The 230,686-nt window shown below is 71.0% G+C and carries 188 protein-coding genes, 1 tRNA gene and 6 pseudogenes (2 of these 195 running past the window's edge); 89 read left to right on the top strand and 106 right to left on the bottom strand.

Annotation, left to right across the window (positions count from 1 at the left end):
* On the bottom strand, positions 1–1,438 hold the 5' portion of the coding sequence (gene arc / locus RV986_RS41070; RefSeq protein ID WP_475922255.1) for a proteasome ATPase. It extends 329 nt beyond the left edge of the window; 1,438 of the gene's 1,767 nt are visible here — the first part of the coding sequence; the start codon lies at positions 1,436–1,438; its stop codon lies beyond the left edge, outside the window.
* 253 nt (positions 1,439–1,691) lie between these two features.
* Here arc and RV986_RS41065 point away from each other — a divergent pair, with 253 nt between their 5' ends.
* Complete coding sequence (locus RV986_RS41065) at positions 1,692–1,997, top strand: ferredoxin (RefSeq protein WP_475922254.1); 306 nt, start codon at positions 1,692–1,694, stop codon at positions 1,995–1,997.
* 48 nt (positions 1,998–2,045) lie between these two features.
* On the opposite strand, the gene RV986_RS41060 is transcribed toward RV986_RS41065, so the two are convergent.
* From RV986_RS41060 to RV986_RS41050, 3 genes are all read right to left on the bottom strand, one after another.
* Complete coding sequence (locus RV986_RS41060) at positions 2,046–2,621, bottom strand: hypothetical protein (protein ID WP_475922253.1); 576 nt, start codon at positions 2,619–2,621, stop codon at positions 2,046–2,048.
* 229 nt (positions 2,622–2,850) lie between these two features.
* Positions 2,851–3,753, bottom strand: a complete 903-nt coding sequence (locus tag RV986_RS41055; protein ID WP_475922252.1) for a tRNA (adenine-N1)-methyltransferase — start codon at positions 3,751–3,753, stop codon at positions 2,851–2,853.
* 115 nt (positions 3,754–3,868) lie between these two features.
* Positions 3,869–5,503: a site-2 protease family protein gene (locus RV986_RS41050; protein ID WP_475924616.1), complete on the bottom strand. Its 1,635-nt coding sequence runs from the start codon at positions 5,501–5,503 to the stop codon at positions 3,869–3,871.
* A gap of 187 nt (positions 5,504–5,690) precedes the next feature.
* Here RV986_RS41050 and RV986_RS41045 point away from each other — a divergent pair, with 187 nt between their 5' ends.
* Together RV986_RS41045 and RV986_RS41040 are read left to right on the top strand one after the other, a co-directional pair.
* Positions 5,691–6,605: a RecB family exonuclease gene (locus tag RV986_RS41045; protein ID WP_475922251.1), complete on the top strand. Its 915-nt coding sequence runs from the start codon at positions 5,691–5,693 to the stop codon at positions 6,603–6,605.
* Positions 6,606–6,619: 14 nt separating this feature from the next.
* A complete protein-coding gene (locus tag RV986_RS41040; protein ID WP_016639462.1) occupies positions 6,620–7,291 on the top strand; it encodes a response regulator in 672 nt (223 codons plus the stop codon).
* An 86-nt stretch (positions 7,292–7,377) separates the two neighbouring features.
* Here the strand turns inward: RV986_RS41040 and RV986_RS41035 are convergent, their stop codons facing one another.
* The 4 genes from RV986_RS41035 to metH form a co-directional block, all read right to left on the bottom strand.
* A complete protein-coding gene (locus RV986_RS41035; protein WP_475922250.1) occupies positions 7,378–8,961 on the bottom strand; it encodes an ABC transporter substrate-binding protein in 1,584 nt (527 codons plus the stop codon).
* A 137-nt stretch (positions 8,962–9,098) separates the two neighbouring features.
* A complete protein-coding gene (locus RV986_RS41030) occupies positions 9,099–10,706 on the bottom strand; it encodes an ABC transporter substrate-binding protein (RefSeq protein ID WP_475922249.1) in 1,608 nt (535 codons plus the stop codon).
* 446 nt (positions 10,707–11,152) lie between these two features.
* A complete protein-coding gene (locus tag RV986_RS41025; RefSeq protein WP_475922248.1) occupies positions 11,153–11,854 on the bottom strand; it encodes an HAD family hydrolase in 702 nt (233 codons plus the stop codon).
* 161 nt (positions 11,855–12,015) lie between these two features.
* Positions 12,016–15,543 (bottom strand): methionine synthase, encoded by a 3,528-nt coding sequence (gene metH, locus RV986_RS41020; RefSeq protein WP_475922247.1) that lies wholly within the window; start codon positions 15,541–15,543, stop codon positions 12,016–12,018.
* A 270-nt stretch (positions 15,544–15,813) separates the two neighbouring features.
* Between metH and RV986_RS41015 the strand changes: the two genes are divergently transcribed.
* From RV986_RS41015 to RV986_RS40975, 9 genes are all read left to right on the top strand, one after another.
* Positions 15,814–16,578, top strand: coding sequence for an IclR family transcriptional regulator (locus tag RV986_RS41015; RefSeq protein ID WP_475922246.1), 765 nt, complete (start codon positions 15,814–15,816; stop codon positions 16,576–16,578).
* 361 nt (positions 16,579–16,939) lie between these two features.
* Complete coding sequence (locus RV986_RS41010; RefSeq protein ID WP_475922245.1) at positions 16,940–17,734, top strand: MIP/aquaporin family protein; 795 nt, start codon at positions 16,940–16,942, stop codon at positions 17,732–17,734.
* A gap of 141 nt (positions 17,735–17,875) precedes the next feature.
* Complete coding sequence (glpK, locus tag RV986_RS41005; protein WP_475922244.1) at positions 17,876–19,435, top strand: glycerol kinase GlpK; 1,560 nt, start codon at positions 17,876–17,878, stop codon at positions 19,433–19,435.
* 19 nt (positions 19,436–19,454) lie between these two features.
* Positions 19,455–21,071 carry a glycerol-3-phosphate dehydrogenase/oxidase gene (locus RV986_RS41000; protein WP_475922243.1) on the top strand — a complete coding sequence of 539 codons (1,617 nt, stop codon included), beginning with the start codon at positions 19,455–19,457 and terminating at the stop codon, positions 21,069–21,071.
* A gap of 231 nt (positions 21,072–21,302) precedes the next feature.
* Positions 21,303–21,761, top strand: coding sequence for a hypothetical protein (locus tag RV986_RS40995; RefSeq protein WP_475922242.1), 459 nt, complete (start codon positions 21,303–21,305; stop codon positions 21,759–21,761).
* Between the two features lie 65 nt (positions 21,762–21,826).
* A complete protein-coding gene (locus RV986_RS40990) occupies positions 21,827–22,498 on the top strand; it encodes a FadR/GntR family transcriptional regulator (RefSeq protein WP_475922241.1) in 672 nt (223 codons plus the stop codon).
* Positions 22,499–23,367: 869 nt separating this feature from the next.
* On the top strand, positions 23,368–24,357 hold the full coding sequence (locus tag RV986_RS40985; protein ID WP_475922240.1) for a PAC2 family protein: 990 nt from the start codon (positions 23,368–23,370) through the stop codon (positions 24,355–24,357).
* Between the two features lie 241 nt (positions 24,358–24,598).
* Positions 24,599–26,356 carry a S8 family peptidase gene (locus RV986_RS40980; protein ID WP_475922239.1) on the top strand — a complete coding sequence of 586 codons (1,758 nt, stop codon included), beginning with the start codon at positions 24,599–24,601 and terminating at the stop codon, positions 26,354–26,356.
* A 37-nt stretch (positions 26,357–26,393) separates the two neighbouring features.
* Complete coding sequence (locus tag RV986_RS40975; RefSeq protein WP_475922238.1) at positions 26,394–26,885, top strand: hypothetical protein; 492 nt, start codon at positions 26,394–26,396, stop codon at positions 26,883–26,885.
* Positions 26,886–26,971: 86 nt separating this feature from the next.
* Here the strand turns inward: RV986_RS40975 and mshC are convergent, their stop codons facing one another.
* The 4 genes from mshC to RV986_RS40955 all read right to left on the bottom strand — a co-directional run bounded on the left by mshC (position 26,972) and on the right by RV986_RS40955 (position 30,482).
* Positions 26,972–28,201 (bottom strand): cysteine--1-D-myo-inosityl 2-amino-2-deoxy-alpha-D-glucopyranoside ligase, encoded by a 1,230-nt coding sequence (mshC, locus tag RV986_RS40970; protein WP_475922237.1) that lies wholly within the window; start codon positions 28,199–28,201, stop codon positions 26,972–26,974.
* A gap of 91 nt (positions 28,202–28,292) precedes the next feature.
* A complete protein-coding gene (locus tag RV986_RS40965) occupies positions 28,293–29,120 on the bottom strand; it encodes an SCO1664 family protein (protein WP_475922236.1) in 828 nt (275 codons plus the stop codon).
* Entirely contained in the window at positions 29,084–29,674 is a 591-nt protein-coding gene (locus tag RV986_RS40960; protein ID WP_475922235.1) for a DUF3090 domain-containing protein, read from the bottom strand. The genes RV986_RS40965 and RV986_RS40960 overlap by 37 nt, the downstream gene beginning before the upstream one ends.
* 121 nt (positions 29,675–29,795) lie before the next feature.
* Positions 29,796–30,482 (bottom strand): histidine phosphatase family protein, encoded by a 687-nt coding sequence (locus tag RV986_RS40955; protein ID WP_475922234.1) that lies wholly within the window; start codon positions 30,480–30,482, stop codon positions 29,796–29,798.
* 98 nt (positions 30,483–30,580) lie between these two features.
* Here RV986_RS40955 and corA point away from each other — a divergent pair, with 98 nt between their 5' ends.
* Positions 30,581–31,579 carry a magnesium/cobalt transporter CorA gene (gene corA, locus RV986_RS40950; protein ID WP_475922233.1) on the top strand — a complete coding sequence of 333 codons (999 nt, stop codon included), beginning with the start codon at positions 30,581–30,583 and terminating at the stop codon, positions 31,577–31,579.
* 186 nt (positions 31,580–31,765) lie between these two features.
* Here corA and RV986_RS40945 read toward each other — a convergent pair whose 3' ends face one another.
* Together RV986_RS40945 and RV986_RS40940 are read right to left on the bottom strand one after the other, a co-directional pair.
* Positions 31,766–32,554, bottom strand: a complete 789-nt coding sequence (locus RV986_RS40945; protein WP_475922232.1) for a ferritin-like domain-containing protein — start codon at positions 32,552–32,554, stop codon at positions 31,766–31,768.
* Positions 32,555–32,769: 215 nt separating this feature from the next.
* Positions 32,770–33,825 carry an LLM class F420-dependent oxidoreductase gene (locus RV986_RS40940; RefSeq protein WP_475922231.1) on the bottom strand — a complete coding sequence of 352 codons (1,056 nt, stop codon included), beginning with the start codon at positions 33,823–33,825 and terminating at the stop codon, positions 32,770–32,772.
* A gap of 151 nt (positions 33,826–33,976) precedes the next feature.
* On the opposite strand from RV986_RS40940, the gene RV986_RS40935 reads away from it, so the two are divergent.
* Together RV986_RS40935 and RV986_RS40930 are read left to right on the top strand one after the other, a co-directional pair.
* Positions 33,977–34,963: an aldo/keto reductase gene (locus RV986_RS40935; RefSeq protein WP_475922230.1), complete on the top strand. Its 987-nt coding sequence runs from the start codon at positions 33,977–33,979 to the stop codon at positions 34,961–34,963.
* Positions 34,960–37,236, top strand: a complete 2,277-nt coding sequence (locus RV986_RS40930) for a helix-hairpin-helix domain-containing protein (RefSeq protein ID WP_475922229.1) — start codon at positions 34,960–34,962, stop codon at positions 37,234–37,236. The genes RV986_RS40935 and RV986_RS40930 overlap by 4 nt, the downstream gene beginning before the upstream one ends.
* An 87-nt stretch (positions 37,237–37,323) precedes the next feature.
* On the opposite strand, the gene RV986_RS40925 is transcribed toward RV986_RS40930, so the two are convergent.
* A complete protein-coding gene (locus tag RV986_RS40925) occupies positions 37,324–38,031 on the bottom strand; it encodes a hypothetical protein (RefSeq protein WP_475922228.1) in 708 nt (235 codons plus the stop codon).
* A gap of 47 nt (positions 38,032–38,078) precedes the next feature.
* Between RV986_RS40925 and RV986_RS40920 the strand changes: the two genes are divergently transcribed.
* Positions 38,079–38,267: a DUF5703 family protein gene (locus RV986_RS40920; protein ID WP_054231126.1), complete on the top strand. Its 189-nt coding sequence runs from the start codon at positions 38,079–38,081 to the stop codon at positions 38,265–38,267.
* Positions 38,268–38,395: 128 nt separating this feature from the next.
* Here RV986_RS40920 and RV986_RS40915 read toward each other — a convergent pair whose 3' ends face one another.
* The 3 genes from RV986_RS40915 to RV986_RS40905 all read right to left on the bottom strand — a co-directional run bounded on the left by RV986_RS40915 (position 38,396) and on the right by RV986_RS40905 (position 41,512).
* Positions 38,396–39,625 (bottom strand): chaplin family protein, encoded by a 1,230-nt coding sequence (locus RV986_RS40915; protein ID WP_475922227.1) that lies wholly within the window; start codon positions 39,623–39,625, stop codon positions 38,396–38,398.
* A 151-nt stretch (positions 39,626–39,776) separates the two neighbouring features.
* The gene (chpH, locus tag RV986_RS40910; RefSeq protein ID WP_475922226.1) at positions 39,777–40,010 is read right to left on the bottom strand and encodes a chaplin ChpH; all 234 of its coding nucleotides are present in this window, start codon (positions 40,008–40,010) and stop codon (positions 39,777–39,779) included.
* 176 nt (positions 40,011–40,186) lie between these two features.
* The gene (locus RV986_RS40905; protein WP_475922225.1) at positions 40,187–41,512 is read right to left on the bottom strand and encodes a M20/M25/M40 family metallo-hydrolase; all 1,326 of its coding nucleotides are present in this window, start codon (positions 41,510–41,512) and stop codon (positions 40,187–40,189) included.
* A gap of 189 nt (positions 41,513–41,701) precedes the next feature.
* On the opposite strand from RV986_RS40905, the gene RV986_RS40900 reads away from it, so the two are divergent.
* The 4 genes from RV986_RS40900 (at position 41,702) to RV986_RS40885 (ending at position 48,105) form a co-directional block, all read left to right on the top strand.
* Positions 41,702–41,786 (top strand) — tRNA-Leu (locus tag RV986_RS40900).
* Between the two features lie 352 nt (positions 41,787–42,138).
* A complete protein-coding gene (locus tag RV986_RS40895) occupies positions 42,139–46,014 on the top strand; it encodes a Pls/PosA family non-ribosomal peptide synthetase (protein WP_475922224.1) in 3,876 nt (1,291 codons plus the stop codon).
* 271 nt (positions 46,015–46,285) lie between these two features.
* On the top strand, positions 46,286–47,683 hold the full coding sequence (locus RV986_RS40890; RefSeq protein ID WP_475922223.1) for a M1 family metallopeptidase: 1,398 nt from the start codon (positions 46,286–46,288) through the stop codon (positions 47,681–47,683).
* A 47-nt stretch (positions 47,684–47,730) separates the two neighbouring features.
* Positions 47,731–48,105 (top strand): YchJ family protein, encoded by a 375-nt coding sequence (locus RV986_RS40885; RefSeq protein ID WP_475922222.1) that lies wholly within the window; start codon positions 47,731–47,733, stop codon positions 48,103–48,105.
* A 22-nt stretch (positions 48,106–48,127) separates the two neighbouring features.
* Here the strand turns inward: RV986_RS40885 and RV986_RS40880 are convergent, their stop codons facing one another.
* On the bottom strand, positions 48,128–48,829 hold the full coding sequence (locus RV986_RS40880; protein WP_475922221.1) for a FadR/GntR family transcriptional regulator: 702 nt from the start codon (positions 48,827–48,829) through the stop codon (positions 48,128–48,130).
* A 140-nt stretch (positions 48,830–48,969) separates the two neighbouring features.
* On the opposite strand from RV986_RS40880, the gene RV986_RS40875 reads away from it, so the two are divergent.
* The 4 genes from RV986_RS40875 (at position 48,970) to RV986_RS40860 (ending at position 52,943) form a co-directional block, all read left to right on the top strand.
* Positions 48,970–49,491 (top strand): gluconokinase, encoded by a 522-nt coding sequence (locus tag RV986_RS40875; RefSeq protein WP_475922220.1) that lies wholly within the window; start codon positions 48,970–48,972, stop codon positions 49,489–49,491.
* Between the two features lie 192 nt (positions 49,492–49,683).
* Positions 49,684–51,081, top strand: a complete 1,398-nt coding sequence (locus RV986_RS40870; RefSeq protein ID WP_475922219.1) for a GntT/GntP/DsdX family permease — start codon at positions 49,684–49,686, stop codon at positions 51,079–51,081.
* Between the two features lie 31 nt (positions 51,082–51,112).
* Complete coding sequence (locus RV986_RS40865; protein ID WP_475922218.1) at positions 51,113–51,871, top strand: SDR family oxidoreductase; 759 nt, start codon at positions 51,113–51,115, stop codon at positions 51,869–51,871.
* A gap of 13 nt (positions 51,872–51,884) precedes the next feature.
* Complete coding sequence (locus tag RV986_RS40860) at positions 51,885–52,943, top strand: L-idonate 5-dehydrogenase (protein ID WP_475922217.1); 1,059 nt, start codon at positions 51,885–51,887, stop codon at positions 52,941–52,943.
* A gap of 285 nt (positions 52,944–53,228) precedes the next feature.
* Here RV986_RS40860 and chvE read toward each other — a convergent pair whose 3' ends face one another.
* On the bottom strand, positions 53,229–54,311 hold the full coding sequence (gene chvE / locus RV986_RS40855; protein ID WP_475922216.1) for a multiple monosaccharide ABC transporter substrate-binding protein: 1,083 nt from the start codon (positions 54,309–54,311) through the stop codon (positions 53,229–53,231).
* 1,038 nt (positions 54,312–55,349) lie between these two features.
* Here chvE and RV986_RS40850 point away from each other — a divergent pair.
* Positions 55,350–55,919, top strand: coding sequence for a hypothetical protein (locus tag RV986_RS40850; protein WP_475922215.1), 570 nt, complete (start codon positions 55,350–55,352; stop codon positions 55,917–55,919).
* Between the two features lie 169 nt (positions 55,920–56,088).
* Here the strand turns inward: RV986_RS40850 and RV986_RS40845 are convergent, their stop codons facing one another.
* The 3 genes from RV986_RS40845 to RV986_RS40835 all read right to left on the bottom strand — a co-directional run bounded on the left by RV986_RS40845 (position 56,089) and on the right by RV986_RS40835 (position 59,218).
* Positions 56,089–56,790, bottom strand: coding sequence for a cytochrome b/b6 domain-containing protein (locus RV986_RS40845; protein WP_475922214.1), 702 nt, complete (start codon positions 56,788–56,790; stop codon positions 56,089–56,091).
* Positions 56,774–57,511 (bottom strand): molybdopterin-dependent oxidoreductase, encoded by a 738-nt coding sequence (locus RV986_RS40840; RefSeq protein ID WP_475922213.1) that lies wholly within the window; start codon positions 57,509–57,511, stop codon positions 56,774–56,776. The genes RV986_RS40845 and RV986_RS40840 overlap by 17 nt, the downstream gene beginning before the upstream one ends.
* Positions 57,512–57,625: 114 nt before the next feature.
* Complete coding sequence (locus RV986_RS40835; RefSeq protein ID WP_475922212.1) at positions 57,626–59,218, bottom strand: APC family permease; 1,593 nt, start codon at positions 59,216–59,218, stop codon at positions 57,626–57,628.
* Here RV986_RS40835 and RV986_RS40830 point away from each other — a divergent pair.
* Positions 59,151–59,306, top strand: a complete 156-nt coding sequence (locus tag RV986_RS40830; protein ID WP_475924748.1) for a hypothetical protein — start codon at positions 59,151–59,153, stop codon at positions 59,304–59,306. The genes RV986_RS40835 and RV986_RS40830 overlap by 68 nt on opposite strands.
* A gap of 46 nt (positions 59,307–59,352) precedes the next feature.
* On the opposite strand, the gene RV986_RS40825 is transcribed toward RV986_RS40830, so the two are convergent.
* Both RV986_RS40825 and RV986_RS40820 read right to left on the bottom strand, forming a co-directional pair.
* Positions 59,353–60,318 carry a hypothetical protein gene (locus RV986_RS40825; protein WP_475922211.1) on the bottom strand — a complete coding sequence of 322 codons (966 nt, stop codon included), beginning with the start codon at positions 60,316–60,318 and terminating at the stop codon, positions 59,353–59,355.
* Positions 60,319–60,669: 351 nt separating this feature from the next.
* Positions 60,670–62,325 carry an FAD-binding dehydrogenase gene (locus tag RV986_RS40820; protein ID WP_475922210.1) on the bottom strand — a complete coding sequence of 552 codons (1,656 nt, stop codon included), beginning with the start codon at positions 62,323–62,325 and terminating at the stop codon, positions 60,670–60,672.
* 342 nt (positions 62,326–62,667) lie between these two features.
* Here RV986_RS40820 and RV986_RS40815 point away from each other — a divergent pair, with 342 nt between their 5' ends.
* The 7 genes from RV986_RS40815 (at position 62,668) to RV986_RS40785 (ending at position 67,745) form a co-directional block, all read left to right on the top strand.
* Positions 62,668–63,561 carry a DMT family transporter gene (locus RV986_RS40815; RefSeq protein ID WP_475922209.1) on the top strand — a complete coding sequence of 298 codons (894 nt, stop codon included), beginning with the start codon at positions 62,668–62,670 and terminating at the stop codon, positions 63,559–63,561.
* A gap of 69 nt (positions 63,562–63,630) precedes the next feature.
* The gene (locus RV986_RS40810) at positions 63,631–64,152 is read left to right on the top strand and encodes an NUDIX hydrolase (RefSeq protein ID WP_475922208.1); all 522 of its coding nucleotides are present in this window, start codon (positions 63,631–63,633) and stop codon (positions 64,150–64,152) included.
* A gap of 31 nt (positions 64,153–64,183) precedes the next feature.
* Positions 64,184–64,576 (top strand): YidH family protein, encoded by a 393-nt coding sequence (locus RV986_RS40805; protein ID WP_475922207.1) that lies wholly within the window; start codon positions 64,184–64,186, stop codon positions 64,574–64,576.
* Positions 64,573–64,932: a DUF202 domain-containing protein gene (locus RV986_RS40800; protein ID WP_475922206.1), complete on the top strand. Its 360-nt coding sequence runs from the start codon at positions 64,573–64,575 to the stop codon at positions 64,930–64,932. Before RV986_RS40805 ends, RV986_RS40800 begins: the two co-directional genes overlap by 4 nt.
* An 80-nt stretch (positions 64,933–65,012) precedes the next feature.
* On the top strand, positions 65,013–65,309 hold the full coding sequence (locus tag RV986_RS40795; RefSeq protein ID WP_475922205.1) for a hypothetical protein: 297 nt from the start codon (positions 65,013–65,015) through the stop codon (positions 65,307–65,309).
* A 135-nt stretch (positions 65,310–65,444) separates the two neighbouring features.
* Positions 65,445–66,515 (top strand): phosphotransferase family protein, encoded by a 1,071-nt coding sequence (locus RV986_RS40790; protein WP_475922204.1) that lies wholly within the window; start codon positions 65,445–65,447, stop codon positions 66,513–66,515.
* A gap of 6 nt (positions 66,516–66,521) precedes the next feature.
* Positions 66,522–67,745 (top strand): acyl-CoA dehydrogenase family protein, encoded by a 1,224-nt coding sequence (locus RV986_RS40785; protein WP_475922203.1) that lies wholly within the window; start codon positions 66,522–66,524, stop codon positions 67,743–67,745.
* 84 nt (positions 67,746–67,829) lie between these two features.
* Here the strand turns inward: RV986_RS40785 and RV986_RS40780 are convergent, their stop codons facing one another.
* The 7 genes from RV986_RS40780 to RV986_RS40750 form a co-directional block, all read right to left on the bottom strand.
* Positions 67,830–67,994 (bottom strand): hypothetical protein, encoded by a 165-nt coding sequence (locus tag RV986_RS40780; RefSeq protein ID WP_475922202.1) that lies wholly within the window; start codon positions 67,992–67,994, stop codon positions 67,830–67,832.
* Positions 67,995–68,116: 122 nt separating this feature from the next.
* Entirely contained in the window at positions 68,117–68,452 is a 336-nt protein-coding gene (locus RV986_RS40775; RefSeq protein ID WP_475922201.1) for a hypothetical protein, read from the bottom strand.
* Entirely contained in the window at positions 68,449–75,324 is a 6,876-nt protein-coding gene (locus RV986_RS40770) for a polymorphic toxin-type HINT domain-containing protein (protein WP_475922200.1), read from the bottom strand. Before RV986_RS40770 ends, RV986_RS40775 begins: the two co-directional genes overlap by 4 nt.
* 143 nt (positions 75,325–75,467) lie before the next feature.
* Entirely contained in the window at positions 75,468–79,859 is a 4,392-nt protein-coding gene (locus tag RV986_RS40765; RefSeq protein ID WP_475922199.1) for a LamG domain-containing protein, read from the bottom strand.
* Positions 79,860–80,090: 231 nt separating this feature from the next.
* Positions 80,091–80,684 carry a TetR/AcrR family transcriptional regulator gene (locus tag RV986_RS40760; RefSeq protein WP_475922198.1) on the bottom strand — a complete coding sequence of 198 codons (594 nt, stop codon included), beginning with the start codon at positions 80,682–80,684 and terminating at the stop codon, positions 80,091–80,093.
* Between the two features lie 48 nt (positions 80,685–80,732).
* Complete coding sequence (locus RV986_RS40755; protein WP_475922197.1) at positions 80,733–82,394, bottom strand: class I adenylate-forming enzyme family protein; 1,662 nt, start codon at positions 82,392–82,394, stop codon at positions 80,733–80,735.
* On the bottom strand, positions 82,391–83,152 hold the full coding sequence (locus RV986_RS40750; protein WP_475922196.1) for an SDR family oxidoreductase: 762 nt from the start codon (positions 83,150–83,152) through the stop codon (positions 82,391–82,393). The genes RV986_RS40755 and RV986_RS40750 overlap by 4 nt, the downstream gene beginning before the upstream one ends.
* Before the next feature lie 228 nt (positions 83,153–83,380).
* On the opposite strand from RV986_RS40750, the gene RV986_RS40745 reads away from it, so the two are divergent.
* Both RV986_RS40745 and RV986_RS40740 read left to right on the top strand, forming a co-directional pair.
* Positions 83,381–84,655, top strand: coding sequence for an exo-beta-N-acetylmuramidase NamZ family protein (locus tag RV986_RS40745; protein WP_475922195.1), 1,275 nt, complete (start codon positions 83,381–83,383; stop codon positions 84,653–84,655).
* A gap of 84 nt (positions 84,656–84,739) precedes the next feature.
* Positions 84,740–86,077 (top strand): serine-threonine protein kinase, encoded by a 1,338-nt coding sequence (locus RV986_RS40740; RefSeq protein WP_475922194.1) that lies wholly within the window; start codon positions 84,740–84,742, stop codon positions 86,075–86,077.
* A 37-nt stretch (positions 86,078–86,114) separates the two neighbouring features.
* Here RV986_RS40740 and RV986_RS40735 read toward each other — a convergent pair whose 3' ends face one another.
* A complete protein-coding gene (locus RV986_RS40735) occupies positions 86,115–88,775 on the bottom strand; it encodes a penicillin acylase family protein (protein WP_475924615.1) in 2,661 nt (886 codons plus the stop codon).
* 463 nt (positions 88,776–89,238) lie between these two features.
* Between RV986_RS40735 and RV986_RS40730 the strand changes: the two genes are divergently transcribed.
* The 3 genes from RV986_RS40730 to RV986_RS40720 all read left to right on the top strand — a co-directional run bounded on the left by RV986_RS40730 (position 89,239) and on the right by RV986_RS40720 (position 91,937).
* Positions 89,239–89,841: a hypothetical protein gene (locus tag RV986_RS40730; RefSeq protein ID WP_475922193.1), complete on the top strand. Its 603-nt coding sequence runs from the start codon at positions 89,239–89,241 to the stop codon at positions 89,839–89,841.
* A 159-nt stretch (positions 89,842–90,000) separates the two neighbouring features.
* Positions 90,001–90,729, top strand: a complete 729-nt coding sequence (locus RV986_RS40725) for a 3-keto-5-aminohexanoate cleavage protein (RefSeq protein ID WP_475922192.1) — start codon at positions 90,001–90,003, stop codon at positions 90,727–90,729.
* Positions 90,730–90,869: 140 nt separating this feature from the next.
* Positions 90,870–91,937, top strand: coding sequence for an RNA ligase (ATP) (locus RV986_RS40720; RefSeq protein WP_475922191.1), 1,068 nt, complete (start codon positions 90,870–90,872; stop codon positions 91,935–91,937).
* Between the two features lie 81 nt (positions 91,938–92,018).
* Here RV986_RS40720 and soxR read toward each other — a convergent pair whose 3' ends face one another.
* On the bottom strand, positions 92,019–92,537 hold the full coding sequence (gene soxR / locus RV986_RS40715; RefSeq protein WP_475922190.1) for a redox-sensitive transcriptional activator SoxR: 519 nt from the start codon (positions 92,535–92,537) through the stop codon (positions 92,019–92,021).
* Positions 92,538–92,644: 107 nt separating this feature from the next.
* Between soxR and RV986_RS40710 the strand changes: the two genes are divergently transcribed.
* Positions 92,645–93,106 carry a MaoC family dehydratase gene (locus RV986_RS40710; RefSeq protein ID WP_475922189.1) on the top strand — a complete coding sequence of 154 codons (462 nt, stop codon included), beginning with the start codon at positions 92,645–92,647 and terminating at the stop codon, positions 93,104–93,106.
* A 30-nt stretch (positions 93,107–93,136) separates the two neighbouring features.
* On the opposite strand, the gene RV986_RS40705 is transcribed toward RV986_RS40710, so the two are convergent.
* The 3 genes from RV986_RS40705 to RV986_RS40695 form a co-directional block, all read right to left on the bottom strand.
* Positions 93,137–93,763, bottom strand: a complete 627-nt coding sequence (locus tag RV986_RS40705; protein ID WP_475922188.1) for a TetR/AcrR family transcriptional regulator — start codon at positions 93,761–93,763, stop codon at positions 93,137–93,139.
* A 125-nt stretch (positions 93,764–93,888) separates the two neighbouring features.
* A complete protein-coding gene (locus tag RV986_RS40700; protein ID WP_475922187.1) occupies positions 93,889–94,143 on the bottom strand; it encodes a YiaA/YiaB family inner membrane protein in 255 nt (84 codons plus the stop codon).
* Between the two features lie 110 nt (positions 94,144–94,253).
* Positions 94,254–95,405, bottom strand: a complete 1,152-nt coding sequence (locus tag RV986_RS40695) for an acyl-CoA dehydrogenase family protein (RefSeq protein WP_475922186.1) — start codon at positions 95,403–95,405, stop codon at positions 94,254–94,256.
* A 101-nt stretch (positions 95,406–95,506) separates the two neighbouring features.
* On the opposite strand from RV986_RS40695, the gene RV986_RS40690 reads away from it, so the two are divergent.
* From RV986_RS40690 to RV986_RS40680, 3 genes are all read left to right on the top strand, one after another.
* A complete protein-coding gene (locus RV986_RS40690; RefSeq protein ID WP_475922185.1) occupies positions 95,507–96,151 on the top strand; it encodes a TetR/AcrR family transcriptional regulator in 645 nt (214 codons plus the stop codon).
* A gap of 132 nt (positions 96,152–96,283) precedes the next feature.
* Positions 96,284–97,009 (top strand): metalloregulator ArsR/SmtB family transcription factor, encoded by a 726-nt coding sequence (locus RV986_RS40685; protein WP_475922184.1) that lies wholly within the window; start codon positions 96,284–96,286, stop codon positions 97,007–97,009.
* A gap of 121 nt (positions 97,010–97,130) precedes the next feature.
* Positions 97,131–98,195: a DMT family transporter gene (locus RV986_RS40680; RefSeq protein ID WP_475922183.1), complete on the top strand. Its 1,065-nt coding sequence runs from the start codon at positions 97,131–97,133 to the stop codon at positions 98,193–98,195.
* A 15-nt stretch (positions 98,196–98,210) separates the two neighbouring features.
* Here the strand turns inward: RV986_RS40680 and RV986_RS40675 are convergent, their stop codons facing one another.
* From RV986_RS40675 to RV986_RS40640, 8 genes are all read right to left on the bottom strand, one after another.
* Positions 98,211–99,293 carry a Zn-dependent alcohol dehydrogenase gene (locus RV986_RS40675; protein WP_475922182.1) on the bottom strand — a complete coding sequence of 361 codons (1,083 nt, stop codon included), beginning with the start codon at positions 99,291–99,293 and terminating at the stop codon, positions 98,211–98,213.
* 18 nt (positions 99,294–99,311) lie between these two features.
* Positions 99,312–100,700, bottom strand: coding sequence for an aldehyde dehydrogenase family protein (locus RV986_RS40670; RefSeq protein ID WP_475922181.1), 1,389 nt, complete (start codon positions 100,698–100,700; stop codon positions 99,312–99,314).
* A gap of 114 nt (positions 100,701–100,814) precedes the next feature.
* The gene (locus tag RV986_RS40665) at positions 100,815–102,158 is read right to left on the bottom strand and encodes an ABC transporter ATP-binding protein (RefSeq protein ID WP_475922180.1); all 1,344 of its coding nucleotides are present in this window, start codon (positions 102,156–102,158) and stop codon (positions 100,815–100,817) included.
* A gap of 268 nt (positions 102,159–102,426) precedes the next feature.
* Positions 102,427–103,719, bottom strand: coding sequence for an MFS transporter (locus RV986_RS40660; protein WP_475922179.1), 1,293 nt, complete (start codon positions 103,717–103,719; stop codon positions 102,427–102,429).
* Positions 103,720–103,807: 88 nt separating this feature from the next.
* Positions 103,808–105,268, bottom strand: a complete 1,461-nt coding sequence (locus RV986_RS40655; RefSeq protein WP_475922178.1) for a CitMHS family transporter — start codon at positions 105,266–105,268, stop codon at positions 103,808–103,810.
* A 117-nt stretch (positions 105,269–105,385) separates the two neighbouring features.
* Entirely contained in the window at positions 105,386–107,656 is a 2,271-nt protein-coding gene (locus RV986_RS40650) for a molybdopterin oxidoreductase family protein (protein ID WP_475922177.1), read from the bottom strand.
* A gap of 327 nt (positions 107,657–107,983) precedes the next feature.
* A complete protein-coding gene (locus RV986_RS40645) occupies positions 107,984–108,601 on the bottom strand; it encodes a TetR/AcrR family transcriptional regulator (RefSeq protein ID WP_475922176.1) in 618 nt (205 codons plus the stop codon).
* A complete protein-coding gene (locus tag RV986_RS40640; RefSeq protein WP_475922175.1) occupies positions 108,598–109,281 on the bottom strand; it encodes a nuclear transport factor 2 family protein in 684 nt (227 codons plus the stop codon). Before RV986_RS40640 ends, RV986_RS40645 begins: the two co-directional genes overlap by 4 nt.
* Positions 109,282–109,577: 296 nt before the next feature.
* Here RV986_RS40640 and hmgA point away from each other — a divergent pair, with 296 nt between their 5' ends.
* From hmgA to RV986_RS40620, 4 genes and pseudogenes are all read left to right on the top strand, one after another.
* A complete protein-coding gene (gene hmgA, locus RV986_RS40635; protein WP_475922174.1) occupies positions 109,578–110,936 on the top strand; it encodes a homogentisate 1,2-dioxygenase in 1,359 nt (452 codons plus the stop codon).
* Positions 110,937–110,964: 28 nt separating this feature from the next.
* Positions 110,965–111,714 carry a GntR family transcriptional regulator gene (locus RV986_RS40630; protein ID WP_475922173.1) on the top strand — a complete coding sequence of 250 codons (750 nt, stop codon included), beginning with the start codon at positions 110,965–110,967 and terminating at the stop codon, positions 111,712–111,714.
* Positions 111,715–111,755: 41 nt separating this feature from the next.
* Positions 111,756–112,931: a type ISP restriction/modification enzyme gene (locus RV986_RS40625; protein WP_475924614.1), complete on the top strand. Its 1,176-nt coding sequence runs from the start codon at positions 111,756–111,758 to the stop codon at positions 112,929–112,931.
* 107 nt (positions 112,932–113,038) lie between these two features.
* A pseudogene (locus tag RV986_RS40620) lies at positions 113,039–113,284 on the top strand (ABC transporter permease); the annotation flags it as partial.
* Between the two features lie 229 nt (positions 113,285–113,513).
* Here the strand turns inward: RV986_RS40620 and RV986_RS40615 are convergent.
* The 3 genes from RV986_RS40615 to RV986_RS40605 form a co-directional block, all read right to left on the bottom strand.
* A complete protein-coding gene (locus RV986_RS40615) occupies positions 113,514–113,783 on the bottom strand; it encodes a hypothetical protein (protein WP_475922172.1) in 270 nt (89 codons plus the stop codon).
* 115 nt (positions 113,784–113,898) lie between these two features.
* Complete coding sequence (locus RV986_RS40610) at positions 113,899–114,723, bottom strand: anti-sigma factor (protein WP_475922171.1); 825 nt, start codon at positions 114,721–114,723, stop codon at positions 113,899–113,901.
* 76 nt (positions 114,724–114,799) lie between these two features.
* On the bottom strand, positions 114,800–115,342 hold the full coding sequence (locus tag RV986_RS40605; protein ID WP_475922170.1) for a sigma-70 family RNA polymerase sigma factor: 543 nt from the start codon (positions 115,340–115,342) through the stop codon (positions 114,800–114,802).
* 275 nt (positions 115,343–115,617) lie between these two features.
* Here RV986_RS40605 and RV986_RS40600 point away from each other — a divergent pair, with 275 nt between their 5' ends.
* The 4 genes from RV986_RS40600 (at position 115,618) to RV986_RS40585 (ending at position 122,487) form a co-directional block, all read left to right on the top strand.
* On the top strand, positions 115,618–117,135 hold the full coding sequence (locus tag RV986_RS40600) for a DUF4331 domain-containing protein (protein WP_475922169.1): 1,518 nt from the start codon (positions 115,618–115,620) through the stop codon (positions 117,133–117,135).
* Positions 117,136–117,247: 112 nt separating this feature from the next.
* Positions 117,248–118,927 carry a tetratricopeptide repeat protein gene (locus tag RV986_RS40595; RefSeq protein ID WP_475922168.1) on the top strand — a complete coding sequence of 560 codons (1,680 nt, stop codon included), beginning with the start codon at positions 117,248–117,250 and terminating at the stop codon, positions 118,925–118,927.
* 47 nt (positions 118,928–118,974) lie between these two features.
* A complete protein-coding gene (locus RV986_RS40590) occupies positions 118,975–120,768 on the top strand; it encodes a nickel transporter (RefSeq protein ID WP_475924613.1) in 1,794 nt (597 codons plus the stop codon).
* A 57-nt stretch (positions 120,769–120,825) separates the two neighbouring features.
* The gene (locus RV986_RS40585) at positions 120,826–122,487 is read left to right on the top strand and encodes a serine/threonine-protein kinase (RefSeq protein WP_475922167.1); all 1,662 of its coding nucleotides are present in this window, start codon (positions 120,826–120,828) and stop codon (positions 122,485–122,487) included.
* Between the two features lie 7 nt (positions 122,488–122,494).
* Here RV986_RS40585 and RV986_RS40580 read toward each other — a convergent pair whose 3' ends face one another.
* Positions 122,495–123,301, bottom strand: coding sequence for an SGNH/GDSL hydrolase family protein (locus RV986_RS40580; protein WP_475922166.1), 807 nt, complete (start codon positions 123,299–123,301; stop codon positions 122,495–122,497).
* Positions 123,302–123,624: 323 nt separating this feature from the next.
* Here RV986_RS40580 and RV986_RS40575 point away from each other — a divergent pair, with 323 nt between their 5' ends.
* From RV986_RS40575 to RV986_RS40545, 7 genes are all read left to right on the top strand, one after another.
* Positions 123,625–124,851, top strand: coding sequence for a S8 family peptidase (locus tag RV986_RS40575; protein ID WP_475922165.1), 1,227 nt, complete (start codon positions 123,625–123,627; stop codon positions 124,849–124,851).
* 313 nt (positions 124,852–125,164) lie between these two features.
* Positions 125,165–125,497 carry a hypothetical protein gene (locus RV986_RS40570; protein ID WP_475922164.1) on the top strand — a complete coding sequence of 111 codons (333 nt, stop codon included), beginning with the start codon at positions 125,165–125,167 and terminating at the stop codon, positions 125,495–125,497.
* Position 125,498: 1 nt separating this feature from the next.
* Positions 125,499–126,593: a GNAT family N-acetyltransferase gene (locus RV986_RS40565; protein WP_475922163.1), complete on the top strand. Its 1,095-nt coding sequence runs from the start codon at positions 125,499–125,501 to the stop codon at positions 126,591–126,593.
* Between the two features lie 395 nt (positions 126,594–126,988).
* Complete coding sequence (locus RV986_RS40560; RefSeq protein WP_475922162.1) at positions 126,989–127,807, top strand: glycosyltransferase family 2 protein; 819 nt, start codon at positions 126,989–126,991, stop codon at positions 127,805–127,807.
* Positions 127,804–128,814 carry a glycosyltransferase family 2 protein gene (locus tag RV986_RS40555; protein WP_475922161.1) on the top strand — a complete coding sequence of 337 codons (1,011 nt, stop codon included), beginning with the start codon at positions 127,804–127,806 and terminating at the stop codon, positions 128,812–128,814. The genes RV986_RS40560 and RV986_RS40555 overlap by 4 nt, the downstream gene beginning before the upstream one ends.
* A 43-nt stretch (positions 128,815–128,857) precedes the next feature.
* Positions 128,858–129,658, top strand: coding sequence for a polysaccharide deacetylase family protein (locus RV986_RS40550; RefSeq protein ID WP_475922160.1), 801 nt, complete (start codon positions 128,858–128,860; stop codon positions 129,656–129,658).
* Positions 129,651–133,493, top strand: a complete 3,843-nt coding sequence (locus RV986_RS40545) for a lipopolysaccharide biosynthesis protein (protein ID WP_475922159.1) — start codon at positions 129,651–129,653, stop codon at positions 133,491–133,493. Before RV986_RS40550 ends, RV986_RS40545 begins: the two co-directional genes overlap by 8 nt.
* Before the next feature lie 50 nt (positions 133,494–133,543).
* Here the strand turns inward: RV986_RS40545 and RV986_RS40540 are convergent, their stop codons facing one another.
* Positions 133,544–134,965, bottom strand: a complete 1,422-nt coding sequence (locus RV986_RS40540) for a GH39 family glycosyl hydrolase (protein WP_475924612.1) — start codon at positions 134,963–134,965, stop codon at positions 133,544–133,546.
* A 168-nt stretch (positions 134,966–135,133) separates the two neighbouring features.
* Here RV986_RS40540 and RV986_RS40535 point away from each other — a divergent pair, with 168 nt between their 5' ends.
* Both RV986_RS40535 and RV986_RS40530 read left to right on the top strand, forming a co-directional pair.
* Positions 135,134–136,228, top strand: coding sequence for a DUF5925 domain-containing protein (locus RV986_RS40535; protein WP_475922158.1), 1,095 nt, complete (start codon positions 135,134–135,136; stop codon positions 136,226–136,228).
* Between the two features lie 114 nt (positions 136,229–136,342).
* Positions 136,343–137,119, top strand: coding sequence for a DUF72 domain-containing protein (locus tag RV986_RS40530; RefSeq protein ID WP_475922157.1), 777 nt, complete (start codon positions 136,343–136,345; stop codon positions 137,117–137,119).
* Between the two features lie 7 nt (positions 137,120–137,126).
* Here the strand turns inward: RV986_RS40530 and RV986_RS40525 are convergent, their stop codons facing one another.
* The gene (locus RV986_RS40525; protein WP_475922156.1) at positions 137,127–137,498 is read right to left on the bottom strand and encodes a GntR family transcriptional regulator; all 372 of its coding nucleotides are present in this window, start codon (positions 137,496–137,498) and stop codon (positions 137,127–137,129) included.
* 71 nt (positions 137,499–137,569) lie between these two features.
* Between RV986_RS40525 and RV986_RS40520 the strand changes: the two genes are divergently transcribed.
* Together RV986_RS40520 and RV986_RS40515 are read left to right on the top strand one after the other, a co-directional pair.
* Positions 137,570–138,499 carry a GNAT family N-acetyltransferase gene (locus RV986_RS40520; protein WP_475922155.1) on the top strand — a complete coding sequence of 310 codons (930 nt, stop codon included), beginning with the start codon at positions 137,570–137,572 and terminating at the stop codon, positions 138,497–138,499.
* Entirely contained in the window at positions 138,480–138,980 is a 501-nt protein-coding gene (locus tag RV986_RS40515; protein ID WP_475922154.1) for a ribonuclease FAU-1 family protein, read from the top strand. The genes RV986_RS40520 and RV986_RS40515 overlap by 20 nt, the downstream gene beginning before the upstream one ends.
* A 7-nt stretch (positions 138,981–138,987) precedes the next feature.
* On the opposite strand, the gene RV986_RS40510 is transcribed toward RV986_RS40515, so the two are convergent.
* Positions 138,988–139,626 (bottom strand): class I SAM-dependent methyltransferase, encoded by a 639-nt coding sequence (locus RV986_RS40510; protein WP_475924611.1) that lies wholly within the window; start codon positions 139,624–139,626, stop codon positions 138,988–138,990.
* Between the two features lie 155 nt (positions 139,627–139,781).
* On the opposite strand from RV986_RS40510, the gene RV986_RS40505 reads away from it, so the two are divergent.
* Positions 139,782–139,916, top strand: coding sequence for a hypothetical protein (locus tag RV986_RS40505; RefSeq protein WP_475922153.1), 135 nt, complete (start codon positions 139,782–139,784; stop codon positions 139,914–139,916).
* A 202-nt stretch (positions 139,917–140,118) separates the two neighbouring features.
* On the opposite strand, the pseudogene RV986_RS40500 reads toward RV986_RS40505, so the two are convergent.
* Positions 140,119–140,518: pseudogene (locus tag RV986_RS40500) on the bottom strand (DUF308 domain-containing protein); the annotation flags it as partial.
* Positions 140,508–140,627 (bottom strand): annotated as a pseudogene (locus tag RV986_RS40495) (TetR/AcrR family transcriptional regulator); the annotation flags it as partial. The pseudogenes RV986_RS40495 and RV986_RS40500, both read right to left, overlap by 11 nt.
* A gap of 238 nt (positions 140,628–140,865) precedes the next feature.
* Here RV986_RS40495 and RV986_RS40490 point away from each other — a divergent pair.
* Complete coding sequence (locus tag RV986_RS40490; protein ID WP_475922152.1) at positions 140,866–142,041, top strand: lytic polysaccharide monooxygenase auxiliary activity family 9 protein; 1,176 nt, start codon at positions 140,866–140,868, stop codon at positions 142,039–142,041.
* Positions 142,042–142,148: 107 nt separating this feature from the next.
* Here the strand turns inward: RV986_RS40490 and RV986_RS40485 are convergent, their stop codons facing one another.
* Both RV986_RS40485 and RV986_RS40480 read right to left on the bottom strand, forming a co-directional pair.
* Positions 142,149–143,045: an esterase/lipase family protein gene (locus tag RV986_RS40485; RefSeq protein WP_475922151.1), complete on the bottom strand. Its 897-nt coding sequence runs from the start codon at positions 143,043–143,045 to the stop codon at positions 142,149–142,151.
* 182 nt (positions 143,046–143,227) lie between these two features.
* Positions 143,228–143,671: a MarR family winged helix-turn-helix transcriptional regulator gene (locus RV986_RS40480; RefSeq protein ID WP_475922150.1), complete on the bottom strand. Its 444-nt coding sequence runs from the start codon at positions 143,669–143,671 to the stop codon at positions 143,228–143,230.
* Between the two features lie 104 nt (positions 143,672–143,775).
* On the opposite strand from RV986_RS40480, the gene RV986_RS40475 reads away from it, so the two are divergent.
* Entirely contained in the window at positions 143,776–144,150 is a 375-nt protein-coding gene (locus RV986_RS40475) for a cupin domain-containing protein (protein ID WP_475922149.1), read from the top strand.
* 110 nt (positions 144,151–144,260) lie between these two features.
* Here RV986_RS40475 and RV986_RS40470 read toward each other — a convergent pair whose 3' ends face one another.
* Positions 144,261–144,437 carry a hypothetical protein gene (locus RV986_RS40470; protein WP_475922148.1) on the bottom strand — a complete coding sequence of 59 codons (177 nt, stop codon included), beginning with the start codon at positions 144,435–144,437 and terminating at the stop codon, positions 144,261–144,263.
* Between the two features lie 398 nt (positions 144,438–144,835).
* On the opposite strand from RV986_RS40470, the gene RV986_RS40465 reads away from it, so the two are divergent.
* From RV986_RS40465 to RV986_RS40440, 6 genes and pseudogenes are all read left to right on the top strand, one after another.
* Entirely contained in the window at positions 144,836–146,062 is a 1,227-nt protein-coding gene (locus tag RV986_RS40465; protein WP_475922147.1) for an acyl-CoA dehydrogenase family protein, read from the top strand.
* Positions 146,063–146,067: 5 nt separating this feature from the next.
* Positions 146,068–147,300, top strand: coding sequence for a CaiB/BaiF CoA transferase family protein (locus tag RV986_RS40460; RefSeq protein ID WP_475922146.1), 1,233 nt, complete (start codon positions 146,068–146,070; stop codon positions 147,298–147,300).
* Positions 147,297–148,079, top strand: coding sequence for a crotonase/enoyl-CoA hydratase family protein (locus tag RV986_RS40455; protein WP_475922145.1), 783 nt, complete (start codon positions 147,297–147,299; stop codon positions 148,077–148,079). The genes RV986_RS40460 and RV986_RS40455 overlap by 4 nt, the downstream gene beginning before the upstream one ends.
* Before the next feature lie 92 nt (positions 148,080–148,171).
* A complete protein-coding gene (locus tag RV986_RS40450) occupies positions 148,172–149,161 on the top strand; it encodes a 3-hydroxyacyl-CoA dehydrogenase NAD-binding domain-containing protein (protein ID WP_475922144.1) in 990 nt (329 codons plus the stop codon).
* Positions 149,158–150,051: a 3-hydroxyacyl-CoA dehydrogenase gene (locus RV986_RS40445; protein WP_475922143.1), complete on the top strand. Its 894-nt coding sequence runs from the start codon at positions 149,158–149,160 to the stop codon at positions 150,049–150,051. Before RV986_RS40450 ends, RV986_RS40445 begins: the two co-directional genes overlap by 4 nt.
* Positions 150,052–150,558: 507 nt before the next feature.
* A pseudogene (locus RV986_RS40440) lies at positions 150,559–150,921 on the top strand (VOC family protein); the annotation flags it as partial.
* A gap of 739 nt (positions 150,922–151,660) precedes the next feature.
* Here RV986_RS40440 and RV986_RS40435 read toward each other — a convergent pair.
* Positions 151,661–152,004: pseudogene (locus RV986_RS40435) on the bottom strand (response regulator transcription factor); the annotation flags it as partial.
* Between the two features lies 1 nt (position 152,005).
* Here RV986_RS40435 and RV986_RS40430 point away from each other — a divergent pair.
* Positions 152,006–152,349: pseudogene (locus RV986_RS40430) on the top strand (MMPL family transporter); the annotation flags it as partial.
* 253 nt (positions 152,350–152,602) lie between these two features.
* On the opposite strand, the gene RV986_RS40425 reads toward RV986_RS40430, so the two are convergent.
* The 14 genes from RV986_RS40425 to RV986_RS40360 all read right to left on the bottom strand — a co-directional run bounded on the left by RV986_RS40425 (position 152,603) and on the right by RV986_RS40360 (position 172,451).
* On the bottom strand, positions 152,603–153,592 hold the full coding sequence (locus tag RV986_RS40425) for a DNA polymerase Y family protein (RefSeq protein ID WP_475922142.1): 990 nt from the start codon (positions 153,590–153,592) through the stop codon (positions 152,603–152,605).
* Positions 153,589–157,074: a DNA polymerase III subunit alpha gene (locus RV986_RS40420; protein WP_475922141.1), complete on the bottom strand. Its 3,486-nt coding sequence runs from the start codon at positions 157,072–157,074 to the stop codon at positions 153,589–153,591. Before RV986_RS40420 ends, RV986_RS40425 begins: the two co-directional genes overlap by 4 nt.
* 442 nt (positions 157,075–157,516) lie before the next feature.
* Complete coding sequence (locus tag RV986_RS40415; protein ID WP_475922140.1) at positions 157,517–158,674, bottom strand: S1 family peptidase; 1,158 nt, start codon at positions 158,672–158,674, stop codon at positions 157,517–157,519.
* Positions 158,675–158,955: 281 nt separating this feature from the next.
* Entirely contained in the window at positions 158,956–159,852 is an 897-nt protein-coding gene (locus RV986_RS40410; protein ID WP_475924610.1) for a slipin family protein, read from the bottom strand.
* A gap of 193 nt (positions 159,853–160,045) precedes the next feature.
* Positions 160,046–160,942: a S1 family peptidase gene (locus RV986_RS40405; RefSeq protein WP_475922139.1), complete on the bottom strand. Its 897-nt coding sequence runs from the start codon at positions 160,940–160,942 to the stop codon at positions 160,046–160,048.
* A gap of 230 nt (positions 160,943–161,172) precedes the next feature.
* Entirely contained in the window at positions 161,173–162,003 is an 831-nt protein-coding gene (locus tag RV986_RS40400) for a DUF1684 domain-containing protein (RefSeq protein ID WP_475922138.1), read from the bottom strand.
* A 4-nt stretch (positions 162,004–162,007) separates the two neighbouring features.
* Positions 162,008–163,381, bottom strand: coding sequence for an NtaA/DmoA family FMN-dependent monooxygenase (locus RV986_RS40395; protein WP_475922137.1), 1,374 nt, complete (start codon positions 163,379–163,381; stop codon positions 162,008–162,010).
* Positions 163,378–164,496, bottom strand: a complete 1,119-nt coding sequence (locus RV986_RS40390) for an LLM class flavin-dependent oxidoreductase (protein ID WP_475922136.1) — start codon at positions 164,494–164,496, stop codon at positions 163,378–163,380. Before RV986_RS40390 ends, RV986_RS40395 begins: the two co-directional genes overlap by 4 nt.
* A 197-nt stretch (positions 164,497–164,693) precedes the next feature.
* The gene (locus tag RV986_RS40385; protein ID WP_475922135.1) at positions 164,694–166,493 is read right to left on the bottom strand and encodes an FAD/NAD(P)-binding protein; all 1,800 of its coding nucleotides are present in this window, start codon (positions 166,491–166,493) and stop codon (positions 164,694–164,696) included.
* 620 nt (positions 166,494–167,113) lie between these two features.
* Positions 167,114–167,713 carry a GTP-binding protein gene (locus RV986_RS40380; protein WP_475922134.1) on the bottom strand — a complete coding sequence of 200 codons (600 nt, stop codon included), beginning with the start codon at positions 167,711–167,713 and terminating at the stop codon, positions 167,114–167,116.
* The gene (locus tag RV986_RS40375; protein WP_475922133.1) at positions 167,697–168,059 is read right to left on the bottom strand and encodes a DUF742 domain-containing protein; all 363 of its coding nucleotides are present in this window, start codon (positions 168,057–168,059) and stop codon (positions 167,697–167,699) included. The genes RV986_RS40380 and RV986_RS40375 overlap by 17 nt, the downstream gene beginning before the upstream one ends.
* A complete protein-coding gene (locus tag RV986_RS40370; RefSeq protein WP_475922132.1) occupies positions 168,056–168,484 on the bottom strand; it encodes a roadblock/LC7 domain-containing protein in 429 nt (142 codons plus the stop codon). The genes RV986_RS40375 and RV986_RS40370 overlap by 4 nt, the downstream gene beginning before the upstream one ends.
* On the bottom strand, positions 168,481–170,967 hold the full coding sequence (locus RV986_RS40365; RefSeq protein WP_475922131.1) for a sensor histidine kinase: 2,487 nt from the start codon (positions 170,965–170,967) through the stop codon (positions 168,481–168,483). The genes RV986_RS40370 and RV986_RS40365 overlap by 4 nt, the downstream gene beginning before the upstream one ends.
* 191 nt (positions 170,968–171,158) lie before the next feature.
* Positions 171,159–172,451, bottom strand: coding sequence for a DUF5685 family protein (locus RV986_RS40360; protein ID WP_475922130.1), 1,293 nt, complete (start codon positions 172,449–172,451; stop codon positions 171,159–171,161).
* 290 nt (positions 172,452–172,741) lie between these two features.
* Between RV986_RS40360 and RV986_RS40355 the strand changes: the two genes are divergently transcribed.
* Positions 172,742–173,182, top strand: coding sequence for a cell division protein SepF (locus RV986_RS40355; protein ID WP_475922129.1), 441 nt, complete (start codon positions 172,742–172,744; stop codon positions 173,180–173,182).
* 40 nt (positions 173,183–173,222) lie between these two features.
* Here the strand turns inward: RV986_RS40355 and RV986_RS40350 are convergent, their stop codons facing one another.
* Positions 173,223–174,413 (bottom strand): acyl-CoA dehydrogenase family protein, encoded by a 1,191-nt coding sequence (locus RV986_RS40350; RefSeq protein ID WP_475922128.1) that lies wholly within the window; start codon positions 174,411–174,413, stop codon positions 173,223–173,225.
* Between the two features lie 186 nt (positions 174,414–174,599).
* Positions 174,600–176,207 (bottom strand): MFS transporter, encoded by a 1,608-nt coding sequence (locus RV986_RS40345; protein ID WP_475922127.1) that lies wholly within the window; start codon positions 176,205–176,207, stop codon positions 174,600–174,602.
* A 262-nt stretch (positions 176,208–176,469) separates the two neighbouring features.
* Here RV986_RS40345 and RV986_RS40340 point away from each other — a divergent pair, with 262 nt between their 5' ends.
* Together RV986_RS40340 and RV986_RS40335 are read left to right on the top strand one after the other, a co-directional pair.
* Positions 176,470–177,639 (top strand): glycosyltransferase family 39 protein, encoded by a 1,170-nt coding sequence (locus tag RV986_RS40340; protein WP_475922126.1) that lies wholly within the window; start codon positions 176,470–176,472, stop codon positions 177,637–177,639.
* Positions 177,640–177,890: 251 nt separating this feature from the next.
* Complete coding sequence (locus tag RV986_RS40335; protein WP_475922125.1) at positions 177,891–178,931, top strand: phosphatase PAP2 family protein; 1,041 nt, start codon at positions 177,891–177,893, stop codon at positions 178,929–178,931.
* 142 nt (positions 178,932–179,073) lie between these two features.
* On the opposite strand, the gene RV986_RS40330 is transcribed toward RV986_RS40335, so the two are convergent.
* Positions 179,074–179,289 carry an I78 family peptidase inhibitor gene (locus RV986_RS40330; protein WP_475922124.1) on the bottom strand — a complete coding sequence of 72 codons (216 nt, stop codon included), beginning with the start codon at positions 179,287–179,289 and terminating at the stop codon, positions 179,074–179,076.
* 438 nt (positions 179,290–179,727) lie between these two features.
* Here RV986_RS40330 and ctaD point away from each other — a divergent pair, with 438 nt between their 5' ends.
* The gene (gene ctaD, locus RV986_RS40325; protein WP_475922123.1) at positions 179,728–181,422 is read left to right on the top strand and encodes an aa3-type cytochrome oxidase subunit I; all 1,695 of its coding nucleotides are present in this window, start codon (positions 179,728–179,730) and stop codon (positions 181,420–181,422) included.
* Here ctaD and RV986_RS40320 read toward each other — a convergent pair.
* The 3 genes from RV986_RS40320 to RV986_RS40310 form a co-directional block, all read right to left on the bottom strand.
* On the bottom strand, positions 181,304–182,341 hold the full coding sequence (locus RV986_RS40320) for a helix-turn-helix transcriptional regulator (RefSeq protein WP_475922122.1): 1,038 nt from the start codon (positions 182,339–182,341) through the stop codon (positions 181,304–181,306). The genes ctaD and RV986_RS40320 overlap by 119 nt on opposite strands.
* A gap of 121 nt (positions 182,342–182,462) precedes the next feature.
* A complete protein-coding gene (locus RV986_RS40315; RefSeq protein WP_475922121.1) occupies positions 182,463–183,740 on the bottom strand; it encodes an ABC transporter substrate-binding protein in 1,278 nt (425 codons plus the stop codon).
* 6 nt (positions 183,741–183,746) lie between these two features.
* A complete protein-coding gene (locus RV986_RS40310) occupies positions 183,747–184,289 on the bottom strand; it encodes an MTB12 C-terminal domain-containing protein (protein ID WP_475924609.1) in 543 nt (180 codons plus the stop codon).
* Positions 184,290–184,411: 122 nt separating this feature from the next.
* Between RV986_RS40310 and RV986_RS40305 the strand changes: the two genes are divergently transcribed.
* The 3 genes from RV986_RS40305 to RV986_RS40295 are packed head-to-tail and all read left to right on the top strand — an operon-like array spanning position 184,412 to position 188,654.
* Complete coding sequence (locus RV986_RS40305; RefSeq protein ID WP_475922120.1) at positions 184,412–184,960, top strand: hypothetical protein; 549 nt, start codon at positions 184,412–184,414, stop codon at positions 184,958–184,960.
* Entirely contained in the window at positions 184,960–187,995 is a 3,036-nt protein-coding gene (locus tag RV986_RS40300; protein WP_475922119.1) for an ABC transporter permease subunit, read from the top strand. Before RV986_RS40305 ends, RV986_RS40300 begins: the two co-directional genes overlap by 1 nt.
* Entirely contained in the window at positions 187,992–188,654 is a 663-nt protein-coding gene (locus RV986_RS40295; RefSeq protein ID WP_475922118.1) for an ATP-binding cassette domain-containing protein, read from the top strand. The genes RV986_RS40300 and RV986_RS40295 overlap by 4 nt, the downstream gene beginning before the upstream one ends.
* 113 nt (positions 188,655–188,767) lie before the next feature.
* Here the strand turns inward: RV986_RS40295 and RV986_RS40290 are convergent, their stop codons facing one another.
* On the bottom strand, positions 188,768–189,502 hold the full coding sequence (locus RV986_RS40290) for a transglycosylase family protein (protein WP_475922117.1): 735 nt from the start codon (positions 189,500–189,502) through the stop codon (positions 188,768–188,770).
* A gap of 540 nt (positions 189,503–190,042) precedes the next feature.
* Between RV986_RS40290 and RV986_RS40285 the strand changes: the two genes are divergently transcribed.
* The gene (locus tag RV986_RS40285) at positions 190,043–190,819 is read left to right on the top strand and encodes a hypothetical protein (RefSeq protein WP_475922116.1); all 777 of its coding nucleotides are present in this window, start codon (positions 190,043–190,045) and stop codon (positions 190,817–190,819) included.
* Between the two features lie 175 nt (positions 190,820–190,994).
* The gene (locus RV986_RS40280; RefSeq protein WP_475922115.1) at positions 190,995–191,390 is read left to right on the top strand and encodes a hypothetical protein; all 396 of its coding nucleotides are present in this window, start codon (positions 190,995–190,997) and stop codon (positions 191,388–191,390) included.
* Positions 191,391–191,453: 63 nt separating this feature from the next.
* Here the strand turns inward: RV986_RS40280 and der are convergent, their stop codons facing one another.
* The 6 genes from der to RV986_RS40250 form a co-directional block, all read right to left on the bottom strand.
* Positions 191,454–192,947, bottom strand: a complete 1,494-nt coding sequence (gene der / locus RV986_RS40275; protein WP_475922114.1) for a ribosome biogenesis GTPase Der — start codon at positions 192,945–192,947, stop codon at positions 191,454–191,456.
* Positions 192,948–193,025: 78 nt separating this feature from the next.
* Entirely contained in the window at positions 193,026–193,739 is a 714-nt protein-coding gene (locus tag RV986_RS40270; RefSeq protein WP_475922113.1) for a lysophospholipid acyltransferase family protein, read from the bottom strand.
* Positions 193,697–194,392, bottom strand: coding sequence for a (d)CMP kinase (gene cmk / locus RV986_RS40265; RefSeq protein ID WP_475922112.1), 696 nt, complete (start codon positions 194,390–194,392; stop codon positions 193,697–193,699). Before cmk ends, RV986_RS40270 begins: the two co-directional genes overlap by 43 nt.
* A gap of 351 nt (positions 194,393–194,743) precedes the next feature.
* Positions 194,744–195,829: a prephenate dehydrogenase gene (locus RV986_RS40260; RefSeq protein WP_475922111.1), complete on the bottom strand. Its 1,086-nt coding sequence runs from the start codon at positions 195,827–195,829 to the stop codon at positions 194,744–194,746.
* The gene (gene aroH / locus RV986_RS40255; protein ID WP_475922110.1) at positions 195,826–196,188 is read right to left on the bottom strand and encodes a chorismate mutase; all 363 of its coding nucleotides are present in this window, start codon (positions 196,186–196,188) and stop codon (positions 195,826–195,828) included. The genes RV986_RS40260 and aroH overlap by 4 nt, the downstream gene beginning before the upstream one ends.
* Positions 196,189–196,366: 178 nt before the next feature.
* Complete coding sequence (locus RV986_RS40250; RefSeq protein WP_475924608.1) at positions 196,367–196,822, bottom strand: YidB family protein; 456 nt, start codon at positions 196,820–196,822, stop codon at positions 196,367–196,369.
* A 145-nt stretch (positions 196,823–196,967) separates the two neighbouring features.
* Between RV986_RS40250 and RV986_RS40245 the strand changes: the two genes are divergently transcribed.
* The 4 genes from RV986_RS40245 (at position 196,968) to RV986_RS40230 (ending at position 199,587) form a co-directional block, all read left to right on the top strand.
* Entirely contained in the window at positions 196,968–197,645 is a 678-nt protein-coding gene (locus tag RV986_RS40245; RefSeq protein WP_475922109.1) for a hypothetical protein, read from the top strand.
* Between the two features lie 136 nt (positions 197,646–197,781).
* The gene (locus tag RV986_RS40240) at positions 197,782–198,366 is read left to right on the top strand and encodes a DUF6529 family protein (RefSeq protein ID WP_475922108.1); all 585 of its coding nucleotides are present in this window, start codon (positions 197,782–197,784) and stop codon (positions 198,364–198,366) included.
* Positions 198,363–198,815, top strand: a complete 453-nt coding sequence (locus RV986_RS40235) for a Rieske (2Fe-2S) protein (RefSeq protein ID WP_475922107.1) — start codon at positions 198,363–198,365, stop codon at positions 198,813–198,815. The genes RV986_RS40240 and RV986_RS40235 overlap by 4 nt, the downstream gene beginning before the upstream one ends.
* A 22-nt stretch (positions 198,816–198,837) precedes the next feature.
* Positions 198,838–199,587: a nucleotidyltransferase domain-containing protein gene (locus RV986_RS40230; protein WP_475922106.1), complete on the top strand. Its 750-nt coding sequence runs from the start codon at positions 198,838–198,840 to the stop codon at positions 199,585–199,587.
* Here RV986_RS40230 and RV986_RS40225 read toward each other — a convergent pair.
* From RV986_RS40225 to RV986_RS40170, 12 genes are all read right to left on the bottom strand, one after another.
* Positions 199,513–200,268, bottom strand: coding sequence for a nucleotidyltransferase domain-containing protein (locus tag RV986_RS40225; RefSeq protein ID WP_475922105.1), 756 nt, complete (start codon positions 200,266–200,268; stop codon positions 199,513–199,515). The genes RV986_RS40230 and RV986_RS40225 overlap by 75 nt on opposite strands.
* A 3-nt stretch (positions 200,269–200,271) precedes the next feature.
* Positions 200,272–201,297 (bottom strand): ADP-ribosylglycohydrolase family protein, encoded by a 1,026-nt coding sequence (locus RV986_RS40220; protein WP_475922104.1) that lies wholly within the window; start codon positions 201,295–201,297, stop codon positions 200,272–200,274.
* Positions 201,298–202,038, bottom strand: coding sequence for an NUDIX hydrolase (locus tag RV986_RS40215; RefSeq protein ID WP_475922103.1), 741 nt, complete (start codon positions 202,036–202,038; stop codon positions 201,298–201,300).
* 256 nt (positions 202,039–202,294) lie between these two features.
* Positions 202,295–203,494, bottom strand: coding sequence for a pseudouridine synthase (locus RV986_RS40210; RefSeq protein ID WP_475922102.1), 1,200 nt, complete (start codon positions 203,492–203,494; stop codon positions 202,295–202,297).
* Complete coding sequence (gene scpB, locus RV986_RS40205; protein WP_475922101.1) at positions 203,494–204,150, bottom strand: SMC-Scp complex subunit ScpB; 657 nt, start codon at positions 204,148–204,150, stop codon at positions 203,494–203,496. Before scpB ends, RV986_RS40210 begins: the two co-directional genes overlap by 1 nt.
* Positions 204,147–205,370 carry a segregation and condensation protein A gene (locus RV986_RS40200; RefSeq protein WP_475922100.1) on the bottom strand — a complete coding sequence of 408 codons (1,224 nt, stop codon included), beginning with the start codon at positions 205,368–205,370 and terminating at the stop codon, positions 204,147–204,149. The genes scpB and RV986_RS40200 overlap by 4 nt, the downstream gene beginning before the upstream one ends.
* A gap of 18 nt (positions 205,371–205,388) precedes the next feature.
* Entirely contained in the window at positions 205,389–205,955 is a 567-nt protein-coding gene (locus RV986_RS40195) for a hypothetical protein (protein WP_475922099.1), read from the bottom strand.
* Positions 205,940–207,067: a ParA family protein gene (locus RV986_RS40190; RefSeq protein ID WP_475922098.1), complete on the bottom strand. Its 1,128-nt coding sequence runs from the start codon at positions 207,065–207,067 to the stop codon at positions 205,940–205,942. The genes RV986_RS40195 and RV986_RS40190 overlap by 16 nt, the downstream gene beginning before the upstream one ends.
* 423 nt (positions 207,068–207,490) lie before the next feature.
* Positions 207,491–208,615, bottom strand: coding sequence for an alanine dehydrogenase (gene ald / locus RV986_RS40185; RefSeq protein WP_475922097.1), 1,125 nt, complete (start codon positions 208,613–208,615; stop codon positions 207,491–207,493).
* A gap of 165 nt (positions 208,616–208,780) precedes the next feature.
* Complete coding sequence (locus tag RV986_RS40180) at positions 208,781–210,985, bottom strand: tetratricopeptide repeat protein (RefSeq protein ID WP_475922096.1); 2,205 nt, start codon at positions 210,983–210,985, stop codon at positions 208,781–208,783.
* Between the two features lie 192 nt (positions 210,986–211,177).
* Complete coding sequence (locus RV986_RS40175) at positions 211,178–211,804, bottom strand: NUDIX domain-containing protein (RefSeq protein ID WP_475922095.1); 627 nt, start codon at positions 211,802–211,804, stop codon at positions 211,178–211,180.
* A gap of 86 nt (positions 211,805–211,890) precedes the next feature.
* On the bottom strand, positions 211,891–213,558 hold the full coding sequence (locus RV986_RS40170) for a CTP synthase (RefSeq protein WP_475922094.1): 1,668 nt from the start codon (positions 213,556–213,558) through the stop codon (positions 211,891–211,893).
* 505 nt (positions 213,559–214,063) lie between these two features.
* Between RV986_RS40170 and RV986_RS40165 the strand changes: the two genes are divergently transcribed.
* The 3 genes from RV986_RS40165 (at position 214,064) to RV986_RS40155 (ending at position 219,155) form a co-directional block, all read left to right on the top strand.
* On the top strand, positions 214,064–215,866 hold the full coding sequence (locus RV986_RS40165) for a glycoside hydrolase family 15 protein (RefSeq protein ID WP_475924607.1): 1,803 nt from the start codon (positions 214,064–214,066) through the stop codon (positions 215,864–215,866).
* Positions 215,867–216,118: 252 nt separating this feature from the next.
* Positions 216,119–217,456: an FAD-binding oxidoreductase gene (locus RV986_RS40160; RefSeq protein WP_475922093.1), complete on the top strand. Its 1,338-nt coding sequence runs from the start codon at positions 216,119–216,121 to the stop codon at positions 217,454–217,456.
* Between the two features lie 58 nt (positions 217,457–217,514).
* Positions 217,515–219,155: a PucR family transcriptional regulator gene (locus RV986_RS40155; RefSeq protein WP_475922092.1), complete on the top strand. Its 1,641-nt coding sequence runs from the start codon at positions 217,515–217,517 to the stop codon at positions 219,153–219,155.
* 18 nt (positions 219,156–219,173) lie between these two features.
* On the opposite strand, the gene RV986_RS40150 is transcribed toward RV986_RS40155, so the two are convergent.
* From RV986_RS40150 to RV986_RS40130, 5 genes are all read right to left on the bottom strand, one after another.
* A complete protein-coding gene (locus RV986_RS40150) occupies positions 219,174–220,310 on the bottom strand; it encodes a glycosyltransferase family 4 protein (RefSeq protein WP_475922091.1) in 1,137 nt (378 codons plus the stop codon).
* Positions 220,311–220,757: 447 nt separating this feature from the next.
* Positions 220,758–222,488 carry a DNA repair protein RecN gene (gene recN, locus RV986_RS40145; RefSeq protein WP_475922090.1) on the bottom strand — a complete coding sequence of 577 codons (1,731 nt, stop codon included), beginning with the start codon at positions 222,486–222,488 and terminating at the stop codon, positions 220,758–220,760.
* A 137-nt stretch (positions 222,489–222,625) separates the two neighbouring features.
* Complete coding sequence (locus RV986_RS40140; RefSeq protein ID WP_475922089.1) at positions 222,626–223,531, bottom strand: NAD kinase; 906 nt, start codon at positions 223,529–223,531, stop codon at positions 222,626–222,628.
* Positions 223,528–224,343, bottom strand: a complete 816-nt coding sequence (locus RV986_RS40135) for a TlyA family RNA methyltransferase (protein ID WP_475922088.1) — start codon at positions 224,341–224,343, stop codon at positions 223,528–223,530. Before RV986_RS40135 ends, RV986_RS40140 begins: the two co-directional genes overlap by 4 nt.
* 55 nt (positions 224,344–224,398) lie before the next feature.
* Positions 224,399–224,731, bottom strand: coding sequence for a hypothetical protein (locus tag RV986_RS40130; protein ID WP_475922087.1), 333 nt, complete (start codon positions 224,729–224,731; stop codon positions 224,399–224,401).
* A gap of 42 nt (positions 224,732–224,773) precedes the next feature.
* On the opposite strand from RV986_RS40130, the gene RV986_RS40125 reads away from it, so the two are divergent.
* Positions 224,774–225,121 carry an SCP2 sterol-binding domain-containing protein gene (locus RV986_RS40125; RefSeq protein ID WP_475922086.1) on the top strand — a complete coding sequence of 116 codons (348 nt, stop codon included), beginning with the start codon at positions 224,774–224,776 and terminating at the stop codon, positions 225,119–225,121.
* A gap of 42 nt (positions 225,122–225,163) precedes the next feature.
* Here the strand turns inward: RV986_RS40125 and RV986_RS40120 are convergent, their stop codons facing one another.
* From RV986_RS40120 to RV986_RS40105, 4 genes are all read right to left on the bottom strand, one after another.
* Positions 225,164–226,102 carry an ABC transporter ATP-binding protein gene (locus RV986_RS40120; RefSeq protein ID WP_475922085.1) on the bottom strand — a complete coding sequence of 313 codons (939 nt, stop codon included), beginning with the start codon at positions 226,100–226,102 and terminating at the stop codon, positions 225,164–225,166.
* Positions 226,099–227,175: a FecCD family ABC transporter permease gene (locus RV986_RS40115; RefSeq protein WP_475922084.1), complete on the bottom strand. Its 1,077-nt coding sequence runs from the start codon at positions 227,173–227,175 to the stop codon at positions 226,099–226,101. The genes RV986_RS40120 and RV986_RS40115 overlap by 4 nt, the downstream gene beginning before the upstream one ends.
* Positions 227,172–228,215, bottom strand: a complete 1,044-nt coding sequence (locus RV986_RS40110; protein ID WP_475922083.1) for a FecCD family ABC transporter permease — start codon at positions 228,213–228,215, stop codon at positions 227,172–227,174. Before RV986_RS40110 ends, RV986_RS40115 begins: the two co-directional genes overlap by 4 nt.
* A 161-nt stretch (positions 228,216–228,376) precedes the next feature.
* On the bottom strand, positions 228,377–229,408 hold the full coding sequence (locus RV986_RS40105; protein ID WP_475922082.1) for an HAD hydrolase-like protein: 1,032 nt from the start codon (positions 229,406–229,408) through the stop codon (positions 228,377–228,379).
* Positions 229,409–229,494: 86 nt separating this feature from the next.
* On the opposite strand from RV986_RS40105, the gene RV986_RS40100 reads away from it, so the two are divergent.
* Positions 229,495–230,686, top strand: partial view of a DUF1015 domain-containing protein gene (locus RV986_RS40100; RefSeq protein WP_475922081.1) — the 5' portion only. It continues 101 nt past the right edge of the window; the window shows 1,192 of its 1,293 coding nt (coding positions 1–1,192); its start codon is at positions 229,495–229,497; its stop codon lies beyond the right edge, outside the window.

Genomic DNA, 230,686 nt, shown 5'->3' with positions numbered 1-230,686 from the left:
TGGCGTAGGTGACCTCCAGGAAGCGGTTCTCCTCGGTCTCGGCGTACATCTGTTCCACGGCGGTCTGGATCATGCCGTGGACGGTGGCCGCCCGGTCCCCGCCGTGCTCACCGAGGTCGTCGGAGTGCAGCGGGAGGCGCTGGGTGAGGTACTTCGCGAAGATGTCCTTGGCGGCCTCGGCGTCCGGGCGCTCGATCTTGATCTTCACATCGAGTCGTCCGGGGCGCAGGATCGCGGGGTCGATCATGTCCTCACGGTTCGAGGCACCGATCACGACCACGTTCTCCAGGCCCTCCACGCCGTCGATCTCGGCGAGCAGCTGGGGGACGATGGTGTTCTCCACGTCCGAGCTGACGCCCGATCCACGGGTGCGGAAGAGGGATTCCATCTCGTCGAAGAAGACGATGACGGGGGTGCCCTCGCTGGCCTTCTCACGAGCACGCTGGAAGACGAGGCGGATCTGCCGCTCGGTCTCGCCGACGTACTTGTTCAGGAGCTCGGGGCCCTTGATGTTGAGGAAGAAGCTCTTGCCGGTGGCCTGGCCGGTGACCTCGGCGACCTTCTTGGCCAGCGAGTTGGCGACCGCCTTGGCGATGAGCGTCTTGCCGCATCCGGGGGGCCCGTACAGCAGCACGCCCTTGGGCGGCCGCAGTTCGTGCTCCTTGAAGAGGTCGGGGTAGAGGTAGGGGAGCTCGACCGCGTCGCGGATCAGTTCGATCTGGTTGCCCAGGCCGCCGATCTGCTCGTAGCCGATGTCCGGAACCTCTTCGAGGACGAGCTCCTCGACCTCGCTCTTGGGGACAACTTCGTAGACATAGCCGGAACGGGGTTCGAGAAGCAGGGCGTCGCCGGGGCGGATGACGACGTCCAGGAGCGGCTCGGCGAGCCGTACCACCCGTTCCTCGTCGGTGTGCCCCTGCACCAGGGCGCGCTCGCCGTCCTCAAGGATCTCCTTGAGGGTGACGATGTCGCCGACGCTCTCGTACTCCATGGCCTCGACCACGTTGAGAGCTTCGTTGAGCATCACTTCCTGGCCGCGCCTGAGCTCTTCGAGCTCCACGCTGGGGCTGACGTTCACCCGGAGCTTGCGGCCCCCGGTGAAGATGTCCGCCGTGCCGTCCTCGTTCGCCACGAGGAAGACACCGAAGCCTGCCGGCGGCTGTGCGAGCCGGTCGACCTCTTCCTTGAGGGCCACGATCTGGTCGCGGGCCTCACGGAGCGTGTTGGCGAGCCGCTCGTTCTGTGCGGACACGCCGGCCAGGTTGGTCTGCAGCTCGACGATCCGCTCTTCGAGAATCCTCGTGTGCCGCGGAGAGTCGGCGAGCTTGCGTCGCAGGACGGCGATCTCCTGCTCAAGGTAGGCAACCTGCCCGGCAGGGTCATCGGACCCTCGTCCCGGGCGGATGCCGCGGTTCATGTCGTCGTCGTGGGCTGCCACGGTCCTCACCTCCTCCAAGGGGAGCTGGACGCTTCCAGACCCTACCTGGGTGGGTGTCGATTGAAACCCCTAGATCACAAAGACTGTCGGGGTGTGTCCGATCTTCACCCTTGCGCTCTCCCTCACGCCAGGGGAATACCCACCGAACATGATTGGGAAGCGGACGGAGGTAGGGTCGAACTGTTCAACACCCGTCAGAGCTGGCCCGATTCCCCAGTCCTCGGATCGCTCGACGCAGGAAACGGCAGGAGAAATGATCGTGCAGCAGGAGGCCCAAGCCGACAGCGAGGCGCTCGAGGTCTGGATCGACCAGGATCTCTGTACCGGTGACGGGATCTGCGCCCAGTATGCACCGGAGGTCTTCGAGCTGGACATCGACGGCCTGGCCTATGTGAAGAGCACCGAGGACGAGCTCCTGCAGGTTCCGGGCGCCACAACGCCCGTACCGCTGACGCTTCTGCGCGATGTCGTCGACTCCGCGAAGGAGTGCCCGGGCGACTGCATCCACGTACGTCGGGTTTCGGACAGGGTCGAGGTCTACGGCCCCGACGCGGAGTGACCCGAGGGGCACTCCGCGTCACGACATGTCTCTTTTCTCACATGCTTCTCATACGCTCTGGGCCCCGGAGGGTGTCGAGCGGATGAACGTGCCGTTCTTCCACTGCCACTTGGCCCGGTCCTGCACGTCCGGGCAGCAACTCGGCACGTCGGCCGAGGAGTAGCCGAGCAGGGTCGCGGTGACGGCGCCGTCACGCACCGCGAAGTCCGTGACGCTCAGGCGGTCCTTCGGGTCGACGAGGGTGGCCACGACGCGGGGCTTCTTTGCCCCCGCACCCTGGGTGAGGACGTACACGCCGTTGGGCGGAGTACCGATGCCCGCTTCGCAGCGGACCACGGCCACCGTCTCCGGTCTGCCGTCGCCGTCGAGGTCCCCGGACGCCTGCTTCTGCACGAGAACCTTGGCGGACCCGCACTCGATCGGGAACGTGACATCGGCGGGGTTCGGGGGCGCGGTCGCGGCCGGGGCGGGCTTCGCCTCGGGGCCTGGCTGGGCCGCTGTCGCGGAGCCGGGCTGGACGACCGAGGAGAGGGCGACGACTCCGGCCAGGGCGGTGGCCGTGGCGAGCCAGTGGATGGGGCGGGTGTGCGTGTGTGCCAGTTCCGGGACGACGGGTTGCTGCACTAGGAGCGTCTCCTGGGAGGGCCGTGACGGAGGGGGTGGAGTGGCCAGCATGGTGCCACACGTCACAGTGCCACGGAACGGCGGGGTCCGGATTTCTGGCGGCACGTCAACGAAAAGGGGCCGTGGCCCAGTTGCGGAAGAGCGCTGTGGCCGAGTTCCGGAGTGCTGCCGGGAACTCGGCCACAGGTGCGGTGCGTTGGGTACGTCGACGGCGTGGGCGCCGACCGGGTCAGCGGCCCGAGGCGCCGTCGGCGTTCGGACCGGTGTAGTCCTCGCCGTACGCGCCCTTGGCGGGGCGGCGACGGCGCATGGGCGGCTCGACGCCGTCCGCGAGGCGGCGGGCGGTGAGCAGGAAGCCGGTGTGTCCGATCATCCGGTGGTCCGGGCGGACGGCCAGGCCCTCGACGTGCCAGTTGCGGATCATCGACTCCCAGGCGGTCGGCTCGTTGAACGAACCGATCTCGCGGATGGATTCGACGGTCCGCGCGAGCTGGGTGGTGGTCGCCACGTAGCAGCAGAGGATGCCGCCGGGGACGAGCGCCTTGGAGACCGCCTCCAGGCACTCCCAGGGGGCGAGCATGTCGAGGATGACGCGGTCGACCTCGGTGTCCGACAGATTGTCCTGGAGGTCGCCGACGGTGAGCTGCCAGGCGGGGTGCGGGCCCCCGAAGTAGCGCTCCACGTTCTGCTGGGCGATCTCCGCGAAGTCCTCGCGGCGCTCGTAGGAGTGCAGCATGCCCTGGTCGCCGATGGCGCGCAGCAGGAAGCTGCTGAGCGAGCCGGAGCCCACGCCCGCTTCCACGACGCGCGCGCCGGGGAAGATGTCGGCGAAGGCCAGGATCTGCCCCGCGTCCTTGGGGTAGACCACGGCGGCGCCGCGGGGCATGGACAGGACATAGTCGGGGAGCAGGGGGCGCAGCGCGAGATAGGCGACGTTCCCCGTGGTGCGGACAACGCTGCCCTCGGGAGCACCGATCAGCTCGTCGTGCGGGAAGGAACCCTTGTGGGTGTGAAAGTTCTTCCCCGCTTCGAGCGTGAACGTGTAGTGGCGGCCCTTGGGGTCGGTCAGCTGAACCTGGTCCCCGACCTTGAAGGGCCCGCGCCTGCGGGCGGCACCGGTCGGTTCGGACATGTGACCAGCCTACCGGTCCCCGCACGGGGCGCCGACCACGCGGCGGAGCCGCACGATGTCACCGCCCCGCGCCCCTTTGGGACGCGCCGCAGCACCGGGGGCTCGACGGATTCGCTCAGGAGGGGCGGGCCATGGCCTTCACGAAGGCTCGCTCGACGTCCGCGGCGGACAGGACTCCGTAGATCTCGCCCGAGTCCTCGACCACCAGGTACTCGGTCGCCGGGGTGGCACGCAGGGCGTCCAGGAGGGCCTCGCCGGCGAGTTCGGCGGACACGCGCATACCGTCGGTGAGGTCCTGGGCGAGGCCACTGACGGCGACCCAGGGGCGGCGGTGCTCCGGTACGCCGACGATGGCGGCCTCGCGGACGAGGGAGAGCGGTTCGCCGTGGGCGTCGACCACGACCAGGGCGCGGGCGCCGGCGTCGTTGGCGCGGCGCAGCGCCTCCGAGAGCGGGGTGTTGGTCTCGACCGGGACCGCGCGCCGGGTGAGCGAGCGGGCGCGCAGCTCGGGCAGGTGTTCGCGCAGCCGGGCCATGCGGAGGCTGTTGCCGGCGCCGGTCCAGATGATCGCGGCGAGGATCGCGGCGAGCAGCGCGTCCGTGACCGTGTCCATGCCGCCCATGTTGTCCTGGGTGTCGCCGAGCGCCCCGGACTGGGTGAGCAGGGGCAGTCCGATCAGTACGGAGACGGCCAGGGCGCGGCCGACCCAGGCGGCGGCGATCGTGCCGCTCATGGGCTTGCCGGTGATCTTCCAGACGACGGCGCGGAGCATCCGGCCGCCGTCCAGGGGGAGGCCGGGGAGCAGGTTGAAGGCGGCCACGATCAGGTTGGAGATCATCAGGCCGGCGAGCAGCACGCCGGGGACCGTGCCGGGTTCGACGGCCTGCAGGGCGAGATAGAAGAGGCCCGAGAGGACGAGGGAGAGCAGTGGTCCGACGAAGGACAGCACGAACTCGCGGCCCGGGGTCTCGGCCTCCTTCTCGATCTCCGAGACCCCGCCGAAGAACTGCAGCTGGATCCGGCGTACCGGCAGCTTGAAGCGCAGGGCGGCGACCGTGTGGGCCAGCTCGTGGACGAGGACGGAGGCGTAGAAGGCGACCGCGAAGAAGAGGGAGACGAGATAGCGCAGGGCGCCGAGTTCGGGGAGTACGCGGTCGAGCTGGCCGCCGAACACCCAGGTGATCAGCGCGGCCACGAGGAACCAGCTGGGCGCCACGTACACGGGCACGCCGAACGGCCGCCCCATCAGCAGCCCGCCACCGGGCTCCCGGCCGCGCCGCGGGGGCCGCCCCTTGCCGGTACCGGCACCGGTACCGCTCCCGGAGTGGGCGAGGGCACGGTGATGCGCGGCGGTGTCGCCCTCGGACGCAGACTCGGCTCCAGCACCGGGCTCGGGCTCGGGCTCGGGCTCGGGCTCGGGCTCGGGCTCGGGCTCGGGAGAAGGATGGTGGTGGGCCTGGTCGGGGTTCGAGGGAGCGTCGGGGGTCTCGTCCGAGGGAGCGGCAGCGTTGGCGTGTGTCTCCGCCTCGCTCGAAGGGCTGACGTCCGCCGCGTCGGGAGCGGGGGTGGGGACGGGTCCGGAACCGCCGGGGTGGGTGGGCGGCGTCGGCCCGGAGGGGGGCTCGGGTCGCTCCGGGCCGGGGCGCGTGGCGTCCGCAGCCGGGGCCGAGGGAGCCCGCTGCTCCCCGTGGCGCTCGGTCGCTTCGTCGGTGCCGGACCGCGGCTGCCCGCTCCCGCCGCTCTCGTCCACGATGTCCCCTCGTTCGAAGCGTCTCCCGCTCCCGATCATGCGAAGCAGGAGGGTATGGGTCGATGGTATGCGGCCGTCGCGACGCGTTCCGCCCCGGCACCCCCTCTGTTTTCCACTCCGTCGCACAAGCACGCACCAGCAACGGCCGTGCACTCACTGTCAGTGGCGGGCCGTAAGGTCTGTGGTCATGGAAACCAGCACCGGGGGCGCCGTACCGCCCGAGCCCACCGAAGCCGTCACGGCCCGCACGGCCCTGCCGCCGGCCTCGCTGTCGCCCTCGCGTGCCAGTGACTTCATGCAGTGTCCGTTGCTCTACCGGTTCCGGGTGATCGACAAGCTCCCCGAGAAGCCGAGCGAGGCGGCCACCCGGGGCACGCTGGTGCACGCGGTGCTGGAGCGGCTCTTCGACGCCCCGGCGACGGAGCGGACGGCTCCGCGCGCCAAGTCGCTCATCCCGGGTCAGTGGGACCGACTGCGCGAGACCCGGCCGGAGGTCGTGGAGCTGTTCGCCGACGACCCCGAGGGCGAGCGGCTGACGCGCTGGCTCGGCGAGGCGGAGCGGCTGGTGGAGCGCTGGTTCAGCCTTGAGGACCCGACGCGGCTGGAACCCGCCGAGCGCGAGCTGTTCGTCGAGGCCCAGCTCGACTCCGGGCTGAAGCTGCGCGGCATCATCGACCGCGTCGACGTGGCCCCGACGGGCGAGGTCCGGATCGTCGACTACAAGACGGGCAAGGCGCCGCGGCCCGAGTACGCCGAGGGCGCGCTGTTCCAGATGAAGTTCTACGCCCTGGTGGTGTGGCGGCTGAAGCAGGTGGTTCCGCGCCGGCTCCAGCTCGTCTATCTCGGCAGCGGCGACGTGCTGACGTACGACCCCGTGGTCGCGGACCTGGAGCGGGTCGAGCGCAAGCTGCTCGCCCTGTGGGAGGCGATCCGGCAGGCCACCGAGACGGGCGAGTGGCGACCGCGGCCCACCAAGCTCTGCGGCTGGTGCGACCACCAGGCCGTGTGTCCGGAATTCGGTGGTACTCCCCCGCCGTATCCGCTGCCGGTCGGGGCGCCCGAGTCGAGCCCGACCGAGCAGGGCAGAATGGGGCCGGACTAGCGAAGGAGACTTACGTGGCCATCCGCGTCCTACTGGTCGACGACCAGCCGCTGCTGCGCACCGGCTTCCGGATGATTCTGGAGGCGGAGCAGGACATCGCGGTCGTCGGCGAGGCCGGTGACGGTCTCCAGGCACTCGATCAGGTACGTGCCCTGCAGCCCGATGTGGTTCTGATGGACATCCGTATGCCGAGGATGGACGGGGTGGAGGCGACCCGGCAGATCACCGGGCCCGGGCGGGACGGACCGGCCAAGGTGCTGGTCCTGACGACCTTCGACCTCGACGAGTATGTGGTGGAGGCGCTGCGCGCCGGGGCCAGCGGCTTCCTCCTCAAGGACGCGCCGGCCAATGAGCTGGTGCAGGCGATCCGTGTGGTCGCCGCCGGCGAGGCGATGCTCGCGCCGAGCATCACGCGTCGGCTGCTGGACAAGTACGCGGGCCATCTGCCGTCCGGCGACGAGCCCGTGCCCGACACCCTGCACACCCTGACCGAGCGCGAGGTCGAGGTGCTGAAGCTGGTGGCGCGCGGTCTGTCGAACGCGGAGATCGCGGCCGACCTGTTCGTCAGCGAGACCACCGTGAAGACACATGTGGGCCACGTCCTCACCAAGCTGGGGCTGCGCGACCGGGTCCAGGCCGCGGTGTACGCGTACGAGAGCGGGCTGGTGCGTCCCGGCGCGCAGTAGCTCCGGCGGCGGGCCGACCGCGAGAACACCGAGGGCGCTCCTTCCAGTTCCAGGAAGGAGCGCCCTCGGTGTTGGTACCGCCGGTGTCAGCCCTTGCTGATCTCCCAGAAGCGGAACACGGTCGAGGCGTCGAGGCAGTTCTCGAGGCCGTAGACGTTGTCCCGCACGATCGCGTACTGCTTGGCCTGCCAGATCGGGAGGACCGGAAGGTCCTCGGCCACGATGTCCTGGATCCTGCCGTACTCGGTGTCGGTCGAGGCGCGGTTGCTCTGGGCGGTCGTCCTCGGGATGAGTGAGCCGGTGATCGCGCTGTTCGCGTAGTTGTTGCTCAGCACGTTGCCCTTGCCGAAGAAGGGGGCGGTGAAGTTGTCGGGGTCCGGGTAGTCGGGCACCCAGCCCTTCACGTACACGCCGTACTTGCCCTGGGCGATGCCCTTCTCGTACTGCTCGTACGCGACGGACTTCACCGTCGCGTCGAACAGCCCGCTGGCGTTGAGCTGTCCCGCGATCGCCTTGAACTCCTGGTCGGTGGCGGGTCCGTAGCGCGACGGGGTCGACCAGAGCGTCAGCCTGACCTTGCCGGTGATGCCCGCGTCCCGGAGCGCGGCGGCGGCCTTCGCCTTCGAGGGGCGGGCGCCGTAGGCGTCGAAGAAGGCCGTGTTGTGGCCGGTGATCCCGGCCGGGACGATCGAGTAGAGGGGTGTCGCCGTGTTCTCGTAGACCTTGCTGACCAGGGCCTCCCGGTCGAGCAGGTAGGCGATGGCCTTGCGCACGCCGAGCTTGCCGGTGACCGGGTGGTCCATGTTGAAGACCAGGTGCTGCACTTCGGCGCTGGTGCCCTCGACGACGTTGACGCCCTTGCCGGTGGAGGTGTCGTTGCTGATGTCCGCGATGTCGTCGGCGGCGAGGCCCCGGTAGGCGATGTCGATCTGGTTGCTCAGCAGCGCGTTCTTCAGGGCGGCCTGGTCGCCGTGGAAGAACTTCAGCGTGATGCCGGAGTTCTTCACCTGGCCGGTGCCCCGGTAGCTCCCGTTGACCGAGAAGACGGCCCGGTCGTCGCTGAAGGAGTCGAGCTTGTAGGGGCCGGAGCCGACCGCCTGGTTGTCCGTGCGCAGTCCGTTCGCCGCGTACTGCCGGTGGTCCACGATCGAGCCGGCGCCGGAGGCGATCTTGCTGGGGAAGGTGGCGTCGGCGTGCTTGAGCCGGAAGACGACCGTCTTCGCGTCCGGGGTCCGCACCGTGTCGAGCATGGGGAACATGACGGCCGGACCGGCGGGGTTGTTGATCTTCAGCATACGGTCGAAGGAGAACTTGACGTCCTTCGAGGTGAGCGCGTCACCGTTGCTGAACTTCAGGCCGTCCTTGAGCGTGCACTTGTAGACCCTGGTCGCGGTGTCCGCGAACGCGCACTCCTTGGCGGCTTCGGGCTCCGGCTCCGTGCCGCCGTCGGGGAAGCTCAGCAGCGACTGGAAGACGTTGTTGAAGAGGAGCCAGGATCCTGGGTCGTAGCCGGATGCCGGGTCGGTGGCCAGGACGTCGTCGGACATCCCCATCACCAGGGAGGAGCCGGTGCTGCCGGTGTCGCCCGTTTCCGAGCCGCATCCGGCGAGCAGACCGGCGGCCAGCCCCGTCACGACGGACAGAACTGGCCACTGGTTGCGCATGTTCACGTGCACGTGCCTTGTCATTGTTTCTCAGGAGCGCCGCGTCTCGCGGGCGCCGTACCTCGCGGGCGGCGTCGTGTCTTCTGCCGCCCTGCCTCGCCTCAGGCGCCGGGTCCGCGGACCCGGCGGCCGAGAAGAAGGGGTCAGCCGCTCACGCCGCGGCCGAGCTCCCACAGCTGGAGGGTCGAGGAGGAGTTGAGCGCCCACTCGGAACCCGTGATGTCGTCCCGCGTGGCGATGTACTGCTTGCCCTGCCACAGGGGCAGGAGCGGTACGTCGTCGGCCACCTTGTCCTGGATGTTGGTGAGGCTCTTCGACGCGGTGAGGCGGTCGGCCTCGCGACGGGAGTCCGGGATCAGCTTGGTGCGGATCTCCGTGTTCACGTACGGGGAGCCGAGGGTGTTGTCCTTGTCGAGGAACGGCGCGAGGTAGTTGTCGGCGTCGGGGAAGTCGGGGAACCAACCCATGCCGTAGACCGCGTACGTGCCCTTCTGCTCGGCCGGGCGGAAGGTCGCCCAGGGCGTGCCCTTGATGTCCACCTGGAACAGGCCACTGGCGTTCAGCTGCCTCTTCAGCTCCTCGAACTCCTGCTTGGTGACCGTGCCGTAGTGGTCGGTCGTGTAGTGCAGGGTGAGCTTGATCGGGGTGGTGATGTTGGCCGCGTTCAGCGTCGCCTTGGCCTTGGCGACACTCGGGTCGCCGTACTTGTTGAAGAACGAGTTGGAGTGGCCCGTGATGGTGGCCGGGACCATGGAGTACAGCGGATCGGCCTGGGAGCCGTACACCTTGGAGACGAGGCCGCCGCGGTCGATCACCTCGGCCATGGCCTGGCGGACGGCCTTGTTCTTCACCGTCGGGTCATCGGTGTTGAAGCCGAGGTAGCGGATCTCCAGACCGGGCATCTCGACCAGGTCGATGTCACTGTTCGCACCGGCCGCGCCCAGCTTCGTGATCTGAGTCGGCGTCATCGCGCGGGCCATCAGGTCGATGTCGCCCTTCTGGAGCGCGGTGCCCATGGCGTCGGCGCTCTCGAAGGAGCGCATCGAGACCTTGTTCGCCTTCGGCTTCAGCAGACCCTTGTAGTTCGGGTTCTTGGTGAAGGTGATCTCGACGGCCTCGTCGTTCTTGACGTCGGCCTGGAGGGTGAACGGGCCGGAGCCGTCGACCTCGAACCCGTCGCGCAGCTTGCCCTTCTCGTAGTCCTTGGGGTTCACGATGCCGGCGACCGGGGTCGACAGCTTGAAGGGGAAGGTGGCGTCCGCGCTCTTGAGGTGGAAGATCACCTCGCGGTCGCCCTGCGTCTCGACGGTGTCGATGGTGGACAGCAGCGCGAACACGCCGCTGTCGGCCTTGAGCGCCATCGCACGGTCGATCGAGAACTTCACGTCCTTGGCGGTGATCGGGTCACCGCTCGCGAACTTCAGGCCGTCGCGCAGCTGGCAGACATAACGCTCGTTGCCGGAGTCGGTGAAACGACAGCTCTCGGCGGCCTCGGGCTGGGGATCACCGTCACCGCGGGGCTGGGTCATCAACGTCTGCACGGTCTGGCGCAGAATGTTCCAGGTGCCGACGTCGTACGCGTATGCCGGGTCGAGAGGAGCCGGGGCATCCTTCGATGCGGTGAACCGGTCCGTGGTGCCCACGACGATCGCGTCGCCGCTGCTGCCCCCGCTGTCGGAACCGCCACACGCGGCGAGCACCGGGGCGAGCAAGCCGACAACGGCCGGCAGCACCAAAGTCTTGCGGTTCATGCTCGAGTTTCTCCAGAGCTGTCGTGTCCGTGTACCCGCCAAGCAGGGGTGGTGCCAGCGAGGCACGGGAGTTATGGCGAGGTTCTCGCGACGACATTAGTCCGCACCACCAGGACGGCCCGCAGAGACCGTAGTTGAGTTCCCATCACGCTGCGAAACCGGGCGCGGACGCACCGATAACCCGACAGCGGAAGGATTCGTGCAGCCTTCCACCAATCGGGACACAAGGACACACCGGCCACCCCCGAATGAGGGGCGCAGACACAGGAGCGGCCGAATGTCGACCCCCCTCGAAGTGGCGAAAGTCACACCCTCAATTCGACGGGAGAGTACCGGAATTCGGCCATCCGGCCACGGATTGTGAATAACCCGCTGCAGGTCCGGGGGCTTACCTGCGGATACACCGCGGTTAACCACACATTCGGCGATGCACGCTGGGTCAACGCCTAGCGCATTTCCGTCATCAGGCCACGGAGAAAGGGCAGGTCGACCTCTTCGAGAGAGGTCACGACCGTGCGCCGGGTCGCGGCGGCGATCGGCGCGACCGAGGGTACGGCGACCACCCGGCAGCCCGCGGCCTCGGCCGCCGCGACGCCCGTGGCGGTGTCCTCGATGACGGCGCACCTGTCCGGAACGGCACCGAGCCCCGCCGCCGCGAGCAGATACGGGTCGGGGAACGGCTTCGTCCGCTCCACCTCGTCGCCCGCGACGGTCAGCGCGAAGTACTGGGGGCCCAGAGAGGCCAGGACACGGTCGATGATGCGCCGGTGCGAGGCGGAGACCAGGGCGGTGGGGATCTCGTGCGCGGCGAGCTCCGCGAGGAGCCTGGCCGCACCGGGCATCAGCGGCAGCGCCCGGTCGATCCGGTCCTCGAAACCGTCGTTGAGCAGCACCGTGAGCTCGGCGAGGGTGATGTCGGCCCCGGTGGCCTCGATCAGGAAGCCGGCGCTGCGGGTCATGGGCCCGCCGACGACCACATGGCGCCAGGAGTCGTCGAGGATGTGCCCGAGAGCCTTGAAGACCTCGACCTCGACGTCCCACCAGAAGCCCTCGGTGTCCACCAGAGTGCCGTCCATGTCCAGGAGCACGGCCTGCAGTGCGGAGCCTTCGGCCGTACGGGTACCGAGCGCGGGGACCGTGGTGGTCATCCTGGCGCACCTCCTTGAGGGACGAGCAGGCCGGTTCCCGCTGGGGGAACCGGCCTGCTGTGGACCGTCCAGTGTACGACGGCGTCAGGTGAAGTGCCTGTTGTGCCTGAGGGCAATGTCTCCGAAGGGGAGACCCCGTCACCTCCGGAGGGGAGACCCCGTCACCTCGCGTTGAAATACTTGGCTTCCGGGTGGTGGATCACGATCGCGTCCGTGGACTGCTCGGGGTGCAGCTGGAACTCCTCGGAGAGCTGGACGCCGATGCGCTCGGGCTCCAGCAGCTCGGCGATCTTGGCCCGGTCCTCCAGGTCGGGACAGGCACCGTAGCCGAGCGAGAAGCGTGCGCCGCGGTACTTCAGGTCGAACATGTCCTCGACGACCGCCGGGTCCTCACCGCCGAAGCCGAGTTCCGCACGTACGCGCGCGTGCCAGTACTCGGCCAGCGCCTCGGCCAACTGCACGGACAGGCCGTGCAGTTCGAGGTAGTCGCGGTAGGAGTTCGACTCGAAGAGCTTGGCGGTCTCCTCGCCGATCCGGGAGCCGACGGTGACGACCTGGAGGCCGACGACATCCGTCTCGCCGGATTCCTCGGGCCGGAAGAAGTCGGCCAGACACAGCCTCCGTCCGCGGCGCTGGCGCGGGAAGGTGAAGCGGGTGCGCTCGTTGCCCTCCTCGTCCAGGAGGATCAGGTCGTCGTCCTTGGAGACACAGGGGAAGTAGCCGTAGACGACGGCCGCTTCGAGCAGGTTGTCGGTCTGCAGTCGGTCCAGCAGCCCACGCAGCCGGGGCCGGCCCTCGGTCTCGACGAGTTCCTCGTACGTCGGTCCGTCGCCCGCCCTGGCCTGCTTCAGGCCCCACTGGCCCTTGAACAGCGCGCCTTCGTCGAGCCAGGAGGCGTACTCCTTGAGCTGGATGCCCTTGATGACGCGGGTGCCCCAGAACGGCGGGGTGGGCACGGGGTTGTCGACGGCGACGTCGGAGCGGACGTGGCCCTCCTCCGGGTGCTCCTCCACGACGGTCTGGGCGGCGGCCCGCACCCGGCGCTGCTTCAGCTCCGGCAGCACGGCCCCCGGCACTCCCCGCTTGACCCCGATCAGGGCGTCCATCAGGCGCAGGCCCTCGAACGCGTCGCGGGCGTAGCGCACCTCGCCCTGGTAGATCTCGTACAGGTCCTGCTCGACGTAGGCCCGGGTCAGGGCCGCGCCGCCGAGGATGACCGGGTAGTCGGCGGACAGCCCGCGCTGGTTGAGCTCCTCCAGGTTCTCCTTCATGATCACCGTGGACTTGACCAGCAGGCCCGACATGCCGATGACGTCGGCCCGGTGCTCCTCGGCGGCTTCCAGGATCGCCGAGACGGGCTGCTTGATGCCGAGGTTGACGACGTTGTAGCCGTTGTTGGACAGGATGATGTCGACGAGGTTCTTGCCGATGTCGTGCACGTCGCCGCGCACGGTGGCCAGCACGATGGTGCCCTTGCCCTCGGCGTCCGACTTCTCCATGTGCGGTTCGAGGTGGGCCACCGCGGTCTTCATGACCTCGGCGGACTGGAGCACGAACGGCAGCTGCATCTGGCCGGAGCCGAACAGTTCGCCGACCACCTTCATGCCGTCGAGCAGTGTCTCGTTGACGATGTCGAGGGCGGGACGGGTCTGGAGGGCCTCGGTGAGGTCGGCTTCCAGGCCGTTCTTCTCGCCGTCGATGATGCGCCGCTTGAGACGCTCGTCCAGGGGCAGCGCGGCCAGTTCCTCGGCCTTGCCGGCCCTGAGGGACTTGGTGGTGGCGCCCTCGAACAGCGCCATCAGCTTCTGGAGCGGGTCGTAGCCCTCGGCACGACGGTCGTGGATCAGGTCGAGGGCGGTGCTCACCTCCTCCTCGCTGAAGCGGGCGATGGGAAGGATCTTGCTCGCGTGCACGATCGCCGAGTCCAGGCCCGCCTTGACGCACTCGTCGAGGAAGACCGAGTTGAGCAGGATGCGGGCGGCCGGGTTGAGGCCGAAGGAGATGTTCGACAGGCCCAGCGTGGTCTGCACGTCCGGGCGGCGGCGCTTGAGCTCGCGGATCGCCTCGATGGTGGCGATGCCGTCCTTGCGGGACTCCTCCTGGCCGGTGCAGATGGTGAAGGTCAGGGTGTCGATGAGGATGTCGGACTCGTGGATGCCCCAGTTCGTCGTCAGGTCCTCGATGAGCCGCTCGGCGATGGCGACCTTGGTCTCGACGGTACGGGCCTGGCCCTCCTCGTCGATGGTCAGCGCGATCAGCGCGGCGCCGTGCTCCTGCGCCAGCTTGGTGACCTTCGCGAAGCGCGACTCGGGGCCGTCGCCGTCCTCGTAGTTGACGGAGTTGATGACGGCCCGGCCGCCGAGCTTCTCCAGGCCGGCGCGCAGGACGTCGACCTCGGTGGAGTCCAGGACGATGGGCAGCGTGGAGGCGGTGGCGAAGCGTCCGGCGAGCTCCTCCATGTCCGCGACGCCGTCCCGGCCGACGTAGTCGACGCACAGGTCGAGCATGTGCGCGCCCTCGCGGATCTGGTCGCGGGCCATCTCCACACAGTCGTCCCAGCGGGCCTCCAGCATGGCCTCGCGGAACTTCTTCGAACCGTTGGCGTTGGTGCGCTCACCGATCGCCATGTACGCGGTGTCCTGGCGGAACGGGACGGTCTGGTACAGCGAGGCGGCGCCGGGCTCCGGCTGGGGGCTCCGCCGGGTCGGTGCCATCCCGCGCACCCGCTCGACGGTCTGGCGCAGGTGCTCGGGGGTCGTACCGCAGCAGCCGCCGATCAGGGAGAGGCCGTATTCGCGTACGAAGGTCTCCTGGGCTTCCGCCAGCTCGGGCGCCGTCAGCGGGTAGTGGGCGCCGTCCCTCCCCAGCACCGGCAGACCGGCGTTCGGCATGCAGGACAGCGGGACGCGGGAGTGACGGGCCAGATAGCGCAGGTGCTCGCTCATCTCGGCCGGGCCGGTGGCGCAGTTCAGGCCGATCATGTCGATGCCCAGCGGTTCCAGCGCGGTCAGCGCGGCGCCGATCTCGGAGCCGAGCAGCATGGTGCCGGTGGTCTCCACGGTCACCGAGACGACGAGCGGCAGGACCAGGCCGGTGGCGTCCATCGCGCGGCGGGCGCCGAGGACCGCGGCCTTCGTCTGAAGGAGGTCCTGGGTGGTCTCCACGATCAGCGCGTCGGCACCGCCGGCGATCATGCCCTCGGCGTTCTGCTGGTAGGCGTCGCGGAGGCTGGTGTACGGGGCGTGGCCCAGCGTCGGCAGCTTGGTGCCGGGGCCCATGGAGCCGAGCACCCAGCGCTGCTGTCCGGTGGACGCGGTGAACTCGTCCGCCACCTCGCGGGCGATGCGCGCCCCGGCCTCGGACAGCTCGTACACGCGCTCGGGAATGTCGTACTCGCCGAGCGCCGAGTGGTTGGCGCCGAAGGTGTTCGTCTCCACACAGTCCACGCCCACCGCGAAGTAGGCCTCATGGACGGAGCGGACGATGTCGGGGCGGGTCACGTTGAGGATCTCGTTGCAGCCTTCGAGGTTCTCGAAGTCCTCCAGCGTCGGGTCCTGCGCCTGCAGCATCGTCCCCATCGCGCCGTCGGCGACCACGACACGCTCGGCGAGCGCCTCGCGGAGTGCGGCGATACGGGTCCGGTTCTCGGCGAGCTCGGACGGAAGGGACGGGTTCGGCAACGAAGCCATGAAGGTGCTCCCTGGAGTGCGACGGCTGTCGGCTTTGCGCTTCCCATGGAAGGCGCACGCCGTCAGGGTAGCCCGGAGCAGCGTCACAGGGTCAGTGGCATCCACAGGACGGACTGGCGTGACGCCCGTATCGAGGGTGTTAAGACAGACCGAACATGTTGCGAGCATCCATTAGCGGGAGCTCGGCAACGAACGGTAGTGTTCGACATTGCCGAACGGGACTAGCGGACTCGCGCCCCGGCGGTCGAAGGGGACGGAGGCAGTACGGCGATGGCACGGAACATCCAGTCGCTCGAACGGGCGGCCGCGATGCTGCGGCTGCTCGCGGGCGGCGAGCGGCAGCTCGGCCTGTCCGACATCGCCTCCTCGCTGGGCCTGGCCAAGGGCACGGCCCACGGCATATTGCGCACGCTCCAGCAGGAAGGCTTCGTCGAGCAGGACGCCGTCTCCGGGCGCTACCAGCTGGGCGCCGAACTGCTGCGGCTCGGCACCACCTATCTCGACGTGCACGAGCTGCGCGCACGGGCCCTGGTGTGGACCGACGACCTGGCCCGCTCCAGCGGCGAGAGCGTCTATCTGGGCGTCCTGCACCAGCACGGCGTGCTGATCGTGCACCACGTGTTCCGGCCCGACGACAGCCGTCAGGTGCTGGAGGTGGGGGCCATGCAGCCACTGCACTCCACGGCCCTGGGCAAGGTCCTGTCGTCCTACGACCCGGTGGCGCACAGCGAGGTCCTGGAGGCCGAGCGCAAGACGTTCACCCCCCGTACGACGGTCGAACTGGAGCAGTTCGAGGGGGTGCTCGACCTGACCCGCGCGCGCGGGTACGCGGCCGATGTCGAGGAGACCTGGACGGGCGTCGCCTCGGTCGCCGCACCCATCCACAACCGGCGGCGGATGCCGGTCGGCGCGGTGGGCATCACGGGGGCCGTGGAGCGGGTCTGCACGGACGGGGAGCTGCGCCCCGAACTGATCGCGGCGGTCCGCGACTGCGCCCGCGCGGTGTCGCGGGACCTGGGCGCCGGGCGGTTCTGAGCCCCGCGCGACGCGCTGCACCCCCGTACGACGACAGGCCGGTACGTCACCGACGTGCCGGCCTTTTCGCGCGTGCGCGCGGCACGCCCGTTCACGTGTACGGGCGTCGGGACGCCCACCTCAAGATCGATAGCACACAGCAATCAATAACGATCGAGTTTTCGATAACAGAACCCTTGACGAGCTGGTAACACCAGAGCAAGACTCCCGTCCATCGGTCGGCATTGTCGAACACCTACCGGCAATACGAGTTAGAGTGTGACAACGCCATGGGCCGTCATCGCCCTCACCCCCGAGGGCGCGAACCACCGGAGGGACCCGGGGTTCGGCTTCCCCTGGACGAAGGACAAAGGAGTCGCGGGTGTCCAGCTCCGACATCTTCATCGGCGAGACCATAGGTACCGCCATACTCATCCTGCTCGGCGGCGGCGTCTGCGCCGCCGTCACGCTGAAGGCCTCCAAGGCCAGAAACGCCGGCTGGCTCGCCATCGCCTTCGGGTGGGGTTTCGCGGTCCTCACGGCGGTGTACACCTCCGCGCCGCTGTCCGGCGCCCACCTGAACCCGGCCGTGACGCTGGCGCTGACCATCAAGGACGGCGGCTGGGACAACCTGCCGGTCTACTGGGGCGGCCAGCTGCTGGGCGCCATGATCGGTGCCACGCTGGTGTGGGTCGTGTACTACGGGCAGTTCCACGCGCACCTCACCGACCCCGAGATCATCGGAGCCTGTGACGCGGAGACCGCCGGTGCCAAGTCCGTCGAGGCGGAGGAGAAGGGCGCGGGCCCCGTGCTCGGCATCTTCTCGACCGGTCCCGAGGTCCGTAACGCGGTGCAGAACCTCGCCACGGAGATCATCGCCACCATCGTGCTGGTACTCGCGATCCTCACCCAGGGTCTGAACGACAAGGGCAACGGCCTGGGCCCGCTGGGCGCCCTGATCACGGCCCTCGTGGTCGTCGCCATCGGTCTCTCCCTCGGTGGCCCCACCGGCTACGCGATCAACCCGGCCCGTGACCTCGGTCCGCGTATCGTGCACGCGCTGCTCCCCCTGCCGAACAAGGGCGGCTCCGACTGGAGCTACGCCTGGGTTCCGGTCGTCGGCCCGCTGATCGGCGGCGCGATCGCCGCAGGCCTCTACAACGTCGCTTTTGCTTAGAGCCCCCGGGTCCTCCGAGACCCCCGGGCCTCGGACCTCCTTGCACCGCAAGGTTTTCCGAGCCGTAAGCAATACGCCGTCAGGCCGTGAGCAACACGCCGTGAGCCAGCCTCTTTCATACGGAACCTTCAGGAGCACACCGTGACCGACGCACACACCGCCGGCATCGCTTCCCACGGCCAAGGGCCGTTCATTGCCGCCATCGACCAGGGCACCACGTCCAGCCGCTGCATCGTCTTCGACCGCGACGGACGCATCGTCTCCGTCGACCAGAAGGAGCACGAGCAGATCTTCCCGAAGCCGGGCTGGGTCGAGCACAACGCCACCGAGATCTGGACCAACGTCCAGGAAGTCGTCGCCGGGGCCATCGAGAAGGCCGGCATCACCCGCGACGACATCAAGGCCATCGGCATCACCAACCAGCGCGAGACCACCGTGCTGTGGGACAGGAACACCGGCGAGCCGGTCCACAACGCCATCGTCTGGCAGGACACCCGCACCGACGCGCTCTGCAGGGAGCTCGGCCGCAACGTCGGCCAGGACCGCTTCCGCCGCGAGACCGGCCTGCCGCTCGCGTCGTACTTCGCCGGCCCCAAGGCCCGCTGGCTGCTCGACAACGTCGAGGGCCTGCGCGAGCGCGCCGAGGCCGGCGACATCCTCTTCGGCACCATGGACAGCTGGGTCATCTGGAACCTGACGGGCGGTGTCGACGGCGGTCACCACGTCACCGACGTCACCAACGCCTCCCGCACCATGCTGATGAACCTGCACACCCTGGCGTGGGACGAGAAGATCGCCGAGTCCATCGGCGTCCCGCTGGCGATGCTGCCGGAAATCCGCTCCTCCGCCGAGGTCTACGGCGAGGTCACCGGCGGCCCGCTCGGCGAGCTGCTCGGCGGCATCCCGGTCGCCTCCGCGCTCGGCGACCAGCAGGCGGCCCTGTTCGGCCAGACCTGCTTCTCCGAGGGCGAGGCCAAGTCCACGTACGGCACCGGCACGTTCATGCTGATGAACACCGGCAGCAAGATCATCAACTCGTACTCGGGCCTGCTCACCACGGTCGGCTACCGCATCGGCGACCAGGCTCCGGTCTACGCCCTCGAAGGCTCCATCGCCGTCACCGGTTCGCTGGTGCAGTGGATGCGCGACCAGATGGGCCTGATCAAGTCCGCCGCCGAGATCGAGACCCTCGCGTCCTCCGTCGAGGACAACGGCGGCGCCTACTTCGTGCCGGCCTTCTCCGGTCTGTTCGCCCCGTACTGGCGTCCCGACGCCCGCGGTGTGATCGCCGGTCTCACCCGGTACGTCACCAAGGCGCACATCGCGCGCGCCGTCCTGGAGGCCACCGCCTGGCAGACCCGTGACGTCAGCGACGCCATGACGAAGGACTCCGGCGTCGAGCTGACCGCGCTCAAGGTCGACGGCGGCATGACCTCCAACAACCTGCTGATGCAGACCCTGGCCAACGTCCTGGACGCCCCCGTGGTGCGCCCGATGGTCGCCGAGACCACCTGCCTCGGCGCCGCCTACGCCGCCGGTCTCGCCGTCGGCTTCTGGACCAACACCGAAGACCTGCGCGCCAACTGGCGCCGGGCCGCGGAATGGACCCCCAACATGGACGCGGAGACCCGCGACCGTGAGTACAAGAGCTGGCTCAAGGCCGTGGACCGGACCATGGGCTGGCTCGAAGACGAGAACTGACGAGGAGTAAGAACCCGCAATGACCAGTCAGTCCACCCTGCAGACCGTGCCTGCCCTCGGTACGCACCCGGCCTCCGGCTCCAACCCGAGCCGCGCCGAGACCCGGGAGCAGCTCTCCAAGGCGACGTACGACCTTCTCGTGATCGGCGGCGGCATCCTGGGCATCTCCACCGCCTGGCACGCCGCGCAGTCCGGTCTGCGGGTGGCTCTGGTCGACGCCGGCGACTTCGCCGGCGCCACCTCCTCCGCCTCCTCCAAGCTGCTCCACGGCGGTCTGCGCTATCTGCAGACCGGCGCGGTGAAGCTGGTGGCGGAGAACCACTTCGAGCGCCGTGCGGTCTCCCGCCAGGTGGCCCCCCACCTGGCGAACCCGCTCACGTTCTACCTCCCCGTGTACAAGGGCGGGCCGCACGGCGCGGCGAAGCTCGGGGCGGGCGTCTTCGCCTACTCCGCGCTGTCGGCGTTCGGCGACGGCGTCGGCCACCTGCTGTCGCCGGCCAAGGCACAGCAGGACGTGCCGGAGCTGCGCACCGAGAACCTCAAGGCCGTGGCCGTGTACGGCGACGACCAGATGAACGACGCGCGGATGGCGCTGATGACGGTCCGCGCGGCCGTCGAGTCGGGCGCCGTCGTGCTCAACCACGCCGAGGTGACCGGCCTGCGCTTCACCAGGGGCCGGGTCACCGGCGCGGACCTCAGGGACGCCACGAACGGCGCGGAGTTCGGCGTCAACGCGCATCTCGTCCTCAATGCCACCGGTCCCTGGGTCGACCACCTGCGCAAGATGGAGGACCCGAACGCGGCGCCCTCCATCCGCCTCTCCAAGGGCGCGCACCTGGTCCTCAAGCGCACCTCCCCCTGGAAGGCCGCGCTCGCCACCCCGATCGACAAGTACCGCATCACCTTCGCCCTCCCCTGGGAGGACATGCTGCTGCTCGGCACCACCGACGAGGCGTACGAGGGCGACCCGGCGGACGTCGCGGTCAACGAGAAGGACATAGCCCAGATCCTGGACGAGGCCGCGTTCTCCATCCGCGACCAGCAGCTCTCGCGTGATCTGATCACGTACTCCTTCGCCGGTCTGCGGGTGCTGCCCGGCGGCCCCGGCGACACCTCGAAGGCCAAGCGCGAGACGGTCGTCACGGAGGGCCGCGGCGGGATGCTGTCCGTCGCGGGCGGCAAGTGGACCACCTTCCGGCACATCGGCCGTACGGTCATGAAGAAGCTGGAGTCGCTGCCGGGCCACCCGCTGGGCGAGGACTTCGAGCCGATCTCCGAACTGCCGAAGAAGCTGCCGCTGCCGGGTGTCGCCAACCCGCGCGCGGTCGCCCACCGCCTGCTCGTCGACGGCCCGGCGCCCGGCCCGCGCATGGGCGCCGACACCGCCAAGCACCTGGCGACGCACTACGGTTCGCTGGCCTTCGACATCGCGCGGCTGGCGAACGAGAACCCGGAGCTCGGCAAGCGCGTCCACCCGGACGCCCCGGAGATCTGGGCACAGGTCGTGTGGGCCCGCGACCACGAGTGGGCCGAGACGGTGGACGACGTACTGCGCCGCCGTACGACGCTGACGATCCGCGGCCTGGCCACGGACGAGGTCCGGGGCAAGGTGCAGGACCTGCTCGACAAGAAGTGACCGGACCCCGGAACCGGATTCCGGGCAGATGGTCCGATCGGCTTGAGGGGCGGCTCCCACGGGGGGAGCCGCCCCTCTGCGTGCGCCGCCATGGCAGAGCACCCGTCAGCCCCCCGAATGCCTCGCGCGCCCCCTGCCTCCGTACCGCGTTCGGCCGCTCGCACTACGGATGCCGGATACAACGGCGAACGGCACAAGACAGGACCAATCGGACCTGGGGGATCGGGCACGATGGGCGGCTGGTGGCGGAGTGCGCGCACGCGGCGGCGCGCGGTCTTCGGCGTGTGCGCGGCGGCGCTCGTGGCACTCGTGGCCGTGGTGCACGACGCGCACGACGAGAACACCGCGGGTGTGCTCGTCTCCGTGATCGCCGCCGTGGTGTCGGTGGCCGCGTTCCTCGCGGACGCGCTGCGCGACGGCGCGGACGCGCCACGGCGGTCCGCCGACGTACGCCGACGTACGCCGACGGACCGCCGACGCCCTCGCCGAGGCGGTACGGGAGCAGTGGGCGGCCGAGGCCAGGCTGCGCAGGCTGCAGGACCCCGGGCCGCTGGACGTCCGCTGGGCCCCGGCCGACCGGGGGCTCGCCGACCATCCGGAGAACATCCGCCAAGGGGTACCGGTGTCGAGCGGCCGGTCGACGGCCCGTCGGCGCAGGAGTGCCTCGACATTGCCCGTTCACCCTGGTGACCCCACATAATGGGCTAAGACATCGGATGTCTCATCGGCATCCGGAGTGAACAGGGAGGTCCGCCATGGCAGTCACCGATGAGGCGATCGAGAAGATCAAGGGCATGATCGTCTCCGGCACGCTGCGCCCCGGCGACCGGCTGCCCAAGGAGAGCGAACTCGCCGCCGACCTCGGGCTGTCCCGCAACTCCCTGCGGGAGGCGGTGCGCGCCCTCTCCCTGATCCGGATCCTGGACGTACGGCAGGGCGACGGCACATACGTCACCAGCCTGGATCCCCAGCTCCTGCTGGAGGCGCTGAGTTTCGTCGTCGACTTCCACCGCGACGACACCGTGCTCGAATTCCTGGCGGTACGCCGGATCCTGGAGCCCGCGGCGACGGCGATGGCCGCGTCGAGGATCAGCGAACAACAACTGGACGCGCTGGCCTCCCAGTTGGACGCGCTGGGCGCCGCTCCCTCGGTGGAGGAACTCGTCGCCTGTGACCTGGAGTTCCACCGGGGTATCGTGCAGACCTCCGGGAACTCGGTCCTGTGCTCGCTGCTGGACGGTCTGTCCGGGCCCACCACCAGGGCCCGCATCTGGCGCGGTCTGACCCAGGAGGACGCGGTCAGCCGCACCCTGCACGAGCACCGGGCGATCCTGTCCGCGCTGCGCGACCGCGACGCGGAGGCGGCCCGCTCCTGGGCGACCGTGCACATCGCGAGCGTGGAGCAGTGGCTGCGCTCGACCCTGTGAACCGGCCCCCGTGAACTCGTGAACTGATGTCCGGAGCCGGGCGGCAGGACGAACGGGGTCCGCGGGCACGCCGTCCGTACCCATGGCACTGGCCGACAGCAGCCCGCGGCCGCGATTCCTGTCAGCGATCACTCCGGCCGCCGCCGGTGTTCCGCCGTCGGTGAGCCGACCGAGCACGAGGTCGGCGGAGACCTCGGGAGCGACGGCGGCCGCGGCCGGCGGGGTGATCGCCAGGGCGCACCGCGACCACCGGACTCCAGCGTCGTGCGGCCGGGGTGTCCGCGCCGCCCGGTACTCCGCGGGACGGCTCGACAGCACCTCCGGGTGCGGTGCGACCAGGAGTGCTCCTGCGGTGCCGAGGCCGTACAGAACCAGGAACAGGTACAAGTACAGGAACGGGTACAGGAACAGGTACAGGAACAGGTACAGGAACAGATCGACGATCCCGGTGCGCCGTACGCGGAACCTTGGAGCGACTCCGTTCACCCCAGGAAGGGTTCCGCAGCGGTCCACCGCCCGTCGCCGATTCGCCCTACCGCCACACGAGTGAGTGAAAGGCGCTGGTCAGCCCCGCCGCACCGACCCCTCACCGCTCGCGCGGTGCCCCGGTTCGCTCACGCGTGTGTCCCGTACCGCTCGCTGGACATCGGACCTCTCATGGTCGTCCGATGTATGACACGGTCTCCGGGCATGGTCCGGGGCTCTCGGTGGGGTTGGCGGGGAACAGCTCGGATGACTGCCGGGTGTTTCGAGGTGACGAACGGGGCAGTGATCCGTTCACTCCCCCGTGCAAGGGGGCTGCGGAGGCCCCCTCGGCACGCCGTAAGGTTGGGGCGTACGTAAAGGGGCACGTCGGAAGGAGGCGCTGGGTGATCGAGCTCGAGGGGGTTCCCGAGCTGATCGACCCGGTCATGGTGGCCGCGTTCGAGGGCTGGAACGACGCCGGCGACGCCGCCTCCACCGCGGTCGCGCATCTCGACAGGGAGTGGAAGGGCGAGGTGTTCGCGGCGCTGGACGCCGAGGACTACTACGACTTCCAGGTGAACCGCCCCACGGTGTGGCTGGACGGCGGGGTACGCAAGATCACCTGGCCGACCACGCGCCTGTCGGTGGTCCGGGTCGGCGGCGAGAAGCCGCGTGACCTCGTGCTGGTCCGCGGGATCGAGCCGTCGATGCGGTGGCGCTCGTTCTGCAACGAGCTGCTCGGCTTCGCGCACGAGCTGGGCGTGGAACTGGTGGTGATCCTGGGCGCATTGCTCGGCGACACCCCGCACACGCGTCCGGTGCCGGTCAGCGGGGTCACGTCCGATCCGGACCTGGCCCGCACCATGGATCTGGAAGAGACGAAGTACGAGGGTCCGACGGGCATCGTCGGCATCCTCCAGGAGGCGTGCACGCACGCGGGCGTACCGGCGGTCTCGCTGTGGGCGGCCGTACCGCACTACGTGTCGCAGCCGCCGAACCCGAAGGCGACGCTGGCCCTCCTCAACCGGCTGGAGGACCTGATCGACCTGCGCATTCCGCTGGGCGAGCTGCCCGAGGACGCGCGGGCCTGGCAGCTGGGCGTGGACCAGCTGGCCGCCGAGGACAGTGAGGTCGCCGAGTACGTGCAGACGCTGGAGGAGGCCCGGGACACCGCGGAGCTGCCGGAGGCGTCGGGCGAGGCGATCGCGCGCGAGTTCGAGCGGTATCTACGGCGGCGGGACGGCGGCGGTCCGGCGGGCCCCGCCCCGGGCGGCCACGCGACGGCGGACGGCAGTGACAGCTCCTCGTATCTGCGGGACAACCCCGGCGGTCGTACGAAGCCGCCGAAACCGCCGAAGGCGGAGCCCGAGGAGGACGACTCCTCGGAGGACTGAAAAAGGCACGACTCCAGCGGAAGGGGCGGTGCGCCTGGCGCGCACCGCCCCTTCCCTGTGTCAGGACAGGTCCTTTCAAGCCGAATTGCACAGGTTTCCCCATTCAACTTGTTTTCAAACCGAGTTGACGAAGACGGGGTGGACGAGTCGTCGTGGGCGTGCCAGGTTGTGCCCCGAAGGCGCGGCCCGGGGACGGGAGTTGACGGCCCCACGGCGACCGAACCGAAGGGAGCGGTGTGCGATGAGCGATCAAGTACAGCCGACGCAGGATCCGGGGATGTCCGGGCCGGGGCCCGACGGAGCGGGATTCACCTATCGAGGAGCCGAGCAGCAGCTGATCGTCGTCGCACGCCCCGAGGCCCGGCTGCGCGCCGGGGGCGAGGGTGTCCGTTCGGCGGCGGGTGCCGACGTATCGGCCCTCACCATGTTCCTCGGCGACGAACAGCTCGCCCTGGAGCCGCTGTTCGGCAGCGAGGAACGACTGCGGCAGTCCGCCGCGGCGAGCTCCGGAAGCGGGCCCGACCTCGCGCTCTTCTACCGGGTGCGCGGCGGCGGGAGCCGCCTTCAGGAGCTGCGGTCACGGATCGCCGCGCTGCCGGGGATCGACACGGCGTACGTGAAGCCCGGCGCCCTCCCCGCCTCGGTGGGGCGAGCCACGCAGGGCGCGGCGAGCACGGACGACGACCGGCAGGACGACCGGCAGAAGGAAGGGGCGCCCGTCACCCCGGACTTCACCAGCCGCCAGGGCTATCTGTGTCCGGCGCCGGAGGGCATCGACGCGTACTGGGCCTGGCTGCGGCCGGGCGGTACGGGCCGGGGCGTGACGGTGATCGACGTGGAGGGGGCCTGGCAGCTGGGGCACGAGGACCTGACCGGGAAGCTCGCGGGAGTCGTCGTCGGCACGCCGCTGACCGACCTCGCCTGGCGCAACCACGGCACCGCCGTCATCGGGGTGATCGGCGGCGACCGGGGCGGGTCCGGGATCACCGGCATCGCGCCGGAGGCCGTGACCGCGGCCGCGTCCTTCCAGGGCATCGGCACGGCGGCCGCGATCCACGCGGCGGCCGAGCGGCTGGGCCCCGGTGACATCCTCCTGGTCGAACTGCACGCTCCAGGGCCGCGGTTCGACTTCGAACAGCGCGACGACCAGCGGGGGTACATCGCGGTCGAGTGGTGGCCGGACGACTTCGCGGCCGTCCGGTACGCGACCGCCAGGGGCGTCCTCGTGGTGGCGGCCGCGGGCAACGGCGCCGAGTCGCTCGACGACGCGGTCTACGAGCGCCGCCCCGCCGAGTTCCCCGCGTGGTGGCGCAACCCCTTCAACCCCGCCAACCCGTCCTCGGGCGCGGTCCTGGTCGGTGCTGGCGCACCGCCGCCCGGCACCCACGGCCGCGACCACGGCCCGGACCGCTCGCGGCTCGCGTTCTCCAACTACGGGGCGCGGGTGGACGCACAGGGCTGGGGACGTGAGGTCACGACGACCGGCGGCTTCTGGGACCGGCCCGGCGACCTGCAGGGCGGGGCCGAGGAGATCGGCTGGTACACGGACACGTTCTCCGGGACCTCCGCCGCCTCCCCGGTGGTGGTCGGCGCTCTGGCCGCGCTGCAGGGCATGCTCAAGGCGGCGGCTCAGGAACCGATGTCCCCGGAGCGTGCCCGCGCGGTGCTGCGGGCCACGGGGTCCCCGCAGCAGGACGCGCCGGGCCGGCCCGCCTCCCAGCGGATCGGCAACCGGCCGGACATCAGGGCGGCGGTCACCCGGCTGCTGCCGGAGGCGGTCGGCTCGGGCCAGGCCGAGCGGTACTGGGACGAGCTGCTGCCGTACCCGCGCGAACTCCCGCCCAGGCTCCGGCTGTTCGTGGCCGGTGCCTGGCGCAACCTGAACCACCCGTCCCCCGAGATCCGCCAGGCGGTGCACTCCGCCTTCGCGGGCGGGCGGGCCGACGTACGTGTCTGGTTCTCGGACGACGAGATCGTCGGCCTGGTGGTCACGGGCTGACGTACGCATTCGATGATTCACGGAAGGTGGCACCCGTATGAGCACCACCCCGCAGACGAGTCAGCAGCAAGGGCACCAACAGGGCATCCAGCAGGGGCAGTCGGGGCAGCAGGGACCGAGCACGGCGCCGCCCCAGCAGTTCGGGCAGCAGCAGCACTTCGGGCAGCCGATGCAACAGCCGTTCGGCCCGCAGCAGATTCCGCAGCATCTGCAGCAGCAGCTCCGGCAGATGGGTCAGCAGCAGCCGTTCCAGCAACTGCTCCAGCAGCTCGGCGGGCAGCAGCAACAGCAGGCGCAGACGGTGGCGCTGGTGAGCGGGATCGCCCAGCACTTCTGGGACGTGGTCACCCCGCTCCCGGGCCAGCCGTCGATCCTCTACCTGCTCATCGACAACGCCTGGCGCCCGCTGGTGAACCCCAACCAGGTGACGCACGACGAGGTCCAGCGGGCCTTCGCCCACGGGCAGCAGGTCATCGGCATCTACGACGCCAACAGCGACGCCGTACAGGCCGTCATCGTGACCGCGTGACGGCCCGCACGGTCTGACGTGGGGGCGCCGGACGGTACGACCGCCCGGCACCCCCACACATGGGAGTACTCACACCCACGGAAGTACTACAGGGCAACGCCCAGGAGGGCGTCCACGGCGCGGGAGACGACGCCAGGGGCGCCCTCGTCCGTGCCGCCCGTCCCGTGCTGGAGCGCGGCCCAGCGGTCGACCGCGGCGAGCGCGGCCGGGGCGTCCAGGTCGTTCGTGAGGGCCGCGCGGATCTCCTCGACGAGCGCCTCGGCGGGCGGGCCGTCGGGCCGCGACACCGCCGCCCGCCAGTTCTCCAGGCGCGCGACCGCCTCCGCGAGGACGGTGTCCGTCCACTCCCAGTCGGCGCGGTAGTGGTGCGCGAGGAGCGCGAGCCGGATGGCGGCCGGGTCGACGCCGTCGCGGCGGAGCGCGGAGACGAAGACGAGGTTGCCCTTGGACTTCGACATCTTCTCGCCGTCGAGGGCGACCATGCCGGCGTGGACGTACGCCTTGGCCATCGGGAACTCGCCGGTGAGCACCTGGGCGTGCGAGGCGCCCATCTCGTGGTGCGGGAAGGCGAGGTCGGAGCCGCCGCCCTGGACGTCGAAGCCCATCCCGAGGTGGTCGAGGGCGATGGCGACGCACTCGATGTGCCAGCCGGGCCGCCCGCGCCCGAGCGAGCCCCCGTCCCAGCTGGGCTCACCGTCCCGGGCCGCCAGCCAGAGCATCGGGTCGAGCGGGTTCTTCTTGCCCGGACGGTCCGGGTCACCGCCCCGCTCGGCGGACAGCAGGCGCATCGCGGCGGCGTCCAGGTTGGACACCTTGCCGAAGTTGGGGTCGGACTCGACGGAGAAGTACACATCCCCTTCGAGTTCGTACGCCGCGCCCGCGTCCCGCAGCCGCTCGACGAGCGGCACGATGCCGGGTATCGCCTCGACGGCGCCTATGTAGTGCCGCGGCGGCAGCATCCGCAGGGCGGTCATGTCCTCCCGGAAGAGGGCGGTCTCCTGCTCGGCGAGTCCGACCCAGTCGACGCCGTCGCGCTCCGCCCGCTCCAGGAGCGGGTCGTCGACGTCGGTCACGTTCTGGACGTAGTGAACCTGCCGCTTGGTGTCGAGCCACACGCGCTGAACGAGGTCGAACGCGTTGTAGGTCGCCGCGTGACCCATGTGGGTCGCGTCGTACGGCGTGATGCCGCAGACGTAGATACGGGCGACGGGACCGGGGGCGAGTGTGACGAGACCGCCGGTCGCGGTGTCGTGGATCCGGAGGTCGCGGCCCTCACCAGGCAGGGCGGGGACGTCAGAAGCGGGCCAGGCATGCATGTCATGAGCCTAACCGGACGGAACTTCCGTATACGAACCGGATCAGCCCCGATGACCTGGAACACACCCTTGCACGAGGCCGAGCCATGTGTCACACCGGCGGCCACGGGATCGCCGGCCACTCCCCGCTGGGCTCCGGGTGCTTGCCGGACGTGAGCATCGTCACGACACGCGCGCGCGTGGCATCGACTTCGGCAGGTGTGATGAGTTCGGCCAGCCGGGTGGCGAGCGGGCCGCCCGGTGCCAGGCCGTCCCGCAGGGCGGTGAGGACCCCGACCGCCTCCGGGGTCAGCGACTCCCCCGCCCAGCCCCACAGCAGCGTGCGCAGCTTGTTCTCGGCGTTGAAGGTGACCCCGTGGTCGATGCCGTACAGCCGTCCCTCACCCGCGGGCAGCAGATGCCCGCCCTTGCGGTCGGCGTTGTTGATCACGGCGTCCAGGACGGCGAGGCGTCGCAGCCGCACGTCGTCGGCGTGCACGAGCAGCGCGGTCTCCCCCTCGCCGACCTCCGCGAAGCCGATGGCCTTCCAGCCCTCCGCCGGCTCCTCGTCCTCCACCAGGGCGAGCAGGCCGTCCCCGCCGTCCTCGGGCGTGGCCTCGATCCACAGCTGGCACATGCCCTCGCCGTACGGCCCGTCGCGCAGCACGGTGGTCGGCACGAGCCCCCAGCCGGTCGCCTCGGACACCTCGTACGCGGCGACCTCGCGCTGCGCCAGCGTGCCGTCGGGGAAGTCCCACAGGGGCCGCTCCCCGGCGACCGGTTTGTAGACGCAGTGCGCGTCCCGGCCCTCGTACGACACGGAGCAGTACAGCACCGCGTTCGAGGCCTCACGGATCCGTCCGCGTACCTTCAGCTCGCCCAGGGCGAGCAACTCGGCCGTGGTCACGCTCCGCGGCGGTATCCGTTCTGGCGCGGACATACGTGTCCTTCCGGGTCGAGCGGGAGGCTGCACAGCGGGCAGGGCGGCCGGCCCGCGTTGACGACGTCGAGAGCGCGCTTGGCGAAGGCCCTGGCCTGCGCGCCGGTGAGCCGGACGCGGAGCATCGGCGGACCGTTCTCCTCGTCCTGGAGCAGCCTCTCCTCGGCCTCGGCGAGGTCCTCGTCGGAGTCGGCGTCGAGCTCCACCAGCGCCTGCGCCTCGACGATCATGCGCTGCTCGTCACCGTCCCAGGCCAGCGCCATGGTGCCGACCCGGAACTCCTCCTCCACGGGGGTGTCGAGGGGGGCGGTGTCGGACACCTCGGTGGGGGCCACGGCCGGGACGGGGGCGCTGCCGCCGGTGCGCCGGACGACCTCGTCGAGGAGCTCGTCCATACGCTCGGCCAGCGCGGCGACCTGGGTCTTCTCCAGGGCCACGCTGGTCACCCGGGGGCCCGAGGAGGCCTGCAGGAAGAAGGTACGGCGCCCGGGCAACCCGACCGTACCGGCCACGAAGCGGTCCGGGGGGTCGTAGAGGAACACCTGACGGGACACGTCCTGTCTCCATTGGAATCGGCATGTGGACCGGCTGACTGCGTCGGCCCGCATCGGCTGCTGAGAACTTGCTGACAACTACTGCGCTGCTTCGACCGCCTCACCCTACTGCGGCCGACGATCACGGTGCGCCCGCACCGCCACCGACCGGGGCGTCTCCACTCGGGGCCTCCTCGCGCGGCGCCAGGGAGGTGAGGTCGCCGGTGTCCCCGAGGCGGACGAGGAAGGGACGCAGTCGTGTGTAGCGGATCGCGGTGATGGAACACGGTTCTACAGAGATCCGCTGGAAGAGATCGAGATGAAGTCCGAGTGCGTCCGCGACGAGGGACTTGATGATGTCTCCGTGCGAACACATGACGTACACGGCGTCGCCGCCGTGATCGCGCTCCACGCGCGCGTTCCACTCGCGCACCGCCTCCGCGGCCCGCGTCTGCATGGCCCGCATCGATTCCCCGCCGGGGAACGCGGCCGCTGAAGGATGTGCCTGAACGACCTCCATCAGCGGTTCGCCCGCCAGCTCGGCGAGCTTGCGGCCGGACCAGTCGCCGTAGTGCGCCTCCCCGATCCGCTCGTCGGTGTGCGCGCGCAGTTCGGGGCGTGCGTCGAGCAACGGCTGCACGGTCTCCTGGCAGCGCTGCAGGGGGCTGCTGACGACCTCGGAGATGGGCAGCGCCGCGAGCCGCCCGGGCAGCGCCGCGGCCTGCTGGGCGCCGCGCTCGTCGAGGGCCACGCCGGGCGTCCAGCCGGCGAGCAGCCCAGCGGTGTTGGCGGTCGAACGTCCGTGGCGAACGAGAATCAAGGTGGGCATGCGGCCCAGCGTAAACGGGCGGCTCGGGAACCCGGACGGGCCTGTGGACAACGGTGGCCGGAGTGCGGCACCGGCCGGGTGGCGGAAGAATACGCTCCGTGATCGTCGACTCCGCCGTCTACCGCGACGGGCACCGGGCGGAGGCTCCCGAGGACCTCTCCGACGCCCTGGCCGCGGCGCGCGCCGTGGGCGACGCGTTCCTGTGGATCGGGCTGTACGAGCCGACGGAGTCGGAGTTCGACCTCGTCACCGAGGAGTTCGGGCTGCATCCGCTGGCGGTCGAGGACGCCCTCAAGGCGCATCAGCGGCCCAAGCTGGAGGTGTTCGACGACTCGTTGTTCATGGTCCTCAAGCCGGTCTTCTACGAGCCGGAGAGCGATGCCGTCACCACCGGCGAGGTCATGGTCTTCGTCGGGGACTCCTTCGTGGTGACCGTCCGGCACGGCGAGGCGTCGCCGCTCACAGCCGTACGGCGGCGTCTGGAGGCGGACCCGGAGATGCTCCGGCACGGGCCGACGGGGGTGCTCTACTCGATCGCCGACGCCACGGTCGACCACTACCTGGAGGTGGCGACCGAACTGCAGACGGACCTGGAGGAACTGGAGGCCGAGGTCTTCTCGCCGAGCTTCGGGGGCTCGCGGCACACCGCGTCCAGGATCTACACCTTCAAGCGGCAGATCCTGGAGTTCCGGCGGGCGACGGGCCCGCTGGCCGTTCCCCTGAACCGGCTCTCGGGTTCGGGGACCGCCGGCACGGGGGTGCCGTTCGTGAGCGACAAGGCCCAGCCGTTCTTCCGCGACGTCAACGACCATCTGGCCCGCGTGAACGAGTCGGTGGAGGGCCTGGACCGGCTGGTGTCGGACATCCTCGCGGCGCATCTCGCGCAGATGAGCGTGCGGCAGAACGACGACATGAGGAAGATCTCCGCGTGGGCGGCCATGGCGGCGGTCCCCACCATGATCGCCGGGATCTACGGCATGAACTTCGACCACATGCCCGAGCTGCACTGGTTGTGGTCGTATCCGGCGGTGATCCTGGCGATGGTGGCGCTGGAGATCGCGCTGTACCGCCTCTTCAAGCAGCGCGGCTGGCTGTAGACGGAGCCGGCTGTGGCCGTGCGCGTGCCGACGTACGCGCCGCGCGCGAAGCACCACACACCTTGACGAGGCGGGGAGCGCACTTCCCGTCCAGCGTGCGCGCGGTCCGCGCTCGCGCGTCCGGCACGGGACGGGCGCTCTCGGCGCACAGCGGCGCCACGGCAGTGCTCGTGCCCGGGGTGCGGATCAGGCGAACTCGGGTGCCGTTGTCGCGGGGCCGCCCAGCGCGTCGCGGCGCTCGGGCATCTTCAGCGAGACCATCCGGCGCCAGCCGGCGGCACGCTCGTAGACGTAGACGGCGTGGATACCCGCGGTGAGCATCGCCGTCCTGGTCCTCGGCCAGCCGAGGATGCGCCCCATGTGGGCCATCACCGCGAGGCTGACGTCACGGTAGACGCGGATCTCGGCGAGGGCGCATACGCGCAGCGTCCGCTGGATGGCCCGGCCGTGTCCGGCGGACGCGAGGCGCAGCAGTTCCTCGTGGCAGTAGGCGAGGTGGTTGTCCTCGTCGTTGGAGATCATCCGCACCGCGCGGCCGATGTCGGAATGGTCGGCGAAGTGCTTGCGCAGCAGCTCCATCTGCTCGGAGGCGCGCTGCTCGGTGACCCTGCTGTGGGCGAGATAGGTGACGACGTCCGGCACGGTCAGCGGCTGCTCGCATTTGAGCTTGTCGTGGGCGAGGCCGATGCCGTGCCGTTCCAGGAGCATCGTGTAGTCGGTGTCGGCCGGGACCGCGATCGGTTCGAGACCGCGCTTCTTTATGAGAGCGTTGAAGATCCGCCCGTGTTTGTCCTCGTCGGCGCCGTGCCGGGTGATCTTCGGCGCGAGTTCGCGCGCACTCTCCGGTACGAGCGCGGCGATGCGCCCGTTCTCCCATCCCCCTTGCGACTCCCCGCTGGCGGCGATGGAGCAGAAGAGCCGGAACGACTCGTCGTTGTCGAGGATCTCCTGAAACAGGCTCTTGGCCGAAAGCATCACTCGCACCCTCTCTGCAGGCCTCCGCAGAAAACGAGTCAAATGGGATGCCAGGAGCGCGGCAACCGATGTGTCGGACAAATCCGCCGAACGACGGATGACGGGGGAGGCCCGGGCGCGTAACCGAGCGGGCACCCACGCGTTGTTCCCGGTGACGGCCGTGGCGGGGAAGACCCCCCGAGCCCCCACCACGGCCGCAGAAAATCTCCTGCCCGTTACGCCAGACCGGCCCGCTCCAGCGCGTCCGAACCCGCGCGGAGCGAAGCGATCCGTTCCTCCAGCGTGAAGCCCGCGGGCGACACCGTGAGCGTGGTCACCCCGGCCGACGCGTACGCCTTCATCCGGTCGGCTACGCGCTCCACGGAGCCGAGCAGGGTGGTCTGGTCGATCAGCGCGTGCGGAACGGCGGCGGCCGCGCCCTCCTTGTCGCCGGACAGGTACTTGTCCTGGATCTCGGCGGCCTCCTTCTCGTACCCCATGCGCTGGGCGAGCTGGTTGTAGAAGTTCTGCTTGCGGCTGCCCATGCCGCCGACGTACAGCGCGGTGTAGGGGCGGAACGTGTCGGCGAGCGCCGGCACGTCCTTGTCGGCGCCGACGGCGAGCGGCAGCGTCGGACAGACGTCGAAGCCCTCCATGGTCAGGCCGGCCTTCTCGCGGCCCGCGCGCAGGTACCGGAGCGCGGTGTCCTCGATGTGTTCGGCCGAGGGGAAGATCAGCAGGGCGCCGTCGGCGATCTCACCCGTCTGCTCCAGGTTCTTGGGGCCGATCGCGGCGATGTACAGCGGGATGTGCTCGCGCTGCGGGTGCACGGTCAGCTTGAGCGGCTTGCCCGGACCGCCCGGCAGCGGCAGCGTCCAGTGCTCGCCCTCGTACGACAGACGCTCCCGCGTCATCGCCTTCCGTACGATCTCGACGTACTCGCGGGTGCGGGCGAGCGGCTTGTCGAACTTGACGCCGTACCAGCCCTCGGAGACCTGCGGCCCGGAGACGCCGAGGCCGAGGCGGAAGCGGCCGCCGGAGAGCGAGTCGAGCGTCGCGGCGGTCATCGCGGTCATCGCGGGCTGCCGGGCCGGGATCTGGAAGATCGCCGAGCCGACGTCGATGCGCTCGGTCTTGGCGGCGACCCAGGTGAGCACCGTTGCCGCGTCCGAGCCGTAGGCCTCGGCGGCCCAGCACACCGCGTATCCCAGTCGGTCGGCCTCCTGGGCGACGGCGAGATTGTCCGCGTCCATTCCGCCGCCCCAGTAGCCGAGGTTGATCCCAAGCTGCATGGCCGATCCCCTTACCGATCAGTAACGTCCCTTGTGCCGGAGACCCTAGCGCGCTGGTGGGCGCGGCGGCAGGCACCGGTTCCGGGTCTGATCATCCAGGTTGCCCACAGAGTCCCCACGGCGCGAGTTATGGCCAGTAATCTCGGCGTCCATGGAGCAGAGGCATCTCGGCCGTACCGGCCTGCGTGTGTCCCGGATCGGACTCGGCACCCTCACCTGGGGGCGGGGTACCGACGAACATGATGCCGCGGACCTGTTGAAGGTCTTCTGGGAGGCGGGCGGGAACCTCGTCGACACCGCGGACGTGTACGGGGACGGGGAGTCGGAGTATCTGCTCGGACAGCTCATAGAAGGGCTCGTGCCGCGCCGCGACCTGGTCATCTCCACCAAGGCGGGCAGTGTGCCCGACCCGGACCGACGGTTCGACGGCTCGCGCGGGCACCTCCTGGCGGCGCTCGACGCCTCGCTCCAGCGGCTCGGCACGGACTATGTGGACCTGTGGCACATCCACGCCTTCGATCCGGACACTCCGTTGGACGAGACCCTCCAGGCCCTGGACCTCGCGGTCAGCAGCGGGCGCGCGCGGTACGCGGGGGTGTCCAACTTCTGCGGCTGGCAGCTCGCCAAGGCGGCGACCTGGCAGCTCGCCGCGCCCGGGACACGGACCCGGATCGCCAGTACGCAGATGGAGTACTCGCTGCTCCAGCGCGGCATCGAGCGGGAGGTGCTGCCCGCCGCCCTCGACCTGGGCGTCGGTCTGCTGCCCTCCTCCCCGCTCGGGCGCGGCGTCCTCACCGGGAAGTACCGGGGCGGCAGCACGCCGTCCGACTCCCGGGGCGGCTCGGAGCACCTCGCGCCGTTCGTCGCGCCCTATCTCGACGAGGCGGCGAGCGGCATCGTGGACGCGGTGACGACCGCGGCGGACGGACTCGCGGTGACACCGCTGCAGGTCGCCCTCGCCTGGGTCCGCGACCGGCCCGGCGTCGCCGCCCCGATCGTCGGCGCGCGCAACGCGCAGCAGCTCACGGCCGCGTTGTCAGTGGAGACCCTTAGTCTTCCTGACGAGATCTGCCGGGCGCTCGACGATGTGTCGGCGCCGGTGCACCACTATCCCGATCACGACTGGAGCACGCTGTGAGCACGGAGCCCGAGACCACGGAGGAAGCGGAGCCGGGGACGCCGGTCGCGAGCCCTGCCGACGGCCCGCGGGCCACGGGCACCGCACCCTCCGGGGGCGAGGACCTGGCGGACGACGACTCGGTGGACGAGGGCTCGGCGTCGGACACCGGCACGAACCCCGCCGCGGACGGTGCCGTCGAGGGCGCGGCGGACGCCGCCAAGCTGTCCGAGGCCGAGGCCGAGTTGGCGGCCCAGCGCCTGGAGCGGGAGCGGATCGAGCGGCGGAAGGCGGAGAAGCAGGGGCCGATCACGGCCGGGGCCAAGCTCAGCGGGAAGGCCGCCGATCTGCTCGCCGCGGTGCGGGCGGTGGAGAGCGGCGAGAAGCCCGTGGCCACCGCCTTCCGCGAGCCCGAGCCGGCGCCGCGGCGGGCGGCCGCCCCGGAGCCCGTGCGGCGCCCGCAGACCGTGGCCGCACCGCCGCAGATCGTGACCGCACCGCTGCAGACCTCCGGCGCGGCCGCGCCGGAAGCCGTCGCGGCCGTGCGCGCCGTGCTGACCGGGGGCGGCGCACCCGACGCGCTCGCACCGCAGGTCCTCGCGGCCCTCGGCGAGGGCGCGGGCGAGCAGCTGCGCGAGGACCCCTGGCAGTTGCTGCGGGTCGCCGGGGTGCGGCCGGAGCAGGCCGACGGGTTCGCCCGGGCACTGCTCGGCGCGGAGTGCGGCCCGGACGACGAGCGGCGCGGCCGGGCGGTCACCGTATGGCTCCTCGAACAGGCGGCCCTCGCCGGACACACCGCCCTCGACGCCCCGGCGCTCACCGCCGCACTCGCCCAGCGCGCGGTGCCGGACCCCGACGCGGCCGTGCAGAGCACACTCGCGGAGGGCGACGCGCTGGTCTTCCAGGACGCCCTCGACACCGCGCCCCCGGTGCCGGAGGAGGACACCGAGGAGCCCGCGGAGCGCCCGGTCCGCGTCCTCGTCGGCCTGGAGCGGTATGCGCTGGCCGAGGAGAGCCTCGCCGACGGACTGGCCCGGGTGATGAACTCGGTGCCGAAGGCGGACGGTTCCGCCGACGGGTGGGAGCGGGCCGCCACGTCGGCCACCCGCTCCGCCGCGGAGCTGATCCGCGCGGTCGCCGGCCACGGTCTGGTCCTGCACACCGGCGGGGACGCCTCCCAGGCGGAGGCGGCTGCGCTGCTGGATGCCGCGCGGGGCCTCGGACTGCGCGGCTGGGCCGTCACGCACACCACCAGCGGCCGAGACCGCTGCACGGCCCGGACGGCCCCGCACGACCTGCCGGACGACCCCGCGGGCGACCCCGTGGCCGGGCCGGGCACCGGTGTCGCCACCGTCGCGGGCCTCCTCTCCGGCGCCGAGGGCCCGGGCCGGGACCCGGACGGCGCCTTCGATCTCGACCTCCTCGTCGTCCTGGACGCACCGCAGCTGGACGTCGAGACGGCGGCGATGCTCATCGAGTCGCTGCCGGACGGCGCGCGCCTGGTGCTGAGCGGGGACCCCGGGGTGCTGTGGTCGGCGGGTCCGGGGCGGGTCTTCGCGGACCTGCTCGCCGCCCGGGTGTGCCCGCAGGTGGCCTCGCGGACGCCGGACCCCGGTCCCATCGGCGAACTGGTCTCCGGGGTCGGCATCGGCGAGCTCAACCAGGTCGAGGCGCCCGGCAAGGAGGTCGCGATCGTCCCGGTTCGCGACGCCGGCGAGGCGGTGCACCGCACGGTGCAGCTGGTCGCCGACTCGGTGCCGCGCGCGCTCGGCATCCCGGCCGAGCAGACCCAGGTGATCGTTCCGGGGCACGGCGGCGCGGTCGGCACGCGCGCGCTGAACACCGCGCTCAAGGAGCGGCTGAACCCGGGCCCCGGCCGCTTCGGCGGCTTCGACCCCGGCGACCGTGTCGCGTACTCCCCCGTGCCGGGTCGTACGGTGCCGGGTCACGTGGTGAAGGCCGACGCCGAGGGGCTGCACCTGGAGTGCGCGGGTCTCCCCGTGGTCGTACCGAAGGAGCGGGTGGAGCAGTCCGTACGGCACGGCTGGGCGGTCACGGCGCACCAGGCGGTCGGTCTGCGCTGGCCCGCCGCGGTCGTGGTGCTCCCCGGCGACGCCGCGGCGGCCCTGACCCGCCCCTGGGTCTACACGGCCTTCGGCCGGGCCGAGCGCCACCTCTCCGTGGTGCACGGGGTGGAGCAGGCCCTGCAGCGGGCCGTGGCCGAGGTCCCGCAGAAGCCGCGCACCACCCGTCTTCCGATCCTGCTCAAGCCACAGGTCCCGGCGGCGGGCTGAGCCCCGCACGGAAAGTGGCGGCCACCGGGCTCACGGTGACCGCCACCTTCCTGTGACGGGGTGCTCAGCGATCCTGTGCAGCGGTGCTCAGCGATCGGCGTCCAACGGCTCCAGATCCCCGTCCTCGTCCAGCTCGGAGTCCGGACCGAGGTCGTCCTCCAGCTCGTCCTCGTCCGACTCGTCGTCGAAGACCGCGCTGACGTCGAAGCGGCAGACCACGCGCTGCGGGTCGATCCCTTCGAAGGGGGTCTCCAGCCACTCCCCGGGGTCGGCCGGCTCGTCCGCGGCCGTGACCCAGAGTGTGGAGTCGCCCTCCTCAAGGCCGAACTCCTTGTGCCGGGAGGCGATCTCGTCCGGTTCGAACTCGCCGAACAGGACGCCGAGCGCCCCGTGCACCGTGCCGGCCGCCGCGTCGAAGCCCGCGGCCGCGGTGGCCCCGTCCTCCTCCACGGCCTCCACCCGCTGGGCCTGTGCCAGCAGTCGCTGCGGCTCCACCACCGCGTAGTCCCGGCGGATCAGCACGCTCAGCGCGTTCGGTTCCTCGGGGCCCGTGTAGGGCGGCAGCGTGTCGTCGCTGCCGGGGATTTCGAAGGGCGTGACCTCGTCGTAGCGGTCGTAGAGCAGCTCGTCGTACTCCTCGGCCGCGGCGGCCAGCTCGTTGAACGCCTCGTAGACGGCCGGGTCGTCATCGCCCGACCGGCGCTCGACCGCGGCCAGGTGGCGGTCGAGTGCGGTCTTGACAGCCTCGGCGGCGGCGCGTACCTCGGCAGCGGTGGGCTGCACAGCATCAGACATAGTGCAGACGCTATCCGTACACGGCCTCTGCCCGCACAATAGATGCGATGCCGGAATACGAATTTGTCGACGTGTACGTGCCGCGCGGGGTCTCCCGCAAGGAGACGACACGCCTGCTGACGGACCATGCCGAGTACGGACACTGGGAGTTGGACCGCCTCAGCCTGCACCCCGACGGCAGCCGCAAGGTGCGGTTGCGCCGGCGGATCATCCGCCAGGTGCGCGCCACGTGGTGAGCGAAAGCGGCTGAAACGGAACGGGCCCCGGCAGTGCGGGGCCCGATCCGTTCGCTTCGTCACAGGAGACGTCCGTGGCGAAGCGATGACGCCTGCCCCGGTTCGTCCCTGTCTCTCGCCGTGCCGGTCTACGCTCCCGCGCGGGCCCGGCGGTAGAGCAGGGCACCCGCGAGGAGCGCGCCCGCGCCCGCCGGGATCACCGCACCGAGCGGCAGATCACTGCCGGTGTGCGCGAGCTGCGCGGGGCTGTGCGGCGGGGAGACGTTGTCCGTCCCCGGGTGGTTCGGGTACGAGGCGGGCGGCGTCCCCGGGTGACCGGGGTGCCCCGGCGTACCCGGGTTTCCAGGATTCCCGGGCTGACCCGGGTTCCCCGGCTGACCGGGGTTACCAGGCTGACCCGGATTGCCAGGCTGCCCCGGGTTACCCGGCTGACCGGGGTTACCCGGCTGACCCGGGTTACCCGGCTGACCCGGGTTACCCGGCTGACCCGGGTTACCCGGCTGACCCGGGTGCCCAGGATTGCCCGGCTGTCCCGGATTCCCCGGCTGACCCGGGTTACCAGGCTGACCCGGGTGCCCAGGCTGACCCGGGTGCCCAGGATTGCCCGGCTGTCCCGGATTCCCGGGCTGACCCGGGTGGCCGGGGTGACCAGGCTGACCCGGGTGCCCAGGCTGACCGGGGTGACCCGGCTGACCGGGGTGGCCCGGGTGGCCGCCGACGGGCGGGTTGTTGATGTGTCCGCCGTGCCCGACGCCACCGTTCACGCAGTCGTTGCCCAGCGCGCCGTTGCCGACCCCGACCACGTTCACGCTGTTGCCGCAGACGTTGACCGGGGCGTCGATCGGCGCCTGGATGTGGTTGCCGGAGCCGACGCCCGGCGAGTGACCGGCGTGCCCACCGGCGTGGGAGCCACCCCCGGAATGCATACCACCGCCTCCGTGACCGCCACCACCGTAGCCACCACCGTAGCCACCGCCCTCGTGACCACCGTAGCCACCGCCCCCGTGGCCGCCACCCTCGTGACCGCCGTAGCCGCCACCCTGGTGACCGCCCCCGTAGCCACCGCCTCCGTGACCGCCGTAGCCCCCTCCGTGACCGCCGGAGGGCGCCCCGCCGCCATGGTTGACGCATGTGTTGCCGATCGCCGGGTTGAGCACCCCGACGACGTTCACGGTGTTGCCGCAGACGTTGACCGGCACATGCACCGGCGCCTGCACCGTGTTGCCCGACAGCACGCCGGGTGAGTCCGAACTGGAGCCGCTCGCACCCGAGTCGGCGTGTGCGTAGCCGCCGGTCGCGGCGAGTACGCCGGTCGCGGCCGCCACGGTCATCAGGCCCTTGCGGGTGACCTGTCGCATAGCTGAATTCCCTGCCTTAGCCCTTGGCTTGGACCATCCGGAACGCGCACGCATCCGTCCAGTGCGTGCGCCGAAAGCCGGTCGGCCCCGGAGCGCATGGCGAGCGCTCCGAGGCCGACGGGCTCAGACCCTCATGGGGTGAGGCACAACGTCACTTGTTGATGCAGGTGTTGCCGAAGGCGGGGTTCAGCAGCCCGATCACGGAGACCGTGTTGCCGCAGACGTTCACCGGGATGTGAACGGGCACCTGGATGACGTTGCCGGAGACGACACCCGGGGAGTGCAGAGCGGCACCCTGGGCACCCGAGTCGGCGACGGCCAGGCCCGCACCCGCGAGAACCAGACCACCAGTAGCAGCCGCAGCGGCGACGACCTTCTTGATCATTATTCCTCCTTGTAGGCAAATGCGATCCCAAGCAGCGGATCGCATCACCTGTAACGAGGAGGGAGTACTAGAGCTACGAGCTTATGGTCGCATTCACCCGTCCCGGGTGATCTCCGTACGCACGGGCGAATGCGGGCGTCAACACCTCACGAACTCGGACCTCACGACCTCGAACTTCACGACGCCTCGATGAATCGGTCGAGCACCCGTACGCCGAACTTCAGCGCATCCACCGGCACCCGCTCGTCGACCCCGTGGAACATGCCCGCGAAGTCCAGCTCCGGCGGCAGCTTCAGCGGGGCGAAGCCGAAACAGCGGATGCCGAGGTCGGCGAAGGACTTGGCGTCGGTGCCGGCCGAGAGCATGTAGGGCACGGCGCGCGCGATCGGGTCCTCGGCGGACAGCGCGGTCTGCATGGCGTCGACCAGCGCCCCGTCGAAGGTCGTCTCCAGCGCCTTGTCCGCGTGCACGTCCTCACGCCTGACCTTCGGCCCGAGGACGCGATCGAGATCGGCCAGGAACTCCTCCTCGTACCCCGGCAGATAACGCCCGTCGACGTGCGCGGTCGCCTGCCCCGGAATCACATTGACCTTGTAGCCGGCGCCGAGCTGGGTCGGATTGGCGGTGTTCTGCAGAGAGGCGCCGATGAGCTTGGCGATACCGCCGAGCTTGGCGAGCGTCTCGTCCATGTTCTCCGGGTCGAGCTCGGTGCCGAGCGCGTCACCGAGCTCGTCGAGGAAGTGCCGCAGCGTCTTCGTCACCCGGACCGGGAACCTGTGCCGCCCGAGCCGCCCGACGGCCTCGGACAGCTCGGTGATCGCGTTGTCCCTGTGGATCATCGAACCGTGCCCGGCGGTGCCGTCCACGGTCAGCTTCATCCAGTGCATGCCCTTCTGGGCGGTCTCCACGAGATACAGCCGCAGCTTCTCGTTGACGGTGAAGGAGAACCCGCCGACCTCGCCGATCGCCTCGGTCACGCCCTCGAAGAGGTCGGGGTGCTTGTCGACGAGGTGCCGCGCCCCCCACGTACCACCGGCCTCCTCATCGGCGAGGAACGCGAGGACAATGTCCCGCGGCGGCCTGCGCCCGCTGCGCAGCCGGTCCCGGACGACCGCCAGCGTCATGGCGTCCATGTCCTTCATGTCGACCGCCCCGCGGCCCCACACCATGCCGTCCGCGATCTCGCCGGAGAAGGGGTGGTGGGTCCAGTCCACCGCGTTGGCCGGTACGACGTCGGTGTGGCCGTGGATGAGCAGCGCGGGGCGCGAGCGGTCCTCGCCCTCGATGCGGGCCACCGTGGAGGCACGGCCGCGGTGCGACTCGAAGATCTGCGGTTCGAGTCCGACCTCGGCCAGCTTCTCGGCCACGTACTCCGCGGCCTTGCGCTCACCCGGCCCGGAGTGGTCCCCGTAGTTGCTGGTGTCGATCTGGATCAGCTCGCGACAGAGGTCCACGACCTCGTCCTCGCCAGAGACACTCCTGGCCGTGTTCGACTCGCTCACGCTGTTTCCTCCCACTGTCACTGCTGGTGGTCCCCCCCTCATCCTCTCCCCCACCCCCACCCCGCCCCAAGGCCGGACCCGGCCCGTCACACGCCGTTCACGCGGCGACGGGGCGTGATCGGAGGCCCTCGAAAGCCTGGTAATGTTTTCCCTGTCGCCGCGAGGGGAACCCCGCGCGACAGACACCTTGTCCGGGTGGCGGAATGGCAGACGCGCTAGCTTGAGGTGCTAGTGCCCTTTATCGGGCGTGGGGGTTCAAGTCCCCCCTCGGACACACAGAGAAGTGAGGGCCGCGACCACCAGGTCACGGCCCTCGTTCGTTGTGCCGGTCACGGCTCCCCGGCAGCGCCCAGCACGGCCCTAGCTCGTCGTGTTCGCCGTGTTACGGACAGATGTGGGGCAGATCTCGTCAGGATGACATACCCCCATGTCAGAGCACTGTCACAGCCCCGGAATCAGGGGTTCCGGTGTCCTCGGACGGGCTCCTCGTGTCGCTGGTGACCAGGTACGCGACTAGCGTCGTACTAAAATTCCAGGCTTGTTTGGAGCTGGACCGGAATATCCCCAGGCATACCTGCGGGCCCACCGGCTCCCCGGACGCTCCGGGAACAACACGTGAGGACCCGATGGCAGCCCTCGAGCAAGGCCCTGCACTCGCGCTGTTCGACGAGGAGGTGCACGCGGAGTTCGGCGACCCCGCTCGCTTCTCCGCCTCCGCCGCCGCCTCGCCGCGCACGCTGGTCGACATCCTCGACGCCTCCCTCCGGGCGTACCCGGACGAGCCCGCCCTCGACGACGGCCACCGCCTCCTCACCTACCGTGCCCTCGCCGTCGAGGTCGAAGCCCTGCGGCGGCGGCTGAGCGCCGCCGGGGTGGGCCTCGGCGACCACGTCGGCGTCCGCGTCCCCTCGGGCACCAACGAGCTGTACGTCGCCGTCCTCGCCGTACTGGCGGCCGGCGCGGCCTATGTGCCGGTGGACGCCGAGGACCCGGACGAGCGGGCCGAGCTGGTGTTCGGGGAGGCCGAGGTACGGGCCGTCATCGGCGCCGGGCACGAACTGACCGTCACCGGCCGGGCCGAGGTCCCCGCCGGGCGCCCCGGTGTCGAGCACGACGCGTGGATCATCTTCACCTCCGGGTCCACGGGCAAGCCCAAGGGTGTGGCCGTCAGTCACCGCAGTGCCGCGGCCTTCGTCGACGCCGAGGCGGAGCTGTTCCTCACCGAGGACCCGATCGGACCCGGCGACCGGGTCATGGCGGGCCTGTCCGTCGCCTTCGACGCCTCCTGCGAGGAGATGTGGCTGGCCTGGCGGTACGGCGCCTGTCTGGTGCCCGTGCCGCGCTCCCAGGTGCGCAGTGGCGCCGACCTGGGGCCCTGGCTGGTCGAGCAGGAGATCAGCGTCGTCTCGACCGTGCCGACGCTCGCCGCGCTCTGGGAACCGGAGACCCTCAACGACGTACGGCTGCTGATCTTCGGCGGTGAGGCCTGCCCGCCCGAGCTGGTGCAGCGGCTGGTGACCGAGGGCCGCGAGGTGTGGAACACCTACGGGCCCACCGAGGCGACCGTCGTCGCCTGTGCCTCCCTGATGACCGGCGAGGAGCCGATCCGGATCGGGCTGCCGCTGAACGGCTGGGAACTCGCCGTCGTCGACGACGCCGGGGAGCCCGTGGCGATGGGCGACAGCGGCCAGCTCGTGATCGGCGGGGTCGGGCTCGCCCGCTATCTCGACGCCGAGAAGGACGCGGAGAAGTACGCGCCGTTGAAGTCGCTCGGCTGGGAGCGGGCGTACCGCAGTGGTGACCTGGTCAAGGCCGAGCGGGACGGGCTGATCTTCCTCGGGCGGGCCGACGAGCAGATCAAGCTCGGCGGACGCCGGATCGAGCTCGGCGAGGTCGACGCGGCGCTGCAGGCGCTCCCCGGTGTGGCGGGGGCCGCGGCCGCCGTCCGTACCGCCCGCGGCGGCAACCAGCTGCTCGTCGGTTATGTCGTCACCCAGGAGGGCTGGGACCAGGCCGCCGCCGTCGAGAAGCTGCGCGCCGAGCTGCCCGCCGCCCTCGTCCCCCTGCTCGCCCCGGTCGAGGACCTGCCGACCCGCACCTCCGGCAAGGTCGACCGGGGCGCGCTCCCCTGGCCCCTGGAGGGCCTGGAGACCGGCGGTGCGAAGGAACAGCTCTACGGCACCGAGGCCTGGCTCGCCGAGCAGTGGAGCGAGGTCCTGGGCATCCCGGTGGCCGGCGCCTCCGACGACTTCTTCGCGATCGGCGGCGGCAGCCTCGCCGCCGCCCAGCTCACCACGAAACTGCGCACCCGCTACCCCAGCGCCGCCGTGCTCGACATCTACCAGCAGCCCGTCCTGCGCAAGCTGGCCCGGCACCTGGAGAAGTCCGCGCAGGACGACGGCGCCGAGCGGGTGATCGCGCCGGTGCCGCTGCGGGCCAAGGTGACCCAGCTGCTCCTGCTGATCCCCCTGTTCACGCTGATGGGACTGCGCTGGACGGTGGCCCTGACCGCGCTCGGGAACGTACTGCACCGGTTCGGTCCGTATCCGTGGGCGCCGAGCGCCTCGTGGTGGCTCGTCGCCGCCGGCGCGGCACTGCTCTTCAGCCCACCCGGACGGCTCGCGATCGCGGCGGGCGGGGCGCGGCTGCTGCTGCGCGGCCTGAAGCCCGGGCGCTACCCGCGCGGCGGAAGCGTGCATCTGCGGCTGTGGACCGCGGAGCGGCTCGCCGAGTTCAGTGGCGCGGCCTCGCTGACCGGGTCCTGGCTGGAGCGGTACGCGCGTGCCCTGGGCGCCAAGGTCGGCGCGGACGTGGATCTGCACTCGCTGCCGCCCGTCACCGGCATGCTCAAGCTGGGCCGGGGTGCCGCCGTCGAGTCCGAGGTGGACCTGTCGGGGCACTGGCTGGACGGTGACCGGCTGGAGATCGGCCCGGTCAAGGTCGGCGCCGGTGCGGTGGTCGGGACGCGCAGCATGCTCTTCCCGGGCGCGCGGGTCGGCAAGCGGGCCGAGGTGGCGCCGGGCTCGGCGGTCGCCGGACAGATTCCCACCGGGCAGCGCTGGGCGGGAGCGCCCGCGGGCAAGCTCGGCAAGGCGAAGCACGCCTGGCCCAAGGAGCGTCCGCGCCGGGGCACGTACTGGCGGGCGATGTACGGCGCGACCGGCTTCGCGCTGACCGCGCTGCCCGTGCTCGCGGGCGTCGCCGCCCTTCTGGTGGCCCATGTCTTCGTGAGCGCGGACGCCGGGCTCGGTGCGGCTCTGCGGGGCGCCGCGCTGGCGCTGGTCCCGGCCACGCTCGCCTTCGGGCTCGCGTACGCGCTACTGCTCCTGGTCGGCGTGCGCCTGCTCAGCCTGGGCCTGCGCGAGGGCACGTACCCGACGCACAGCCGGATCGGCTGGCAGGCCTGGACCGTCACCCAGCTGATGGACCGCTCCCGCGAGACGCTGTTCCCGCTGTACGCCGGGCTGATCACGCCGGTGTGGCTGCGGTTGCTCGGTATGAAGATCGGCCGGGGCGCCGAGGTCTCCACGGTCCTCGCCCTGCCCAGCCTGACCACGGTCGGCGAGGGCGCCTTCCTCGCGGACGACACGCTGACCGCGCCGTACGAACTGGGCGGCGGCTGGATGCGGATCGGGCGCGCCGAGATCGGCCGCCGGGCCTTCCTGGGCAACTCCGGGATGACCGCGCCGGGCCGCAGCGTGCCGGACGGCGGACTGGTCGGCGTGCTGTCGGCGACTCCGAAGAAGGCCAAGAAGGGCAGCTCCTACCTGGGACTGCCGCCGATGAAACTGCCGCGTTCGACACAGGACGGCGATCAGAGCCGCACCTACGACCCGCCCGCGCGGCTGCTGTGGGCGCGGGCGCTGGTGGAGCTGTGCAGGATCGTGCCGGTGTTCTGCTCGGCGGCGCTGGCGGTCCTGACGGTCGCCGCGCTCAGCGCGCTGGGCGTCTGGGCGCCGCTGCTGGCCGGAGCCGTGTTCCTGGGCGTCGGCGTGCTCGCCTGTCTGATCTCCATCGTGGCGAAGTGGCTGCTGGTGGGCCGGCACCGGGCGGGCGAGCACCCGCTGTGGAGCGGTTTCGTGTGGCGCAACGAGCTGGCGGACACCTTCGTCGAGGTGGTGGCCGTGCCGTGGCTGGCCGGATCCGTGCCCGGTACGCCGCTGATGACGGCGTGGCTGCGCGGCCTCGGCGCCCGGATCGGCAAGGGCGCGTGGATCGAGAGCTACTGGCTGCCCGAGACGGATCTGGTGACCCTGGAGGACGCGACCACGGTCAACCGGGGCTGTGTCCTGCAGACCCACCTCTTCCACGACCGGATCTTGCGGACGGATACTGTTGTCCTCCGTGAGGGCGCCACCCTGGGCCCGGGCGGAATCGTCCTTCCCGGCAGCACCGTCGGGGCGCGCAGCACGCTGGGACCCGCGTCGCTCGTCATGGCGGCGGAATCCGTCCCCGACGACACCCGCTGGCTGGGCAACCCGATCGAGTCATGGCGTTCCTAGGCCCCGTCGTCAAACTCTCGTCCGCCTGCGACGCCGTGCACGCTCTCTCGCCGCACCGGGCGCAGACCCAAGTACGATCCAGTACGAGGGCCTTCGCCCGGCACGCCGAGAACACGCACCCACGGCAAACACCAGCCGCTCCGCGGCGGGCGCAGGGCCCGCCTCACGGGCGGACGACGGAAAGTTTGACGACAGGACCTGCGCGGCCCGTACGGCGTCCGGGGACGGTGCACCGGCATGTACGAGCACAGCGCAGGGAGCAGACGCAAGCGTGAGCGTTCAGCAGACAGTGGGATCGGACCCGTACTTCCCGGCCAACGGTGATCCCCGCTACCGGGTGCACCGGTACGAGCTCGCGCTGGACTACCGCCCCGGCCCGAACCGGCTGGCCGGTACCGCGCGGCTCAACGCGATAGCGGGCCGGGCCCCGCTCAACGAGTTCCAGCTCAACCTGGCCGACTTCCGGCTCGGCCGGGTCCGCGTCGACGGCAAGGCACCGCACTACACGCACCGGGGCGGCAGGTTGCGCATCCGTCCGCCGAAGCCGATCCGGGCCGGGGCCGCCTTCACCGTGGAGGTGCAGTGGTCGGGCAACCCCAGGCCGGTCGGCAGCCCCTGGGGCGAGATCGGCTGGGAGGAGCTGGAGGACGGGGCGCTGGTGGCCAGCCAGCCGATCGGGGCGCCCTCCTGGTACCCGTGCAACGACCGCCCCGCCGACAAGGCCTCGTACCAGATCTCGATCACGACGCCGTCGGCGTACTCGGTGGTGGCGGGCGGCCGGCTGCTCACCCGTACGACGAAGGCGTCGACCACCACCTGGGTGTACGAGCAGGCGGCGCCGACCTCCAGCTATCTGGTCGGCCTGTCCATCGGGAAGTACCAGACGGTGCTGCTCGGCGACCCGGGGCTCGGCGGCATACCGCAGACCGGGCATCTGCCGGCGCACCTGCTCGCCGAGTTCTCCCGGGACTTCGCGCGCCAGCCCGCGATGATGGAGCTGTTCGAACGGCTCTTCGGGCCGTATCCGTTCGGCGAGTACGCGGTGGTCGTGACGGACGAGGAGCTCGATGTCCCCGTCGAGGCACAGGGCTTGTCGCTGTTCGGCGCCAATCACGTGGACGGGGCGCGCAGGTCGGAGCGGCTGGTCGCGCACGAGCTGGCGCACCAGTGGTTCGGCAACAGCGTGTCCATCGCGGACTGGCGGCACATCTGGCTGAACGAGGGGTTCGCGAAGTACGCCGAGTGGCTGTGGTCGGAGCGGTCGGGCGGACGCCCGGCGCAGCAGCTGGCCGCCCTCGCGCACCGGAAGCTGTCCGGGCTGCCCCGGGATCTGGTGCTGGCCGATCCGGGCCGCAAGCTGATGTTCGACGACCGGCTCTACGAGCGCGGCGGGCTGACCATGCACGCGCTGCGCTGCGCGATGGGTGACGAGGCCTTCTTCCGTATGCTGCGCGGCTGGGCCGGCCTGCACCGGGGTGGCTCCGTCACCACGGCGGCCTTCACCGCGCATGCCGCCCGCTACTCGGCCGAGCCGCTGGACGACCTGTTCGGGGCCTGGCTGTACGCGCCGAAGCTGCCGCCGCTGCCCACCCCGTCCGTGCCTGCCGCACCGACCGCGCCGGTTCCGGCCCGGCCGACGTACCCGCCGACCAACGCCGACTCGGCGTAGGCATAGGCGTAGTAGGTGTAGGCACAGGCATAGGGAGAATGGCGGTCATGACCAGTCGTACCTGCCCGTGCGGGCTGCCCGAGCCGTATGCGAAGTGCTGTGGGCGGTTCCACCGCGGCGAGGCCGTGGCGCCGACCGCCGAACGCCTGATGCGGTCGCGGTACTGCGCCTTCGTACGGGAGGACGAGGGGTATCTGCTGCGGACCTGGCATCCGCGGACACGGCCGGCCCGGGTGGAGTTCGACCCCGGGATGCGGTGGACCGGCCTGGAGATCCTCGACACGGGGCAGGGGTCGGCCTTCCACTCCGTGGGCACCGTGACGTTCCGTGCCTCCTACCGGGGCGGCTCGCTGCACGAGCGGAGCCGGTTCGAGCGGGTCGACGGGGCCTGGGTGTACGTGGACGGCGACTTCCCGGAGTAGGGGCGACTTCCCGGAGTAGGACCTACGGCGCGAGGACGTCCAGCTCCTGGAGCGCGCCGACCGTGATCTCACGGGTGAGTTCCTCGGCGCGGGGCGCGTCTCCCCCGCGGACCGCCTCCGCGACCTGGACATGCAGGGTGACGGCGGCGGGGTCGGGGTCCTCGAACATGACCTCGTGATGGGTGCGGCCCGCCAGGACCTCCGCGACGACATCGCCCAGGCGGGCGAACATCTCGTTGCCCGACGCGTTGAGGATCACCCGATGGAAGTCCACGTCATGGACGAGATACGCCTCCAGCTGATGGCCGCGTGAGGTCGCGACCATGCCGAGGGCGCACTCGGTGAGTTCGGCGCACTGCTGGGCGGTGGCGTGTTTGGCGGCCAGGCCCGCGGCGACCGGTTCGACCGCCGAGCGCAGCACGGTGAGCGAACGCAGCTGGTGGGGGCGGTCGGCGCCGGCCAGCCGCCACCGGATGACCTGAGGGTCGTACACATTCCATTCGGCCTTGGGGCGGACCGTCACCCCCACACGGCGGCGGGACTCGACCAGGTGCATGGACTCCAGCACCCTGACCGCCTCACGCATCACCGAACGGGACACCTCGAAGCGCTGCGCGAGTTCGTCCGTGCGCAGCACGCTCCCCGGCGGGTACTCGCCCGCGGTGATCGCCGGCCCGAGGGCTTCCAGTACATGTCCGTGCAGCCCCCGGCCCCGTGTGGTCATGGGGCCAGCGTACGAGGCGGAGCTCGGGAACAAAAAGTCAGACTTATATGTCACAGACTCTTGAATTCGTCGTACCTAATGAGTTTCAGTGTCGTCGACACCAGATGTCGACGAGAGAGTGACGAGACAGTGAGGCAGCGATGAGTACCCCCCATGTCGTTGTGGTCATGGGCGTCGCGGGCACCGGCAAGACCACCATCGGTCCCCTGCTTGCGGCCCGGCTCGGCGTTCCGTACGCCGAGGGCGACGACTTCCACCCCCCGGCCAACATCGCCAAGATGACGGCCGGGACGCCGCTGACCGACGAGGACCGGTGGCCGTGGCTGGACGCCATCGGCCGCTGGGCGCACGACCGGCACGGGCTCGGCGGAGTGGTCAGCAGCTCGGCGCTCAAGCGCAGTTATCGCGACCGGCTGCGGGCCGAGGCGCCCGGGGTCGTCTTCGTCCATCTGACCGGTGACCGCGCGCTCATCGAGGACCGGATGTCGCACCGTCAGGGGCACTTCATGCCGACGGCGCTCCTGGACTCGCAGTTCGCCACCCTCCAGCCGCTCGAAGCGGACGAGGCGGGTGTCTCCGTGGACGTCTCCGGCGACCCCGGCGAGATCACCGAACGGGCCGTGGCCGCGCTCCGGCGCCTGGCCGCTCAGCCCTCGTCGTAACACCTGGCGCACAAGCACCTTCCGCAGGGGCACCTTCCTGCCCTGCGAGCACTTCCACTTCCGCAGGAGCACCTTCCTGCCCTGCGAGCACTTCCACTTCCGCAGGAGCACCTGCCCCGCAAGCACCTCCCGCAGGAACTCCTCTCCACCGCGCACCTCCCCCGCATACGTTTCTCAAGCAAGGGAATCACCGTGACCAGACTCAGCGTCGAGATGCTGGCAGCGGACGTCGTCGAGCCGATCACCTCGGCGGGCCACGCCCAGCTGGGTATCGCCGTGCTGGCGGGCATCGCCGTCATCGTCCTGCTCATCACCCAGTTCAAACTGCACGCGTTCCTGGCCCTGACCATCGGCTCGCTCGCCCTCGGCGCCTTCGCCGGAGCACCCCTCGACAAGACCATCACCAGCTTCACCACCGGCCTCGGCTCCACCGTCGCCGGCGTCGGCGTCCTCATCGCCCTCGGCGCCATCCTCGGCAGACTCCTCGCCGACTCCGGCGGCGCCGACCAGATCGTCGACACCATCCTCGCCAAGGCCGGCGGCCGCGCCATGCCCTGGGCCATGGTCCTGATCGCCTCCGTCATCGGCCTGCCGCTGTTCTTCGAAGTCGGCATCGTCCTGCTGATCCCGGTCGTCCTCATGGTCGCCAAACGCGGCAACTACTCCCTGATGCGCATCGGCATCCCCGCCCTGGCCGGCCTGTCCGTCATGCACGGCCTGATCCCGCCGCATCCCGGCCCCCTGGTCGCCATCGACGCCGTCAAGGCCAACCTCGGCATCACCCTCGCCCTGGGCGTCCTCGTCGCGATCCCCACCGTGATCATCGCGGGCCCGCTCTTCTCCCGCTACGCCGCCCGCTGGGTCGACGTCCCCGCCCCCGACCGCATGATCCCCACCCGCGCCTCCGAGGACCTCGACCGGCGCCCCGGCTTCGGCGCCACCCTCGCCACCATGCTCCTGCCCGTCGCCCTCATGCTCTCCAAGGCACTGGTCGACATCATCGTCGACGACCCCACCCACATGGTGCAGCGCGTCTTCGACATCATCGGCTCCCCGCTGATCGCCCTGCTCGCAGCCGTCATCGTCGGCATGTTCACCCTGGGCCGCGCCGCCGGTTTCACCAAGGACCGCATCTCCACCACCGTCGAGAAGTCCCTCGCCCCCATCGCGGGCATCCTGCTCATCGTCGGCGCGGGCGGCGGCTTCAAGCAGACCCTCATCGACTCCGGCGTCGGCCAGATGATCCTGGACATCTCCAAGGACTGGTCCATCCCCGCCCTGCTGCTGGCCTGGCTGATCGCCGTGATCATCCGCCTCGCCACCGGCTCCGCGACCGTCGCCACCATTTCGGCGGCCGGCCTCGTCGCCCCCCTCGCGGCCGACATGTCGACCGCCCACACCTCCCTCCTCGTCCTCGCCATCGGCGCCGGCTCACTCTTCTTCAGCCACGTCAACGACGCCGGATTCTGGCTCGTCAAGGAGTACTTCGGCCTCAGCGTCGGCCAGACCCTCAAGACCTGGTCCGTCATGGAGACCATCATCTCCGTGGTCGCCGGCGGGCTCGTCCTGCTGCTGTCGCTGGTCATATAGGGATACGAGGACGAGAGACGGGAGTACGGGGATGAGTCACCCCCTGTTCGACATCGGCGGACGTACGGCCCTGGTCACCGGCTCCAGCCGGGGCATCGGGTTCGCGCTGGCCCGTGGGCTCCTGGAGGCGGGCTGCACGGTCGTCCTCAACGGGCGGGACGCCGACCGGCTCACCAAGGCCGCGGCGGAACTGCCCGGGGACGTCCGCACCGCGGTCTTCGACGTCACCGACGGCCCCTCGGTGGCCGCCGGAGTGGCGGAGGTCGAGGACCGGGTGGGCCCGCTCGACATCCTCGTCAACAACGCGGGCATGCAGCTGCGGGCCCCGCTCCTGGAGTTCACGGACTCGGACTGGCACCGGATCCTGAACACCAACCTGACGAGCGCGTTCCTGGTCGGCCGCGAGGCCGCCCGGCGGATGACGGAACGCGGCCACGGCAAGATCATCAACATCTGTTCCCTGCAGAGCGAGGTCGTACGGCCGGGCATCGCCCCGTACGCGGCCACCAAGGGCGCGCTGAAGATGCTCACCAAGGGCATGTGCGCGGACTGGGGTCCGGCCGGGGTGCAGGTCAACGGGCTCGGCCCGGGCTATATCGAGACCGAGCTGACCCAGCCCCTCGTCGAGGACGAGGAGTTCAGCGCCTGGGTGCGGCGGCGCACCCCGGCCGGGCGGTGGGGCCGTACGGAGGACCTGGTCGGCGGGCTGCTCTTCCTCGCCTCGCCCGCGGCGGACTTCGTGAGCGGGCAGGTGCTGTACGTCGACGGCGGTATGACGAGTGTGCTGTGAAAGGGGCTCGGCGATGCTCGGTTGTGTGATTCACGGGCAGGGCGACCTGCGGGTCGACGAACTGCCGGTCCCGTCCCCCGGCCCCGGCGAGGCGCTCGTCGCCGTCCGGTACGGCGGGGTGTGCGGGTCCGATCTGCACTACTGGCGGCACGGCGGCGTCGGGGACTTCCGGCTGCGGGAGCCGATGGTGCTGGGCCACGAGGTGGTGGGGACGGTCGTGGCGTACGGCGACGGGGGCACCGGTCCCACGCCGGGTACGGCCGTCGCCGTGCACCCGGCGACACCGTGCGGGGTGTGCCCCGAGTGCGTCGACGGGCGGGCGAATGTCTGCCGGGACACCCGGTACCTGGGCAGCGCGGCGCGTACACCGCATGTGCAGGGCGGGTTCGCGTCCCAAGTGGTGGTACCCGCCCGGCAGGTGAGGGAGCTGCCGGTGGGGCTCCCGCTGCGGCGGGCGGCGCTCGCCGAGCCGCTGTCGGTGGCGCTGCACGCGGTCCGGCGGGCCGGTGCGATGAAGGACCGCCATGTCCTGGTGACGGGGGCGGGGCCCATCGGCTGTCTCGTGGTGGCTGCCGCGAAGGCCGCGGGCGCGGCCCGGGTGACCGTGACGGACCTGCTGCCGAAGGCGCTGTCGTACGCCGCCGCCGCGGGCGCGGACACGGTCGTACGGGCCGACGATCCCGCCGATCCCGGGTGGCCCCCGGAGGTCGACGTGGCCGTCGAGGCGTCCGGGGTGGCCGCGGGCCTCGACAGCTGTCTGCGCCTGGTGCGGCGCGGCGGGGTCGTCGTCCAGCTCGGCATGCTGCCGCCGGGGCAGAGCCCGTTCGCGGGGAACCTGGTGGTGAGCCGGGAGATCGAGCTGCGGGGCGCGTTCCGCTTCGACCAGGAGTTCGACGACGCGCTGGTACTGCTCGCAGCCGAGCCCCGCTTCGACTCCCTGGTCAGCGCGGTGGTCCCGCTCGGTGAGGCGGAGTCGGCATTCACACTGGCCGCGGACCGGAGCCGCTCGTGCAAGGTGCTGCTGGACTTCGGGGTCCAGGGGTTCCAGAGGTCCAGGGGCCCGGAGAACTAGAGGACTAGACCTTTAGGAGCTGTCCGGTCGATCGTGTGACCGGGCGGTGGCCGGATCGCCGGTCCGGGCATGGCACGCATCGGGGGCGGGCGCTCGCCGTTGAGCACGCTCGCCCTTGAGCAGCCGCTTCCTCACGACCGGGATCTGTTTCCTGATCGCCAGGACGGTGCCCAGCCGTTGATGAGCACCGTCGCGTACCCACGGGGCCGACGTCCGCAGGTGAGTCGGCAGGATGACCCGCAGGACCGCTCTCGGGGCCTGAGGGGTTCCGCCATGGTCGTGCGGCTACTTCTTGAGCTCGGCGTCGGTGTAGTAGCCGGCCCCGACCAGAACACTGTCGTAGTTGGTCTTGTCGACGCTGACCGGCTGCAGCAGATAGGCGGGCACGACCTTGGTGCCGTTGTTATAGGTCCCGGTGTTGTTGATGTTCGGCTTCCTGCCGTTGAGCACGTCCTGGACCATGCTCGAGGCCACCTCGGCGAGCAGGCGGCTGTCCTTGTAGACGGTCTCCGACTGCTGACCCGCGATGATCGACTTCACCGAGGGCAGTTCGGCGTCCTGACCCGTGATGACCGGGAGGGGCTTGCTGACGGAGCCGTAGTCGTCCGCCTTCAGCGCTGCCAGGACACCGATGGAGATGCCGTCGTACGGCGACAGGATCGCGTCGACGGTCCTGCTCTTGTACGACGTGGCAAGGATGCTGTCCATGCGCTTCTGCGCGGTGGGGCCGTCCCAGCGCAGTGTGGTGACCTTGTTGAGCGCGGTCTGGCCGGACTGGACGACCAGTTGCTTGCTGTCCAGGAACGGCTGCAGGAGGTGTATCGCGCCGTCGAAGAAGTACTTGGTGTTGTTGTCGTCGCTGGAGCCGGCGAACAGCTCGATGTTGTACGGGCCCTTGCCGTCCTCCAGGCCGAGCTTGTCGATGATGTAGCGGGCCTGGAGCCGGCCGACCTGCTCGTTGTCGAAGGAGGCGTAGTAGTCGACGTTCTTGGTGCCGAGGATGAGCCGGTCGTAGGAGATCACCGGGATGTGCGCGTCGGCGGCCTTCTGGAGCACGTTGTTCAGCGACTTGTTGTCGATGGCCGCGATGATCAGCGCACTGACGCCCTGCGTGATCAGGTTGTCGATCTGTGAGACCTGGGCCTTCGGGTCGTTCTGACCGTAGACCAGCTTGGTCTCGTACCCGTTGGTCTGCAGGTCCTTGGCGACGCTCTTGCCGTCCGTGATCCAGCGCGGGGAGTCCTGGGTCGGCATCACGATGCCGATGGTGCCGCCCTTGGAGCCGCCCGAGGTGTTCTGGCTGCCGCAGGCGGACAACGTGAGGGCGACGGAGGCAGCGGCGGCGAGGACGGCTCTGCGGTTGCGCATGATGATCTTTCCTTGATCTTCTCGTCGTCGAGAGAGATAACGGCGTATCTGATGTCTGTGGGGAAGCAGCGGTGGAGCGGACCGGGCAGCCGACGAGCAGGTCGAACGCGAGTCGGCTGTGCGCCGTCCAGGCTCAGGTCCCCACAGATGGATGCCGTACGGGTGGAACCGGGCCCGGACAGCCCTCACTTCGGGTGGAGCGGGGCGCCCGGCGGGTCAGCTCGGCGACCTTGTAGATCCGCACGTAACCGCCGAGGTCGTCGAGGGTCTTGGGTGCACATCTCCATGGGAGTGAACTGCCAGTAGCCCTGAGCGAGCTGGCTGATGCTCAAGTCCCCGCCACATTAGTGCAGTTGGGGCTCAAGAACCTCGGTGTTCGCACAGATCGCCGATCGGTACGTCGGCGTGGCCCCCCACCCTCCTGGGCATCCAGGTCGTGCCGACACTCGCGATCCCGCTGCCGGCGCGCAGTTGAACGCATGCCGAGTCGTACCACGGCGTCACGTTCACGTATGTACTGAATCCGGTGATGCGCAGGGCAGTTACCTCTCGACCGTTCGAAATGCCGCCATGCGTTCAGAACGTTGGCTGACACTAAGAGGGAGGGTGCGGGGTGTCAACGGGTCGAACAGGTAACAGTTCCAGAAAGGTGCCGGAGATCGCTCCGTGAACGCTCGGCCCCTCCGGCCCGTAGGAGTCGGCAAGTGGAACGGAGCCGGCAGGGCCTCCGCCCGGATGCCGGGCCCACACGTTCCCGCTCGTCACTGTCCCCGGAGGTCAAGCCGGGAAGGCCGCGGCGGGGAGGCGACGGACTGCGGCTGCCGCCCTGGGCAACCGACCGGGATCCCCACCGTGCCGGCGGCTTCCCGGACAACCGTGCGAGGGGGCCCTGGTGCCGGAAAGGGCAGACAGTACAGCCCGAAGGGGCAGTGCTGATCACAACGCGACAATGAGGGGAAACGGGTCCATGCAGGGATCGACACAACGCACAACCGGGTGGGCTCGTGACGCCGCAACTGGTCGAAAGGCGGCAAACGGATGACTGGTGAGCTGTACACCGTCGCTGGAAAACAGTTCACAGGGTTTGTCGTGTGCTGGCTGAACGAGCTCGAACAACGGGTGGCCGTATCCGAACCGGCCATGCTCCGCGAGGCGGCTCAGGCCGCGGATCCCGTGGAACGCGCCTATTACGGGGCGGCCTTCCTCATGCAGAACATCGCACCCCAGGTCCTGGGCGACGCGGGGTCCGACGAGGAACTGCTGCTGTTCGCGGTCATCGCGAACTACCACAACGCCCGGCGCGCACAGGACTGGCAAGACTGTTCGGCCTATGTGCGGGACGCGTTCTGCTACCTGCACGAGACCGGAGAGAGGGAGGCTGCCCGCAGACTGCGGCAGCAGGTGTGGGACCGGGCGACCCACGCTACGGACGACCGTGCGCACCGGGTCCTGCGGATCATGCACCGGGCCATGGGGGACGACCCCGCACGCATGGCCGCTCACGATCGCAGCCTGGCACGCTACAGCCACAGGGCGCTGCGCGCCGCGTCCCTGCTCGACCCGGCGGGAGCCGAGGATCCGTGGCGCCTGTTGCCGGCCGTCGGCTAGCACGGACCGGCCGCCCGTCGGCCGGCCCGGACCGGACGCAACCGCTCCCTCCCGCGTCTGTCGGACCACCCCGTGCCGTGCCCGGACCAACGCTCTGGCCACCGCCCGGTCACACCATCGACCGGGCAGCTCCTGAGGGTCCAGGGGTTGGGGGTCCAGGGGCCATGGGTCAGGGGTCCAGTGGGGTGCGGCGGGGTTCGTCGGGCCTGGCCCCGTCGGCCCGGGCCCTGTCGGCCCAGGGCCGCCAGAGCGGATGCTCGCGTTCGGCCCACTCCCTGCTGACCGAGCCCGTGCGCAGTCCGCGTCTGGCCTCCGGGTCGCCGAGGGCCATGCCGATGTGGCCGGCGAGGACGATGCCGATCGTGAGCGCCAGCCAGTCGTGGACGAAGGTCGCCGAGGTGCGCCACATCAAGGGCGTGAGGTGGGTGAACCACATGAGCAGGCCGGTGCCGAGCATGACCAGGGTCGCGCCGGCGATCCAGGCGGCGTAGGTCTTCTGCCCCGCGTTGAACTTGGCCGCGGGGCGGGACGAGGGGTGCCGGTCCCGGCGCAGCGCCGCGCGCAGCCATCTGCGGTCGTGCGGGCCCCAGCGGTTCAGCCGGCCCAGGTCCGCGCGGAAGGCGCGGGAGGCCAGGCCCGCCAGGACGGGGACCGGGAGCAGCAGGCCCGCCCACTCGTGGACCCTGACCACCAGTTCGCGGCGGCCGACGAGCTCCGCGAACGTCGGGAGGTACAGGCAGGCCGCGGTCGCCACGCACACGCCCATCAGCAGGGCTGTCACCCGGTGCACCCAGCGCTCGGCGCGGCTGAAGCGCCGTACGCGCGAGGAGGGCGTGGCGAGGGCCGGGGGGTCGTCAACTCGTGGGTGCATCGTCGCGTCCGTTCGAGCGGCCGACCCATGCGTCCACGTCGTAGCCCCTGTCCTCCCAGTAACCGGGACGGACGTCCTCGGTGACGGTGATGCCGGAGAGCCACTTGGCGGACTTGTAGAAGTACATGGGGGCGACGTAGAGGCGGACCGGGCCGCCGTGGCTGTGGCCGAGGGGCTTGTCCTGCATGCGATGGGCCACCAGGACGTCGGGGCGCCGGGCCTGCGAGAGCGTGAGGCTCTCGGTGTACGCCCCGTCGAAGCAGGTGAAGCGGATCGCCCGGCCGGCGGGGCGCACCCCCGCGGCGTCGAGGAGGTCCGAGAGCCGTACCCCTTCGAAGGGGGTGCCGGGCACCCGCCAGCCCGTGACGCACTGCACGTCGTGCACGAGCCGGGTCTGCGGCAGTGCCTTGAGGTCGGCCAGGGTGTAGGTGCGCGGGTGGTCGACCAGACCGTCGACGGTGAGGCGGTAGTCGGCCGCGCCCTTGTGCGGGACGGACGAGGTCACCGAGTAGTAGCGGAAGCCGCCGCCGTTGGGGAGCAGGCCGGTCAGCCCGGTGGGGTCACCGGCGAAAACGGATTCGAGGCCGCGCTGGAGCGGGGGCGCGACCAGCACACCGAGCGCGCCGAGGCCGAGCGTGCCGAGCAGGACCCGGCGCCCGATGGGCGCCCCGGACTCGTCGGGACGTTCCGGTCCCTGCTCCGCGGACTGTTCAGGGTTCACCCATCCATACGAGCACCCGCGACCCCCTTGACGCCAGCGGCAGCGGGTGCCCGTCAGATTTCCGTAACCAATTCTCAGACAGCACCGGGACATCCCGGACGTCCCGGACATCCGTCAGGGCGTGGACTCCGCCGCCTTGTCCAGCTGGAACGCCTCGTTGCCGAGTCCGACACGGGCGTACACCTCGGGCTTGCGGGAACGCAGCAGCAGGCCCTGGACCAGGCCGACGACCAGGGCGGCTCCGACGAGGGCGGGCAGCAGCCAGCTCAGCGCGGAGTCCGGACCGGCCCCGACGAGGATGTCGAAGTCCTTGACGGTGTAGCCCGCGATCACGAGAAGGGCGACGCCCGCGATCGCCGAGGTGGCCAGGCGCCAGGCCTGGGCCCGGGCGGCACCGCGCCGGGCGAAGAAGACGATGACGGAGAGCGAGGCCGCCGCCATGAGCAGGATGACGCCGAGCGCGCCGACGTTGCCGGCCCAGGTGAACAGGTGCAGTACGGGCGCGGTCGGGTCGCCGGTCGGCTTGTCGTCGGTCACGGCGAAGGCGACCAGCACGACCACGGAGACGGCGGTCTGCAGCAACGAGCCGGTGCCGGGGGCGCCGCTGGTGCCGGTGGTGCGGCCGAAGGCGGAGGGCAGCAGTCCTTCGCGGCCCATGGCGAAGGCGTACCGGGCGACGACGTTGTGGAAGCTGAGCAGCGCGGCGAACATCCCGGTCACGAAGAGGACGTGCAGGACGTCGGTGAACGTGCCGCCGAGGCGTGACTCGGTGAGGAAGAACAGCAGCCCCGCGCTCTGCTTCTGCGCGGCGCCGACGATCCCGGAGGGGCCCGCGGCGACGGTCAGCGCCCAGGAGCTGACCGCGAAGAAGACGGCGACGAAGCCGATCGCCAGGAACATCACGCGCGGGACGAGGATGTGCGGGCGGCTGGTCTCCTCGGCGTACACCGGTGCCTGTTCGAAGCCGGTGAAGGCGGCGATGCAGAAGCACAGTGCGGTGCCGACGCCCGCCCCGGTGAGCGTGTCGGGGTTGAAGGCGTGCAGCGAGAGGCCCTCCTTGGCGGGGTCGGCGACGGCGGCGATGTCGAAGACGACGACGAGCGCCACCTCGACGACCAGGAGGATGCCGAGTACACGCGCGTTGACGTCGATCTTCAGCCAGGAGAGCGCGCCGACGGCGAGGACGGCGACCAACGCCGGTATCCACCAGGCGACTTCGGTATCGGCGTAGGTGGCGAACAGCCCTGAGACCTCGAAGCCGAAGATGCCGTAGATGCCGAACTGGAGCGCGCTGTAGGCGACGAGCGCGACCGCGGCGGCGCCGGCGCCGGCGGTGCCGCCGAGGCCACGGGCGACGTAGGCGTAGAAGGCGCCCGCGTTGTGGACGTGGCGGCTCATCTCGGCGTACCCGACGCTGAAGAGCGCGAGCACCACGCCGAGGATGACGAAGATCAGTGGCTCCCCCACGATGCCCATCACCGCGAATGCCGTGGGCATGACACCTGCGACGACCATGAGGGGCGCAGTCGCCGCGAGGACGGAGAGCAGCAGGCCTCCGGTGCCGAGCCGGCCTGCGTGCAGGGCGCGGTCCTGGCCCTTGAAGGTACTGATGGCGCCACCGGCCGCGGCCGGTCCACCCGTGTTCGAACTGCTCGAACTGCTCGAACTGCTCGATGTGCTCGATGTGCTCGAACTGCCCGTCGTCATCGCGGGGTTGTCCTCTCGGGTTTCGTTCTTGCGGTTGTTTCTTCGGGTTTCGCTCGGGGTCTGGCTCGGGGTCGGGCTCGGGGTCTGACGTGGGATCCGGCTCGGGGTCTGGCGTCGGGTCCGCTTCGGGTGGGTCACGTCGTGCCGAGGGCGCTGTCGCGGGCGGCGCGGAAGGCTCTGTACGGGTCGCGGTCCGGGTACGACCACGGCACCGGGGTGGTCTGCGGCCCGATGCGGTGGAACAGGGCGGCGGCCTCGGCACCCCGGCCCTCGCAGAACTTGGCGTGGGCGAGGAAGTTGAGGTCGAGGAGGCGGCGGGGGTGGTCCTCGCGCTCCCACTCCAGCCACCAGTCGAACGCGGCCTTCATCACCTGGCGGGCGCGGCGGCCGACCCAGTGCCCGGAGGCGACCGGGTCGGCGGGCTCGCTGCCGGAGAGGGCCAGCACGCGATAGCGCTCCGCGTGCGCGACGACGGGGAGGATCGCCAACGGCGAGTCGGCGGGGGCCTGTTCGGCCGCCCAGTTCGCGAAGTCGTAGACCTCGTGGAGCGGGTCCTGCCCCGCCTCGGCACGGCGCTCGGCGAGCCGGGCGACCATCAGGTGGTGGGCGTGGTGGTGGTCGGGGTAGCGGTGGCGCACCTCGTCGAAGAGCCGGACCACGTCGTCCTCGCTGCCGAGCGAACGCTCCAGCATCAGCAGGCCGAGCCAGGGCGTGGGGTCGGCGGGCGCGAGCGCGGCCGCGGCGTGGCAGGCCTCGCGGGCCCGCTCCGGGCGGTCCTTGCCGCACAGGGCGCGCTGGACGGTGGCGCAGGCGAGGAGTACGGCGGCGTCGGCGGACTCGGGTTCGGCGAGCTGCCAGTCCTGGGCCCAGGCGAGGGTGGTGGGCTCCTGCGCGAGGACGGTGACGCGGTGTCCGCGCCGGTCCCAGTCGTCGCCGGTCGCGGCGAGCAGTGCGCGGACCGCGGTCCAGCGTCCCTGCGCCAACGAGGCGCGCACGGCGATGAGTTCGGCGTCGTCGAGGGCGGCGTCGAAGGCCTGGGCCGCGCGTTTGCGGCCGCGGCCCAGGGGAGGGGGTGGCGGGGGTGGCGGGGGTGGCGACACCGCGGGGCTTCCTCACAGACGCGGCCAGTCAGGGAGTGATCACGGACAGCAAACCCTTGGCTGAGGCTTTAAGTCAAGGCCGGGTTGATCCGGTACCCGTTCCAACAGCCCTTGTCGAGGGGGGAGTTGAAAATCGAACCGCCCGCGTCGCGCAGGGGCTGGGTCACCGGTCGCCGCCCGCCCACGTCGTACCGGGGCGGGGCACGCTCCATCGACCCGGCCGCGTCACACCGGGGGCGGGGCACGCTCCATCGACCCGGCCGCGGTATGCCGGGGGCGGGGCCCGGACCACCACCCCGCCCGCGGTATGCCGGGCCGGAGCCCCGGCCGGAGCCGGGGTCCTTTCCGGGGTCAGCCGACCGCCTTCGCCGCCGCGCGGCCCGCGGTACGGCCGGAGAAGAGGCAGCCGCCGAGGAACGTACCTTCGAGGGAGCGGTAGCCATGGACCCCGCCGCCGCCGAAGCCGGCGGCCTCACCCGCCGCGTACACGCCCGTGAGCGGGTCGCCGCCCTCGGTCAGTACGCGCGAGGAGAGGTCGGTCTCCAGGCCGCCGAGGGTCTTGCGGGTGAGGATGTGGAGGCGGACGGCGATGAGCGGACCCGCCTTGGGGTCGAGGATGCGGTGCGGCGTGGCCGTGCGGATCAGTTTGTCGCCGAGGTAGTTGCGGGCGCCACGGATCGACATCACCTGGAGGTCCTTGGTGAAGGGGTTCGCGATCTCCCGGTCGCGCGCGACGATCTCCCGGCGCAGCGCGGCCTCGTCGATCAGCGACTCCTTGGTGAGGGCGTTCATGCCGCGGACGAGGGCGCCGAGGTCCTTCTCGACGACGAAGTCCGCACCGTTGTCCATGAACGCCTTCACGGGGCCGGGTACGTCTGCACGCGCCCGGCCGATCACGCCCTTGATCGACTTGCCGGTCAGGTCCGGGTTCTGCTCCGAGCCCGAGAGCGCGAACTCCTTGCCGATGATCTTCTGGTCGAGCACGAACCACGTGTGGTCGTAGCCGGTCTTCATGATGTGTTCGAGGGTGCCGAGGGTGTCGAAGCCCGGGAAGAGCGGTACGGGGAGGCGGTTTCCTCGCGCGTCCAGCCAGAGGGAGGACGGGCCCGGCAGGATGCGGATGCCGTGGTTGTCCCAGATGGGGTTCCAGTTCTGGATGCCCTCGGTGTAGTGCCACATGCGGTCGCGGTTGATGAGGTGCGCACCCGTCTCCTCGGCGATCGCCAGCATCCGGCCGTCGACGTGCGCGGGCACACCCGAGATCATCTTCTCGGGTGGGGTGCCGAGCCGTTCGGGCCAGCTGGCGCGGACCAGTTCGTGGTTGCCGCCGATGCCGCCCGAGGTGACGATCACCGCCTGCGCCTTGAGTTCGAACGCCCCGGCGACCGTACGGCTGCTGGCCTGTCCGCGCGCTGTGCCCGACGGTTCCAGGATCTCCCCGGTGACGGTGTCGACGGCGCCCGCGCTGCGGGCCAGCCCGGTGACCCGGTGGCGGAACTTCAGCTGGACGAGACCGCGCGCGACCCCGGCCCGTACCCGCCGCTCGAAGGGCGCGACCAGCCCCGGCCCGGTCCCCCAGGTGATGTGGAAGCGCGGCACGGAGTTCCCGTGGCCGTTGGCGTCGTAGCCCCCGCGCTCCGCCCAGCCGACCACCGGGAAGAAACGGACCCCCTGCCGGTGCAGCCAGGACCGCTTCTCGCCGGCCGCGAAGTCCACATAGGCCTCGGCCCAGCGGCGCGGCCAGTGGTCCTCGGGACGGTCGAACGCGGCCGTGCCCATCCAGTCCTGGAGGGCGAGCGCGTGGCTGTCCTTGATCCGCATCCGACGCTGCTCGGGCGAGTTCACGAAGAAGAGGCCGCCGAAGGACCAGTGGGCCTGCCCGCCGATCGACTGTTCCGGCTCCTGGTCGAGGAGGATCACCGTGCGGCCCGCGTCGACGAGCTCCGCGGTCGCGGCGAGCCCCGCGAGGCCCGCTCCGATCACGATCACATCTGCGTCGTAGGCCATGGGCCCGTCCTCTCGGCGTTCCGACGGCTCGTGGAGGCGCATGAAGGCTCATGACGGAGCATGACCGATCATGTCGGCTTCGTCACGAGCCGTCGGCATCGTGGCTGGTTGATGAGACAGTGGTACGGAAGGCGTCAGACATCGGTACTGGTCGATCGGGCACAGTGACGCAACCGACCAGGCGTTGTTACTGATCGGTCAGATCCTTCGGCAAGAGGAGTGACCGAGTCAACTGCCCGGTTCCGGGTACTCCCGTGGGCAGGCCCCGGTTCGTGGCACTACAGTCGGCGGGAATACGCACCTGTGACCCGCTCCGACTCCCGATGTATCGAGGTACCCAGCGTGTCGGTTCTCGTTCTGATCCTCTCGGTGAGCGCGGCCTGTTGTCTGGGCTTCGGCTTCGTGCTCCAGCAGAACGTCGCCTCGCAGGCCCCGCTGAGCGACTTCCTCTCCCCCCGCCTGCTGCTGGACCTGATCCGGGTGCCGCGGTGGCTGGGCGGCATCGGGCTGATGGTGTGCGGCATGGTGCTCGGCGCGGTCGCCCTGGGCAAGGGCGAGATCTCCCTCGTGGAACCACTCCTCGCGACGAACCTGCTGTTCGCGCTCGCGCTCTCCCGCCATCAGACCAAGCACCCGCTGGGCCGGCAGGGCTGGGCGGGGCTCGTGCTGCTCGCGGGCGGAGTCTCGGCGTTCATCGTGGCGGGCCGGCCCATGGGCGGCGACGCGGTCGGCGATCCGCTGCGGCACTGGCTGATCATCGGGATCATGGTCGGGCTCGCGCTGCTGCTCACCACCTATGCCAAGCGCTCCCGGCTGAGCGCCGCGCCCGTGCTGCTGGCGCTGGCCGCGGGGCTGCTGTACGGCGTGCAGGACGCGCTCACCCGGGTCAGCGGGGAGCGGTTCGGCGACGGCGGCTTGAGCGAGCTGATCACCGGCTGGCAGCCGTACGGCGTACTGGTCCTCGGGGTGACGGGCCTGGTGCTGGTGCAGAGCGCCTTCGAGACGGCGGAGCTGCGGATGTCGCTGCCCGCGCTCACCGCGGCCCAGCCGCTGGCCGGGATCGTGTGCGGGGTGGGGTTCCTCGGGGACCGGCTGCGTACGGACGTGGGGGCGCTGGCCTGGGAGGCGGCGGGGCTCGCGGCGATCGTGGTGGGCATCCTGCTGCTGGGCCTGCACCCCGCGATGCCGAGGGGCACCGCGAGGACGGAACCGGCGCGGGACCTTCAGCCGCGTTGAAGGTCGGCCACGGCCTCGCCCCGGAGCGCACCGGCGACCGTTTCGGTCCGGGACTGCTTGGATGGGGACATGAGCGCCGCTGACGAGATCCTCGACATCGTGGACGAGAACGACGTGGTCGTCGGGCAGTCCCCGCGCGGCGAGGCCTACGCCCGCGGTCTTCGCCACCGGTGCGTGTTCATCCAGGCCAGGGATGCCGGGGGCCGTCTCTTCGTCCATCGCCGCACGCCCACCAAGCTCGTCTTCCCCTCCCTGTACGACATGTTCGTCGGCGGGGTCGTGGGCGCGGGCGAGTCGTACGACGACGCGGCCCTGCGCGAGGCCGAGGAGGAACTCGGCGTCTCCGGGCTCCCCCGGCCCGTCCCCCTCTTCAAGTTCCTCTACGACGACGGATCCGGCCGGACCTGGTGGTCCGCCGTCTACGAGGTCCGCTGCGACCTCCCGGTGAACCCCCAGGTCGAGGAGGTCGCCTGGCACGACTTCCTCACCGAGGAGGAGGTGAAGCGGCACCTGGCCGACTGGACATGGGTGCCGGACGGTCTGGCGGCGTACGAGCGCCTGACGGACTACCGGGCGACGGGTACGGACTGAGCCGCCACGGGGCCCCGGTAGGGTCCTGGGCGTGATCGAATTCGTACGGAACGTCCGGCTGTGGTTCGCCCCCGAGGCGGTACGGCAGGAGGGCCGGACGCCCGACTACCGGTTCTCGCTGGCCAACGAGCGGACCTTTCTGGCCTGGCTGCGCACCGCGCTGGCGCTGATCGGCGGGGGCTTCGCGGTGGATCAGTTCCTGCCCGACCTGCGGTGGGCCTGGCGGGTCGGCCTCGCCCTGGCCCTGCTGGCGGCGGGCGTGCTCTGCTCACTGCGGGCCGTCAACCACTGGGTGCGCTGCGAGCGCGCGATGCGGCGCGGGGAGGACCTGCCCGTGTCGCGCTTCCCGGCGCTGCTGGGCATCGCCGTCGCGGTCGTGGCCGTCGCGATGGTCCTCGTCGTCCTCGTCGGCTGGGAGGGATGACCGCGCCCGCCCCGGAGTGCCGTCCCGAGCGGGACCCGGGGCTGCAGCCGGAGCGCACGCGGCTCGCGTGGCGGCGTACGACCCTGTCGAGCACCGTGGCCGCGGTCCTCGCGGCGAAGACGGCGCTGCACGGCGGGCTGTCGGGGACCGGCGTCGTGGCCTGCGTCCTGTGCTGCGCGCTGTGGCTGGGCTTCCTGGCGATCGCACACCGCCGTATCCGCGTACTGGCCGCGTCCGACACCGACGGCCCGCCCGCACTGGCAGCGCGGCACGCGACGGCGGCGACCCTGTGCACGGTCGCCCTCGCCGTGTGCGCGGCGGCACTGGTGTTCTCATCGGGATCAAATGGGGCGTAACGGCGCAAATGACAATGGATGCGGCCCTTTCCGGCGCTAGCCTGAGCCGTCATTTCACGCCACTCACGAAGGCGAGCGCCATGACCACCCTCCACCTGGAGCACTCGGCCCACCAGCACACCCACGGCCCGGACTGCGGCCACGCGGCGGTGCCGCACGGGGACCACGTCGACTACGCGCACGACGGACATCTGCACCGGGAGCACTCCGGGCACTGGGACGAGTGCGAGCCGGGCGGCCATGTCTCGCACGACGGACACGGCCACCGGCACGGCGAGGGCTGCGGACACCCCTCGGTCGAGCACGGCGACCACCTCGACTATCTGCACGACGGCCACCGGCACGCCGAGCACGACGATCACTGGGACGACCACTAGACGCGACGAGCGCACTCGGCGTCTCCCCCGGCCCCCCGGAGGGAGACGCCGATCACGTTTCGCCCACGCGCTGGACGACATACCGACTGGTCGGCATCATGGTCACGTCCTCTTCCCTCGCGCGTAGGAGAAAAGATGAGCCCCGACCACCCGCCAGGTCTCGATCTCGACCGGCTGCGCGGCCTGCTCGACCATGAGCGGCCCGGTCTGGTGAACGGCCCCCTCACCGGCCGGCTGATCGAGGGCGGACGGTCGAACCTCACCTACGCGGTGACGGACGGCACCGCCAAATGGGTCGTACGACGTCCTCCGCTCGGGCATGTGCTGGCCACCGCGCACGACATGAAGCGCGAGCACCGGGTGATCAGCGCGCTGCACCCGACGGCCGTCCCCGTGCCGCGTCCGGTGCTGCTGTGCGAGGACGTGGAGGTGCTGGGCGCGCCCTTCTACGTCATGGAGTTCGTGGACGGCACCCCCTACCGCACCGCCGAGCAGCTCGCCGCGCTCGGCCCCGAGCGCACCCGGAACGCGGTGCTCGGGCTCGTCGACACGCTCGTCGAGCTGCACGCCGTGGACCCCGCCGCGGTGGGCCTCGCCGACTTCGGGCGTCCCGAGGGCTTCCTCGACCGGCAACTGCGGCGCTGGGCCAAGCAGTTGGACGCGTCCAGGAACCGTGAGCTGGCCGGGATCGACGAGCTGCAGGCGGCCCTGGGGCGCGCGCTGCCGCACTCTCCCGCGCCCTCGGTCGTACACGGCGACTACCGGCTCGACAACGTGCTCATCGGCACAGCGAGTGAGGCAGAGAGCACCCCCGGGGCGAACGAGCCAGGGGACGGCGTCGACCGGATCAGAGCCATCCTGGACTGGGAGATGTCCACGCTCGGCGATCCGCTCACCGACCTGGGCCTGCTGGTGATGTACAGCGCGCCGCTGAACCTGCCCGACTCCCCCATCAGCACGACCGCCTCGGCCGCCGGGCACCCGGACCCGGCCGAGATCGTCGAGCGGTACGCCGCGCGCTCGGGGCGCGACGTGTCCGACGTCGCCTGGTACACGGCGTTCGCCTGGTTCAAGCTCGCCGTGATCCTGGAGGGCATCCACTACCGCTACACGCTCGGCCAGACGGTCGGCGCGGGCTTCGACCGTATCGGTGAACTGGTTCCGGTCTTCATCGAGCGCGGCCTGACCACTCTTCAGGAAGGCTGATCCGCAATGGACTTCGCATTCGACGCGCACACCGAGGAACTGCGCGGGAAGCTGCTCGCCTTCATGGACGAGTACGTCTACCCGGCGGAGGCGGTGGCGGAGGAGCAGCGCGCCCGGCTGGCCTCGCCGTGGGACACACCCGCCGTGGTCGGGGAGTTGAAGGCCGAGGCGCGCAGGCAGGGCCTGTGGAACCTCTTCCTGCCCGACGCGGAGTACGGCGCCGGGCTCACCAACCTCCAGTACGCGCCGCTCGCCGAGATCACCGGCCGCAGCCCGCACCTGGCGCCCACCGCACTGAACTGCGCGGCGCCGGACACCGGAAACATGGAGGTGCTCACACAGTTCGCCGACGAGCAGCAGAAGAAGCAGTGGCTGGAGCCGCTGCTCGCGGGCGAGATCCGCTCGGCGTTCGCGATGACCGAGCCGGAGGTGGCCTCCTCCGACGCCACCAACATCACCACGCGCATCGAGCGGTCCTCCGACGGCTCCGCCGAGTACGTCATCACCGGCCGCAAGTGGTACATCTCCGGGGCGATGAACCCGGACTGCAAGATCTTCATCGTGATGGGCAAGACCGACCCGGACGGGCCCGACATCCGCCGCCAGCAGTCCATGGTCCTGGTCCCGCGCGACACCCCGGGTCTCGAAGTCCGGCGCGCCATGCAGGTGTACGGCTACGAGGACCACTCCCACGGCGGGCACGCGGAGGTCGTCTTCGACCAGGTCCGCGTCCCCGTGAGCAACCTCATCGGCGAGGAGGGCGGCGGCTTCGCCATCGCCCAGGCGCGGCTCGGCCCCGGCCGCATCCACCACTGCATGCGGCTGATCGGGATGGCCGAGCGGGCGATCGAGCTGATGTGCCGGCGTGCGGTGTCCCGCACGGCGTTCGGCAAGCCGCTCGCTCAGCAGGGTGTGGTCCAGAACTGGATCGCGGACGCGCGCGTCGCCGTCGAGCAGCTCCGTCTGCTGGTCCTGAAGACGGCCTGGATGATGGACACGGTCGGCAACAAGGGCGCCCACACCGAGATCCAGGCCATCAAGATCGCCACTCCGCGCGCGGTCGTGGACATTCTCGACAAGGCGGTCCAGCTGCACGGCGCGGGCGGTGTCAGCCAGGACTTCCCGTTGGCGGAGCTGTGGGCGAGCGCGCGTACGTTGAAGCTCGCGGACGGCCCGGACGAGGTCCACCAGCGGTCGCTGGCCCGCCAGGAGATCAAGAAGTACCTGTAAGTACCTGTAGAACGGACTGGAGTGGGGAAGGCCCCGGCGTCGCCGCCGGGGCCTTCCCCACTCCTTACGCCTTCACGGGGCTACTCACGCGGGCGAGCCACCCGCCTCAAGGAACTGCCGGTAGACGAGGTCCAGCAGCGCCGCGTACGCGTGTTGCGAACGAGCGATCTCCCGACCGCCCCCCGTGGCGACCTCACCGAGCCGGTCGATCCGTTGCATGAGCTCCGCGAGAACGTCGACCGGCGCCACAGCATGTAGGAGTCCATGAAACTCAGCGTCTTCTGCTGCCTTCCCAGCGCGCATCGGAAAACAGCCCAGAAGCCCCACCAGAACAAACGTTGGTGGGGGTTCCGGGCTGTCACACGAACTTGTCAGGAAGAAGCCCCATCCCCCGCTATCGAGCGCAAAGCACCCTCGATCGCATTACGGAGGTGTCGCCGCGCTTCGCCGGCGTCAGCCTTCCCCACGAGAATCGAAAGCAGTTCGGGATCCGGATAGCCGCTCGTCCCTTCGTCTTTCATTGCCAACACCTGCACCCAGATGACAATCATCATCTCGTTGCATGCCTCGGCCTGCCGCATCCCCTCGCGAGCTTCCAGCGTGAAGCACTCTCGTGCAGAGATTGCCAGTCGATGCCCCAAGGCCAGCAGAAACGTCTCCTTGGAGTCCGATGCCAGAGCCGAGAGAACGTGTTGACGAACGCTCATCCCCCCAGATCCCACCATTCCTCCTCGGTCTTCGGGCTACTACTACCGTAGGACTCACGGGGCAACGAGTCCACGTCATACCCTCTGGATCGCAGTACATAGACTCTTGTATTGCCGTTCATGACCAAACCATCTTCCCCCACGATCAAAGCCTCATGCTGACCCGGCCTCAGCGAAGCGACAATATCGTCGGTCGACTTCTTGCTCCAATGGTCAATCGAGGCCTTATTACTCCTTTCCAACGTCTCGTTGGAATGCAAAGGCCGCAGAGGAGGATCGCAGGAGGAATTGTGTACGAGGACTGGAGTGTTTCCTGCCAGCACATAGTACGTATGGACATCGGCGACCGTGACGTTGTGGACCGTGGCCAGTTCGGTCCAGCGGTGGACCGCGGTGATCCGGACCTCGGTGCCCGTGGAGGTGCTCAGCCATTCGCCCGCGGCGAGGTCGGTGGCGTCGATCCACCTGGCGAGTTCCGGGACCCAGAACGGGTGGCCGTCGGTGGCAGTCACCGAGACGGTCCGCTTGCCGTCCTTCGCGTTCTTCGCGTTCTTCGCGTTCTTCGCGTCGTCCACGGACAGGGTGATCCTGACCAGGTGCTTCAGGCCGTTGCCCGTGATCTCCGCGGTGACCGTCCTGGCCTCGGTGCGGCCGGTCTTCGGGTCGGTGGCCAGGACCTTGTCGCCGGTCCTGATCTCCTCGATGGGCTTGGTCGTGCCGTCGGCCATGAGGACTTCGGTGCCGGGGACGAAGCTGTTGCAGGGGCGTGGACGCTCCGCACCCGCGGCTCCGCCGATGTACGCCAGCAGGGCCTCATTGATGATGCCCTCGATGACCTTGCCCCGCGCCACCTCCTTGGCCTCGTCCGCACACTGCTCGGCGTTGTAGATGCAGTAGGTGGCCGCGATCTCCTTGGCCGTCGCGGCATCGGCGTCGTCGCCCTTGTCCAGCACGTAGAGGTAGGCCTGACGGCATCCCTCACGCCCGAAGCAGGCAGACCCCTTCGTCGAGGACTCGTAGACGGGGTTGTCCCAGAAGTCGTCCGTGAACTCCCCGTCCATCATGCTGGCCCAGTAGTTCTGCAGCTTGTCGACGTCGTTCGTGACGGGGGTGTTCTGGGCTGTCCAAGCCCTCTTCGCCGCCTGGGAGCGCTTGTAGATGTTGCCGCGGTGGTAGTCGGACGTGCCGGTCTTCGCGTCGTAGCCGACTTCCTGCTGCTCGTGCTTGCTGCAGTACTTGACGTCGTACTGGCAGGAGTTGGGCTTGGAGCCGATCTCCGTGCCGGCCGGGTCGGAGTAGGTCAGCGGGTTGTTGTTGGCGTAGGTGTAGCCGTGCATCTGCTGCGGGTCGGTGGCCGTGAAGACCGGGTCGACCGACAGGAAGCGTCCCGTGGCCTGGTCGTACTCGCGGGCCCCCAGGTGGGTGAGGCCCGTCGCGGTGTCCGCGGTACCGCCGACGAAGCCCTTGGTGCCGGGCCAGCTCGTGGGCTCGGTGCCGCGCAGCTCGCCGAAGGGCTCGGTGCGGCGCTGGCTGAGGGCCTGCGTGGTGGCGTCGACGGACAGCTGGGCGGTGCCGTGGTGGTCGGCCAGGGTGAAGGAGATCGTGCCGTCGTCCTTCTGGACGGCCTGGTGGCCGCCGCCGAGGTCGAAGTAACGGGTGCCCTTGGCCGTCGTGGCGTCCTTCGCCAGCGTGATCTCGGTGGTGCCGAGGTAGAGGGTGGTCTCGGTCGGGGTGCGGCCGATCAGACGGCTGCCGTCGGCGTCGTACAGGTACTCGGTGACCTTGGCGCTGCCGCCCTCCACCGGCTGGGTGACCTTGGCGAGATGGCCCTCGGCGTCCCAGTCCAGGGTCTGGGAGGTGCCGCTGCCGAGCAGTCGGGTGTGGGTGTCGCCGATGTCGTCGTAGGTGAAGCTGTCCGTGGACTTGACCGTCCCGGTGGTGGTGTCCACCGAGGCCAGCTTGTGGGAGCCCGGCTTCGGGTAGTGGTAGTCGCGCTGCGTGTCCGACCCGCCCGTGACGCTGTGGTCGGTCTCGCTGAGCCGGTTGCCGACGACGTCGTAGCTGTACGAGTCCCAGTACGGGGCCGGACCGCCCAGCACGCCCGTGCCGGGGGTGGTCGCGCAGGCCGTGGTGGACTGCGCCCACGCCTCGGTCAGGCGACCCAGGTAGTCGTAGTCGAAGCACTGGTTGTCGGTGCCGGAGCGGGAGGTGTCCGAGACGGACAGGACGTTGCCCGCCTCGTCGTACTTGTAGGTGTTGTACTGGTCGACGCCCGCGATGTCCTGGCGCTCCACCCGTGAGGTGGCCAGCCGCTGGGTGCCCCACTGGTAGGTGTTGGTCTCGATCGTCGCCTTGCCGCTGTTCGCGGCGAAGGAGTACTGCAGCGGCTTGCCCGTGGGGCTGTAGGACGTCGAGCCGGTCAGGTTCAGCGGGCCGCTGACCTTGATGGGCCGCAGCGTGCCGTCCTCATAGGTGTAGGCCGAGGTGTTGGCCGCCAGGGAACCCGCCTTGGGGTAGCCGACGCCCTGCACCGTGCCCGAGGCGTTGTACGTGGTCGCCGACAGATAGGTGCCCTGCAGCGCGCCCTCGATCGACGGGATCGTCACCGAGGTGCGCAGCGGCCGGTACAGCCGGTCGTAGGCGACGACGCTCGTCTTGTACTCCTGGGTGCCGACATAGCGCGAGCTGGACGCGAGGTGACCCTTGGCGCCGCTGATCGTGTCGTAGACCCACTTGGCGCGCAGGGCGCCGGTCGAGGAGGTGTCGCGCAGTTCGGTCTGGCGGCCCTGGCCGTCGTAGACGTGGGCGAGGACGGTACCGCGGGCGTCCTTGGTGGTGATGGGCAGATCGCGGTCGTCGTACTCGTTGTGGGTGGCCCCCCTGTCGGGGTCGGTGCTGTCGGTGAGCCGGCCGAGCAGGTCGAACGTCCAGGTCCAGGCATTGCCGGCCGGGTCGGTGACCCTGGTCAGGTCACCGCGCGGCGAGTAGCCGTACGAGGTGGTGTCGTAGGCGGCCTCGGCGGCGCGCGCGTGGAGCTCGCGGATCTCGGTGGTGTTGCCCCGCGAGTCGTTGAGGGTGGTGGTCGCGGTGCCGCCCACCGGCGGGATGACCGTGGTGCGGTCGCCGCCGTAGAGGGTCTTCGTGACACCGAGGACCGCTCCGCCGTCACCGTTGCCTGCGACCTGCCGAAGCTCCGTCTGGCGACCCTGGCCGTCGTAGGTGTACCAGTTCTGGGTCTCCACGCTCAGCGCGTCGTCCAGCTTGAACAGCGTCGTGGAGGGCGCGGTGGTGTCGGTGTAGTAGGGGGCGAACTCCTTGGTGGTCAGGCCGCGTTCGTCGTAGAACGTGTCCGTGAGGAGGGTGCCGCCGCCCGGCCCCGGCGCCTGGGTCTGGCGCGGCCGCAGGAAGCCGTCGTACAGCACGTACGAGGTGTCCTGGGCGCCGCTGTTGCCGATGGTCTTCGTGCCGACCGCGACCGGTTTGCCGTCGGTGATGGTGTACGTGAACTCGTAGCTCGGGGTCTGGCTGGTGGTCCGGTCCGGGAGCCACACCTTGCTGTTGCGCCCCAGCGCGTCGTACGCGTACGTGGTGGCCTTGCCGTTGGTGTCGGTCTGGGTCAGCGGCAGGCCGCGCAGTGGGTCGAAGGTCTCCGTGGTGGTCGTCGAGGTCGTGGCGTCGCCCGGCGTGACGGGAGGTGCGGTGACCGTGGAGCCGGTGGGGAAGCCCGTGGTCGGGTTGTACGCCGTGGCGGTGGTGCGCCCGTCGCTGCGGGCGGTCCGTGTGAGCGTTCCGGCCGAGGTGACGGTGACGTCGGCGGTCAGGTCGGTGGAGGTGAGGATTCGCCCGTACGTGTCGTAGGCCGAGCCGGACTCGATGTAGACCGCGGTGCTGCCGTTGTACTTCTTGAGCTTGGCGACCCGGGTGGCGTCGCCCTTGGTGGCCGCCGCGTCGTAGGCGCCGCCGTCGTAGGCCGTGCGGACGTCGGAGACGACGTCGGCCGGGCGGCTGGTGGCGGCGGCGCACGCCTTGGCCACCGTCTCGACGCGCACCGGGGTGTTGAGGACGGCGCTGCCGGCGACGTAGGTGGTGCGGGTGCACTGGTCGTCGGCGGTGGTGCTGGTGTCGCCGGCGTCATCGGTCTGGGTGACCAGGCCGGTCGCGGGGTCGAAGGTGTCGGAGGTGGAGGTGGTCCGCCAGGCGGCGCCCGCCCCGTCGTCCAGGGAGGTCCAGGTCCTGCCGTTCTCGGTGCCGCTGAAGTCGGCGGTGACGGTGCCCCAGTCACGGACCTTCTTCGCGGTCTCCTTGTGCCAGGGCCGGCTCACCGTCTTGGAGAGCACCTTGCCGCCGGGTCCGGAGTAGTTGACGGTCCTGTAGGCGAACCCGGCCGCCGAGGAGTGGTCCGTGATCGGGTCGCCCTCCCCGGAGCCCAGGGTGACGCTGACGTCCTTGGTCCCGCCGCTGGTGGTCTTGCGGTCACCGTCCATGCCGCGCAGGAAGTAGGTGTCGGTCTGCGACTTCATGGCCGGGGCGCCGCCCTGGCCGCCCGTGCGGACCCGTACGTGGCCGTAGCCGCGCCAGTCGGACCAGGTCTTGAACTTCTCCTTGGTCATTCCGTCGGCGTCGTCGTAGTGCCAGGCCGCGCCGTCCAGGTAGTCGTACATGGTGACCTGGTCGGGGGCGCCGCCGGTGCGGTCCGTGGAGGTGACCGTGTTCACCACGTACTTGTTGAACCACTGCCGCTCGGGGTCGACGGTGGAGCTGCCGCCGATGTACTGGGGGAAGCAGCGGGTGGTGTTGGTCTCCGGGGTGGGCAGCGCGTCCGCGTCGCACGCCGGGGCCGAGTAGCCGACGTCGATCTGGCCGCCGGACTCGTCGGCGACACCGGAGAGCCTGGCCTTGATGAAGGGGGCCCAGCCGTCGCCGGTCTTGTCCAGCCGGTTGGCGAGCTGGGCGTAGGCGAAGGTGACCTTCGGCAGGGTGATCGAGGCTGTGCCGTCGTGTCCGGTGCGCTGGATGGAGTCGAGCAGCAGCTGGTAGTCGATGTCGGCCTGGCCCCAGCGGTGGGTGAGCTTCCAGTCGTCGACCTGGCTGTAGGCGCCGGAGACCAGGACCTCGGTGCTGACGCCGGTCAGCCGCTTGCGGGTGAAGAACGTCGGGGAGTACCGGCCGTCGTCACAGTCGGTGCCCGCCTCGCAGTTCAGGTCCCACGGGGTGTCGTACCAGTGGAACGAGTCGCCGGCGATGGAGGAGCAGGTGGTGGTGCTGTCGGGGATGCAGCGCTCGGAGCTGGTGAAGTCGACCTTGGCGAGTGCCTTCGACGAGTACACGGCGGAGGACTTCAGGCCGTACTCGATCCGGTCCAGGGTGCCGCCGCGGACGTAGGGGGTGTCGTCGGCCGCCTTGAGGTTGCGGCCGTAGGAGTTGGTCTCCTTGTCGTAGTAGTAGGCGACGGCGTTGCCGTGGGTGTCCACGACGTAGTCCAGGTTCCACCGCCAGCCCTGCTGGCACCAGGAGTCCGCGAAGGCGGCGGCGTGGCAGGGTTCGTCGGTGTCGTCACCGTAGACGGGGGTGGTCCAGGTGGAGTCGGTGGTCTCGTTGCCGCTCGCCCAGCCGGGCAGCCGGTTGTAGCCGAAGTAGTACTGCGTTCCGTCGGGCGTGGTGACGCGCCAGTACTCGTCGTTGCGGGCGCCGTTGGAGCGGACGTCGCCGGTGGTGCCGTAGATCCGGTCGACCTTGGTTCCGTCGTCGTTCTTCAGCTTCCAGGAGTTGGTGCCGTTCGGCACCAACTCGCCGCCGGAGCCGTTCAGTTGCAGTACGGCGTTGTCGTAGCCCCAGCACAGGTCACCGGGCTCGTTGCCGTCGGCGTTCTTGACGTCGTCGTCGGAACAGCCCTTGTAGCGGCGCTCGATGTACCCCGGCGACAGGTCGAAGCCGTCGCCGACCCAGGAGGACTGGTTGTTGGTGTTGCCGGTACGGCCGTCGACGCCGCCGGAGGAGTACGACAGCGAGAGGTTCGGGGTGAGCCCGCCCGGGACCTGGGGCACCGCCATGGGGTACGACCAGGCGAAGGAGCCGCTGTTGAGGTCGGTGCTCCAGTTGGCGGAGGCGGACAGGGAGGTGGCCTTGTAGTCGCCCAGACCGCTGCCGGAGTCGGCGACCGCCGCGAGCACGGTGGCCGAGGACGCGCTGAGGGTGACCGCGTTCGCGGTCAGGGTCCGGGTCTCGGGGTCGTTGACCGTCTCGACCGGCTCGGCGGTGCGGCACTGCGCCTTCTGCGGGGTGCTCAGCACACAGGCGGGCAGTTCGACCAGCCGCAGCCGGTCGGCGTAACCGCCGCCGTACGCACCGGCGAAGGACGAGTAGTCCAGCCCGGCACGGACCTGACCGGCGTCCTTCGGGCTCCCGGCGCGCAGCGTGAAGACGGGCCCGTTCAGACCGGCCTTCTTGGCGAACGCGCGGTCCAGGACGCGCGCGCCGACCGTGCCGGTGGCCGCGTCCTTGGCGCCCTTGACCCGCGCGTCCAGCGTCAGGGGCAGTCCCTTGACCCGGGGCACGGACTTCGCCGTCGCGGTCCCGGTCCCGGCTGTCGACAGGTTCACCGTCGCCGCACCGGGCTTCGGCCAGGCGGTGGCCGGCGGTTCCTGCGGGGTGCGGGGGGTCTTCATCACCTTGCGCGGAACGGCCTTGCCCGCGGGGCCTCCGGCGAGTGACTTCTCGGCGGCGGGCAGCGCCGGCCAGTGCCAGCCCTCGGCGAGCGCCGGGGCGGCGGCCCCCTGGAGCAGGGTCGCGGTCATCACCGAGGCCGTGACCAGGGCGATCTTTCGTCGTGGTGAGCGGAACGGGCGCAGAAGTCTGCGTACTTCGGGTCTCATGGTCATCCCTCGTAGTCCCCTGGGCGCTGCAACGGGTGCCGCGGGCACGGCGGCACCGCGGGGTGTGAAGAGCGAACGCGTCCCCGCGACGCCCGATCCCTCGGGAGGGTTCGGGCGTCGCGGGGACGGTGGATGGACGGGAATCAGTCGTCGCTGGGCACGGCGGTCACCACGCCCGGCATACCGACGGCGAGGTGGCTGATCTGCGCGTCGGTCAGCGCTCCCTGGAAGGTCCACAGGTCCGACACGGCGCCCGGGAAGTACTCGCCCCAGGTGCTGGTGCCGGTCCTGGTGCGTCCGAGCTGGAGGTTCTGCGCGGTCTTGAACGTCACGACGTTCTCGCCGGACGAATCGATGTCCGTGCAGCCCGCCACGTCCGGTTCACCGTCCTCGTCCGCGTCGGCGCAGGCCACGTCCTGCAGTTCGCCGTTGACATAGAGCCGCAGGTCGCGGGCGAATCCGTCGTAGACGACCGCCAGGTGGGTCCACTCCTGGACGCTGAAGAACTGTCCGTTCTCCACCTGGGTGGCGGTGGCGGCCGCGCTGTCGGTGTCGGCGGTCTCGATGCGCCAGCGTCCCGGGTCGGTGTCCGTGGAGCCGGGCACGTACCGGACCGCGAACGCGCTCTTGGTGGCGCCGGGCGCGCTGAGCAGGGTGACGTTCCCGGTGGGCTGGGCAGCGGCCTGGACGAAGGCGCTGACCGTGAAGCTGGAACTGGTGTCGACCGTCGGGACGCCGGTCGCGGTGGCCGCGTAGTCGTCCACGCCGTCCAGCGTCAGACCGCCGTCCACCCAGCCGGAGCCGGTCGCGGCGCCGTTGTAGAGGGTCATGCCCGCGCCGGTCGCGGAGTCGTCCGGGGTGACCTGCGGGCTTCCGGTGGCCGTCGCGAACTTCCAGCGGGCGCCGACCAGCGGACGCTGCTTGAACAGCTGCTTCACCTCGTCGCCGGAGATGGCCCGGTCGTACAGGCGTACGTCGTCCGTGTCGCCCTTGAGCGGGCTGCTCACCGCGCCGGCCGCGGTGAGCCCGCTGCCGATGGAGACCGGTCCCCCGGAGGACCAGCGGGCGGTGAAGGCCGTACTGGCCTCAAGGACGCCGTTGACGTAGAGGAGGAGCTTGCCGGCGTCGGCGTCGTAGACGCCCACCACCTGGTTCCACTCGCCGAACCGGCCGGCCGCGCAGTTGACGTTGGCGGCGCAGGCGGTCTGCGTGGCGCGCACCAGGACCGAGTCCGCGGTGTCGCCCTCGGGCCGGTCGAAGACCCAGCCGCCCAGCGCCGAGGAGTGGTAGATCTCGAAGCTCCGCCGGACGGAGCCGAGTTGGGACACGGCGACCATGGCCTTGGCTTCCTTGTCCTTGGGCAGCCGCACCCACGCCGAGACCGCGAAGCTCTGGTAGGTGTCCAGGACCGGGCGGCCGGTGGTGGCGTAGTCGTCCACGCCGTCGAACGACAGGGCACGTCCGTTCACGCCGGTGGTTCCGGCCTTGGCCCCGCCCTTGAGCACGGCGTCGGTGAGCTGACCGCGGCCGGTCACGGCGGTGGCGCCGGCGGTCTCGTCCAGCGGCCAGACCAGCTTGGCGGGCCGGCCGGTGTCGACCGGCTGCTTGGCCGCGAGCTTGGTCACCTGCGCGTCCGTGAGCTGGTAGTCGAAGAGCTGGACCTCGTCGAGGGAGCCGGGGAAGTAGTCGGCGAGCGTGCCGTAGTGGTTGGCCGCGCCCAGGATGGTGCCGCCCCGGGCGTCCCAGGGAGTGGTGAACGGGGCGGTGCCGACGAGCTTGCCGCCCACGTACAGCTTGATCTGGTCGTTGGGGTTGTCGTAGACCCCGACCAGGTTGGTCCACCCGCCGAGCCGGGCCGTGGTGCACGCGGTGTCACCGGCGGCGCAGGCGGGCTGGACCGCCCGCGCGGCCGCTCCCCCGGAGGAGGCGTCGTCGGTGTGCCGCAGGAACACCCAGCCGCCCAGCGCCGAGGAGTAGTAGAACTCGAAGCCGCTGTGGTTCTGGCCGGGCTGGGACAGCGCGACGCTCGGGTGGCCCGGGTCGGTGCCGGGCAGCTTGGCCCACAGCGACACCGAGAAGCTCTTGCCGGTGTTGAGCACCGGGGAGTCGGTGGCTGCGTAGTCGTCCGTGCCGTCGAACGACAGGGCGGATCCGGAGGTTCCCGCCGCGCCGGGGGTGGCACCGTGGAGATCGGCCGGCCAGTCGCCGCCCGCTCCGGTCGCGGCGCTCGCCCCCGCGTTCTCGTCCATCTGCCAGGCCAGCCGCTCGGGTTGGCCGGAGCGTACCCGGAAGGTGTACGTGGTGGGTTCGGAGCCGTTGCCGGCCGCGTCGAAGGCCTGCGCGGTGATGAAGTTGACGCCCGGCTTGGTCGGCATGAACGTGATCGTCTTGACGCCGCCGCCGGTGGTGGTCAGGGTGTTGGCGCTGCTGGGCGCCGTGTTGACGCCGAACCAGTACTTGGTCACGTCGGTGGAGGTGGTGTCGACGGAGAAGGTGCCGTACCGCCCGACGCCGTCCCACCAGGGGTCGTTCGGGTCCTCGGGGTCGGACGCGCCGTACTGGGCGGAGTTGATCACCGGCCCGACGGGCACGCTGGTGTCGTACATGAAGTGGCAGCCGTGGGAGCCGGTGTAGCTCCAGGCGGACCACTGGGCGCTGTCGTAGGAGCGGACGTGCCATTCGACGTGCTTGTTCTTGGGGATGCTGCTGGGCAGCGGCAGCGAGAAGTCCGAGCCGCTCTTCTTGCTGGTGGTCCTGGCGGAGGTCCAGTGGGCCTTCCAGCCGGCGCCGTCACCCGCGTCCCAGGACGCCTGGAACTGCACGGAGACCGCGTCCCCGTCGGGGTCCTTGACGTCGTTGGCGCGGATCGTCGCCGCGGAGCGGATGCGCACCATCTTGTCGGCGGCCACGCACGGGCCGCCCGGGCTCATGGTGAGCTGGGAGAGGGTGATCTTGCTCGGCGCGCGGTTGTACCGCACCCGCAGGTAGGCGTCGTCCGAGAACCGCTTCCAGGTGTAGCGGTCGTCCTCGTCGGTGGCCCGCATCCCGAGGGTGATGGTCGACCACTTCTTGGCCGCGGCGTTGGCGACGGCGTCCTTCACGTCGAACTCCGCGTCGGCGGCGGCGCAGCCGTCGGCGCCGTAGGCGAAGCTGACCGTCCTGAGGCGGTCGATCCAGAAGTCGGAGTTGTTCTGGCTGTTCCAGGTGGTGGAGGACGAGATGCCCTTCGTCCGCCAGAGCTGGACCTCGCGCTTCTCGCAGGAGGCCGCGTGGGTCTCCCTGACGACGAACTCCGCGGACAGGATCGTCCGTCCCGCGAACTTCGTGGTCGGGATCTGGTAGAAGAGCCGCTTCACGTCGTACGGGGCGCAGTAGTCCCAGCCGCAGTAGCCGAGGCCCGCGTCGGACTCGTCGTTGAACTTCCACTGCGGGGAGCCCGCCCAGTACCGGGACACCATGGTCCAGGCGGTGGCCTTGGGCGTGTACCACTGCGGGTCGATGTAGACGGGGTAGACGGTGTCGGAGCCGGTCAGCAGCTCCTTGTCCGGGGTGAGGACGAGTGCGTCCCCGCCTTCCCCGCCGTCGGCGACGTCGACGCCGACCTGCTCGACCCGGCCGGATTCGGCGGCGGTCGGCTCGTCGTCGGCCGCCGCGGTGGGCTCGTCCGTGGCGGCGGTCACCGTCCGGGCGGGGCCGTCGGCGAGGGCCGTCGTGACGGACGACGCCGTCCGCGCTCCGGTCGTCCGCGCCGCCGCGGGGTCGGCGGTCTTGGCGGTCTGCGCGTTCTCGGCGCCCGTGCTGGAGTCCCACATCACCGGGGTCGGCGCCTCGAAGACGACGCCGCCCGCTCCCTTGTCGACGGCCTGGAGGCCGCCGCTCGCGGTCTCGTCGACCGCCATCCCCTCGGCGTTCAGCTTCAACCGCAGCTCGGCGAGTTCCTTGCTCTGCGCGGCCTCGGCCGACTTGACCACGAGGAGCTGTGTGAAGCCGTCGGGCCGTGCCGCCAGGCGCAGGTCCACGCCGGGCAGGATGTCGGCGTAGAGGGCCGTGTCGCCGTCCAGCCGCGGCGCGGGCACGTCACCGGGCCAGGTCAGTTCGAGCGTCCGGCCGGCCCGCTCCAGGCGCACCAGCGGCCGGTCCGCACCGCCTGCGGAGAACTCCAGCCCGACGGTGGCGGCCTTGGGCGCGACCATGCCGCCGTCGGCCTTGGCCAGCGCGGTGTCGATCGGCTGCCATGTGCCGTTGATCCGGGTCCGTACGGCGCGCAGGTACTCCCGCGCCTCCAGGTCGCCCTCGGGGGTGGCGTACACATCGCTGCTCTCGCCACGCAGCGAGGCCACTTCGACGCTCTTGCCCGATCGTTTCGCCGCCGCGATCGCCTCCTCCTCGGAGGCCGCGGAGGTGACGGTGTCGCCCGTGGCGCCACTCGTGCCGCCGCCCTCCTCGGACGACGAGGCCTTCGCAGCCGCCGTTGCGGACTGCGGGCCGGCGACCGCCGCCGCAGGGAGCGCTCCCACCTGCAGCAGCCCCGCCATCAGGGCGACTCCTAGACCGAGTGCGACCCTCCGGCCGGCTCTCGGGTGTTTTCTGGCACCACAGAACATCCGATGACGCTCCCCCCGCTTTGACATGATCAAATCACAGCGGGGAAAAGTTACGGGCGGGTAGTGGCCCAACGGTGAACGATATCCATCGGAATGATGAACTCCGGGGAGCCGACGGCCCCTTGCCCGTCGGGTGTACCCGTCGGCCGTATCCGTCGGCCGTCAGGGACGCAGCGCGCGCAGCAGCAGGTCCGCGAGGTGGTCGGCGACCTGCTGCGGGGTGAGCGGGCCGTCCGGGCGGTACCAGGTCGACAGGTGGTGCACGGAGCCGAAGTGGTAGTCGACGACCAGGTCGGCCGGGGTGGCGGTGGAGAAGACGCCCTTCTTCTGGCCCTCTTCCACGAGTGCCCGGAAGCGCTCGTGGTAGCGGCGGCGCTCGGCGCGCACCTGCTTGTCCTTCTCGGGACTGAGGTGGTGCATGGAACGGAAGAAGATCGCCGCGTCGTCCAGGTTGTCGATCGTGGTGACGACGACATCGGCGGCGGCACCCCGCAGCCGCTCCTCGACGGGCGCCTCGGCGTCCGCGAAGGCGTCGAGGCGCTCCTGCTGCAGGCGCAGCACACGGGCGTACACCTCGTGCAGGAGGTCGTCCTTGGAGCCGAAGTAGTGGTACAGCGCGCCCTTGGTGACGCCCGCCGCCTCGACGATCTCCTGCACGGAGGTGCGGTCGTAGCCCTGCTCGGCGAAGAGCCGGGTGGCGGCGGCCAAGAGCCGCTGCGGGACGGGCGTGCCGTCTCCGTCCGTCGTCCTGGGCACTGCCGCCACCTGCCTTCCGAAGAGTTGTCCGCTGTTACCGGGAGTCTGTCACTGAGAGTCCTGGGACCGGGAACGCAGTTCCCGACGGAGGATCTTGCCAGTCGCCGTCTTCGGCAGGTCCGGCAGGATCTCCACGTGCCGCGGATATTTGTAGGCGGCCAGTCTCTCCTTGCAGTACGCGGCGAGCGCGTCCGGGTCCTCGTCGGCGCCCGGCCGCAGGCTGATGTACGCCTTCACGGTCTCGCCGCGGTAGCCGTCGGGGATGCCGACGACGGCCGCCTCACGGACCGCGGGGTGGGTGTAGAGCACGTCCTCGACCTCGCGGGGCCACACCTTGAAGCCGGACGCGTTGATCATGTCCTTCTTGCGGTCGACGACGTAGAGCCAGCCCTCGGGGTCCATGAACCCGATGTCGCCGGTGCGCAGCTCACCGTCGGGGAAGGTCTCGGCGGTGGCGTCGGGGCGGCGCCAGTAGCCGGGCACGACCTGCGGCCCGCGTACGAGGATCTCGCCCTGTTCGCCGAAGGGCACCTCCTTGCCCTGGTCGTCGACGATGCGTACGACGGTGTCGGGGCCCGGCACTCCGACGGCCAGCGTGCCCGAGACCGGGTCGACGGGAGCCTCCAGGCGCGGCGGCACGGAGGCGCAGGGGGCGGTGCACTCGGTGAGCCCGTAGCCGTTGCGGATGTAGGGCCCGAAGCCGGCCCGGAACTTCTCCACCAGGGCGGGCGGCAGCGGGGCCCCGCCGGAGGAGATGTTCACGAAGGAGGAGAAGTGGTCCGGCGTCGCCGCCGGGTGCGCGGCCAGGGCCATGAAGGCGGTCGACGGGCCCACCGTGTACAGGGGCCGGTGCTCGGCGAACGCGTCGAGGACGACCCCCGCCTCGAAGCGGTAGGCGAGGACGAGCGTGCCCGCGCTGTTGAGGCAGGCGGCGAGCTGGCAGACCATTCCGGTGATGTGGAACAGGGGCGCCATCGCGAAGTAGACCGGGGCCTCGGGCAGCCCGAGGCCCGTCCGCTGCCGCTCGGCGTTGTACATGATGTTGCCGTGCGTGTTGGTGGCCCCCTTGGGGGCGCCGCTCGTCCCGGAGGTGTAGCTGATCAGCGCGATGTCGGAGGGCACGGCGTCGCGCCCTTCGGGGGCCTTGTGGCCCTCCTTGGCGACCGCCACCAGATCGGCCGCGTCCGCGGCCTGCGGCAGCCGCTCGAAGGTCAGCACGCGCGCGTCCCCGCGAGTCTGGAAATCCAACTCACTCGCGGTGAGGACGACGCTCACGGCCGAGTCGGCCGCCGTCTCGCGCAGGTACGACTCCCACGCGCGGTCGGAGCACACCAGGGCGCGTACGTCCGCGTCGTGCAGGACGTGACGGACCTCGCCCGACTTGTACATCGGGTTGACCGGCACGACGATGGCGCCCGCCTTCCAGGCGCCGAGCAGCGCGAGCACGAAGTGCGGGGAGTTCTGCAGCAGGATCGCGACCCGGTCGCCGCGCTCCAGACCGCGGGCGGCGAGGTGCCCGGCGACGGAGTCGCTCAGCTCGTCCACCTCGCGGTAGCTCAGCCGCCCGTCGAAGTAGGCGAGCGCGGCGCGCTCCGGGGTGTCCGCCGCGGCTGCGCGCAGGGCGTGGACCAGGGAGTCGGCGGGGCTGACGGGGCCGCTCTGGGCGTCGTCGAGGAGGGCCACCCAGGGCCGGTCGGCGTAGGCGGTCACCGGGTCGCCTCCCACTTCTGCTGGATGTGGTTCATGTTCGTCAGCCAGCGGTCCGGCTCCGTGGCCCGCGCCCGGTAGTACTCGGCGACCTCCGGGTGCGGCAGGATCAGGAAGCGGTCCTCCGCGATCCCCGCGAACAGCGCGTCCGCGACGGCCTCCGGTTCGATGGCGGTCGGCTGGAGGACCAGGTCGCCCGCGCTGCCGGTGGCGTCGAGCATGTCGGTGCGCACGCCCTGCGGACAGATCGCGTGCACCTTCAGGCCGCGGTGGCGGTATGTCAGCGACAGCCACTCGGCGAAGGCGTACGCGCCGTGCTTGGTGACGCTGTAGGGCGCGGCGCCGATCATGGTGAGCAGTCCGGCGGCGGAGACGGTGGACACGAACCGGCCGCTGCCGCGCTCCAGCCAGGCCGGAAGCAGCTCCTGGGCCGCCCGCACATGCGCCATCACGTTGACGTCCCAGGCGAGCTCCCAGACCTTCTCCCCGGCCGACTCGCTGCCGCCGGAGCCGAGGCCCGCGTTGGCGCAGTAGACGTCGATGGTGCCCCCGAGGGCATCCTGGGCCTCGGCCACGATCGTGGACGCGTCGCCGGGAACCGCGATCGCTCCGATCTCCTCGGCCACGGCCTTCGTCCTGGCGGCGTCCAGGTCGTTGACGACGACCCTGGCCCCCTCGGCGACGAAGCGGCGGGCCAGCGCGGCCCCGATCCCGCCCCCCGCTCCGGTGACGACCACTCCCGCATCCTGCACGGCTTCCACCCTCGGTCTCCTTCGACACGACGCGACACAACACGGCTCAGCTGCGGACCAGACTAACCGGTCGGTATGTAACAGGGGAAGGCCCTTCGAAACCCGCCGGCCCGCAGGAGCGCCCCTTCAGGGGCGCGGGGAACTGCGCGACAAGCCACGAAACGCCCGCAGCTTCCGAACGGTCGGCGGGAGCCTTACCGTGCCCATGCCCGCCTTCCGCGATCACGGAGGTCCCCCATGCGCGTATCCCGAAGAGCCTTGATCACCACCACCGCCGCAGCCGGCCTCACGGCAACCCTCACCGCCCCCGCCGCGGAAACCCACGGCACCCCCCTCCGCACCGGCTTCGAGCAGCTCCAGGCGACCGGCTACGCCGCCCTCCGCGGCCGACGGCTGGGCATCGTCACCAACCCCACGGGCGTCACCAGTGGGGGCCCCGCCCGCTCGAGCGAAGCCGAGAGTGGGGGAGTACGTCACATCGTGGACGTCATGCATGCCGACCCCCACGTCGACCTGGCGGCCGTCTTCGGTCCGGAACACGGCTTCCGCGGCACCGCGCAGGCGGGCGGCTCCGAGGGCCGCTACGACGACCCGGCGACGGGACTGCCCGTCTACGACACGTACCTGAAGAGCGGTCGGCCGCTCGCCGACATCTTCACCGCCTCCGGCGTGGACACCGTCGTCTTCGACATCCAGGACGTGGGCGCGCGCTTCTACACGTACATCTGGACGCTGTACGACTGCATGGAGGCGGCCCAGCTGGCGGGCAGGCGCTTCGTGGTGCTCGACCGCCCGAACCCGGTGACCGGGCGGACGGCCCTGGGGCCCGTGCTGCACAAGGAGTTCGCGACCTTCGTCGGACGGCAGCCGATCGCGCAGGCGCACGGGATGACGGTGGCGGAGCTGGCGCGGCTGTTCAACAAGGAGTTCCTGGCGGCCCCGGTGGAACTGGACACCGTACTGATGTCGGGCTGGCAACGGTCGGACTTCTACGACGCCTCCGGGCTGCCCTGGGTGCCGCCGAGCCCGAACATGCCGACGGCCGACACCGCCCTCGTGTACTCCGGGACCTGTCTCTTCGAGGGGACGAACCTGTCGGAGGGGCGGGGCACGACCCATCCCTTCGAACTGCTCGGCGCGGAGGGCGTCGACGGACGATGGGCGCTCGAAGCGAACCGGCTCGGCCTCCCCGGCGTGCGCTTCCGGGAGGCGTACTTCGCCCCGACCTTCTCCAAGTTCCAGGGAAAGACGATCGGCGGCGTACAGATCCATGTGCACGACCGGGCCGCGTACGACCCCGTCCGCACCGGCATCGCGCTCCTGGTGACCGCCAAGAAGGTCTGGAGCGGCTTCACTTGGCGCTCCGACCTCTGGATCGACAAGCTGACCGGTTCCACGCGTGTGCGCACGATGATCGACGCGGGCGCGACGGCCGACGAGGTCGTGGCGGCCTGGCAGGACGAGCTGCGGGCCTTCCGGCTGATGCGGAAGGAACATCTCCTCTACGGATGAGTCGTGATGTATGGCCAACCCTCGGCCCCGGTAGGACGATGCGTCCACATCGCACCGCCTTCGGGGGACGAGGGGGCTTTTGCCATGGCGGATCCGACAGTCAGTGTTTCTCCTTACTGGGAACTGACCTTCGACGCGGACGGGGACGTGGACGGCCGGGAGAGAGACCGGCTGCTCGCGGAGGTCGTCCGGCGCAAGGTGCGCGACCTGATCGTCTTCGCGCACGGCTGGAACAACGACCGGTCCGGCGCGACCCGGCTCTACAGCCAGTTCTTCGCACCCGTGCCGGGCCTCGCGCCGCAGGCGCGCCTGGGGTACGTGGGCGTGGTGTGGCCCTCGATGCGGTTCTCGGACGAGCCGATCCCCGACCTCCCGCCGTCGGTGGCCGCCGAGGTCTCCACCGACCTCTCCGGGGCCGCGGGGCCGGCCCTCGACAAGAACACCCGGCAGGCGCTCCTGGAGGTGTTCCCGGGCCGTGCGACGGTGGTCGAGCAGATCGCCCGCCTGCTGGACCAGCGGCCCGACGAGGGCCCTTCACTGGAGGAGTTCGGCCGTCTCGTACAGCTGCTGGTCGAGGTGGCGCCGCAGAGCCCGCAGGCCGCGTTCGCGGCGGACACGCTCACGGCGGGATCGCCCGAGGGCGCCCCGCAGACGCTCTTCGGGGACACGGCCACGGTCTGCGGCGAGTTCGCCCAGGCACTGGCCGGGACGCATGCTCCCGGCGAGGCCTCGTTCGCGCTGCCGCGGCTGTGGGACGGGGCACGCGAGCTGCTGCGCCAGGCCACGTACTACGCCATGAAACGGCGCGCGGGGACGGTCGGCGAGCGCGGACTCGGGCCCGCGATCGGACAGCTGGCGAGCGCCGCGCCCGGCGTGCGGGTGCATCTGGTCGGACACAGCTTCGGCGCCCGGCTGGTCTCCTTCGCCCTGCGCGGACTGCCCGAGGGAGTGGGCACGGTGAAGTCCGTGACGCTGCTCCAGGGCGCCTTCTCGCACTACGCGTTCGCGGCCCGGCTGCCCGACGACGCACGGGCGAGCGGCGCCCTGCGCGGCCTGCAGAGCCGCATCGACGGCCCCTTGGTGTGCTGCTACTCCCACTTCGACTCGGCGCTCGGCACCGTCTATCCGCTGGCCTCGAAGATGGCGGGCGACGACCGGTCGGTCCTGGGCGTCGACCTGAACCCCGGGCACCTCCTGGGTGCCAGGTGGGGCGCGATGGGCCATGACGGGGTGCAGGCGGTGCCGGGCACGAAGACGCTCACGCTCGCCGACGCGCTGCGCGCGAAGCTGCCGGTGTCGGGGTGCGTGAACGTCGACGCGTGCGCGGTGGTGAAACGCGGTGGGCCCCCGTCGGGAGCCCACAGCGACATCTGCCACCGGGAACTGGCCCAGGTGGTGCTGGCGGCGGGTCGCGTGCAATGACCCGCCGCCGCAGGGAAGTGGCCGGCGTGCTCCGGGGTCACCGGTGCGACGTGTACTCCACCACCTGCTGATAGGTCGGCCGGTTCTGCCAGGTCATCTTGCCGTGCTTGATGCCGCCCAGCGCCCGGTGGACGATCGAGTCGGCGCACCACTGGTCGCCCGCCGAGCACTGGTCGTCGCCGGGGTAGACCTGGGCGGCGGTCAGGCCGGCCGCCGTCTTGAGGGTGCTGATCAGGGTGTCCCGGCAGGCGCTGAGGCTGCCGGCGCCGCAGTACTTCTGCGCCAGTCCGCCCTGCACCGACTCACCGAGCACCGCCCTGATGTCCTTGTCGACATAGCTCCACCAGCCGTACTGGAAGGAACTTCCGGCGTGCGCGCCGGTCGGGCCGTGCGCGGCCGACGGCGACTCGTCGATCGGGAGGTTGTTGGTCATGGCGGTGTACAGGTCGGTGCCGAGGCCCGGCTGGAACTCGGCCTTCACCAGCAGCGGCCACCAGGCGTCCAGGATGCGGATCGCGTCGGCGTTGGCATAGGCCTTCGAACCGGCCGAGGTCTCCTTGCGCTTGGCGCCGGCCGTCACCCAGTCGGACAGCTTGGTCACGGCCGCCGCGGCCGTGGTGTCGGTCACCGTGGAGCTGTTGACGACCTTCAGCAGCTTCGGCAGCACGTCCTCGGCCCGGAGATCGGCGAGCGCCGCGTCGGCCATGGCCTTCACCAGCGCCGTTCTGGTCACCCCGCCCGCGGCGACCAGCTTCTTCACCCGGTCCTCCAGGAGGGTGCCGCGGTGCACGGAGCCGTCACCCCAGGGGGCCGTGGTGTAGTCCTTGGCCTGTTTGTTGTTCCAGGAGATGTAGTAGTCCTGGTCGATGGAGTTGGGGTGGGCGGACGCCGGCGTGTACGAGGCGGTGTTGGTGGTCGGGTTCCAGTTCTGCCACTCGTACGCGGCCTGCGCCCAGACCGGGAACTCGGCGTCGACACCGCTCGCCCGCACCGGGTTGTCGCCGCTGTTGTAGTACGCGGTGTGCGAGGAGTCGGCGTAGAACCAGTTGAAGGTGTAGTTGATGTGCTGCACCGCGCTCTGGAACGTCTGCGGGCTCTTCACGTAGTCCGGGTCGTTCAGCATCTGGAAGCCGATGATCGAGTCGGCCTCGTGCATGTAGGAGGAGCGCAGGGTGGTGTACGCGACCTTCTTGCCGCCGACCGTCGCGCGGTACTCCACGGGGCCGTACTTGGTCCGGTAGACCTGCATGCGGTACGAGCCGGCCGCGGTGCCGTCGGCCGTGGTCGGCTTCCAGGAGTTGGTCTGCTCGATCTTGTCCATGGCCGTGCAGGTGCCGTGGTAGAGGTAGTGGTAGTCGTCCTGGCACAGCTCGACGGCGTACGTGTCGATGATGTCCTGGCCGGAGGTCGTCGCGCTCCAGGAGTAGTCCTGGCCGCGGCCGAGTTCGACGTACATGCTCAAGCCCGCGAAGGAGGCGCCGCGGGCGCTGATGCCCGGGCCCTGGATCTCCTGGAGCAGCAGCAACTGTGGCGCGAAGTAGCCGGTCTGCGGTCCGAAGACGGCGATCGGGTGGCCGCTGGCGGTGTATTTGCCGCTCACCACGAGGGCGTTGGACATACCGCGCTTGGCCGAGGTGAGGCTGGTCGCGGCCGCCGTGGTGGAGGCGCTGGTTGCCGTGGCGGTGGCCGCGCTGCCGGTGCGGTCGTAGACCAGTGGCTCCTGGGTCACCGAGCCGGTGTCGGGCAGCGCCTCGCCCTGGGCGGTGTCGGGCTTCGTGGCGTACGGGAAGCTCTCGCCGTTGTGGACGGTGAGCGTGGCCTCGGGGTCGTTGCGCTCGCGGAAGGACTCCCAGACCTTGGTGCCCTCGGTGACGCCGTACTTGGACTGGGCGGCCAGCAGCGAGATGGCGTTGTTGACCTCGCCGCCGCCTCCCGAGCCGAACAGCGCGCCGATGACGGAGGCCAGCGCCACCAGGTCGGTGATCTTGAAGTGCTGGATGGTGCCGGCGTTGGTGATGGAGTCCTTCCAGCCGGTCAGGACGTACTCACCGGGGAAGTAGCGGCCGCTGTCGGAGGCGTCGATGTAGGAGTTGATGCCGTCGAGGTAGGCGTTGGCGTCGGCGAGGGCCTGCTGGCCGCGGGCCCCGTTGTTCGCGATGGCGTTGTCGATCTGGGTCTGCAGATCGGCCTCGCTGTAGGGCGCGGTGCGCCAGAACTCCTGCTCAAGGCCCTGGTTGGAGGCGGCGCCGCCGGCGAAGGGGGTCAGCTGACCGCGGCCGACGTGCCGGAAGACGTCCATCAGCCACAGCCGGTCCTGGGCGGCGGCGTACCCGGCGCCGTACTCGGTGCCGTAGCGGGTGGTGCCGGTGATGTGCGGCACACCGGTCTTCTTGTCGCGGACGATCGTCACGTCGGTCCGGCCGCCGGGCTTCGTGGTCGAGGCGACCTGGTCGGAGGCGACTCCGAAGGACGCGTCGTTGAAGAAGTCGTTGATCTTGGCGTCGGTGAGCGTGGAGTAGCCCGAGGCCAGGTTGTTGTACGGGCCGAGCTGGTCCTCGGCGTGGCTGGGCTGGATGCCGAAGGCCTGGTTGAGGAGGATCTCGGCGAGGGTGGCGTTGCCGTTCTGGCCGGGCGGGAGGATGTCGGAACACTGGCTGCCGCCGTCGTTGGCGGACAGCAGCCGGCTATGAGGGCGCAGATGGGTGGGTCAGCGGGGACAGCAGAGCGGCTATGAGGGCGCAGATGGATGCCGCCCCCAGGAACTTGGTGAATCTGCGGGGAGTTCTCAGTCTGTCGGGTGTGGTGCGTGGGGTGCGCCGAGGCATGGGCTGCTCCTACCGACGGGGGTGGGGCCGGACGTTACCGCCGGTATCCCCGAGTTTGAAGATGAACATGCGTCAACTTTTCAAGGATCACGGGGTTGTTCGGGGATCACCGGCCGGTGCGGAGCCGTGACACCCCGGCCCATCCACAGCCGTTTCGACAGGTGACCGACAGGGAGGGGAGGTAGTCCGGAGGGGGTTCGAACGGTGACTGATGGCGCTCATCGGAAATTGGATGGAGCCGAATCGCGTGTCGATACGTCTACTCGGCGACGTCCTTACGACGACGACGCCGAAGTGACCGAAGTACAGGTGCAGGTGTGACGGAGGTGCAGGGCGATGGCCGGGTTCCGGAGTCTGGCGAGACAGGTGCGAGATCCGAGGAGTGATCTGGCACTGCGGCGCTATTCACTGCGCAAGTGCCTTGAAAGGTTCGCCCCTTACGGGCATCGGGCGACCTGGGACCATCTGTGCTCCCGGGCCGGATTCGATCCCGAGGACCGCTCCCCCGATCCTGCGCGGCTCGTGGCCGCACTGGACGAGCTGGAGGAGGCCCGCTCCGTCTGGCTCGCCTACGAGGTCGAGTTCGCCGAGCGTCGCAAGAAGGAGAAGCACGACGGGCTGCGCCGGCCGGGCAGTGTGGACGACTGGCACCGGCTGACCTGGGGCGGTTTCGGCGTCGCCTGGTGCGACGATCCGCGGATCCACCCGCACGCATCACTGGCCGAGGTGCTGCGCCGGCTGATCGCCGCGCTGGAGCGCGAGCCGGGGGCGGTCTGCCCGGTCTGCGCCGGTGAGCGCCTCACATGGAAGTACGACCTGGCCCACGAACCCTCGACGGGCCCCGTCTGCACGAGCTGCGGAATTGTCGTCCCGCGGCCCGTCCTCACGCCCGAGGCACTGGCGGAGGCCAGGCGCGGGCGACTGCTGGTCTCGGTGTGAGCGCTCGGCCGGATTGAGCGGCGGCGGCCGGGTTGAGCGGCGGCCGGGGTCGAGCGGCCGCGGCCGGGTACGGGAACTGCGGGTGAGTCGTCGGCCGCGGGTGGTTCGTGGCCGGGCGCGCAGTTCCCCGCGCTCCCTTTGGGGCGCACCCTCGGAGGCATGGTGCAGGTGTGTGTGAACGGAGCCCGGGGAGCCGGTGACGGTGTCGGAGTGCCGATGTCTCCCGGGGACATGGCCCGGTCCGTGGTCGAGGCCGTCGCGTCCGGGGCGTCGGATGTCCATGTCCACCCCAAGACCCCCTGCGGCCGGGACACCTTGTCGCCGAGGGTGGTCACGGCGACCCTGGAGGCGATACGGACACGGGTGGACGTCCCGGTCGGCGTGACCACCGGCGTGTGGGCCGAACCCGATCCCGCCGCCCGCGTGCGGCGGGTCCGTTCCTGGACCGTGCTGCCCGACCACGCCTCGGTCAACTGGCACGAGCCGGGCGCCGAGGAGCTCGCCGGGGCACTCCTCGACCGCGGGATCGGCGTGGAGGCGGGCATCTGGTCCGGCACGGACGGCGCCGCCCGGTTCGCGAGGTCACCGCTGGGTCCGCGCGTACTGCGCGTACTGGCCGAGGTGACGGACACCTCCCCAAAGACGGCCGAGAGGTCGGCCCACGCGCTCCTCACCGCGCTCGGCACCGCCCACGGACGCCCCGTCCTGCTGCACGGCGAGGAGGGCGGCACCTGGCCGGTCCTGAGACTCGCGGGGCGGTTGGGGCTCGCGACCCGGATCGGCCTTGAGGACACATTGGTCCTGCCGGACGGGACGCGGGCGGAGTCCAACGGCCGGCTGGTGGCGGAGGGGTTGGTCCAGTACCACGCGGCCCGGCGCTCGCCCTAGGGCGGGACGCCCTGCCACCGGGCTTGCCCGAACGTTCGACGCTACCAGCCGCAAATCCGCTCGCTCCACTCCTTTCCCCTCGGGACAGTTGGGGGTGATGAATCCCAGCTGAGGTACCCCGTGGAACCCGAGGAGTCCCGATGTCGACGCTGCGCGTCACCGCCGAAGTGCTGACGATCCATGAGCATCCGAACGCCGACGCGCTCGAACTGGCCCAGGTGGGCCTGTACCGGGCCGTCGTCGCCAAGGGCGCCTATCGCACCGGCGAGAGTGCCGTCTACATCCCGGAGCAGTCCGTGCTCCCCACCGGGCTCATCGAGGAGCTGGGCCTGACCGGGCGCCTCGCGGGCAGCGCCTCGGACCGGGTCAGGGCCGTACGTCTGCGCGGTGAGCTGTCGCAGGGAATCGTGTGCCGCCCGAAGGCGCTGGCGCACATCGACCTGGCGCGGGCCGCGGCGGACGGCACCGACTTCGCCGAGGCGCTCGGCATCGTCAAATGGGTGCCGCCGATCCCGCCCACCATGAGCGGCGCGGTCGAGTCCGCGTCCGATCTGCTGCCCTGGGTGGACATCGAGAACATCCAGCGCTACCCGGACATCTTCGCGCCGGGCGAGCCCGTCGTGCTGACGGAGAAGCTGCACGGCTCGGCCTGCCTGCTGACGTATGCGGCGGACGGGGCGCGTGTGCGCGTCTCCTCCAAGGGCTTCGGCGCCAAGTTCCTCGCCCTCACCGAGGATCCGCGCAATCTGTACTGGCGCGCCGTCCACGGCCACGGCGTCGCGGCAGCGGCGGCCCGGCTCGCCGAGCGGCTCGGCGCACGCCGGGTCGGCATCTTCGGGGAGGTGTACGGGGCGGGCGTACAGGACCTGTCGTACGGTGCCGACGGCCGCCGGGAGACCCTCGGCTATGCCGTGTTCGACGTGTCCGCGGAGATCGACGGCGAGGTCCGCTGGCTGGACGCGGCGGCGCTGCTGAACGGCGAACTGCCGCTGGTACCACGGCTGTACGAGGGCCCGTACGACATCGGTCGCGTCCTGGAGACCGCCTCCGGCCGGGAGACCGTCTCCGGGCGCGCGCTGCATCTGCGCGAGGGCGTGGTGATCCGGCCCGCCACCGAGCGGTACAGCCCCGTGACCGGCGGCCGGGCCATCGCCAAGGCGGTCAGCCCGGCGTATCTGACGCGCAAGGGCGGCACGGAGTACGAGTAGAGCGCCGCGGGTGACGGATTACACGGCATGCGCATACGAGTACGCGGGCTCCCTCCGCCGCTCCGAGTGCTGTTCCTGCTCCTAGCACTGCCCCTGCTCCGGTTCCGGCTCCTGTTCCGGCTCCTGCGCCTTCTGGCGCACGGAGGTGCGCTCGACCATGAGCCGGGAGCCGGTCAGGCGCTCACCGAAGACGTCGTCCGGGTTGGACAGTACGCAGTTCTCCAGGGACAGACACCCGCACCCGATGCAGTCGGTCAGGTGATCCCGCAGCCTGCCCAACTGCCTGATGCGCTCGTCGAGTTCGGAACGCCAGGTCTGCGACAGCCGGGCCCAGTCCTCGCGGGTCGGGGTGCGCTCCTCGGGGAGTTCGGCGAGCGCGTCGCGGATGGTGGCGAGCGGGATGCCGACGCGTTGCGCGGCCCGGACGAAGGCGACGCGGCGCAGCGCGTCGCGGTGGTAGCGGCGCTGGTTTCCGGTGGTGCGACGGCTGCTGATCAGGCCCTTGGACTCGTAGAAGTGCAGTGCGGAGACGGCGGCGCCGCTACGGGCCGACAACTGGCCGACGGTCAGCTCGTGGATCTTCTCAGGGATCTGGGGCACCCCTCCAACCCTACCCAGTTCGTCACACGTCCGGTCCGTTGACATGCGCCCCGCATCCGACCATGCTAAGCAGTTGCTTAGACATGGCGATGTGGGAGGACAGCGAGATGGCAGAGCCGAGGACGTTCGCGACGGTCGACGAGCTGCGCGCCGCGGTGGGCGAGCAACTGGGGTACAGCGACTGGACCGAGATCGAGCAGAAGCGGATCGACCTCTTCGCGGAGGCGACCGGCGACCACCAGTGGATCCACATGGACCCCGACAAGGCGGCGGCGGGCCCCTTCGGCACGACCATCGCGCACGGCTACCTCACCCTCTCGCTGCTCCCGCTCTTCGGCCCGCAGCTGATCAAGGTCGAGGGCGTGAAGATGGGCGTCAACTACGGGACGAACAAGGTCCGTTTCCCCGCGCCCGTGCCGGTCGGCTCACGACTGCGCGCCACCGCGAGGATCACCGGCGTCGAGGACGTGACCGGTGGCGTCCAGGTGTCCGTGGCGTTCACCGTGGAGCGCGAGGGCGGCGACAAGCCGGTGTGCGTCGCGGAGTCGGTCTCGCGGTACTACCTCTGAGCCCGCGGCTCGTTCCGGCGGGCCCCGGGGCTACTCCTTCGCCCCCACCATGCGCAGGACGAGGTCGGCGTAGAGCGCGCCGACCTCGTCGGGCGTCCGCGGCCCGTCGACGTTGAACCAGCGCGCCACGTCGATGCAGAGCGAGAGCACGGCGAGCGTGGTGCCCGGCACGTCCGGCACGTCGAAGTCACCCGCGGCGACACCGTCCGCGATGATGCCGCGCACGGCCGCGTCGGTCTGCCGGCGCAGCGCGACGATCTCGGCCCGCGCCTCCGGACCGAGCGCTTCGAGCTCGTACTGCACGACCCGCGCGGTGGTGTGCTGCCCGGCGTGCCACCGTACGAAGGAGCGCACGGCGTCGGTGAGGCGCTCGGCGGCGCTGCCCCCGCCGTCCGCCGCGGTGCGCACGATGTCGAGCGCCTTGTCGTGCCCGATCCGGCTGATCCGGTGGAGCAGCTCTTCCTTGGTCTTGTAGTGGATGTAGAGCGCGGCCGGGCTCATTCCGGCGCGGCCGGCGATGTCGCGGGTCGTCGTCGCGTGGTATCCGCGCTCGGCGAAGGCCTCCACGGCCGCGACGAGCAGCCGCCTGGCCGCGTCCGGGGTGACCTCGGCCCACGGCTGCATCTCGCCACCGGCCGTCTCCTGCGCCGTACTCATCGCTGGTTCGCCCCTTCCACTGACAGGGTGAACACCATACCTCTGAACCTGAGCGAGCGCTTAGTCTCGCCGCTCAGAGTGGATCAGAGCTTGCGGGTCAGAGCTTGTGGGTCAGAGCTTGTGGATCAGAGCTTCTCGAAGGGGTCGTACACCCGCCCGCCGGAGCGGGTGGCGTCCTGGCGGTCACGGATCACCTTGGCCAGCGTGAAGGACGACGTCACCAGGTAGAGAACGGCGATGGCCAGAAAGGCCCGCACCCAGGCGTCGGCCTGCAGCTTGAAGATGCCGATGGCGGTCGCCGCCATCGCGACCGAGAAGGAGGCCACGGCCTGGCCGTAGAAGGCCGCCGTGTTCTGTTGCTTGACCGGTGTCTCACTCATGGGACAAGGGTCGGCGGACGTGCCGGCCACCACATCCGCGCACCTACTCAGTACCGCCCGCGGGCGTACTCAGAAGGACGTCGGAGGGATTCAGAGGGATCCAGGGAGATTCAGAAGGCCGACACCCCGGTCAGCGCCCGCCCTATGACCAGCTTCTGTATCTGGCTGGTGCCCTCGTAGAGGGTCATCACGCGGGCGTCGCGCAGCAGCTTGCCCGCCGGGTACTCGTCGATGTAGCCGTACCCGCCGAAGACCTGGAGGGCGTTGTTCGCGGCGCGCACGGCGGCCTCGGAGGCGAAGAGCTTGGCCTTGGAGGACTCGGTGGCGAAGGGCAGCCCGCGGTCGACGAGATCGGCGACCCGCCAGGTCAGCAGACGTGCCGCGTCCACGTCCACGGCGATGTCGCTGATCAGCTCCTGGACGAGTTGGTGATGGGCGATGGTCCTGCCGAACTGCTCCCGCTCGGTCGCGTACCGCACGGCGGCGTCCAGCGCGGCCTGGGCGATGCCGACGCACCCGGCGGCGACCGACATCCGGCCCTTGGCCAGGGCGGACATCGCCACGGAGAACCCCTTGCCCTCGGGTGCCAGCAGGGCGCTCGCGGGCACCCGTACGTCTTCGAGGACGAGCTCGGCGGTGGCCTGGCCGCGCAGGCCGAGCTTGCCGTGGATGGTGCGACGGGTCAGCCCCGGGGTGTCCGTGGGGACGAGGAAGGCGGAGACGCCCTTGTGGCCCGGGGCGTCGGTGGACCGGGCGAAGAGCAGCACGACATCGGCCCAGGTGCCGTTGGTGATGAACATCTTGGTGCCGTTGACGACGTAGTCGTCGCCGTCGCGCACCGCCCTGGTCGACAGGTTGCCCGCGTCCGAGCCGGTGCCGGGCTCGGTGAGGCCGAAGCAGCCGACGTACTCGCCCGAGGTCAGCCCCGGCAGCCACCGCCGCTTCTGCTCCTCGCTCCCCCAGTACGCGATCGTCTTCGCGACCAGGCCGAGCGAGACGGAGACGATGCCGCGCACGGAGGAGTCGCCGCGGCCCAGTTCCTCCGTCACCAGGCAGTACGCGAGATGGTCGCCGCCGCTGCCGCCGTACTCCTCGTCGACGGTGAGTCCGAGGAAGCCGACCTCGCCGAGCTTCTTCACCAGGGCCCGGTCGACTTCCTCCGCCCGGTCCCACGCGACGACATGGGGGGCGATCTCGCGGTCCACGAAGTCCTTGGCGAGCTGCCGGACAGCGGCCTGCTCCTCACTGAGTTCCAGATTCATGACAGATCACCCCACACTGAGACGGACCGTGAAATCCGTACATTTTCCACACATTTAAATTAGCACTGCTAGTTTCTGTAGGCAGCCCTACTATGTGCGCCATGGCCCGACCGCGCAAGCCCCTCCTCAGCACCGACCGCATCGTCGAGACGGCCCGGGCCCTGGTGGACGCCGAAGGTCTGGCCGCCGTCTCCACGCGCCGGCTCGCCGCCGAACTGGGGGTCAGCGGGCCCTCCCTCTACAACCACTTCCGCACCAAGGACCAGATCCTGGAGGCGGTGGCGGACTCCGTGAGCGCGCAGGTCGATCTGTCGATGTTCGAGGACGGGCGGGACTGGCGTACCGCCCTGCACGACTGGGCCGTCTCCTATCGGGCGGCGCTGCGTGACCACCCGAACATCGTGCCGGTCCTCGCGCGGGGGCCCGGGCGGCGGCCGGCCGGGCTGCGCCTCGCGGACGCGGTCTTCGGGGCGATGGTCGACGCGGGGTGGCCGCCGGCGCAGGCCACGTCCGTGGGTGCCCTGATGCGGTACTTCATCATGGGCTCCGCCCTCGGGTCCTTCGCCGGTGGGTTCGTCGACGACGAGACCGCGTACGATCCCGCCGACTATCCCCATCTCGGGCAGGCGCATCTCCTTGCCGAGCAGCAGGAGAAGGTGGATGAGCGGGCGTTCGAGGTGGGGCTCAGGGCGTTGCTGGACGGGTTGGTGGAGCAGTTCGGGAGGGTTGGGGACGAGGACGGTTGACGCCGGAGAGCCGTCTTCCGCCCCCGCCGCCCCCACCCGTCCCATCCCTACCTGGGGGCTCCGCCCCCAGGGATGGGTGGCGGGCGAGGTGCGTCGGTGATCGTTCGGTGGGGGCCGAAACGTGAAGGGCGGATGCTGGGGAGCATGACGAGGTCGAAGGACCCGGCGGCACCGGCACTGGCCGCACTGGCCACCCTGCTCGCCGACGAAACCCGCGCCACATTCCTGCTCGCCCTGCTCGACGGCCGCGCCTGGACCGCGGGCGAACTGGCCCGGCACGCCCAGGTCGCCCCGTCCACCGCCAGCGAACACCTCGGCAGACTCGTCGCGGGCGGTCTGCTCACCGAGGAACGACAGGGCCGACACCGCTACGTACGACTGGCGGACACCCGCGTCGCCCAACTCGTCGAGGACCTCACCGCCCAGACCGCCCCCGACACCGCCCGGCGCCCTCGCACACTGCGGGAGGCCGGCGCGGACTCCGCGATGGCCCGCGCCCGCACCTGTTACGACCACCTCGCCGGCCGGCTCGGCATCACCCTCACCGACGCGCTCACCCATCGCGGACTGCTCCGCCAGGACACCGGGTTCGCCCTCACCGACGCGGGCCTGCGGTGGTTCGACGAGGCGGGCATCGGCCTGAACCGCGAGGGCCGCCGCCCCCTCACCCGGGCCTGCCTCGACTGGACCGAGCGCCGCCCCCACCTCGCGGGCACCGCGGGCGCGGCCCTGTGCCGGCACGCCCTGGACGCCCACTGGTGCATGCGCATCGGCTCGGAGCGCGCGGTCAAGGTCACGCCGACGGGCGAGCGGGCCTTCGCGGAGCTGCTGGGCATCGACCCCACCACACTCCGCTGAACCCACCCGCCGACCCGCCCCCAAGCCCCCCCCCAAGCACCCCGCACGCACCCACCACCCCTCACCACCGCGTCCGAAATCCGCGAGCCCCCGCGCCCGCGCCCCACCTAGCCTCAGGAGCATGATGAACGCCTCCTCCCCCGGGCCCGCCCGCCGTACGGATCTGCTCGCGGCCGGCGCGGCGACCGTCACCGTCGTGCTGTGGGCCTCCGCCTTCGTGTCGATCCGCAGCGCGGGCGCGGCGTACTCACCGGGTGCGCTGGCACTCGGGCGGCTGCTCGCGGGGGCCGTCGTGCTGAGCGTCATCTGCCTCGTACGCCGGGAGGGGTGGCCACCGCGCGAGGCCTGGCGCGGGATCGCGCTGTCCGGCCTGCTGTGGTTCGGCTGCTACATGGTCGTGCTCAACTGGGGCGAGCAGCAGGTCGACGCCGGTACGGCGGCGCTGGTGGTGAACACGGGCCCCATCCTCATCGCCCTGCTCGGCTCACGGCTGCTCGGTGACGCGATGCCGCCGCGGCTGCTCGCGGGCATGGCGGTGTCGTTCGCGGGCACGGTGGCGGTGGGGCTGTCGATGTCCGGCGAGGGCGGTTCCTCGGTGCTCGGGGTGGTGCTGTGTCTGCTCGCGGCGGTCGGCTACGCGGCCGGGGTCGTCGCCCAGAAGCCGGCGCTCGGCCGGGCGAGCGCGCTCCAGGTCACGACCTTCGGCTGCCTCGTCGGCGCGGTGGTGTGCCTGCCGTTCGCGGGGCAGCTGGCGCACGAAGTCGCGCACGCGCCCGCCTCCGCCGGCCTCAACATGCTCTACCTGGGCATCTTCCCGACCGCGCTGGCCTTCACCACCTGGGCGTACGCCCTCGCGCGCACCACCGCGAGCCGCATGGGCGCGACCACCTATGCGGTGCCCGCACTTGTCGTGGCGATGTCCTGGCTGTTCCTCGGCGAGATACCGGGTCTGCTCACGCTGGCGGGTGGCGTGCTGTGTCTGGCCGGGGTCGCGGTGTCACGTTCCCGGCCGAGGGCTGCCACCCCGGAGCGTGTCCGAGAGCCCTCTGCGTCCTCTGCGCCCTCTGCACCCTCTGCGTCCTCTGCACCCTCCGCGTCCTCTGAATCCCCGGAACCCCCGGAACCCCCGGAACTCCCGGAACTCCCGGAACTCCCGGAATCCCGACGCGAGCCGGAACGGGCGTGACACCGGCGAACCCGTTCAGAACTCCACCACCGCCCGTCCCCCCTTGCCCGCCAGCATGTTCGCGAACGCCCCCGGGATCCCCTCCAGGCCGATCCGCTCGGTCACGAGCATCCCCAGGTCCAGGCGGCCCGCGCGCACGTGTTCCGCCAGCACCGGGAGGTCCCGCGCCGGGTCGGAGTTGCCGTACACGCAGCCGGAGAGCGTGCGGCCCCAGTGGAAGAGTTCCAGCGCGTTGAAGGTGACCTGCTGGTCCTTGCCGCCGATGCCGACGACCGTGGTGCGGCCGCCGCGGCGGGTGGAGTCCCAGGCGGCGCGGATGGTCACCGCGCGGCCCACGCACTCGACGGCCACGTCGACGCCCTGCCTGCCGGTGCGGGCACGGATCTCGCGGGCGGTGGTGTCGGAGGCGACGACGTAGTCGGTCGCGCCCGCCGCGTGGGCCAACGACTCCTTCTCGGGGGAGACGTCCACCGCGATGATCTGCGACGCGCCCGCGATCCGGGCGGCCTGGAGGGCCGCGAGGCCCACCCCGCCGACCCCGAACACGGCCACGGTCTCACCGGGCCGGACCTTCGCCGAGTGGTGGACCGCACCGTAGCCGGTGAGGACGGCGCAGCCGAGGAGGGCGGCGTCGGTGAGGGGGACGCCGTCCGGTACGGGCAGGACGCAGCCGGCGGCCACGACGGTCTCCTCGGCGAACGCGGCGACGTTCAGCCCGGGGTGGAGGTCGCTCCCGTCGGAGGCGCGCCGCGCGTACACGTCCCCCGCACCGTTCAGCGCGTTGGCGCACAGCCACACCTCCCCCAGCAAGCAGGCGGGGCAACTGCCGCAGGAGGGAGCCCAGTTGAGGACGACACCGGCACCGGGGGCGACCCCCGTCACGCCCTCCCCGACGGATACGACGGTGCCGGCGCCCTCGTGGCCCAGGACGGCGGGGACCGGCACCCGCATGGTGCCGTCGGACAGGGAGAGATCGGAGTGACAGACCCCGGCGGCCGCAAGCCGGACGCGTACCTGGCCGGGGCCGGGTGCGGGGAGGTCGATCTCGGCGATCTCCAAGGGAGCGCCCACGGCGGGTAGTACGGCAGCGCGAACCACGTAAAAGCTCCTCGGGCTCTAGAACTGAAGGGACTTCGTCTGGAGGTACTCGGACAGGCCGTGCGAGCCAAGCTCGCGTCCCACCCCCGACTGCTTGTAACCCCCGAACGGGGCAAGGGGGTTGAACCGTCCGCCGTTGATGTCGACCTGCCCGGTGTCGAGCCGTCGCGCGAAGGCGACCGCCTCGGTCTCGTCGCCCGCCCACACCGCGCCCGCGAGCCCGTACACCGTGCCGTTGGCGATCCGGACGGCGTCCTCCTCGTCCTCGTACGGGATCATCGCCAGTACCGGCCCGAAGATCTCCTCCTGAGCGATCGTCATCTCGGGGGTGACGTCCGCGAAGACGGTCGGCCGCACGAAATATCCCTGCTCGCGCGGGGATTCGGGGCCGCCGGCGACGAGCCTGGCCCCCTCGGCGACGCCCTTCTCGATGTAACTCCGCACTCGTGCACGCTGCTTGGCGTTGACGACCGGGCCGATACGGTCCGCGTACTTGGCCGCGGCGGTCGCGGCCAGCTCGACCGCCTCCTCGTACCGCGTGGCGTGCACCAGCATGCGGGTCCAGGCGCTGCAGGTCTGGCCGGAGTTGGACATCACGTTGGCGACACCGACGTTGACGGCCTTGGCGAGGTCGGCGCTGGGCAGGATGACATTGGCGGACTTGCCACCGAGTTCGAGGGCGACCCGCTTGACCGCCGCACCCGCCGTGGCGCCGATCCGGCGCCCCACCGCCGTGGAGCCCGTGAAGGAGACCAGGTCCACGTCCGGGTGCTCGGCGAGGGCTTGACCCGCGACCGGGCCGAGGCCGGTGACGAGGTTGAGGACACCGGCCGGGACACCCGCCTCCGCGACCGCCTCGGCGAAGAGCTGGGCGGTGAGCGGGGTGTCCTCGGCGGGCTTCAGGACGACCGTGCAGCCCGCCGCGAGCGCGGGGGCGACCTTGGCGACGATCTGGTGCAGCGGGTAGTTCCAGGGCGTGATCGCGCCGACGACGCCGACCGGCTCCTGGTAGACGGTCGAGTTGCCGACCTTCTCCTCGAAGGCGTACGTGGCCGCCAGTTCGGCGTACGAGCCCGCGACGAGGATCGGGACACCCGCGTGGACCGTCTGCGAGAACTGCGGCGGCGAGCCCAGCTCGGCCGTCACGGTCTCGGCGATCTCGTCCTTGCGGGCGACGAGCACGTCACGCAGGGCGGCGAGCCGCGCGGCCCGTTCGGCGGGCGGGGTCGCGGCCCAGGCCGGGAAGGCGGCGCGCGCTGCCCGTACGGCGGCGTCCACGTCCTTGGCCGTGCCCGCCGGAACCCGGCCGATCACCTGTTCGTCGACCGGGTTCACGACCTCGATCGTGTCCGTGCCGGCGGCGGGGCGCCAGGCGCCGTCGATGTACATGCCGTCATGTGCCTTCATCGTGTTCCTCCCGGGCGGGGGCGCGTCGTCCGCCTCGTAACGTCGTCCGACCCACAAACTAGCGATGTTAGTTTTCAGGCGCCAGACGTCTTCCCGCGCCTCACCCTGCTCACCTCACTCGTCCAGGTCCGGCAGCCGCGCCGGAGCGGGGCAGATGCGTTCGCCTTGCCGGTCGAAGACGAACAGATGGGCGAGGTCGACGAGGAGGGGGACCTGCATACCGTGGCGGAGTTCGAAGTCGGGGGTGGTGCGGACCACGAGGTCGCCCGGGAGACGGCCCTCGGGCGGGATCGCGTCGGCGCGCGAGGGTTCCGCGTCGGCGGGGTGGTCGAGGACCACCACAGGTCCGGCCCGCACCCCTCCCCTGCGTTCCCGGAGGCGGTCCAGGACGCCGCCCTCACGGCGGCGCCGCCGGGCCGGGCGGACCGGGCGCGGCGCCTCCAGCTCCGGTACGACGGCGGGCCGCGAGCCGGTGTCGAAGTGGACGAGCACCTCGTGTCCCTGGAACTCCACGTGCTCGACGAGACCGCTGATCGCCACCTCGCCGGGCCGGGCTTCCGACGGCTTGGCGATACGGACCGCCTCGGAGCGCAGCCCCACGATGACCTCGCGCCCCTGCTGCACCCGCAGCAACCGGTGGTCCAGGGGCCAGGGCTCGCGCAGCGGCAGACACTGCTTGCCGAGGCTGATCGTCATGGCTCCGTCGAGCGGGGCCCGGATCAGGCCGCGCAGCAGATTGATGCGCGGGGTGCCGATGAACGCGGCGACGAAGACGTTCGAGGGCAGCGCGTAGACCCTCCGGGGGGTGTCCAGTTGCTGGAGGACGCCGCCGCGCAGCACGGCGACCCGGTCGCCGAGCGACAGCGCCTCGGCCTGGTCGTGGGTGACGTACACCGTGGTGACGCCCAGTTCCCTGGTGAGGCTCGCGATTTCGGCGCGCAGGCGATTGCGGAGCTTGGAGTCGAGGTTGGAGAGCGGCTCGTCCATCAGGAAGGCGGAGGGGTGGCGGGCGATCGCGCGGCCCATCGCGACGCGCTGGCGTTCGCCGCCCGACAGCTGGTGGGGGAAGCGGTCGAGGAGTTCCTCGATGCCGAGCATCCGGGCGGTGGCGTCGACCCGCGGACGGGGGTCCTCGCCGGGGCTCTCGATACGCAGGGGGAAACCTATGTTGTCGCGGCTCGTCATGCTCGGGTAGAGGGCGAAGTTCTGGAAGACCATCGCCATGTCCCGCTCGGACGGCGGCAGGTCGCCCGCGTCCTCGCCGTCGAGGCACACCTCGCCCTCGGTGACGGCCTCCAGCCCGGCGATCATTCTCAGCACCGTCGACTTGCCGCATCCGGAGGGCCCGAGCAGCACGAGGAACTCACCGGGCCTGATGTCCAGCGACAGCCGGTCCACCACGCGGACACCGCGTGTATACGACTTGCTGACCTGGTGCAGCGAGATGGCGCGTGTCATGAAAGGTGCCCCCGAGGGCTCACAGGGCGCTGTCGCTCCGCGGTCGAACATCCCGAACGGGTCGTACGGGACGTGTGAGTCACGGAAGTTAACGGACCGCACACGCCTGGGGGAAGACGCTCGGCGGGGTGTCGGGCGTGTCGGTTACGACCGGGAGAAAACGGACGATCGGATACCGCCCGACCGAATGTCGCCCGACTGGATACCGCACACCCGGATGCTGCACACCCGGCTACCGCCCAACTGGATGCCTCCCGACTGGATGTCGCTAGATGTCGCTCTTCCCGCGCGAGGGCGCCTCAGGGCGCACAGCGGGCCCGGCCCGGTCGGGGACTGTTCGGTCGGGGACTGTTCGGTCGGGGACGGTCCGGTCGGGGACGGTCCGGTCGGGGACCGTCTTGCCCGGCGAGCGCAGCGCGATCCCCGAGGACAGCACCAGCAGCGCGCCGAGCATCACGAACGGCGCGGCCACGCCCGCGACCCCGGCGACCAGGCCCGCCCCGGCGGGCGCGGCGACCTGGCCCAGGCGGTTGCCGGTCAGCCGCAGCGCGAGGGCCGTGGAGCGGGCGTCGTCGGGGGCGGCCTGTACGACGGTCGTCATGGACAGCGGCTGTCCGACGCCCAGGCAGAAGCCGAGGACCAGGAGCATCGCGGCCAGCGCCCACACCGGCACGGGCAGCGCGAGCCCCGCGCACAGCACGCCCGCCGGCAGACAGGTCACGGTGAGCAGCGCCGCCCGGCCGAGCCGTCGCAGCATCGGCGTCATCACCAGCCGACAGGCTATGGTCGCCGCCGCGCGCAGGCTCAGCAGCAGACCGATCACGGACGGCGCGATGCCCCGGTGCTCGCCGACCACCGGCAGATACGCGGTGAGGATGTCCGTCGCGGACAGTACGGCGAGGCTGATGAAGATGCCGGCGGGTACGCCCCGGGCACCCAGGATGCGGTGCACGGGGACGCGGTCGCCCCGCGCCGTACGGGAGCCGGCGGGCAGGCGGTGTTCGATGCGCCACAGCGACGTGAACGAGACCGCGGCGATCGCGCCCGCGACGAGCAGGGCCTGTGCGCTGCTGCCCGCCCGGTCCGGGCCGCCGATCAGGGCGCCCGCGGCGATCGGTCCGACCAGTTGGCCGAGGGAGGCGCCGATGGTGAAGTGACCGAAGTTGCGGTCCTGTTCGTGCGGCGCGGACTGGCGGGCGACGATCGACTGCGCGCCGATCACGAAACAGAGGTGGCCGAGCCCCATCACTCCGCTCCACGCGGCCATGGTCGTGAGCGAGCCCGCCGTTCCACTGAGGGCACAGCCGCCCGCGATGAGGACGACCCCGACGGGCAGCAGCGGGGCGCAGCGGCCGTGGTCGGTACGGCGGCCCAGCGGTACGGCGGCGAAGAGGGGAAGCAGGGCGTAGACGCCCGCGATGACGCCGATGGCACGCTCGTCCGCGCCCAGCGCGAGGGCCCGGTAGGAGACGGCGGGCCGTGCCATCGACACCGCCCCCTGCGCGAAGCCGAAGGCGATGACGAGGCGGAGCAGCCAGCCGCGGTTCCCACCGGGCCTCATGGTCGGGACCTCCATGCAGAGCGTTGGTGATCGTGAGCAGTCGCGAGTGGCCCTTGGCGATCGCGGGTGATCGGCCGGTGCCGATGACTCAGATGATGCCGAAGAGGATTCCGGCCCCGAGCACCACCAGCGACGTCAGCGCCGCCCACTTCACCACGAACCTGGTGTGGTCGCCGAACTCGACCTTCGCCATGCCGACGAGGACGTACACGGCGGGCACCAGCGGGCTGGACATGTGCAGCGGCTGGCCGACGAGCGAGGCGCGGGCGATCTCCAGGGACGAGACACCGTGTGCCTGGCCCGCTTCCGCGAGGACGGGCAGGACGCCGAAGTAGAAGCCGTCGTTCGACATGAAGTAGGTGAGCGGGATGCTCAGGACGCCGGTGACGAAGGCCATGTGCGGACCCATGCCGTCGGGGATGTTGGAGACCAGCCACTTGGACATGTGGTCGACCATGCCGGTGCCCGTCAGGACGCCGGTGAAGACGGCGGCGGCGAAGACCATGCCGGAGACGTTGAGGACGTTCTCGGCGTGGGCGCCGAGGCGGGCCCTCTGGTCGGGCATGTGCGGGAAGTTGACGGTGAGCGCGAGCGCGGCGCCGAGCAGGAAGAGGACCGGAATCGGCAGCCACTCCATGATCATGGCGGTCAGCAGGGTGACCGTGAGCAGCGCGTTGAACCAGTAGAGCTTGGGACGCAGGGTCGCACGGTGGGGGTCGAGTCCCTGGAAACCGTCGTCCTCGTCGGGAACTCCGGCATCCGCGTCCGTACCGGAGCCCGAACCGCCCGTACGCGCCGCCTTCTTGACGCCGCCGGCACCGACACCCGCACCCGCACCTACGAGCACGGTCTCGGTCTCGGTCTCGGTCTCCGGCTCCAGCACCTCGTCCAGCGTCAGCACACCGAGCCGCCGGCGCTCGCGGCGACCGAGGACGTACGAGAGGGCGAGGACGCCCAGCAGGCCGACCGCGAGGGCCGGGATCATCGGGACGAAGATGTCGCTGGCGTCGAGCTTGAGCGCGGTCGCGGCGCGGGCGGTCGGGCCGCCCCAGGGGAGCGTGTTCATCACGCCGTTGGCCATCGCGGCGACGCCGGTCATCACGACCAGGCTCATCTTCAGGCGCTTGTACAGCGGGTACATCGCCGAGACCGTGATCATGAAGGTGGTCGAGCCGTCGCCGTCGAGGGAGACGATCGCGGCGAGGACCGCCGTGCCGACCACGATCCGCAGCGGGTCCGCCTTGCAGAACTTGAGGATCCCCCGGACGATCGGGTCGAAGAGACCGACGTCGATCATCACACCGAAGTAGACGATCGCGAACATCAGCATCGCCGCCGTGGGGGCGAGGCTGGTGACGCCGTCGATGACGTAGTCACCGAGCTTGGCGCCCTTTCCGACGAAGACACAGAAGAGTGCCGGGATCAGCACGAGCGCCGCGATCGGCGACATCTTCTTCAGCATGATCAGGACCAGGAAGGTCGCGATCATGGTGAAGCCGAGGATGGTCAGCATGAGTGGACTGCCTAACGTTCGCCCTTGAACTCCCACCAGGGGCGGTGGTGCGACGACGTTAGGTCGGGTCCGAACGCGTTAACAAGACGTTGACACGCGAGCAATAAGCGCAAAACTCCAGGTCACAGCCTTGTGTCGGCGAGCGTCACGCCTCTAGGGGCATGCGGCGAGCTCCACCGGCACCCCGTTGAGCACCGCCGTGCCCGACAGCGGGTCCAGGAGCGAGCCGTCGAGGAGTTGGTTGACGTTGACGCCCGGGTCGAGGGCCGCGTGGCTCATCCGGGTGCCGGGACGGTCGTGTCCCCAGCCGTGCGGCAGACTCACCACCCCGCGCCGTACGGCGTCCGTGACCTCCGCCGGGGCGATCACCTCTCCCCCGGCGCCCTTGACGCGCACGGGCGCCCCGTCCGCCAGGCCGAGGCGTACGGCGTCCTCGGGGTGGATGTGCAGGGTGCAGCGGTTGGTGCCGCCGGTGAGGGCGGGGACGTTGTGCATCCAGCTGTTGTTGGAGCGCAGATGACGGCGGCCGACGAGCACGATCGCCGCCGGGCGCTCGCGCAGGGCCGCGCGCAGCCGGGGAAGATCGTCGACAATCGGTGCCGGCAGCAGCTCGATCTTTCCGCTGCGCGTCTTCAGCGGCTGCGGCAGCCGCGAGCGCAGCGGTCCCAGGTCGATCCCGTGCGGGTGGGCGAGCAGTTTCGCCAGGTTCAGGCCGTCCGGCCGGGCACCGAAGCCCTCGCCGTACGGGCCGAGGCGCAGCATCATGTCGAGCCGGCGTTCGGGACCGCTCTCGCCGGTGAGCCGCGCGGCGAGGTCCTTCGGGTCGCGTCCGTGGACGGGGCCGTGCGGGTCCTGGACGGCCTTGCCGAGGGTGGAGTCGATGACCATGGTGTCCACGGCGGACGGGTCGGCGCCGTGCGTGCCCGTCGCGGCGAGCACCAGCCGGGCGAGGATCTCGGTCTCGGCCATACGGCCCGGTTCGAGGGGGACGGCGGGGCGGTTGTAGCGGACCTGGTTGCGTACGGCGAGGGTGTTGAAGGCGAAGTCGTGGTGGGCGCTCTGCGAGGGCGGGGGCGGCGGCAGTACGACGTCGGCGTGGCGGGCGGTCTCGTTCAGGTACGGGTCGACGCTGACCATGAAGTCGAGCGAGTCGAGGGCCTTGTCGAGGCGGTCGCCGTCGGGTGCGGAGAGTACGGGGTTGGCGGCCACGGCGATGAGGGCGCGGATCGGGCTGCCCTCCGGTGTGGCGGTGTCGATCTCCTCCGCGAGGGCGGCCAGCGGCAGTTCGCCCTTGGCCTCCGGATGGCGGCTCACCCTGCTGTTCCAGCGGCCGAGCGCGAAGCCGCGGCCGGGTCCGGCGGGGCGCGGTGTCCTGTCGGTCGCGGCCTGCGGGAAGAGGGCGCCGCCGGGCCGGTCGAGGTTGCCGGTGAGGATGTTGAGGACGTCGACGAGCCAGCTGGCGAGGGTGCCGTGCGGGACGGTACAGCTGCCGATGCGGCCGTAGACGGCGGCGGTGGGCGCGGCGGCGAGTTCACGGGCGAGCGCCCGGATGGTGTCGGCGTCCACGTCACAGGCCTCGCTCGCGGCCTGCGGAGTGAAGTCCCGTACGGCGTCGGCGAGTTCCTCGACGTCCTGGACGTGCGGGGCGAGGTCGCCCAGGTCGACGAGCTTCTCCTCGAAGAGGACGTGTGTCATCGCGGCGAGCAGCAGGGCGTCGGTGCCGGGGCGGACGGCCACATGGCGGTCGGCGAGTTTGGCGGTGCGTGTCGTACGCGGGTCGATGACCGTGAGGGTGCCGCCGCGGGCGCGCAGCGCCTTGAGCTTGCCGGGGAAGTCGGGGGCGGTGCACAGACTCCCGTTGGACTCCAGGGGGTTGGCGCCGATGAGAAGGAGATGGTCGGTGTGGTCGAGGTCCGGCACCGGGATCGCGTTGGCGTCGCCGTAGAGCAGACCGCTCGACACGTGCTTGGGCATCTGGTCGACCGTGGAGGCGGTGAAGACACTGTGGGTGCGCAGCGCGCCGAGCAGGACGGTGGGGTAGAGGGCCCCGGCCATGGTGTGCACGTTCGGGTTGCCGAGGACCACACCGAGGGCGTGCGGACCGTACTGCTCGATTACCGGGCGCAGGCCCGCCGCGACCGCGTCGAAGGCTTCCTCCCAGGTGGCCTCGCGCAGCTCGCCGTCCTCACGGACGAGGGGGGTGCGCAGCCGGTCGGGGTCACCGTCGGCCGCGCCGAAGGAGGCGCCCTTCGGGCAGATGAACCCCTTGCTGAACACGTCGTCGCGGTCGCCGCGGGCGCCGGTCACACGGGTGCCCTCGATGGTGAGCGTCAGCCCGCAGGTGGCTTCGCAGAGGGGACAGACGCGCAGAGCGGTGCGGGAGTCGGAGTCGGAGTCGGGGGTGGCGCCGGAGGTGCGGGACACGGGTCCTCCCGGAGGACGGTGACGGCGGTGGCACACGGACTGGGGGCGAGCATACCGACCGGTACGGATGGAAGGGAGGGCTTGCCGGGGGTGGGGTCGGAAATTCGCGCCCCGTTCGCCGGTCGGCACGGCTCGGCACAGCACGGCTCGGCACAGCACGGCACAGCTCAGCGCCGAGCGGTCGGCAACCGGCGACGAACGGTCAGCGGCCGACGGCCGACAGGCGTCGATTCAGTGGGTTCAGTTCAGTCGGTTCAGTTCAGTCGGTTCAGTTCAGTCGGTTCAGTCGGTTCGATCGCATCAGTCAAGTCAGTCGAATCGGTCGAATCAGTCGAGAACCCTGGCCAAATAGGCGCGCAGCAGCTGCCGCGTCTCGTCGATGATCCGCTCGTCTCCCTCCGGAGCGACCCGGAAGGCCAGATGGACCAGGGTGTCGGCGGCCTCCACGGCGACCAGGAAGGTGCGGCGCAGATCCTCGTCGGGCGTACGGTCGAGATAGCTGGAGAGCAGTTCGGTGAGGCGGTCGGCGACGCGGGTGTTGGGCTCGGCATAGCGGGAGCCGACCGGTATCTGGTTGCCGAAGTCGACGAGGGAGAAGCCGGGGGCGGTGCGTTTCATGGCGAGGTACTCGTCGAGCACGGCGTCCATGGCCACGCGCCAGCCCCCCGCGTCCGTCTCCTGGAGGCGCTCGGTGACGCGTTCGGTGTAGTGCTCCAGGTTGCGCTGGGCGAGCGCGTCGGCCATGGCGCGCTTGTTGCCGAAGAAGCGGTAGACGGAGCCGATGGGGACGCCCGCACGCTGGGCCACGGCCCGGGTGCTCAGGGCGTCGTAGCCGACCTCGTCGAGGAGGTCGGCGCAGGCGTCGAGGATTCTGGTCAGACGTTCGGCACTGCGCCGCTGGACGGGCGCACGGCGTAGTGAGGTCGCTTGAGGCACGGGCTTCATGATGCCTTTCCGCCGGGGTCCGGTGAACCTCCGGTATGCGTACGGTCCGCGGTTCCGCCCCCGCTCACCGTCACCGCCGATGTCACCGCCGATGTCACCGCCGATGTCACCGCCGGTGTCACCGACCGTGCGGCCGACCCTGTGGCCGACCGTGTCGACGTGGGCGTCGCGGTGGGCGTCGACGCCGCCTTCGACGCCGTGATGTCCGCCGTGCTCTCCACGGGCTTGCCGCGCACGGCCCACGCCGTGCGGTCGTCCGCGTACAGACGCGCGGTGACATGGTGAGTACCGCGCGGAACCAGGCTGCCCGCGAGGTGGTACTCGGAGGTACGGAGAGTGGCGAGGATCCGGCCGTCCAGATACAGGAGGGCGATGCCACGGCCGGCCACGGCCCGCGACTTCGTGCCGAGGGGCGAGAAGAGGAAGTGGTGGACGGTCAGCCGTACGTCCCAGCCGTCGTCGGAGTCCGGCAGGACCTCGATGGCGACCTCCGGTGCGCTCTTCTTGTCGACCTCACGATAGTGATGCCCCTCCTCGTCCGTCTCGTCCAGGATCTTGCCCACGGGCGAGGCCGACACCCGGTCCCTCTGCTCGTGCGCCTCGCCGGTGCCGCAGCCCGCCGATCCGCCGAGCAGGGCACAGACCGCGAGCGCGGCGAGCAGTCCACGCTTCCACGACATGCCGGGGAGATTAGAACAACGCTCTGACAGGCGGATCCCCCTGAAGTCGGGTTCTTCGGACGTACGGCCAACCCTGGGGTGTAGACCGCGCGGAGGTTCCCGAGGTCACACTCCTCCGCCCACGCCACCCGGCCCACCCGTACCGCCCGCGCCGTCCACACCGCCCATGGCCGATCCCGTGCGGTGCGGCGCGTTCGCCGCCCGTCCCCTCTTGCGCGCGAAAAAGCTGAATCCTACGGTGAAGCATAGGAATCAGACGGGTAGGAATCACAGGTAGCAGTCGCAAGGGAGCGATCATGAGCGGGGACGCCAGGAAGACGGCCGAAGGGCTGACCTACCTCTCCGGATTCGGCAACGAACACAGCTCGGAGGCGGTCCCCGGAGCGCTGCCGCACGGCCGCAACGCGCCCCAGCGCGCCCCGCTCGGGCTGTACGCGGAGCAGCTGAGCGGTACGGCGTTCACCGAGCCGAGGGCGCACAACCGGCGCTCGTGGCTGTACCGGATCCGCCCGTCGGCCGCACACCCCGCGTTCACGCGGACGGACAACGGCGCGCTGCGCACGGCTCCCTTCACCGAGACCGTGCCCGACCCGAACCGGCTGCGCTGGAACCCGCTGCCGGAGCCGGCGGCGGGCACCGACTTCCTGGCGGGCCTGTGGACCCTGGGCGGCAATGGCGACGCGGCCCGGCGCACCGGCATGGCGGTGCACCTGTATCACGCCAACTCCTCGATGGACCGCGTCTTCAGCGACGCCGACGGGGAGCTGCTGATCGTGCCCGAGCGCGGCGGGCTGCTGCTGCGCACCGAGTTCGGGCTGCTGCACGTGGAACCGGGTCACGTGGCGCTGATTCCCCGGGGGGTCCGCTTCCGGGTGGAGCTGCTCGACAGCGCGCCGGAGGGCGGGCCGCGCCCGACCGCGCGCGGCTATGTGTGCGAGAACTACGGAGCGCCGTTCCGGCTGCCCGACCTCGGCCCGATCGGCGCCAACGGACTCGCCAACGCGCGGGACTTCCTCGCCCCGGTCGCCGCGTACGAGGACGACGACACCGCGGCGGGCCCGGTGAAGGTGGTCAACAAGTTCTGCGGCAACCTCTGGACGGCGACGTACGACCACTCGCCGCTGGATGTGGTCGCCTGGCACGGCAACCATGTGCCCTACCTCTACGACCTGCGCCGTTTCAATGTGATCGGCACCATCAGCTACGACCATCCGGATCCGTCGATCTTCACGGTGCTGACCTCACCGAGCGACACCCCCGGTCTGGCCGAGGTCGACTTCGTGATCTTCGCGCCCCGCTGGCTGGTGGGTGAGGACACCTTCCGGCCGCCGTACTTCCATCGGAACGTGATGAGCGAGTACATGGGGCTCGTCGAGGGCGCGTACGACGCGAAGACGTCCGGTCCAGGGGGTTTTGTGCCGGGCGGCGGTTCACTGCACAACATGATGTCGGCGCACGGGCCGGACCGGGAGACCTTCGACCGGGCCAGCGCCGCCGAGCTGCGGCCGCAGAAGATCGACGACGGGCTGGCGTTCATGTTCGAGACACGGTGGCCGGTGACCGTCACGGCGCAGGCGGCGCACGCGGACCATCTGCAACACGGTTACGACGACGTGTGGCAGGGCCTCCAGCGGCACTTCCGCCCGTTGCGCTGAGCTGCGGCGACCGGTACGGATAGCCCTCGTGACCTCCTTCGCCCCTGACTCGATCGTCCTGAACCGCAAACTGCCGCTCTGGTATCAGGTGTCGCAGTCCCTGCGCGCCTCGATACTCGGGCGCTCGCCCCGGGAACCGCTGCGCCTGCCGACCGAGGAACAGCTGGCCGGGCACTACGGAGTGAGCGTGCTCACCATGCGGCAGGCGCTCAAGGAGCTGGAGGACGAGGGGCTGATCACCCGGCATCGGCGGCGGGGCACGTTCATCGAGCCGAGCGCGCAGCGAGGGGCGCCCGTGCGGCTGCTCGGCTCGGTGGACACGATCGTCGCGCAGCAGTCGGGCATGACGACCGAGCTGCTGGACCACGGCAGGGTGCCGGTGCCCGCCGAACTCGCCGAGCACTTCCCGGATCTGGCCGAGGTGGGGACGTACCACCGGCTGCGCGGCGACGAGAAGACCGGCGAGCCGACGAACCACGCGCGCAACTACGTGCGCCCCGAACTGGCGGCGCTGATCGACCCGCAGGACCTGCTGCGCTGGCCCATGACCAAGGTGCTGCGGGATGTGGTGGGCGTGCGCATCAGCCGGATCACCGACACCGTGGAGGCCCGGCTCGCGGACCCGGAGACCGCCCGGCTGCTCCAGGTCCCGCTGCTCAGCCCGATCCTGCACTACACGGGCGTGGTGCACGGCGAGGACGGCCGCGCCCTGGACGTGGCCCGCATCCACTACCGCGGTGACCGCTTCTCCTTCACGGTCACCCTCGACGCCCACTGACGATGACGTACGAGACCGGTGCGCACCGCCCACGTCGTACGATGCCGGGCGTGACGCACGACGACGCTCCGCTGCTCGCGGACCTCATGCCGTGGTCCGTCGCACCGCCGAGGCTGGGCCGGGGGTGGCCGACGGCGCCCGACGCCGCCTCCCTGAAGGCACGCTGGGACGCCTTGGTGAAGGCCGGGGGCCCCGACCGGGAGGCGCTGTTCGAGCCGACGCGCTCGCGCACCCTGCACTCGGCGGTCGGGCAGTTGCCCGGGCAGTCCAGCGGCACGGAGAAGCTGGTCCGGGCCACGGGGCCGGGCCCGGAGCCCGTTCGGGTGCTGCGCGGTCCGTTCGACGAGCAGTGGCTGATCCCCGACCACCGGCTGATCGACGCGGCGCGCCCCGAGCTCTGGCGGGTGGCGGACGAGCGGCAGGTCTTCGTGGTCGAGCAGACCGCCGCTCCCGAGTCCGGCGGGCCCCTGCTGCTGGCGACGTCCCTGCTGCCCCTGCTGCGCCCGGGCCGGGTCCGGCCGCTGTACCGGCGGCCGGGCGGCGCGGAACCCAATCTGGCGCCGGGCCTGCTGGAGCACCTGGGCGCTCGCCTGGGCCGCTCCCCCGAGCCCATGGACGTGCTCGCCTGGAGCGTGGCGACCGTGCGGCCGGGTCCCGCCGGGCAGGTCGTCCCGCTCACGGGGGACAGCGACCTCTGGGCGCGCGGCGTCGAGCTGGGGCACCGGACGCTGTGGCTGATGCGCCGCCACGGCGAGCGCCCCAAGCTCCCCGGCGGGCGCCGCCCGTACGTCCGTGCCCCGCTGCCGTCACGCCCTCTCGACGTGCACTACGACCGTGACGAGAAGGCACTCCACCTCGGCGAGGGCCGCATCTCGCCCGTGCCGCCGGAGGCCTGGGACTTCGAGGCGGGCGGGGTGCGCGTCCTGGAACAGTGGTTCGCGGCGCGCCTCACGCCCGCCGAGCCGGGCACCCTGGAGGCGATCCGGCCCGCCACCTGGCCGCAGACATGGACGTCCGAACTGCTGGAACTCGTCACGGTGCTGACGCTGCTCGCCGAACTCCGCCCGCAGCAGGCCGCGTTGACGATCACCTCGCCCGTCACCCGCGCCGAGCTGCGCGCGGCGGGCGTCCTCCCGGCGCCGGACGCGGCACGTCGGCCCGCGTCCGTCCTCGACCACCACGAAGAGGGCCCCGAAGGGCAGTTCGCCCTGATCTAGCCCGACCGCTCACCCCAGCCCGACCGCTCGTCCCAGCCCGACCGACCGGTCCGGCCGATCCGGCCCGGCCCCCGCTAGCCCTTGGGCTCGAAGGCGTCCAGCACGCGCCGTTGCTGTCGAACGCGTACATCCCCACCGACAACCTGCCCGACTGGCTGCGCACGCTCGCCGAGTGGAATCCGATCAGCGCGGTGACCACGGCGCTGCGGGAGCTGTTCGGGAACGCGCCGGTGCCGAGCGACGGCGCCTGGCCGGTGACGCACCCGGTGGCCGGGGCCCTGGCCTGGTGCGCCGTCATCCTCGCGGTGTTCCTGCCGCTCGCCGTCCGCCGTTACGCGACCGGTGGACGGTGAACTCGTCGAGTACGCGGGGAGAGCGGGTACGCGAAGCGAGTCGAGGACCGCCGCGCGCCGCCGGGTGGGGACGAGGCGCGCGTGAAGGGGTGGTGACGGGGGTCTACCCGCGCTCGGGGAACACACCGAGGCATCGCTGCGTGCCGTGGGGACGACGGGCGGCGAGAACGCAGCGCTTGCGCCGGACGGTGTGTTCGCCCGAGCGCGGGTCGGTTACCGCACGACCGTGCTATTGGCCGCCGAACAGCGAACGACGCAGCCGCCTCAGAGGGGCGAAGAGCGAGACCCGCCGCACACGCGCGCCCCTCCCGCTGCTGTCGCGCGCGGTGTCACGCGAGGTGAGCTCGCGCATCAGCGAGGTCGCCTCGGCCGTCTCGCGCTGCGGGACGGCAGGGCCGCCCAGCACCGCCAGATGGCGGTCGAGGCGCGTGCTGGTCGCGCTGCTCCCACAGGTGATCGCAGGGACACGTGCCCTGCTGCGCACTGTTATCTGTTCCATGTCTCTCCCCACCCGTACGAGTCCACCCGGCCCGGGCAGGCTAACCCTATCGCTCCCTCGTGGCACTCGTGTATCGCAGGCGAAGGATTCACCTTCCCCGTAAGGGTGTTGACGGTTACTCTCCGAATCCGACCGATTTCAGGGCGAGTTGCGCAACTGGCGCGGTGGTGGGCTGCGCCGAGCCGCCCTGCGGCTCGACAGTGACAGCGAGTGACGTGGCGTTCGTATTCAGTCCGGTGGCCATCAAGGGCGTGTCGCCCTCGAAGAGCCCCAGGGAGCGCGGTTGCGCCTGGGGGCGCATGAGCCACAGCTGGCGTACGCGGCCTCCGGACGGAGTGTCCAGTCCGCTCAGTGTCACGACGGCACGCCGCTCCGATGCGGAGGCGACCACACCGATTCCGCGCCCCTGTGCGTCCCGGTCGCTCGTCGCGCGGGCGTCGGGCGCGGCGAGAACGTGGGCGATCTCACGTGCCTGGGCCCGCTCCTGGTCCAGCTTGTCCTGGGTCTGCGTCGCCTGTACGGCGAAGAGGGACGCCACGACGAGGGCCGCGGCGGCGGTCGCGGTGGAGAGCGGGGCGAGCAGCGGACGGAAGCGGGAGCTTCGGGCGCGCGCGGGTCCGTGCGCCGCGCGCCCACGGGGTGCGCCGTTCGGCAACGCCTGCGAGGGATGCGCCGGGTGCGATGGCCCCGGCGCCTCCTGCGGAGTCGTGCGTACGGCCATCAGGACCCGGTCGCGCATGGCGGCCGGGGCCGGGGCCGCCGTGGACCAGGCGAGCCGCACCGCGTCCTCGCTCAGCGCCCGCACCTCGGCCGCGCACTGGGGACAGTCGCGCAGATGCCGCTCGAAGCGGGCGCGTTCGTCGGGTTCCAGGGCGTCGAGGGCGTAGGGCGCGGCCAGCGAGTGCAGATCGCGGCGCAGCAGACGGTCGAGGACGCTCATACGACGCCTCCCAGAGATTGCGGAGCGCGGCTGGGCAGTTCCAGAGCGCGGAGACGAAGGTGTCGGAGGCCGGCCCTCATGCCGCACCCCCCAGGCAGTTGCGCAGCCGCGTCAGCCCGTCGCGCATCCGCGTCTTGACCGTGCCGAGGGGCAGGGAGAGCCGTTCGGCGACTTCACGGTACGTGTAGCCGTCGTAGTAGGCGAGGGTGACGGACTGTCGTTGCAGAGCGGTGAGCCGGTCAAGGCAGCGGCGTACCCACTCGCGTTCGAGCCCGGCCTCCACCTCCTCGGCCACCTGGTCGAAGGCGGGGTGGTGGGCGCGCTGCCCCTCCCGCTGCTCGCGCTCGGTGGCCGCGCGGGCGCTGCGGACCCGGTCGACGGCCCGGCGGTGCGCGAGGGTGAGGATCCAGGACAGGGCGCTGCCCCGCCCGGGGTCGAACCGCGCGGCGGAGCGCCAGAGTTCGAGCAACACCTCCTGGGCCACCTCCTCCGACTGGGCCGTGTCCCGCACCACTCGGCGCACCAGCCCGAACACAGGTCCTGACACCAGCCCGTACAGCTCCTCGAATGCCTTCTGGTCGCCTCCGGCCACCAGCACCAGAAGTTCGTCCGCCTCCACTCGTTCCCCCCTCTCCGGCCGCGCGCGGCCTGTCCCTTCAGCCATGTCTTCGTAGCGAGCGCTCCCGCGGATGGGGTTACGGATCAGCGCGCCCAAAACGCGGGTCGGATGCCAAAGAGTGATGAGAGGTCCGTGAGAGCGCCGTGAAAGAAACCTGCCCGCCGATGAGACGAGTCGCGAAACCCGCCGTAAGAACGTTTGGGATTCGACCAATCCACCCCGGCGACCGCTCCGAATGGCGTGCGTCAGGCAATTGGGAACTGAGGACGGACGGCATGACACCTTTCTCCAGGAGTGGCTCGGGACGCAGGAGTCTCGCGACCCTCGTCTGTGGTGCGCTGGCCGCCGGGGGGCTCGCAGCCGCCGGCGTCGCCGCGCTGGACCCCGGGGCGGCCTCCGCCTCCAGCCACCGGGAGGCCCCGCTCATCTCGGGCACTCCCCAGTACGACAACACCGACCTGTATGCCTTCGTCAGCCCGGACAAGCCGGACACGACGACGGTCATCGCCAACTTCATCCCCTTCGAGGAGCCGGCCGGCGGACCGAACTTCTACACGTTCGCCGACGACGCCCAGTACGACATCCACATCGACAACAACGGTGACGCGCAGAGCGAGCTGGTGTACCGGTACACCTTCAAGACGCACCGCAAGAACGGCGACACGTTCCTCTACAACACGGGCCCGGTCAACAGCCTCGACGACCCGGACCTGAACATCACGCAGACCTACGACATCGATCTGCTGCGGCTGCACAAGCAGAAGCTGGTCTCCAAGACGAAGGTCGCGGACGACATCCCGGTCGCGCCGTCGAACGTCGGCAAGGCGTCGATGCCGGACTACACCAAGCTGCGCAACCAGGCCGTGTACAAGCTCGCGGGCGACTCGACGACCTTCGCCGGTCAGGCGGACGACCCCTTCTTCGCCGATCTGCGGGTCTTCGACCTGCTGTACGGCGGCAACCTGTCCGAGGTCGGGCAGGACACGCTCAGGGGCTACAACGTCAACACGCTGGCCCTGCAGGTGCCCAACTACATGATCCAGGAGTCGTCGCACCAGCCGATCGTCGGCATCTGGTCCACCGTCCAGCGCAAGGACGCCCGCGGTGACTGGTCGCAGGTCTCGCGCCTGGGCAGCCCGCTGGTCAACGAGGTCGTCAACCCGCAGAAGGACAAGGACAAGTTCAACGCGTCCTCGCCCTGGGATGACGCGCAGTTCCTGAAGAACGTCACCAACCCGGAGCTGCCCAAGCTCATCGAGGCGATCTACAAGATCAAGGCGCCCGCCGAGCCCCGCAACGACCTGGTCGACGTGTTCCTGAAGGGTGTGAAGGGCCTCAACCAGCCGCCGTACGTGCGTCCGGCGGAGGAGCTGCGCCTCAACACCTCGATCAAGCCCAGCATGCATCCCAAGCGGCTCGGTGTGCTGGACGGCGACAAGGCGGGCTTCCCGAACGGCCGTAGGCTCGCCGACGACGTGATCGACGCTTCGCTGCGGGTCGTCGAGGGCGAACTCCTCGGCCAGAAGACCGGACTGACGGACGCGGTCGACAAGAACGACCAGAGTTTCGAGAAGTCCTTCCCGTACGTGGCCGAGCCGACCTCGGGTTCGCGCGGACCGCTGGCCAAGGCCGGCAGCGACGTCAAGAACCAGCTGGGTGACGCCCTGCAGTCGGGCTCCGGCAGCACCAACACCATGCTGATCGCGGGCTCCGCGGCGGCGGGTGTGGCCGGGGTCCTGCTGATCGGCGCCGGCGTGATGTGGTGGCGCCGGCGTATGTACCGCGCCTACTGACCGGCCCGGTTCACCGACTGGCGCGGCCCGCACCCAACCATCCCCCACGGCGCGGGCCGCGCCGCCCCACCCCCACTACGACCGTTCACCCCAAGGACTTTGAGGAGAGGGCATGTCCCCGCGTACGAACGAGAGCGCGCCGGACGGCGAACCCGACGAGGTGAGCGCGGCCGACGAACAGGGGCTCGGGCGGCAGGCCCCGTCAGGGGCGCGGGGAACTGCGCGACCAGCAACAGCCGACCGGCAGCCTCCGGACGGCGCTTCCGAACCTTTCGAGCCTTCCGAACCGGAAGCCGAGGCCGACGCCAACGCCGACGCCGACGCGAAAGTCGGTGCCGACTCGGCCGGGGATGAGACCGGGGCCGGGGCCGAGGACGCCGAAGTCGAGCCCGTGCCCGTGCCCGTGACCGACGAACGCGTGACCGACGAACGCGTGGCCGCCGTCAAGCGGGTGTCCACCTCGACGCGTCGCTGGCGCGCGGCCCAACTCGGCTTCTGCGCGGCCTCGTTGGCCGTCGCACTCACCGCCGGGGCCGTGGTCCTCGGGGCCCTGAAGGACGGTTCGGACGCCACGGTCGCGTCCGCGTCCAGCGCGGTGTCGCCCCAGTTGCTCGCCAGTGGGGACCTGGACACGAGCATCACCTCTCTCCAAGCCCATCTCCGTACCCAGCCGAAGGACTTCGACGGCTGGGCGACGCTGGGGCTCGCCTATGTGGAGCAGGCCCGCACCAAGGGCGACCCCTCCCGCTACCCGCAGGCCCAGCAGGCACTGGACCGCTCCCTGAAGCTGCGTCCCGACAACGAATCGGCGCTCGCCGGCCGTGCCGCCCTCGCCGCGGCGCGGCACGACTTCACCGGCGCCCTGACCTACGCGGACAAGGTGCTGAAGGAGAACCCCTACAGCGAGCGCGCCCTCTCCTCCCGTATCGACGCCCTGGTCGAACTGGGCCGTTACGCCGACGCGTCGAAGGCGGCGGACGTGGCCGACGCACGCCGCCCGGGCGTCCCCGTCTTCACCCGGTACGCCTATGTCCATGAGTTGCGCGGCGATGTGAAGACCGCCCGCCGCGTTCTCGAACAGGCCCTCGACACGGCGACGAGCCGGGGCGACATCTCGTACGTGGCGACGGCGCTCGGCCAACTCGACTGGAACCAGGGCGAGTACGCCTCCGCGCTGACGTACTACGCGCGGGCGCTCGCCGCCGACGACACCTACCTCCCCGCGCTTGAGGGCCGGGCCCGCGCCCAGGCCGCGCAGGGCGACCGCGCGGCGGCGATCAAGGGCATGGAGCAGGTGGTGGAGCGCTATCCGCTGCCCCAGCCCCTCGTGGAACTCGGTGAGCTGTACGAGGCCCGCGGCCGGGCGGGCGACGCCCAGAAGGCCCAGAACCAGTACTCCCTGGTGACCGCCTGGGTCTCGCTGGCCCACTCCTACGGCGTCAACGCCGACCTCGACACCGCCCTCGCCGCCGCCGACCACGGTGACCGCGCGGACGCGCTGCAGGCGGCCCGCGCCGAGTGGGCCCGCCGCCACACCGTGCACACGGCGGACGCGCTCGCCTGGGCGCTGCATGTCAACGGACGCGACAAGGAGGCCCTGCCGTACGCCCGTCAGGCCACGGCCACCGGCTACCGCAACGCGTCCTTCCTCTACCACCGCGGCATGATCGAGCGCGCCACGGGCCACGCGTCGGAGGCCCGCGCCTCGCTGAAGTCGGCCCTCGACCTGAACGCCGGTTTCTCGCCGCTGGGCGCCGCCGCGGCCCGCAAGGCACTGGGGGCGACCCGGTGAAGTCCCCTCGAACGCGCGGCCCGCGAGTGAAGTCCCCTCGTCCGCACCTGAGGTCGCGTCGCCTCTTCGCCTCCTGCGCGGCCGTCCTCACCGCCGCCTGCGCCCTCGTGCTGGTCCCCACCGGGGCCGCGAGCGCGCATCCGCTCGGCAACTTCACCGTCAACCGGTACGACGGTCTCGTCGCCGCCCCCGGGCAGCTGCGCGTCGACCACGTCGAGGACCTCGCGGAGATCCCGGCCACCCAGGCGAAGCCCGACATCGAGAAGCTCGGGATGACGGACTGGGCCCGGCAGCGGTGCGAGACGGCCGCGCACGGCAGCAAGGTCACCGTCGACGGGCGGGCGGTTCCGCTCTCCGTCGGCACCAGCCAGGCGAAGCTGCGGCCCGGACAGGCAGGGCTCAACACCCTGCGCGTGGAGTGCCGGCTGACGGCCGCGCTCCCCGAGCAGGACGACAAGCAGGAGAACAAGGGGGCGAACAAGGGGGACACGGTCTCCCTGGGCTTCCACAGCGCAGGGGCCGACCGGGGACCCGGCTGGCGCGAGATCACCGCGCGCGGCGACCGTATGACGCTCGCCGAGTCGGACGTACCGGCCAAGTCGGTGTCGCACGAACTGACCAGCTATCCCAAGGCGCTGCTCTCCTCCCCCGCCGACACCGCCACCGCCTCCCTGCGGATACGTCCCGGCGGCCCCGCCCTCGTCGAGGAGGGGACTCAGGCGCCCGGCGCCTCCGTGCTGCCCCGGGGCGCCGACCGCTGGACCGAGGCGCTGAACAACCTGGTGGCCCGCCATCACCTCACCGTCGGCTTCGCCGCGCTGGCCCTGCTCATCTCCGTGTTCCTGGGCGCCATGCACGCGCTCGCGCCCGGCCACGGCAAGACCCTGATGGCCGCGACGGCCGCGGCCCGCGGCGGCAAGGCGGGGCTGCGTGACGTCCTGCCGCTGGCCGCCTCCGTCACGGTCACCCACACCCTGGGTGTGGTCGCCCTCGGCCTCCTGGTGACGGCCGGCTCGGCGGCGGCGCCCTCCGTGATCGCCTGGCTCGGCATCGCGAGCGGCGTCCTGGTCGTCTTCGCGGGCGCCACGCTCGTACGCCGGGCCTGGCGCAACCGGACTCACCAGCGGGGGCACGGACATGTGCACCCGCACGGCCACGATCACGATCACGGGCCTGAGCACGACCACGGACATGCGCACGACCACGAGCATGCGCACGACCACAGCCACGGGCACGGTCACGACCACGCGGACCACCCTCACGAGCGAGCCGAAGAGCACGAACGCCCCCTGGTCCTCGCACACGCCTCCGCGGCGGCGGCCGACACACCCCGCGCCCAGGGGCACACGCACGGGCGCGCACACGACCGCGGGCACGACCACGAGCACGGGCACCACCACGACCACCCGCATCCCCACCCCCACGCTCACACCCCCGCCGCCTCCCCCACCCTCGAACACACCCACGGCGGTTTCACCCACACCCACGAGGTCGCGCCCACCCTCCGCGGCACGATCCTGCTCGGTTTCGCCGGCGGTCTCGTGCCCAGTCCCTCGGCCGTGGTCGTCCTGGTGGGCGCCGCGGCGCTGGGACAGGCGTGGTTCGGCCTTCTTCTCGTCCTGGCGTACGGCGTCGGCCTCGCCCTGACGCTCACCGCGGCCGGGTTCGCCGTCGTCAAGCTGGGCGACGGGATGAACCGGGCGCTGGCGAAGGGCCCCCGGTGGGCCGGGGGCCCGACCGCGGCCCTGATCCGCAGAACCGCTCCCCTCGGATCGGCCTTGATCGTCGTCGCCCTTGGGGCTGGATTGGTGTTCAAGGGGGCGGCATCCGCACTCGGCTGAGCTACTTTTGGGGAGAAATCACGCGGATGTGCAGCGGATACGAATGGGGGGACACCCGTGTCCGAAGATCCGGGCAGTGAACGTCTGATCGCGGGTCGCTACCGGCTCCTCTCTCCCCTGGGCGAGGGCGGTATGGGGACCGTGTGGCGCGCCCACGACGAGGTGCTGCACCGCGAGGTCGCCGTCAAGGAGGTCCGCGCGCCCGCCGGGATCCCGGTGCACGACGTCGAGCGGATGTACGCCCGTCTGGAGCGCGAGGCCTGGGCCGCGGCCCGGGTCGCGAACCGCAATGTGGTGACGGTGTACGACGTGGCCACGCAGGACGGTCGCCCCTGGGTCGTGATGGAGCTCGTCCGCGGGATCGCGCTGTCCGATCTCCTGGACACCGAGGGCCCGCTGTCGCCGCAGCGTGCCGCGCACATCGGTGCCGAGGTGCTCTCCGCGCTGCGGGCCGCGCACGAGGCCGGGGTCCTGCACCGGGATGTGAAACCGGCCAACGTGCTGATGTCGAACGACGGCCGGGTCGTCCTCACGGACTTCGGTATCGCGACGGTCGAGGGCAGTTCGGCACTGACCATGACGGGCGAGGTCATCGGCTCGCCCGAATTTCTCGCCCCGGAGCGGGCGCTCGGCCGTACGCCCGGGCCCGAGTCCGACCTGTGGTCGCTCGGTGTGCTGCTGTACGCGACGGTCGAGGGCAACTCGCCCTTCCGTCACAACACCCCGCTGAGCACGCTGCGGGCCATCGTGGACGAGCCGTTGCCGCCGCCGCGCCGCGCGGGGCCCCTCACGCCCGTGATCGAGGGGCTGTTGCGGAAGGAGCCGGCCGAGCGGCTGAGTGCCGCGCAGGCGGAGAGCGATCTGCGGCTCGTCGGCGCGGGCGGTTCCCCGTCCTCGGGCCCGCCCACCCCGACCGCCCGGACACCGACGATCTCCTCGTTCTCCCAGCCCGCGCCGGCGCCACCGGGGTTCGGACCTCCGGGACCGCAGTCCGGGACCTACGCGCGGGGACCGCAGCCGGGCTACACGCCGTACCCGCCGCCCACCGACACCCCCAGCAGCACGGAGCCCGTCCGCAACCGTCGCGCGGCCGTCGCCGTGATCGCGGGCGTGATCGCGCTCGCCCTCGCGCTGGGCGGGCTGACGTACGCGCTGGTGAACCGCGACAACGGCGGCGGGGACAGCAACAACAGCAGTAGCGGGAGTGGTCCCAAGAGCGGGTCCGGCGACGGGAGTTCGCCGTCCGCGAGCAGTTCCGGCGGGAGCGACACCGCCGCGCCCGGCGGCGCCGGTTCCTCGACCACCCCGCCCGCCAGTGCCCATGCGAGTACGCCGCCCGCCCAGTCCGTGCAGGTGACGGTCGCGGGGTCGCACACCGACTACTCCGGTTCCTGCCCGCCTCCGCAGGCCCAGGCGCCGACCTTCACGGCGACCTTCACGGTGGGCCGGGTGCCGGTGGACGTGCAGTACCGCTGGGTGCTGAAGACGGGCGAGGTGTCCGACCCGGGCTGGAAGACCCTGTCGTTCCCGTCGGACGGTGGCAGGACCAAGCAGAAGTCGATCTTCTTGACGACGTACGACACGAGCGGGACCTTTCAGAACGAGATCAGCGTGGAGGTCCGCAGCCCGGTGGAGGTGACGTCCAACTCCCTGCCGTTCTCGGTGACGTGCGTGACGGAGACCCCGTCGGACGAGGCCTCCGCTTCCACATCGCAGTGAGCGGTGGTCAGGCGCCCGAGGTGAAGACCGGCAGATAACCGCCGGAGTGGCCGGCCGCGGTCGGGTGGTACGACTCGGTGATGTTCAGCAGGTTGAGGCTGTGCAGCCAGGCGCTGCCGGAGCAGAGTTCGTGCCCGGTGAAGGTGGACCTGACGTCGCCGAAGGTGAAGCCGTGGTCGGCGGCGCGCTTGGCGAGGGCGCTGTCCAGGTAGTCGGCGGCGCCGTTGATCGCGGCGCGCTTGGTGTCGGAGAGGCCGAGGCAGGTCGCGCCCAGTTGGTAGAACCTGGGGTAGCCGACGACGACCACATGGGCGGCGGGCGCCTTCGAGCTGATCGCGGAGTAGACGGAGTCGAGTTGGGCGGGGAGCGTGGAGTCGACGTATGCCTTGGCGGTGGCGATGCGGGACAGGCAGCCGCTGTCGGACTGGAGCACACACGTCACCATGACGTCCGCGAAGCCCGCGTCATTGCCGCCGATGCTGATGGAGACGAGGCCCGTGGAGGAGCTCAACGGGCCCAGCTGGTTGGCCAGGACATCACCCGTACGAGCGCCCGAGCAGGCCGTGAAGTCGAACGACGAGGGTGAATGGGCGGCGGCCCAGAGGTAGGGGTACGCCTTCGTGCTGCGCAAGCAGTCGCCGCTGGAACTGATGTAGCTGCCCGCGCCGACACCGGACGAGTAGGAGTCACCGAGGGCCACATAGCCGGTGGCCGCGACGGTTGGGGACGCCTGCGCCGTCACGGCCCCGGTGAGGGCGACACCGACGGCGAGGAGGAGCGAGGTCACGTATGCCGTAATTCGGGAACGTCTCATGGAACCTCCCTTTAGCAGGATCTCTGCCACAACTGTGGTAGCAGCTACGCGTGTTGACAGGAAGTGTCCATGCCAAAGAGTTTTCGACTCCTACCGGCGTCCCCCGTGCCGCCGGAACGTGTTCACCGCATATTCCATTACGTGTTCATGACAGCCCCATGGCGGGGCGTCAATTCCCTTGAGCCACACCCATAGATGACCGAAGCTTTACTCGGTCTTGGTCGGAACGCGACGCTCCAGGACTGTGTGCGCGACGATGCGCACACCCCCCACAGCCGTGCGCCGAACCCGGGCGCGCGCTGCCAAGAGGAGGACTCCCTCGAATGGCACCACTGCGTAGCAAGAAGGCCCGGAGCGGCAGGAAGATCCGGATCGCCGCCATCACCACCGTGGCAACCGCCGCCCTCGTGGGCGGGTTCACCGCACTTCCCGCCCAGGCCGCCCCGGCCGAGGGCACGGTGCTCGCCGCCGGCTCCCCCACCGCGGTCAAGGACAGCTACATCGTCACACTCAAGAAGGGCGCGGGCTTCAAGGCCGCGTCGAGCGAGGGCAAGGGCCTGATCAGCGCGTACGGCGGCACGGTGAAGAAGACGTTCGGCGCCGCGCTGAACGGCTACACGGCCACCCTCTCGGCGGGCGAGGCCCGCAGACTCGCCGCCGACCCCGCGGTGGCCACGGTCGAGCAGAACCAGACGGTGCACCTCACCGACACCACCCAGTCCAGTGCCCCCTGGGGCCTGGACCGCATCGACCAGACCTCGCTGCCGCTGTCCGGCACGTACACCTACCCGGACACGGCGGGCAGCGGCGTGACGGCGTATGTCATCGACACCGGCGTACGGATCACGCACTCCCAGATCAGCGGCCGGGCGTCCTACGGTTACGACGCCGTGGACGGCGACAGCACCGCCCAGGACGGCAACGGCCATGGCACACACGTGGCCACCACCATCGCGGGCTCGACCTACGGCGTCGCCAAGAAGGCGAAGATCGTGGCGGTGCGCGTGCTCGACAACGCGGGCTCCGGCACCACCGCCGGCGTGATCGCGGGCATCGACTGGGTGACCAACAACCACAGCGGTCCCTCGGTCGCCAACATGTCGCTCGGCGGCGGCGCCTCCACCTCGCTGGACACGGCCGTGTCCAACTCCATAGCGAGCGGCGTGACGTACGCGATCGCGGCGGGCAACAGCAGTGCCAACGCCTCCTCGTACTCCCCCGCCCGGGTCGCCGCGGCCATCACGGTCGGCGCCACCACCAGCACGGACGCCAAGGCCAGCTACTCCAACTACGGCTCCGTCCTGGACGTCTTCGCCCCCGGCTCCTCCATCACGGCGGGCTGGAACACCAGTGACACCGCGACGAACACCATCTCCGGTACGTCGATGGCCACCCCGCACGTCGCGGGCGCGGCCGCCGTCTACCTCGCGGGCCACACCTCCGCCACCCCGGCGCAGGTCGCCACGGCGCTGGTGAACGGCGCCACCACCGGGAAGGTCACCAGCCCGGGCACCGGCTCCCCGAACCGGCTGCTGAAGATCGTCCCGTAGCACGTCAACCGGCTCGACCCGCACGACAGTTCCCCGGAGGCAGCCGGCGCCTCCGGGGAACACGCGGTGAACAATGGCGTCGAAGGTTTGAAGTCGGCCAAGAAGCCCGTGTGAACGCCACCGCATCTTGACGGCCGCCCGGCCACTGCGCGACATTGAAGCCCGGCATCCGGCGCTTCAGGGGGCAAAGTCGCCCATGCAGACCATAGGTATCAAGTCACCTTCGCCAGACAGTGACGAGCGACCGGGGCGGGATCCGGGGAAGGACCCGGGGCGGGATCCGGGGAGGGATCTGATCCCCTTGCTCGCGGGCGTGGCCGTGGCTGTCGCGGGGGTCGGCGCGGTGCTCGCGCTCGCCGACGTGCACTCCTCCCTGCGCGGCCCGTTCGCACTGTTCTTCCTGATCGCCACGCCCGGCGCCGCCATCGGGGCCGCGCTGCGCGGGCTGGATCCCTTCGCCCGCACGGTGGTGTCCGTCGCGGGAGCCATCGCCGTCGACCTCCTCGTCGCCCAGGGCATGCTGGCGGTGCACCGGTGGTCGGTCGGCGGCGGGATCGCGGCCGTGACCGCGATCAGCGCCCTCGTCCTCCTGCTCGCGGGGGTACGGCGGTTGCGCGGCCGTGCGGCGAGAAGACAGGCCTCCTGACGTGGACATCAGCGTGTACCGCCCCGGCGAGCTGAGCGGCGCCGACCGGGCGGCCTGGACGGCTCTGCAGTCGAAGGCCCATCTGAACGGCTCGCCCGAGCTGGCGAACCCGTTCCTGTCCCCCGAGTTCACGCTCGCGGTCGGCCGCTGCAGACGCGGCGTGCGGATCGCGGTCGTCCGGGAGGGCGACGAACCCGTGGCGTTCTTCCCGTTCCAGAGATCCACCGCCGGCGTCGGCCGGGCCGTCGGCTTCGGCGTCTCCGACTGCCAGGGGCTGGTGCACCGCCCCGACTTCGACTGGGACACCCGGGACCTGCTACGGGCCTGCGGGCTCTCCGTCTGGGAGTTCGACCACCTGGTGCAGGGCCAGGCGCCGTTCGAGGCGGGAGCCTCCGGCACCTTCCCGTCCCCGGTCATGGACCTCGACCGGGGCTACGAAACGTATCTGCGCCAACTGCGCGCCCAGTCGCCGAAGTTCACCCGGACCACCCTCGCCAAGGAGCGCAGGCTCGGCCGGGACGCCGGCCGGGTCGACTACGTCCACGACGAGCGCGATCCGGCGGCCCTGCGCACGCTGATGGAGTGGAAGTCCGCGCAGTACCGCAGAACCGGGCGCAGCGACCGCTTCGCGCACGCCTGGATCGACCACCTGGTGCATCAGCTCTACCACACCCGCTCCGAGCCGTTCACGGGCGTTCTGTCGGTGCTGTACGCGGACGGCAAACCGGTCGCCGCGCACTTCGGGCTGAGCACCGAGCTGATCTTCGCATGCTGGTTCCCGGCCTACGACCCGGCGTTCGCGAAGTACTCGCCGGGGCTGATCCTGCATTTACGGATGGCCGAGGCGGCCGCCGCCGACGGAATCGCCTATCTGGATCTCGGGCGGGGCCAGAAGGAATACAAGGACTCCCTGAAGACACGGGACCTCACCGTGTCCGAAGGGTGGGTGACGCGTCGTCACCCGATCGCGGTCGGACACCGGGCGCGACGCGCTCCGGTCCGGGCGCTGCGCAACATGGTGCTGTCGCGGCCCGAACTGTTCGAGCCGGCCGACAGGGTTCTCAAACGGATGGGGAAAATCCGTTCGAGTCGTTAGGTAATGGTCAAACCAACAAAAACGTGAGGCCTCGTTCCAGGTCTTGCCATAGGTACGCAATCGTCAATACCGTCATACATCTCACCCGCATCGGGCCATCACGTACATGCGATCAAGGGGAGGGCTCAAGATCGCGACGAGGGCCCGGCGCGGGACGCGGTAGGGGGGTGCCGTGCTCGGTGACCACATGTGCCGAGTCGTGCCGCGAGACCGGTTTCCGCATCCGGAATTCCGTCTTCGGGTTCCGTCTTCGGAATCGGCCAGCTTTGCCAACTCACCCGACATGCACGGAGATCTATTTCGCCATGCCGTAAGTGAGAACCCCCCTTTCGAACCGGACAAAGAGCCGGACCGCCCAGGGGCGGGCGGTCCACCGGACGAGAGGGACCAGACTCATGAGTTCAGTCCTGCGCCCAGCCGTATCGGGCGATGATCCGTTAATGGCCGGCAAATACCGGCCGATCTCCTCTCACCTGGCCATAGCGCCACCGGTGAGCGTCGTGATTCCCGCCATGAATGAGGCGGAGAATCTCCCCTACGTCTTCAAGACCCTTCCGGACTGGATACACGAAGTGGTTCTTGTGGACGGCAATTCCACCGACAACACCGTCGAGGTGGCCCGGGAGCTGTGGCCCGACGTCAAGGTCGTCGAGCAGCACGGCAAGGGCAAGGGCGACGCGCTGATCACCGGGTTCGAGGCGTGCACCGGCGAGATCATCGTGATGGTCGACGCGGACGGCTCGGCCGACGGCCACGAGATCGTGTCGTATGTGTCCGCGCTGGTGTCCGGGGCGGACTTCGCCAAGGGCTCCCGCTTCGCCAACGGCGGCGGCACCTCCGACATGACGCCGATCCGCAAGCTGGGCAACAGAGTGCTGTGCGCGGCCGTCAACGCCAAGTTCGGCGCCCGTTACACCGACCTCTGCTACGGCTACAACGCTTTCTGGCGACACTGTCTGGACCAGATCGACCTCGACTGCACGGGCTTCGAGGTGGAGACCCTGATGAACATCCGGGTGGTCAAGGCGGGGCTCAAGGTGCAGGAGATTCCCAGCCACGAGTACCTCCGCATCCACGGCACGAGCAATCTGCGGGCCGTGCGGGACGGGTTCCGGGTGCTCAAGGTGATCATGGGTGAGCGTTCCAACCGGCGCGCGCTGCGTCGCCGGCCGCACGCCGCCCAGCTCAGCTCGGGCCAGGGAGAGGTGTCTTGAGCGGATCCCACATCTCCGTGGTGATCTGCGTCTACACCGAGGACCGCTGGGAGGACATCCTCGCGGCGGTCTCCTCGGTGCGGGCGCAGTCATTGCCCGCCCTGGAGACACTCCTCCTCGTGGACCACAACGCCACGCTGCTGGAGCGTCTGAGCAGGGAGTACAAGGAAGTCGAGGATGTGCGGGTGCTCGCCAACGCGGGCCCGCGCGGTCTGTCCGCGGGCCGCAACACCGGGATCGCCGCCGCGCGCGGCGAGATCATCGCGTTCCTCGACGACGACGCCGTGGCCGAGCGGGACTGGCTGCGGCACTTCGCCTCCGGGTACGCGGACCCGCGCGTCATGGCCGTCGGCGGTCGTACGGTGCCGATCTGGGCGTCGGGGCGCCGGCCCGCCTGGTTCCCCGAGGAGTTCGACTGGGTGGTGGGCTGCACCTACAAGGGGCTGCCGCCGGGCCGGGTCCAGGTCCGCAACGTCCTCGGCGGAAACGCTTCTTTCCGTCGTACGGCGTTCGACGCGGCGGGCGGTTTCGCGACCGGCATCGGCCGTGACGGCGACAAGCGTCCGCTGGGCTGCGAGGAGACGGAGCTGTGCATCCGGCTCACCCGCGCCCGCCCGGACGCCATCCTGCTGATCGACGACCGCGCGGTCATCCACCACCGGGTCCCGGAGCCGCGCGAGCACTTCGGGTACTTCCGCACCCGCACCTACGCCGAGGGCCTGTCCAAGGCCCTGGTGGCCCGCAGTGTCGGCGCCGACAAGGGACTGGAGTCGGAGCGCCGCTACACGACCCGGGTACTGCCCGCCGGGGTGGCCCGCGGCCTGCGCGACGCCCTGCTCGCCCGCCCGGGCGGCGCGGGCCGGGCCGGCGCCATCGTGGCCGGGGTTCTCACGGCGGCCGGCGGGTACGTACTCGGCAGCGTGCGGGCCCGCAGGGGCGGCGCCACGTTCACCGTCGCCGGGATCGAGAGCGTGAGCGGTCCGGGACGTGAGGGGGCGGCGGCATGAGCACAGGACGACCCCCGCGGGTCGCGGGGGGTGTGGCGGCCCCATGACCGACACCCCCGTACCCATCCTCATGTATCACTCCATCGCCGCCGCGCCCAATGACGCGACGCGTGAGCTGTCCGTCGGGCCCGAGGCGTTCGCCGAGCAGATGGCACTGCTGGGGGACCAGGGGTTCACCCCGGTCGACACGGCGGCGCTGGCGGCGGGTTGGCGATCCGGCGGCCCGCTGCCGAAGCGGCCCGTGCTGATCACCTTCGACGACGGCTACGAGGGCGTGCACCGGCACGCCCTTCCCACGCTCGCCAAGCACGGCTTCGCGTCCACCCTGTTCGTCTCCACGGGGTGGATCAAGGGCGCGTACGACACCGGGGGCGGCCTCGACGCCATGCTGAGCTGGGCTCAGGTGCGCGAACTCGCCGCCGAGCAGGTCGAGATCGGCGGGCACAGCCATACGCACCCGCAACTCGACCAGCTCACCGACGACGCGCTCCGCTTCGAGGTGCTGCGCTGCCAGGAGATCATCGCCGACGAACTGGGCGCCCGCCCCGTCTCGTTCGCGTACCCCTACGGCTACTCCAGCCGCCGGGTGCGCCACATGGTGCGGGAGGCGGGCTTCGCCCAGTCGCTCGCCGTCGGCAACGGCCTGGCGCACCGCCGCCAGGGCCCGTACGCCCTGCAACGCGTCACCGTGCGCCGCAGCACCGGTACGGAGGAGTTCGAGCGGCTCGTCGAGGGCCGCGCGATCGCCCGCAACTTCGCCCGGGACCGCGCCCTCACCAAGGGGTATGCCATGGTCCGAAGAGCACGACAGGTCCGCCGGAAGGCCATCCGTTCCCGTGTCTGACACGACGACCACAGCCCAGGCCTCAACGCCCACCGCCGAGGCGCCCGAGCAACGGCCCGGACGCCGCCTCCGCCTGCCCGGCCGGGGCCGCAAGGACGGCGACGGCGGAGGCAGTCAACTGTTCCGCAACGCCTACGCCCTGATGCTCAACACCGGGATCTCCGCGGTGCTCGGGCTCGGCTACTGGCTGGTCGCCGCCCGCTACTACTCCGACTCGGCGGTCGGCCAGGGCTCCGCCGCGATCGCCGCGATGAAGCTCCTCGCGGGCCTCACCGCGGTGACCCTGACGGGCGCCCTGGCCCGCTTCATCCCCGTCGCGGGCCGCGCCACCGGACGCCTCATCTTCCGTACGTACGCGGGCAGTTCGGTGATCGTGGCGCTGGCCGCCGGGGTCTTCCTGCTGACCCTGAACATGTGGGGACCCTCGTACCGCTTCCTGCACGGCCCGCTCAGCGGTGTCGGTTTCGTCCTCGCGGTGGTCGCCTGGTCGGTGCTGACGCTGCAGGACGGCGTACTGACCGGGCTGCGCAGCGCGCTGTGGGTGCCGGTGGGCAACACCGTGTTCTCCGCGACGAAGCTGGTGCTGCTGATCGGCCTGGCCGCCGCGATCCCCATGTCGGGTGTCTTCGTCTCCTGGGTCGCCGCCATCGCCCTGTCGGTGGTGCCGCTGGGGCTGCTGGTCTTCCGGCGGCTGGTCCCCCGGCATGTGAAGGCGACCGAGGACCGGGCGAACGCGCCCACCCTCAAGGAGGTCGGCCGCTTCCTCGCGGGCGACTACACCGGCTCGCTCTTCTCGCTCGCCGTGGTCTACCTCGTCCCGGTGATCGTCGCCTCGCAGGTCAGCTCCGCCGACAACGCGTACTTCTACATCACCACGACCATCGGCGGCACGGTCAACCTGCTCGCCATCAACATGGGCGCCTCGCTGACCGTCGAGGGCTCCCACGACCCGGCGCGGCTCGCCTCGAACACCCGGGCCGCGCTCAAGCGGATGGCCCGGATCATGCTGCCGGTGTGCGGGCTGCTGTTCGTCGGCGCGCCGTTCATCCTGCACGTGTTCGGCGACGGCTACGCGCACGCGGCGACCCCGCTGCTGCGCTGGTTCGCGGTCGGCGCGCTGCTGCGGGTCGTCATGGAGACGTACTTCGCGGTGCTGCGCGCACAGAGCCGCACCTCCGGACTCGCCTATCTGCAGGGCCTGTTGTGCGTGCTCGTACTCGGTCTGACGGTGATCCTGCTGCCCCGGATGGGGCTGACCGGAGCGGGCGTCGCGGAGATCTCCAGCCTCGCGGTGATCGTGTCGATCGCGGCGCCCAAACTGTTCAAGATCGTACGGACCGCGCCGCCCGCCGAACTTCCGGCGGGCGCGGCGCCGGACGGGGACCTCGCCGACCTGGGTGCGCGCGAGGTGCCCGCCGCCGAGCCGCGCGAGGCGAGGCGCGGACCGGCCTGGGCCCTCGACTCCGACACGCTCGCCCTCGGCGTCCACGTCGACTTCGACCACCAGGAACGCCGCCCGGACGTCCGCCCGGGCCCCGGCACCCCGCCCACCGGCACACCTCAGGTGCGCCAGGACCACCGGCCCACCTGGGCACTCAAGCCGCAGCTGCCACCGGTGGGGCTGCCCGTGGAGGCGCGAGAGCCCGGCTCGGAGGCATCCCTGGGACCGGCGGAGGCCCCGGAGGTCGACGCCCCCTTCGAAACGGACGGTTCGGCCACCGCCCCACCAAAGGCGCGGGAAACCGCGCGACCAGCCACGGACGACCCGCATCCGGCGGACCGCACGACCCCACCCCCACCGTCCCTGCGCGACCGCCTACGACACCCCTCCAAACCCGGCGTGATTCTCGGCTGCCTCCTGATCTCCGCCCTGCTCCTCTACTGGGTCCCGGCCCTCTCCCTCAACGACGCCTCCCTCGACCGCATGGGCGGCCTCGGCCTCATCTCCGTCCTCCCGCTGCCCACCCTCGTCGGCGCGGCGCTCCTGATCACGGTCTTCGCCTCGCTGCTCTGGATGAACAGCGAGCACAGGGGCCTGCTGCTCATCACTCTGCTCGCCACCGTCGTCTCGCTGCACGCGCTCCCCTCGGTCATCGAGACCGAGCCACGGTTCGCGACGGCCTGGCAGCACCTCGGCTTCCTCGACTACATCGACCGCACCGGATCCGCCGTTCCCGACCTGGACGCCCGCTGGAGCTGGCCGGGCTTCTTCGCGGCGGCCGCGTTCGTCGCCAAGGCCTGCGGGGTCAGCGACCTCACCGAGGTGATCCGCTGGTGGCCGCTGACCATGCAGCTGCTCTACCTGGCCCCGATGTTCCTGCTCGTGCGTTCGATGCGGGCGAGCTGGCGCGCCAAGTGGACCGGCATCTGGATCTTCGTGCTGAGCGGCTGGGTCGGCCAGGACTACTTCTCCCCGCAGGGCTTCACCTATCTCCTCTACCTCGCCTTCGTGGCGATCCTCCTGGTGTGGTTCCGGGCGCCGCGCGTCCTGTGGACGAAGGCGCGCCCCGGCGAGGCGGAGGTCGAGCCGACCGACCGGCGCCAGCAGGCCGTGCTCCTCATGGTGCTGATCGGCCTGTTCACGGCGAGCGTCCCGGCACACCAGCTGACCCCGTTCGTGATGCTGGGCGTGCTGGCGGTCCTCGTCCTGGTGGGGCGCTGCGAACTGCGCGGCCTGCCCATCCTCTTCGCCGTCCTGGTCTCCTTCTGGATCGGCTTCATGGCCGAGCCGTACTGGTCGGGGCACTTCAACGATCTGTTCGGCGGGGTCGGCGGCGTCGGCAGCAATGTGTCGACCTCCGTCTCCGGCCGTATCCAGGGCGGCAGTTCGTCCCACAAACTCGTCCTCTACGCGCGCGTGCTGCTCGCCGGCGGTGTGATGGCCTTCGCCTGCTGGGGCTGGTGGCGGCGGCGCGACCACAAGTACCGCGAACGGTCGCTGCTCGTCCTCACCTTCGTCCCGTTCCTGGGCTTCGGCATGCAGTCCTACGGCGGCGAAATGGCCCTGCGGGTCTTCATGTTCGCCCTGCCGGGCGCGGCGCTGCTGGCCGGGCTCGCCCTCTTCCCGCGCACCGGCGTCACCGCGAAGGAGCGTGAGAAGGACCGGGTGAGCCTCGCCCCGCTCGCCGCCCTCATGGCGGGGCTGCTCCTCATGGGCGGCTTCCTGGTGGTCCGTTGGGGCAACGAGTCCTTCGAGCGGATCAGGCCGGGCGAGGTCACGGCCATGAACTACGTCTACGCGCACGACGACCCGACCGTACGGCTGCTGTGGCTGAGCAACGACACGGTCAACAACGTGACGCCCGCCATGCCGTGGGGCGCCCGGGACATGGAGAAGGTGCAGTACGTGCCGACCCTGGCGCCGACCGACCCGGTGCTGGTGTCGGGTCTGGTCAAGTCCCTCAAGGACGCCGGCCCGAACTCGTACCTGATGATCAACCGCAGCCAGGTGGTCTATCTGCAGCTGGACGTGGGCTATTCGACGACCTGGGAGTCGCGGCTGATCCGCAACCTCGACGACCGGCAGGATCTGAAGAAGGTCCTCGTCAACAGCGACGTGACGATGTACGCGCTGCGCCGGCAGCCCGAGGGCAAGGTCCCGAAGCCGAACCCGGGGCCGATCGGTCCCCAGATCACCTGGACGCCGTGGTCGGTCGTCGGCGCGCTGGCGGCCGTGGCGCTCGTCCTCATGCTGACGGCGCGGGAGGTCGTACGGGCCGCGGTGCGGCCGAGCGTGCGGCAGCTGCGGTGGCTGCAGAGCAGCTTCTGGTTCTCGCTGCCACTGCTGGCGGTGCTGCTGGCTTCGCTCGTACAGCGGTTCCTGACCATGAAGTAGTACGAGGTCCAGCCAGGCGGAGTGGCTCACCCGGACCCGGGATCACGGGTTCAGCGGGTGAGCCACTTCACTTCGTACGCCTTCATGTCGAACCGCTTGCCGTCCACCTGGGCGCTGATGGACCGGTCCAGGGTGTTCACGACGAGGACGGCCTTGTCGGTGGCGAGGACGCGGACGTTGGGCACGTCGTCCGGGGCCACGGACACCGTCGTGTACTCGGTGCCCGGCGGGAACTCCTTGCCGAAGCGCGAGACGAGATCGAACATCGGGAGCGCCGCTCCCCCGCCGGCGCTGTCGGTCGGTGTCCACAGGCAGCCCGCGCAGTCGGTGCCCTGCTTCTTCTCCGGGTTCCAGTAGAAGCCGGAGGTGGCGCCGCCGCGGGCCATCGCCATCAGACCGGCTGCCTGGACGGCGACACGACGGGTCTCGGACCAGCCCTTGCGGTCGTCCTTGCCGTCGGCGGGCTCGACGTAGTACTCGGCCCACCACAGTGGCAGGCCGTGGGTCTGCGCGCGCACCCACTCGCTGACGGCGGTGAACTTGTCGGTGGCCGCGAACTCGTTCGGCAGCAGGTCGTCGTCCTTGGTGTAGCTGGAGCCGTCGACCACGACGAAGTCGGCGCCCGCCTTGTGCTTGTTCCAGTAGTCGAAGGCGTCGAGGACCCGCTGGTCCATGGTGCCCCAGGTGCCCTTCAGGGTCGTCGACGCGTTCTCCGTCTGGCGCGGGTCGAGGCTGTCCATGACGAGGTAGGGCCCGCCGACCAGGATGTCCTTGTCGACCTTCTTCAGCGCCTTGTAGACGAGGTTGTAGAGCTTGGTGTAGCCCTCGTAGTCCCAGCGGCCCTCGCTGTTGTTCCAGAAGCCCTTGAACTCGTTCCAGACGATGAAGTGGCGGACGTCCGGATAGCGCTTGGCGACGGTCGCGGCGAGGTCGGCGAAGTCCTGGAAGTGGGCCGGGTCCGGGGCGGTCTCCAGGGCGGTCTGGCTCCAGTTCGTGTTATTCGCGCCGGACTTGCCGCCCTTCATCCAGTCCGGGGAGCAGCACAGGGTGATCACCGGGGTGCCGCCGGTCTCGCGGACGAAGTCGATACGGCGGTCCATCTCCGTGAAGTCGTAACGCCCCTTGGAGGGCTCGGGGTTGCCCGCGCCCCAGCCCATGATGTGCTGGATCTGCGGCATCGACCGCTTCTGCAGCAGCCCCTCGACGCGCCGGGTCGCCGCGTCGCTGCCCTCGTCGGCGCTGTACTGGGTGTGGGTGAAGCCCCAGCCGGCCTCCGGCTGCGGCGTCTGTGGCGGGGTGACCGGGGTGCCGTGCACCTTGGCCCCGTCGCGGGTGGTGCCCGCGTTGCTCGCGCCGTCTCCGGGCAAGGTGTTGAGCAAGGTCACCACCAGGGCCAGAGCGGCCACTCCCACGCCGAGCAGCGCGGTGAGCCGCCACCGCCGTGCCCCCGAATTCCACCCATGACGTCCCATCATGGGCAACAGTAACGGCGTGCATCGGCCGCGGGACAGGTCTTGTAGGACCACAGCCGTGTAACAGGACGGAGGGGAGCAGAGGGGATACGGGCAGACACAGCCGACACACAGGACGCACCGCGGAAACCGGGTGCACGGGGCGCCCGCGTGACGGATCATGGCGGCATGTCTGCCAACCCACACGACGCTCTGCCGATCCGGCTCAACGTCGACGACAGCGACTCGCCGTCGGACGTCGTCGACGCGCTGTTCCTCGGCCGCTTCGCGACGGGCGAGCAGCCGCACTCGCACGCGGCGAACATCGACCGCGTACGGTCCGGGGCGACGCTGCTCCCGCCGGGCGCCCGCGTGCTGCGCTCGGCCCGCGACGACGACCGCAGCGCCACGCTCGCCGAGGGCGACGGCTGGACCCTGCTGGTGTCCCGCTGGAACCGCGGCGCCGATGTCACGGTCACCGCGACCAGCGTCGAACTGGCCGAGAAGATCCTCGACCAGGCCACGGACGGCGCGGCCGACGAGCCCGAACCCCAGCCGGAGAACGTGACGATGGGGTTCTGGTACGTCTCCCCGCGCCGCGGCCCGCACCGCACCACCCGCCAGATCTCGGCGGGTACGTGGGAGGAGGTGCGGCCGAACTACACGGCGCCGGTGGCGGACGCCATGGACCACCTGATGAAGACGACGCCCGAGGACATCGCGGGCCGGCTGCTGCTGCTGCACGGTCCGCCCGGCACGGGCAAGACCTCGGCCCTGCGCACCCTGGCCCGCTCCTGGCGCGACTGGTGCCAGGTGGACTGCGTCCTGGACCCCGAGCGGCTCTTCTCCGACGTCGGCTATCTGATGGACATCGCGATCGGCGAGGAGGACGGCACCGGCAAGGGCCGCTGGCGGCTGCTCCTGCTGGAGGACTGCGACGAGTTGATCCGCGGCGAGGCCAAGCACACCGCGGGCCAGGCGCTCTCGCGGCTGCTCAACCTCACCGACGGACTCCTCGGCCAGGGCCGCAACGTACTGGTGGGCGTCACGACCAACGAGGACCTGGAGCGTCTGCACCCCGCCGTCGTCCGCCCGGGCCGCTGCCTCGCCCGGATCGAGGTCGGCCCGCTGACCCGCTCCGAGGCGGTCGGCTGGCTCGGCACGGAGGAGGGCGTCGGCCGCGAGGGCGCGACCCTGGCCGAGCTGTACGCGCTGCGCCGGGGCACGACCCCGACGTCGGTGCCGGACCAGCGGGAGGGCGCGGACGCGGGGCTGTATCTGTAGCCCGCCGCATCTGTGGCCCACCTCTGTGGCCCACCTCTGTGGCCCACCGCATCTGTGGGCCGCCGCGTCCGTGGCCCGCCGTCGGCATCCGCAGCAGGGTGCTTTGATGGAGATATGACCCTGTTCGTCGGCACGTCGGGGTGGCAGTACAAGGACTGGCGCGGCGTCCTGTACCCGGCCGAGGTGCCCGTGCGGCTGTGGCTGGAGGAGTACGCGGCAGGGTTCGCCACGGTCGAGATCAACAACGCCTTCTACCGGCTGCCGTCGCGGGAGACCTTCGAGAGCTGGCGGGAGCGCACCCCGCCGGACTTCGTCGTCGCCCTCAAGGCGAGCCGCTATCTGACCCACATCAAACGGCTGCGCGAGCCGGCCGAACCCGTGCACCGGCTGCTGAGCCACGCCGCCGGGCTCGGCGACCGCCTGGGCCCGGTGCTGCTCCAGCTCCCGCCCACGCTGCACGCCGACCCCGCCCTTCTCGACGAGTGCCTCGGCCGCTTCCCCGCCGATGTCCGGGTCGCGGTCGAACCCCGCCACGACTCCTGGTGGACGCCCGACGTGCGCAAAGTACTGGAGTCACGGGGCGCCGCCCTGTGCTGGGCCGACGTACGGGCCCGCCCGGTGACCCCCCTGTGGCGGACCGCCGACTGGGGCTACCTCCGCTTCCACGAGGGCCGCGCCCGGCCGTGGCCGCGCTATGGCCGACAGTCCCTGACGACCTGGGTACAGCGCGTCACGGACACCTGGTCCGAGGACCGCACGGTGTACGCGTACTTCAACAACGACCCCGACGCGGCGGCGGTCCACGACGCCGTGACCTTCGCCCGCGCGGCCAGGGCGACGGGCCTGACGGTGACCCGCACGCCGGACGACCGGCTCGACGGGAGGGGCTAGGGGCGGGCTAGGGGGTGTCGTAGGCCGCCCGCAGGGCATCCCGTACGGCGTCCAGCGCGGCGGACTCGGAGAGGCCGAGGCGGCGCGCGCGCTCGGCGTACGCCTGTGCCGCCGACGCCGCCTCACGCTCCGCCGCCGAACCCGCGGCGGCGACGAACGTCCCGTTGCGGCCACGCGTCTCGATCACCCCGTCCGACTCAAGGGCCCGGTAGGCCTTGGCGACCGTGTTGGCGGCGAGGCCGAGCTCCTCGGCCAGCCCCCGTACGGTGGGCAGCTTGTAGCCGACCGGCAGTACCCCGGAACGGACCTGTTCGGAGATCTGGGCGCGCACCTGCTCGTACGGCGCGCCCCCCTCCTCGATGTGGATCTTCAGCGTCACGGAGCGATTGTCCCGTACCGGAAGGAAAATGAGAGGCACTCGCACACACCCCGCGCGTAGCGTCCGTCCTCATGACTGTGACCGTTCGCGAACTGCTCAGCGGGAACCCGGCAGACACCGGGGGCTTCGCCCGTATCCGTCACCTGGCCCTGCCGTACATGATCCACACCGGCGAGTCCGTGGCGTACGACGTGGCGCACGCCCACCCTGACGCCCACTACCGGCCGCTGCTGGCCGAGGAGGACGGCGAGCTCGTCGGCACGGCCCAGGTCGGTCTGGTGTACGACAGCCCCGCCCCGGGGCACGCGTACCTCCACGTCTATGCGCACCCCGGGCGGCAGGGCCGCGGCGTGGGCTCGCTGCTCGTGAGCGCCGGCGAGGAGCGGCTGGCCGCGCTGGGCGCGAAGAAGATCCACACCTGGGTCCTGGACCGGCCCGCGAACCGCGCCTTCGCGGAGAGGCGCGGCTACCGCGCGAGCCGCTCCGCGCACTTCCTCCGCCTCGACCTGGCGAACGGCACCCTGCCCCCGCTCACGGAACCGCCCGAGGGCGTCGAGCTGCGCACGGCCGCGGACTTCGCGGACGACCCGCGCCCGCTGTTCGCGCTGGACGCGGAGACCCTGCTGGACGAACCGAGCGACATCGACCGCGAGTTCACGGACTACGAGGCCTGGCTGGAGGAGACCTGGAACCACCCCCTCTTCAGCCATGAGCTGACCTCGGTCGCGGTGGTCGACGGCCACCCCGCCGCGTTCAGCGCGGCCCGCACCGACGGCGGCACCCGCTACGGCACCGTCATGACCGGCACCGCCCGCGCCCACCGCGGCCGCGGTCTCGCCAAGCTCGCCAAGAACGACTCCCTGCACCGCGCCCGTGCCGCCGGCCTCACGGAGGCGTTCACGGGCAACGACTCCGACAACGGGCCGATGCTGGCGATCAACAAGTGGTTCGGCTACGAGGTCTGCGCGACGGAGGTGCAGTATGTCCGCGAACTCGGCTGACGCACCGGGCACGGTGGCGGTCGTCCTCGTCAAGTCCGGCCGTACGAAGATCTGTTACCCGGCCCGGCTGCTCGCCGACGACGGCAACCGCGTCGTCGTGCGCGCTCCGTGGGCGGGCGAGGGCGTGCGCGACTTCGGCTTCGTACGCTTCGAGCCGGGCGATGTCTTCACCGAGTACTACTGGCGGGACCGGTGGTACGCGATCAAGGAGGTCCGGAACGCCGAGGGCGTGCGCAAGGGCTGGTACTGCGACATCACCCGCCCGGCCGCCCTGGCCGGCGGCGAACTGGTCGTCGAGGACCTCGACCTGGACCTGTGGCGCTCCGCGGACGGCACGGACGTACGCCGGCTGGACGAGGACGAGTTCGCCGCGAGCGGCCTCGCGAGCAGCGATCCGGCGGCCGCGGCCGCCGCACAGGACGCCCTCGACGCGCTCGAACTCCTGGCCCGCGAGGGCGGCTTCGAAGCGCTGCTCGACTAGGGCCCGGTCAGACCCGGGCCACCAGCGCGTACCGCTCGTCCGCCACCTCCCGTCCCCACAGCCGGGCGTCGTCGGACAGCCGCTCCACGCGGAGGTCCGCGGTCAGGGGCTCCAGCAGGGTGGCCAGCCGGTCGGCGGGCATACCGACCGGGCTCACCGTCCCCCACACACCCTCGACCAGGACGAGCCGCCCTCCGGGGCGGAGCAGCCCGCGCCAGTGCCGCAGGACACGCGCGGGGTCGGGCAGGGCCCACAGCACGTGCCGGACCAGCACGACGTCGAAGCGCTGCTCGCCCACGGGCGGTGCCGTCACATCACCGACGAGGAACACCGCGTCGCGTCCGGCCAGCTTGGCGCGGGCGAGGTCGACCATGCGGGGCGCGAGGTCGATCCCGGTGACGTGGTGTCCCCGCTCGGCCGCGAGGAGCGAGAGGCTGCCGGTGCCGCAGCCGAGATCGAGTACATCGCAGGAGACCTCGGGCAGCCAGGCGCGCAGTCGCCGCGCCCAGGCCTCCCGCACGGCGGCGTCGCGCAGCCCGTGGTCCGGCTCGTCGTCGAAGGTGGCGGCCTCGGCGTCCCAGTCGACGTCCGCGCCCGGATGCACGCCACCCCGGCACTGTTCGGCACCGCTCCGGCTTGGATTCATGTCGTTGTAACTCGCCATGTGCCCCAGGGTGACACCCACCACTGACAGTCGAATCGTGACAGCCGCCACAGACAGATCCCGATCGATGAGGAACTCTCCCGGAAAGGGTCTACCTCCGTACCCCAGCGGATCCCGGTAGGCACAAGGAGGCAGCCATGCGCCGTGTGACCGTGCAGAAGCCCCTGAGGAAGTCGGACTCCCGCCGGGTGCGGGACGAGGCCGACGAGCGCCCGACCGAGCGCCCGGAGGTCCGAAAGGACATCCACCGCACGTGGTGGCCGGACGGGTGAGCCGCCCCGGCGGCCGTCGCCGTCGAGCGGACCGCCCGAGGCTTGCAGCCGTCACCCCACGCCCGTGACAGGGCCGTGGGTGGGGCGGCGCTCGCGGGCGCTCAGAACGGTGAGACGGGGCCACGCGGCCCCGCACCGATCTCTCTGACCAGCGCGGCGCGCCGGGCGAGGGCGTCGGCGAGCTCGCCGTCGCACCACGATCCCCCGCGACGATGCCGTGCGCCGCGGCGCACAGGACGAAGCCGCGGTGCGGCAGGTCTTCGGTGGCCAGGGCCGAGTGGGCGGTCGGCATACCGGACACGAGCCGGACGACGCCGACGATCAGTGAGAGCGCGGCGATGGTCTGCAGCGGGTTCCTCACTCACAGCACTCCGGCCGGCACGGACAGCACGGCGGGGAGCAGCCCGGCGAGAAGCGGTCCGGCGAGGAGCAGCAGCCCGGCGAGCCGGTGACCGTGTTCCTTCCGGGCGGAAGACCTCGCCGAGGCGGAACCCGCCATTCACGTGCGGGTAGAGGCCGATGAGAACCGCCGGCACGTGCGGGGTCTCCGCCGGCCGGACCCGTACCAGGACACCCGGGACGAGTGTCGAGATCGCCGAGCCACGCGAGCGACCCGGTCGGCGCGAACAGGTCGGTGCCGTCGATGTCGGTTCGCGCCATGCCCTCAGCCTGAGCGCGGAGCTCGCCGTCCAGCAGACGACGAGTGGCACATCGAGAAGCTGTTCGTCGGTATGAACATGGACAACGCTTGCGCACGGGGCTGCGACCCGCAGCCGCTCATGACCGAGCCCGCCTCCCCTCCGCTTCCCTCAGCCCTCGGTTAGCTCTGCCTTAAGGCGGCCATAAGGATCTCCCCCGCCCTCCTCGAACAGGCGATTTCACGGTTTCTTGGGGCTAGCTTGCTGATCACCCCACGTGCTCCGGACCGTTTTGATCGAGGAGTCCACCCATGCCTGGTCGCCGCAAGGTCGCCGCCGTCGCCGCGGCCGGCCTCGCCCTGACCGCCCTCGCCGCGACGCCCGCCGCCGCGCACGGCACGATGGGCGACCCGGTCAGCCGGGTCTTCCAGTGCTACGCGGAGAACCCCGAGAGCCCCAGGTCGAACGCCTGCAAGGCGGCCGTCGCGGCCGGCGGCACCCAGGCGCTGTACGACTGGAACGGCATCCGGATCGGCGACGCGAACGGCAGACACCAGCAGCTCGTCCCGGACGGCAAGCTGTGCAGCGCGGGCAACGACGAGTTCAAGGGTCTGGACCAGGCCCGCGCCGACTGGCCGACGACGAGCGTGAGCAGTGGCGCGTACACCTTCAGGTACCGGGTGACGGCCCCGCACAAGGGCACCTTCGACGTCTACCTCACCAAGGCGGGTTACAACCCCTCCAAGCCGCTGGCCTGGGCCGACCTGGACCTGGCACATCCGGTCGCCACGAAGACCGACCCGACGGCGACGAACGGCTACTACACCTTCTCCGGCACCCTGCCGCAGCGCTCGGGCAAGCAGCTTCTCTACGCGGTCTGGCAGCGCTCGGACAGCCCGGAGGCCTTCTACTCCTGCTCGGACGTCACCTTCGGCGGAGGCGGAGGCTCCGGGGACGGGAGTTCGGGCACCAGCGGTTCCAGCGACAGCGGCTCCGGCAGCAGTAGCTCCGGCAACGGCGGTACGGGAAGCAGCGGTACGGGAAGCAGCGGTACGGGAAGCAGCGGTACGGGAAGCAGCGGTACGGGAAGCAGCGGTACGGGAAGCAGCGGTACGGGAAGCAGCGGTACGGGAAGCAGTGCCACCCCCGTACCGACCGCCCCGGCGTCGACCGCCCCGGCACCCACCGCCTCCGCGCCCTCCGAGGAGCAGATAGCGGCCGGTGCCGACAAGTCGACGGTGCGGCACGACCACCACGACGGCACAGCCACTCCGGCGGCCGTTACGAACACCTCCATCGCTCCCGGCGGCTCCGCCGACCGGCCGGAGGCCGCCGGCGCCTCGCGGCGGGACCTCGCCGAGACCGGCGGCGGCTCCGGCACCCCGTACCTCGCGATCGGCGGGGCGATCGCGCTGGCTCTCGGCGCGGCAGCGCTGTTCTCCTCGGTCCGCCGTCGTGAGAGGACCGACAGCCGGCACGGTCGCTAGGCCCCGCACACTCCGGGGCCCGCGTACTCCGGGGCCCGCGTACTCCGGGGCCTGTCCGGCGGCTCAGGCCGGACAGGCCCCGGCCATGGGGCGACGCCCATGGAGGGTCAGCTGAACACGGAGGCGCAGTTCGTGGTGGTGGCGTGCGCCGGGTCGAGGGCGTTCGCCGCCTCGTGGAAGGCGATGCGGTCGAGGAGCCCGATGGCCGCGTGTTCGGAGAGGTCGAGCGGACACAGGTCCTGCAACAGCACGTTGTGGACGTCGGATCCCGTCAGGAACTGGGAGCGGTACGGCGTGACCACCTCGTCGTACTTGGTGGCGATCACCGTGTAGTGGACGCCCGCGACGGTGTCGCCGCCGGCGTTGAGCTTGGTCAGGAACGCGGATCCGACGATCTGGTCGGCGAGCGCGGGCGTGGCCGTGGAGAGCAGGTCCTCGGCGCCGGGGAAGTACGGGAGCAGGTTGGTGAGGCCGTCGAGGGTGGTGCCGTGGTTGTCGGGCGCGATGCCGACGAAGGTGTTCACCTTGGCGGCCCCGCCGAGGAACTTGAGGTAGTAGCGGGGCATCATGCCGCCCTGCGAGTGGCCGACGAGGTCGGCCTCGGCGGCGCCGGTCGCGGCGAGCACCTTGTCGACGAACACCTGAAGCTGTTCCGCCGACTTGTCGATGGGGCCGAGGCCGTTGAAGACGGGGACGCCGGGCAGTTGCCCGTAGTCGAGGGCGAAGACGCAGTACCCGCGGCTCACCAGATAGGGCCCGAAGGCCAGCCAGTTGTCCACGGAGTTCGCGAAGGTGCCGTGGACGAGGACGACGGGTCGGGGATGCGTGGCGGAGGGCTTGCAGGAGTAGTCGTTCCAGCCTCCCCCAAGCTGTCGGCTTCGCTCGAGCAGGGGGGACCCCCAGCTCGGCGCGGCGGCGTGGGCGGTGGCGGCGGGGACGACGGCGACCACGGCGGTCAGCAGCAGTGCGGTGAGGGGTCTGAGCAGGCGTTTCCAGGGCAGCATCGGGTGATCTCCTTGCGGCTCAAGGGAGTGCGACGACGTACGCCCTGTGATCCGGATCACGAGGATGCTGTTCACTCGTCAAGTTACGGGCGAGTAGCGCAAGTGTGAAGTTACGCGTCAGTAAAAAACTTTCGACGACAGCCGGCGGCAGCCTCGACCGCCGTAAAAAATCTGATGAACTGTCACCAGGCGGGCCGGATCGGACCATAGGGCGCGATTCTCGCCAAACGGTCGAGCAACACACGCACTTCACCCTCGCCGAGCAGTTCGCCCCACGCCCGCACGGCATCGGCGGCCGCCTCCTCCGCCGCACGGGTGCAGGCCCAGCCGCGTTCGGTCAGCACGACGAGCCGGGCGCGCGCGTCGCCGGGGCACGGGCGCCGCTCGACGTACCCCTTGCGCACGAGTTCCTCGACGAGCTGACTGGCGGCCTGCTTGGTCGTCCCGAGGTGGGTCGCGAGGTCGGTGACCGTCGCGCCGTCCGGGGCGAGCCGGGTGAACGCGAACCCGTACGCGGGCCGCCCCTCGAAGCCGCGAGCTTCGACGCCGTCGTTGATGCGCCGCGTGAGGTCACCCGCGGCGGCGAGCAGGGCGGCGGCCAGGGCCATGGCCTCGGAGTTCTTCACGGGTGCATTGAAACACCCTTGACGGATTGGTCAAGCTGCTTGACCATGACGCCACATGGTCAAGCAGCTTGACTATCTACTCTCTACGTTTCCTGGAGGCAGCCATGCCCGTCATCCACCCGTCCGATGCCGTCGTCCACGAGATGCACGGCGCCCGCTTCGTCTCGTACGCCAGTCCCGGCAGTGGCAGCAGGGAACTGTGCGCCTGGCGGGGCGAGATCCCCGCCGGCACCAAGGCTCCCCTGCACACCGTCAGCCGTGAGGAGATCCTCCACATCCTCGAAGGCGAGCTGGTGATCACGCTCGACGGACACACCGAGCGGGTCGCCGCGGGCGACACGCTGATCATCAACCCCGGGGCGACCTTCGGCGCCGAGAACCCGACCGACCGGACCGTGATCACCTGGGTCACCACGTCCATCGGCCTGCAGGCGGAGCTGGCCGACGGCACCCGCATCACCGCGCCCTGGGCGAACTGACGTACACGTCGGGAGCGTTACGCCGCCGACGTCCCCGGGAGCACCGCATGGGGGCCGAGCTTGGCCCGCGCGCGGGGTGACGGCGCGGACCCGGGGCTCCCGCAGCGCCGTCAGGCGAGCGCCCGCACCCGGATCAGCGGGGCGAACTCCGCGGCGCCGCGGCCGACGTACCGATCGGCACCCCGCGGATCCACCGGCGCGCCGTCGGGCGGCAGCGCCGCAAGACCTCGGGTCCGTGGCCGGCGGGTCCGTGTGATGCCGGTGTCGGGGCGGTGGTAGAAGATCAAGCCGGTGGTGACCGTCCGGCGCAGACAGACAGACAGACCGGCCGTCCGTCCGTGCCGCGGCGCTCGGCGGCGATGGCCCCGGCCCGGGCCGTGACCTTCTCCCGGGTCTTGCGGTGGTGACCGCCCGCCGCACACTTGTTCACCTTCCCACCGGCCCGGGCCGGGATCCGGCGCACCCGACGCACTGGACCCGGGTCTGTCTCACCTCTCCCGCACCGGGCGGCGACGGGCCACTGGGGTGGTCCTCGGCGACAACGACACCCCTGCGCGGCGCGGGTCCGGGGGACTGGCCCGAGATCCGCCTTTAATCGCGCCGGAGAGCCGAAACGCCGGGCGCGGAGAACGCTGACGGGCGCGGATCTCCGAGCCATGCCCCCCTGCGCTTGAGGGAGATTGCAATGAGCGGCACGACAACCTTGCCGACACCGGCCGGTCCCTACCTGGACAAAGGACAGCTGCCCGCCGACTTCTACGCCTACGAGGACCTGCTGTCGGACAGGGAGCGGGAGAAGCTCGGGTCCGTCCGCGAGTTCCTCCGCACGCAGGTCGCACCGATCGTCGACGACTACTGGGCCCGGGCCGAGTTCCCCTTCCAGCTGATCGGGGGCTTCGGAGGGCTCGGGCTGATGGACTGGGCCGACCCGGACTCCCCGGAGTCCAAGCCGAGCAACCTCTTCGCGGGCTTCCTCGCGCTGGAGTTGGCGCATGTCGACGCGTCCGTGGCCACGTTCTTCGGCGTGCACACGGGTCTGGCCATGGGCACCATCCTCACCTGCGGCTCCGACGAGCAGAAGCAGCGGTGGCTGCCGGCGATGAGCCGCTTCGAGAGGATCGGCGCCTTCGGGTTGACCGAGCCGCACGGCGGCTCCGACGTGGCCGGTGGCCTGGAGACGACCGCGCGCCGCGACGGCGACGTATGGATCCTTGACGGCGCGAAGCGGTGGATCGGAAACGCGACGTTCGCCGACCTGGTCGTCATCTGGGCCCGTGATGTCGAGACCCGTCATGTGCTGGGCTTCGTCGTGGAGAAGGACACCCCCGGGTTCACCGCGACGAAGATCGAGCACAAGATGGCGCTGCGGATCGTGCAGAACGCCGACATCGTGCTCGACGGCTGCCGCATTCCGGAGGCCAACCGGCTGCAGAACGCGAACTCGTTCAAGGACACCGCCAACATCCTGCGCCAGACGCGCAGCGGCGTGGCGTGGCAGTCGGTGGGAGTGATGTTCGCCGCCTACGAGATCGCCCTGCAGTACGCGAAGGAGCGCGAGCAGTTCGGACGCCCGATCGGCGGCTTCCAGCTCGTGCAGGACCTGCTCGTGAAGATGCTCGGCAACGCCACGGCCTCGTGCGGGATGATGGTGCGCCTGGCCCAGTTGCAGGACGCCGGGGTGTTCCGGGATGAACAGTCCGCCCTGGCGAAGGCCTACTGCACCGTGCGGATGCGCGAGAGCGTGGGGTGGGCGCGGGAACTGCTGGCCGGCAACGGCATCCTCCTCGACTACAAGGTCGGCCGCTTCGTCGCCGACGCCGAGGCCATCTACTCGTACGAAGGCACGCGGGAGATCCAGACCCTCATCGTCGGACGCGCCGTCACCGACGGCCTCAGCGCCTTCGTGAGGTGACGAGGATGACCACCGAATCCGTCTTCACCGGCCTGAAGGTCCTCGACGTGTCGAGCTACATCGCGGCACCGGCCGCGGCCACCGTGCTCTCCGACTTCGGAGCGGACGTCATCAAGATCGAGCCGCCGGGGCTGGGCGACCCCCAGCGGCGGCTGAGCTCCGTGCCGCCCAGCCCCCGGGCACAGGCCAACTACAGCTGGCACCTCGCCAACCGCAACAAGCGCGGCATGGTGATCGATCTCAAGTCCCCGGCGGCCACCGGGATCCTCAAGCGCCTCGTCGAGTGGGCCGACGTGGTGATCACCAACTTCCCGCAGGGCACACGCCAGAAGCTGCACCTCGGCTACGAAGAGGTCGCGGGCTGGAATCCGCGGGTCGTCTACGCCGACATCACCGGCTTCGGGGATACCGGCCCCGACGCCGGGCAGCCGGGCTTCGACCTGACCGCCGCCTGGTCGCGCAGCGGGCTGCTGGCCTCCACCCGGGACGCGGGAGCCCCGCCGACGGTGCCGGTCTGGGGCAGCGGCGACTACATGTCGGCGATCGCCATCTACGCGGCGATCGCAACGGCCCTGTACCGCCGTGAGCGGACGGGGCAGGGGGCCAGTGTCGGGACGTCGCTGCTCGCCGCGGGTGTCTGGGCCACGGGAACGCTCGTGGCCGGCGCGCTCGCCGACGGCACGCCGTTCGAGCTGCACGACCGGAAGGCGCCGGCGAACCCGCTGATCAACCCCTACCGGACCGCGGACGACGAGTGGCTCATGCTGGTCGCCTCACCCTCGCACTGGCCGGGACTGACACGGGCCGTCGGGCACCCCGAGCTGCTGGAGGATCCCCGTTTCGCGGACTTCGAGGGCTTCGTCAAGAACTCCGCCGCGCTGAGCGAGCTGCTCGACACCGAGTTCCGCTCACGGCCCTTCGCCCACTGGAAGGACGCCCTGACCCGGGAACGCGTCACCTACAGCCTCATTCAGACGCCGGAGGAGGCCGCGCGGGACCCTCAGCTGCGCGCGAACGACATCGTCGTACCGCTGGAAGGGGTCCCCGGGCTGAAGGAAACCGTCAACAGCCCGGTCAACCTGAGAGGCGTACCGAAGGTCCCGGCGAAGCGGGCACCGGACCTGGGCGAGCACAACGACGAGATCCTCGCCGAGCTGGGATTCGGCCCCGCCGAGATCGCCGAGCTGCGCGCCCGGGGAGCGATCCCCGGCATCCCGGAAGCGGAGGGGCCGCGATGAGCACGGCGTCCGGAGCGGCCGACCTGGTGCTCCACGAGCGCCGCGGCGGCGTGCTGACCATCACCCTCAACCGCCCGGCGCAGAAGAACGCCGTCGACCACGAGGTCGCGGTACAGCTCGCGGCGGCCGCGGATCTGCTCGACGCGGATCCGGAGCTGTCGGTCGGCGTACTCACGGGCGCCGGCGGGGTGTTCAGCGCGGGCATGGACCTGAAGGCATTCGCCAAGGGCGAGCTGCCGGTGCTCCCCGGCCGGGGATTGGGCGGGCTCACCCGCACGACGGTGCGCAAGCCGTTGATCGCCGCGGTCGAGGGCTGGGCGCTCGGCGGCGGCTTCGAGCTGGTGCTCGCCTGCGACCTGATCGTCGCGGCGGAGGACGCCCGCTTCGGGTTTCCCGAGGTCATGCGCGGTCTCGTCGCGGCAGAGGGCGGACTGGTCAGGCTTCCGCGCCGGCTTCCGTACCACCTCGCCGTGCGTGTACTGCTCACGGGGGAACCGCTGACCGCCGCCGAAGGCAAGGAGTTCGGGCTCGTCAATGAGCTGACCCCGCCCGGCGCCGCGCTGGACGGGGCCCGCGAGCTGGCGGAGCGCGTCGCGCGGAACGCACCGCTCGCGCTGGCGGCCGTCAAGGAGGTCCTGCGCGAGACGCAGGGCCAGAACGAGAGAGACGCCTTCCGGCGCCAGGACCAGCTCACGAGCGAGCTGGTCGCCAGCAAGGACGCGCGGGAAGGCGCACGGGCGTTCGCCGAGAAGCGTGCCCCCGTCTGGCAGGGCCACTGATGCCGGCCACGTCAGCCGCTTCTCTTCCTCTCCCCCGCAACCCGTCCGTGTCCGACTCCGGCCGTATCCGACTCCGGGAGCAGTGACCAGCCATGAATACGCACAACGCCGTCCACCGCGTGGCGATCGTCGGGACCGGCACCATCGGCGCGAGCTGGGCAACGCACTATCTCGCCCGAGGCCTCGACGTCACGTCCACCGACCCCGACCCCGCCGCCGAGGCGGCCCTACGGTCGTTCGTGGCGGCGGCATGGGACTCGGCTGCCTCGATCGGGCTCGCGCCCGGAGCCTCGCCCGATCGCCTGAGCTTCACCACGGACCTGCGTCAGGCCGTCGCGGACGCCGACTTCGTACAGGAGAACGCGCCGGAGCGCCCGGAGCTCAAGGTCCGGCTGTTCGCCGACATCGACGACGCCACACCGCCGGACGCGATCATCGCGTCGAGTTCGTCGGGCATCACGATGAGCGTCATCCAGGCCGAGTGCCGACGTCCGGAGCGGACAGTCATCGGTCATCCTTTCAACCCCCCGCACATCGTCCCGCTGGTCGAGGTCGTCGGCGGGACGAGGACCGCCCCGGAGACGATCCGGGACGCCATGTCGTTCTACACCGCGGTCGGCAAGAAGCCGATTCACCTCAAAAAGGAGCTTCCCGGGCACGTCGCCAACCGGATCCAGGCCGCGCTGTACCGCGAGGTCGTGCACCTGGTCCAGGAGGGGGTGCTCGACGTGGCGGACTCCGACGACGCGGTGTCCTGGGGGCCGGGGCTCCGATGGGGCGTCATGGGTCCCCATCTGCTGTGGCATCTCGGCGGAGGAGCGGGCGGCATCCAGCACTTCATGGACACCCTCATGCCACGGATGGTGGCGTCCTGGCAGGAACTGGGCACCCCCGAGTTCACGCCCGAACTCAGGGAGAAGATCGTGAGCGGCGTCCTGGACGAGGCGGGCGGCCACTCGGTGGATGAACTGGCCGCCCGGCGCGACGCGATGCTCTCGGCCCTGCTGACCGTGCGCGCCCAGCACGACCCGTCCGGCCCGCCGAGCGCCGCAGCCGGCCGCCCGGCGAAGGAGGGATCATGACACAGCGCCAGGAAAGACTGTTCGTACTCGAAGCCAGCAGTGGCGGTCGACTGTTCTCCGTGCACCCCGACGGCTCCGACAAGAAGGTCGTCGTCACCGGGTGCAGGATCCCCGACGGAGTCGCCGTCGATGCCGTGGCCGGGCACATCTACTGGACGAACATGGGCTTCCCCCCGGAGAACGACGGCTCGATCGAACGCGTGGACCTGGACGGAGGCAACCGGACGACGATCCTCCCCAGCGGTGTCACGCACACGCCGAAACAGCTCCACTTCGACGCCGCCGGCCGGAAGCTGTACTGGGGTGATCGCGAAGGCATGCGTGTGATGCGCTGCGACCTCGACGGCTCGGACGTCGAGACCCTCGTACAGACGGGACAGGGAGAAGACGACCGTCGCGACGAGACCAGGTGGTGCGTGGGAGTCGCCGTCGACCCCGTCGGCGGACACCTCTACTGGACACAGAAGGGCCCGAGCGACGCGGGACTCGGGAAGATCCTGCGGGCCGGAATCGACCTGCCCGCCGGGGAGAGCGCGGCCGAACGCGGCGACATCGAGGTGCTGTTCGAGGGGCTGCCGGAGCCGATCGACCTGGAGCTCGACCTCACGCGGCGCATGCTGTACTGGACGGATCGCGGGGACCCGCCGCGGGGCAACAGCGTGAACCGTTCGCCGATGGACCCGCCGGAAGGGCGGCGGACACCCGAGATCCTGTTGACCCACCTCATGGAAGGCATCGGCCTCGCCCTCGATCCGGACGACGGCCGCGTGTACGTGACCGATCTGGGCGGGAACGTCTACGCGGCCGATCTCGACGGATCGAACCAGCGGGAGATCCTCATCCTGCAGGGCAACCTCACCGGCATCGCCCGCGCCGTGCTGCCGACCTGAACGAGGGTCTGGCCGCCGGGTTCCCGTCTCTCGGGAAGACGCCGCCGCGCCGACCGGAGCCGGAGACCGAGAACTCCGCGCGGTCGGTCGGAATTCACCGAGCCGGTCGGCCAGGGCGGCGGGACGTACAGCCTCCGGCCGAAGCGTCGGCGGGCCCGGTCCGCGGCGGCTTCGGCGGCGCGGGCGCGATCGTCGCCGCGGGCGGTGGCGATCTCGCCGAGGTCCCAGGCCATGGTGCCGACGACGGTACGGCGGGTGCCGCGCACCTGAACCGTGCCCCGTACTTCACCGACTCTCGGACTGACCAGGTGGGCTGTGAACTGGGCAGATGCGTCGCGTAGGTGTCCGTGACGGGGTGGGCTCGTTGGCGAGGGCGGTCTCGATCGCGCCTGCGTGCAGGGCTGAGCACACTGGTTGGCGAGCTGACCAGTGCGTTGGTCAGGGAGTTGACCTCCGTCTGGCGGCGGTGCGGATGTCGTCGCAGAGCGCGTGCATAGGATCGCCGGCATGACGCTGCGACCTGTTCTGGTGAACATAAAGGCTCTTGATGACTCGGCGGTCGGCCGGTTCTGGGGGGAGGCGCTCGGCTGGCGTGTCATCGACGAGGAGCCCGGCGTGACCGCCGTCAAACCCGTCGGCTTCGACTGGCTGGACCCGGTCACTGTCTGCGTCGATGTCGTTGCCGTCCCGGAACCCAAGACGACAACAAAGAACCGTGTGCACCTCGATCTCGCCACCACCTCTGCGGCCCATCAGGCGGAGTTGGTCGCGCGTCTCCGGGCTCTCGGTGCGACACCCGTCGACGTGGGCCAGGGCGATGTGCCGTGGACGGTCCTCGCCGACCCGGAGGGCAACGAGTTCTGCGTCCTCGCCCGGTCCTGACGCGGAGCCTTGACGGCACCCCGACAGGTGAGCCTTGTGTGCTCATGCGCCATGGCCCCGGGTGGGTCGGGCTGCGGCGTCTCGGTCGATTCGGGCGGCGAGAGCTTGCGTGTCGGGGGCGAGATCGGCTCGCTGTCGTCCTTGAGAGTCTCATCAAGCGGGAGGCAGTCCGGGAAGCACCGTTCCCGGTGTACGCGGCGAGCACGCTTCCCAGCGCCCCGCTGACCACGGGCGAGTTGAGGATGTCGATGATGGGGCCGCCCCAGCGCCGGAGTCTTCCGGGGCCGGGAGAGCCGTTGGCGGCCTCGCTTTCGAGGCGCGTGGCAAGCTGGGTGAACTCGATCGAGGGTGTCTTCCTCCGGCAGCTCCAGTACCGGTGCAGCCTGCCGCGGGGCGCGGGCGAGCATGACGACTGCCGCAGAACAGGCCGAGCTCCGGCGTCAACAACGGTGAGGTCCCGCTGACCCAAGTGGTGTCTTCAGCCGTTGTCCACGCTTGACCACCCTTGTGCAGGACGGTGGTGAGACGCGCGAGCCCTTCAGGTCCGTAGCCGTCGGCGACGGCGCGGTCAATGGGCGACGGCGCGGTCAATGACGGTCTTCGCGGCGGCGAGTGGGCGTTCGGTGCAGCCGGCGCATGCACACGATGCCCTGAGAGCGGTGACGTCAGCCTCTCACCCGCCTGGGTATGGCGGGTACCTACGGCAGACCCGCGGTCCCCCAGGACCTCAGGTCCGCTGCGTGGAACCGGGGCGGACCATGCCGGTCTCGTAGGCGACGACCACGAGCTGGGCGCGGTCCCGGGCGCCGAGTTTGGCCATGGCCCGGTTCAGGTGGGTCTTGACGGTCACCGGGGTGACGAAGAGTCGCTCGGCGATGTCCTGGTTGGACAGGCCCGTCGCCACCAGCGTCATCACCTCGCGCTCCCGTGGCGTCAGCGCGGCCAGCCGCTCCGGATCGGTGGGACCGTACGCAGCGGGCTGCGAGAGGAACCGCGAGATCAGACCCCTGGTCGCGGCGGGAGACAACAGCGCCTCCCCTCCGCGACGAGGCGGACGGCGTCGAGCAGCTGCATCGAGTCCCAGAAGGCATTCGATCTCCTGGACCAGCGCTTCCCGGGCTCGGCGGCCGACGGAGCGAACGCCCGCATCGTGTCCATCGCGCCGAGCGGAGACGGATCCACGGCCTGTGCCGCCGTTTCCTTCAAGACAGCTGCCGCCGACCTGACCGATGCCGGCAAGGAACACCTTGAGCACGCCGTCGACCAGGCCCGGGACGCGGGCTTGACCGTCGAGATCGGCGGAGACGCTGGGCGACGCAGCCGGCCGTGGGCGGGTCCGCCGAGGCGATCGGTATCGCAGTCGCGGCGGCGGTCCTGCTGATCGCCTTCGGGTCCATGGCCGCCGCCGGGCTGCCGCCGCCTCATCTGCCTGACCCTGATCCCGGCCCTCCTCGGCTTCTGGCCCAACGCCGTGCTCGCGCGCCGGGTCCGAAAGGGACTTTCAGCTCTGTCCGAGGGACTTCCGAGGTACTTTCGGCCGCCTGACGCGGCAAGCCCCCCCCGGAAGATCGGAAAGGGCCTCCGATACAGCCCAGAGGCACTTTCCGAGACAAAACCGCAGGTGGCGGCAGACGCGTCAGGCTGTACGCCGGGTCCTTGGCAAAGGCAGTCAGCCCGCGAGGGCGGCTGGACGTACAGCCTCCGGCCCGAAGCGTCGGCGGGCCCGGTCCGCGGCGGCCTCGGCGGCACGGGCGCGATCGTCGCCGGGGTCCAGGGAGAGCTGACGGTGGGCGGCGGTCGCCGGCAGCAGGTCGTCCGCGCGAATCATGAAGGCGCGGACTCTCGCTCGCTGCAGCCCGAGGGCATTCAGCAGACCCAGGGCAGTCGCGGCGAGGGCGGGTGAGTGGTTGGTGGGTTCCGGCAGCCCGCGGGTACGTGTGGTGGAGCTGCGGTCGGCGTAGCGCACCCTGAGGGTGAGTCGGCCCGCAATCTGGCTTTCACCGCGCAGGCGTCCGCCGATCCGATCGGCGAGTCCCAGGACTGCTCGGTGCTGCTGCGCCGGGTCCAGGCAGTCCCGCTCCAGCACGAGGTCGGCGGTCAGGTGTGCCGCCGGCTCCGACGGGGCGACCGGGCGGGGGTCGTGCCCACGGGCACGCTCGGCCAATAGCCGGGCCGAGCCCGCTCCGAGCAGTCGCTGCAGGGTTGCCGCAGACAGGTCGGCTACCTGGCCGATGGTGTGCAGTCCGTATCTGCTGAGTGTGTCCGCTGTGGCGCGGCCGATCCCGGGCAGTGCGGTGACCGGGCGGGGGTGGAGCCAGTCGGCGGCCTGCCCGTCGCGGATCCAGGTGGTGTGTCCCGGCGCGGAGGCGTCGGCCGCCATGGCCGCCAGCATGCGGTTGCCCGCGAGCCCGGCGCTGCTGTCGATGCCGTAGAGCGCCTTCAACCTCATCATCGTCGTCTGGACCAGGTCGTAGGGGGACAGGTCGAAGTACCGGAGTGCCGACGTCAGGTCGAGCTGGACGGCGTTGGGCGGGACGGCCTGGACGTGGGGCGTGATACCGGACATCAGTTCGATTACGTCGTCGTACTGGGCCTCACTCAGTGCCGCGTGCAGGTGGAGGTGGGCAATGTGCCGCAGGCGTGTGGTCGTCCCGTTCATCCCGCGCTCCCGGGGCTTCGGTGGCCGAACTTCTTCAGATCGGCCGAGCGAGTACCGGCCGGTTGCAGGTCGGCGTACGGGTGGAGGCGGGCACCGGTGGTGCCGTTGGCCAGGGTGCGCTGTGGCTGGGCGGGGACGGGTTGCGACTGTCCCGGAGCCGGCTGGGCGGGGGTCGGGTGCGGGCGGTCGGCGCCGAGGAGGGCGAGGGCGGCCTCGGGGCCGTTGTCGCGGCGGGCGGCGGCGATCTCGTCGAGGTCCCAGGCCATGGTGCCGACGACGGTACGGCGGGTGCCGCGCACCTGAACCGTGCCGCGCACCAGCAGCAGTCCGCTGTGGAAGACGGTGTGCGCGCAGGCCGGGTGGGAGTCCTCGAAGAAGGCCAGGTCGACCAGGCCGGAGCCGTCCTCCAGGGTGACGAAGATGACCCGCTTGCCACTGGCGATCGGCGGGGTCTGCGTGGAGGCCCGTACACCGGCGACCAACACCCGCTGCCCGGCACGAAGTTCGGCCAGATGGGCCGCGTCGGTCGCGCCGATCTCGCGCAGCAGTCGGTGGTGGTGTTCCATCAGGTGCTTGGAGACGTCGATGCCGAGGGTGTTCAACTCGGCACTGAGAGCCTCGCGTCCCGTCATCTCCGGCAGACCGCTCGGCTCCGCCCCGCCCACAGCTCCTGTATCGATGGGGAGTTGACCCTCGTGCGCGGCCCGGTTGCGGGACTGGCGGTGGAGTTCGGCGATCTGGAGCAGCAGATCGCGGCGCGTGAGGCGGCCGTCGTGGAGGCAGTTCAGGGCGCCGATCTCCGCGAGGCGCTCGGCGACCGGTCTGCTGGGACGGGCCCGCTGCCAGAAGTCCGACAGCGATCCGTACGGCTGCCCCTCCTCGATCCGCGCGCACTCCTCCTCGCTGATGCCGTGCACCGCGGACAGCGCGAGCCGCGCCCCCCACCGCTCTCCCCCGGCCTTCTCCACGGTGTGCTTCACCTTGGAGCGGTTGATGTCGACGGGCAGCACCGGCACCCCACGCCGACGGGCGTCGGAGACCAGGACCCGCTTGGGCCACATCCCGGGGTCGTGTTCGAGCAGACCCGCCAGCAGGAACGCCGGGTGGTGCGCCTTGAGCCAGGCGCTCTGCAGGGCGGGTACGGCGAAGGCGACCGCGTGCGCCCGGCAGAAGCCGTACGCGCCGAAGGCCTCGACGGTCTTCCAGACCTCGTCCCGCACGGCCGCGCTGTAGCCACGCGCGCGTGCCAGGCCGTGGAACCAGTCCCTGATCCTCGGCAGCCGGTTCTTGTCGCCGAGCGCCCGCCGGGCGATCTCCGCCATCGCCCGGTCGCAGCCGGTCATCACATGCAGCGTCTCGATGATCTGCTCGTGCCAGATGGTCACGCCGTAGGTGTCGGAGAGGACCGGTTCGAGGTCCGGGTGGGCGTAGGAGGGTGTGCCACCGTGGCGGGCGGCGATGTACCGCTCGGGCATGCCCCCGGCGACCGGGCCGGGACGGAAGAGGCTGATGTCGGCGATGACGTCCTGCGGGTCACGGGGCTGCAGCCGGGACAGCAGGTCCTGCTGACCGGGCGACTCCAACTGGAACAGGCCCAGGGTCTGGCTCTCCTGGATGAGCTTGAACGCGAAGACGTCGTCGAGCGGCACCTGCCGCTGGTCGTCCAGGTCGATGCGGTCGCCGGTGGTTCGTTCGATCTCCGCGACGGCGTGCGCCATGGCGGACTGCATCCGCACACCCAGGACGTCGAGCTTGATGTTGCCCAGCGCTTCGATCTCCTCCTTCGCGGCCATGGCCATGGGGTAGTCGCCCTGCGGGGTGGGCTGCACCGGTAGCCGGTCCAGGAGGGTCGCGTCGCTGATGACCACGCCGCAGGGGTGCATGGCCATGCCGTGGACCAGGGAGTCGAGGCCCTCGGCGAGCTCCCACAGCGGTCCGTACCGGTCCGCCTCGGCCGCCAGCTGACGCAGCTCGGGCAGTTCGGCGAGCGCGCCGGTGATGTCGGAGGCCCGCAGATGCGGAAAGCTCTTGGCGATCCGGTCGACCTCTGCGGGTGCGATGCCGAGCGCGAGACCGGTGTCCCGCAGGGCCCGGCGCGCCCGGTAGGTCTCGGGCATCGCGGTGACCGCCACCCGCTCCTTGCCGAACCGGTCGAAGATCGCGTCGTAGCACTCCAGCCGTCGGGCGGACTCCACGTCGATGTCGATGTCGGGCAGCGAGGCCCGGCGCACACTCAGGAAACGTTCGAACAGCAGACGGTGGTCGAGCGGGTTGGCGGTGGCGATGCCCAGCGCATGGCAGACCAGCGAGCCGGCGCCCGAGCCGCGGGCCGCCACCCGGATGCCCTTCGCCCGGATGTCGGCCACGACCTGGCCGACGGCGAGGAAGTACGAGTCGTAGTGCAGCTCGGAGATCACGTCGAGTTCCTGGTCCAGCCGGTCGAGCGCCACCCGGTCGCGGTCGAGGCCGCGCCGGGCCAGGCCGGCCTCACACTGCCCGCGCAGCAGTTCCGCGGTTCTTCCCGGCTCGGCGCCGAAGAGCGACGGTTCCGGGAAGTGCCGGGCGCCGAGCCCGAGGTCCGCCACCGGGTCGACGGTGCACGCGGCCGCCGTGGCGGCGGTGTCCGCCATCAGCCGGCGGGCCCGCCGGACGTCCGCTCCGGCGCATTCGGCGACCATCCGCGCCACGCTCGCCATCCCTCCCTCGTCCTTGAGCCAGCGCTGCCCGCTGTCCAGGCGGCGCCGGTCGATCGGCCGCAGCAGCCGCGCCGCGTCCAGGACGTCCGCGAGACGGTGCTGGTCCGGGTCGGCGTAGCGGACGGCGTTGGAGAGCACAGCGGTCGTACCGGTGAGGTCGGCCAGCGCCAGGGTGCGGGCGGCCAGCCGAAGGGATCCCGGACCTGTGCCGAAACGTTTCTGCGCAACGACCTCCAACCGGACCCCCCTCCCGAAGATCTCCTTCCAGGGCGCCAGCAGCTTCATCGCGACGTCCTCCCGGCCCACCGACAGCGCCCGCACCGGCTCCGAGAGCGGGCCGAGCAGCACGGTCAGGCCGGGGCCGCCGTATGCGCGCAGCGCCTCCCACGGCACCACCACCGGCGCCGCGCCGGACGCGGTACCGGCATGGGCGGCCGACGTGATGCGGCACAGCCGCGCCCATCCCGCCCGGTCCTGCGCGAGCAGCACGAACCGCAGCGGCGGTTCGATCACGTGCGCGCCGCCGCGCGCCGGGGTGCGGCGGCGCTGGGCGGGCGGCGGGGGCGCCATGGCCTCCACCGCCAGATCGACGCCGAAGAGGGGCCGGACCCCGTCCTTCGCACAGGCCTGCGCGAACCGCACGGCACCGGTGACCGTGTCCCGGTCGGTGAGCGCGAGCGCCGTCATGCCCCGCTCGGCCGCCCGCCGGACGAGCTGCTCGGGATGGGAGGCCCCGTAGCGGACGGAGTAACCGGACGCGACGTGCACGTGGCCGAAGCCCGCCATGCCGCACCTCCATCACTCCACCCCTTTTCAGCCATACGCCCGATATGTTCATCGCACGCTCGTTCGATTACTCTAACTCCATCCACCCTGGTCAGCGATACGATTCGAACATGGAATCGATTCTTTAATGTGTGGGGTGACGGCCGAAACGGGTGTCGTCTCGTCACCTCCACGACTGCGCAAAGGAGTTGGGGTGAGTACCAAGGGCGCCGACGGGTGGGGCGGTCGGGAATCTTCTCTTGAGTTCCACGGGCGATGACCGTCAGTGACAACAAGGAAGCCGAGCGTCACTGTCCGAGGTGGCCTGCGGTCGTCAGCCGATCGAGCGCGCGAAACCGGGCGGCGGGAGTGAGCCCGCACTCGCGCGTCACGCGATCCCTCTCGACGGGCCGCGTCACAAACACCGGTCCGCCCGGTCCTGAACAGGGAGGACGGTCGTGTGTCAGCCGAGCTGGGCGCCGAGGGCCGCCAGTGCCTCGGTGACCGGCTGGAAGAAGGTCTCGCCGCCCGAGGCGCAGTCGCCGCTGCCGCCCGAAGTGAGGCCGAGGGCGGTGGAGCCCGAGAAGAGCGGGCCGCCGCTGTCACCGGGCTCGGCGCAGACGTCGGTCTGGATGAGTCCGTCGACGATGTCGCCGTTGCCGTAGTTCACGGTGGCGTCCAGACCGGTGACCGTGCCGCTGCGCACCTGGGTCGTCGAACCGCTGCGCGTCACCGACTGCCCGACCGTCGCGTCACCCGCCCGGGTGATGGGCTGCGCGGAGCCGTTGTAGAGGTCGACCTCGCTCGGGTGCTCCACGCCCGAGCGGTATCTGACCAGACCGAAGTCATTGCCCGGGAAGCTGGACCGCTCGTTCGTGCCGATCTGCCGGCCGGCGGCGTCCGACCAGGTGGAGATCGCCTCGGTGCAGTGCCCGGCCGTGAGGAAGTACGGCTGCCCGTCCTTGACCACGTCGAAGCCGAGCGAGCAGCGTCCGCCGGCGCCGGTGATCGCGTCGCCGCCCGCGATGAAGGGCTCGAACTCCCCCTTCGTGCGGCGGAGTTCGGCTTTGACGCCGAGCCCGGCGACGACCTCGGTCAGCCGGGCGAGGGCCGCGCCGCCGACCGTACGGTCGGCGGTGACGACGACCTTGCCGGTCCCCGGGTCGGTCGCCCAGGACGTGCCGGGGATGGTCGCGTCCCTCTTGAGCGTCGCGAGGGCACTCGTCAGCCCGGCGAGGGAGTTCCCGACGATTCCGGCCTCGACTCCGCCCGCCCCGGCTCCGCCCGCCCCGACTCCGGCCGTCCCAACTCCGCCCGCCCCGACTACGCCCGCCCCACCCCCGGCCGCCCCGACGCTGTGCACCGAGGCACGGTCGAGCACATGGACGACGAGATGCCCGGCCTTCGCGTCGTCATACGGTCCCGCCGCGCCGGTACCCGACTCCTCGCCGGGCGTCGGGGCGAGCTTTCCGGCCACCCCGACCGAAAGGGTGTGCGGTACGGCGGCCCTCGGTGTCGCGCTCACATTTGCGGTCTGGAAGGTGACTCCCGCGGCGACCAGGGTGGCGACACCCGCGCCCGCCACGGCCGCGTGCCACCCGGATATGCGTCGGTGCTTCACTCACGTCCTCCTGGGGGGCCGGTCGCAGTGGTCGTGGGGGACCTCCGGGACGGAAGGCATAGGGAAGGCATAGGGAAGGCGTACGGAACCGTAAGGCGTACAGGTGCCCACTATTCCGAGGCCCGCAGGAGGCTCACAAGGTCGACTTCGGGAGGCGCGCGCAGCAACGGGCGTACGCCCCCGGCGCCTCGACCCCGAGTGAGCGCACCTCGTGGGTTCGCAGGGCAAACACCGGCCGCGAGTGACCGGTGTGCGACCCGCGAGGTCTCAGCCTGTCCGGATCACGACCCTTCGGAGTCCGGATCCGAAGGGGGCGCGGAGGTCGGCAGTTGCTCCTGCACCGGTTGCTGGACCACGGGCGCCCCCTGCCCGGTCGCCGCCGGGGCCTGCGGGGCCGCCTGGGCCTGCGGGGTCTGCGGGGGCTGTGCCCGTTCCAGGAACCGCAGGAGTTCCACGGGGAAGGGAAGGACGAGCGTGGAGTTCTTCTCGGCCGCGACCGCCACCACGGTCTGCAGCAGCCGCAGCTGGAGCGCGGCGGGCTGCTCGGACATCACTTCGGCGGCCTCCGCGAGCTTCTTCGACGCCTGGAGTTCGGCGTCCGCGTTGATGACCCGCGCGCGCCGTTCGCGGTCGGCCTCGGCCTGCCGGGCCATCGACCGCTTCATCGTCTCCGGCAGCGACACGTCCTTGATCTCGACCCGGTCGATCTGCACCCCCCAGCCCATCGCCGGACTGTCGATCATCAGCTCCAGACCCTGGTTGAGCTTCTCGCGGTTGGACAGCAGATCGTCCAGATCGCTCTTGCCGATGATGGAACGCAGCGAGGTCTGCGCCATCTGCGAGACCGCGAACTGGTAGTCCTCGACCTGGATGACGGCGTCGGCGGCGTCCACCACCTTGAAGTAGATGACCGCGTCGACCCGGACCGTCACGTTGTCCCTGGTGATGCCGTCCTGCGCGGGCACGGGCATCGTCACGATCTGCATGTTGACCTTGCGCAGCTTGTCGACGAAGGGCACGACCATGGTGAACCCGGGCCCGCGCACCTCCGAGCGCAGCCGGCCGAGGCGCAGCACCACACCGCGTTCGTACTGTTTGACGACACGGGCTCCGGCCATCACATAGACCAGCCCCACGGACGCGACGGAGACTCCCGCCGCCACCAGCTCCTCGACCATCACGGCCCCCCAGGGTCCGAAGTGGGCGCATCAGGCACGTACAGCGTCGGGCGCGTACCAGGCGTCAGGTGTGTGCTTCGACGGTAACTCCGGCACCCGAACAAGGGCGAGCCCCCGCACGACAGTTGCGTACGGGGGCTCGCCCACTGCTGGCTGCAGGTTCGGCTGTGCGGGTGCGGAGGGGGACCGTCGATCAGCCGACGCTCACGCCGTAGTAGCTCAGCGCCTCGGTGACCGGCTGGAAGAAGGTCGTACCGCCGGAGGTGCAGTTGCCACTGCCGCCGGAGGTCAGACCGTAGGCGACGGTACCCGAGTAGAGCGGACCGCCGCTGTCGCCGCCCTCGGCGCACACGGTGGTCTGGATCATCTGGTAGACCACGTCGCCGCTGCCGTAGTTGACCGTGGCGTTCAGCGCGGTGACCCGGCCGCTGTGCGTGCCGGTGGTCGAGCCGCGACGGTAGACGGTCGTGCCCACGCTGGGCGTGGCGGCGCTGCTGATGGTCTGGGTGCCGACCGAGCTCGGGTGGGCGACCGTCGAGGTGTATCGCACCAGCGCGAAGTCGTTGGTCGGGAAGCTGTAGCTGACGTTCGTGCCCAGCGTGGTGGACTGGCCCGAGTTGGAGTACCAGGTGGAGGCGACCTCACCGCAGTGGCCCGCGGTCAGGAAGTAGTAGGTGCTCCCGCTGTGCACGTTGAAGCCGAGCGAACAGCGGTAGCCACCGCCGTAGATGGCGTCGCCGCCGGTGATCAGCTTCTTGAACTTGCCCGCTGTGTGCTTGATCGTGAGGGCCGCGGAGTTGCCGCCCGCGTCCTTCTTGATCTTCGCGATCTCGGCCTTGGAGACCGTGCTGTCGACGGTGACGACCACGCGGTTCGTCTTGGCGTCGACCGCCCAGGCGGTGCCCGCGATGTCGGAGTTGAGGACCGACTTGTTCACCGTGCTCAGCTGGGTGGCGCTGAACGTCTGGACGTCGGATGCGTTCGCGGTGGGGACGGAGAACGCGGCGGCGGCCAGGAGTCCGGTGGTCACGGCGATCAGCCGGGTCCGTCTCGCTATACCGCTACGGGGGGTGGTGCGCTTGATCCTCACTTTTCGTTCCTCCCAAGGGGAAGTAGGGGGCCCGCGTGGGGTCGGGGCCCGTGAGGCGCAGCCGGGAACCGCCCGTCCGGATTCCGGACAAGCCGTGCTCCTGACAAGCGCTGTGGGGGAGTATTCGGCGGCACGGCCGACCGGCGCAAGAGCGCCTTTCGGCCGTGCGACGTTCAACTTGTGTACCACCAGGGGGAGTTGATCTCCCGGCGTAGTTGTGCGGATTGTGTTCAGATCAGCGTGCGCTCCCCCGCCTCGACGGCCGCGCTCAGGGTGTTCCCCGGCGGCGGGAGGGGGCAGACGAAGTGGTCGGCGAACGCGCAGGGCGGGAGCACGGAACGGTTGAAGTCCACCGTCGTACGCCCCTCGGCATCGGGTGCCGCGGGGCGCAGGAACCGGAAGCGGTAGCTGCTGTCCCCGCTGGTGGCGTCGGCGAACACGGCCCACAGCGAACCGTCCCTCTCGACCGACACCTGGAGCGTGAGGTCCTCGCCGTCCAGGGTGAAGGCGAGGATGCCACCGAGCCCGAGGCCACGCGTTCGACCGTCCGCGTTCTCCACGCGTACGGTGCGGTCCTCGCCGTACGGCGTGAAGTGCCCCGGCACCGACCAGCGCGGATCGTACGAGGTCGCCCGGATGCCCTTGAAGGCCGCGCGCGTCTCGGCGGCGGGGTCGAAGTCGCGTACGCCCCAGACCCCTTCGCGCACCAGGACGACGAACCGGCGCTCACCGAGCCCGACGCGCGCCCCGGCCGCCGGCCCGAGATCGGCGTCGAGGCCGACCTCGCCGGTGAAGGGCTTTCCGTCCACGCTCAGACCGTCCTCGGAGGACGCTGTCAGCACGACCCCGTCCTCCTCGGCGGCCCAGCGCCCGGGGATGTCCGGAAGTCGCCCGTCCGGATAGTCCTCCAGCCAGTGCGTGCCGGTGAGGGCCGACGGGCCGTAGGGCGCGGCAACCGTCTCGGTGCGGCGCTCGTGCCACTGCTTCCAGGCCTCGGCCGCGCCTTCCGACCCGCCTTCGAATGCGTCTTCGGGTGCGTCTTCGGGTGCGTCTTTCGTCATGTGATCAACCCTTCCACACGGGTTCCGGCAACCCGAGGTGCGAGCGCAGCGTCGTGCCCGCGTATTCCGTGCGGAAGGCCCCCCGCTCCTGGAGCAGCGGGACCACCCGGTCCACGAACTCGTCGAGTCCGCCGGGGGTCAGCTGGGGGACGAGGACGAAGCCGTCCGCGGCCTCGGCCGTCACGAACGCGTCGAGTTCGGCGGCGACCGCCTCCGGGGTGCCGATGAAGGACTGCCGCCCGGCCGCCTCGATCACGGTCTGCCGGATGGACAGCCCCTTCGCCCGTGACAGGGAACGCCACTTCTCGGCCACCGCGAGGGGATCGCCGACGCGGACACGCCCCTGCGCGAGGGCTGAGCCCGACTCCGACTCCGGTTCCGAGTCCGGGCCCGGGTCCGGGCCCGGACCCCGATCAGGACCCAGATCCGGATCGATGTCGGGCAGCGGCCCGTCCGGGTCGTACGAGGAGAGGTCGACGCCCCAGATCTGCTCCAGGGCGAGGATCGCGTTCCGCGGGGAGATCTGCCGCCGGCGGATCTCGGCGGCCCGTTCCTGCGCCTCGGCGGCGGTGTCGCCGAGCACGACGGTGATGCCGGGCATGATCTTCAGGTCCTCGGGCGCCCGTCCGTACGCCGTGAGCCGCCCCTTCACCTCGGCGTAGAACTCCCGGCCGGCCTCCAGGGTCCCGTGCCGTGCGAAGAGCACGTCCGCCGTGGACGCGGCGAACTCCCGGCCCTCGTCCGAGTCCCCGGCCTGGATGACCACGGGGTGGCCCTGCGGTGAGCGCGGCAGGCCGAACTCGCCCGCGATGTCGAAGTGCCGCCCCCGGTGCGCGAAGGGCCGCGACACCCCTTCCGGTGTCCAGGAGTCCCACAACTCCCGTGCCGTGGCGACGAATTCGGCGGCCCGCGAGGAGCGTTCCGACCGGTCCAGGAAGCCTCCGCGCCGGAAGTTCTCCCCGGTGAAGGCGTCGCAGGAGGCGACCACGTTCCAGGCGGCCCGGCCGCCGCTGAGGTGGTCCAGGGTGGCGAATCTGCGGGCGAGTTCGTACGGCTCGTTGAAGGTCGCGTCGACCGTGGCGGCGAGCCCCAGCCGCTCGGTGACGGCGGCGAGCGCGTTGAGGACGGTGACGGGCTCCGGCCGTCCCACGACGTCCAGGTCGTGGACATGTCCCCTGTGCTCGCGCAGCCGCAGCCCCTCGGCGAGGAAGAAGAAGTCGAACAGACCGCGTTCGGCGCTACGCGCGAGGTGCTCGAAGGAGGCGAAGTCGATCTGGGACTTGGGGCGCGCGTCGGTCCACACGGTGCTGCCGTTGCCGTCCGGGAAGTGCGCCGCCAGATGCATCCGCCGACGGGGCCCCGTGGTCCGTACGGTCATGACGCTCCCCCTGTCACGGCGTACTGGTTGGCGGGCCGGGCCAGCCCCAGGTGCTCCCTGAGCGTGCTGCCCGGATAGAAGGTGCGGAACAGACCGCGGTGCTGGAGCAGCGCCACCGTTCCGTTCACGAGCCGCTCCAGGTCACGGCGCGGCTCGACCGGGGTCAGATGGAAGCCGTCGACGGCCCCGGACTCGTGCCAGGCGGCGATCAGTTCGGCCAGGTCGACCGGGCCGCCCCGGTACAGCGGTCCCTGCGGGGTCGGCCGGGGACCGCCGCCGCCTCCCCCGAATTCCCGGCTTCGCTCGAACAGCGGGGACCCCCATCCCGGCTCGGCCACGTGCTCGCCGCCACTGAGGTCGACGATGAGCGAGCCGAGGACCCGAAGGGTGTCGGGGTCACGCCCGAACTCCGCTGCCGCGTCCCTGAGTTCGGACCGGACGGCACGGGCCTGCGCGGGCTCCGCGACCCGGACGAGCGCCACATCGGCGTACCGGGCGGCGGTCCGCCGGGCGGGCCCCTCGGTGGCGTCGACGACCCGTACGGGGTGGCCCTGCGGGGGCCGCGGCACGATCGAGGGGCCCTTCACGAAGAAGGTGGCGCCCTGGAAGTCGACGTGGTGCAGCTTGTCCCGGTCGATGAAACGGCCGCTCGCCGTGTCGCGTATCTCGGCGTCGTCCTCCCAGCTGTCCCAGAGCCGGGCTGCCACCTCGGCGACCTCCCCGGCCTCCCGCCACAGCGCGTCGGCCGGCGCGCTGTGGCGGCGGCCGAAGAGGCGGGCCTCGCCCTCGGTCGTCGACACGTCGAGCTGCCAGCCCGCCCGGCCACGGGCGACCCAGTCGAGGGTCGCCACCGCCGCCTGGACGTGGAAGGGCTCGGTGTGGGTGGTGGTCACGGTCGGTACCAGGCCGATCCGGCGGGTGGCGGGCGCGAGGCGGGCGAGCACCGCGAGCGCGTCGGGCCCGGGGCGCGCGAAGCCGTCACCGAGCGTCACGAAGTCGAGCCCGCCGCGCTCCGCGAGCTGCGCCGCCTCGACGTACGGGGCGGCATCGAAGGCCGCCTGGTGATCGAGGGCGGCGGCCAGGTGCAACAGCCCCCGGCCGTGCGGTGCGGTCATATGGATGAACCCTTTCTACGGCGAACAGATCAGAGGACCTTGGAGAGGAGGACTTTGGAGAAGAGGACCTTGGAGAGGAGTGACCGCGTCCGTTCGTGCCGCGGCCGGTCGAGTACGTCACCGGGGTCGCCCCGCCCGACGCGATCCGTCCGCCGAAGAGCGGCAGCACCGGGTGCGGTGGTCCAGGCGGGGCGCGGTCAGACGACGGCCCGACAGGACAGGTCGCGCAGGAACGTCAGCGCGGCCCGCGCCGCCGCGTCGTTCTGCCGGAACGCCGGGCCGCCGGTACGCGGCCGGGTGAACGCGCCCGAGCCCCGGGCGTCGGTGTGCGGGCCGAGCGCGAAGCGCCGGGGGTGCGGAACGCCGGAGCGGTCCAGCACCCGGCCGTCGGCTGGGTCGACGGCGAGCAGCCCCTCCGGGGTCCCGGCCGCCCCCTCGGCGTACAGCTCGCGCAGCAGCGTGTCGCGGGTCCGTTCGACGGTGGGCTCCGGCAGCCGTGCCTCGACGAACGCACGGGCCTCGACCGTCGCGCCGGGCACGGTGGCGCTGCCCGCCCGGAAGACCCCGTCCTCGGCGGTGACGGTCATGCCCGCGCCCACGAACTTCAGGATCCCGGCCCGTGACAGGGCGAGCATCTGCCGCAGTCGCGGTCCGGGCGGCCCGGACGCGAGAAAGCTGAAGAAGCCGTGCCACCAGGACCCGATGTCGCCGAGCCGGACCAGCTGACCGTAGACGGAGAGCAGCCCGAGGAAGACGGCCAGGTCGGGGCTGTACGAGGGATCGTGGCGCCGCCGCAGATCGTCCTCGATGTACGCCCGCACTCCGGTCTGGAGTTCCTCGTACGAGGCGTGGCGCACCCCGTCCAGCGGACGGTCGAGGGCGGCGAGGTCGAGCCGGTCGGCCGGATCGGGCACGGCGGAGGCCACCAGGGTCAGGATCTCGGCGCCGTCAGCGGCCGCGTACTTCTCCTCGAAGTCCGCCCAGGTGATCGCGGTCCGCTCGGGGTGGGCCGCGAACAGCCGGTGGTAGTGCGCGAACCCCAGCTCCTTCTCGACCAGCGGCCAGACGTCCCGCCGGAAGTCGAACCCTCCCCCACTCTCGGCTTCGCTGGAGCGGGGGGACCCCCATGGGCGCGCGAGCAGCTCCTCGACCTCGCCCGGGCCGAAGAACCTCGGCAGCGGCGGCCGTTCACCCGTCCAGTCGTAGCCGATCTTGGAGTGGTAGGGGACACCGCGCCGGGAGCCTACGTACAGGATCGGCTCCCGCCCGGACGGGTGGTAGGTCTCCCCCTCGTACCGTCCGCCGCGCCCCTCCGTGAGCAGTGCCATCAGGTCGACGAAGGCGAGTCCGAAGCCGCGGACGAGTACCGGTTCGCCCGGTTCCAGCGACGACAGGTCGCTGTCGGCGGTGAAGTCCGGCGGCAGGTGGACCAGGCCGTGCCGACGTGCGTACGCGGCCAACTCAAGCTGTTCTTCGTCGAGTTCCGCGTCCAGATGGCCGAGCGTGAGCACGACGAGATCGGCGAGGAGCGGACGGGTCCGGCCCTCCAGCCACACCTGCTGACGGCCCTCGCGGGGCCCGCCGACCCGCAGCGCTCGCCGTGCGTGGTGCCGGACCGTGGTGCCCGGCGGCAGCGCGGCCACCGTCCGTTCGTACACCCAGCGCAGATACGCGCCCTGCCGCTGCCGGTCCGCGAAGACGCGCCCGTCGAGGTCCGCCCACTCGTGCAGGGTGGGGCCTTCGAGGACGGGCCCGGTCATGGCCACCGTCTCGTCGGTGAACATGGTGACGTCCTGGGCCTGCGAGTTCATCCACAGCAGCGGCGACTGCTGCTCGCGCCAGATGCGGCCGCCGCCCGGCGGATAGGGGTCGACGAGATGGATGTCCAGACCGTCGGTGCCCGCACCGGCGTACAGCTCGGGCGCGTTGGCGCAGATCCGCTCCAGGAGACCGGTCCCCCGCGGCCCGGCCCCCACGATCACCAGCGACGGCCTCATCGGGTGCGCTCCGCACCGCGCGCGTAGTGCAGCGGGGCCGCGTCCCGCGGAACGGATGCGGCGACCTCGGTAAGGGTGTCGGAGGGCATACGAAGGCTCCGTGATGCATCGATGCGTCGATTCGAACGCGGGTGGTGCCCTCACACGGAGCGCCGCGAGGCGCGTACGGCCGAGCCCCTCAGCAGAGCCGTTCACCGAGACTACGGGGACGTTTCCCCTCACTGTCAAGGTTGTCCACACTGTGAGCCGTACGTCTCAGCACAGTTGACGCGGAAACGGATAACTGTTCCACTTGGGCGCATGAATCGGCAGCAGTGGCTGGTCACGCGCTCCCACATCGACTTCGGTCGAGTGTGGTCCGCATCCTGTTGAGCTGACCTCCCACGCGCCGCCGCCCGCTCCTGACGGGCGCCTTCGCGTTCTCCCCGCCTTCTTTTCTGCCTTCTGCCTCCCGCCTTCACACGCACACCCCTCCCCTCGTATTTCCTCTCCCCTCGCACTTCCTCTCCCGCCTCGACGGGCTGTGCCATTCCCCGCGCCCCGCGCAGGAGCGCCCCGAAGGGGCGCGGGGAACCGCGCGCCCGGCAACCCGTCACCCGCGGCTTCCGGACGACCGGATATCAGCGAGCCAACACAGCCGTACGCCGCCGCGGCACCGTACGCGCCCCGATCACCCGATCCATCAACGCGGCAAGCACCTCCTTCACCGAGGCCCGATCCCGCGCGTCACACTCCAACACCGGTACGTCATCGCCCAGTTCGAGCGCCTCCCGCACCTCGTCGAGCGCGAACCTGCGAGCACCGTCGAACCGATTGACGGCCAGCACGAAGGGAGCCCGGTGCGCCTCGAAGTAGTCGAGCGCCGGAAAACAGTCCTCGATACGGCGCGTGTCGACCAGTACGACCGTCCCGAGCGCCCCTTCCACCAGGTCGTCCCACAGGAACGAGAACCGGTCCTGCCCGGGCGTACCGAACAGATAGAGCGCGATCGACGGATCGAGCGTGATCCGCCCGAAGTCGAGCGCGACGGTCGTGGTGGTCTTGGACTCGACTCCCTCCAGCGAGTCGACGCCGAGCGACACCTGGGTGATCGCCGCCTCCGTGTCGAGGGGTTCGATCTCGGAGATGGCACCGATGAAGGTCGTCTTGCCGACCCCGAGTCCACCGCTGACCACGATCTTCACGGCCAGCGGCACGATCTTGTCAGAGCGCCCGGACATGGTCCCTGATCCTCTCGAGCGTGTGGAGCGGCAGCTCCGCGGGTTGGTGACAGGCGAGCCGCCCGGAAACGATCAGGTCGGAGATCAGCACCTTGGCGACGCCGAGCGGTACGCCGACGGCGTCGGCGATCTCGGCGACGGTCGTGGGCCGTTCGCACAGCGCGACGATCTGCTGCCGCTCAAGGGCGAGCGGTTCGTCCGACACGCCCACGGCGACGACCAGCGTCTCCAGGCGCAGATCCGCCTGCGCGGGCTCGGACCGGCCGCCGGTGATGATGAACGGCCGTACGAACGTGGCGTCGTCCGTGTCTTCCTCCGCGCCCTCCATGGGATGTCCGCCGCTCACCGTGGCAGCACCTGGCGCAGATCGGCGATGAGCATCGGGGTGAGCAGATCACCCGCCCGCTCCGCGAGCACCGCCATCTCGTAGCCGACGAGCCCCAGTTCACCGCTGCTGTCGGCGAGGACCCCGAGACAGCTGCCGTCCCGGATCGCCGAGACGAGCAGGAACCCGCGCCCCATCTCGATCATGATCAGCTTCACCCCGTCGAAGCTGTACCGCTTGGACGCGCTGCGCGCCAGGCTGCTCAGCCCGGACACGATCGCCGCGAGATGGTCGGCCTCGGTCCGCCCGAGCCCGTCCGACACCGCGATCAGCAGCCCGTCCGACGAGACCGCGACGGCATCGCGCACCCCGTCGGTGTTCCGGACGAAGTTGGCGAGCAGCCAGTTGAAGGTCTGCGAGTCGTTGTGCGTGTCGAGGGTGGTCACTTGCCCTCACCCTTCTCGGCCGCCGTCTTCGCCGCCGCCGTCTTCTGCGCCGCCGTCCCGGAACCCGCTTGCGCGGACTTCCCCTTCTCCCGTTCCTTGCCCCGTTCCTTCTCCTTCTCCATCTCCACGCTGATACCGCCCCGCATGTGGGCGCTGCGCAGGGTCGAGAGCATCCCGGAGATCTCCTCGGGGCTGCGGTCGGGGGTCGGTTCGGCCGGTGCCGGGCGGGAGGGGCGGTCGGTCTCGCTCACGGCTTCCGAGATCGCGCTGCGCCGCGGCCGCTTGACGAGTCCGTTGCGGGTGCGTGCGGCGGAGGTGCCCCGGGCGGGCTCACCGCGCCGGGCGGGAGTGTCCGCCGTGGGCGGGGCGGCTTCGTCCTGCGCGTCCTCGCGTGTGCCGGCGGGCTTCCCCGCCCCCACCGGGACGAGTTGTCCGGCGCGCTCCTCGGGCACCGCGGAGGGCCCGTCGGCCGCGCGGCGCGGCGCGGGCAACACGGCCTTGCCCTTCGGCGCGGCCACCGCCGGGGCGGCGTCCGTGAGCAGCGCGCCGGGAATCAGCACCCGGGCGACGACGCCCGCGGCCGGCGCCTCGCCGAGCCGCACCTCGATCCCGCACCTCCGGGCGAGCGCACCGACCACGAAGTGGCCCAGGAACCGGGTGGGTTCGGCCATGAAGCTGGCGGTGCCGGAGAGCCGTACGTTCGCCTCGGCGAGTGCCTGGGTGTTCATGCCCAGCCCGTGGTCGACGATCGCGACGAGATAGCCGGCGCTGGTGAGCCGTCCCTCGATCTCGACGTCGGAGTCGGGCGGCGAGAAGCTCAGCGCGTTCTCGACCAGTTCGGCGAGCAGATGGGCGATCTCGGCGACGACCGACCCCGTGATGTGGGTGGGTTCGATCCGCCGCAGGGTGACCCGCCGGTACTCCTCCACCTCGGAGAGCGCGGCCCGCAGCACATCCGTGACGGACAGCGGCGTCGCCCAGGGCCGGGGGCTGGACTCCCCGGCGAGCACGAGCAGGCTCTCGGCGTTGCGGCGCATACGGGTGGCGAGGTGGTCCAGTTCGAAGAGGTTGGCGAGGGTGGCCGGGTCGGCGTCCTCGTGCTCCAGCTTGTTGATGAAGCTGATCTGGCGGCGTACCAGGTTCTGGTTGCGGCGTCCGAGGCTGACCAGCGAGTCGGTGGCGTTGCGGCGCAGCACGGCCTGTTCGGTGGCGAGGTCGAAGGCGGCACGCTGCACCCGGTCGAAGGCCTCGGTGACCTCCCGTACCTCGGCCCCGGCCCGGTCGGACACCGCGAGCGGTGCGGGCGGCTCGGGGTGCTCGCCGGAGGAGGCGGCCTGTACCCGGGCCACGGCCCGCGGCAGTCGCAGGTCCGCGACCTCGCGGGCCTGCTGGGCGAGGTCGGTGAGCGGGGTGGAGACGGACCGTACGCAGTCCAGCGCGAGGGCGCCGAGCGCGACGATCGTGCCGAGCGCGAGCAGGACGAACAGCAGGAGATCGCGCTGGGCGGCGCTCTCCAGTTCGGCGGCCCGCTTCTCGACGTCGGTGCCGAGCGAGATCTGCACGTCCCGCAGCCCGTTGATGGTCGAGGTCATGCTGTCCCACCAGTCCTGCGGTGGAACATCGTGCGCGCCGAGCCGCCCGCCGCCGTGCGCCGCGACGCTCTCGTACGACAGCGCGCGCTCGGCGTCGGGTGTGGTGAGCGCGGCGTCCAGGCGTCGCCGCTGTGTGTCGGTGGCCACGCGCGGGAAGTCGGCGAGGGCGGCGAGCCGTCCGGCGCGGATCTCCATGAACCGGCTGTAGTCGTCACCGCGGAACCGCCCGGCGCGCACCGAGCCGAGCACGATGGCGCGCTCCTCCCCGGTGAACTCCTTGGCGTTGCCCAGCACTTGCAGGGTCTGGTAGGCGTCGCGGAGGGTGCCGTCGTGGACGTCGTCGAGGCCGAGGCCGAGCCGGTCGAGGACGGTGATGGTGGTGGTGAAGTAGTCGAAGGTGTCCTTCACCACGCCCGTGCCGTCCTCGGCCTTCTTCCGGATTCCGGTGAGGCCCGTCAGCCGGCCGAGGGACTCGCGCACGGACCCGGCCGCGGCGTCGCCACGGCCGGTCAGCGCCAGGTCGAGCCGGGCGCGCGCCGCGTCGGTCGCCGTGCGCTGGGCGGGCAGCTTGGCCTTGAACTCCCGTACGCCGCCCACGTATCCGGTGGTGAGCCCGCGCTCCTTCTGCAGTTCGTGGACGAGGCCCTGGAGGGTGATCTCCAGGCGGGCGTTGTCGGCGGTGGCGGCGGCGTTGCGATAGGCCGCGATCTGCTCGGCCGCGGCGGTGCCGAGCAGCGCGAGCAGGACGGCAAGGGCGAGGATCAGGATCCTGAGGAGCCTGGTGCGGATGGTGCGGGTGGTGCGGGTGGCGCGGGGAGCCGTACGGCCCTTCCCGCCACGGACGCGGACGCCGGGCACATGCCCGGTCGCCGCTTTCGGTGTGACGTCCACTGAAGTGCCTTAGGAGGAGGACGAGTTGCTGGCAGGGCAGAAATGGTTCTGCTCCGGACCAACGACTCTCACAGCATCCCGGTCACCCGATCATGTTTTTGTTTTACACCCCGGAAACAATGGAATTCCCGTCCGGGCAGGTCGGACTTGCGCGGCGATGCGATCGCGCACGTCGCCGTATACGGGTTCGGTCACAGTCCGCAATCGCAGCACGAGCAGCACTCACAGCATTCGCAGGCATCACAACAGCTGCAGTCGCAGTTGCCGAGACAGCCCTCGCGCCTCTTGCGCGACCACGGCCCCTCGAACTCGTCGGCGCAGCACACCTTGCAGGTGCAGCACAGCCCGATCGCGGCCGCGCACCCGGCCCAGAAGCCGCGCCTGCCGGGCCCGGGCGGCTGGAGGGAGGGACCGCCGCCGAAGGGGTTGCCGCCCCCGGCGTAAGGATTCTGCCCGTCGTTCGGATGGGGCGGGCTCTGCGGGTTGTACGGGCCACCGTGCTGCGGCGGCCCGAAGGCACCGTCCGGCACGAGAAGCCCTCGAACCTCCTCCTGTCCCTCATGCGCGCCAGGCGATCCGTGCGCCTCCTGCGACCCGTGCGCCCCGTGTACCTGATGCCCGCATCCCGACGTCCCGAACGCCCGGTCCACCGACCGCCTCAGCTCGTGCGCGAGCAGCAGGTGCGCCAGGGTGCCGTCGACGAATTCCACCTCGCGCAGCGCGAGCCGTATCCCGTGCAGGGCGTCGTCGGCCAGCCGCCGCGCCTCGGCGAGCGAGGTACCGGTGGCCGTGAGCGGATTCCACGCTCCTGACGCGGCGTCTGCTTCCCTGTCCTCCACGGCGTCCAGCAGATGCGCGAGCCGCCCGAAGAGCCGTCCGGCCTCGGCGAGCGGCTCGGCGTTGCCCGGCCGCCCGGCCAGGACGGCCGTGTGCGCGAAGGCGGCGGCGGTCGCGGTCTCGGTCGGCTCGGTGACGGCTCGCAGCGGTGTTCCGAGCCCGGCGAGTGCCTCGATACCGACCTGCCGGTCGACGGCGTCGACGAGCACGGCGGTATCGAAGCCGACGGCGGATCCGCCACGGGCCCCGGCGCGCCCCCAGCTCGCGGCGACCCGGCGGGCGGCGAACGCCACCGGCCTGCGGGCCAACAGCCCGTCCCCGTCCGCCATGTGGTCGCGCACCTTGGCCGAGGCCAGCACCAGCGAGACCGCGGCGGCGAGCCGGGCACCCTCGCCCTGCGCGACGGACGCGGTCCGCATGCCCCGCAAGGGACACGGCCCCGCCGTACGCCGCCACCCTCCCCCGGCGCGCTCGGCCTGAGCCTCCGTCAAAACCGATATCAGCAGCCCGTCATAATTGGTGACAACCCGCGCGAACTGCCCATGGTCCCCGCGCAGTGCGAGACACAGACCACACAGATGCGCCATCCACTGGGTTTTGAGCCCTTCACCGAGGCGGTGGCTGCAGGGCCTCACTATTCCGAACATGACACTCCCCCGAGCCTCGTAGGACGTTGAGCTGCGGCGTCGTACCCACCGCCCCGTTCACCCGTACGTCCCAGCCATCACCCGATCGCCGTCGAGAATCATATTTCACTCTTAGTCAGCAGCCGTACCGGTCAATACCCTTGGGACACGCGGGCTCTCGACGAATTCGCTGTGCACCAGTACCGTCACGAAACCCCCGCGCGGCGTCTATCCACTTGGCGCGACATCCGCATCATGGACGACCATGGGGATGCGGAAAGCAAGAAAGACCGCTGTGAGAGGAGGCGTCCATGGGATCGGTGCGCAAGGCGAGTGCCTGGCTTGGCCTCGTCGACGACAACGATGACGAGCGTTACTACGACGACGACAACTACGCCGAAGGACAGGACTCCGGCGATGCCTGGGTCACGGACCCGCGCGTGAAGGTCGCGTCCGAGACGGCGGAAGGGACAGGCCGCCGGATCGGCACGGTCACCCCGGACAGCTTCCGGGACGCACGCGGCATCGGCGAACTCTTCCGGGACGGTGTCCCGGTCATCATCAACCTCACGGCCATGGAGCCCTCCGACGCCAAGCGCGTGGTGGACTTCGCGGCCGGCCTGACCTTCGGCCTGCGCGGCACCATCGAGCGGGTCGCCACCCGGGTCTTCCTGCTGACCCCGGCCAACACCGAGATCGTCAGCGGCGAGGCCCCGGGACGCCAGACGGGCGGCTTCTTCAACCAGAGCTGAGGCAGGGCCGCTCACCGGCCCTGCTTCGCCGGTGCTCGACTCACCGAAAGGCGTCGAGTCCGGTGAGCGCCTTGCCCAGCACGAGCTGATGCATCTCGACGGTGCCTTCGTAGGTGAGCACCGATTCGAGGTTGGTCGCGTGGCGCATCACGGGGTATTCGAGCGAGATCCCGTTGGCGCCGAGGATGGTACGGGCGGTCCGGCAGATCTCGATCGCCTCGCGTACGTTGTTGAGCTTGCCGAAGCTGATCTGTTCGGGACGGAGCCGTCCCGCGTCCATGCGCCGCCCCAGGTGGTGGGCGAGCAGAATCCCCTTGTGCAGTTCCACCGCCATGTCCGCCAGCTTGGCCTGGGTGAGCTGGAAGCCGCCGATGGGCCGCCCGAACTGCTCGCGCGTCTTCGCGTACGCGACGGCGGCCTCGAAACTGGTCCGCGCGGCTCCCATCGCGCCCCACACGATCCCGTACCGCGCGTGCGACAGACAGCTGAGCGGCCCCTTGAGCCCGGTCACCCCCGGCAGTACGGCGTCGGCGGGCAGCCGTACGTCGTCGAGCACGAGCTCACTGGTGACGCTCGCGCGCAGGGACCACTTGTGCTTGATCTCGGGAGCGGAGAACCCTGGGCTGTCGGTGGGCACGGCGAACCCGCGGATCCCGTCCTCGCTCTGCGCCCAGACGACCGCGACCCCGGCCACCGACCCGTTCGTGATCCACATCTTCCGCCCGTTCAGCACCCAGTCGCCGCCGTCGCGCTTGGCGTACGTCCGCATGGCGCCCGGGTCGGAGCCGTGGTCGGGCTCGGTCAGTCCGAAGCACCCGATGACCTCACCGGCGGCCATGCGCGGCAGCCATGCCTGCTTCTGCTCCTCGCTTCCGAACCGGTGAAGGGCGTACATGGCGAGGGAGCCCTGTACGGAGACCAGGGACCGGATGCCCGAGTCGGCGGCCTCCAGTTCCAGACAGGCGAGCCCGTACTGGACGGCGGTGGCCCCGGCACACCCGTACCCCTCCAGCGACATCCCGAGGGCCCCGATCCCGCCCAGCTCGCGCGCCAGCTCCCGGATACCGGGCAGCTCGCCCTTCTCGTACCACTCGGCGACGTACGGCAGCACCCGGTCCGCGGCCCATGCCCGTACGGTGGCCCGGATCGCCAGGTCCTCCGGCTCCAGGAGGTCGTCGATGCCCAGGGGGTCGGCGGGGTCGAAGGGGGGCAGCTTCGGGGACGCGGACATACGACAGCCTCCGGCACACTGAAAACTAGCACCGCTAGTTACGGTCTCGCCCGACGGTACGACGCAGTGTCCCGCACGTCCAGTACCTCCCCCGCCGCACCGGTGATCAGCCCCCCACGGGAAACCCGCGCGTGTCATCGTGCCCGCACGAGTGGTGCGCGGCTGGGAGGCGGGGGCCGGGGCGGGTCAGGCCGAGACCCGGGATTCGGCGACCTCCCGGGGCGCCGGGATCTCCGCCGGGCCCGCCGCGGGCACCCCGCACTCCATGACCCGCGGCAGCCTCAACGCCATCACCGCCCCCAGCAACAACAACCCCGCGCTGACCAGCAAGGTCACATGCAGCCCGTGCACGTAGGAGTCCCGAGCCGCGTGCCGCAGGGCATCCCCACGAGTCCCGCCGAGCCGCGCAGCGACGTCGTACGCCTCGCCCAGCGAGTGCCCCGCCGCAGCGGAGTCCCCCGCGGAGACCCCCGGTACGGACGACAGTCCGGGCGCGTACGCCGCGTTCATCACACTCCCCAGGAGCGCGATACCGATCCCGGCGCCCAGCTGGTACGAGGTCTCGCCGATCGCCGCGGCCCCGCCCGCCTGCGCCGGCGGCGCCTCGCTCAGCATCGACTCGTACGCCCCGAAGAGCGTCGTCTCCAGCCCGAATCCCAGCAGCACGAAGCCGAAGAACAGCAACCCGGTGTTGTCGACCGCGCCCATCGCGGTGAGCATGACCACCGCGACCGCGGTGAGACAGAACCCGAAGCAGACCATCGCCCGCGGTCCGAACCGCCGCAGCAGCCGCGCCCCCGCGAGCCCCGCGGCCATCGCGGCGAAGGTGAGCGGCAGCAGTCGCAGCCCGGTCTGCAGGGGCGAGAGTCCGAGCACCAGCTGCAGATACTGCGCGGCGATCAGCTCCAGCCCGACCAGCGCGAGCATGGCGAGGACGATGCACCCCACCGACGTACTGAACGCGGGCCGCGAGAACATCCGCAGGTCCACCAGCGGGCACGCGCGGCGCCGCTGCCGCCGTACGAAGGCGGCCATCAGCGCGCCGCCCCCGAGCAGCGGCACCAGTGTGAAGGGACCGAACGGCGCCTCGCCGCCGCCGAGCCGCTTCACCCCGAGTACGAGCCCGAAGAGCCCGGCGGCGGCCGTCAGGGCCCCCACCACGTCCCAGGGACCGTCGCGGTCGCCGTACGACTCGGGCAGCAGCAGCCGCCCGATCGGCAGGCTGATCAGCATCAGCGGGATGTTGATGAGGAAGACGGATCCCCACCAGAAGTGCTCCAGCAGGAAGCCTCCCAGCAGGGGCCCGACCGCCGCGCCCACCGCGGCGACCGCGCTCCAGATGCCGATCGCGAGCGCCCGCTCCCGCCGGTCGGGGAAGACCTGGCGCAGGATCGACAGGGTCGCGGGCATGATCATCGCGCCGCCGACGCCGAGCAGCGCGCGGGCCCCGATCAGGACCTGAGCGCTGTCGGCGAGCGCGGCGATCCCGGAGGCGATGCCGAAGAGCCCGTATCCGAGGAGGAGGACGCGTCTGCGGCCGACCCGGTCGCCCAGCGTGCCGAAGAGGATCAGCAGCGAGGCACAGACGAGTGGGTAGACGTCGACGATCCAGAGCAGTTCCATCGCGCCGGGCTTGAGGTCCTCGGTGACGGCGGGCACCGCTACATGCAGCACGGTGGCGTCGAGGGCGACGAGCAGCAGGCTGACGCACAGCACCACGAGGACGACCCAGCGGTTGGCACCGGCCCCGGCCTCCCGACGGCGACGCACAGCGGCCGTGGTCGTCCCGGACATGACGTACCTCCCAGATGTTCCCTCGCGTTCGGCGATCCGCTGGGTGGGGACTCCCTGCGGCTGCGGCGGGAGGAGCGGACTCCCGGGCGCCTGGGCCCAGCACAAAGGCGAGTGAGCGGCCAGCGTACGCGAGTTCCTTCCCTATACACGTGGCGGACCTCTCACGTTCTCTCTGCCAGGGATGTGGCGTACGCCACGCTTCCCCTGGTCCACCACGCCCCGGACGGCCGGCCGGTTCCGTACGCCGTCGATAATCGGGCCCGTGACCGATCTTGAGACGCCTGTCGCGACGCCGCCCCGCGCGGGTGCCCTGCGCCGGGCCGCGCCCGCCCTCCTCGGGTACGCCGCGGTGCGGGCCCTGGGCGTGCTCACCCTCGTCCTGTGGAGCGCGGCCGACGGCAAGAGCGCCCACAAGCTGCTGACGGCCCGCTGGGACTCGCTCTGGTACACCCGCGTCGCCGATCTCGGCTACGGCTACGAGGTCCGGCTCCCGGGCGGCGACGTGCACTCGAACCTCGCGTTCTTCCCGCTGCTGCCCTGGCTGGAGCGGCTCGTCTCGGCGATCACGCCCCTGTCGTACGCGGATGCCGGGCTGCTCGTCAGCACCCTCGCCTCGCTCGCCGCCGCCTGGGGGATCTTCGCCGTCGCGGACCATGTGTACGGGCGCCGGGTGGGCGTCTGCGCCGCGCTGCTCTGGGCCGTGCTGCCCGTCGGCGTCGTGCAGTCGATGGCGTACAGCGAGTCCCTGTTCACCGCGCTCGCCGCCTGGTCGCTCCACTCGGTGCTGACCGGCCGCTGGGTGACGGCGGGCCTGCTCGCCGCGCTCGCCGGGCTGACCCGCCCGGTGGGGGTCGCGGTGGTCGCGGCACTGTGGGTGGCGGCGATCGCCTCGTTCGTGCGGGATCGGAGCGCACGGACCGAGCACGGCGCCCCCGCGCTCCGGCGCGCCCTCGGCATGCTCCTCGCGCCGCTCGGCGCCGCCGGGTACGTCCTGTGGGTCGGCCGTCGCACGGGCAAGGGTCCGCTCGGTTATCTCGACGTCCAGGCGGGCTGGCGCAACGGATTCGACGGCGGGTACGCCTTCGCCCGCTTCGTGGGCGAGAAGTTCACGTCCTTTCCGTCGGCCCTGGCCGGCGTCGGGCTGATCGTCGGGGTCGCGCTGGTCGTCCGGCTGTTCGTGGCATGTGTGCGACAGGGACAGCCGCTGCCGCTTCTGGTGTACGCGGGGGTCGTCACCGCACTCGCCCTGTGCGCGTCGAGCTACTTTGGCTCGAAACCGCGCCTCCTGCTGCCCGCCTTCCCCCTTCTGCTACCCCTCGCGCTCCCCCTGGCCCGACTGCATACGCCCAGGTCAGCGCTGATTCTCGGCGGCGTGGCGGCGGCCTCGGCGGCCTACGGAGCCTTCTGGCTGAACGGCACCGGTCCCCCATGAACACCTCCCCGGCGCCAGGTGAGCACTGGGTGAGCAGCCGGAGAATTCCACCCCATGATTCGGTGAACGAATTCATAAGTGCCATAAAACGGAGGCCGGAACCGATCAATGGAATTGAAGGCCCCAGCGCGCCGGAGATTAGAGAATCATTGGAATTAATCATCACCCTGAGAGGAATCCCACATCACATCGTCATCACAAAGCGAGTGATTGGGCCTGGAACGCAGCTCACTCGCTGTAACGTCGATTGAGTGCGTACCGAACGAAACCTCACCCGTCTGGACCGGGTCTTCGCCCGGTTGGACCGTGAGCCGGAACGGCCGGCCCACATCGATGTGCCGAAGATGAGCCGGCACAGGGTTGTGCTCTTCGGAGCCACCCTGGCCTTCTACGTGGCCATCGTGTGGGCCGTGGCGATCACATCGTGGCTGGTCCGGTTCGACTGGCAGGTCATGTTCTTCCGCCCGTATCAGCAATGGCCGGAGATCCACGCGTTCCTCGATTACTACGTGGTGCTCGGCCAGCGCGGGCCCACCGCGGTGATGGTCGCCTCCTGGCTGGGCTGGCGCTCCTGGCGGCAGCACACCCTGCGCCCGCTGCTCACCCTGGGCGCCTCGCTGCTGCTGCTGAACATCACGGTCGGTGCCGCCAAGCTGGGCATGGGCCGCCTCGGTCCGCACTACGCCATCACGATCGGCTCGAACGAGATGGGTCTGGGCGGCGATATATTCCCTTCGGGCCACACCGCGAACGCCGTCGTGACCTGGGGAATCCTGGCCTATCTGGCCTCGACCCCGCGGGCCCGGCGCTGGCTGTCCGCACTGTCCGCCGTGACCTCGCTCGGCGTCGGTCTCACCACCGTGTATCTCGGTACGCACTGGCTGAGTGACGTGGTGCTGGGCTGGGCCGCCGGTCTGCTGATCCTGCTGGCGCTGCCGTGGTGCGAGCCGCTGATCGCCCGCGCCGAGACCGGGCTCTTCACCCTGCGCGACGTCTGGCGCGCCCGCCGCGGCCTTACGGCGCCCGTCCCGGCCGAGGCACCGGTCGCGTCCCCGCTCGGTGCGCCCGTCCTGGTCAAGCAGCCCTCCTCCGTGGACGACGAGATGCCGGCGCGCGAGACCGTGGCCGCCGGCCGCCCGCCCCGGCCGCCCGCCTATCTGGCCCCCGGGCCGCACACGGCCCGCTCGGAGCGCACCCCGGTCACCCCGGTCGGCAGCCGCCGCCCGCCGCATTCGGACCGCGTGGCACGCACCACCACCACGACCTCGGCCCGCCCCCTGACAGGCGGCTGAGGCGCGACAGCGCGACCATGGAGGACAGCGGGGCCGGTACGCACAGCCTCCCCGCACGGTGAAGGCCCCCGGCTCATGACGAGCCAGGGGCCTTCACGCATGTCGACGAGAGGCGGCCTCCGCGGACGCGGCTCCCGCCGGCTCAGCCCTTCCAGCAGCGGGTCACCCGGCCGTCGGCGACCTCGAAGTTCAGCCGCCCCGCGCGGTACTCCATGGTGATGATCGCGCCGGGCGGCAGCGAGCGCACCGAGGACCAGCCGTGTTCCCGGGCGCGGTGCTCGGCGTTTCTCGCCTCCAGCCCGACGTAGGCCTGCGGATTGTCCTGGGGTTCTGCGGGCGGGGTGGGAATGGGTGCCATGAGCGCCACGTTAGGCCGCCGACCGTGGCGGGGGAAGCCCGGATCGGCACCGGGCGTCACCCGTTCCCCTCCGGTCACGCTTCTGTCACAGGATCACGACACGCGTTTCGGCCGAACTCCATCACACGTACGAGCGGTTCCGTACGTGTCCCGCACGCCTTCGAACGTAATTCGGGACTACCTTGACGCCGTCCCGAATAACCCAATGGAAAGCGCGAAGACCCCCATGGCGACCGCCGTGGAGACCCCCATGGAGACTCCTATGGGTCAAGCCCTTCCATTCCGATTTCGGGGTATGTCGCGGAAGCTGACCCCGCATAGGAAATGCACGGTTCCAGCACAGAACCCCCGCACGCCCTCTGCCGGAGCACAGAACGACGCGAGCACCATGGCGTGAGCTTCAGGCGGGCCCACGACGCGACGGCGAAGGGGCGAGCAATGGGCACGGACACCGCGCAGGCGACGGCGCGATCCGTCCATGTGACCAGGCGGCCGGGACGGCTGGTCGTGGACTGGCTGACCACCACGGACCACAAGAAGATCGGCCATCTCTACCTGATCACCGGCTTCGCTTTCTTTCTCGTCGGTGGCCTGATGGCGCTGCTGATGCGTGCCGAGCTCGCCCGGCCCGGCCTGCAGATCATGGACAACAACCAGTTCAACCAGTTGTTCACCATGCACGGCACGATCATGCTGCTGCTGTTCGCGACCCCGACCTTCGCCGGATTCGCCAACGAGATCATGCCGCTGCAGATCGGCTCCCCGGACGTCGCCTTCCCCCGCCTGAACATGCTGTCGTACTGGTTGTTCCTCTTCGGCGGTCTGATCGTGCTCGGCTCGCTCGCGGTGCCCGCCGGCCCCGCCGCCTTCGGCTGGTTCGCCTACGCGCCGCTCAACAGCCTGGAGCGCTCGCCGGGGATCGGCGCCGACATGTGGATCATGGGCCTCGCGCTGGCCGGCTTCGGCACGATCCTCGGCGCGGTGAACTTCATCACGACCATCGTCGGGATGCGCGCCCCCGGCATGACGATGTTCCGGCTGCCCATCTTCACCTGGAACATCCTCTTCACCTCGATCCTCGTCCTCTTCGCGTTCCCGGTGCTCGCGGCGGCGCTGCTGGTCCTGGAGGCGGACCGGCGCTTCGGATCGGTGGTGTTCGAGGCGGCCAACGGCGGCGCGCTGCTGTGGCAGCACCTCTTCTGGTTCTTCGGGCATCCCGAGGTCTACATCATCGCGTTGCCGTTCTTCGGGATCGTCACGGAGATCCTCCCGGTCTTCAGCCGGAAGCCGGTCTTCGGCTATCTGACGCTGGTCGCCGCGACGATGGCCATCACCGGTCTGTCGATCGTCGTGTGGGCGCACCACATGTTCGCGACGGGCGCGGTGCTGCTGCCGTTCTTCTCCTTCATGTCGTTCCTGATCGCGGTGCCGACAGGCGTGAAGTTCTTCAACTGGAGCGGCACGATGCTCCAGGGCTCGCTCTCCTTCGAGACGCCGATGCTGTGGGCCGTCGGCTTCCTGGTCTCGTTCCTGTTCGGTGGTCTGACCGGGGTGATCCTGGCCTCGCCGCCGATGGACTTCCACGTCACCGACTCGTACTTCGTGGTCGCGCACTTCCACTACGTCGTCTTCGGCACCGTCGTCTTCGCGACCTTCGGCGGCTTCTACTTCTGGTGGCCCAAGTTCACCGGCAAGATGCTCGACGAACGGCTCGGCAAGATCCATTTCTGGACACTCTTCGTCGGCTTCCACACGACGTTCCTGGTGCAGCACTGGCTGGGCGCCGAGGGCATGCCGCGCCGGTACGCGGACTATCTGGCCTCCGACGGCTTCACGGCGCTCAACACCGTCTCGACGATCGGCTCCTTCCTGCTGGGCATGTCGACACTGCCGTTCCTCTACAACGTCTGGAAGACGGCCAAGTACGGCACGAAGGTCGAGGTCGACGACCCCTGGGGCTTCGGCCGCTCCCTGGAGTGGGCGACCTCGTGTCCGCCGCCCCGGCACAACTTCGTCACGCTGCCCCGGATCCGCTCCGAGTCCCCGGCGTTCGACCTGCGTCATCCCCTGTACGGGGCGTCGGCTCCGCGGTCCGCTCCAGAGCCCGGGACAATCGGTCCCGGACCGTCCTGATCGCGCCGGTGAGCCCGGCCGGCTCCAGCACCTCGAACTCGAAGCCCGTCAGCATCACGTGAATCACCATCACGTCGAGGTTCGCGGCCCCGGTGCGCAGAACGCAGCTGTCCTCCCCGGAGGCTTCCAGGGTCCCCACCGAGGGTGAGATCCGCGCGGCCGCCTCCTCCAAGGGCACGAGGAGCCGGACTACGGCCTGTGCGGCGTACGCGTGTGTGGAGACGCCTTTGGAAACGTACGCCGCCAGGTCCTCGGCCGGGGGCGTACGGGGCGTGAAACACGGTCCGTGCGGCGGACTGGGGGTGATGCGGTCGACCCGGAACGTGCGCCAGTCGTCGCGGTCCACGTCCCAGGCGACCAGGTACCAGCGGTGCTCGGTGCACACCAGGCGGTGCGGTTCGACGGTACGGCGGGTCGGGGAGCCGTCGTGGTCGCGGTACTCGAAGCGCAGCCGCTCGCAGTCGCGGCACAGATGGGCCAGCTCGGTGAGGACGGCCGGGTCGACGGCGGAGGGCCCCGGGCCCCGCAGCATCGGCACGGTGAAGGCGTTGAGCGCGCTCACCCGGCGGCGCAGCCGGTTCGGGAGCACCTGTTCGAGCTTGGCGAGGGCGCTTACGGAGGTCTCACCGATGCCTTCGATGCCCTGCCCGGCGGCCGTGCGCAGCCCGACCGCGACGGCCACCGCCTCGTCGTCGTCCAGCAGCAGCGGTGGCAGCTCGGCCCCCGCGCCGAGCTGGTAGCCGCCGCCCGTGCCCGGGCTGGCGTTGACCGGATAGCCCAGCTCGCGCAGCCGGTCCACATCGCGGCGGACCGTACGGGGCGTCACGCCGAGGCGCTCCGCCAGCGCGGCCCCGGACCATTCGCGATGGGCCTGCAGGAGCGAGAGCAGCCGCAGCAGCCGTGCCGATGTCTCCAACATGCCTGCGAGTCTGCCTGCCCTTGCGGACAGCCGCTGTCCGCAAGGGGCTGAGGCCGGGCCGTACATCAGGGCTCGTACGACAGTTGCGCCAGGTCAGGGCTCGTACGACCGCTGCGGCAGGTCAGGGCTCGTACGACAGTTGCGGCACCTCGAAGCAGTCGCTGTTCATGTCGCCCTGGGAGACCCAGCCCCTGCCGTCCTCCCAGCGGGCCACCGACACACACGTCCTGCGGGTCTTCGGGGGCGCGGGCAGGTGCTCGAAGGAGACGGGGACCAGCAGGCCGCCCGCGGTGTACGGCTCGCCGCGGTTCACGAAGCGGTCGACGCACGCGCGCGTGACGCCCGTTTCCGCCCGCGCGCAGGACTTCGCCGCGTCCGTGAACCACATCGCGGCCGCCCAGCCCTCCAACTGCCACTGGGAGTGCGTCGGCAGGCCCTTGGTCGCCTCCCGGAACGCGCGGACGGACGCGTCGGAGGTGTCCTCGTAATTACGGCTGGATCCGGTCGCCCACAGGGCGTTGCGGCAACGAGGGGCGTCCTTGTAGTCCTCGGGGACGGTGGACGTCCAGTTCTGCACGTTGGTGACCTTGGCGATGACCTCGGCACCGACGTCGTCCATCGCCTCGCACAGTTGGGCGTTGCCGTGCGTGTCGAGGGCGTCGAAGACGAGGTCGGCGCCCTGGTCCTTCAGATCGGCCGCGGCGGCACGGAAGTTGGGCAGCGCGAAGTCGACCTGTTCGGTGACCACGTGGTAGCCCTCGGCCCGCAGGCCCCGGGTGACGAGCCGGGCGTACGCGGCCGACGCGGACTGGTTGTAGGAGACGACGGCGGCCGTGCGGGCGCCCTGGGCGCGCTTGAAGTAGCGGTAGACCTCGGTGCCGCCGTACAGCTTCCCGCCCCAGCCCGGCGTCCCCTCGCGGGGCGCGAGGCTGCCGTAGATCCCGTAGAGGTGCGGATAGGTGTCGTAGGCCGCGCCGATGGGCTGGCCGCCGATGTCGGGCACGCGCGCGCGGGACACCCGGGAGGCGCCCGCGTAGTCGAATGCGGTGGTGGCGACGAGGGCGACGACCTTGTCCTCGTCGATCAGCCTGTGCACGCACTCGTTGTCGCCGACGCCGCTGCCGCCGTCGTCACAGGTGCGCACCTCGACGGGCCGGCCCGCGATGCCGCCGTGCGCGTTGAGGTACTCGAAGTAGGCCTTGGCCCCGTCGCGCGGGCCGGTGAACGCGGAGCCGCCGACGGGGCTGGTGGCACTGGTGACGATGCCGACGCGGAGCGGGACGGTGCTCGGCAAAGTGGGTGTGGCCCGGTGTTCGAAGTCGCTCTCGGGGAGGCGGCTGCCGCAGGCCGTGCCCAGTACCAGCAGCAGGCCCGCGGTGAGAACTCCCAGGGGGCGCACGGTCGCTCAGCAGCCGGCCGGGGTCGTCGATCCGTCGCCGCTCAGCGCCACCAGCGCGCACAGGGTGTTGTCGGAGACCTTCCAGGTGCCGCCCTCGTCGACGGCCGTCCCGGCGGCGTTCGGCAGCGCGGTCGCGCCCTTCAGGGTCAGCGCGTACGTCACCTCGGCCTCGGTCGCCGAGGTGAACACGACCTTCTGGACCTGGGCGGCGACCTGCCGGCCCCGCTCGTCCCCGCTGAAGCCCTGGACGACCGCGGTCATCCTGTCGCCGTTCTCCAGGTAGGTCAGCTTGTCCTTGACGGGGACGGACGGGGAGAAGAACTTCTCCCAGTTCTGCTTGACCTGTTTCTCGGCCGCCGCCGGATCGGCCGGGCCGGTCGGGCTGGGCGACGCGCTGCTGGACCGCTCCACGGAGGGCGTGGGCACCGGAGTCGAACTCCCGCCGCCGGTGCTGTCGCTGCACGCCGTGAGGGCCGCGGCGAGGACGAGAACGGACAGCGCCGCCACCCCCTGGCCGTTGCCCCGCCTGAGGTCGCTCCCGAGAACCATCTGGCTCACCACCGGGTGTCGGTCCGGGCCGACCGCGCCCGGAGCTTTCAGGGTCAGCTTCCAGAAGGCATAGTGCAAGCCAACGGTCGACATGGACAGACACACGACGTCTGGGAGCCCGGATGCGGACATCTCGACTGCGGAGCGTGCACCCCGTCCGGTGGGCCGGTTGGGCCGCGCTCGCCGCCGGAGCGGTGCTGTGCGTCGTCGGCTGGTACGGCATCTCGGGCGAGCGGTACGCGGAACGGCAGTTGCCCTACCTCGCGTCCTGCACCGTGCCCGGAGCCGCGCTGATCATCGCCGGCGCGGTGCTGCTCACCCACGGCGGGAACGCGTCGGCGGCGGCCCGCGTCGAGGAGTTGTACAGGCTGCTCGTGGCGGCCGAGCCCGCCGACGCGGACGGGTCCGGGCAGGCCGCCGTGGCACCCGTCGCCGTCAGCGGGCAGCTGCTGATGGTGCCCGGCGGCACCCTGTGGCACCGCGCGGACTGTCCGCTGGTCGCGGGGAAGCCGGAGGCCGTGCCCGTGGACTCGCGGGTCCTGGCGAGCGGGGAGTTGGGCCCGTGCCCGATCTGCGAGCCACCCGCGTCGGACCGGCCGCTACCGTCGGACCAGCCGCTACCGCCCGGACAGCCCCTACCGCCCGGACCGCCTCCCGCGCCGGAGCGGTGATGGCCGGCTCCCTGACGTACGACCTCACACTGGCCGGACTCTCGGTCGGCGGAGCGGCGGCGCTGACCGGCATCGGACTGGTCGTCACCCACCGGGCGACCGGGGTGCTCAACTTCGCGCACGGTGCGATCGCGATGGTGTGCGCGTATCTGCTGCGGCAGTTCACGGTCGAGTGGGGCTGGCCGCTCGCGCTCGGCGCCGCGGTGACACTGCTGCTGGTGGCCCCGGCGATCGGCGTGGTCCTGGAGCGCTTCGTGTTCCGCCCCCTGTCCGTCCTCGGCGGCGACCCGGCGCAGACGCTGGTCGCGTCCCTCGGCGTCTTCGTGCTGCTGGTCGGCGGGGCCGTGCTGGTGTGGGGAACCGGGGCGCGCGCGGACGCGCCGACCCTGGTCCCGGCGGATCCGTGGGGGCAGTTGGCGGTGGCGGTGGTCCTGGCGGCCGGGGTCGCGGCGGTGACACGCCGGACCCGTTTCGGCACGGAACTGCGGGCCGTCGTCGACGACCGCCCGCTCGCCGCGCTCGGCGGCATCGACGCGGACCGGGTGGCCGCGGCGGGCTGGGCGTTCGGGTCCTTCACGGCGGGCCTGACGGGCGTACTGCTGGCGCCCTCCGTACGACTCGATCCCTACGGCATGCCACTGCTCGTCATGGAGGTCATGGCGGTGGCCGTCGCCGCCCGGATGCGCAGCCTCCCGGTGGCCGTCGTGGTGGCGCTCGGTCTCGGTGTCGCGCAGAGCCAGCTGACCCGGCTGCATCCGGCTGGCTGGGCACAGCCGCTGCTCCAGGCGGTGGGCGCGAACCTGTTCGTGGTGGCCCTGCTGGTCGCGGCGCTCGTGCTGCCGGGGATCGGCGACCGGGACGCGCTGCCCCGCACGGCGACGGCCCGCGTGGCGACACCGCCCGGCGCGTGGATCGTGGCGGTCGTCCTGTTCCTGCTGCCGCTCGGCCTCGCCGGCTCGGACCTGCACACGTCGGTGCAGGTGCCCGCGCTGGGTGTGGTGCTGTTGTCCCTGGTCGTCGTGACCGGCCGGGGCGGTCAGATCTCGCTCGGGCAGGCGGCGTACGCGGGTCTGGGCGCCCTGTTCACCGCGCTGCTGGCCGCGGGCCGCTTCCCGGGCCTGCCGCGGCTGCCGGAACTGGCCGCGCTGGCGGTGGCGGTGGTCCTGGTCGCCCCGCTCGGTGTCCTGACCGGCTGGCCCGCGATCAGCCGCCATGGTCTGGCACTGGCGCTGGCGACCTTCGCCGTGGGCGTGGGAGTCAGCCGGTTCGTCTTCGCCCAGCCGTACGCGACGTCGGGCCTGTCCCTCGGCCGCCCGACGGGCTTCGACGGCGACCGTGCGTACTACGTGCTCGAACTGGGGCTGCTGGCGGCCGCGTTGCTGACGGCGGGTGCGCTGCGCCGGGGCCGCACGGGCCGTGCCCTCGCGGCCATGCGCGACCACGAGGCGGGGGCGTCGGCGGCGGGCGTACGGGTCCCTTCGCTGAAGCTGACGGCCTTCGTGGCCGGCGCCGCCCTGGCCGCGCTCGGCGGCGGGATGCTCGGCATGGGCCTGCGCGCCTTCGACGCGACCGCGTACGACCCGGTGCGCGGTCTGCTGTGGTTCGCGGCGGTCGTGGTCCTCGGCGCCGACAGCGTGCTCGGCGCGCTGGCCGCCGCGGCGTTGCTGGTGGGGCTCGACGCGGGGGCGCGCGGCGGGGTGGCGGCGGCGCTGATCGGAGTGCTCGCGGTACTCGTCGGGCGCTTTCCCGGTGGCCCGTACGAGGCGCTGCGCACGGCCGCTTCCCGGCTGCGGTGGCGCCGCGAGGTCGCCCTCACCGCGTGGGGGGCACGGGTACGGGAGCGACTGCGGCCGGTGCGGCCGGACCGGGCCGGGGGGCGCGGCCCGGTGGAAGGAGCCACGGCAGGGGGGCGCCTCCCGACGAGAGGAGCCACGGCGGCACGGCCCACTACCGCCGCACGACCCGGTACCGCGCCGCGGCCGGTCTCCGCACCGCGGCCGGTCTCCGCGCCGCGTCCGGTCTCCGCACCTCGTCCGATCTTCGCACCTCGTCCGGTCTCCGCACCTCATCCGGTCTCCGGGCCTCGTCCGACCCCCGCACCCGGGCCAATCCCTGCGCCCGGACCCATCCCCGCACCTGGTCCCGTCCCGGGCCCTCGTCCGGTGCCCGGCTCCGCCCCGCCTCCAGCCCATGCCCCTCGTCCAGTGCCTGCTCCCACCCCGCCCCCAGTCCAAGGCCCGGGCCCGGGCCCGCTGCCCGTCCCCGCCGCCGTGCCGGGCCCCGCCCGCACACCGCGGCGCGCCGCCGCCGGACCCCGCCGTTCGCGCGCTCCGCTGGCCCCCACCGTCCCCCAGCCCCTGTACGCCCGCCGACTGCACGTCAGCTACGGCGGTTTCACCGCGCTCGGCGGTGTCGACCTGGAGGTCGGGCCCGGTCGCGTCACCGCCGTGGTGGGCCCCAACGGCGCCGGCAAGAGCACCCTGTTCCACTGTCTCGCCGGGACCCTGCGCCCGTCGCACGGCCGGGTGTTCCTGGGCGACCGGGACATCACCCGGTCGGCCGCGCACGCCCGTACCCGGCTCGGCATCGCGCGGACCTTTCAGCAACTGGCCGTCTTCCCCTCGCTGACCGTGGCGGAAAACGTTCGGGTGGGGGCGGAGCAGGGCCGGGCGGCCGACCCCTCCGCCGTGGAGCGGGCGTTACGGCTGTTCGGCCTGGACGGCCCGGTGGCGGCACTGCCCGCCGCGGGGCTGCCGACCGGGACGCTCAGACGGGTCGAGCTGGCGCGGGCCCTCGCGGGAAGTCCGCGGGTGCTGCTGCTCGACGAGCCCGCCGCGGGCCTGGACACCGCCGAAGTGACCGCGCTGGCCCGCGTGCTGCGGGCGCTCGCCGCGGACGGCACCGCCCTGCTCGTCGTCGAGCACGACCTCGATCTGGTCGCCGACCTGGCCGACGTCGTCCATGTGATGGCCGCCGGACGCGTCGTCGCCTCCGGTCCGGCCGACCGCGTACTGGAGACGAGGCCCGGCGGATGAGCATCTCCCTGCGCCACGCGCGCGTGCGCTACGGCCCCCTGGAGGCCCTGCACGGCGTGACGCTGGTGGCGCCCGGCCCCGGCCTCACGGTACTGCTCGGCCGCAACGGCTCGGGGCGTACGACCGTGCTGCGCGCCCTCGCGGGAACCGTGCCGCTGGCCGCCGGGGCCGTCGTCTGGGACGGCGCGGACGTGACCCGGCTGTCGGCGTACGAACGGGCCCGACGCGGTCTGTGCCTGGTCCCCGAACGCCGGGCCGTCTTCGGCACGCTCACGGTCCGCGAGAACCTGGAGCTCGCCGCGCCCGACTTCGCCCCCGCCCTCGCCGCCTACCCGCAGCTGGCGGCCCTCCTCCCCCGCCGCGCCGGCACGCTCTCCGGAGGCGAGCAGCGCATGCTCGCCCTCTCCCGCGCCCTGCTGGCACGCGCGCGCGTGGTGCTCGTCGACGAAGCCGCGCAGGGCATGTCACCGGCGGTCGCGGCCCGCACGTACGACCTCCTGAGCGGCCTCGACGCCTGCGTGGTGGTCGCCGAGCAGCGGCTGCCGCCGGGGCTGCGCGAGCGGGCGGACCGGACGACCTACGTCCATGAACTGCGTCGCGGTGCGGTGGTGTTCAGCGGGGAGGCGACCGAAACGCGCCGCCCGGGCCCTTCGGGCTGACGAGCGGGGCCACGCCGCGCCACGCACCGATCGCGGCCGCCACGCCACGCCCAGGGCCCCGCCCGGTCGAACGACCGAGCGGGGCCCGTGCCCGGGGGCTGGGGGAGCGGGGCTCAGAGGTCGAGCCGCTGCCCGGGCACGATCAGGTCGGGATCACCGCCGATGACCGCCCGGTTGGCGGCGTAGATCTTCCGCCAGGTCGTGCCGTGCCGCTCCGCGATGCCGCTCAGGGTGTCGCCGCCGCGGACGGTGTAGTCGCCGCGGGAGGCGGCGCGGTTCGTGTGGCCGGATGTGCGCGCCGGTACCTCGGCCGCCCTCTCCGGGGCCGACCTGGGCGCCGACTTCGCGGGGCGCGACGCGGAACTCGACTTGGAGGACGACTTGGAGCTCGACTTGGAGGATGACTTCGTTGTCGACTTCGTTGTCGTCGTCGACTTGGGTGTCGACTTCGTGGCGCCCGAGGACGCGGGCGCGCTTCCGTACGCTCCGGCCCGCGCCGAACAGGTGGGCCAGGCGCCCCAGCCCTGTGCGTTCTGGACCTTGGTGGCAACGGCTATCTGGGCGGCCTTGGAGGCCTTGTCGGCGGTCGAGGCGTAGGCGGTTCCGCCGTACGCGCGCCAGGTGCCGGCGGAGAACTGCAGTCCTCCGTAGTAGCCGTTGCCGGTGTTGATGTGCCAGTTTCCGCCGCTCTCGCACTTGGCGATGCGGTCCCACACTCCGCTGTCGGCCGCGGCGGCGTTGCCGGTCGCGGCGAGCAGTCCGAGCGGGGCGAGCAGAGCCGCCCCGGCGAGGACCGCCGTCGTACGCGTCGTACGAACCTTACGAGTGTTATCGGCACATGCGGACATGTAGTTCCCTCTCGAAACACCCGGGATCCCCCAAGGCGGGGCGCGACTTCCTGCGTGTATGACGCGGTCGTCGTGCTCCGCCCCGTCCGCCGGAGGTGGTGCTGCGAACCCGTGGTGCGGTTCGGCCGGCGGACGTGTCCCGAGCGGTGCTCTGTGCACACAGCCGAGGAATCTATGGAGCCGGTCGCCCCGATATCAACCAACTCCATGTCATTCGAGGCCAGTTCATGGTTACCGCGGGTATCGGCGATTTTCAGCCACCCACTTCATAGGCTGATTTCAGGATTTGTCGACCAGCCGCTCAAGTGACCTGTGACCCACTTCACGGAACCAACTTCCTTGACACCGCACGAAGTTGGCTCGGAGTAACAGATTCCGCACGCGGTCTCACGCTGCGCGCCGGATGGTTCGATTCCATTCGCCCTCGGGCGTGACTCCGGCCACAGATCGCCCGTTGTCATCTTCATGAGCCGGGGCCCCCGGCTTCATGGGCCGGGAGCCACCCGGCATCGCCACGCACCGCATCCCGAGGAGCCACCCGTGCCGCGCATGCTCGACGTCAGCGACGACGTACGCGCCGAGATCGGCGACGAAGAAGCCGACCGGCTGCTCGCCGGAGAGAACGCCCCGGGCAGTTACGACTGCACGTCCTGCCGCACCCCGGGCGACTCGGAACAGGAGCGCACCAGCACCGTCCTGTTCATCGGCGACGAGACCGCCGTCCTCGCCTTCGCCCACGCCACCTGTCTGCCCTCACAGGTCGTCCAGGTCACCGAGGAGCAACTGCAGGGCGCCGTCCGCTCGATCAACCCCGAAGGCGGCGTACCCACCCAGGCCGCGGCCGAGCAGGCCGTGCTCGGAGTCACCAGCGGACTCGTCCTCATCAACGGCGAGTTGCACCCCGCGCTCGTCGTCGAGCCGACCGGGCCCATCGTGCGCCCCGGCTCGACGGACATCGGCGACGACTTCCTGCCGCTCCTCATCGAGCAGGGGTTCATGCCGGTCACCGAGCTGAGTTCGGTGCCGTCGGTGCTGCACGGATGGTCCGTGCTGCTCGCCATGGGGCAGCTGCACGCCGTGCTGCAGCCGGGCAACGGAGGCGGCTCGCCCGTCGCCTGGTGGCAGGCGCACCAGGCGCTGCAGGTCGCGGAGAGCTGGCGGGCGGCGGCCAACAAGCACCAGCAGGTGCTGCTGTTCGCGGCGCCGGTCGGGTCGATCGGACGGCAGCCGCGGGAGGATCTGCTGCGGGACGCGCTGGACAAGGCGGCGGCGAACGGGAAGCTGGTGGCTGCCGCGATGCCGCTCGCCGGAACGTGAGCGTGAGCGTTCCACTGGGTTGAGCCGGGCGACCGGGGTGCGTTGTCGGCTGCGGGTCGGGGGGGCTGGTCGCGCAGTTCCCCGCGCCCCGTCAAGGGCTTGCGCCCCTGACGGGGGCCGGGCGAAAGCATCGTGGTGGCCGCATCTGTTGGGCGGCGGGGTCGTTGGCACATACGTGCACACCTACGACGCCCCCCGCCGCCAGACCTTCCAGCCGATCGCGGCCGTGCGAACGGCTCAGGATCCTCCGGGCGGCCCCTCGGCCACGCCGATCTACGACGCGCTCTACGCCGAGTGGGTCAGATGCTTCAGAGCCCTGCCCGGCGACCGCCACGGCGAGGAGGAGCTCGGCTTCACGGCTTTCGGGAGCCTGACGCACGGTTCGGGCGCGTACGGCTCGTCCTCGTACTCCTCGTACAGCGCGGGGGCGTACTCCGCGCGCCACGGCGGCTCGCAGCACGGCCACACCACCACGGCGACCGCCGTCTGGCAGCCGGTCGGGCGTCTGCACGGTACGGGCCTGCACCACATCCCGGCGGCGCTGCCGCCCGCACCTCGCAGGGGGCTCTGAGCGGCAACGGTCGAACGGGTGAGGGGCGGCTCCCATGGGAGCCGCCCCTCACCCGTCACCACGTCACTTCTTCTTGGTACCGCGCTTCTCGCGCACCCGTACCGAGATGTGCAGCGGCGTCCCCTCGAAGCCGAACTCCTCGCGCAGCCGGCGCTCGATGAAGCGCCGGTAGCCGTGCTCGATGAACCCGGAGGCGAAGAGCACGAACCGCGGGGGCTTGGTGCCCGCCTGCGTGCCGAAGAGGATGCGGGGCTGCTTACCGCCGCGGACCGGGTGCGGGTGGGCGGCGACCAGCTCGCCGAGGAAGGCGTTCAGACGGCCGGTCGGGACGCGGGTCTCCCAGCCGTCCAGGGCCGCCTCGATCGCGGGGACCAGCTTCTCCATGTGCCGGCCGGTGCGCGCCGAGATGTTCACCCGGGGCGCCCAGGCCACCTGCAGGAGTTCGGTCTCGATCTCCCGCTCCAGGTAGTAGCGGCGCTCCTCGTCGAGGGTGTCCCACTTGTTGAAGGCGAGGACGATCGCGCGACCCGCCTCGACGGCCATCGTCACGATGCGCTGGTCCTGTACGGAGATGGTCTCGGACGCGTCGATCAGGATGACCGCGACCTCGGCCTTCTCGACGGCCGCGGCCGTGCGCAGCGAGGCGTAGTAGTCGGCGCCCTGCTGCAGGTGGACGCGCTTGCGGATGCCCGCCGTGTCGACGAACTTCCAGGTGACGCCGCCGAGTTCGATGAGCTCGTCGACCGGGTCACGGGTGGTGCCCGCGACCTCGTTGACGACCACGCGCTCCTCGTTGGCCACCTTGTTCAGGAGCGAGGACTTGCCGACGTTCGGGCGGCCGATGAGGGCGATGCGGCGGGGGCCGCCCACCGCGGCGCCGAAGGTCTGCGCCGGGGCCTCGGGCAGGGCCTCCAGGACGGCGTCCAGCATGTCGCCGGTGCCACGGCCGTGCAACGCGGAGACAGGGTGCGGCTCGCCGAGGCCGAGGGACCAGAGGTACGAGGCGTCGGCCTCGCCGCTCGGACCGTCGACCTTGTTGGCGCACAGGACGACGGGCTTGCCGGCCTTGCGCAGGAGTCGTACGACCGCCTCGTCGGTGTCCGTCGCGCCGACCTTCGCGTCGACGACGAAGACGACCGCGTCGGCCGCCTCGATCGCGTACTCGGCCTGTGCGGCCACGGACGCGTCGATGCCCAGGACGTCCTGCTCCCAGCCGCCGGTGTCGACGAGCTTGAAGCGGCGGCCCGCCCACTCGGCCTCGTAGGTGACGCGGTCGCGGGTGACGCCGGGCTTGTCCTCGACGACCGCCTCGCGGCGGCCGATGATCCGGTTCACCAGGGTCGACTTGCCGACGTTGGGACGGCCGACGACGGCGAGGACGGGCAGCGGGCCGTGGCCCGCCTCGTCGATCGCGCCCTCGACGTCCTCGATGTCGAAGCCCTCTTCCGCGGCGAGCTCCATGAACGCTGCATACTCGGTGGCCTCGGCCTCGCCAAGCGCCCCGTGCTCGTGCTCGGCCTGGCCGGCCGAGCCGTCGGGCTGGATGTGGTCGTTCATGAAGTCCGTACCTCGTCGTTCATTCGTGGTGATCGGTGGACCACCCGCATATCGGGTGATCCACTACTCAAGTGTCGCCTAGTGCCCGGTGGGGCGCCCGGCGTTTTCCGGGCGTCCGGTCAGACGCCTGGCGTGGTCAAGGTGGGCGCTCAGCTGCTTCTGGATACGGTCGGTCGCCTCGTCCAGCGCCTTGCGGGTCCGCCGTCCGCTGCCGTCGCCCGCCTCGAAGGGATCCCCGAAGACGACGTCGACCCGGCTGCGCAGCGGGGGCAGCCCCTTGGTCAACCGGCTGCTCTTCTCGGAACTTCCCAGGACCGCCACCGGAACGATCGGTGCCCCGGAGCGGACCGCGAAGTAGGCGAGCCCGGCGCGCAGCGAGGCGAAGTCGCCGTCGCCCCGGGTGCCCTCGGGGAAGATCCCGAGCACGCCGCCGCCCGACAGGACGCCGAGGGCGTCGGTGATGGCGGTGCGGTCGGTGGTCTCGCGGTCCACCTTCAGCTGGCCGATGCCGAGCAGGAAGGGGTCGAGCGGGCCGATGAACGCTTCCTTCTTGATCAGGAAGTGGGTGGGCCGGGGCGCCACGCCCATGACCATCGGGCCGTCGATGTTGTGCGAGTGGTTCACGGCGAGGATCGCCGGGCCGGTCGCGGGGACCTTCCAGGCGCCGAGCACACGCGGCTTCCACAGCCCGTACATCAGGCCGACGCCAATACGGCGCCCGATGTCGGCGCCCCTCTCGGAGGGTGGGGTCACTTGGCGTCCCGCTTCTCCTCGACGAGGGTGACGACGCACTCGATGACCTGCTGGAGCGTGAGGTCGGAGGTGTCCACCTCGACCGCGTCGTCCGCCTTGGCGAGCGGGGAGGTCTTCCGGCTGGAGTCGGCCGCGTCCCGCTTGAGCAGGGCCTCGCGGGTGCTGTTGACGTCCGCGCCCTTCAGCTCACCGCTGCGGCGGGCGGCCCGCGCCTCCGGGGAGGCGGTGAGGAAGATCTTCAGATCGGCGTCCGGCAGCACGGTGGTGCCGATGTCGCGTCCCTCGACCACTATGCCCAGCTCGGCGGCGGCCGCGATGGAACGCTGCAGCTCGGTGATCCGGACGCGCACCTCGGGCACCGCGCTGACCGCGCTCACCTTGGAGGTGACCTCCTGGGTGCGGATGGGGCCCGCGACATCGGTCCCGTCGACCGTGATGGCTGGTGCGGACGGGTCGGTGCCGGAGATGATCTCCGGCTTCCCCGCCACGGCGGCGATCGCGGTCGGGTCCGTGATGTCGATGCCGTTGCTCACCATCCACCAGGTGATCGCCCGGTACTGCGCGCCCGTGTCCAGGTAGCTGAGACCCAGCTGCGCGGCCACGGCCTTGGAGGTGCTCGACTTGCCCGTGCCGGAGGGGCCGTCGATGGCGACAATCACTGCCGGGGCGGTCCGGGCGGCGCCGTTTTCCACGGTGGAGACACCTTCCTGGTGCGGGGTGGAGGTCTGTGCGGGGCACGATCGCGCCCCGCACCAGGTTACTGGCTCCACGGACCCCGTATTACTGGCCCTTCCCGGGCCCACGACGCGGGAAGGGTCACAAGCCCGGTAACGGCCGAGAGCCGGGCAAGCCCCGGCGTCGCCCCGCGGCGGCTACTGCCGCAGCGCCCAGCCCCGCACCGATCCTCAACGCCGCGCTCGCACTGCTCGGCGCCAGGGCGCCTCCCAGGCTTCGCACGGCTGCGCCGGCCTCCGGCCGTCGGCGACAGTCGATGAGCCATCGCCACAGCTCGCCGCGCAGGCCACCCGTGCCGGACGACGGCCTTACTGCCGCAGCGCCCAGCCCCGCTCCCGCAGGGCCGCGCTCAGTACCGGCACCGCCTTCGGCTCGACCATCAGCTGCACCAGACCGGCCTGCTGTCCGGTCGCGTGCTCGATGCGTACGTCCTCGATGTTGACCCCGGCCTTCCCGGCGTCGGCGAAGATGCGGGCCAGCTGGCCCGGCTGGTCGTCGATGAGGACGGCCACGACCTCGTACGCGCGCGGAGCGGAACCGTGCTTGCCGGGGACACGGACCTGGCCCGCGTTGCCGCGCCGCAGGACGTCCTCGATACCGCTCGCGCCCTCACGGCGCTTGGCCTCGTCGGAGGACTGGAGGGCGCGCAGGGCCTGCACCGTCTCGTCGAGGTCGGCGGAGACGTCCGCGAGGAGGTCGGCCACCGGGCCCGGGTTGGCGGAGAGGATGTCGATCCACATCCCGGGGTCGGAGGCCGCGATCCGGGTCACGTCACGGATGCCCTGTCCGCAGAGCCGTACGGCCGCCTCCTCCGCGTGCTGCAGACGCGCGGCGACCATGCTCGACAGCAGGTGCGGCATGTGTGAGACGAGCGCGACCGCGCGGTCGTGGGCGTCGGCGTCCATGACGACGGGGACGGCACGGCAGTGCGACACCAGTTCCAGGGCGAGGTTCAGCACCTCGGTGTCCGTGTCCCGGGTGGGGGTGAGCACCCAGGGGCGGCCCTCGAAGAGGTCGCCCGTCGCGGCGAGCGGGCCCGACTTCTCGCGGCCCGACATGGGGTGCGAGCCGATGTACGGGGAGAGGTCGAGGCCGAGCGCCTCCAGCTCGCGGCGCGGGCCGCCCTTGACGCTGGCGACGTCGAGGTAGCCGCGCGCGACCCCGCGCCGCATGGCGTCCGCGAGCGTCGCCGCCACATGTGCGGGCGGGGCCGCCACGATCGCGAGGTCCACGGGCCCACCGGGCGCCTCGTCCGTGCCGGCGCCGAGCGCGGCCGCCGTACGGGCCTGCTCCGGGTCGTGGTCGGTGAGGTGCACGACGACGCCCCGCTGGGCGAGCGCGAGGGCCGCCGACGTACCGATCAGCCCGGTTCCGATGACGAGCGCGGTCCTCACTGGGCGATGTCCTTGCGCAGCGCGCCGGCGGCGCCCAGGTAGATGTGCGCGAGGTCGGCGCGGGGCTTGTCGGACTCGATGTGCGCGAGAACACGTACGACCCGGGGCATCGCGCCCTCGATGTCCAGCTCCTGCGCGCAGATCAGCGGCACGTCGACGATGCCGAGCCCCCGCGCCGCGGCCGCCGGGAAGTCGCTGTGCAGATCGGGCGTCGCGGTGAACCAGATGCTGATCAGATCGTCCGTGGTGAGGCCGTTCCGCTCCAGGATGGCGGTGAGCAGCTCGCTGACCTGCTCGTCCATGTGGCCGGCCTCGTCCCGTTCCAGTTGGACGGCGCCCCGGACCGCTCGTACCGCCACGGTGTCACTCCTCGCTGAGCCGATCTGCGTGCTCGTCGCATCTCGTCGTGCTCGTCGCACTCGTCGTTTCTCGTCGTATCTCTTCGTGCCTCGTCTTGTCACACCAGCGTAGTCAGGCCACAACGCGTGAGTGCGCGGCGCCCGCCTGACGAGACGGCCGCCGCGCACCGGGCACGGCTCAGAACGACTGCTGCTGGATGATGTCCTCCAGGGAGGAGCCGGCCTGCGGGAGCTCTCCGTCCGGGGTCAGCTTGTCGACCGCCTGGGGCAGGTGCTGGGCGATCTGGTCGGCGGCCTGCTGAGGGCTGACGCCGGCCTGTTCGGCAACCTTGTGGAGCGTGTCGTTCGGCAGCGCCTGGGCGATCTGCGCGCCGCTCACCGCTTTGTTCTCGCCGGTACCGACCCACGACTGCGCCTGCTCCATCAGTCCGGACTTGGTGAGCATCTCCATCAGTCCGCCCAGCGGGCTGCCGCCGCTGCCGCTCGAACCGCCGCCGCTCAGGGCCCCGAGCAGGGCGCCGAGGACGTTGCCGCCGCCGGAAGAGCCGCCCTGGCCGCCGAGGAGACCGCCGAGCAGGCTGCCGAGATCGTTTCCCGCCATGGTCACGCCTTTCGAATGGGCGGCCGGGAGCAGATCACTGCCCGGCCTCGGATGCTGCCAATGTCACCTGAATCGGCCTATTCCGCTACTTGGGGTGAGAACGCCCCAGTGCGCCTCTGGACGTGGCGGCGCCGGTCCGCTCTCATGGGGCAGGACACTCGCCTCGGGGGAGGCCTGTATGAAGCGCTCCGGACCTCTGCTCACGCTGCTCGCGGGGCTGGTGCTCGCCCTGTTCATGCTGACGCTCAACGCGACGACCGGGACGAGGAGCACATCGTCCCAGCAGGAGGCGTCGCCCAGTCCGCCACCCACTCCCAAGGTGTCGGCGAGCCCGACGCCCACCGGAACGACGGCGCCTTCCGCGATCCCGTCCGCTTCGAGGAGCACACCCGCGAACGCCGACTACGCGGGCCGTACCGACGACGAGTCCTCCTCGGTCGCCGTCTCCCTGCGCGACGGCAGGGCGATCGCGTACTTCTGCGACGGCCGGAGCAAGGAGTCGTGGCTGAAGGGTGACGTCAAGGACGACGGCACCATGAAGCTCACCGGCAAGCACGGCGCCACACTGGACGGCACGCTCAAGGACGGCAGGAGCATCCGCGGCACCGTCGACCTCGACGGGCAGCGCTACGCCTTCACCGCCGGCAAGACGGTCAAGCCGTCCGGGCTGTACCGCGCGACGGCCACGGTGCGCGGCGCCAAGATCGACGGCGGCTGGATCGTGCTGCCCGGCGGCAAGCAGGTCGGCGTCCTCGACCGTGACGGCACGCCAACAGCGGCGCCCACGATCGACCCGCGGACCGGCGCCGTGACGGTCGACGGACAGACGATCACCGCACAACCCGTGACTCCATGACTCCACGTCTCTATGTCTCCACATCTCCACATCTCCACATCTCCATGTCTCCGCGAGTCCGCGGGTCCGATGCCCCTCTTCCGGCCCCTCTTCCGGCCCCTCTTCCGGCCCTCCTCATCTTCCGCAGGGAGCGTTCATGACCGTGGATCCGAACGCCGCCACCCAGGGCTTCCCTTCTCACCCGCCGGCCCACCGGCGCCCGAGCGCGGCCCGCTATCTCGTCCCGGCCCTGGTCGCGGCGGCGGTCGCGGTCGGTCTCGGCGTGTACGGCAAGGAGCACGACCCGACGGGGACCGCCTTCAATCTCGCGGGGTTCAGCAGCACCGCAGCGGTGAAGTCATGGCTGGCGACGACGGCGTTCGCCTTCGCGCTCGTGCAGCTCGTCTCGGCGTTCATGGTCTACGGGAAACTGCCGGGTCCGAGCTGGGCGCCGGTGCTGCACCGCTGGTCGGGGCGGGTCGCGTTCCTGGTGGCGGTGCCGGTCGCGGTGCACTGCCTGTACGCGTTGGGCTATCAGACGTACGAACCGCGCGTGCTGTGGCACTCGCTCCTGGGTTGCTTCTTCTTTGGTGCATTTAGTGCCAAAATGCTCCTGCTCCGCTCGGAGCGACTGCCCGGCTGGCTACTGCCGCTGGTCGGAGGACTCGTCTTCGTCGTCCTCACGGCCATCTGGCTGACGTCGGCTCTCTGGTTCTTCCGCACCTTCGGAGTGACGACATGACCAACCCCCCGGCGCGGCGCACGGTACTCGGAACGGGCGCGGCCGCCGCCCTGCTCATGGGGTGCAGCAAGTACGGCGACAACAGCAGTTCGTCGGAGTCCTCCCCCACCGCGGCCGCGTCCCCCAACGCGTCCACGGTCGGCTCCGCCGCCCCCTCCGGCGGTCAGGAACTGGCCAAGACGAGCGACATCCCGCTCGGCGGCGGCAAGGTCTTCAAGGACCGGAAGGTCGTGGTCACCCAGCCGAAGAAAGGCGAGTTCAAGGCCTTCTCCGCGATCTGCACCCATCAGGGCTGCACGGTGAACCGCGTCGCCGACGGCACCATCGACTGCCCCTGCCACGGCAGCAAGTACCGCATCGCCGACGCCTCGGTGGCCCATGGCCCGGCCACCCGTCCGCTGCCCGCGGAGAAGATCACGGTAGAGGGAAATTCGATCCGCCTGACGTGAGCCGGCGCGTACGCTCCTGGCCATGCATGACCATGACGAAGCCCTGGTGCGCGACCACACGATCTACTCCTGTGTGATGGGCTCGCGCGCCTTCGGCCTCGCCACGGACGACAGCGACACGGACCGTCGGGGCGTGTTCCTCGCCCCGACACCGCTCTTCTGGCGCTTCGAGAAGCCGCCGACGCACGTCGAGGGTCCGGCCGAGGAGCAGTTCAGCTGGGAGCTGGAGCGCTTCTGCGGTCTCGCGCTGCGCGCCAACCCGAACATCCTGGAGTGCCTGCACTCCTCCTTCGTCGAGTACGTCGACGACACGGGCCGCGAACTCCTCGCCCTGCGCGAGGCGTTCCTCTCCCGTCGGGCGCACGACACGTTCACCCGTTACGCCCTGGGCCAGCGCAAGAAGCTGGAAGCGGACGTCAGGCAGCACGGCGTCCCACGCTGGAAGCACGCCATGCACCTGCTGCGTCTCCTCATGAGCTCCGGCGACCTGCTGCGCACCGGCGCCCTGACGATCGACGTCGGCGACCGGCGCGAGGCGCTGCTCGCGGTGAAGCGCGGCGAGGTCTCCTGGCCGGAGGCCGAGGCCTGGATGTCCCGGCTGGCGGACGAAGCGGACGAGGCGGCCACGCGCAGTCCCCTTCCCGCCGAACCGGACCACGCCCGCGTCGAGGACTTCCTCGTCCGCGTACGCCGCGCCTCAGCCCTCCAGACGGACCCTGACGACGAACGCGTGCAGGGCCTCGTACACGGACGGCACGTCCGGCAGCCCTGACCCGTCCTGCGCCGCGTCCAACACACCGTGCAGCCGCTCCACGTCGTCGGCCACGCGCGCGTGGTCGACGTCCGCGTCCCCGTGCTCCCGCTCCGCCTTCGCGGCGATCAGGTCGGGCAGATACGCGGGAGCCTCCCCGACCTCCCCGACCAGCGTGCGCAGATCGGCCCGCACCTCGCCGCTGCGCATCAGATGGATGCCGGTGAGCAGCACCCGGAACGTGTAGAGCAGCGGTTTGAGTTCGCCGGTCTTCTCGAAGAGCCGCCACTGGGTGGCCGCGAAGCCCCGGTAGTGGTGGGCGTGATGGCTGGTGAGGACCCCCGGGGCGAGCGAGACCAGCTCGCGGTGCGCCTCCCCGCTGTGCACGACCAGCGGCGACAGCAGCTGCTCCAGCACATAGCCGTTGCGGCGCAGCATCAGCCGTACGAACTTGCGCAGGTCGTGGGTGACGAGGTCCATCTCGACCCCGTCCCGGTCCCACATCCGCGACCGGGTCTCCTCCGGCTCGCGCAGGCCGACCAGTTCGGCCGTCGGCAACAGGTGCACACCCCGCAGGTCGACATCCGAGTCGCGTGACGGGAAGCCGTACAGATGTGCCCCGGAGACGGTGGCGAACAACACCGGGTCGGGCTGCTCGGCAACCACTGCCGTCAAGTCGATGGCCAGGACGTCGTCGATCATCGCTCAAGCATCCCAGAGCGCCCCCAGGGACATGAGGTCGCTCTGGTACTCGATGCGGTCGGCCCACTCGGTCGGCCAGACGTCCGAGCCGTGGTGCGCGCCCGCGAACGCGCCCGCCAGGCAGGCGATGGAGTCGGAGTCGCCGGAGGTGCAGGCCGCGCGGCGCAGCGCGGTGACGGGCTCGTCGACGAACTGCAGGAAGCAGAGCAGCCCGGTGGTGAGCGCCTCCTCGGCGATCCAGCCGGCGCCGGTGGCCAGGCACGGGTCGCTCTCCGGCGAGGCGGTGCGTACGGCGTCCCGGAGGCGGTCGAGGGCCTCCAGGCACTCGACCCAGCCGCGCTCGATGAAGTGCTCCGGCGTGGGGTCCTGGCTGCGGGTCCACAGGTCGCCGAGCCAGCGGGAGAGGTAACGGCCGCGGTTCTCCTGGGCGTAGGAACGCAGGAGTCCGACCAGTTCGGCCGGTTCGGCGCCGCCGGCGAGGAGCCATACCGCGTGGGCGGTGAGATCGGAGGCGGCGAGCGCGGTCGGATGGCCGTGGGTGAGCGCGGCCTGCAACTGAGCGGCGCCCGACCGCTGTTCGTCACTGAGCCCCCGTACGAGCCCCACGGGCGCCACGCGCATGTTGGCCCCGCATCCCTTGGAGTCGATCTGGCTGGCGTCCTGCCAGGGGCGGCCCTCGGTCTTCAGCAGGTTGCACGCGACCAGGCAGGTACGGCCGGGCGCCCGGTTGTTGTCGGGCGACTGGTACCAGTCCACGAACTCCTCACGCACCGGCCGTTCCATCCGCAGCGGTGTGAGCAGCCCCCGGTCCATGGCCGTGCGCAGCCCCCGCCCCAGCGCCAGCGTCATCTGCGTGTCGTCCGTGACGATCGCGGGCCGCGGCAGCTTCATCTCCCGCCAGGGGCCGCACTTGGCGAGGATCGACGGTACGTCGCTGAACTCGGTCGGGAATCCCAGCGCGTCGCCGAGGGCGAGACCGAGCAGGGACCCGGTGGCGGCGTGCTTCGCGAGCGTCGGGGTGGTGGTCATTCAGGGCCGTCCTTCCGAAGGGGGACGCAGCAGGGGCGGGTGCAGGGCGGTGGCGCCGCCCGCGCGGTAGAGCGCGGCGGGTTTGCCGCGGCCTCCGGTGAGGCGAGCGGCCCCCGGGACCCGTTCGACGAAGCCCGGCGTGGCGAGGACCTTGCGCCGGAAGTTGGGCCGGTCGAGCGCGGTGCCCCACACCGTCTCGTAGACCCGCTGCAGCTCGCCGAGGGTGAACTCGGGCGGGCAGAAGGAGGTGGCGAGACAGGTGTACTCGAATTTGGCGCCGACGCGTTCGTGGGCGTCGGCGATGATGCGGTCGTGGTCGAAGGCGAGCGGACCGCAGGCGTTGTACGGCAGCCAGCGGGCCTGTGCCGCGTCACCGCCGCCGTGCGGCTCGGGCAGGTCCGGGAGCAGCGCGGCGAACGCGACGGAGACGACCCGCATTCTCGGATCGCGGTCGGGCTCGCTGTAGGTCCGCAGCTGTTCCAGATGGAGGCAGGAGACGTCCGACAGCCCGGTCTCCTCGGCGAGCTCGCGCCGGGCGGCCGTCTCCGCGGACTCCTTCGGCAGCACGAAGCCGCCGGGCAGCGCCCAGCGGCCGGCGTACGGTTCCTGCCCCCGTTCGACGAGCAGCACCTCCAGCTCGCCCGCACGGACGGTCAGGACGGCGAGATCGACGGTGACGGCGAAGGGTTCGAAGGCGTACTTGTCGTAGCCCTCGGGGGCGAGACCTCCCCTTGCGCGCAACTCACCCGCCCCCGATTCCGCACGAGCGACAGCCACTTTAATAGTCACTGCGACTATAAAAAGGCGGGCCTGCCCCCACAAGCCCCCGGACGCAACCGCGGCGCATCCGTGGCAGAAACCCCTCAGCGGCCCCTGGAGCGCGCCGGACGGCCGCCTCGCACCCCGAACGCCCGGGAGGGGCGGGAGGGGCGGGAGGGCGGCCGGAGGGCCCACACGGCCCTCCAGGGCCGCGGGGCGGACCCTGGGCGGGCAGGGCCTAGAGGTCGACCTCGCGCATGAGCATCCCGACCTCGGTGTTCGACAGGCGGCGCAGCCAGCCCGACTTCTGGTCGCCGAGGGTGATCGGGCCGAAGGAGACGCGCACCAGCTTGTCGACCGGGAAACCGGCCTCCGCGAGCATGCGGCGCACGATGTGCTTGCGGCCCTCGTGGAGGGTCACCTCGACCAGGTAGTTCTTGCCGGTCTGCTCGACGACCCGGAAGTGGTCCGCCTTCGCGTACCCGTCCTCCAGCTGGATGCCGTCCTTGAGGCGCTTGCCCAGGTCGCGCGGGATGGGGCCCACGATGTGCGCGAGGTAGACCTTCTTCACGCCGTACTTGGGGTGGGTCAGCCGGTGCGCCAGCTCGCCGTGGTTGGTGAGCAGGATGACGCCCTCGGTCTCGGTGTCGAGCCGCCCGACGTGGAAGAGCCGCGTCTCGCGGTTCGTCACGTAGTCACCGAGGCACTGCCGGCCCTCCGTGTCCTCCATGGTCGAGACCACACCGGCGGGCTTGTTCAGCGAGAAGAACTGGTACGACTGCGTGGCCACGGTCAGCCCGTCGACCTTGATCTCGTCCTTCTCCGGGTCGACGCGCAGACCCTGCTCCAGGACGATCTCGCCGTTGACCTCCACCCGGGCCTGCTCGATCAGCTCCTCGCAGGAGCGCCGGGAGCCGTAGCCCGCGCGCGCGAGCACCTTCTGCAGGCGCTCGCCCTCCTCCTCGGCCCCGGGGTGGGTCCTGGGCGTCTTGACCTCCGGCTTGCCCGCGTACCGGTCCCGGTTGCGCTCCTCGGCCCGCGTCTCGAACTCGCGGGAACGCGAGGGCTCCGTACGGCCGCCGCGCTGCTGGCCCTGCTTGGGGCCGCCCTTGGCGCCGCCGCGGGCCGCGTTGCCGCGCCCTGACTTCGGGCCTTCGTGGGACGCGGCGGGGCCTACGTCGTAGCGGCGCTCCTCGGGGCGGGGCTTGCCGGCGCGCTTCGGCTGGTCGTCGCGCCCTCCCGCGCTCCTCGGCTGGGAGCCGCCCCCACCGGTCCCCCGGGGGTTGCCGCTCCCACCGGTCCCGCGAGGACTGCCGCTCCCACCGGTCCCGCGGGAACCGCCGCCTCCACCGGACCCGCGGGGACTGCCACCCCCACCGGTCCCGCGGGGGTTGCCGCGCCCGCTGTTCCTGCCACTACCACTGCCACTGCTTCGCATCAAAGTTCCGTCGTCGTCGTGTCGTCTGCATCTGCATCCGGTGCATCCGGATCGAACGACGGGACCCCTTCCAGCGTCTCGGCCTCGATCGCGTCCGCCTCGGGGAGGAAGGGCGCGAGCTCCGGGAGCTCGTCCAGACCGCGTAGGCCCATTCGCTCCAGGAAGTAGTTCGTCGTCACGTACAGGATCGCACCTGTTTCGGGTTCCGTGCCCGCCTCCTCGACCAGACCGCGCTGCAACAGGGTGCGCATCACACCGTCGCAGTTCACTCCGCGGACCGCCGAGACCCTGGATCGGCTGACCGGCTGGCGGTACGCGACGACCGCCAGGGTCTCCAGCGCCGCCTGGGTGAGCCGGGCCTGCTGCCCGTCGAGAACGAAGCGTTCGACGGCCGCCGCGTACTCGGGCCGGGTGTAGAAACGCCAGCCCCCCGCGATGAGCCGTAGCTCGAAGCCGCGGCCCTGAACGGTGTACTCGTCGGCCAGCTCGCGCAGCGCGTCCTTGATCTGCCGCTTCGGCCGCTCCAGGATCTTGGCGAGGTGCTCCTCGGTCGCGGGTTCGTCCACGACCATGAGGACGGCCTCCAGGGCGGGCTTGAGGTCGAGGTCGGCGACGGTGCGCAGGCCCCCCGGGGTGTCGGTGGTCTCCTGGCTCACGCCTTCTCCTCCTTGGCGCCGTCCTTGGTCTCGTCGGCCTTGGCCGGCTCGGGTTTCGCTTCTTCGGGGGGTCGGTCGAACTCGTCCGTCACCTTCGGCTGATCGTCGTTGTCCCCGCCCGTCCAGCGCACCATCAGCTCCCCGAGGGCCTCCTCCTGGTCGAGGGCGACGGCCTTCTCCCGGTAGAGCTCCAGGAGGGCCAGGAACCGGGCCACGACGGTGAGGGTGTCCTCGGTGTCCGCGACGAGCACGCGGAAACTGGCCTCCCCGAGCGCCCGCAGCCGCGCGACCACGATCCCGGCCTGCTCCTGCACACTCACCAGCGGGGCGTGGATGTGGTCGACGTACACCTGCGGCTTCGGCTTGGGCTGCATCGCCTTCACCGCGAGCCTGGCGAATCCTTCCGCCCCGATGCTGATGACCACCTCGGGCAGCAGCTCGGCGTGGTGGGCTTCCAGCCCGACGGTACGGGGGTAGCGGCGGGCCTCTTCCTCCAGCCGGGAGTTGAAGATGTCCGCGATCTGTTTGTACGCGCGGTACTGCAGCAGCCGCGCGAACAGCAGGTCCCGCGCCTCCAGCAGCGCCAGGTCCGCCTCGTCCTCGACCTCGGCGGCGGGCAGCAGCCGTGCGGCCTTGAGATCGAGCAGGGTGGCCGCGACGACCAGGAACTCGGTCGTCTGGTCGAGGTCCCAGTCGGGGCCCATCGCCCTGATGTGTGCCATGAACTCGTCGGTGACCTTGGACAGCGCGACCTCGGTGACGTCCAGCTTGTGCTTCGAGATCAACTGAAGCAGCAGGTCGAACGGCCCCTCGAAGTTCGAGAGCCGCACCTTGAACACCCCGTCATCGCCCCCACCGGAGGCCTCGGCCTGCACGGGAGGCTCGGGCAGCGGCTCGTACGCCGCGTCCGCCGAAGGTCCGGGAGGCTCGGGCGGCAGCCCGGGCGCCGCATCGGAGGAAGGAGGTGCAGGGGCCTCGTGCGCGGAAGGCCCGGGCGCCGTCGCCGCCGCGGCCTCAACCGGCTCCTCAGCCGACTCGCCCCGGCCTCCGTCGATCCCCTGAGTCGGTTCGACCCGGCCCTCGGCCATCTCTTCCGCAGACCCGGCCCGGCCTTCGGCCATCTCCTCGGCCGGAACCGGTGTCGTGCCCGGTCCCCGTCCCAGCGCACGCCGACGGCCGGCGGAGCCGGCTGCGGGGGCAGGGACGTCGTTCGAGGTCATAGCCGTCGCAGGCTACCGCTACCGCCCGCGCAGCCGTCGTACGAGGATGCTCGCGTCACCGCGGGATTCAAGATCGGCGAGCACCACGGCGACCGCCTCGCGGACGATCCGCCCGCGGTCGACCGCGAGCCCGTGCTCCCCGCGGAGCACCAGCCGGGCGTGCTCAAGGTCCATGAGCTCCTCGGCGGACACGTACACCGTGATCTTCTCGTCGTGCCGCTCCCGCCCGCTGGGCCGCCGGTTGGCGGCGCGGGAACGCTTGCCGCGGGCGGACTGCCCGCCGCCGGCTTCCTGGGTCGCCTGGCGCCGCGCCGAGCGCTCCGGGGCCGTACCCCGGCTGCGGGACTCCCCCGCGTCGGCGTCGGAGTCGGCCGCGACGTGTTCGTCGCCCTCCCCGTCGCCGCCCCGCACGGGCACCGACTGCGGCACGTCCTCCCCGGCGGCGGCCGGGTCGCTCTCTCCGGCCGGAGCCGGTACCCGGGCCTCTCCGTTGGCCCGGCGGGTGGGAGTGGATGCCTGGAGCGCCATGCCCCCGGTGGTACGGAACAGTTCGTCGGCCCCCGGCAGACTCACTCGGCGTGACACCGGGCGAGCACCTCCCTGGCGAGCTGGCGATAGGCGGCGGCACCGACGGAGTTGGAGGCGTACGTGGTGATCGGCTCACCGGCGACGGTGGTCTCCGGGAAGCGGACGGTCCGGCCGATCACCGTGTGGTAGACGTGATCGTCGAAGGCCTCGACCACGCGCGCGAGCACCTCACGGCTGTGCACCGTGCGGGAGTCGTACATCGTGGCGAGGATGCCGTCGAGCTCCAGCTCGGGGTTGAGCCGCTCCTGGACCTTCTCGATGGTCTCGGTGAGCAGCGCGACACCGCGCAGTGCGAAGAACTCGCACTCCAGGGGCACGATCACCTTGTGGGCCGCCGTGAGGGCGTTGACGGTGAGCAGGCCGAGCGAGGGCTGACAGTCGATCACGATGTAGTCGTAGTCGGCCATCAGCGGCTTCAGCGCGCGCTGCAGCGTGGACTCGCGCGCGACCTCGGACACCAACTGCACTTCGGCGGCGGACAGGTCGATGTTGCTGGGCAGCAGGTCCATGTTCGGGACCGCCGTCTTCAGGAGCACCTCGTCGGCCGCCATGCCCCGCTCCATGAGCAGGTTGTAGACGGTGAGGTCGAGCTCCATCGGGTTGACGCCGAGGCCCACGGAGAGCGCGCCCTGCGGGTCGAAGTCGACGAGCAGGACCCGGCGTCCGTACTCCGCGAGCGCGGCGCCCAGGTTGATGGTCGACGTCGTCTTGCCGACGCCGCCCTTCTGGTTGCACATCGCGATGATCGTCGCGGGGCCGTGGCTGGTCAGCGGACCCGGGATCGGGAAGTAGGGCAGCGGGCGACCGGTCGGACCGACGCGCTCACGGCGCTGACGGGCCGCGTCGGGCGCGAGCGTGGCCGCGTACTCGGGATCGGGCTCGTACTCGGCGTCGGGGTCGTAGAAGTGCCCCTCGGGCAGTTCGTCGTAGTCGGCGAAGTGGGTGCGGTTCTCGCCACTTCCGTTGCCGGCCATGGCGTTCACGTGATGGCCATCCATGCTCGGGTGTGCTGTCTGAGTCATCCGGGGACTCTGATGGGCTGCGAAGGTTCGGACAGCGACGGAGCCGACAGCCTCGAGCCCCGTGGGGCCCTGGCCCCGCGCCGGCATTCCTGGTTGACCACCCCCGGGAGTAAATGTCGACTCATTCACAAGTCGTCTTACCTCCTTGGTGACCAGGAAACTTCTAGATAGGTCAGCGTGGCACCATGCCGACGATTGGCGACTCTATGGCGTGTCACCGCTCCGCAGCAACACAATCCGCCGTACCCGACCCGATGTGTCGGCAACCGAACACCCCTCTGTCAAGGGCGTAAGGCCGTCGCACAGCAGGTTTCACGGGTGTGCGAATCGGTTAAAGAGTTACGTTCGTGGCGAGTTGAACGAGTGTCGCAAAGTGACCCGACACACATCCGGCCGGACCTCACTGGGCAAGGTCCGGCCGGGTGCGGAGCGTTGACGACCTGTGTTGACGTATCGCCTTTTGCCGATCGATGGGTCAGCCGGCCGCCCGTCCGGTCACCCTTCGGCGGTTCAGCCGAGCAGGGAGTCGAGCTCCACGTACTCCAGCCCGTGCGCCTCCGCGACCTCGCGGTAAACGACCTTGCCGTCATGCGTGTTGAGGCCCTTGGCCAGCGCGCGGTCGCGGCGCAGCGCCTCGGCCCAGCCGCGGTTGGCCAGTTCCACGATGTACGGCAGCGTGGCGTTGGTCAGCGCGTACGTGGAGGTGTTGGGCACGGCGCCGGGCATGTTGGCGACGCAGTAGAAGACCGAGTTGTGGACCGGGAAGGTCGGCTCGGCGTGGGTGGTCGGCCGGGAGTCCTCGAAGCAGCCGCCCTGGTCGATCGCGATATCGACAAGGACACTTCCCGGCTTCATCCGCGAAACGAGCTCGTTGGTGACCAGCTTCGGGGCCTTGGCGCCCGGGATGAGGACGGCGCCGATGACGAGGTCGGCCTCAAGGCAGGCCTTCTCCAGTTCGAAGGCGTTGGAGACGACGGTCTGGATCTTCGTGCCGAAGATCTTGTCCGCCTCCTTGAGCTTGTTGATGTCACGGTCGAGCAGGGTCACCTGGAAGCCCATGCCGATGGCGATCTGCGCGGCGTTCCAGCCGGAGACGCCGCCGCCGATGACGACCGCCTTGGCCGGCAGCACACCCGGCACACCGCCGGGCAGCACACCGCGGCCGCCGTTGGCGCGCATCAGGTGGTAGGCGCCGACCTGGGGGGCGAGGCGGCCCGCGACCTCGGACATCGGGGCGAGCAGCGGCAGCGCGCGGGTGGCCAGCTCGACGGTTTCGTACGCAATCGCCGTGGTACCGGACGTCAGGAGCGCGTCCGTGCACTCCTTGGAAGCGGCCAGGTGCAGATAGGTGAAGAGGGTCTGGTCCTTGCGGAGGCGGTGGTACTCCTCCGCGATGGGCTCCTTGACCTTCAGCAGCAGGTCGGCGGTGGCCCAGACCTCGTCGGCGGTCTCCAGGATCTGCGCACCGGCGGAAACGTACTCGTCGTCCGTGATCGAGGAGCCGACACCGGCGTTGCGCTCGACGACGACCTGGTGGCCGTTGCGCACCAGCTCGTGCACACCTGCGGGGGTGATGGCCACCCGGAACTCGTTGTTCTTGACCTCGCGGGGGATGCCGACCTTCACGTCGATCACGGTCCTTGGCTCAGAGGGTTCTGGGGCTGTGCACGGCCGGGGCGATGCAAGCCGGGGCAATGCATGTCATACCCGGATACATGGGGGCGCACCGGGAGACACCACGAAAGAGCGCGGCGGAGCCAGTCTAATGAAGGGGTTCTCTCTGTCTAGCCTTTCAATGCGTCAATCTTCGTCGGATGTACTACGGATTTCGTAGGCGTTAGCGTCTTGTTCCGTGCCTTCTGCGCCTGCCACGCCCTCCGCACCTTCCTTGCCGCCGTCGCCGCCGTCGCCGCCGTCGCCACCGTCGCCGCCCTCGTCTTCCGTGCCTTGCCCGCCCTCCGTGCCTGCGGTGCCTTCCCCGGTCGTCGCGCTCGCCGGAAGCTCGTCGCCCAGCATGCGTTCGGCCGCCTTGCGGTGCAGCCGCGCGGCGGCGGGGTCGCCGAGCCGGTCCAGGGTGTCGGCCAGCCGGAGCTGCAGCGCGGCCTGCAGCCGGAGGTCGTCGGCGCGGCGCGCCCACTCGACCGCCTCCTGGCAGGTGCGCAGCGACTCCTCGGGCCGTCCCGCGTACTCCTGCACCCGCGCCAGCTCGCTCAACGCCCGCGCCTGGGCGGCCACATCGCCGTTCCTGCGGTGCCCGGTGACGGCGGCGCGCCAGTTGCGCAGCGCCTCGCCGTAGCGGCCCGCGTAGGTGTGCACGGTGGCGATACGGCCGTACAGCCGGGCGGCGTCCACACCCTCGTCCCGCGCCAGCCGCTGGGCGAGCGCCCTGCCGTACCAGTCGGCGGCCCGGTCGTAGTCCCCCAGCTCCTGGTGGGCACCGCCCACGGATTCCATCGCGCGGCCGGTCGCGTACGGGTCGTTCGCGGCGCGTCCGGCGTCCAGGGCGGCCCGGTAGCGGGCCAGGGCGTCGTCCGTACGGCCGGTCTGCGCGTCCAGGTCCGCCAGGTTCAGCAGGGCCGCGGCCTGCTCGCGGGCCAGGCCGCGGCGCTCGGCGACGTCCAGGACGAGCCGGTGGACGACATACAGCTCGGGCGCCGCGGCCCGGGTGCCGAAGTGGGCGACCATCGCCCGCACCAGCGCGGCCATCAGCCGCCGGGCCAGGGTGTCCAGCTCCCCGTCCGCGACCGCGAGCCGGGCCGCGGCCAGCAGCGCGGGCTGCCGGATGCGCAGCCAGTCCTCGGCCGCCCTGGGGCTGGGGAAGCGCAGCTCGCGGGGCAGTTCGGCGAGCTTCTCGCGGGCGGGCGAGTCGGTCTCGGTGATGGCCCGGCAGGACACCAGCAGCCGTACGGTCCGCTCCAGCATCCGGGCGCGGGCCAGCTGCAGCTCCGCCGGACGGTCGTGGGTCTCGGTGAGGGAGCGCAGCAGCGGCTGCAGACAGCCGGGCACCTCGTACTGCGGCAGCGGCGAGTCGACACGCCGTACCAGGCCGAGCCCGACGAGGTCGTCCAGCGTGGCCCGGGCGGCGTCCACCGAGCAGCCGGCGAGCGCGGAGGCGGTGTGCGGGTCGACGAGACCGGCCGGGGCGAGGGTGAACAGTCGCAGGGTCCGCGCGGCGGCGGCGGACAGCGCGCCGTAGGCGAGCCGGAAGATCCGGGCGAGCGGGGTGCCCTCCTCGCCCTCGGTGCGCAGCTGCTTGGCGAGGTCGGCGACGGCCGAGGTCGGTCGGGCCGCGAGCCAGCCGCCGGCCAGGCGCAGGGCGGCGGGCTGGCCCGCGCACTCCTCGACCAGTCCTTCCGCGGCGAGCGGGTCGACGGTGATGCGCACCGAGCCGGTGAAACGGTCGACCAGTTCGAGCGCGGACTTGGTGTCGAGGCCGCCCAGGGTGCAGGGGCGGACGTCCGCGATGCCGGTCAGCGGCCCTCCGGAGACCGCGACGACCAGACACTCGGGGGTCTCCGGCAGCAGGGCGTCGACCTGTTCGGCGTCGGCCGCGTCGTCGAGCAGAAGCAGGGCGCTGCGGGTGGCGAGTGCCTCGCGCACCGCCTCGCTCAGGTCGTCGGCGGCGGCCCCGGCCGGTGCGGGCAGCTCCAGGGCGGTCAGCAGCTCCCGAGCGGTGCGTTCGGTGGGCACGGGGGTGCCGTCGGGGTCGGTGAGCCGGGCGCGCAGCACCCCGTCCGGGTAACTCCCCGCAACCTGCCGTACGAGCTCCTCGGCGAGCGCGGTGCGGCCCGAGCCGGGTCTGCCGGCGATGAGCAGCACGCGCGCGCGAGGCGCCTTGCGGCCGGCCAGGGTGTCCAGGCCCGCGCGTTCGATGTCCGCCCGGAGTTCCTTCAACTCTCTTGGACGGCCGAGGAACTGACCCTCCGTGGGAGCGGACCCGGCGGCCGGACGCCGCCCTCCTGACGACACCTTCGTGCCGCCTGTGCCCACCGCCTGATCCGCCACGGGCCACGCTCCCGTCCCACTGCGCGCGCAAGCCCGCCGGGACTCCGGTTCGGGCGTTTCCAGAGCCTAGTTCACGCTCTGCGACGATCCGTGCGGAGCGCGGCGGCGACATCCCCTGATCGGATCAACCGATCGTAGGACTGATATGTGCCGTTCCCCGTCGGATCGCGGGAGAGCGGGCGCCGGCGCGTGTCAGGCCTCGAAGGGGCGGGCCGGCCAGGGCGCCTCCGCCGGGCGCAGGGTGTCCAGTCCGTCGCCGTTGCGCGCGGCGAGCAGGGAGAGGACACCCACCACGAGGCAGTTGTTGTGCAGGTCGCCGGCGAGCACCCCGCGGACGAGTTCGTCGACGGGGACCCGGGCCAGCTCCATGTCGGCCTCTTCGTCCTCGACCTCGAAGCGCTCGCCCTCCGCCTCGGAGAGATCACGGGCGAGGAAGATCCGGACGGCCTCGGAGCAGCCGCCGGGCGTGGTGTAGACGTCGGTCAGCACGCGCCAGCTCTCGGCCTTGACGTGCGCCTCCTCGTACAGCTCGCGCTGGGCCGCGTGCAGCGGGTTCTCGCCGGGGATGTCGAGGAGTCCGGCCGGGATCTCCCACAGCTTGTGGCGCACGGGGTGCCGGTACTGGCGCAGTACCAGCACGCGGTCCTGGCCGTCGAGGGCGACGACGGCCACCGAGCCGGGGTGGACCTGGTAGTCGCGGCGGGCGACCGAGCCGTCGGGCATGACCACGTCGTCGGTGCGGACGGAGGTCTTGTTGCCGACGAAGGGGGTCGCGGTGGCCCTGACTTCCCACTCCTCGGGGGTGTCCTTGATCGTCATGTCGCCCTGTCCCTCCTACGCACCGAACGAAAACCGGGGCACGTGTCCCAAAAGACCCGTACCCCGGCCACCGTACAGCCCCTGTGTCACTTGCCCGTCTTGCGCTCCACGGCGGCCTTGACCAGGCCCGCGAAGAGCGGATGCGGGCGGGTGGGGCGGGAGCGCAGCTCGGGGTGCGCCTGGGTCGCGACCAGGTAGGGGTGCACCTCGCGCGGGTACTCGACGTACTCCACCAGCTTGCCGTCCGGGGAGGTGCCGGAGAACTGCAGACCGGCCTTCTTCTCCAGCTCGCCGCGGTAGGCGTTGTTCACCTCGTAGCGGTGGCGGTGGCGCTCCTCGACGTACTCCTTGCCGTCGTACACCTCGCGCACGATCGAGCCCTCTGCCAGCTTGGCCGGATACATGCCCAGGCGCATCGTTCCGCCCATGTCGCCCTCGCCCGCCACGATGTCGAGCTGCTCGGCCATGGTGGAGATGACCGGGTGGGCGGTGGCGGAGTCGAACTCGGTGGAGTTGGCGTCCGGAATGCCGGCCAGATTGCGCGCGGCCTCGATCACGATGCACTGCAGGCCCAGACAGAGGCCGAGCAGCGGGATCCTGTTCTCGCGGGCGTACTGGATCGCGCCGACCTTGCCCGAGACACCGCGGTCGCCGAAGCCGCCGGGGATGCAGATCGCGTCGACGTCACCGAGCTGCTTGGCCGCTCCCGCCGGGGTCTTGCAGTCGTCCGAGGTGACCCACTTGATCTTCACTCGGGCCTTGTTGGCGAAACCGCCGGCGCGCAGGGCCTCGGTGACCGAGAGATAGGCGTCGGGCAGGTCGATGTACTTGCCGACGAGCGCGAGGTTGATCTCGTGCAGCGGGTTGTGGACGCGGTCGAGCAGGTCGTCCCAGGCCGTCCAGTCCACATCGCGGAAGGGCAGGTCCAGCTTGCGGACGACGTACGCGTCCAGGCCCTCGGTGTGCAGGACCTTCGGGATGTCGTAGATCGACTTGGCGTCGATGCACGCGACCACGGCCGCCTCGTCGACGTCGCACATCAGCGAGATCTTCCGCTTGATGGCGGTGGGCACCTCGCGGTCGGCGCGCAGCACGATCGCGTCCGGCTGAATACCGATGTTTCTGAGGGCCGCGACCGAGTGCTGGGTCGGCTTGGTCTTCAGCTCACCGGAGGGGCCGATGTAGGGCAGGAGCGAGATGTGGACGACGAACACGTTGTCCCGGCCGACCTCGTGCCGCACCTGGCGGACGGTCTCCAGGAAGGGCAGCGACTCGATGTCGCCGACCGTGCCGCCGACCTCGGTGATGACGACGTCCACGTCGTCGGTGGCCATGCGCCGGATACGGTGCTTGATCTCGTTGGTGATGTGCGGGATGACCTGCACGGTGTCGCCCAGGTACTCACCGCGCCGCTCCTTGGCGATGACCGTCGAGTACACCTGGCCGGTGGTGACATTGGCCGAGCCGTCCAGATCCACGTCGAGGAAGCGCTCGTAGTGACCGATGTCCAGGTCGGTCTCGGCCCCGTCGTTGGTGACGAACACCTCGCCGTGCTGGAACGGGTTCATGGTGCCCGGGTCGACGTTCAGGTACGGGTCGAGCTTCTGCATGGTGACCCGCAGGCCCCGCGCCTTGAGCAGCGCGCCCAGGCTGGAGGCGGTCAGGCCCTTGCCGAGGGAGGAGGCGACACCCCCGGTGACGAAGATGTGCTTGGTCGTCGTGGCTGTGCTGCTTCGAAAAGCAGCGGGCGGCATGGCCAAAGGGGGGCTCCCGTGGTCGCGGTCTGGAGTGCGTACCGGCGTGGTGTCCGAAGATCTCCGGAGGTGCCGTCGCTGCGGTTCGGGGGTTTCATGCCCACCGGTCCACGGGCTACCAGGGTATCAGCGACGCGACGAGGCCGCTTCCGGCCACGCTCCGCACACGTGCGGGCACAGCCCTCACACAGCACTCACTCGATCGGACCACTCGGGTTGCCTGGAGCGGCACGCGGATCTTCCAGGTGCGTCGTATCCTGCTCGGACACTCGCTGCCGAGCCCGGCCGGCACACGGCACCATCCCCGCCCGTATCCCGGAACAACGAGAGCTCGTCAGTTCGTTTCGCAACGACAATCGCACCAATAATTTGACGTTCCGCAACGACGCTTTACCGACGTTCTAACGTTCTAATATCCAATCTTCTAACGTTTTAACGTTCCTGTTCCCTGACCGCAGAGCGACCGCCCCTCGGGGGCGACGTGGCCGTTCGACTGGAGATGCACGTGGCCGGGCGCATCGAGGACTATGCACTCATCGGAGACATGCAGACCGCAGCACTGGTCTGCCGGGACGGCACGGTGGACTGGCTGTGCCTGCCCCGCTTCGACTCCCATGCCGTCTTCGCAGGACTGCTCGGCACGGAGGAACACGGATTCTGGCGGCTCGGGCCGGCCCACGCCGCCGACGCCGAGCCACCGACGGCGGCGCGCCGCCGGTATCGCGGCGACTCACTGATCCTCGAATCCGAGTGGGACACCCCGCGCGGCACGGTCCGTGTGACCGACTTCATGCCGCCGCGCGACGGCGCGCCACAGCTGATCCGGATCGTGGAGGGCGTCACGGGCCGGGTCCCGATGCGCTCCGCGCTGCGGATGCGTTTCAGCTACGGCCGCGTGGTGCCCTGGGTGCACAAGCACGAGGGCCGCACGGTCGCCGTCGCCGGACCCGACTCGGTCTGGTTCGACACCGCCTGCGAGACCTACGGCAAGGCGCTGACCACGTACGCGGACTTCACGGTGGCGCCCGGTGACCGGATCGCGTTCACCATCTCGTGGGAGCCCTCGCACAAGCAGCCCCCCGCACTGCCCGAGCCGGAGCAGGCCCTGGAGGCCACCGGGGAGTTCTGGCGCGAATGGGTCGAGCAGTGCACGTACCACGGCCCCTACCGCGAGGCCGTCGTCCGCTCCCTGATCACCCTCAAGGCCCTGACGTACGCGCCCACCGGCGGCATCGTCGCCGCGCCCACCACCTCCCTCCCGGAGGAGATCGGTGGCGTACGCAACTGGGACTACCGCTACACCTGGCTCCGCGACGCCGCGATCACCCTCTCCTCGCTGCTGCGCACCGGCTACCGCGAGGAGGCCCGCGCCTGGCGCGAGTGGCTGCTGCGCGCCGTCGCGGGCGACCCGGAGAGCCTGCAGATCATGTACGGCATCGCGGGCGAGCGGGAATTGGGCGAGGCGGAGCTCGACTGGCTTCCCGGGTACGAGAATTCGAGGCCCGTACGGGTCGGCAACGGCGCCGCGCACCAGCTCCAGCTGGATGTGTACGGCGAGGTCATCGAGGCCCTGCACCTGGCCCACATGACGGGCCTGTCCCGCAACGACTACGCCTCGCTCCTCCAGCTGAAGCTGATCCGCTACCTGGAGGACCACTGGGACCAGCCGGACGAGGGCATCTGGGAGGTCCGCGGCCCGCGCCGCCACTTCGTGCACTCCAAGGTGATGGCCTGGGTCGCCGTCGACCGCACGATCAAGCTCATCGAGTCCGGTGACGCGGACGGCCCGCTGGAGAAGTGGCGCGAACTGCGCGACGACATCCACCGGGACGTGTGTGAGAAGGGCTACGACAAGGAGCGCAACACCTTCACCCAGTCGTACGGCTCCAAGGAGCTGGACGCCTCGCTGCTCCTCATCCCCCAGATGGGCTTCCTGCCGCCCGACGACAAGCGCGTGATCGGCACCATCGAGGCGATCCAGCGCGAGCTGTCCACCTCGGACGGCTTCATCCTGCGCTACCCGACCACCGGCGAGGACGCGGGCGTGGACGGCCTGGAGGGCGACGAGGGGGCCTTCCTGGCCTGCTCCTTCTGGATGGCGGACGACCTGGCGATGATCGGCCGCGTCGACGAGGCCCGCAAGCTCTTCGAAAAGCTCCTGGCCCTCCGCAACGACCTGGGCCTGCTGGCCGAGGAATGGGACCCCCGCCTCCAGCGCCAGGTCGGCAACTTCCCGCAGGCCTTCAGCCATGTGCCCCTGATCGACACCGCACTACGGCTGACGGCGAGCGGGGCATACGGCGGCTGACGACGAGCGACAACACAACTGCCCGCGCTACCTTTCCCGAGGAGCGCGGGCAGCGGCTTTCCCAGGGGGCGCGGGCAGCGGCTTTCCCAGAGGCCCCGGGGGCCCGGGCTCAGCGACTTCCCAGAGGACGCGGGCAGCGGCTTTTAGGGGCGCGGGGAACTGCGCGACCAGCCCCCACCGGGCCGCAGCCTCACACGAGCCCCTAGGCTGAAATCATTCCTGTCCCCTCCTGAAAAAAAGGGGGCACCCGCGATGTCCCCCTTCACAAAGGCCTACACCCGCCTCACCACCCTGCGCACACAACTGACCGGCGACGCGTTCAGGCCGGATGACCCCGGCTACGACAACGCCCGCACAGTCTTCAACGGCATGATCGACCGCCACCCCGCAGTGATCGCCCAGTGCGAGACCACGGCGGACGTAGTCCACTCGGTCCGCTTCGCCCGGGACCTGGACCTCCACATCGCGATCCGCGGCGGCGGCCACAGCGTCGCCGGCATGGCGCTCAACGACAACGGCCTGGTCGTCGACCTGCGCCGTATGCACAAGGTGACCGTCCACCCCGGCTCCGAGACGGTACGGGTCGAGGGCGGCGCCCTCATGAGCCACCTCGACCGCGCCACCCGGCCCCACGGCCTGGCGACCACCGGCGGCCGGGCCTCCGGCATCGGCGTCGGCGGCCTCGTGCTCGGCGGCGGCACCGGCTGGCTCGACCGGGCCTTCGGCCTCCCCGTCGACAACCTGCTCGGCGTCGACCTGGTCACGTCCGACGGCTCGCAGGTCCGGGCCACCGACCAGGAGAACCCGGAGCTCTTCTGGGCCCTGCACGGCGGTGGTGGCAACTTCGGCGTCGCCACCGCGCTGACCCTGAAACTGCGCCCGCTGCCGGAATTCTCGATCGCCCTGCTGACATACCGGCCGGAGACCGCCCCGGACGTGGTCCGCACCTACCGCGAGATCATCGCGGCCGCCCCGCCGGAGGCGGGCGGCGGCATCATCCGCAAACGGCTGCTTTGCGCACTCCTGGCGTACGCGGGCGGCGAGCAGGACCTGCGCAGGCTCGCCCAGCCGCTGCTGGCGCTGCCGCACGAGGCCGAGATCCTCACCGCCCTCCCCTACGCCGACCTCCAGCGCATGCCGGACGACCCGCCGGGTCTCAGGAACCACTCGTCCGCCGAGTGCCTGACCGGCCTGCCCGACGAGGCCGTGGACGCCTTCTGCGACCTGGGGAACGCCATGCCGGTGTCCGCGGGCACCCGGCACCTGCTGTTCCCGCAGGGCGGCGCGGTCGCCTCCGGCCCGGCCCGCTTCCCGGTGCCGTACCGGAACGCGCCGTGGATCGTGCACCCCTTCGGGAGCTGGGCGGACCCGGCCGACGACGAGCGCTGTGTCCAGTGGGTCGAGGACGTCCGCGCCGCCTTCCGGCCGTGGAGCACCGGCGCGGCCTGCCTCACCTTCATCGGCGACGAGGGCGCGGACCGGGTGGTGGCCGGCCTCGGCGCCGGGAACATCCGACGGCTGGCCGCGGTGAAGGCCGCGTACGACCCGGACAATGTCTTCCGCTTCAACCACACCGTCCTGCCCGCGTAGCGAGCGGCGGGGGTCTCGGACATGCCTCCGGAACGCCTCCACGGGTACCGTCCGCTGCATGGACAGCCGTTTGGACAGCCGTTACGACACCCAGGGCGCCGGAATCACCGTGCAGCGGGCTCTGGAGCTGCCCGGGCTGCGCGGCGGGCTGCCGGAGATCCTCGCGGGCGCCGACCGGCTGGGCCGCACCGTGCGCTGGGTGCACGCGGGCGAGGTCCCGAACATCGCCTCGCTCCTCAAGGGCGGCGAACTGCTCCTCACCACCGGTTACGGCCTCGGCACCCGCCCCGCCGACCAGCGCGCCTTCGTCCGCACCCTGGCAGAGCGGGGCATCGCGGCGCTCGTCGTGGAACTCGGCCCGCGCTTCACCCGGCTGCCCGCGGCCCTCGTGGAGACGGCCCGCTCCGCCGGTCTCCCGCTCGTCCAGCTGCACCGTGAGGTGCCCTTCGTGGCGGTCACGGAGGAGATCCACACCGAGATCGTCAACGGCCACTACGCACTGCTGCAGCAGGCGGAAGAGGTGCACCGCCGCTGTACCGAGGCCCTCCTCGGCGGCGGGGGCATCCCCCAGGTCCTCGGCATCCTCGCGGAGTTCAGCGGCAACCCCGTCTTCCTGGAGACCCCGGACGGGCAGCTCCTGTACGCCGCCGGGGCCGGCTCCGCGGGCGCCGATCCGCTCCAGGTGTGGGAGGGGCTGCGCGGCCAGCGCAAGGAGCAGCCGCCGGCCGGGACGACGCTGGTGGACGTGCCGGGCGGCGGCCCCGGGACGGGTTCCGTACGCGCCCGGCTGGTCCTCCTCCCGGTCAGCGCCCCGATCGCGCCCGTGCACCGGATCGCGGCGGAGCGGGCCGCGGGCATCCTGGCCGTCGTCCTGATGCAGGCCCGCCAGGAGGAGGAGCTCGCGGCGCGCGGCCGCGGCGACTTCCTGACCGACCTGGCGGAGGGCCGCATCGAGGCCGAGGACGCGCCCGCGCAGGCCCGGGTGCTCGGCTTCAAGCCCGGCACCGGCCCGCTGCTGCCGGTCGTGATGCGGCTCGCCGACGGCCCCTCCCCCGGTGGCGGCTGGGCCGTCCTGGCGCGCGCGGTCGCGGAGGAGCTGGCCTCGGTGGGGGTACCGGTCCTGCTGGGCGTACGTCCGGTCGAGGGCCGCGTCCCCCTGTTGCTGGGCCTGCGTTCGGAGTCCGAGCGCGCGGCGGTCGCGGACCGGGTCGCGGCGGCCCTCCGGGCGGGCGTGGAGCGCGCGGGCATGCAGCGGCCCGGGGCGCAGCCGCCGGTGGTGGTGGTCGGGGTCGCGGGCAGCTGGGCGACGGCCTCGGCGGGACTGCGGCACGCGGCGGAGACGGCGACGGCGGCACAGGGTCTGTCGGACCGCCCCTGGTACGACGCCCGCCGCCTGGACATCGACCTCCTGCTGTGGCGCCTGCGCGACCACCCGGACCTGGAGGCCTTCGTGGACCGCGCCATCGGCCCCCTCCGCGATCACGACCACCGCTCCAAGCCGCCGCTGCTGCCCACCCTGGAGACGTACTTGGCCCACGCGGGCCGCAAGGCCGAGACGGCCCGCGAGCTGCACCTCAACCGGCAGACCCTCTACAACCGCCTGGCCCGGATCGGGGAGTTGCTCGGCACGGACCTGGACGACCCGCAGACGGTACTGGCGTTGAGCCTCGCACTGCGCGCACGAAGGCATGTGTCCTGAGCCGCCGAGCAGCGTGCGCTAGGCAAGGGGCCGGGTCTGGGTCAACTCGTCGTAGACACTCAGCACTTGGGCGACGGTCTCGTCCTCGGTGGGCCAGGTCGCGGCCTGCCGCACCCCGTTCTCCTTGAGCAGCTCCCGGCGAGCGGTATCCCCGAGCAGGCTTACGACGGCGTCGGCGAGGGCCTCCGCGTCCGCGCACGGGACGAGTTCGGCCGCGTCGCCGACCAGCTCGGGGATACCGCCCACGGCGGTCGCGACGAGCGGCACGCGCGCGTGCAGGGCTTCCTGGGCGAGCACCGAGCGGGATTCCCAACCGCTCGTCAGCACCGCGAGATCGGCGGCCAGGAGCAGCTCGGAGACGTCCTCGCGCCGCCCGACGAGCCGGACCGGCAGCTCCTCGTCCTCGATCCGCCGCTGAAGGACCGCCCGCAGCGGCCCCTCCCCGGCGATCACGAGCAGCGGCGCGGGGTCGAGGCCGCGCCACACCCGCGCCGCGTCCAGCAGGGTGTCGTATCCGCGGTGCCGGTCGAGGGAACCGACGGCCATGAGCAACGGGCGCCCGGTGGCGCCGAGTTCGGCCCGCGCCTTGTGCCGGAGCCGGTCGGGATCCCCGTACTCGACGGCCTTGCGCGGCGTCGGAAACGCGACGGCGGCGAGCCGGGCGTCCCGCGCGCCCCGCCTGCGGGCACGGTCCACGAGATCGGAGGAGGTCCCCAGCACCACGGCGGCGGCCTTGGCGACCCGCCGCTCCAACAGGCGCAGCAGCTGGGCCCGCGCCCCCTCCGCGTGCGAACGGGTGTGCCAGGTGACGACGAGCGGGGTGCGGCGTCCGCCGAGCGCGAGCACGGCCCGCAGCGCGGCGTGCAGCCCGTGCGCGTGCACGAGGTCGGCGTCCCCGCAGACCGTCCGCAGCGCGGCCACGGAGGCGGGGTCACTGCTGCGCGGTACGGGGACGTGCTGGGCACCCACACCGGTGAACCCGTACGCGTGATCGGCCTCGGCGGGAGCGCACACGGTCACCCGCACACCTCGGGCGACGAGCCCCGAAGCCAGCGACCGCACATGCGCGCTGCTGCCCGCGCTTCCGCCGCCGAGCACCTGCACGGTGCGCAGCGGCGACTGGCCGTGCAGTGAGTGGCTGCTCACGTGGCTCACGTGGCCGGGGCTCCTGGTTCGGCGTCGGACGGTCACGAAGAACGTACAGAAGGATGTGCAGAGGGGGGTGAACCGCACGTCGTGCTCCGCGTACTACGCCAAGGATGCCAGGCCGCACGGGTGTTCCGGGACCGCCACCGGAGCGCGGTACGCGGCGCACCGGCCAACTCGACGACACCTGTCACCCACACGAGTGAAAAGTGCGACGTCTTTACGACGGGGCCCGCTCACCTCGTCACGACGGGCCCGCTCACCCCAGCGGCCGGGCCGCCACCGCGCCGATCTTCTCCCCGTACCCCGTCGCGGCCACCAGGTGGCGCTCGGGGTCGGTGAAGTGACCAGTGGGGCGGTCAAGCTGTCCACACCGCGGAGCGGTGGCAGAGCCCGTCGCGGAGCGGCGCAGAAGACTACCACCCCACCCCACCCCACCCCACCCCGCCGGGACGGCTACCGGTCGCCCCGGGCCGTGGCCAACAACTCCTCCGCATGCGCCCGCGCCGTCTCCGAGTCCTCCTGCCCCGCCAGCATCCGGGACAGCTCCCGAATCCGTTCCTCCCCCTCCAGCACCTTCACCCCGGAACGGGTGACGGACCCGTCGTTCGTCTTCTCCACGAGCAACTGCCGGTCGGCGAACGCGGCCACCTGCGGAAGATGCGTCACCACGACCACCTGCGCGCTCTTGGCCAGCTTGGCCAACCGCCGCCCGATCTCCACCGCGGCCTTGCCGCCGACCCCCGCGTCGACCTCGTCGAACAGATAGGTCGGCACCGGATCGGTCCCCGCGAACACGACCTCCACCGCGAGCATCACCCGCGAGAGCTCACCACCGGACGCGCCCTTGGCGATGGGCCGCGGCGGCGCTCCCGGGTGCGGAGCGAGCAGCAGCTCGACCTCGTCCACACCCGCGGGCCCGTACGCGACCGTACGTCCGCCGAGTTCCACGCCCTCGGGGTCGTCGCTCTGCCGGATGTCGAACGACACGCGCGCGTGCGGCATGGCGAGCGAGGCCAGCTCGGCGGTCACGGCGGCGGCGAACCGTTCGGCGGCCTCCGTCCGGGCGTCCGTCAGCGCCTGCGCAAGGCCGCCCAGTTCGGCCCGCAGCGCATCCCGCTCACCCGTCAGTTCGTCGATCCGCTCGTCGTCGCCGTCGAGTTCGAGGAGCCGCGCGGCGCCCTGCTCGGCCCAGGCCAGCACGGCGTCGATGTCCTCGCCGTACTTCCGGGTCAGCTGGGTCAGCGCGGCCCGGCGCTCCTCCACGGCCGAGAGCCGCAGCGGATCGGCGTCGAGGTCGTCGGCGTACCCGGCGAGCTCCCCCGCCACATCGCGCAGCAGGATGTTGATCTCCCCGATGCGCCCGGACAGGCCGGCGAGGGCGGAGTCGTGCGACCGTACGGCCTCCAGGGCCCGGTGCGCGCCCGCGACGAGCGTCGCCGCGTCGATGCCCTCGGGGTCCTCGGGATTGCCCGCGAGCGCGGCATGGGCAGCCGTGGCGGCGGACGCGAGCGCCTCCGCGTGCCCGAGCCGCTCCGCCTCCGCCGACAGTTCCCCGTCCTCGCCCGCGCGCGGCTCGACCGCGGCGATCTCGTCGAGTCCGAAGCGCAGCAGGTCGGCTTCCTGGGCCCGCTCACGCGCGCGCGTGGTGATCTCGTCCAGCTCGGCCGAGACGGCCCGCAGCCGCCGGTAGGCACCCGCGTACTTGGCGAGCGGCACGGCGACCGCGTCCCCGGCGTACCGGTCGAGCGCCTGCCGCTGCCGGGACAGCTTGAGCAGCCCCTGCTGGTCGGTCTGCCCATGCACGGCCACCAGCTCGTCGGCCAGCTCGGCGAGCACGCCCACCGGCACGGAACGGCCGCCCAGGTGCGCCCGGGAGCGCCCCTCGGCCGAAACGGTACGGCTGATCAGCAGCGCACCGTCGTCGAGCTCGGCGCCCGCCTCCTCGGCCCGTACGACCGCCGTACCGCCCGGGGGCACGGTGATCCGCCCCTCCACGACGGCGTTCTTGGCGCCGATCCGTACGAGGGCGGGGTCCGCGCGCCCGCCGAGCAGCAGCCCGAGGCTGGTGACCACCATCGTCTTGCCCGCACCGGTCTCACCGGTCACGGCGGTGAAGCCGGGCGACAGCTCGACGACCGCGTCGTCGATGACTCCGAGCGACCGTATCCGCATCTCCTCCAACACGGACACGACCTTACGAGGTCCGGCCGAGGATGTGCGACGGCCCCCGCCCCGCAGCCACGTAGCCGCAGGTGACAAGCACCCACAAAGGGCACCTTGTCACCCACGGGAGTGTCGGTGCGGCGTCACCCACGGGGGTGTCAGTGCGGCGCCCCGCGCCACCCGGAGACCGGCAACGCGAACTTGGCCACCAGCCGATCGGTGAACGAGGCGTGGTGCAGCCGAGCGAGCCGTACCGGCACCGCCCCCCGCCGCACCTCCACCCGCGCCCCCGGCGGCAACTCCACCGTCCGCCGCCCGTCGCACCACAGCACACCCGGCGGAATGTGCGGCAGCACCTCCACGGCGAGCACCGAGTTCGGCGAGGTCACCAGCGGCTTGGCGAACAGCGCGTGCGCGCTGATCGGCACCATGAGCAGCGCCTCGACCTCCGGCCACACGACGGGCCCGCCCGCGGAGAACGCGTACGCCGTGGAGCCGGTCGGCGTCGACAGGCAGATGCCGTCGCACCCGAAGCCGGTGACGGGCCGCCCGTCGATCTCCAGGACCACCTCCAGCAGCTTCTCGGCGGAGACCTTCTGCACGGCGGCCTCGTTGAGCGCCCAGTCGGTGTGGACGATGGTGCCGTTCTGGTGCACGACGACGTCGACGGTCATCCGTTCCTCGACCTCGTACGCCTTGGTCACCACCCGGTCGACGACCTTGTCGAGGTCGTCGCGCTCGGCCTCCGCGAGGAAGCCGACGCTGCCGAGGTTGACGCCGAGCATCGGCACCCCGGAGGCACGGGCGAACTCGGCGCCGCGCAGCAGTGTGCCGTCACCGCCGAGCACGATCAGCAGTTCGCAGCCGTCGAGGCACTGTGGAGTGGCCTCCTTCACCAGCTCCACCTCGGGCGGCAGCGGCAGGTCGGCCGCCTCCGCCTCCAGCACCCGCACCCCGATCCCGGAGCGCAACAGCCCCTGGACCACGAGTTCGGCGCTGCGGATCGCAGCGGGCCGCCCGGTGTGGGCGAGCAGGAAAACAGTACGATCTCGGGTCTGTGTCAACGGGGCCCCTCCGCCACTGCACGGTCAACGTCGGCCGGGTCGAGTTCGGGTGCCTCGGCACGCAGCCACAGAAAGTACTCGACATTGCCCGAGGGTCCGGGCAACGGACTCGCGGTCACGCCCTTCACCCCGAGCCCCAGTTCCGCGGCCCGCCGGGCCACGCCGCGCACGGCCTCGGCGCGCAGTTCCGGACTGCGTACGACTCCACCACTCCCCAGCCGTTCCTTCCCCACCTCGAACTGCGGCTTGACCATCATCACCAGATCGGCGTCGGGTGCCGCGCACCGCACGAGGGCGGGCAGCACCAAGCCGAGCGGGATGAAGGACAGATCCCCGACAACAAGATCCACGGGCTTCCCATCGATCGCCTGCAACGTCAACTCGCGTACGTTCGTACGGTCCTTGACGGTGACGCGTTCATCGCTCTGCAGAGACCAGGCAAGTTGACCGTAGCCGACGTCCACGGCGACGACCTGGGCGGCACCCGCGCGCAGCAGCACATCGGTGAAGCCTCCGGTGGACGCTCCGGCGTCCAGCGCACGCCGTCCCTCGACCTTCAGCCCCTGGGGCACGAAGGCCGCCAGGGCGCCCGCGAGCTTGTGCCCACCGCGCGAGACGTAGTCGGGGTCGCTGTCGTCCTGGGCGACCACGATCGGGGCGGCGGTCTCCACCTGGGTGGCGGGTTTGGTCGCGAGGGTCTTACCGACGCTCACCCGGCCGGCGGCGATCAGCTGCCCGGCGTGCTCACGCGAGCGGGCGAGCTTACGGCGGACCAGCTCGGCGTCGAGGCGGCGGCGTGCCACTCCTGCCACGTTCGGTTCAGCTCCTGCGGTCGTACGGCCATTGATAGGTGTGACCCAAAGGGTCTCATTGAGGGGCGGTGGTCGGGTGACGGGTGGGAGCCGGAGGTCCCGGGCGGGCGTCGAGCGCGGTCAGCGCGTCACGCAGCCCCCGGTGTACATCCTCGTACACCTCGACGTGCCCGTCCGTGGCGAGGTGGTCGGCGTCGCCCAGCCGGTCGAGCTGGGCGTCGACCTCGGCGTTCCCGGTGGGGACGCGCGGAATGTTCAGCGGCGCCGGGGCTGCAGGGTCGTACTCGGGTTCGACTCCGCCCTCGGTCTCGACACCGGCATCGACCGGAACCTCCGGCTCCGGCACCACGTCCTGCGGAGCCCCGCTCTCCGGTACTGACTCGTCCATGCCCCGACGCTACCCCGAAGCGCTGCGGTACCGTCGACCGCGATGGCCACGATTGAGGAGTGCCGCAGCGCACTCGACAAGCTCTCGGACAACATGGCGGGCGCCGACGGGAACGTACGCGAGGCGGCGGCCCTGGACCGCTCGCTGAGTTGCCGTATCACCGACCTCGACATCACCTTCGTCGGCCGTCTCAAGGACGGCCGGATCGAGGTGCTCGACACCCTCCAGGGCCCACCCCGGGAGAAGGCTCAGATCAGACTCGCCATGTCCGGCGACGACCTGGTCGCCATGGTCTCCGGGGAGCTGAACTTCGCGAAGGCCTGGAGTTCGGGCCGAGTGAAGCTGGAGGCGGCCCTCCTCGACCTCTTCCGCCTCAGGAAGCTCCTGTAGGCACTCCTGCACACGGCTTCCGCAAGCGCCTCCCTACGGCGCTCAGGGAGCTTCGCCGGTGACCGCGGCGGCGACCGCCCGCGTACGGACCTTCCGCGCCGCCGGCACCACCAGCGGGGTCCCCGTCTCCGGGTCGTCGATGACCTGGCAGCGCAGCCCGAAGACCTCCTCGACCAGCTCGGCCGTGACGATGTCGTTCGGTGTGCCCTCGGCGACGACCCGGCCGTCGCGCAGGGCGATCAGATGGGTGGCGTACCGGGCGGCGTGATTGAGGTCGTGCAGGACCGCGACCAGGGTGCGCCCCTGCTCCTCGTGGAGTTCGGCGCACAGGTCGAGCACGTCGATCTGGTGCTGGATGTCGAGATAGGTCGTCGGTTCGTCCAGGAGCAGCAGTGGGGTCTGCTGGGCGAGGGCCATCGCGATCCACACGCGTTGCCGCTGGCCACCCGACAGTTCGTCGACATAGCGATCGGCCAGTTCCGCGACACCGGTCGAGGTCATCGACTCCTGCACGACCCGCTCGTCCTCCGTCGACCACTGGCGCAGCAGCCCCTGGTGCGGATAGCGGCCCCGGCCGACCAGATCGCCGACCGTGATCCCGTCCGGCGCGATCGACGACTGCGGCAGCAGCCCCAGCGTCCTGGCCACCTTCTTCGCGGGCATCGACTGGATGACCTGCCCGTCGAGCAGCACCCGCCCCGCGGAGGGCTTGAGCATCCGCGAGAGGGCACGCAACAGCGTGGACTTGCCGCAGGCGTTCGGACCGACGATCACGGTGAAGGAGTTGTCGGGGATCTCCACCGACAGCTTCTCCGCGATGACGCGCTGGTCGTAGCCGAGGGTGACGTTGTCGGCGGACAGGCGGTTCACAGTGCTCCTTTGGATGTTCTCGTGCGCCGAGATGTTCTGGTTCGACGAGGCGTTCTGGTCCGCCGGGGCGTTCTGGTCCGCCGGGCCGTTCTGGTCCGCCGGAGCGCTCATATCCGGCCCGCCTTGCGTTCGGTGACCAGCAGCCACAGCAGATAGATCCCGCCCAGGACCCCCGTCACGACACCGACCGGCAGCTGGTCGGCGCCGAAGGCCCGCTGCGAGGCCCAGTCCGCGACGATCAGCAGGGTCGCGCCCATGCACATCGACGGCACCAGGTTCGGTCCCGGCATGGGGGCACCTCCCGCGCCTTTAAGGCAGCGGGGGAGGGTCAGCCGCCGGGCGAGCTGCGGCGCGGTGAGCGCCACGAAACCGACCGGGCCCGCGGCCGCGGTGGCACCGGCGGTGAGCAGCACGGCGGACAGCATCAGCAGCAGTCGTACGCGCTCGACGCGCACCCCGAGGGCGTACGACACGTCGTCGCCCATCTCCATCATCCGCAGCCCCCGCGCGTTGCCGAGGACGAGCGGGACGAGAACGGCGCACATCACGAGCAGCGGCCAGACCTGGGCCCAGTCACGGCCATTGAGGGAACCGGTCATCCAGACGACCGCGCGGGCCGCGTCGACGATGTCCGCCTTGGTGAGCAGATAGCCGTTGACCGCCGTGACGATCGCGGAGACTCCGATACCGACCAGGACCAGCCGGTATCCGTGCACACCCCGCTTCCAGGCGAGCAGATAGATGGCGAGTCCGGTCACCAGACCGCCGACGAGCGCTCCCAGGGCGACCTGGTTGGCGCTTCCGGAGAACAGCACGATCATGATGAGCGCGCCGGCCGTCGCCCCCTGCCCCAGACCGAGGACGTCCGGACTGCCCAGCGGATTGCGGGAGACGGACTGGAAGATCGCCCCGCCGAGACCGAGCGAGGCCCCGACCAGGAGGCCGACGAGGACCCGGGGCAGCCGCAGGTCGTTGACGATGAACTCCTGGCCGGCGTCCCCGTTGCCGACCAGCGTCTTGAGGACGTCGACGACCGGGATCGGGAAGTCGCCGGTGCCGATCAGCACCACGCTCGCGGCGAGCGCGGCCACCAGCAGCAGCACGACGACGGTGAACGCCCGGACGTCGAGCCGGACCGACAGGCCGCCGCGCGTACGAAGGGGTCGAGTACCTGTGGTGGTCACAGCTGCGCCGTCCTCCGCCGTCGTACGAGATAGATGAAGACCGGCCCGCCGAGCACCGCGGTGACGATGCCGACCTGCAGTTCCGCGGGCCGCGCGATGATCCGCCCCAGGACGTCCGCGCCCAGCAGCAGCACGGGCGACAGGACGGTCGCGTACGGCAGGATCCAGCGCAGGTCGGGCCCGGTGAAGGACCGTACGACATGCGGAACCATGAGCCCGACGAAGACGATCGGCCCGCAGGCGGCGGTCGCGGCGCCGCACAGCACGGTGGCGGCGGCCATGGACAGCGCACGGGTGCGGTTCAGGTTGGCGCCGAGCGCGCGGGCGGTGTCGTCACCCATGGCCATGGCGTTCAGCGGCCGGGCGAGGGCCAGCGCGACGACCGTGCCGACCAGCAGGAAGGGCAGCACCTGCCTGATGGTCGAATCGGTGGCCGAGGCCAGCGAGCCGACCGTCCAGAAACGCATCTTGCCGAGCGCCGCGTCGTCCATGATCATCACGGCCTGCAGATAGCCGTAGAGCGCGGCGCTGATCGCGGTGCCCGCGAGCGCGAGCCGCACCGGGGTCGCTCCCCGGCTGCCGCCGAGGAACCACACCAGGGCCCCCACCGCGGCCGCACCGAAGAAGGCGAACCACACATAGCCGTTCAGGCTCGTGACACCGAAGTAGGTGATGGCGGTGACGACCGCGGCGGACGCGCCCGCGTTGATCCCGAGCAGTCCCGGGTCGGCCAGCGGATTGCGGGTGAGCGCCTGCAGGACCGCGCCCGAGAGCCCGAGCGCGGCGCCGACGAGCAACCCGAGGACGGTACGCGAGATCCGGTCGTCGACCACGACGTCGGCATACGTCCCCGAGTCGTGGAACAGACCGTGCCAGACCTGGTCCAGGGGCAGCGCTTTCGCGCCGATCGCGATGCTCGCGAGCGCGACGAGCACCAGCACGGCGAGGGACACGAGAAGCCCAACGACGCGTATCGCCCTGCGGCTCGGGGGCGCGGGGGCGGTCTCCGCGCGCTGTTCGGGGGGACTGTCGACCAACACGCAGTTAGGTTAGCCTACCCTCGCTCACGCATCGATCCCCGGTGACTACTCATCACCACCGACGAGCCCGCCCGCTCGCCGACGAGCCCGCCCACCGAAGGGCCCCTCGGACAGGCCGCCCCACGGACAGGCCGACCCCGAGAACAGGCCGCCCCACCCGGTCAGACTCCGAGTCGCGCCAGCGCCTTCTCCCCGTCCAGCTCGCAGGTACCCGCCCCGGCCGCCGTCCATGCCGCCGCACACAGCGCCCGCAGCCCGTCCAGGGCCCCGCCGTCACCCGTCAGCTCAAGGCGGCGCTCGCTCCCGGCCGACGCCGTCCAGCCACCGCACCGGAACCCGCCGTCCGCCGCCACGACCTCCGGCTGCCCGGTGAGCAGCCCGCGCAGATCGGCGTCCACGTACGTCGGCCGGTGCTGCGGCGGGGCGGCCAGCAGCTGCGCACCGTCCGTCACACCGGTCAGCACGAGCAGCGAGTCCACCTCGCCGTTGAACGCGCCCTCGATGTCCGTGTCCAGCCGGTCGCCGACCACCAGCGGCCGCTTCGCCCCGGTCCGCAGGATCGTCTCGCGGTGCATCGGGGGCAGCGGCTTGCCCGCCACCTGCGGCTCGGCGCCCGTGGCGATGCGTACGACCTCCACCGCGGCCCCGTTCCCGGGCGCGATCCCGCGTGCGCTCGGGATCGTCAGGTCGGTGTTGGACGCGAACCACGGCACCCCGCGCGCGATGGCGAAGCAGGCCTCCGCGAAGCGCCCCCAGGCCAGATCGGGACCGCCGTACCCCTGCACGACCGCCACCGGACCGTCCTCGGCCGACTCGACCGGCTCCAGCCCGCGCTCACGCAGCGCGACCCGCAGCCCCTCCCCGCCGATGACCAGCACCCGCGACCCGGCGGGCACCTGCTCGCTGATCAGCCGGGCCGCGGCCTGCGCCGAGGTGATGACGTCATCGGCGCCCGTCGGTATGCCCAGTTCACTCAGATGCTCCGCCACCGCGTCCGGCGTCCGCAGCGCGTTGTTCGTGACATACGCGAGGTGCATCCCACCGGAGCGGGCGGTGCCGAGCGACTCGACGGCGTACGCGATCGCGTTGCCGCCCGCGTACACCACCCCGTCCAGATCGAGCAGAGCCGTGTCGTAGGCCTCGCTCAGGTTCTGCCCACTGCTTTCGGGCCGCGTCCTGACGGTCTGGCTCATTGCACATCGCTCCTCGTTCTAGCTCTTTCCCTCGATCATCGCGCATGGCACCGACACACAGTGACGATCACACTTACGATGCCTCAATGAACTATGCAGGTCCCGCGGAGGAAACCCCGGCGCGCAGCGGCCTCGAACTGGCCCCGTTCCGGGGCCTGCGCTACGACCCCGACCGGGTCGGCAGCCTCGCCGCCGTGACATCCCCGCCGTACGACGTCGTCGTACGGCCGGACGGTCTGCTCCACCTCGAATCGGCCGATCCGCACAACATCGTCCGGCTGATCCTCCCCCAGGACACGACCCCCACCGCCCGTAACCGCCAGGCGGCGGACACCCTGCACGACTGGCTGTCCAAGGGTGTCCTGACCACCGACCCCGAGCCGGGCCTGTACGTCTACGAGCAGCACGACAGCGGCCTGCTGCAACGCGGCATCATCGGCGCCCTGCGCCTGTCGGAGCCGTCCGACGGTGTCGTCCTCCCGCACGAGGACGTCATGCCCCACGTCATCGCGGACCGCGCGGCCCTGATGCGCGCCACCTCCGCCAACCTCGAACCCCTCCTGCTGACCTACCGGGGCAATGGTTTCCGGGTCGGCGCCGCCGCCGTCATCGAGCGCACCGCCGAGCGCGATCCGCTGCTCGCGACGACCACGGAGGACGGTTTGAGCCACCGGTTGTGGGCGGTCACCGACCCCGTCGACCTGGCCGAGATCCAGACGGACCTGGAACATCACCAGGCCCTCATCGCGGACGGTCACCACCGCTGGGCGACATACCTGCGGCTGCGCGCCGAGCACCCCTCACCCAGCCCCTGGGACTACGGACTCGTACTCCTGGTCGACACCGTTCGCTACCCGCTCCGCGTGCGCGCCATCCACCGTCTTCTGCACGGCGTGCCGGTCGAGGAAGCACTGGGCGCTCTGACGGACTCGTTCCGCGTACGCCACCTCGACGTCACCCTCCCCGAGGCCCTGGAGGCCCTCGCCGAAGCGGCCTCCGAGGGCAACGCCTTCCTCCTCGCGGGCGACGGTTCGTTCCACCTGGTCGACCGCCCGGACCCGGACCTCCTCACCCGTACGGTCCCCGCCGACCGCCCCGAGGCCTGGCGCACCCTGGACGCGACCGTCCTGCACGCCACGCTCCTCGACCACATCTGGGGCATCCCCGAGGACTCGCCCGCCCACATCGCCTACATCCACGACACGGCCGCCACGGTCGCCAAGGCGGAGCACGACGGCGGCACGGCCGTCCTGCTGCACCCGGTCCGCGAGGAGGTCG

Source organism: Streptomyces sp. RLA012 (genome assembly GCF_056270325.1).
Note: the sequence above shows the minus strand (reverse complement) of the source record. Positions and strands in the feature narration are given on the sequence as shown.

Excerpts from the sequence above, each read along its gene's own strand:
- RV986_RS41065 (WP_475922254.1), top strand. The coding sequence starts at position 1,692 with ATGATCGTGCAGCAGGAGGCCCAAGCCGACAGCGAGGCGCTCGAGGTC.
- RV986_RS41055 (WP_475922252.1), bottom strand. The coding sequence starts at position 3,753 with ATGTCCGAACCGACCGGTGCCGCCCGCAGGCGCGGGCCCTTCAAGGTC.
- RV986_RS41045 (WP_475922251.1), top strand. The coding sequence starts at position 5,691 with ATGGAAACCAGCACCGGGGGCGCCGTACCGCCCGAGCCCACCGAAGCC.
- RV986_RS41030 (WP_475922249.1), bottom strand. The coding sequence starts at position 10,706 with ATGAACCGCAAGACTTTGGTGCTGCCGGCCGTTGTCGGCTTGCTCGCC.
- RV986_RS41025 (WP_475922248.1), bottom strand. The coding sequence starts at position 11,854 with ATGACCACCACGGTCCCCGCGCTCGGTACCCGTACGGCCGAAGGCTCC.
- metH (WP_475922247.1), bottom strand. The coding sequence starts at position 15,543 with ATGGCTTCGTTGCCGAACCCGTCCCTTCCGTCCGAGCTCGCCGAGAAC.
- RV986_RS41015 (WP_475922246.1), top strand. The coding sequence starts at position 15,814 with ATGGCACGGAACATCCAGTCGCTCGAACGGGCGGCCGCGATGCTGCGG.
- RV986_RS41000 (WP_475922243.1), top strand. The coding sequence starts at position 19,455 with ATGACCAGTCAGTCCACCCTGCAGACCGTGCCTGCCCTCGGTACGCAC.
- RV986_RS40995 (WP_475922242.1), top strand. The coding sequence starts at position 21,303 with ATGGGCGGCTGGTGGCGGAGTGCGCGCACGCGGCGGCGCGCGGTCTTC.
- RV986_RS40990 (WP_475922241.1), top strand. The coding sequence starts at position 21,827 with ATGGCAGTCACCGATGAGGCGATCGAGAAGATCAAGGGCATGATCGTC.
- RV986_RS40980 (WP_475922239.1), top strand. The coding sequence starts at position 24,599 with ATGAGCGATCAAGTACAGCCGACGCAGGATCCGGGGATGTCCGGGCCG.
- RV986_RS40975 (WP_475922238.1), top strand. The coding sequence starts at position 26,394 with ATGAGCACCACCCCGCAGACGAGTCAGCAGCAAGGGCACCAACAGGGC.
- mshC (WP_475922237.1), bottom strand. The coding sequence starts at position 28,201 with ATGCATGCCTGGCCCGCTTCTGACGTCCCCGCCCTGCCTGGTGAGGGC.
- RV986_RS40965 (WP_475922236.1), bottom strand. The coding sequence starts at position 29,120 with ATGTCCGCGCCAGAACGGATACCGCCGCGGAGCGTGACCACGGCCGAG.
- RV986_RS40955 (WP_475922234.1), bottom strand. The coding sequence starts at position 30,482 with ATGCCCACCTTGATTCTCGTTCGCCACGGACGTTCGACCGCCAACACC.
- RV986_RS40945 (WP_475922232.1), bottom strand. The coding sequence starts at position 32,554 with ATGCTTTCGGCCAAGAGCCTGTTTCAGGAGATCCTCGACAACGACGAG.
- RV986_RS40940 (WP_475922231.1), bottom strand. The coding sequence starts at position 33,825 with ATGCAGCTTGGGATCAACCTCGGCTACTGGGGCGGCGGAATGGACGCG.
- RV986_RS40935 (WP_475922230.1), top strand. The coding sequence starts at position 33,977 with ATGGAGCAGAGGCATCTCGGCCGTACCGGCCTGCGTGTGTCCCGGATC.
- RV986_RS40925 (WP_475922228.1), bottom strand. The coding sequence starts at position 38,031 with ATGTCTGATGCTGTGCAGCCCACCGCTGCCGAGGTACGCGCCGCCGCC.
- RV986_RS40920 (WP_054231126.1), top strand. The coding sequence starts at position 38,079 with ATGCCGGAATACGAATTTGTCGACGTGTACGTGCCGCGCGGGGTCTCC.
- RV986_RS40915 (WP_475922227.1), bottom strand. The coding sequence starts at position 39,625 with ATGCGACAGGTCACCCGCAAGGGCCTGATGACCGTGGCGGCCGCGACC.
- chpH (WP_475922226.1), bottom strand. The coding sequence starts at position 40,010 with ATGATCAAGAAGGTCGTCGCCGCTGCGGCTGCTACTGGTGGTCTGGTT.
- RV986_RS40895 (WP_475922224.1), top strand. The coding sequence starts at position 42,139 with ATGGCAGCCCTCGAGCAAGGCCCTGCACTCGCGCTGTTCGACGAGGAG.
- RV986_RS40885 (WP_475922222.1), top strand. The coding sequence starts at position 47,731 with ATGACCAGTCGTACCTGCCCGTGCGGGCTGCCCGAGCCGTATGCGAAG.
- RV986_RS40880 (WP_475922221.1), bottom strand. The coding sequence starts at position 48,829 with ATGACCACACGGGGCCGGGGGCTGCACGGACATGTACTGGAAGCCCTC.
- RV986_RS40875 (WP_475922220.1), top strand. The coding sequence starts at position 48,970 with ATGAGTACCCCCCATGTCGTTGTGGTCATGGGCGTCGCGGGCACCGGC.
- RV986_RS40865 (WP_475922218.1), top strand. The coding sequence starts at position 51,113 with ATGAGTCACCCCCTGTTCGACATCGGCGGACGTACGGCCCTGGTCACC.
- RV986_RS40860 (WP_475922217.1), top strand. The coding sequence starts at position 51,885 with ATGCTCGGTTGTGTGATTCACGGGCAGGGCGACCTGCGGGTCGACGAA.
- chvE (WP_475922216.1), bottom strand. The coding sequence starts at position 54,311 with ATGCGCAACCGCAGAGCCGTCCTCGCCGCCGCTGCCTCCGTCGCCCTC.
- RV986_RS40850 (WP_475922215.1), top strand. The coding sequence starts at position 55,350 with ATGACTGGTGAGCTGTACACCGTCGCTGGAAAACAGTTCACAGGGTTT.
- RV986_RS40845 (WP_475922214.1), bottom strand. The coding sequence starts at position 56,790 with ATGCACCCACGAGTTGACGACCCCCCGGCCCTCGCCACGCCCTCCTCG.
- RV986_RS40835 (WP_475922212.1), bottom strand. The coding sequence starts at position 59,218 with ATGACGACGGGCAGTTCGAGCACATCGAGCACATCGAGCAGTTCGAGC.
- RV986_RS40820 (WP_475922210.1), bottom strand. The coding sequence starts at position 62,325 with ATGGCCTACGACGCAGATGTGATCGTGATCGGAGCGGGCCTCGCGGGG.
- RV986_RS40810 (WP_475922208.1), top strand. The coding sequence starts at position 63,631 with ATGAGCGCCGCTGACGAGATCCTCGACATCGTGGACGAGAACGACGTG.
- RV986_RS40800 (WP_475922206.1), top strand. The coding sequence starts at position 64,573 with ATGACCGCGCCCGCCCCGGAGTGCCGTCCCGAGCGGGACCCGGGGCTG.
- RV986_RS40795 (WP_475922205.1), top strand. The coding sequence starts at position 65,013 with ATGACCACCCTCCACCTGGAGCACTCGGCCCACCAGCACACCCACGGC.
- RV986_RS40790 (WP_475922204.1), top strand. The coding sequence starts at position 65,445 with ATGAGCCCCGACCACCCGCCAGGTCTCGATCTCGACCGGCTGCGCGGC.
- RV986_RS40785 (WP_475922203.1), top strand. The coding sequence starts at position 66,522 with ATGGACTTCGCATTCGACGCGCACACCGAGGAACTGCGCGGGAAGCTG.
- RV986_RS40775 (WP_475922201.1), bottom strand. The coding sequence starts at position 68,452 with ATGAGCGTTCGTCAACACGTTCTCTCGGCTCTGGCATCGGACTCCAAG.
- RV986_RS40770 (WP_475922200.1), bottom strand. The coding sequence starts at position 75,324 with ATGAGACCCGAAGTACGCAGACTTCTGCGCCCGTTCCGCTCACCACGA.
- RV986_RS40765 (WP_475922199.1), bottom strand. The coding sequence starts at position 79,859 with ATGGCGGGGCTGCTGCAGGTGGGAGCGCTCCCTGCGGCGGCGGTCGCC.
- RV986_RS40745 (WP_475922195.1), top strand. The coding sequence starts at position 83,381 with ATGCGCGTATCCCGAAGAGCCTTGATCACCACCACCGCCGCAGCCGGC.
- RV986_RS40740 (WP_475922194.1), top strand. The coding sequence starts at position 84,740 with ATGGCGGATCCGACAGTCAGTGTTTCTCCTTACTGGGAACTGACCTTC.
- RV986_RS40730 (WP_475922193.1), top strand. The coding sequence starts at position 89,239 with ATGGCCGGGTTCCGGAGTCTGGCGAGACAGGTGCGAGATCCGAGGAGT.
- RV986_RS40725 (WP_475922192.1), top strand. The coding sequence starts at position 90,001 with ATGGTGCAGGTGTGTGTGAACGGAGCCCGGGGAGCCGGTGACGGTGTC.
- RV986_RS40720 (WP_475922191.1), top strand. The coding sequence starts at position 90,870 with ATGTCGACGCTGCGCGTCACCGCCGAAGTGCTGACGATCCATGAGCAT.
- RV986_RS40710 (WP_475922189.1), top strand. The coding sequence starts at position 92,645 with ATGGCAGAGCCGAGGACGTTCGCGACGGTCGACGAGCTGCGCGCCGCG.
- RV986_RS40705 (WP_475922188.1), bottom strand. The coding sequence starts at position 93,763 with ATGAGTACGGCGCAGGAGACGGCCGGTGGCGAGATGCAGCCGTGGGCC.
- RV986_RS40700 (WP_475922187.1), bottom strand. The coding sequence starts at position 94,143 with ATGAGTGAGACACCGGTCAAGCAACAGAACACGGCGGCCTTCTACGGC.
- RV986_RS40695 (WP_475922186.1), bottom strand. The coding sequence starts at position 95,405 with ATGAATCTGGAACTCAGTGAGGAGCAGGCCGCTGTCCGGCAGCTCGCC.
- RV986_RS40690 (WP_475922185.1), top strand. The coding sequence starts at position 95,507 with ATGGCCCGACCGCGCAAGCCCCTCCTCAGCACCGACCGCATCGTCGAG.
- RV986_RS40685 (WP_475922184.1), top strand. The coding sequence starts at position 96,284 with ATGCTGGGGAGCATGACGAGGTCGAAGGACCCGGCGGCACCGGCACTG.
- RV986_RS40680 (WP_475922183.1), top strand. The coding sequence starts at position 97,131 with ATGATGAACGCCTCCTCCCCCGGGCCCGCCCGCCGTACGGATCTGCTC.
- RV986_RS40670 (WP_475922181.1), bottom strand. The coding sequence starts at position 100,700 with ATGAAGGCACATGACGGCATGTACATCGACGGCGCCTGGCGCCCCGCC.
- RV986_RS40665 (WP_475922180.1), bottom strand. The coding sequence starts at position 102,158 with ATGACACGCGCCATCTCGCTGCACCAGGTCAGCAAGTCGTATACACGC.
- RV986_RS40660 (WP_475922179.1), bottom strand. The coding sequence starts at position 103,719 with ATGAGGCCCGGTGGGAACCGCGGCTGGCTGCTCCGCCTCGTCATCGCC.
- RV986_RS40645 (WP_475922176.1), bottom strand. The coding sequence starts at position 108,601 with ATGAAGCCCGTGCCTCAAGCGACCTCACTACGCCGTGCGCCCGTCCAG.
- RV986_RS40640 (WP_475922175.1), bottom strand. The coding sequence starts at position 109,281 with ATGTCGTGGAAGCGTGGACTGCTCGCCGCGCTCGCGGTCTGTGCCCTG.
- hmgA (WP_475922174.1), top strand. The coding sequence starts at position 109,578 with ATGAGCGGGGACGCCAGGAAGACGGCCGAAGGGCTGACCTACCTCTCC.
- RV986_RS40625 (WP_475924614.1), top strand. The coding sequence starts at position 111,756 with ATGCCGGGCGTGACGCACGACGACGCTCCGCTGCTCGCGGACCTCATG.
- RV986_RS40615 (WP_475922172.1), bottom strand. The coding sequence starts at position 113,783 with ATGGAACAGATAACAGTGCGCAGCAGGGCACGTGTCCCTGCGATCACC.
- RV986_RS40610 (WP_475922171.1), bottom strand. The coding sequence starts at position 114,723 with ATGAGCGTCCTCGACCGTCTGCTGCGCCGCGATCTGCACTCGCTGGCC.
- RV986_RS40600 (WP_475922169.1), top strand. The coding sequence starts at position 115,618 with ATGACACCTTTCTCCAGGAGTGGCTCGGGACGCAGGAGTCTCGCGACC.
- RV986_RS40595 (WP_475922168.1), top strand. The coding sequence starts at position 117,248 with ATGTCCCCGCGTACGAACGAGAGCGCGCCGGACGGCGAACCCGACGAG.
- RV986_RS40580 (WP_475922166.1), bottom strand. The coding sequence starts at position 123,301 with ATGAGACGTTCCCGAATTACGGCATACGTGACCTCGCTCCTCCTCGCC.
- RV986_RS40575 (WP_475922165.1), top strand. The coding sequence starts at position 123,625 with ATGGCACCACTGCGTAGCAAGAAGGCCCGGAGCGGCAGGAAGATCCGG.
- RV986_RS40560 (WP_475922162.1), top strand. The coding sequence starts at position 126,989 with ATGAGTTCAGTCCTGCGCCCAGCCGTATCGGGCGATGATCCGTTAATG.
- RV986_RS40550 (WP_475922160.1), top strand. The coding sequence starts at position 128,858 with ATGACCGACACCCCCGTACCCATCCTCATGTATCACTCCATCGCCGCC.
- RV986_RS40540 (WP_475924612.1), bottom strand. The coding sequence starts at position 134,965 with ATGGGACGTCATGGGTGGAATTCGGGGGCACGGCGGTGGCGGCTCACC.
- RV986_RS40535 (WP_475922158.1), top strand. The coding sequence starts at position 135,134 with ATGTCTGCCAACCCACACGACGCTCTGCCGATCCGGCTCAACGTCGAC.
- RV986_RS40530 (WP_475922157.1), top strand. The coding sequence starts at position 136,343 with ATGACCCTGTTCGTCGGCACGTCGGGGTGGCAGTACAAGGACTGGCGC.
- RV986_RS40520 (WP_475922155.1), top strand. The coding sequence starts at position 137,570 with ATGACTGTGACCGTTCGCGAACTGCTCAGCGGGAACCCGGCAGACACC.
- RV986_RS40515 (WP_475922154.1), top strand. The coding sequence starts at position 138,480 with ATGTCCGCGAACTCGGCTGACGCACCGGGCACGGTGGCGGTCGTCCTC.
- RV986_RS40510 (WP_475924611.1), bottom strand. The coding sequence starts at position 139,626 with ATGAATCCAAGCCGGAGCGGTGCCGAACAGTGCCGGGGTGGCGTGCAT.
- RV986_RS40505 (WP_475922153.1), top strand. The coding sequence starts at position 139,782 with ATGCGCCGTGTGACCGTGCAGAAGCCCCTGAGGAAGTCGGACTCCCGC.
- RV986_RS40490 (WP_475922152.1), top strand. The coding sequence starts at position 140,866 with ATGCCTGGTCGCCGCAAGGTCGCCGCCGTCGCCGCGGCCGGCCTCGCC.
- RV986_RS40485 (WP_475922151.1), bottom strand. The coding sequence starts at position 143,045 with ATGCTGCCCTGGAAACGCCTGCTCAGACCCCTCACCGCACTGCTGCTG.
- RV986_RS40475 (WP_475922149.1), top strand. The coding sequence starts at position 143,776 with ATGCCCGTCATCCACCCGTCCGATGCCGTCGTCCACGAGATGCACGGC.
- RV986_RS40465 (WP_475922147.1), top strand. The coding sequence starts at position 144,836 with ATGAGCGGCACGACAACCTTGCCGACACCGGCCGGTCCCTACCTGGAC.
- RV986_RS40460 (WP_475922146.1), top strand. The coding sequence starts at position 146,068 with ATGACCACCGAATCCGTCTTCACCGGCCTGAAGGTCCTCGACGTGTCG.
- RV986_RS40455 (WP_475922145.1), top strand. The coding sequence starts at position 147,297 with ATGAGCACGGCGTCCGGAGCGGCCGACCTGGTGCTCCACGAGCGCCGC.
- RV986_RS40450 (WP_475922144.1), top strand. The coding sequence starts at position 148,172 with ATGAATACGCACAACGCCGTCCACCGCGTGGCGATCGTCGGGACCGGC.
- RV986_RS40445 (WP_475922143.1), top strand. The coding sequence starts at position 149,158 with ATGACACAGCGCCAGGAAAGACTGTTCGTACTCGAAGCCAGCAGTGGC.
- RV986_RS40425 (WP_475922142.1), bottom strand. The coding sequence starts at position 153,592 with ATGAACGGGACGACCACACGCCTGCGGCACATTGCCCACCTCCACCTG.
- RV986_RS40420 (WP_475922141.1), bottom strand. The coding sequence starts at position 157,074 with ATGGCGGGCTTCGGCCACGTGCACGTCGCGTCCGGTTACTCCGTCCGC.
- RV986_RS40410 (WP_475924610.1), bottom strand. The coding sequence starts at position 159,852 with ATGGTCGAGGAGCTGGTGGCGGCGGGAGTCTCCGTCGCGTCCGTGGGG.
- RV986_RS40400 (WP_475922138.1), bottom strand. The coding sequence starts at position 162,003 with ATGACGAAAGACGCACCCGAAGACGCACCCGAAGACGCATTCGAAGGC.
- RV986_RS40395 (WP_475922137.1), bottom strand. The coding sequence starts at position 163,381 with ATGACCGTACGGACCACGGGGCCCCGTCGGCGGATGCATCTGGCGGCG.
- RV986_RS40390 (WP_475922136.1), bottom strand. The coding sequence starts at position 164,496 with ATGACCGCACCGCACGGCCGGGGGCTGTTGCACCTGGCCGCCGCCCTC.
- RV986_RS40385 (WP_475922135.1), bottom strand. The coding sequence starts at position 166,493 with ATGAGGCCGTCGCTGGTGATCGTGGGGGCCGGGCCGCGGGGGACCGGT.
- RV986_RS40380 (WP_475922134.1), bottom strand. The coding sequence starts at position 167,713 with ATGTCCGGGCGCTCTGACAAGATCGTGCCGCTGGCCGTGAAGATCGTG.
- RV986_RS40360 (WP_475922130.1), bottom strand. The coding sequence starts at position 172,451 with ATGTTCGGAATAGTGAGGCCCTGCAGCCACCGCCTCGGTGAAGGGCTC.
- RV986_RS40355 (WP_475922129.1), top strand. The coding sequence starts at position 172,742 with ATGGGATCGGTGCGCAAGGCGAGTGCCTGGCTTGGCCTCGTCGACGAC.
- RV986_RS40350 (WP_475922128.1), bottom strand. The coding sequence starts at position 174,413 with ATGTCCGCGTCCCCGAAGCTGCCCCCCTTCGACCCCGCCGACCCCCTG.
- RV986_RS40345 (WP_475922127.1), bottom strand. The coding sequence starts at position 176,207 with ATGTCCGGGACGACCACGGCCGCTGTGCGTCGCCGTCGGGAGGCCGGG.
- RV986_RS40330 (WP_475922124.1), bottom strand. The coding sequence starts at position 179,289 with ATGGCACCCATTCCCACCCCGCCCGCAGAACCCCAGGACAATCCGCAG.
- ctaD (WP_475922123.1), top strand. The coding sequence starts at position 179,728 with ATGGGCACGGACACCGCGCAGGCGACGGCGCGATCCGTCCATGTGACC.
- RV986_RS40320 (WP_475922122.1), bottom strand. The coding sequence starts at position 182,341 with ATGTTGGAGACATCGGCACGGCTGCTGCGGCTGCTCTCGCTCCTGCAG.
- RV986_RS40310 (WP_475924609.1), bottom strand. The coding sequence starts at position 184,289 with ATGGTTCTCGGGAGCGACCTCAGGCGGGGCAACGGCCAGGGGGTGGCG.
- RV986_RS40305 (WP_475922120.1), top strand. The coding sequence starts at position 184,412 with ATGCGGACATCTCGACTGCGGAGCGTGCACCCCGTCCGGTGGGCCGGT.
- RV986_RS40300 (WP_475922119.1), top strand. The coding sequence starts at position 184,960 with ATGGCCGGCTCCCTGACGTACGACCTCACACTGGCCGGACTCTCGGTC.
- RV986_RS40295 (WP_475922118.1), top strand. The coding sequence starts at position 187,992 with ATGAGCATCTCCCTGCGCCACGCGCGCGTGCGCTACGGCCCCCTGGAG.
- RV986_RS40290 (WP_475922117.1), bottom strand. The coding sequence starts at position 189,502 with ATGTCCGCATGTGCCGATAACACTCGTAAGGTTCGTACGACGCGTACG.
- der (WP_475922114.1), bottom strand. The coding sequence starts at position 192,947 with ATGAACGACCACATCCAGCCCGACGGCTCGGCCGGCCAGGCCGAGCAC.
- RV986_RS40245 (WP_475922109.1), top strand. The coding sequence starts at position 196,968 with ATGAAGCGCTCCGGACCTCTGCTCACGCTGCTCGCGGGGCTGGTGCTC.
- RV986_RS40240 (WP_475922108.1), top strand. The coding sequence starts at position 197,782 with ATGACCGTGGATCCGAACGCCGCCACCCAGGGCTTCCCTTCTCACCCG.
- RV986_RS40235 (WP_475922107.1), top strand. The coding sequence starts at position 198,363 with ATGACCAACCCCCCGGCGCGGCGCACGGTACTCGGAACGGGCGCGGCC.
- RV986_RS40230 (WP_475922106.1), top strand. The coding sequence starts at position 198,838 with ATGCATGACCATGACGAAGCCCTGGTGCGCGACCACACGATCTACTCC.
- RV986_RS40225 (WP_475922105.1), bottom strand. The coding sequence starts at position 200,268 with ATGATCGACGACGTCCTGGCCATCGACTTGACGGCAGTGGTTGCCGAG.
- RV986_RS40220 (WP_475922104.1), bottom strand. The coding sequence starts at position 201,297 with ATGACCACCACCCCGACGCTCGCGAAGCACGCCGCCACCGGGTCCCTG.
- RV986_RS40210 (WP_475922102.1), bottom strand. The coding sequence starts at position 203,494 with ATGCGAAGCAGTGGCAGTGGTAGTGGCAGGAACAGCGGGCGCGGCAAC.
- RV986_RS40200 (WP_475922100.1), bottom strand. The coding sequence starts at position 205,370 with ATGACCTCGAACGACGTCCCTGCCCCCGCAGCCGGCTCCGCCGGCCGT.
- RV986_RS40190 (WP_475922098.1), bottom strand. The coding sequence starts at position 207,067 with ATGCCGGCGCGGGGCCAGGGCCCCACGGGGCTCGAGGCTGTCGGCTCC.
- RV986_RS40175 (WP_475922095.1), bottom strand. The coding sequence starts at position 211,804 with ATGACGATCAAGGACACCCCCGAGGAGTGGGAAGTCAGGGCCACCGCG.
- RV986_RS40170 (WP_475922094.1), bottom strand. The coding sequence starts at position 213,558 with ATGCCGCCCGCTGCTTTTCGAAGCAGCACAGCCACGACGACCAAGCAC.
- RV986_RS40160 (WP_475922093.1), top strand. The coding sequence starts at position 216,119 with ATGTCCCCCTTCACAAAGGCCTACACCCGCCTCACCACCCTGCGCACA.
- RV986_RS40155 (WP_475922092.1), top strand. The coding sequence starts at position 217,515 with ATGGACAGCCGTTTGGACAGCCGTTACGACACCCAGGGCGCCGGAATC.
- RV986_RS40130 (WP_475922087.1), bottom strand. The coding sequence starts at position 224,731 with ATGGACGAGTCAGTACCGGAGAGCGGGGCTCCGCAGGACGTGGTGCCG.
- RV986_RS40125 (WP_475922086.1), top strand. The coding sequence starts at position 224,774 with ATGGCCACGATTGAGGAGTGCCGCAGCGCACTCGACAAGCTCTCGGAC.
- RV986_RS40120 (WP_475922085.1), bottom strand. The coding sequence starts at position 226,102 with ATGAGCGCTCCGGCGGACCAGAACGGCCCGGCGGACCAGAACGCCCCG.
- RV986_RS40105 (WP_475922082.1), bottom strand. The coding sequence starts at position 229,408 with ATGAGCCAGACCGTCAGGACGCGGCCCGAAAGCAGTGGGCAGAACCTG.